Genomic DNA, 230,686 nt, shown 5'->3' with positions numbered 1-230,686 from the left:
CCCCCCTCTACAGTACTCTAGTCTGCCAGTTTCAAATGCTATTCCGAGGTTGAGCCCCGGGCTTTCACATCTGACTTAACAAACCACCTGCATGCGCTTTACGCCCAGTAATTCCGATTAACGCTCGCACCCTCCGTATTACCGCGGCTGCTGGCACGGAGTTAGCCGGTGCTTCTTCTGTCGCTAACGTCAAACAACGCCGCTATTAACGACGCCGCCTTCCTCACGACTGAAAGTGCTTTACAACCCGAAGGCCTTCTTCACACACGCGGCATGGCTGCATCAGGCTTGCGCCCATTGTGCAATATTCCCCACTGCTGCCTCCCGTAGGAGTCTGGACCGTGTCTCAGTTCCAGTGTGGCTGATCATCCTCTCAGACCAGCTAGGGATCGTCGCCTTGGTGAGCCCTTACCTCACCAACTAGCTAATCCCACCTAGGCATATCCTGACGCGAGAGGCCCGAAGGTCCCCCTCTTTGGCCCGTAGGCATCATGCGGTATTAGCCATCGTTTCCAATGGTTATCCCCCACATCAGGGCAATTTCCTAGGCATTACTCACCCGTCCGCCGCTCGACGCCGTTATCGTTCCCCGAAGGTTCAGATAACTCGTTTCCGCTCGACTTGCATGTGTTAGGCCTGCCGCCAGCGTTCAATCTGAGCCATGATCAAACTCTTCAATTTAAGATTTTGTTCGGCTCAATGAATACTGAACATTACATAAAGTAATGTTTGAATTGACTGTGCTGAATCCGAAGATTCAATGGTCACTTCGTTTCATTGAAACCTAATTTGAAGCCGAAGCTTCTAATTGGATTATCATCAACGAGTGCCCACACAGATTGATAGGTCTATATTGTTAAAGAGCAACTCTTCTTTGTGATTGACATCACTTCGGAAGAGGCGGCCATTCTAGCGAGATAATTTATTGTGTCAAACACTTTCTTCAAATTATTTCGTTTTTCTTTTCAGCCTTATCAACTTCGCTTAAACCCTTGTGAGGCCTTGCCCTGTCGACGAGGAGGCATTATAGAGATCGCGCTCACATTGGCAAGTGTTATTTTTCAAAAATTGCAAAAATAATGGTTAAACGATGAGTTTTCGATCAAACCTTTATTTATTCAACTTTACCCCAAACTCTCACACAACTTATCCACAGAGTTGTTCTTTGAGACGTGTTTTTCAAGTACCATAAATAAAGAAAGCTGCTTTATTGCAGCTATCTTTATTAAACTTAACCTAAACTCTATTTAAAGAGCATTATGGCTATATGCCAGACCCATCTTGTTCAGAACCATCATCTTCGTGTAGGCCACATTCTCGCTTTAAGCCAAAGAATCGAGTTTCTTCCTCTGACATTCCCGGCTCCCATTTACGAGTGGTATGTGTATCACCAACTGAAAGGTAACCTTCATCCCACAATGGGTGGTATTTAAGGCCGTGTTGTTCTAAGTAGTAATGAACGTCTTTATTAGTCCAATCAATTACTGGTAGAAATTTAAACACACCGTTCTGAATTGATAGAATCGGTAAACCTGCACGAGATTTACTTTGCTCTCGACGCAGTCCAGAGAACCACGTTCCAACATTAAGCTCTTTTAGCGCTCGACGCATTGGCTCCACTTTATTGAGCTTGTTGTATTTTTCAATTCCCTCTACACCCTGCTCCCATAACTTTCCATATCGAGCCTCTTGCCAATTCGCACTTTCTTTCGCTCGATAAACTTTTAAGTTTAGGTTGAGAGCATCTGTCAGCTCATCAATGAATTGATAGGTTTCAGCAAACAGGTATCCTGTATCGGTTAGAATGACGGGGATATCCGCTTTGACTTGAGTCACTAAATGAAGCATAACCGCGGCTTGAATACCAAAACTAGAAGAAACCGCAAACTCGCCCTCTAGATTTTCTAAAGCCCACTTTACTCTATCTTGTGCCGAAAGCTTTTCGAGCTCGACATTAATTTGAGCAAGACGGAGGATTTGCTCCGTCTTTGTTAATGTCAATAACTCTGTAAGCTCAAGCCTGGATGCTACAGAATCAAGCATGAAAGTCCCTCTTTGATACGAGCACTTCTTGGATAATACCAGCACGAATTGTGAAATCGCCGAAGGCTTCGCCTTCTTCACGCTCTTTCGACCATCGAGCCACCAGCAGATCAATCTCTTCTAAGATTTGCTTATCCGTGATGTTCTCTTTGTACATTTTTGGTACTCGAGTACCAGCACGGTTACCACCTAAATGTAGGTTGTAACGACCTGGCGCTTTACCAACTAAACCAATTTCAGCCAACATGGCGCGACCACAACCGTTTGGACATCCAGTTACACGCAAAATGATGTTGTCATTTTCTGGTAGGTTGTGCTTTTCCAAAATCCCCTCCACATCAGTAACAAACTGAGGAAGAAAACGCTCTGCCTCTGCCATTGCTAACGGACACGTTGGAAAGGCAACACACGCCATTGAATTTTTGCGCTGCTCACTGATATTGTCATCCATCAAGCCATGTTCACGAGCGATCTTTTCGATCTTCGCTTTTTCGCTTTTAGGTACCCCCGCAACAATTAAGTTCTGGTTGGCAGTCATACGGAAATCGCCTTTATGGATTTTGGCAATTTCAGCAACACCCGTCTTAAGTGGTTTACCTGGAAAGTCTAATAAGCGACCGTTTTCGATGAAAAGCGCTAAATGATATTTACCATCAATTCCTTCTACCCAACCAATACGGTCACCACGCTCAGTAAACTCGTACGGGCGGCTTGCTTCAAACTGAATGCCTGCTCGCTTTTCGACTTCGGCTTTAAAGACATCAGTACCTACACGGTCAAGTGTGTATTTGGTTTTGGCATTCTTACGGTTTGAGCGATTACCCCAATCACGCTGAGTGGTAACCACCGCCGCTGCAACATCAAGCGTTTTCTCTAATGGGATGAAACCTAAGTCGTCAGCGCGGCGCGGATAAGTTGACGTATCACCATGTGTCATCGCTAGGCCGCCGCCAACTAAAACGTTAAAGCCTACCAACTTGCCGTTATCCGCAATTGCTACGAAGTTAAGATCATTGGCATGAACGTCTACGTCATTTTGCGGTGGGATCACCACCGTCGTTTTAAACTTACGTGGTAAGTAGTTCTTGCCTAGAATCGGTTCATCTTCTTCAGTGCTTTCTACTTTCTCACCGTCCAGCCAAATCTCTGCATAAGCGCGCGTCTTTGGTAATAGATGCTCACTGATCTTCTTCGCCCATTCGTAAGCTTCTTGGTGTAACTCTGACTCCACTGGGTTAGTGGTACACAACACGTTTCGGTTTACATCACCCGCGGTTGCAATCGAATCAATGCCAATACTGTTGAGCGTTTGATGCATCAACTTAATATTCGGTTTTAATACCCCATGAAACTGGAACGTTTGGCGAGTTGTCAGACGAATACTTCCATATAAAGAGTGCTCCGTTGCGAACTTGTCGATCGCTAACCATTGCGTTGGCGTGATGATGCCTCCAGGCATACGAGCACGAAGCATCACGTTATGCAATGGCTCTAGCTTTTGCTTTGTGCGTTCATTGCGGATATCACGATCGTCTTGCTGATACATACCGTGGAAACGAATTAACTGGAAATTGTCGGCAGTAAAGCCACCAGTAATACGGTCCTGTAAATCTTGCTCAATGGTGCCACGTAATAAGTTACTTTCTCGCTTCAGGCGCTCGTTATCAGATAGCGGCCCTAACTCTTCACCTAATACAACCTGCTTATTATTGTCCGTAGAAAAAGTCATTAGTACACATCCCTCTGATAACGTTTCGCTTTACGTAGGTCATTAATAAATTGTTCCGCATCGTCACGCGGCATCTTGCCTTCTTGTTCAGCAACGATAACCAGTGCGTTGTGCACATCTTTTGCCATACGAGTGGCATCACCGCAGACATAGATATAAGCGCCTTCTTGGATCCACTGCCACACTTGAGCGGCGTTTTCTAAGATGCGATGTTGTACGTAAACTTTTTCTACTTGGTCACGACTAAAAGCAACATCCAATCGGCTTAGTACTCCTGACTTGAGGTACTTTTGCCATTCAACTTGGTATAAGAAGTCTTGAGTGAAAGTACGATCACCAAAGAACAACCAGTTTTTGCCTTCAGCATCGCGGTTTTCACGTTCCTGAATAAAGCTACGGAATGGTGCGATCCCTGTGCCTGGACCAACCATGATAATTGGAGTGCTATCATCTTCCGGCAGTTTAAAGTTGTTGTTATGCTCAACAAATACTTTAACTTCATCTCCCTCTTCGAGACGCTGTGCTAAGAAGCTCGACGCACCACCATATCGTTTTTCGTCGTTTTGTTCGTACTCAACCAAAGCAACCGTTAGGTGTACTTCTTCATCGACCTCTTCTTGGCTTGATGCAATAGAGTAAAGGCGAGGAGTAAGACGACGAAGCAAACTAATCAACTCATCTGCGGTTAACTTGGTTTTCTTCTCTGCCAATACATCAACAATTTGAGTATTTGCAGAGTACTCGCGAAGTTTATCTTTATCGTCAACCAGCTTTTGTAGCTTCTTGCTACCGGATAACTCGGCAAACTTTGTAATGAGCTGAGGGTTAGATGTTGTGATTTCATATTTACTCACGAGAGCACTATGGATTGACAAGCTTTCGCCATCAACATCAACGGTTTCAACCCCAGACAAACCGACCTTACCAAGAATGGCATTAGCAAGTTCTGAACTATTTTCAAACCACACACCTAGCGCATCACCAGGCTGATACGTTAACCCCGAACCTTCCAAGTCAATTTCTATATGACGAACATCCTTTCCAGAATCACGACCCGTGATTTTTTGACTGGTCAGTAATATCGCTGTGTATGGGTTTTGTTTATTGTAAGGAGAGTGCGCAGTCGCCGCCTGACCCACAGGAAGTTGAACCACATCCGCTTCAGTGCCAGAAGAAAGCGTATCTTTTACCTTACCTAACGCATTCTTACGCCATTCAGCTGCTGGTGCTTCATAATCCACATCGCAATCAAGACGATCGATAAATGGGGTCGCGCCTAACTTTGATAGGTAAGCGTCGAAGTCTTTACCGGTTTGGCAGAAGAATTCGTAGCTCGAGTCACCCAGAGCAATAACGCCATATTGAAGGTTTGACAGCTTAGGAGCTTTCTTAGATTGCAAAAACTCGTGTAGCTCTATAGCGTTATCTGGTGCTTCGCCTTCGCCATTCGTCGATGCCACAATAATGACATGTGTTTCTTTGGCTAAGTTTTTACCTTTGTAATCACTTGCATCAAAAAGTTCGACAGCAATTCCTTCTGCTTTTGCTTCCTGTTCTAGAGCTTCAGCAACGCCTTTAGCGTTGCCAGTTTGGGAAGCAAAAATAATACTCAACTTACCTGCAGGCTTCGCTGATACGGCTGCCGTCGCTTGTGCAATTGGCGTTACCGCTGTATTTGGTTGATTTTGAGCTAATCCCCAAAAATACCCACTGACCCAAGCAAGTTGCTGTGAAGACAACTCAGAGACAGTTTGTTGGAGTGAGCTAATTTGTTGGTCATTCAGAGGGCTTGCGATTGGAGGATTTCCTCCTTGCCCATTATTATCTTCAGACACATTCTTGTGAGAATACTCATTCTTTTGAAAAGACATTATCACGACATCCCTATTCATTGCGTGACGATAGAGTACCCACTCTCCTTAATAACAAGAAAGAATAGAAGTGAATGTTTTATAACTTTTTGGAAGTAAGAACGGCTTACTTTTTGCTCATCGATCTTCAATGCGGACTTGTTGAAAGCCTACTGCCATTGCCGATTTTGACGCTGCATCCAAATCTTCATAAAGACATTCTTCACCATGACTGTCCGTCAGAAAAACAAAACCACCGCGCGCATGTCTGAACTCCACAACCCAGCCACCCTCTTGGATTGCAGGTTCAATAATCGCTTCGACAAGCTGGTTTTCACGGAATAGATGTCTTAGTTCGTTTATTGTCATCGCTATCCCTGCTTTAACTTTCACATTGCTCCTAGGTAAGCATGGTCTAAGTCAGCAAAATAGGCAGAAAATTCGATTGGATATAATGAAGTGATATAAAAAAACGCCGCTTATAAAGCGACGTTTTAAAAAATCGAGTATCTAATCTGGCTGCATTTAGAATGCGTATTCTGCACTCACAAAAAAGCCGTTAGCAAAAATAAACTCTTTCCCTAGATCCGACATGAATTTCTCGGACTCCAAATCAATCACGCGGTAACCACCACGAAAAGCCAGTTGAGCTTTTTCGAGCGGTACATGGTATTGAACACCTGCCATGAAATCAGTGCTTTTGATACCTTTGTTGTCACCAAAGTTTATCTCACCAATCACATCAAAATTTGTGTCCGGAACTTGAATCTCTGCGTAACCGTACCAAGCCCAAATCAGCTCATCAAACTCTTCTATACGCTTGTTTGAGCCAGCATCAATGTATTTAATGTCACTTAAATTACTGAATGTAACACCCGCATCAAAATGCAATAAATCATGCTCCAGAACTTGGTAGTACATGGTGAAATCGAGCTTATCGAACCCCATGTAATCAGCATCAATGCTCGAGTAACGAAGACGCGCATTAGGAACGTATTTCACATCATGCTCAATCGCCGCGTAAAATGCGCCTGTTGTGCTGCTATCTCGTCTTACTTCATTTACTTTAGTGTCAGCAGCCCAGATCTCTGCGCCGACTTTCGTCGATACAGAATATTCTGCAAAAGCAGGAAAAGATACTGCCAACGATAATGCTGTTAAAGCGATGGTCGCTTTATTTGTCATGTAGTGTGTACTCCGAGATAGCTGATGTTCACGTTGAAGACGTGAGAGGAAATATACCATACTCTCACGTCTCTCTATCAACTAAATCATGTCACTCGTTATTTATAGCGGGGCTGGGCAACGTAATTCTTGAAGAACCAAACACCCAATGCAATCACGATTAACCATGGCAATAGTTTGAGTACCGCTCCGACCATTCCCAGTAAAAACATCACAACTAACGCGATACCGGTTGCTGCGAATACGGTCATCATTGTGATACCGGTAACCAATAGGGTCGCCGCAAAGACTAAAATAAAGATTAGCTCCAACATAATCACTTCTCCATTTGTTTTTAATAAACAGAGCAGTTTCCATACCAACTTACCAAGATGACGATAACACAATGATTTTTATTCAAAAATAAAGCCAGAGGCATTTCTGCACTCTGGCTTACTTGTTCTTTAGTTGGTAATTTTAGCCAACCACTAGTTAATTTTACACATTCAATTCTTTTGGAATCTTCGCTAACGCGTCTTGCAGCACTTCTAAACCAGAACCCGGCTTGTGCGCATTTTCACTGATATGACGACGCCATTGACGAGCACCGGGCATGCTTTGGAATAAACCTAACATATGACGGGTAATATGACCAAGGTACGCACCTTTCGCTAATTGCGCTTCAATGTATGGGTACATTTCTTCAACAATTTCGCTGCGTTTCTTCACTGGAGCATTAGAGCCAAATAACTCTTGATCTACCGATGCCAGTAGATATGGGCTTTGGTAAGCCTCACGACCAATCATCACACCATCAAGATGCTGAAGATGTGCTTTGGCTTCTTCTAGTGACTTTACACCACCGTTAATAGCAATGGTTAAGTGAGAAAAATCTTGCTTCAATTGGTAAGCTCGTGGGTAATCCAATGGTGGGATCTCACGGTTTTCTTTCGGACTAAGACCACTTAACCAAGCTTTACGCGCGTGGATAGTGAACTGCTCACAGCCCCCCTTTTCTGAGACAATAGAAACAAAATCCGTTAGGAACTCGTAAGAATCTTGATCATCAATACCAATACGAGTCTTGACTGTCACAGGAATATCAACCACACCCTTCATTGCAGCGACACAATCCGCAACCAACTGTGGTTCCGCCATTAGGCAAGCACCAAAGCGACCGTTTTGTACACGGTCAGACGGGCAACCCACATTGAGGTTAACCTCATCGTAGCCACGCTCTTGAGCCAGTTTGGCACACTTTGCCAAGTCTTCTGGGTTTGAACCACCCAACTGAAGGGCCAACGGATGCTCTTCTTCGTTGTAAGCGAGGAAATCTCCTTTTCCATGAATGATCGCACCTGTCGTCACCATTTCAGTGTACAGCAGGGTTTCTTTGGTCATTAAGCGATGGAAGTAGCGACAATGACGATCGGTCCAATCGAGCATTGGTGCTACGGAGAGCCTGCAAGAATGAGTCATGATATAAATACCCGTTTTTATGTTGCCAAGGTCGAGCGCAGCAGTACGCTCAAAAAATAAGTCGGGTATTGTATACCCAAGCACCTCTAGGTGCTAGTTTCAGCGAGAATGATTTGGTTGGCTGGCTAGCCAAATGCTTAGGAATATGCAGCAGTAATACGAATTCGTCACTCGTTGATTCATTCTGTGATGACTATTCCGACTTCACACCACCACCGACTTGCTTTAATTCATGATTTTCGTTCTGATAGTGGGTAAAATGAAGCATTTCTAAACGAACTTCGTATAGAAATGATTTATCATAGAGCACGTCCGATAGTTATGGTGAAAGGTTTGAACCCAACAATCATTGAACAAATTGAAAGTATCTGCGCAGAGCGTGGAGTACGATTGACTCCGCAACGCCGACGCGTATTTGAACTCATTTGTTCTAATCGCCGCGCCTCAAGTGCGTATGAGCTATTGGAGCAACTAAAAGAGAGTGAGCCTCAGGCTAAGCCTCCCACTGTTTATCGAGCATTAGATTTTCTCCTAGAGCAAGGCTTCATCCACCGAGTGGAATCGACAAATAGCTTTATTACTTGTTGTTCTTTCAATACTCAGCAGCACTTTTTCCAATTACTAATTTGCGATAAATGTGGTGATGTCGTTGAACTCGAAGATGAGACGCTGATATCCTTGTTAGCCGAAAACGCCGAGAAGCATGGATTCAAACTGACCAACCAAGTTATTGAAACTCATGGTGAATGCCAGGCCTGTTCCTCCGAGACGAAAGAAAAAGTATAGAAGAACGTTATGCGCGCTGAATTTGTAAACCCGTTTTTAGCTTCTTTAATGAACGTGCTAAAAACCATGGCTTCTCTTGAGCTGAAGCCACAAAAACCGCGAATCAAAAAAGATGAGATCGCACGAGGTGACGTTTCTGGTCTGATTGGCATGGTAGGTCCACAAACTCGTGGTTCAATGTCGATTACCTTTGATGAAGCGCTAGCTCTAGAAATCATGCAGAACATGCTTGGTGAGCGTCCAAATGGACTCAATGAAGAGGTCACCGATATGGTGGGTGAGATCACCAACATGGTTACTGGTGGTGCGAAACGCATTCTGGCGGAAAGTGGTTTTGATTTTGATATGGCAACACCCGTAGTGGTTTCTGGCCGAGGCCATACGATTCGCCACAAGTGTGAGGGCTCAATCATCATCATGCCTTTCTCTTCCCAATGGGGAAATGCCTTTATCGAAATTTGCTTCGAATAAAAGAGAAAAAATAGGTTGGCACTGGCCAACCTATTTTGTTTTTGCCTCAGGCAATAAAAAAGGTCAGCATTTGCTGACCTTTTCTTTATCTATTCAAACCAAACATTAAGCTTTGAACGCTTTAAATGCGTTGATTAGACCATTTGTTGAGCTGTCATGCGAGCTGATTTGAGACTCGTCTGCAAGCTCAGGTAGGATTTGGTTAGCCAGTTGTTTACCTAGCTCCACGCCCCATTGGTCAAAGCTGAAGATATTCCAGATAACACCTTGTACGAAAATTTTGTGTTCGTACATTGCGATCAAGTTACCTAGCGTACGAGGCGTGATTTGCTTCACTAGGATAGAGTTTGTTGGACGGTTACCTTCAAACACTTTGAATGGCGCAATCGCTGCCACTTCTTCAGTGTTCTTACCTGCTTTCACCAACTCTTCTTTCACTGTTTCTTCACTCTTACCAAACGCTAGTGCTTCAGTTTGTGCAAAGAAGTTGGACATCAGTTTTTGGTGATGATCGCTAGCTGGGTTGTGGCTAATTGCAGGTGCAATGAAGTCACATGGGATCAGCTTAGTGCCTTGGTGAATCAGTTGGTAGAACGCGTGCTGACCGTTGGTACCTGGTTCACCCCAAATGATTGGGCCTGTTTGGTAAGTCACAGCATTGCCTTGACGGTCAACGTATTTACCGTTTGACTCCATGTTACCTTGCTGGAAGTATGCCGCGAAACGGTGCATGTACTGATCGTAAGGTAAGATAGCTTCTGATTCCGCACCGTGGAAGTTGTTGTACCAAATACCGATAAGCGCAAGGATCACAGGGATGTTGCTTTCTAGGTCTGTTGATACGAAGTGCTTGTCCATCTCGTGAGCACCTTCAAGCAGCTCAACGAAGTTGTCGTAACCTACCGCTAATGCGATTGATAAACCGATTGCAGACCATAGTGAGTAACGGCCACCAACCCAGTCCCAGAATTCGAACATGTTCGCGGTATCGATACCGAACTCAGACACGGCTGTCGCGTTCGTTGAAAGCGCAGCAAAGTGCTTAGCCACGTGCGCTTGATCGCCAGCTGACTCTAGGAACCAATCACGTGCTGTGTGCGCGTTAGTCATGGTTTCTTGCGTTGTGAACGTCTTAGACGCGATCAAGAATAACGTCGTTTCTGGGTTAACTTTCTTCAACGTTTCAACAATGTGAGTACCATCAACGTTAGATACGAAGTGAAGGTTTAGATGATTTTTGTATGGTGCTAGAGCTTCCGTCACCATGTAAGGACCAAGGTCAGAACCACCGATACCGATGTTCACGATATCTGTAATTGCTTTACCTGTGTAACCTTTCCACTCACCGCCGATAACGCGTTCAGTGAATGATTTCATTTTTTCTAGAACCGCGTTCACTGCTGGCATTACGTCTTCGCCGTCTACCATTACTGGTGTATTCGCGCGGTTACGTAGTGCAGTGTGAAGAACAGCGCGACCTTCTGTTTGGTTGATCGCTTCGCCACTGAACATCGCTTCAATTGCAGATTTCAGCTCAGTCTCGTTCGCAAGAGCGAACAGGTGCTTCAGAGTTTCCTCATTGATGAGGTTCTTTGAGTAATCGACTAGGATGTCTGAGCCGAAACGTGCAGAGTATTTGTCGAAACGCGCTGCGTCTTGAGCAAATAACTCTTTAAGATCCATATCTTGTGCAGATTCGAAATGCGCAGTTAGCGCTTTCCAAGCTTGTGTTTGCGTTGGATTGATATTTTTCAACATGGTCTTTATCCCGATGTTACAGTAGGTTCCATTCCTTACAGTCTAGCGAAAACTGTGGAATCCCCGATTTAGCAAATAGAATATTAATTAGATGTTTGGGCGAATTGCCACAAAACAAGTCTTTGTAATTTTTTTTCAGGTGCCAATTATGACTGAGAGTATTTACACTCACATTGAGTTAGGTCACGTTCCCTGCCCTGAAAATGAACAATTCATTTACGATGACAAGAATCATATCACTTACTAATGACAGGCTCTAATTGGAATAGGATAGACGCCAATTTATAAATTTCCAAAGGAACACGTATGTGGGCACAAAAAACACTGCAATTAAAAGCGAGAAGCCGCGGTTTTCACCTAATAACTGATGAAATTGAACAACAATTACCACAAATAAACGAGCTTTCAGTAGGTTTATTACACCTATTTATTCAACATACCTCCGCCAGTTTGACCTTAAATGAGAATGCTGATCCAACCGTGCGTATGGATATGGAAGCGCACTTCAATAAGTTTGTGCCAGAGCGTGCTCCTTATTATCAGCACACCTATGAAGGTGATGACGACATGCCAGCACACATTAAAGCATCCCTACTTGGTAGTAGTGTGACGATACCAATCCAAAATGGTCGATTAGCTTTAGGAACATGGCAGGGCATTTACTTGGGTGAGCACCGAGACTTTGGCGGCGGCCGCCGCGTTATTGCTACGATTAACGGTGAGTCGATAAAACAAAGGCTAACCTTAGGTTAGCCTTTCGCTGTTTATTTTGAGTACTCCATCTCGACGCGAGGCGTTAGCTTAGTCACGAGTTCATACGCAATGGTACCAATGTGACCCGCCACTTCTTCTACTGGGAGCTCTTTCCCCCAAAGAATCGCTTCGTCGCTGACTTTATCCGTTGCATCTGGTCCCAAATCGACCGTCAGCATATCCATAGAAACTCGACCTGCGATAGGTACTTTACGACCATTTACCCAAACCGGAGTGCCGTTCGGAGCACTTCTTGGGTAACCGTCGCCATACCCTACTGCGATGACACCGACTTTTGTATCTCGCTTACTGGTCCACATACCGCCGTAGCCAACACTTTCGCCCTTCTTAACTTCACGTACCGCAATAAGATGGGATTTAAGTGTCATCACGGGTTGATACCCCAGATCTTGTGCGGTCTTGTCATCAAATGGCGATACACCATACATGATGATGCCCGGACGAACCCAATCCAAATGGCTTTGAGGCCATGCCAACAACCCCGCAGATGCCGCAAGTGAACGCTCCCCCTGACAACCAGAGGTCAACGACTTAAACAACTCAATCTGTTGGGGAGTAATATGGCTATCCAGCTCATCTGCACAACCAAAGTGACTCATGTAACGTAACGGCTTGGCTACGTTTGGACACTCTTTCAACCGCGTGACAAACTCATCATATTGCTCAGGGCGAACGCCAAGACGGTGCATCCCACTGTCAATCTTAAGCCACACGACAACCGGAGTTTCAAGGTCGGCTTGCTCCAAAGCGATAAGCTGCTCTTCACAATGCACCACGGTTTGGATGTTGTTCGTCACAAGAACAGGTAAGTCACCTGGAGAGTAAAAACCTTCTAGCAATAGAATCGGCTTTACCACGCCACAAGCGCGCAGTTGCAACGCTTCTTCAATGCGCGCAACACCAAAGGCATCCGCATGGTTGGCATGTTTTGCAACGTGACGTAATCCGTGACCATAACCATTGGCCTTCACTACAGCCATCACTTTACTTTGGGGCGCTTGCGCTTTCACGCGCTGTAAGTTGTGCTGCAACGCAGACAAATCAATGCACGCCTTGGCCGCTTTCATATAGCTCATGGTGTTACTCATCATCAATATCGAATGCAGGACCCGCGTAGTTGTCAAAGCGCGAGTGTTGACCTTGGAAGGTGAGACGTACAGAGCCGATAGGGCCGTTACGTTGCTTACCAATGATGATTTCTGCCGTACCTTTGTATGGGCTATCTGGGTGATACACCTCGTCACGGTAGATGAACATGATCAAGTCGGCATCCTGCTCGATAGAGCCCGACTCACGCAAGTCCGAGTTTACTGGGCGTTTATCTGAACGTTGCTCTAGGGAACGGTTAAGCTGAGACAGCGCCACGACGGGCACATTCAGCTCTTTTGCCAGCGCTTTCAGAGAGCGCGAAATCTCCGCAATTTCCAGCGTACGGTTATCAGAGAGTGCAGGCACGCGCATAAGCTGAAGGTAGTCGACCATGATCATCGACAGACCGCCATGTTCACGTGCGATACGGCGAGCGCGTGAACGCACTTCGGTCGGAGTTAGACCGGAGCTGTCATCAATGTACATGTTTTTCTTCTGCATCAAGATACCCATAGTAGAAGAAATACGCGCCCAGTCTTCGTCATCCAGCTGACCCGTACGGATCTTGGTTTGGTCAACGCGAGACAAAGAGGCCAACATACGCATCATCAACTGCTCGGCTGGCATCTCTAGCGAGAAAATAAGCACAGGCTTCTCTTGTTGCATGGCCGCATTTTCACACAAGTTCATCGCAAAGGTCGTTTTACCCATCGATGGACGCGCCGCGACAATCACCAAATCAGAACCTTGCAAACCTGCGGTTTTCTTATTGAGGTCAGTGAAACCTGTGTCGACACCCGTCACACCATCTTGCGGCGTTTTATATAACAACTCGATACGTTCTAACGTCTTTTCGAGGATGTTATCAACATTTTGTGGCCCTTCGTTTTCACTGGTTCGTGACTCAGCGATGGCGAAAACTTTACTCTCCGCCATATCAATCAGATCTTCCGAACTTCGACCTTGAGGATCGTAACCCGCATCCGCAATCTCATTCGCGACACCGATCAAACCACGGACAATCGCACGTTCGGCAACAATATCAGCGTACGCATTAATGTTAGCGGCGCTTGGCGTGTTTTTCGCCAAATCTGCAAGGTAAGCAAAACCGCCCACATCTTCTAATTGCTCGTGACGCTCCAGGTATTCCGATAAAGTAATAAGATCGAGAGGCTTGCCCGCTTCAAGAATGGTTTTTACACCTTCAAAAATTAGGCGATGCGGACGACTATAGAAATCACTGCTTACAACACGTTCGGCAACGGTGTCCCAACGTTCATTGTCCAGTAAAAGACCACCAATTACTGATTGCTCGGCTTCTAGTGAGTGAGGTGGCACTTTGATTGCGTCGACCTGACTGTCTGAAGGTTTGCGATTTCTGTTTTCCGCCATGACTTTGCTCGATAACTACTATTGACCCACGATTATAACCTTAACCTAACTGAGATGCTTCCCCGAAGCGACAATTACTTGTTAAGAAATCAACATGCGAACCGCACAAGTAATAGCCTGGTTCTTCCGCCCAGCTCTAATAAAAATTAACCTACCATTGACCCAACAAAATATCTGTATCAGTATCATGCCCCTCCTTTTTAATTACGTTCGAGGTTGATGTGTCCCGATACTGGTTACTTAGCTTTAGCTTACTATGCGCTAGTGCATCGTATGCTGACGAATCAGTACAGCCAGAGCAAAATATTGATGTGCCCGACCCATTAAAAACCGAGGTGGAGTTCGGCTATCAAGCTCACACAGGTAACACGGACTCTCGTTCCCTGAATGCTCGTTTGAGTGCTGAATATACGTCAGGTCGACACCGTTCTAATGGTGAATGGAAGTACTACAACTTGTACAAAGACGGTGAAGAAGACAAACGCTCATCCACCTACGCCCTACAGAGTGACTACAAGTTAGGTCCTAAAACGTATTTGTATGGCAGCTTTAAAGGGGTGGATTCTCGTTACAGTGCCTATTTTAAAGACTACACCTTATCAGGTGGTTTGGGTTACCAGTTTTCCTACACTGAAAACTTCATTTTAGAGGTAGAAGTCGGTCCTGGTTTTCGTTATCAAGAACCAAATTTAGATGAGATAGATGATGACGACATTGTCTTTCCCGATATCGTTCGAGAAGGCATTTTTCGAGGGAATATCAATACGACTTGGCACGCACTAGATAATCTGAGTTTCGCGGCTGATATTACGTTGGTAACAGGTAAAAGTAATACACGAGCCGATAGTGAGCTAAGCGTGACCAATGATATTACTGAAGATATTGCACTGAAACTGGCACACTCTCGTCAGTATCACGATAAAGTGCCTGAAGGCTTAAGCAAAGCGGATAGCGTATTTTCCGTTAATTTACTCTTCGCTTTTTAACCCGTTTTTTCTCCCAGTTTTAGAAATAAAAAAAGCACCTCCGAAGAGGTGCTTTTTAGTATTTCGTCTTGATACTGAATTACTCAGCAGCAACAACTTGTAGGTTCACAGTTGCGAAAACTTCAGAGTGAAGTTGAACGCTGATCTCGAACTCACCAGTTGTACGTAGAGCACCTTCAGGAAGGCGAACTTCGCTCTTAGCAACTTCAACGCCTGCAGCTGTGATAGCGTCAGCGATGTCACGAGTACCGATAGAACCGAATAGTTTGCCTTCGTCACCAGCTTTAGAAGCGATAACTACAGCTTCTAGAGCGTTAACTTTCTCTGCGCGAGCTTCTGCAGCAGCTAGTTGCTCAGCAACTTTAGCTTCTAGTTCAGCACGACGAGCTTCAAACATTTCAACGTTAGCTTTAGTTGCCATAACTGCTTTACCTTGTGGGATAAGGAAGTTACGAGCGTAGCCAGATTTAACGTTTGCAGTATCGCCAAGACCACCTAGGTTACCAATTTTATCAAGTAGAATAACTTGCATTGCTTAATCCTCTTTCTTAATAAAATGAACCGATTACTGATGCTTGTCAGTGTACGGTAGTAGAGCTAGGTAGCGTGAACGCTTGATAGCACGTGCTAGTTGACGCTGGTACTTAGCGCTTGTACCAGTGATACGGCTAGGTACGATTTTACCAGCTTCAGTGATGTAGTTTTTAAGAGTTGCTACGTCTTTGTAATCAATCTCTTGTACGCCTTCTGCAGTGAAACGGCAGAATTTACGACGACGGAAGAAACGAGCCATGGGCTATCTCCTGATCTTAAATTTGAGTAATGTTGTCGGCGTGTAACACTAATTTTCCCACGCCATTTCGGCCGGTTTGATAAGTGACAAAACCACTTACCTTAATGTTACTGCCTTGAACTAAATTCTGAGTTAGTGCTTGTGACCCAAGCCCGCTGACGACTACCGGCATACGACAATAAACTTGTCGAGGTAAGTCAGCTTCGATAATAGTAGAGCGATGCTCCAGCCAAAACCGACAGTGTTCAATGCCACCAGGGCTTTTACTACGAATGGGCGGTTTGGCAATGGTGCCGCTCAGCTCCATTCGATTGGCCATAAGAAAACTTACTCAGCAGCTTCTGACTTAGCTTCAGGCTTAGCTTCAGAACGCTCTTCACGACGTGGAGCACGCTCTTCTTTTTGCTTAAGCATGATAGATTGCTCAGTGATCGCTGCTTTAGTACGCATGATCATGTTACGTAGAACTGCATCGTTGAAACGGAAAGCAGTTTCTAGCTCATCAATTACAGCTTGGTCAGCTTCAACGTTCATAAGAACGTAGTGAGCTTTGTGAAGCTTGTTGATTGGGTAAGCCAGTTGACGACGGCCCCAGTCTTCTAGACGGTGGATTTTACCGCCAGCTTCAGTGATTGAACCAGTGTAACGCTCGATCATGCCAGCAACTTGCTCGCTTTGATCTGGGTGCACCATGAATACGATTTCGTAATGACGCATTGGTTGCTCCTTACGGATTATTCAGCTTCCACAAATGGCTCAGTCGTCCAGAGGAAGCAAGGAACTAAAGATAATTGACTGAGTTTAAGGAGCACGAATAGTACAGAAAGGGCGCAAAATAGGCAAGTGATTATTTGCTCAACGCAGGGGATATTTTATTTCATCCAACACTAGAAATAACAAAGGCTGCCAATAAAGTGACAGCCTTTAAAATCAGGGCATTATCGCGCGTATATAGGGACTTATTTTACTTCAGCCAGTTCCGTGCGCATTTGGTCGATCACTTGTTTGTAATCTGGCTGACCGAAAATCGCCGAGCCTGCAACAAACATATCTGCGCCCGCTTCTGCGATTTCACGAATGTTGTCAACCTTCACACCGCCATCAATTTCTAAACGGATATCGCGACCAGACTCATCGATCATCTTACGAACTGCACGCAGTTTATCTAGTGTGTGAGGAATGAATGATTGACCACCAAAGCCAGGATTAACCGACATCAGTAGAATCATGTCGACTTTGTCCATGATGAACTCAAGGCTCGCAAGTGGCGTTGCTGGGTTTAGTACCACACCAGCCTGACAGCCGTGCTCTTTAATTAACTGCAGTGTACGGTCTACATGATCGGAAGCTTCCACATGGAATGTAATCATCGACGCACCCGCTTTTGCGAAATCAGGAATAATGCGGTCAACCGGTTTCACCATTAGGTGAACATCGATTGGCGCTGTGATGCCGTAATCGCGTAGTGCTTTACACACAGGTGCACCAAAAGTCAGGTTTGGTACATAGTGGTTATCCATAACGTCGAAATGTACCACATCCGCACCCGCTGCGAGTACTTTCTCGACATCTTCACCGAGACGAGCAAAATCTGCCGATAAAATGGATGGAGCAATAAGAAAATCTTTCATACCTGACCTCAGTAGTAATGAGCAAACAATCTGCGCGCAATTCTACCGAAGCCAGTGGGGAGATCCACTATTTAGATTTAATAGTGTGAGAACTAAGAGCTTGGTTGATCCATCTCAGGGGCATGAAAAAGAGCAAGCAGCTCATCGACTTTATTACGACCACTGCCATTGCGGCTAATGGTGCGCTTTACTTTTACTACATTGAGATCTGCACCGTGATACAACCGACGCGTCAACGTAGTGTCGTGGTTAGAAATCAGAACCGGAATACCACGCTCAGTCGCCGTTCTTTCAGCAATGTCGGCTAATGCAGCCTGATCATCCAACGTGAAACCATTACCTGCGTATGAGGTGAAATTTGCCGTGTTTGAAAGCGGTGCATAAGGAGGATCGCAATACACCACACTCCCCTTACGTGCTCGGCGAAAAGTTTCTGGATAACCTTCACAAACGAACGTGGCTTTCTTGGCTTTTTCGGCAAAAAACTCCAATTCCGCCTCTGGGAAGTAAGGCTTTTTATATGAACCGAACGGAACGTTAAAACCGCCTTTTTTGTTGTAACGGCATAGACCATTAAAACCAAAGCGGTTCATGTACAAAAACGCTAAAGAGCGGTACATCACGTCATCGGTTTTATTAAACTCAGCGCGAATGTGTAAGTAAGCTTCTTTACGGTTATTCTCGGCGACAAACCAACGCTTCGCTTCAGAGATATACTCTTCAGGGCGCTCTTTTAGTAGGTTGTACAGATTGATCAGATCTGGATTGATATCTGCCAGTAGGTAATGGTCATAGTCGGTATTCAGAAACACTGAGCCCGCGCCAACAAAAGGTTCAACTAGCTTTCGAGCCGGCGGTAAATGACGTTGGATGTCTTCAACCAGTCCGTATTTTCCTCCTGCCCATTTAAGAAAGGCTCGTTGCTTTTTCATCTACTGCTCTATCTATCGACCAAAAATTAAGGCTGCGGAATGTAACATATTTTTCAGCGAAGCTCAGGTTTATTTCACTCGATCAATTTCGCGATGAACCTGACGGAGTGATTTTGCCCAAGGACTCACCGACTTAACCGAATCAGGCAAGCTTGCAACGGCATCGCGAGCCATTTGAATTGTCGGATAATCTTGGTATGTGATGATATACCACTCAGTGTCATTGCGAACGGTAGGATAAATTCGTACTTGATTATTCAGCTGATGCTCATCGAGGAAGGCTTGTACATCGTCCATTGACGTCATAGCAGCAAGCTGCAGTGTATAGGCTCTTGGTGATAGTGCTTTTAATTCTTCGCGAGCAAATGAAAACTTAACCACAGACTGCTTCGCACCGTCTTCTTCTGGCTGAGCAGAAGTTTGCGTCATACCTTGATTTGGTTTTACGACTTTTATTAAGGGTGAGCTGGTTTCATCAGTGGCGTCTTGCTTCTCAACGCCCACGACATCATCAATCGCTTTTGTGTCTGCTGAATCAGCTTTACCTTCAAGCAATGCATCGACCACATTCGACTCAATCACCACTCTCTGTTGATTGTCATCACTGCCAACGCTCGCCACTTCTTCCGTTACTGCTGGCGGTAATGAATCAGAATCATCAATCGCGCCAGAGCCATCAAGGCCACTGCTAGTGTCATCAGTCACAGATTGTAGTGAAGACTGCGCAGCACTGATTCCTGACTCTTCAAAAGTTGGAATAGCCGTTTGCTCTAAACTACCAGCAATTTGCTGCGCTTTATCATCAGGGCTTGGTTGATTATACATCCACCAATAGCCACCAGCAGCAAGCAACAGTAATGCTAATACCACTAACGCAATATTCAGCGGTGAACCGACAATCGAGCGGATAATGATCCTTTTTTCCACTTTCATCTCTCCTAACGCCATGATGTCACCCGGTACTGGGTCAACTTTTTTAAATGCATCTCGAACCCGCTTCTCCGCCTCATCATCAACATAGCGCGCAACAAGTGATTCAAAGAAACGACGGGCTTCCACTTCGGACAACATATCAATATCAAGCTCAACAGGCTTTATCTCTTGTCCGTAACTGAGACGTGACAGCAATCCTTCTAAGCGCCCAGACTGCGTAAATAATAAGACATTGATGGTCCAATTCGGCTTATGATGCGCCTCTAAAACCAGCATCCAAAGCTCAGAAACGAGCGTCTCACTTAATAAATGCGCATCATCAACCACAATCGCGATATCACAAGGCTCATCACCCAATAGTCTTTCGAGGCTATCAAGTAAAGGCTCTTGCTGATTAAACAATGCGTCCGAAACCAGTTGACTCAAAATAAGGATGCGGCGCTGCACATCATCTTGATTAGAATGACAAAGTAACAAACATTGATTCTTGTTACTGGCACCCACTTCAAGGTATCGCTGCGCTAACCAAGATTTTCCATAACCATCATGACCATTAATCGCAATGAAATTGGAACCAAAATTAGTCAGCAATCCTAACCTATCAAGCAACTCGATTTGAGAATCTAATTCCAGAACGTGAGCAACACTCATCTAATAACCTTAATACACTACAAGAATGACGCCCAAAGGCGCCATTACAAGGTTAAATATCGCGACCGAAGTCTATCGCCTGTTTGAGTACGTCTTGTGTCGTATCAGCAATGACCTCGGCACTACCAATGCCTGTAGGTAGAACTAATCTTAATTGACCAGAGAGGACTTTTTTATCTCGCATCATATGTTTGAGGAAGTCATCGAAGCTCATACTTTCTGGAGTATGAACAGGCAGTTTGGCACGACGCAAAATCGCAACAATACGCTCAAATTGCTCTGCTGAGATAAGACCGCGCAGATGCGAAGTTTTGGCCGCCATAACCGTGCCAGCAGAAACCGCTTCACCATGCAGCCAATTGCCGTAGCCAAGCTCAGCTTCAATCGCATGACCAAAGGTGTGACCTAAGTTGAGCAGAGCGCGGATGCCCGATTCTTTCTCATCCTGAGCCACCACTTCCGCTTTTATTTCACAGCAACGTGCAATGGCATAAGTTAGCGCTTCTTCATCCAACGCGTACAAGCGTTCAAGGTTTTCTTCCAACCATACAAAAAAGTCTACATCGTAAATGATGCCGTACTTAATGACTTCTGCGATACCTGCTGCGAATTCACGCTCAGGCAACGTCGATAAACAGTTGGTATCGATGATCACGGCTTTAGGTTGGTAAAACGCACCTATCATGTTCTTACCCAACGGATGGTTAACCGCGGTTTTTCCACCCACCGAAGAGTCCACTTGAGATAGTAATGTCGTTGGTATTTGAATAAAGTCGACCCCACGCTGGTAACAGGCAGAAGCAAAACCCACAAGGTCGCCAATAACGCCACCACCTAACGCGATGATCACAACATCACGAGCGTAATTCCCCTCGAGGAGGAAGTTCATCACTTGGTTAAACACATCCAAGTTTTTGTACTGTTCGCCGTCAGGCAATTCTAACAAGGATGCACTACAACCGAGCTGCTCGAGTTGCTTTAAAATTTTGTCTGCATACAAAGGCGCCACTGTGACATTACTGATCACAACAACTTTTTGTTTTGCATTTTTGTTTGAGAGAACTTGAGAGAGGTACGCCGGGTCCTCAAATAACCCGGCGCCAATAGAGATTGGGTAGCTACGCTCAGCTAGGTTGACCGTAATCCGTTCCATCGGTTTGCTCCAATTAAAAAAAAGATAAAAACTTATCTCTCTTCTAGCATTTTTACGATCTGGTTGGCTACCACTTTTGCACTCTGATCGTCAGTGCGAACAGTGTAATCCGCTACTTCTTCATACAGAGGATTACGTTCTTCAGCTAATTGCTCCAATACTTCGCGAGGGTTGTCCGTTTGAAGTAGAGGACGCTTCTTGTCACGGTTTGTGCGCGCAAGTTGCTTTTCAATCGTCGTTTCTAAGTAAACAACAACACCACGTGCCGAAAGACGATTACGGTTTTCTTTGCTCTTAACAGAGCCACCGCCAGTCGCAAGCACGATGCCTTGCTCTTGTGTTAGGTCTTCAAGTACCGCTTCTTCACGCTTGCGGAAGCCTTCTTCACCTTCTACATCAAAAACCCAAGAGATGTCTGCACCAGTGCGTTCTTCGATCACTGTATCGGAGTCAACAAACTCCATATGCAGTTGCTGTGCTAGATGTCTACCAATTGTACTTTTGCCGGCGCCCATTGGGCCAACAAGGAAAATATTACGTTTCTCAGCCATGTTTAGCAGTAATTTACAACATTGATTCAATAAGATCGCCACAAGAAAACACAGCTAAATCGCTGTTCTACAAGGCTTGTGGCACCAGTTCCTCACAGATAATTCGTGATAAGACCCGAAATTATCCAAGCATGGTGCCACTATTGCAACTTTATTTTTGATTTAATCAGTTTTTCACGAGGTAGAACTACTGAATCACCACCTTAGGGGTGACGAAAATTAACAGCTCACTTTTGCCAACATTTTCATAACTTCGACGGAAAAGCGCACCTAATAGTGGCAGATCGCCTAACAAAGGCACTTTGTCCACCGAGTTAGTAATGCTGTGCTGGAAAATACCACCAAGAACGACGGTTTCACCGTTATTTACTAACACTTGCGTCCCGATACGTTGAGTATCAATCGCAACGGCTTCACCAGTTCCTGTTTTCACGACTTGTCCAGGTCTATCTTGCGTAACGCTTAAGTCCAACACAAGACGGTTATCCGGTGTAATTTGTGGCGTCACCTTCAAACTCAATACTGCTTTTTTGAACGTTACCGTCGTTGCACCACTTGATGAGGACTCTAGATAAGGTATCTCGGTACCTTGCTCAATATAGGCAGGCTTCTTATTGGTAGTGATCAAACGTGGACTTGAGATAATCTCAGCTTTGGACTCTTGTTGCAGCGCAGAAAGCTCGAGGTCTAACAAGGTGTCTGAGCCTAATTTTGCAACCTGAAAAGCAATGCTGGTCGCGTTTGGACTGGTTGCAGCTAAGTTTACGTTTAGGAAGTCATCGATACCTACTCCATCGCCGTCACCACCGTCTTCTCCTTCACCACCTCCGTTATATAAACCGATCGTGGCAAGGTTGTTTTCGATAGAGCCACCAACCGTGTTATTGCCATTAATAGAGGTAAAGCCCCAGCGAATTCCCAACTCATCCATGTTGCCTTCGTTGATGGTCACAATACGCGCTTCAATTTGAACCTGCTTCACCGGGATATCCAAAGATTCAATAATTTCTCGAATCACTTCAATGTTTTCAGGTAGCTCACGAATCAATAACGAGTTAGTCCGCTCATCAATGGTCATACTGCCTCGCTCAGACAACATACTGATGTTCCCTTCTCCGTTGATCATCTCTGCAATATCTGATGCTTTAGCGAAGTTTACCTTGATGATTTCAGACGAAAGCTCTCCCATCGTTTGTTCTAGCTGCTGCTTTTCGAGTTGCTGTTTTTCGCGCAGATCAAGCTCATCTGTTGGAGCAACCAGAATCACGTTGCCATCAACACGCTTATCTAACCCCTTAACTTGCAAAATAATATCCAGCACTTGCTGCCACGGAACACCATCAAGACGAAGTGTGAGGTTACCTTCTACGGAGTCTGAAACAACCAAGTTGAACTGGTTGTAGTCAGCAATCAGCTGTAACACGTTACGTACAGGAATATCTTGGAAGTTAATTGAAATGAGCTTGCCTTCTTTTTCTAGAATGCTTTTATCCGGGGCTTTCTCATTGGGTTTGATCTTAGCCACTTTGATTTCCAAGAATCGCCCCGTTAAACGATAATCATGCGTATATTCTTCATTAATGTGCGCAACCAAGCGAGTAGTTGAGGTATCGCGAAACACCTCTACGCTTTCAACCACAGTCGAGAAATCTTTTACGTCTAGGAGATACAGTTGCTCGTCTTTTACCGAAGTATTAAGCAAATCGATACTTAACCCTTCCTGTACGCGTTTGACATCGACAATCGCGGCAGGTGACGCCAGTTCAACGACTATAACGGCGTCTTTATCTTTATTAGTGCGAAAGTCGATACTCTTTAAGGCATTAGACGATACTTCTTCTGCTGCCACTAAAGGGGCTAAAAATACAAACAACCATAAGGAGAAGAGCCCTGTTAGTATCCTTGGTGTACGTGTTAATCCTTGTCTCATTTTCATTACTCAATATCAAAAATAAATGGGGCTATCTCAAAGCCAACTTAACTTTACGCTTCTGCCAACACCCTAAGCCGTCGGGCAACGTTTCATTAACTAACAAATAGGAATGGCTGACGTGGGTCACTTTGCCATTGTTGCGTCCGAGGTATTGCCCCGGCTTCACTTTATAAACGGTTCCATTGGGTGCCTGAACGAGACCAGAAACCGTATTACCCATGCCCATAACTCCTTTCAAACGTAATTGGCTTAATGGGAATTTTTCTAATTTGCCAGTGCGCCTTCTTGAAGGCGGTTGCCAGCAATCTTTTCTTGCAACGGGCTGAGTGGCGATGGTGGCTTCTTTTGGCAACTCAAAGGGCGCACGCTGTACTTCAGGTGCGTACGTGACGGCAACATACTTATCTGCAGGCTTAAGTTTCTCGACATCTCGACGCGCCTGACTCTCCACCCCTCGAATAAAATCCGTTAATGACTCATCATTCGCCTGACATCCAAGTAGCAGAGACCCCATCAGTACCAGTAACAAATGCTTACTTGTCATTGTTCGTCTCCTCTGGCTTAAACTGATAGGTATTGGCTCGTACCCTAAAGTGCAGAGTTTCACTTTCTTGGCTGACACGCTGCCAAGTCACATCTTTAAACGTGATGATTCGAGGTAGCGTTGCTATCGCCTGAGAAAAATGGCCGATGTCATGAAAATCTCCCGTTAACTCAATGTTTAAAGGAAGACGATAGAGGAAATGCTCTGATTGCTTTTCACCCCAGTCGATACGGGTAAAGGTCAACTTATTGTCGATACCGAGTTCATTCACCGAAGCGAGCATCGTAGCCAACTCTTTTTGCGCGGGCAGTTGTTGTAGCAATAATTCGTAACGCGTGGTGAGTTCATCCAATTGAGATTGAAGCTGAGGCAATGCTGCTACTTTGTTCGCTTTGATCTTCAATGCCACCTTGAGCGTCTGCTCCTGCTGGACCAAGTTATTCAATTGCTCTTCTTTTGGCTTAAGGTAAAACCAATAGCCAAAACCTTGAATGAGGAAAATCAGCAGCGCGATAACCACAAGCTGAGGCAACAATGGCCACTCTGCCATTTCATCTATTTCGAGATCCTGCCAATCAACCATGCTGGGCCTCCGCTTTCTTCTCCGGCACTTTGAACATGAAAGACACTTTGAACGTTTGGAACTCTTTTCCAAAACGCGCTTTTCCGTGAACGATGGAGTGCATTTCTACATCATTCAACTTGGCCGAACGCTCCATGTTGTCCAGCATCGTGGCAAGTTTTGGAGTGCTATCAGAGATCCCCGAGATCTCAATTTCCAGATCATTCATTTTGATCTTGTCGACATATACACCTTCAGGAATGACGGCTGGCATCAAGTTCATAAACTCGGTCGTTTTGTTTCTACCGTTTTGTAACCCTTCAACCACTTTTAAACGTTCGAGGATTTTGCTGTGCTCTTGCTCGGCGATTTTCATTGCTTCAATACGCTGGTCGAGCTCAGCAATGTAGTGAGTAAGGTAATCAAGCCGCTCCTGCTGCTGATCTTGTTGGTACTCAAAAAACTTTCCAATACCCCATTGAATACCAATGGCGACCAACATGCCTAACGCGACCAAGCTAATGAAACGACGTCGGTGCTCTTCTCTTTGGTTCTCTCGCCAAGGAAGTAAATTAATGCGATAAAGCACGCGCACCTCCTAGCCAATGAATGCCACGAATCGCGAGTCCTGCGGCTGTAGAGAAATGCTGCCAATCCGCGGCACGACGTTTACGTTTGGACACCTTCATCTCAAATAGCCCTAGCGGGTTTAGCAATTCACACTCTAGTGACAGTTGCTGAGATAACTCTTCCGCGAGCATTGGTGTCGAAGCTCCTTCCCCTGATAACCAGATACCTTTGATATTTTGCGAGCCATTAATTGAAGTGTAGAGCTGCATCTGACGTTTCACCCGTTCCACAATTTGGCGATTAAACAGCTCTGTTTTCTCCTGAGCATCATCGGACATCAAATCATCTTGCACAGGGCTGTTTGCTCCTCGAGTGCCGCAAGCAAACTCCTTGTGAAACAGCTCACCTTGTTCGGTAAACATGGTAAAGGAGCTCGATGAGGTGCCAATATCGAGTAAGCAGTACTTATTTTTGTCAGGAAAGCGATCGGCGGTAAGCTTCCAGATATGACCAAGACTTTGTGAATGCACGTCCACTAAAACGGGTTTTAGTCCGGATTTTTGTAATGCATCCACGCGACTATCGACCACATCTTTTCTTGTCGCAAACACTTGATAGTTATCAGTCCCACGCAACCCATCTTCGGCACGAAGACGGACGAAGTCTAAACTCAGCTCTTCGACAGGGAATGGCGATTGATGAGAAAATGCCTGAATCACAGCAAACTCAACTTCGCTATCTTCAAGGTTTTGTTCTATTTGCAATTTTTTACTGATCACCGAATTATCAGGCACTGAAATTGCGACCTTTTTAGCACCAAAAGGCAGTTCTTTTTTAATCAGCTTTAGGGTCTTTACAATTTCTTGATGATTTATAGTGTTATTTTCAGCGACAATACCTTCCTTTAGTAATATTTCTTTGTAACCCAACAGAGCGTAATTGTTGCCTGTGGGTTTAAGTACTACGGCTTTGAGGCTGTTATGGCCTATATCGATGCCGGTAACGATTAGCTTATCCATCTCTTACTCTCGCTCCGAAATTTCTTCGTGCAAAGGTTGTTATTAGCACCCAAATAAGAGTTAATATCTCTATGTGCTAAATTTTTGACCTAAGAGTACAAGGGTTTGCCGTTACACAGCCTCAACCAATCAGGGATTCTCCGGTGAAGTTCATAAAGCGTTTATTATTTTTAACATTGATTTGCATAATTCTTGGAGTCACCACAATATTTGGCTTCTATCAGTACGTGAAGCCTGAATTGCCAGATGTTGCAACTCTAAAAGACGTTGAATTACAAACACCTATGCAGGTGTTTAGTCAAGACGGGAAGCTGATCGCACAGTTCGGTGAAAAGCGTCGTATTCCTGTTACTTATGATGAAATTCCTCAAGACTTAATTCATGCGCTAATCGCCACCGAAGATAGCCGTTTTTACGAACACCCAGGTATCGATCCTATCGGCATCACTCGTGCAGCCGTTGTAGTTGCGATCTCAGGTTCAGCCAAGCAGGGCGCAAGTACCATTACGCAACAGCTAGCGCGTAACTTCTTCTTATCTAATGAGAAGAAGATCATGCGTAAGATTAAAGAGATTTTCATTGCTATCCACATTGAGCAGCTTCTGAGTAAGCAAGAAATCATGGAACTTTATGTCAATAAAATCTTCCTTGGTTACCGCTCATATGGTTTTGGTGCGGCCGCTCAAGTTTACTTTGGTAAGAGCCTTAATGAATTGACGTTAAGCGAACTTGCGACACTCGCAGGGATGCCAAAAGCGCCATCAACGATGAACCCAATTTACTCTCTTGAGCGTGCGACAAAACGCCGTAACGTCGTGTTAATGCGAATGCTTGATGAAAAATACATCACGCAAGAACAGTATGACGAAGCACGCAACGAACCTATCGTGGCGCGTTACCACAGTGCTGAAATTGAACTTTCCGCTCCTTATGTGGCAGAACTAGCTCGTGCATGGGCCGTAAAAGAGTACGGTGAAGAAGAAGCCTACACCTCTGGCTTGAATATCTACATGACAGTGGACTCTAAACTGCAAGATGCCGCGAATACATCCGTGGTAAATAATCTGCTGTCATACGATGAACGTCACGGCTACCGCGGTGCGGAGAAAGTGCTTTGGAAAGAAGGTGAAACCGCTTGGAACAGCGAGCAAATAGAAAAGCACCTTAAGAAGCAACCAACTTATGGTGACCTTTACCCTGCCGTCGTGACAAAAGTCGATGATAAAACTGCGCAAGTTTGGGTTAAAAACCATGAAGAGCAGAGCATTCCTTGGACTGGAATGCATTGGGCACGTAAATACATCACCGAAAACCGCCAAGGCTCAACGCCAAAATCAGCGCATGATGTTCTAGCGACGGGTCAACAAGTTTGGGTTCGCGAAGTGAGCGAACCCAATAAAGATGACAACACGACACAAAGCTGGAAACTGAGCCAAGTGCCAACAGCGAACACCGCGTTTGTCGCGATGAACCCGGAAAATGGTGCGATATTGTCGTTAGTGGGTGGTTTTAACTTTGTTCATAGTAAATTTAACCGTGCCACTATGTCAGTGCGTCAGGTTGGCTCAAGTATCAAACCATTCATCTACTCAGCCGCAATTGACAAGGGACTTACCCTGGCCACTCTGATCAACGATGCGCCAATTAACAAATGGGACGCAGGTTCGGGTTCGGCTTGGCGACCTAAAAACTCACCACCAACCTATGGCGGTCCAACTCGCCTTCGCCTCGGCTTAGCTCAGTCAAAGAACGTGATGGCAGTGCGTACGCTGCGTGAAGTAGGCCTTGATGAAACACGTCAGTACCTTACTCGTTTTGGTTTTGATATTAACCAAGTACCACGTTCAGAGACCATCGCGCTCGGTGCTGGTAGCTTAACACCAATGAAAGTGGCACAAGGCTACTCTGTATTTGCGAACGGAGGTTATTACGTCGAACCGTTCTACGTAGAACGCGTGGAAGATGCATTCGGTGAAGTGCTGTTTAAAGCGAACCCAAAAAGCGTTTGTCATAAGGATTGCCCACAAATGGGCGATGAGCCAGACAATCGCTATGCCGATGAGTTTGGCGAACAAGACGTCGCGATTGATGGTTTGGCAACAGACAACGCACTGGAAAATGATGAACCTCAATATGCTCCACAAGTTATCTCTGAGCAAAACGCATTCTTGATGCGCGAGATGATGTACAGCAACATTTGGGGTGGTGGTAACTGGCGTGAAGGTACGGGGTGGAACGGTACTGGCTGGCGTGCACAAAAACTGGGGCGTCGTGATATCGGTGGTAAAACGGGTACAACGAATGACTCCAAAGATGCTTGGTACAACGGCTATGGTCCTGGTGTTGTTGCCATTGCTTGGGTTGGTTTTGATGATCACTCACGCGCCCTTGGTCGCACAACGGTTAATAGCAACCTAGGCAAAGGCCAAATTTCCGGTGCCGAATCGGGTGCGAAAACCGCAGAACCCGCTTGGATTGACTTTATGCGCGTTGCACTAGAAGAAACACCTGAGCAAGGTAAAAATATTCCAGATAACATCATTCGTGTTCGTATTGATCGCAACACTGGCATGCTAACGCACAAAGTAGACAGCACATCGATGTTCGAATACTTTGAAAAAGGCACTGAGCCTACCGAATACGCAGGAGACCGTTTGGAAGACAGTATTTATTCTTCCGGCTCTGGCGCAGAAGAGCTGTTCTAAATCACTAAAGCAAAAGGGAGAGCATTCGCTCTCCCTTTTTTATGTCGGCTTTTACGCCGCGGCGTTCAATGAAGGATAAGAAGCCAATACTTCTTTAATCTTCGCCGCCAAAGCTTCAAACCTTGCACGCAGTGGTGAGCCCGGGCGATATACAAGGACTATATTGCGCGAAGGCGTAGGGTTAACGGCTGGTACATAGCACACGCCATCTTTTTGCTTCTCATTGGGGATAGAAAGCTGAGGCAATAACGTAATCCCAGCACCAGCAGCGACCATATTCCGCAGTGTCTCCAAACTGGTTGCCTTAAAGCGTTCATCGTCTTTCGCTCCGGCAGCAAAACAGAAACCTAACGCTTGATCACGAAGACAGTGACCGTCTCCTAGCGCTAAAACGGTTTTACCATTCAACTCCAACATATCAACATGGTCGAGAGAGGCCCACTCATGATCACATGGCACCGCAACGCTTAACGGCTCGTTATACACTTCGATTTCTTTAAAAGGTGCCGTTTCATCAACCGAAGCCAAGACCAAGCAGTCCAATTTACCTTCTTCTAATTGACGCACCAACTGATGTGTTTGAGCTTCGTGCAGGAACAGCTCCAGTTCAGGAAATGCTTCTTTTATCTGCGGCAGAATTTTGGGTAGTAGATACGGACCTACCGTCGGGATGAAACCGATATGCATAGGCCCAGTCATTGCTCCGCTCTGACCACTCGCCATATCTTTAAAAGTTTTCACTTCACTTAAGATACGCTTAGCTTGCTCCACCAACTGCAACCCTGAATCGGTAAACAAAACGCGACGGCTGCTTCGCTCTAAAAGCGTGGTACCGAGTTCATCCTCTAGCTTACGAATTTGTCCACTCAATGTTGGTTGGCTAACAAAACATGCTTCTGCCGCTTTGCGAAAGTGCTTATGTTCCGCAAGTGCAACTAAGTACTCAAAATCTCGAATATTCATAACTCACAATTCGCTTCTTTTAACAATAGCTAGTACCTATCAAAACCATAACACCAAACGATTAGAGCTATCAAAGGATTTTTACAATAATGGGCTCAACAGAACGAAACAGAGCAAAGAAAAACGCTAAGCTCTATACGCATAATTTAAAATAGTTAAAGGAAATCATTATGTTTGTATCTAAAGAAGGTCAACAAGTCCCTCAAGTTACTTTTCCAGTTCGTCAAGGTGACTCTTGGATGAATGTAACGACTGATGAGCTATTTAAAGGTAAGACCGTTATCGTATTTAGCTTACCGGGTGCATTTACTCCAACCTGTTCATCAAGCCATCTACCTCGTTACAACGAATTGTTCCCTGTATTTAAAGAGCACGGAGTGGATGAGATTATTTGTGTCTCAGTCAATGATACGTTCGTGATGAATGCATGGAAACAAGACCAAGAAGCAGAAAACATTACCTTCATCCCGGATGGTAATGGTGAATTCACCGATGGCATGGGTATGTTAGTGGATAAAAACGACATCGGCTTTGGCAAACGTTCATGGCGTTACAGCATGCTAGTAAAAGATGGCGTAGTGGAAAAAATGTTCATTGAGCCAAACGAACCAGGCGACCCATTCAAAGTGTCAGACGCAGACACCATGCTGAACTACATTGCGCCAGACTACAAAACGCAAGAGTCCATCACGGTATTCACTAAGCCAGGCTGCCCTTTCTGTATGAAAGCGAAACAAAACCTGATTGACCACGGTCTTCAATATGAAGAAGTGATTCTGGGTAAAGACGCAACGACAGTTAGTCTACGAGCTATATCTGGTCGCACGACTGTTCCACAAGTCTTTATCGGTGGCAAGCACATCGGCGGTAGCGAAGAGCTAGAAGCGTATCTAGGCTAAGCTGTCCATAGCCTACACCCTCGGTCTCCGGTGCCTTTGGCTCGGAGGCCAACCCTAACTCACTTCCTCTACTAGTCTAGATAAGTAGTCGTCTACCGATAAGGTGACTCCTTATACAGATTCAACGACCCAATTCACTCTCCAAGCTCAATGTAGCTAGCTTGGCTTAAAAACAAAAAGCGAGAGTTCACGATGAAACAAGTTAATGTCGACGTAGCGATTATTGGTGGTGGTACTGCTGGTCTTGGCGCTTATCGAGCAGCAAAAGCTCATACTAATAGCGTAGTAATGATTGAAGGCGGCCCTTACGGAACAACCTGTGCTCGCGTCGGTTGCATGCCCTCTAAGCTGTTGATTGCGGCCGCAGAAAGTGCCCACCAAATCGAAAAAGCGCCTGGATTTGGGATCCATCCGCAAGGTGAAATACGCATTAACGGACAAGAAGTCATGGATCGTGTAAAACGCGAACGTGATCGTTTTGTTGGCTTTGTGCTTGAAAGCGTCGATGATATTCCCGCAGAAGACAAACTATCGGGCTACGCGAAGTTTGCCGATGACCATACGCTTATCATAGATGGCCATACTCAGGTCACCGCAAAACGGATTGTGATCGCGACGGGCTCTCGTCCTGCCTATCCAGCAGCTTGGAATGAGTTGGGAAACCGTCTCGTAATTAATGATGATGTCTTTGATTGGGATGATTTGCCTAAGTCCGTTGCGGTATTTGGCCCTGGAGTGATCGGTCTTGAACTCGGTCAAGCATTGCACCGCCTAGGGGTGAAAGTGAAGCTCTTTGGTCTTGGTGGTCAAGTTGGTCCACTGACAGATCCAGAGGTGATGGCTTACGCAGATAAAACTTTTAAAGAAGAGTTCTATCTTGATGCCGATGTAAAAGTAGAAAGCATGAAGCGCATACCATCATCGAATGCAGCAGGCGCAGACAAAGTTGAAATCAAATTCATTAACCACGACGGTGAATTAGAAACCTTTATTGTTGATTACGTTTTAGCAGCCACTGGACGACGTCCAAACGTAGATAAGCTAGCGATCGAGAGCACCAATGTGGCATTAGATGAACGCGGTGTACCAACCGCAGATCACTACACATTGCAAACCTCCGTAGAGAGTATTTTTATTGCGGGTGATGCAAGTAACCAAGTTCCATTGCTGCACGAAGCCGCTGACCAAGGCCGCATTGCTGGTGACAATGCTGGTCGTTTCCCGGATATTCGTGCAGGTCTGCGTCGTTCGCCAATTTCAGCTGTATTCTCCGATCCGCAAATAGCTATGGTCGGTGAAACTTTCAAACAACTGGAAACTCGCTTAGGAAGCTGTGGTTGTTTTGTTACTGGTGAAGTCTCGTTTGAGAATCAAGGACGTTCGCGTGTCATGCTACGAAACAAAGGGATGTTACATGTCTATGGCGAGCAAGGTACTGGACGCTTTTTAGGTGCAGAGATGATGGGGCCGAACGCAGAACACCTCGCGCATCTTTTGTCTTGGGCACACCAAAATAGAATGACGGTTTCTGAGATGCTAGATATGCCCTTCTATCATCCAGTGATCGAAGAGGGTGTCCGCACCGCTCTACGTGATTTGAATGCAAAACTACACTTAGGGCCAGAAATGGTGAAACATTGCCTTGACTGTGGGCCTGGTTGCTAACTCTTTCATGCTCAATCGAGCCAGTCTTTACATACCAAGCAAAACAGAAAGCCTCGTGATTAACGAGGCTTTCTGCTGACTACTTTGAGGCGATTACATAAGTACTACACAGCCATCATTGCGTAACGACTTACCATGATGATCGCGACTACACCGATCGTAAAAAAACCACCAGCGATACTCAGTGCAAATTTCAATTCTGTCGACATGATTATTTTTCCTATTAAAGACTGACAGCGCACCATACATCAATCACGTGCCACATAAGCTCTACAAAGCTAACTTTCCATTTTTGGTTGTGTTCCTGCGCTCTAAGCCGCGACAAAAAACGATTTCTCTCTTTGTGTTGGGTATATAATCTGAAGCAACACTGATGCCTTGGAAAACACTATGACTTGTCGCCGTTGCGAGGAACATTGGTTTTGGAAAAAGCTTGGGCGTTGCCAACGATGCTTGGATCAGTTAACGGTGCTTTCGGTACTGTGCTGGATTGTGTGGTGGTTTGCGTTCAAAGATGATCCACAAAGCATCGAGTCGATCGCTTTGATCTTTGCTGGTTTCGCTTTCAATATTTTATTGTTTTTGCACTTATGGATGCGTTTTGTCATCTTGCCGTGGCAACGTCGGCGAGGACGAAAAGAGACGGATAAAAAAGAGTAAAGTGGCAGATAGAAAAAAGCCCCAAAACCAATATCAGTTCTGGGGCTCTCTTAGATTCTTCTAAGAAAAAGCAGTGGTACTTTAATAGACCGAGCTTCCTCTCAAAGGTTCCAAATTTTTTCGATTTTTTTAGCAAATACTGATGTAAGTAAATCAGAAAATAACTATGTCATTGAATGCTAATAAAATCACTCCGAAATTTCAGCTCATGCCACATGCGATTTTTGGATCACTTGCTCCATTAAATTGATCTCTAGCGCCACTTCATCACACGCGTGCTGACGTGGACACTGATCGCAATCTTTCAAGACTTTTTCTGGCAACAGCGACTTCGATGTTGGTAAGAAGCTCTGCTTCATAAAGAACTCTGGCGTTCGAGTGAGGACAAAGACCTTCTTTATCGCCATTTGACGTGCTTTCTCAACCAAGTGATTTACGATTGCACTACCCTGCCCTTGACCTTGCCAGCCTGCTTCGATACCAAGAGAGCGTATTTCAGCCAACCCTGAGTCATACACATATAGAGAAGCGCAACCTGTCACTTCACCATGATGCTCTGCCACCGCGAAGGAGCCAATATCTCTCACGAGCTCATTACGAGAGCGGGGTAGATTCTCACCGAGGTTCGCCCAATAAGCCACCATGCCCTCTAGTGTTTCAATGTCCGTCAAACGTGCAGGACGCACTTTCACTGCCGAGCTGTCACGCTGGCTCAGACGTTTATCCGCTTGCTCTACCGCATAAGCGACTTGGTGAGGCGAAACGCCACCCAGCGCACAACGTTTTTCCAAACAAGACTCTATTGTCAGAATGTCATACACATCATCTTCAATCACCTCAGAGAAGGTTTTTAGCTCTTGCAGAGACAATTCTTCCAGCGCACAGCCTTTATCAATTGCCCCTACCACCGCTACGCCCACAATATGGTGCGCCTCACGGAATGGGATGCCTTTCGCCACTAAGTAATCAGCTAACTCAGTCGCGTTCGCATACCCTTGCTTCGCAGCTTCAAGCGTACGCTCACCATTTACTTTAATGCCATCAAAACACAGCGCTGCCATTTCCATGCAATCATTCCATGTGTCTAACGCATCAAACAACCCTTCTTTATCTTCTTGCATGTCTTTGTTGTACGCCAATGGTAGGGCTTTCACTGTCATCATCATGCTCGATAATGCGCCATAGACACGCCCTGTCTTACCACGGATCAACTCAAGTGCATCCGGATTTTTCTTCTGTGGCATTAATGACGAACCAGACGTCACCGTATCCGCTAACTCAATAAAGTTAGACTCCCCTGAGTTGTAGAAGATCATATCTTCTGCAAGACGAGAAAGGTGCAACATAGAAATCGAGGCCACCGACATCAGTTCCATCACATGATCACGATCCGAAACCGAATCGAGTGAATTACGCGTAGCGCGGTGGAAACCAAGGTTATGAGCTAACTGTTCACGATCAATCGGATAAGCCGTGCCAGCTAAAGCACCCGAGCCAAGTGGACAAGTGTCGAGACGCTGTAAGGCATCATTCAGACGAGAGTAGTCACGCTCGAACATTTCAACATAAGCCAAACACCAGTGAGCAAAGGTGACAGGTTGAGCGCGCTGAAGATGAGTATAGCCAGGCAATACAGTGCCTTGGTGCTGCTTAGCAACATGAACCATTTGTGCTTGCAGACGATCTAAAGCAATCAACAGTTGCTGGCCTTGCTGACGACACCAAAGTTTTAGGTCTGTCGCTACTTGGTCATTACGAGAACGCCCAGTGTGGAGCTTTTTACCTAAATCTCCCACTTTACTAATCAGCTGCTGTTCAACCCAAGAGTGGATATCTTCTGCATCTGAACGAAGAATTTGATGAGGATCTTCCATCACTTCTAACTTCAGCTCGTTTAAAGCAAGTTCCAGCTTTTGCTGTTCTTCTGCCGATAGAACATCTACAGAAAGCAGAGCTTTAGACCATGCGATTGAACCTACGATGTCTTGCTCAGCCAATCGGTAGTCAAAACGCAACGAATCGTTAAACTCTTTAAATCTAGTGTCTGCCGCTTGGGTAAATCTTCCGCCCCATAATGCCATTGCGTTTCTCCTGATGACTATTGCTTACTCTAACGTTCTCGAATGAGTAGTGACCAATTTGATGGCCATTTGCTCACTTTTTCTTATGGGTCAACGTTACGGCAATTTCGACAAAAAATAAAGTATAAATTCAATATTTTTACATATATATTCAAACAGAATGTATTTGCATCTTTGTGCTCATAGACGTAAGCCAACAAAAAAGACCTGCTATCCAATAGCAGGTCTTTACTCAATCCGAGATGTGGAGAGATTATTTCTTCTGGCTGTTCAACGCACGGATACGGCTTGATAGCGAGTAAAGACGGATGAAACCACCCGCATGGCTTTGGTCGTAAACCTCATCTTCACCAAAAGTCGCGAACTCTTCTGAGTACAAGCTGTTGTCAGAACGTTTTTGCGTTACCGTGGCTTGGCCTTTGTAGAGCTTAACAACCACTTCGCCATTCACGTCTTGCGCTAGCTCTTCTGAAGCGGCAAGGATCGACTTACATAGTGGCGTAAACCAACGGCCATCGTACACAAGGTGAGACGCTTTTAGACCCAGCTCTTCACGGAATTCGAATGATGATTTATCTAGCACGAGCTGTTCAACGGCACGTAGCGCTTCCATCATGATGGTGCCTCCCGGTGTTTCGTAGCAGCCACGAGATTTCATTCCTACTAGACGGTTTTCAACGATATCGATACGACCAACACCGTGCTTCGAACCTTTTTCGTTTAGATAAACCAACGCGTTGTATGGTGTCATCGCTTCACCATCAACTTCGACCACCTCACCTTTTTCTACTTTCAGCGTGACGTATTCCGCTTCGTTTGGTGCTTGCTCTGGGTCTACAGTCCATACCCAGCAATCTTCGTTTGGTGCGTTCCACGTATCTTCTAGGACGCCACCTTCAGTGGAAATGTGCCATGCATTTGCATCACGTGAGTAGATCTTAGTAAGAGACGCTGAACAAGGAATGTTACGCTCAGCTAGGTAATCTAAACATTCTTCACGGCTCACTAGGTCCCATTCACGCCAAGGTGCAATCACTTGTAGATCTGGTGCTAGTGCTGCGAATGCGCCTTCGAAACGAACTTGGTCATTACCTTTACCTGTACAGCCGTGACACAATGCGTCCGCGCCCACTTTACGTGCGACTTCAACCTGTGCTTTAGCAATAATTGGACGCGCCATTGATGTACCCAGCAGGTACTTACCTTCGTAGTACGCGCCGGTTTTTAGCGTTGGGTAAATGTAATCCGCCACCATCTCTTCTTTCAGATCAGCGATGTAACACTCAGAAGCACCTGAAGCTTTTGCTTTCTCTTCAATACCTTCTAGCTCTTCTGCGCCTTGACCAACATCGGCAACGAAAGCAACGACTTCACAATCGTAGTTCTCTTTTAGCCACGGGATAATTACTGAGGTATCTAGACCGCCTGAGTATGCGACTACCACTTTATTTACGTTCACTTTGCTCATCTTTCTTCTCCAAACTTAACTGGCGCTGCGCTCGGCGGTCAGTGCCAACTACTACTTACTAATATTGAATTCTTTTGCTGATGCTTATTGAGGCAAAAATTGCGTTCCAATACTTTCACCAGCGAATAGCTGTACTAATTTTTCTGGATAACGCCAGGTCGCGACTTCGATAGGACGACCAAGATCATTGGCCGCCTCCAAAGCAGCTTTAACTTTGACGATCATGCCGTCTGTGATCACCTGCCCTTTGATCAATGCATCGGCTTCTTGCTCAGATAGCGTTTTGATCAAATGCCCTTTGCCATCGAGTACGCCACTCACATCTGACAACAGGACTAATTCAGCATCGAGAGCACCTGCCACCGCGACTGCGGCTTGGTCAGCATTCACATTCATCATCTGGCCATCTGTGGTTAAGCCAATTGAACTGATGATCGGCAATGCACCTGTGTTTAGTACCTCTTGTAATAGCGTTGAATCACCCGGTGATGCTTTACCTACCGCGCCGAGTTCTGGGTCAAGTTCTTCAACAAGACACAAACCACCATCCGCAAGGCTAAGACCCACAGCGTTAAGACCGTCCGCAATCGCTTGACCTTGAAGCAACTTGTTTGCGGTACCTGCAAGCGCACCTGCAATCACCGGAATTTGATCGTAAGGCGTTACGCGTAAACCGTTTTTCTTTACGGTTTCAAGCTGAAGCTTTGCCATCAACTCATCAACTAGGTAGCCACCGCCATGAACGATAGCGATTTGTCGCTGTGCCGATTTTTGGTAAGCCGCAATGGCACCAAACAGTTGGCTTAAGGTTTGAGTGCAAGATAGAGCAGCACCGCCTAGCTTAATGACTAAAGGAGCTTGATTGGTTTGCGTCATCGCATTTCCCTCTTTCAACGACTACAGCAACGCTGTCAGTTCTGGGTAACCATAATGAATATTGAGACATTGCATCGCTTGACTTGATGCACCTTTGAGTAGGTTGTCGATGGCTGAAATCACAATGATATGTTCGCCTTGTACCTTCCAGCCGATATCGCAGAAAGGGGTATTTTCGACATCCTGAATACGTGGAATACCATCGCCTTTTAAACGCACGGCTGGCTTTCCTAGATAAGCTTGTTCAAATGCTTGAGCGACTTGTTGCTCTGTAACGCCTGATGCTAGCTTCATGGTGATCGTGGCAAGAATGCCGCGTTTAAAGTTGCCTAGGTGCGGAGTAAAAATCACATCGCAACCTAAGTGCTGAGCAATTTCTGGTTGGTGACGATGAGTAAATACACCATAAGGTTGCAAGCTCACTTCACAGAAACTGTTCACCATAGAAGCTTTACGCCCAGCTCCGGACACACCGCTGGTCGCGTTAATGACAGGCCATTGATTGGTATCCACTAATGCATTTTCGAGTAGAGGTTTGATGGCTAACTGCGAAGCAGTCGGGTAGCAACCTGCTACAGCAACTAAGGGAGCAGTTTTAATTGATTCCTGGTTCCACTCTGCTAAGCCGTATGCAGCTTTATCTAGCCAGTTATTATGTTGATGCTCGAAGCCATAAAAGGTGTTGTAAAAACCTTCACTTTGGACGCGGAATGCCCCCGATAAATCGAATACCTGACAGCCTGCCTCCAAGAAAGTTGGGGCTAGATCGTGGCTCACCTCATGAGCCGTTGCTAAAAACACCACATCCGATTCTTGAGCGATTTGCAGTGGATCCGTTAGTGGCGAGACCGGCATATCAATGATGCCTGCTAACTTACCGTGCAGCTGCGCAATATTCTTTCCTGCATCAACACTGTTGGCGGAAACGTATAAACCTGATAGCGTGAGTTGTGGGTGTTTATTAACCATTAACGCTAACTCTGCGCCGGTGTAACCGCTGGCTCCAATAATCGTGGTTTTTAGCATTGTGTGACATCCATATACTTAAAGGCTCAAATGACTATTCATATTTAATTTTTGCTTTATTTTGATTTTTTATTCATTAAATATGATTTAATATGTGTTTTACATTTTTGTGGTCTGTCTGTCAACAGGAGATTTGAAGAATCCATGCAATTACCAACTTTTCTAGAGGTCTATGAAGGACTCATCAGCACCTCTTCTATCAGCTCCACGGATCCGAGCTGGGATCAGGGCAATGCAAAAGTCATCGAAAAACTCGCATCTTGGTTTAAAGATCTGGGTTTTAGCGTTGAAGTGATCGAAGTCGAGCCAGGCAAGCACAATATGATCGCACGTATGGGAGAGGGTGAAGGCGGCCTTTTACTTGCTGGCCATAGTGATACCGTGCCATTCGATCAAGGGCGCTGGAATTTTGATCCACATAAGCTGACTGAAAAAGACAACCGCTTTTACGGTTTAGGCACGGCAGACATGAAGGGCTTTTTTGCCTTTATTTACGAAGCCGTCAAAAAAGTCGACTGGAGTAAGCAAACCAAGCCGCTATACGTATTAGCCACTTGTGACGAAGAAACCACCATGTTGGGTGCACGACATTTCACCGTAAACGCCCCTTTTAAGCCGGATTACTGCATTATTGGTGAGCCCACCAGCCTCGTTCCTATTCGCGGCCACAAAGGTCATGTGGCGAATGCAATTCGGGTCACGGGTAAGTCAGGCCATTCATCCGATCCTGCCTTAGGCGTTAACGCGATTGAGATCATGCATGAAGTGATGTTTGCCATGATGCAACTGCGCGATAAATTGGTGAAAGAATACCACCATCCGGGTTTTGCCATTCCAAGCCCTACCCTAAACCTTGGACACATTCACGGTGGTGACAGCGCTAACCGTATTTGTGGTTGCTGTGAGCTGCACTATGATGTTCGCCCACTACCAGGGATCAGCCTGGATGGCCTAGAAAATATGCTGCGCGGAGCATTAAAAGAAGTCGAAGCAAAGTGGCCTGGACGCTTGGAGATAATTCCCTTACATGAACCAATTCCGGGTTACGAATGCCAACATGACCACCCATTTATCGGTGGTGTTGAAGAGATCTGCCAAACCAGTTCAGAAACCGTGAACTACTGTACTGAGGCGCCCTTCTTACAACAGCTCTGTCCAACCTTAGTTCTTGGCCCGGGTTCAATTGACCAAGCGCACCAACCGGATGAGTTTCTCTCATTTGATTTTATCGATCCCACAATTGATGTGCTTTCAAAGGCAATGGTCAAGTATTGCTGTTAATACACGAATAAACTCAAAAGTCAGTGCAGCTCGATTGAGCTGCATCTTTTTATCTTCACAATTTAGCGCTAGCCTTAACACTTCTTTAACTTGTTATTTTGTAATTAATTTTCACTTCTTATTCTACAGCTGCCGTAAATTTGCTCTAAATCAGGAGACAGCGGAATAATTGCAAACTTAGTCTGCTTTATTTGACTATAACTGGTGCTTTTCGCTAGATTGGAGTCTTAACAAGGACAATGGATGTAGTTTTTTTACGAGGCAGGACGACAATGAACGAGAAATACGCCGCACTCAAAAGTAATGTGCGCATGTTAGGCCACTTATTGGGTAACACCATTCGCGATGCCCATGGCGAAGAAATCTTCGAGAAAGTGGAAACCATTCGTAAATTATCCAAATCAGCTCAAGCAGGAAATCAAGCAGACAGGGACAGCTTGATCGAAGAAATCAAACATTTACCTGATGAGCAACTAACGCCCGTTACCCGTGCGTTTAACCAATTTCTAAATCTCACCAATATTGCTGAGCAATACCACACGATTTCACGCCACTGTGAAGAACACATCTGTGAACCAGACGCGATTAACTCGCTGTTTTCTAAACTGGTACAAAACGATGTGAGCAAACTGGACACTGCGCAAGCGGTTCGTGATCTGAATATTGAATTGGTATTGACGGCTCACCCAACGGAAATCACGCGTCGCACCATGATCAACAAATTGGTCAAGATCAATGAGTGCTTATCAAAGTTGGAACTGAGTGATCTTTCTTCTAAAGAGCGCAAGAAAACCGAGCGTCGCTTAGAGCAACTTATCGCACAAAGCTGGCATTCTGACGTGATTCGTCAACAACGCCCTACTCCATTGGATGAAGCGAAATGGGGTTTTGCCGTAGTAGAAAACTCACTGTGGGAAGCAGTGCCAGACTTCTTACGTGAAATGCACGATCGCTTGAAATCTTACTTGGGTGAAGGTTTACCAATTGATGCTCGCCCTGTGCACTTCTCTTCTTGGATGGGGGGTGACCGCGACGGTAACCCGTTCGTCACTCATAGCGTGACGCGTGAAGTATTGCTTCTGTCTCGTTGGAAAGCTGCAGATCTTTATCTCAATGACATCAACGAGTTGATCAGTGAACTGTCTATGACGGTTTCAAACGACCAAGTTCGTGAGCTTGCTGGCGAAGATCAGCACGAACCATATCGTGCGATCCTGAAACAACTTCGCACCCTATTGAACGAAACCAAAGATATTCTCGATGCTAAAATCCATGGTCAAAAACTGGCCGTTAAAGCTCCGTTGCAAAAAGTCGAGCAACTTTGGGAACCTCTGTATGCCTGTTACCAGTCGCTAAATGAATGTGGCATGGGTGTGATCGCAAATGGCTCTCTACTGGATACATTGCGCCGCGTAAAAGCATTTGGTATTCATCTTGTTCGCCTTGATATCCGCCAAGAGAGCACGCGTCATTCAGACGTATTGTCTGAATTAACCCGCTACTTAGGCATTGGTGATTACGAACAATGGAGCGAGCAAGATAAGATTGCTTTCCTAACCAACGAACTCGCATCTAAACGTCCTCTTCTGCCTCGTGATTGGGAACCATCAGAACCTGTCAAAGAGGTTTTGGACACCTGTAAGATTATTGCAGCACAACCGCGTGAAGCATTCGGTGCCTACGTTATTTCTATGGCACGCACTGCATCAGATGTGTTAGCAGTCCACCTACTTCTGCAAGAAGCAGGCTGCCCATATCGTATGGATGTTTGCCCGTTATTCGAGACGCTAGACGACTTGAACAATGCAGAATCGGTCATCAAACAGCTGATGGGTATCGACCTATACCGTGGCTTTATCCAAAACCACCAAATGGTCATGATTGGTTACTCTGACTCAGCGAAAGATGCGGGTGTCATGTCTGCAGGCTGGGCTCAGTACCATGCGATGGAATCGTTAGTAAAAGTGGCGGAAGAAGAAGGTGTTGAACTGACTCTATTCCACGGTCGTGGCGGTACAGTAGGCCGCGGTGGCGCGCCAGCACACGCTGCACTTCTGTCTCAACCACCAAAAAGCTTGAAAGGTGGTTTGCGCGTAACAGAACAGGGCGAGATGATCCGCTTTAAACTGGGCCTTCCAGATGTCGCCGTAAACAGTTTTAACCTTTACGCGAGCGCGATTCTAGAAGCCAACCTATTGCCACCACCAGAGCCAAAACAAGAATGGCGCGACTTAATGGAAGTGCTATCAGAAGTTAGCTGCGAGTCTTATCGCAACGTAGTTCGCGGTGAGCCTGACTTTGTGCCTTACTTCCGTCAAGCGACACCAGAGCTCGAGCTCGGTAAGTTGCCACTTGGCTCTCGTCCTGCAAAACGTAATCCGAAGGGCGGAGTGGAAAGCTTACGTGCAATCCCGTGGATCTTCTCGTGGAGCCAAAATCGTTTGGTACTTCCAGCATGGTTAGGTGCGGGTGAAGCGATTCAATACTCGATCGATAAAGGTCACCAAGCGCTGCTCGAAGAGATGTGTCGTGAATGGCCGTTCTTCTCGACTCGCCTTGGCATGTTAGAAATGGTGTACTCGAAGTGTAATATCGATATTTCTCGCTATTACGATGAGCGATTGGTGGATGAATCACTCCGTCCACTCGGTGAAAAGCTTCGCGCTCAGCTTCAAGAAGATATCAAAGCAGTACTGAATGTAGAGAACAACGAAAACTTGATGCAGCATGACCCTTGGGGACTCGAATCGATTCGCTTGCGCAACATCTACGTTGAGCCATTGAACATGCTACAAGCCGAGTTGCTATACCGTACACGCCAAACCGAAGAAGCATCTGCAAACCTAGAAGAAGCGCTAATGGTGACAATTGCTGGTATTGCAGCTGGCATGCGCAACACAGGCTAATCGCTTCATTTGTAATAAAAAAGCTGAGCAAGTGCTCAGCTTTTTTTTGGCGCTGGATAATTGCACAACCAAAAGGCAGTTTAATAAACTATAAAAAACCCAAAAATTACCACACAAAAAGAATAAAAAACCACAAGTTAACACTATTGATTATTATGTTAGTTTTTTAGGGTAATTTTGTCCTACTATTCCACTTCATGCTTATTATTTATATACTACTTGCCTGCTGAGAGCTCATAAATCCAATCATACCTGCTCCAGCCATGATGGGACTCCCCATCTCTCTAGGTGATAAACGGCTTTAAGGTGACAGGACCAACATTGTTGGTGCTACTTATACATTAAAAAACTCAAGTGCCAGAAAGAGCACAGCTGAAAGTATAAGTAGCTTGTTTACAAGTTTATTGACCATTTGGATTGAAGACATGTCATTACCACACGTAATCTTAACTGTTCTTAGCACTCGCGACGCAACCGGTTACGATATCACTAAAGAATTCTCTGCTAGCATCGGTTACTTCTGGAAAGCAAGCCACCAACAAGTGTACCGTGAACTCAATAAAATGGCCGAGAAAGAGCTGGTTACTTGCGTATTAGAACCCCAAGAAGGCAAACCAGACCGTAAGGTTTACTCCATCACAGATGCTGGTCGCAGCGCTTTAGGAGAATGGTTTGATCAACCAACTGCACACCCGACTGTTCGTGATGAATTTTCAGCGAAATTGATGGCATGTGCCGTTCAACCATCAACACCTTTCCGTGATCAACTCGCCGAACTGGTTGAAGAGTCTCGCAAACTGGTTTCTCACTACAAAGAAATTGAAGCGGCTTACTACGCAACGCCGTCAACTTTAGACAAACAAGCTCGCCTAGAGCGTTTAACGCTTCGTCGTAACCTACTGTTACGTGAAACGTGGATCACTTGGGCTGAAGAAGTCCTAACAGAACTTGAAGTGATTGGTTAATTTCCTTTTACTTTGATACAACGAAAAAGGCTTGCCACTCGGCAAGCCTTTTGTCTTTTTGAAACCCGGTCGATTTATGCACCTACTGCAACGCGAGGACGAACGCCTAGCGTATGACATAAAGCGTAAGTCATCTCTGCACGGTTTAGGGTGTAGAAGTGGAAATCCTTAACGCCTTCACGACTAAGTACGCGCACCATATCAATAGCTTGGCTAGCTCCTACAAGCTGACGAGTCACCGGATCATCATCCAAGCCTTCGAACTGTTTACTCATCCAGCCTGGTACTTTCACATTGTTCTGCGCAGCAAAGCGAGAGGCTTGCTTAAAGTTCGACACTGGCAAAATACCAGGAACAATTTCCACATCAATTCCTGCCGCCACACAGCGATCGCGGAAACGAAGGTAAGACTCAACATCAAAAAAGAACTGAGTAATTGCACGGTTTGCACCTGCATCTACCTTACGTTTTAGGTTCAATAAGTCAGACTGCGCACTTTTAGCTTCAGGGTGAACCTCAGGAAATGCGGCTACTGAGATATCAAAATCGTGACGTGATTTCAGCAGCTCAACCAGATCCGAGGCATACATGTCAGGCGCACCGCCACCAGGAGGAATATCACCACGCAGAGCAACGATATTTTCAATACCATTATTCCAGTAATCATCGGCAATATTAATCAACTCTTCGCGAGTCGCATCAATACAAGTGAGGTGAGGAGCAGCAACCAATCCTGTTGTTGCTTTGATTTCTTTAATGATGGAGTGCGTTCTGTCACGCTCGCCAGAGTTCGCGCCGTAAGTCACAGAAACAAATTTAGGTTGGAGCGTTTTAAGACGGTGCACTGAATTCCAGAGTGTCTCTTCCATCTTAGCGCTGCTTGGTGGAAAAAACTCAAATGATACATTGATGTTGTCTGACAACTCAGCAATATTCTGGTTCAAGGCGTCAATATGGCCTGCGTGCGTGTATCCCATCTTACTCTCCCTGTGGCACTCCGCCACGAAAACAAATTCCTTAAATCGACGTTTAGACGTCTATATGTCTACAGAATGTATTGAATACGATTTAATGTCAACCTTGTAATTATGAATTTTTCTCAAGTTAATAATGAGGATAGTTCAAGTTATTACTTGAACGTTATTTAACCACTTATCACAAGCCGATACTTCAGTATGGCACTGAAGGCAAAATAAAAAACCCTGGTCGGGTTCCAGGGTTTTAGGTATCTCGCAACTTTAGAATAAACCGGCTAATCGGTTGAGGTCGGATTGAATCGCGCCGGCTGTCACTTCTCTTCCTGCGCCAGGCCCTCGAATAACGAGTGGGTTATCTTTGTACCACTTACTTTCAATGGCAAAAATGTTGTCGCACGGCAGTAGGTTGGCGAGCGCATGTTCACGAGATAACGCTTCTACTCCCACCGTCGCTTTACCATTTTTTTCTAAACGAGCAACGTAGCGAAGCACTTGGTCGTTTCTCTGTGCTTTTGTCAGGCGCTCTTGCAGTATTTCACTCAACAGCCCTCCGTTATCGAAGAAGTCATCGATGCTAAGTTCTCTTAATTCTTCTGGTACCAGAGATTCAACCTTAACGCTGCCCGGCTCAATATCGAGACCAGACTCTCGAGCTAAGATAACCAGCTTACGCATCACATCTGAACCATCTAAATCAGAACGAGGATCAGGCTCTGTTAAACCTTGCTGCCAAGCGAGGTCGACTAAATCATTAAATGGTACTGAGCCGTCAAATTGTTGGAATAACCATGATAACGTCCCTGAGAAAATACCCGATAGAGCAACGATCTCATCACCACTTTCACGTAGATCTCGCACGGTATGGTTTATCGGTAACCCCGCACCAACCGTCGCATTGTACAGCCAATAACGACCAATTTTAGCGAATGCATCTTGAACCTGATGGTAATACTGGCTATCAGCCGAACCCGCCACTTTGTTAGCGGAAATCAAATGAATGCCCTGCTGCGCAATTTCTACATAGCGCTGAGCTAAGTCTTTGCTCGCTGTCACATCAAGCACTACGGCTTCATCGTAATTTTTTAGCGCTCCTAAGTGAGTCAACCAAGACCCATCGTTTGCTAGGCTTTCATCATCAAATCGTTCAGCAACACTTGCTGCATCAATACCTTGCTCATCGAACCAGTAGGTTTGACTATCCACGACCGCTACAAGGTCAAAGCTCATTCCATGACGTTTTTCGAGTTCACCTTTTTGAGTTGCAAATAAATTTAACCAGCTAGAACCAATGTTGCCCTTGCCACATAAAGCCACCGCCACGCGCTTTTGCGCTTGGAACAACTGGCTATGAATCGTTTGAACCAACACTTCGGTATCAGTACGACGCAAAACGGCGACTAAACTCAGCCCCGACTCAGTTTCAGAAATAAATTCAACCGGAGAGTGTTTTAACTTCTGATAAAAACCAAAACAATGGTTGGCGTTTTTCGTAACGCCAGCGCCTACCGCCGCCAAGAGAGAGTAGCCTTCTTTGAGCTTAATCTCCGCTTCAACCGCAAGCTCTTGTAAGTGTTTCAGTGCGCCACCGGCAATTTCTGCGGTATACGCCAAGCGCAACGTGTGTTGATCGGGCTGTGCCTCAAATGCCAATGGCTCCAATTGCGCTCGCTGCAACGCTTGTAATACATCATTCTGTGTTTTTTCGAAGTCGTGCCCATGCATGAAAGACAGCTGCACCAATAAAACATCATCCAGCGAGGTAATAATTTTAGCGCCACGGCCAGACGCTAAGACACGCTCAATACGAGTAGAGCCCGATTCCGGCAGATAGCTACACTTGAGGTTGAGATCCATAGTACTTTGCGCCACAGGCTGAAGTGTACGACTGTGTAGGACTGGGGCGGCTAAACGGGCGAGTTCGCTGGCTTCATCCAATCGAAGTAACGGTAACAGACACGCGTCTGCCACCAACCGCGGATCGGCACTATAGACACCGGCAACGTCACTCCAAATGGTGACCGTGCTCACTTCAGCCAGAGCACCAATGACAGTTGCAGAATAGTCAGAGCCATTGCGACCAAGTAAAATGGTTTCGCCCGTCTCGTTCTGAGCCATAAAGCCAGTAATTACCACACGTTTATGATTGTGTTGCGCGAGAACTTCTTTTATCAAAGGATATGAACGAGCGCGATCAACTTCAGGTTGAGTCCCGGCTTCCGCACGTAAAAACGCTCGTGCATCTTGTGCGACAGCGGGGATAGAACGTTGAGATAATAACGCGGCCAATAGGCGAGCAGACCAAACTTCTCCATGTCCTAGTACCGCGGCTTTTTGCGCGCCAGTGAGTGGTGCTGTCAGCTCAGATAAGGTACTGAACTCATCATGCAGTAACGCTAATAGCTCTTCTTGTACTTCATTTTCCAACAAATTTTCTATTAGCTCCGTTTGGAACTGCCTTAGGCTTTGAAGTGCTTCATGTGCGATTCGGCCATCTTTCTCTAACCCTTCCAGGAACTCAATCAAGCGGTTAGTAGTTTTTCCTGCCGCCGAAACGACCACGAGATCATTTTCCGTCGAATACTCCTTAAGAATATCCACAACGCGTAAATAGCATTCTGGGTTTGCTAAGCTACTGCCACCAAACTTATGCAGCTGACGTTGTAAAGTCATTATTCTCGTCTCCTATTGTTGGGCAGCTTTAGCGAATGCTTGCTCTAAATCCGTGATGAGATCTTGTGCATCTTCCAAGCCGACAGACAAACGCAATAGTTGATGTGACACCCCCGCTTCTGCCAGTGCTTCCTCTCCCATAGCGCGATGCGTCATGGATGCCGGATGACAAATCAAGCTTTCTACTCCACCTAATGACTCAGCCAATGAAAACAGTTGGAGCTCTTTAACGAACACTTTTAACTGCTCAAACGAACCGGCAAACTCAAAGCTCAGCATAGAGCCAAAACCAGTTTGCTGCTTTTTAGCGATGTCATGACCTGGGTGCTCCGGCAGGCTTGGATGATAAATGGTTTTAACTAACGCTTGCTTCTGGAGATAAGCCAGTACCTGCTGTGAACTCTCTTCATGCACTCGCATGCGAGCACCAAGTGTACGAATACCTCGCAGTGTCATGTAACTATCGAAAGGTGTGCCCGTTGCGCCAATACAATTGCCCCACCATGCAAGCTCTTCTGCATGCGCTTCTGTTTTGGTGATGATCACGCCACCAATCACGTCTGAATGACCGTTGATATACTTCGTTGTGGAGTGAATGACGAAATCTGCGCCCAAGTCTAAAGGCTTTTGGTACACGGGTGTCAAAAAGGTATTGTCCACCGCGACCAATGCCCCAACTCGCTTCGCTTTTTCACAAGTCTCAGAAATATCCACCACGCGAACCAGAGGGTTTGATGGGGTTTCTAACAAGATGAGTTTTGGTTTTTGTGCTAATGCTGCATCCAAAGCTTGCTCGTCTGATTGATCGACAAACTGAACATTAAAATCACCTTTGTTGGCTCGGGTATTAAAAAGACGATAGGTGCCGCCATAACAATCGTGAGGAGCAATAATAAGATCATCAGGGCCAAGAAAAGCGGACACCCATAAATTTAATGCAGACGTACCGCAGTTCGTGACAACCGCTCCTTTTCCAGACTCGAGTTCAGATAACGCACTTTCCAACAGTCCGCGGTTTGGATTTCCAGATCGCGTGTAATCATACTTAGGTACTTCACCAAAAGCAGGAAAACCATAGTTAGTGGAAAGATAAATAGGTGGAACGACAGCGTGATATTGGCTGTCTGATTCAATACCAGTGCGTACTGCAATGGTCGCAGGTTTGCGAGAGCTCATGGGTGTATCCTTTCACGGGTAATGACTTCTAAATAGGAATGCGCTATATCTAATGAGTAAAATAAAGTGATCAACACGCTTCCTTTGCTGTTCTGTTCACTTTACTCGTCAAAAAATGAGACGTCAACACTTCTAGACGTCTATATGTCTTTGCTTATGGCGGTAAATGCAGCTAAAATCAGCACCTAAATTATTTTTAACCGATTACATAAATGAAGGTGTGCAATGGCTGACTGGAATGGCGAATACATTAGCCCATATGCAGAGCACGGCAAAAAAAGCGAACAAGTAAAAAAAATTACCGTCTCTATCCCGCTAAAAGTTTTAAAAGTGCTAACTGATGAGCGTACTCGCCGTCAGATCAATAACTTACGCCATGCAACCAATAGTGAATTACTATGCGAAGCATTTTTGCACGCGTACACAGGTCAGCCACTTCCAACAGATGAAGACCTTCGTAAAGACCGTCCAGATGATATTCCAACAGAAGTAAAAGCACTGATGACGGAAATGGGCATCGAATTTGAGTCGTTTGACGAAGAGTAAAAAAGCGAGGCTTGAGGCTTCAGATAGCAATTCTTATCTCGAGACAAAAGAATGACATAAAAAATGGGACGCGATTGCGTCCCATTTTTTGTACATCACATCTAATAGATATATTACTCTGCCATGTAGTTTTCAGGCATCTCGATACGAGCAACACCTGAATCAACTGCCGCCTGAGCCACAGCTTTTGCAACACGTGGTAGTAAACGTGAGTCCATTGGTTTTGGAATGATGTAGTCTGCACCAAACTCAAGCTTATCGACGCCTGCGGCCTTCAATACAGTTTCAGGTACAGGCTCTTTTGCTAGCTCACGAATCGCCTCAACGGCTGCAAGTTTCATTTCATCATTGATTTCACTTGCGCGCACATCAAGAGCACCACGGAAGATGAATGGGAAACATAATACGTTGTTTACTTGGTTCGGGTAATCACTACGGCCAGTACCCATGATCAAATCATCACGAACAGCGTGGGCAAGTTCAGGCTTAATTTCAGGATCTGGATTCGAACATGCAAATACGATTGGCTTATCTGCCATCAGCTTCAACGCTTCCGCTGGCAATAGGTTTGGACCAGATACACCTAGGAACAGATCCGCGCCTTCAATCACATCTTCTAATGTGCGTTTGTCCGTGTTGTTTGCGAATAGCTGCTTGTATTCATTAAGATCATCACGACGAGTGTGGATCACACCTTTACGATCCAGCATGTAAATTTTTTCGCGCATTGCACCACATTTAATCAGCAGCTCCATACACGCAACAGCTGCAGCGCCAGCGCCAAGACAAACGATCGTTGAGTCTTCAAGCTTCTTACCTTGAAGTTCGATCGCGTTCAGCATGCCTGCCGCCGTTACAATCGCAGTACCGTGCTGATCATCGTGGAATACTGGTACATCACAACGCTCAATTAAACGCTTTTCAATCTCAAAGCAATCTGGTGCTTTAATATCTTCAAGGTTGATACCACCAAAGGTGTCTGCAATGCTTGCGACAGTATCAACAAATTCATCGATCGTGCGGTGCTTAACTTCAATATCAATCGAGTCAAGGCCAGCAAAACGCTTAAACAGTAACGCTTTACCTTCCATTACTGGCTTAGATGCAAGTGGACCTAGGTTACCTAGACCTAAAATAGCGGTACCGTTAGAAATAACAGCAACCATGTTGCCTTTCGCTGTGTACTTGTACACGTTATCAGGGTTTTGTGCGATCTCACGCACTGGTTCTGCAACACCAGGGCTGTAAGCAAGGGCAAGATCACCCGCCGTTTCCGCAGGCTTTGTCAATTCGACAGCAATCTTCCCTGGGGTTGGATAAGCATGGTAATCCAATGCTTTTTGGCGATGTTCTTCTTCTGGAGTGGCTGCTTGGCGATTGTCTTCAGACATGGACGTTTCTCTTTTTTATTTTTAGGTAAGGGGGCATAAATTCTATCGGATAGAAATCAAACTTCATAGGCAAGATTGCGAGCAATATCCTTAAAAAGCCGATAATAAAAGAGATTAGACCAGATAGCGGGGATAAGCACCTGATTTTCGAGTCAGGTGCTCTTTTCTTCTTACAATTGAAGTACGCAAAATCCTGAACGTTATTACTCTTCGTCTACGTATTGCGCTTGGAGGTAGTTCTCAACGCCAGACATTTCAATCAAGCCAAGTTGCGTCTCTAGCCAATCAACATGCTCTTCTTCATCTTCAAGAATATCTTGAAAGAGATCGCGAGACACATAGTCTCGAATGTCTTCAGCATAGGCAATCGCATCTTTTAAATCTGGAATGGCGGCCATTTCAAGCTTTAAGTCACACTCGAGCATTTCTTTGGTGTCTTCACCTATCATCAACTTGCCTAAATCTTGTAGATTCGGTATGCCCTCAAGAAACAAAATACGCTCAATCAGATGATCGGCATGTTTCATCTCATCGATAGATTCGTGATATTCCTTATCTGCTAGGTGCTTTAACCCCCAGTCCTTATACATTCGAGCATGAAGAAAATACTGATTAATAGCGATGAGCTCATTTCCGAGCACTTTATTGAGATGTTGGATGATGATTGGATCGCCTTTCATGACAAAAACCTCCTCTTTGGCTTCATTTAAATGTAGAAGCAAATGAGAAGGTGTCAAAACGCTAGACAAATAATTACTTGATTACTGCATGCTCACAGTAATTAGCTAGCTTGTTTGAATACCGTGTAACTGGTTTCCGCTAAAATATCCTTGGCCTGTCTGATGCACTTACCACATTGGCTACCCAATGCTGTGCATTTTTTGATTCCTTTAATATCCGTTACGCCTTCATCTATCGCCAACTTCCTAATTTTCTTGTCGGAGACCCCATGGCAAAGACAAACGTACATACTCAAAAACCTATTAAATTAACCTGTGGAGACCAATATAAACAAGAATAGTTCTTGTTACCAGTCGCATTGATAAGCCTGTTCAGAATATTTTGTTATATAGATTTGGTGACAGTAGGCCAAGATCAGAGAGTTAGGTGTTACGACCAAAGGTGTTGAAAAATATAGCCGGTAATATTCTGTTTTTAAATTAAAAAATTAACGAATTTCCTACGAACACTTATAACCAAATATAATTTAGATATAAAAAAGGGAAGCCTAAGCTTCCCTTTCTCGATGCGCTTTCTTCATAAAGAAGAAGAGTGCAAGATTTCGTTTAATCCGTTATGAATTAGTCGAAGATCTTAGCAACAACACCAGCACCTACTGTACGGCCACCTTCACGGATCGCGAAACGTAGACCTTCGTCCATTGCGATTGGTGCGATTAGCTCAACAGTCATCTGTACGTTGTCACCTGGCATTACCATTTCTACGCCTTCTGGTAGCTGGATGTCACCAGTTACGTCAGTTGTACGGAAGTAGAACTGTGGACGGTAGCCTTTGAAGAATGGAGTGTGACGACCACCTTCATCTTTAGACAGTACGTATACTTCTGATTCGAACTTAGTGTGTGGAGTGATTGAACCAGGCTTCGCTAGTACTTGACCACGTTCAACTTCGTCACGCTTAGTACCACGTAGAAGTGCACCAACGTTCTCACCAGCACGGCCTTCGTCTAGAAGCTTACGGAACATCTCAACACCAGTACATGTAGTAGTAGTAGTGTCTTTGATACCTACGATAGCAACTTCGTCACCTACAGTTAGGATACCACGCTCGATACGGCCAGTTACTACTGTACCACGACCTTGGATTGAGAATACGTCTTCGATAGGCATTAGGAATGGCTGATCTACCGCACGCTCTGGCTCAGGGATGTAAGTATCTAGAGCTTCAGCTAGTTCAACGATTTTCGCTTCCCACTGCTCTTCGCCGTTTAGTGCGCCTAGTGCAGAACCTTGGATAACTGGTAGGTCATCACCTGGGAAATCGTATTCAGATAGAAGTTCACGAACTTCCATTTCTACTAGTTCTAGTAGCTCTTCATCGTCAACCATGTCACATTTGTTCATGAATACGATGATGTATGGGATACCAACCTGACGGCCTAGTAGGATGTGCTCACGAGTTTGTGGCATTGGGCCATCTGTCGCAGCAACAACTAGGATACCACCGTCCATCTGTGCAGCACCAGTGATCATGTTTTTAACGTAGTCCGCGTGTCCTGGACAGTCAACGTGTGCGTAGTGACGAGTTGGAGTGTCGTACTCAACGTGAGAAGTTGCGATTGTGATACCGCGCTCACGCTCTTCTGGAGCGTTATCGATAGATGCGAAGTCTTTAGCTACACCGCCGTAAACTTTAGCAAGAGTAGTACAGATAGCTGCAGTTAGAGTTGTTTTACCGTGGTCAACGTGGCCGATAGTACCAACGTTAACGTGCGGTTTCGTACGTTCAAATTTTTCTTTAGACACGATCGTGTTCCTTCCTAGTTATGATTCGTCGTGATCATTATTGATCGACGACGCGCCAGAAATTGTTATTTTATGCGCCAACGCCCGTTAGCGCAATATTTGGACGCCCTGATCTCGCAAAAAGTCGTAAACTTTTTGTAGTTCAATCGTCAATTAGTAACCACGCTCTGCAATAATTTTATCTGCGAAGTTTTTCGGCACTTCAGCGTACTCGTGAAACTCCATAGAGTAAGACGCACGGCCTTGAGTTGCAGAACGTAGATCAGTTGCGTAACCGAACATTTCAGATAGTGGTACTTGAGCACGGATGATCTTAAGACCAGCCACACCTTCGTCCATGCCTTCAATGATACCGCGACGACGGTTTAGGTCACCAACAACGTCACCCATCCAGTCTTCCGGAGTGGTTACTTCGACATTCATCATTGGTTCTAGAATCACAGGTTGTGCTTCTAGTGCACCTTTCTTGAATGCCATCGAGCCAGCGATCTTAAACGCCATCTCGCTTGAGTCTACATCGTGGTAAGAACCATCAAATAGTGTAGCTTTAATATCTAGTACAGGGTAACCCGCTAGAACACCACTATTCATTTGTTCCTCGATACCTTTCGATACCGAACTGATGTATTCCTTAGGAATCACACCACCCACGATTTCGTCTACGAATACGAAACCTTCGCCAGGTTCAGAAGGCTCAAGTTTGACCCACACATGACCGTATTGACCACGACCACCTGATTGACGAACAAACTTACCTTCAACTTCCGCTTTACCACGAATGGTTTCACGGTAAGCAACCTGAGGTTTACCAACGTTACAATCAACGCTGAATTCACGCTTCATACGATCAACGATAATGTCTAGGTGAAGTTCACCCATACCTGAGATCAGAGTCTGACCTGATTCGTCGTCCGTTTCCACGCGGAATGATGGATCTTCCGCAGCCAGTTTACCTAGCGCGATAGCCATTTTCTCTTGGTCTGCCTTAGAACGAGGTTCTACAGCAATCTGAATAACTGGTTCAGGGAACTCCATGCGCTCTAGAATCACTTTGTGGTTCTGATCACACAGTGTGTCACCTGTTGTTACGTCTTTCAGACCGATAGCAGCAGCGATATCACCAGCGCGAACTTCTTTCACTTCTTCACGCTTATTCGCATGCATCTGAACGATACGACCGAAACGCTCTTTCTTCTCTTTTACAGAGTTGTAAACAGCGTCGCCGGAGTTTACAACACCAGAGTAAACACGCATGAACGTTAGCGTACCCACGAATGGGTCTGTCGCGATCTTAAATGCTAGCGCAGAGAATGGTTCGTTGTCGTCAGCGTGACGCTCAACTTCATTTTCTCTTTCGTCAACACCTTTAATTGCAGGTACGTCAACTGGCGATGGCAAGAACTCGATCACTGCATCTAGTACCGCTTGAACACCTTTGTTCTTAAACGCACTACCACAAGTGGCCAATACGATTTCGTTGTTTAGTGTACGAGTACGTAGAGCTTGTTTGAGCTCAGCTTCAGTCAATTCACCTTCTTCAAGGTACTTGTCCATCAGCTCTTCGCTAGCTTCAGCAGCGGATTCAACCATGTGGTTGCGCCACTCTTCAGCAAGTTCGATCATGTCAGCTGGGATGTCTTCGTAAGTAAACGAAGTGCCTTGATCGGCTTCATTCCAGTTGATCATCTTCATCTTGATAAGGTCGATGACACCTCTGAACTCATCTTCTGCACCAACGTTCAGTTGGATTGGAACAGGGTTCGCACCAAGACGATTTTTAATTTGGTCCACAACGCGTAGGAAGTCTGCGCCCGCACGGTCCATCTTGTTTACAAATACCAAACGTGGAACGTGGTATTTGTCTGCTTGACGCCATACAGTTTCAGACTGAGGTTCAACACCAGATGAGCCACAGAACACAACCACAGCACCATCAAGTACACGAAGAGAACGCTCTACTTCGATAGTAAAGTCAACGTGTCCAGGGGTATCAATGATGTTTACGCGATGCTCAGGGAACTGTGCTTCCATACCACGCCAGAATGTAGTAGTCGCAGCGGATGTGATAGTGATACCACGTTCCTGCTCCTGCTCCATCCAGTCCATGGTTGCTGCACCATCGTGAACTTCGCCGATTTTGTGAGAAAGGCCAGTGTAGAACAGAATACGCTCAGTTGTGGTTGTTTTTCCTGCATCTACGTGAGCACAGATACCGATATTACGGTAGCGCTCAATAGGAGTTTTACGAGCCACGATTGTATCCTCTTACTAAGGTGTACCTTAGAGTATAGAAAAGTGCTGCGAGAGAACCTCGCAGCACAGAAGGTATTACCAGCGGTAATGAGCGAACGCTTTGTTTGCGTCAGCCATGCGGTGAACGTCTTCACGTTTCTTAACCGCAGTACCTTTGTTCTCAGACGCGTCTAGCATTTCAGCTGCTAGGCGTTGAGCCATAGATTTTTCACCACGCTTGCGCGCAGCTTCAACCAACCAACGCATAGCAAGTGCGTTACGGCGAACCGGACGTACTTCTACAGGTACTTGGTAAGTTGAACCACCAACACGGCGAGATTTAACCTCTACCGCAGGGCGTACGTTTTCAAGAGCTTCTTCAAAAATAGCTAAGTGGTCTTTACCAGACTTTTCAGCCATAGCATCTAGTGCAGTGTAAACGATTTTCTCTGCAGTAGATTTTTTACCGTCAACCATTAGGATGTTAACGAATTTTGCCAGCAATTCAGATTTGAATTTTGGATCTGGAAGGATCTTACGCTGACCAATGACGCGACGACGTGGCATGGATTTATCTCCGTTGTCTTCTTCAGGTTTTATCCAAAACTTTTCAGTTTTTTCAAAAAATTAAAAATAATTTAGTGTTTGGCCTTACTTAACGGAATCCATTAAGACTTAGGACGCTTCACACCGTACTTAGAACGACCTTGTTTACGGTCGTTAACGCCAGCACAGTCAAGTGCACCGCGAACAGTGTGGTAACGTACACCCGGAAGGTCTTTTACACGACCGCCACGGATTAGTACAACACTGTGCTCTTGAAGGTTGTGACCTTCACCGCCGATGTACGATGTAACTTCGAAGCCGTTTGTCAGACGTACACGACAAACTTTACGAAGTGCTGAGTTAGGTTTTTTAGGTGTAGTAGTGTAAACACGAGTACATACACCACGTTTTTGTGGGCACGCTTCTAGTGCAGGCACGTTGCTTTTAACAACTTGCTTTGCACGAGGCTTACGTACCAACTGGTTAATAGTTGCCATTAACTAGCTCCTGATTTACTTGAAAGTAAGCTTTGTGAAAAATCTATCCCCAACTACCATTGCAGTTAGGGACGCAAAATTCTATGCAGCAGTGAGAGGTGTGTCAAGAAATATACGGATCTTTTTTGTTCAATTAGGACAATTCATCCGTAAAGCTTTAGCGACAGTAAATCACGTTCAATCCCAAGTAAGCGATTTATCCTGTTTAACTGTGAGCTCAACGAAGCCTGAGTAATTCACGATCGTCAGTGATGGACTGATACGATTCGCAATACCGCGAGCGTGAATATCGCTCTCTAGCACAAATACACTGCGGTTTTTTAGGTGGGAGAACGCTTTATGCTGCGAGTTAGCAGCGTACACGGCATCTTCTATAAGTAAGATGTCATCCTGTGCACTGCATAAGGGCATGGCGTCTTCTAGAGCGGAGACCGTTTTTATAATATGTAGCATAACTTCCTCAGAACGACAGTAGCTTGCCAGCGTGTTGCAACTTATCTTTGAGCTGCTCTGAGCTTAACGCTTGAGCTTCAATGACTAAGTCCGCTTGAGCCAAACCTCGCTGAGCTAATGACTCTGAGCACACAAAGACTTGTTCAATATCGTATAAATCGAAGAGCTTCAGCATCGGCGCATAATCTTTGCTCAAGATCTTACTCGGTTCTTGTCCTAGTAGAAGCTGGTAAACCCCATCTCCCATGAAAATGACGCTGATATCTTCACAGTAAGCCGACGCGGCTAATAGTGCATCCACACCTTCACGACCAGCCGCACTGCCATGCGGCGCACTACGAAATAGATAAGTTAGCTGACTCAAAACTGTACCACTCTGTCTTGGGTTAACATCGCTTCGGCTAAGCTACCTAAGCCGGCTTGCTCAAAACTTTCCGCTAGATTGCTCTGGACCAAACCATGTTGATTCGCTTCTTCTTCACTTACGATCCCGCGACGCAAAGCCGCAGCAACACAAGTTTCTAGACGAACACCATGCTCTTTTGCCAAAGATTGCCATGCCTTATTGAGATCAAATTCGTCGTTGGCAGGCACACTCAAAGCAGTACCATTGGTCACGCCCTCTTGATAAAAGAAAACGCTCACTAACTGATGGCCTTGCTCAATCACCGCCTTGGCGAACTGATAAGCACTGCGTGCTGACTGGCTACCGTAAACAGGACCGTTCACCACCAACGTGTAAGTCAGCTTACTCACTTTTCATCGTCCTCGGTTTTACGTTGACGAATGTATAAGTAGACGGTGTGTTTTGAAATGTTAAGACGATCTGCAACGCGGTTGATGGCATCTTTAATATCGAAGATGCCTTTGTCGTACAATTCCATCACGATTTGGCGATTCTTGGTGTTGTTCGATACGGATTTATCCGCATTGATCTCTTCGATGGTGCGTTCAACAGTTTGGTCCACCAGCTCTTCTACGTCACTAGCAAAGTTAACCGAGGAAGCCGCTTCTTTTGCTTCTTGCGTTGGCATGAAAGATTGAAGGACTTGCGAGAAAGGCGCATCCAAGTTGACGTTGATACACAACAAACCAATCACGCGATTTTCACCATTACGAATGGCAACAGTGATCGACTTCATCAACACGCCACCTTTTGCACGGGTAAAGTACGAACGTGAGAAGTTGCGCTCCGAGCCTTCGATGTCTTTTAGCATTTTAAGCGCTAAATCAGTGATCGGTGAGCCGACTTGGCGACCCGTGTTTTCACCGTTAGCGATTTTAATTGCAGAGGTATTTAAGTCTTCTAGCGAGTGAAGAACGATTTCACAAAAGGGACCTATCAGGCTGGCAATACCATCAACGACCGCCTCATAAGATCTTAAAATGATTTTGTCGTGCTCGGTAAACGGCATCACGTTAACGGATTCCATTTCGAGCAACATCTCCGCGTTTATTGTTTCTGTAGTTGTCATAAGCCTTCGAGCGAAAAATCAACAAATTGGTGTAAGTTTATCAGAAAATTTGAAAATCAACCTAGCAAACTCACCAACTAGTGACCTAGAACAAAAAAGGCCCGTTAAACGGACCTTTTTCAATAACTTATCGCTGCTTATTGTTATTGCTCTGCGTTGTCGTTCTCGACTTTTAGCAGCTCAACTTCAAATACTAGCGTTGAGTTAGCAGGAATGCTTGGTGTGTCTTGATCACCGTATGCTAGCTCTGGCGGGATAACGAATTTGAATTTAGAACCCACAGGCATTAGCTGAACACCTTCTGTCCAACCTGGGATTACACGGTTAAGTGGGAAGGTTGCAGGTTCACCACGATCGTAAGAGCTATCAAATTGCGTACCATCGATTAGCGTACCTTTGTAGTGTACTTGAACCGTATCAGTGTCTTTTGGCTTCTCGCCTTCAGCTGGAGTAATAACTTGGTATAGAAGACCTGTATCTGTCTTCACTACGCCTTCTTGCTTCTCGAACTCAGCACGGAAATCATCGCCAGCTTTTTTTGCTTCAGCTGCTTTCTCAGCTGCTTGTGCTTGCATCTTTTCAGCAACACGCTTGTCTAGAGATTCTAGTGCTGCACGTGTTTCTTCTTCATTCAATTCAGCATTGCCTTTGAAGACGTCTTCGATACCTTTTAGTACCAAGTCTTTGTTAAGATTAATGCCGATTTCGCTTGGCTTGTCGATGCTTGTGCTTAGGTAGTTAGCAAATGAAACACCGATTGCGTATGCCGCTTTATCGTCGTCGGTTTTAAAGTGAACCGCTTTACCGGTTTCTGCTTGAACTTGTTCTGCTTGAGGTGCGGCTTCTGTTTTAGTTTCTTCTTTCTGACAACCTACCGCTAGCATAACTGTTGCAGCAAGTAGCGACACTTTTAAAACTGATTTCATTAAATTCTCCCAATAATGGCTTTGCCATTGGTTGTTGTGCACAAATCTTCTATGAGACTAGTGAAGACAATCGTTATACCAATATACTAGCTATATGTCTTAAGACACAAACCGGATTATTAGATGTGATGCAAAGAATTTCTCATTTATTCCTATATTTAATTGTCATCACCACGTTAAATGGTTGCTTTTTCGCCGAGCGTGAAGTGCAGCGTTGGCCGATAGAGCCTCAGGGTGCGACGAGCTTCGCACTTAGCAGAGATGGACGATTTGCTCTGCTCTATTCTCAGCAACACCATTTGATGTTGTGGGACCTAGAGCAAAATGAACAACTAGCCAACCTGGGTGAGCTCGATGCCGATGCCAACGTGGTATCCCATATTCGTATCTCAGACAATGGTCGCTATGCAGTCACAGCGAGCCAAATGAACTTCGCAGTTTGGGACTTAGGCTGGACGCAATCCAAAGGCCTTTGGTCTATTTCTGATGCGCTCATTCGCGACGTTGATATCACCAGTAACGGTGAACAAGTTCTGCTCGGGTTATCCAACGGTAAAGCAATTTACGTCAACTTAGTCACCGGACGTCGCTTGGAGTTCCTTGCGCATCGTGAAAAAGTCAATTCCGTCGCCATTTCTCCTAATGGCCGCTTCGCACTGACTGGTGGTAATGACTACAAAGCGTATTTGTGGGACACCGAAACCGGACAAGTGCTGCGGACCTTCGAACATGAACAACGGGTTGTTCGTGTTGCCCTGCAACGAGATGGCAAGTTAGCAATGACATCCGATGGCGGAAACCAAGCGGTAATTTGGGATTTAAAAACTGGACAAGAAGTCACACAGTTGAGCAGTTGGTCGCGCCAATTGATCTTCTCCACTGCGCGATTTTCTGATGACGGAACTCAGTTAGTGACAGGAACGCCTTCTGGCCGCGTTTCAATATGGGATACTCAAACCGGAAAACGGATTGGCGGATTTGAAGTTGAGCCAAAAAAAGACACTCGCCCTCCCCGTGCGGTCGTGTATGATGCAGCCTTTGATTCAAAACAACGCGTAATTACTGCTACTTCAGCAGGTATTGCCCAAGCTTGGCAGTTAGAGAACGGATCATGACAGAAAAAATCATTCAGCAATTGGAAGCTCGCATTAATGACTTAGAATGTCAGCTTGCGTTCCAAGAACAGACTATTGAAGATCTGAACGGCGCCTTATCGCAGCAGCAACTGCAAATTACCAAGATGCTCGATCAGATGAAATATGTGGTAGGTAAAGTAAAAAATATGGACTCGTCGAATTTAGCCGATCCGTCAGAAGAAACCCCACCACCGCATTATTAAAATGCAGGCTCAAATAGCACAAAGCCCAGAACGTGTTCTGGGCTTTGTTGTATTGATTACTTAAGAAGGTTGCTCAAGAGGAGGCTATTCGTCAGCGTAGATTTTGACGCTCAACTCGCCTTGAGTGTTGATGCCAGCTCGGTACATACCAGAGCTGTTCATCGCAAAGTGCAGCTCACCTTGCGCGTCAATTGCGATTAAGCCGCCTTCGCCGCCCATCTCTTTCAGTTCCCCCTGAATAATATGCTCACAAGCAGTATGAACATCTTCTTGTAAATAACGCATCCGCGCGGCGACGTCTTCTGCGACACGTTTACGGATAAAAAACTCACCGACACCCGTAGTCGAAACCGCGACGACGCCATTTTCGGCCACCGTGCCGCAACCTATCAAAGCCGAATCCCCAACTCGATTGTATTGCTTATTCGTTACGCCACCCGTGCTGGTTGCAGCGGCTAAGTTGCCTTGTTGGTCCAACGCTACGGCTCCGACGGTGCCATGTTTACGATCATCTGGGTAGCGAGATTCCGACAAAGCAAACAGCCCTTTCTCACGCATAGACAGCAACTGCTCATAACGGCGATCAGTAAAGAAGTAATCCTGTTCGGTATACTCATGGCCTTGTTCAAAAGCAAACTTCTCTGCGCCCTCACCCACCAACAACACGTGATTGCTGTTTCGCATTACGTCACGAGCGAGCTCAATTGGATTCTTGATATGACGAACACCAGCGACCGCGCCTGCGGCTTGGTTTCGACCATCCATGACAGAGGCATCCATTTCTACCATTTCGTTGTTGGTCAGCACCGAGCCTTTACCCGCATTAAAGTTAGGCGAGTCTTCCAATACTTTTACTGCAGCAACAACCGCATCCAAAGCGTCGCCGCCTTTCTCTAGAATTTGATAGCCAGCTTTTACCGACGCTTCCAAATCAGCCAAGATGGATTGCTGAAGTTCATTGCTCATCTGTTCACGTAAAATGGTGCCTGCGCCACCATGAATCGCAATCGAGAAAGGTTTTGTCATCGCTTTTTCCATGAGTTGTTCTTTTCTTCTATGCACTACACCTTAGATAAACAAAAAGCGCAAGTTGAAACCTCAACTTGCGCTTTTCAAAGCTTTACTAGATAAGATTATCTAGTGAAGGAGCTTGTGATTAGTGAGAACCACAGCTGCCGCCGCCACAGCAGCCTTCATCATCGTGATCATGGTCATGACCACAACCACCAGCTTGATGGATATGACCGTGTTCGATCTCTTCTGCTGTTGCTTCACGTGTAGACATAACTTCTACTTCGAAAGTTAGTGTTTGACCAGCTAGCATATGGTTACCGTCAACAACCACTTCGTTGCCATCAACTTCTGTTACTTCTACAGGGATTGGACCTTGGTCAGTGTCAGCCAGGAAGCGCATGCCCACTTCGATTTGGTCAACGCCTTGGAATACGTCCGCAGGAACGCGTTGTACTAGCGCATCGTTGTGCTCGCCGTAAGCTTCTTCAGGAGCTACCGTTACTGAGAACTTGTCGCCAGCCACTTTACCTTCAAGCTCTTTTTCAAGACCAGTGATTAGGTTGTTGTGACCGTGAAGGTAATCTAGAGGCGCTTCTGCTGTTGATTGATCAACAACGACACCGTCTTCCATCATTACTTTGTATGCAAGGCTTGCAACAACGTTCTTTTCAATTTTCATACTAACTCCAGGGAGATTAATTGACTTAACCTGAATGGGGTTAAGTACTGAGATATCTGGGTGTATTATGGGGATCAATTATCGAAGTTCAATTATTCAGGCTTAAAAATTCCGATCATTTCCTGATCTGAGTGTTTATTTTTCTCTACAGATTGCGGTTTGCGCTGCTCAGTAAACTCACACTCGACACACTCAACTAACTCGATATTATTTTCAATCCACCAGCGCAGGGTATCTTGCTGGCTGCAATTTGGGCAGCTAGCGCCTGCAATAAAACGTTTCTTGATTTTCACGCTATTTCCTTAGCTTGAGTCTTGGCTCAAGTACTACTTCCAATGATTAGGTGACTGATGGTCGCTCTCCATCTCACGACCAAAAATTTCTTCTAGCTCTTTGCGTGCCTCTTTCGCTCTCTGAGCCAATTTCTTATCTTCATTGTGCTGAGGCAATAAGTCCTTAAGCATAGCATTATCTAACTTACGAAAATGTGCTTCTGCCCGCTTTGCTTGATAAGGGTGCATACCAAGTTCTACGAGCGCTTGACGACCGAGATCCAATGCCCCTAAAAATGTTTCACGAGAGTAATTCTCAACACCGTGGCTCATTAACTGATACGCCTCGACACGGCTTCTTGCTCGGGCTAGCAACTTAAGTTTCGGGAAGTGCACGCGGCAGATATCAACGATGGCCATCACCTCATCAGGTGAATCGGTACAAATGACCAATGCTTCTGCTTTATCTGCGCCAGCAGCCCGCAAAAGATCAATTTGGGTAGCATCGCCATAAAACACTTTGTAACCATACTTGCGCAGTAGGTGAATTTGGCTGGCATCACTTTCTAATACCGTCACTTTGATTTTATTGGCATACATTAAACGTCCGACGATCTGACCGAAACGTCCAAAGCCTGCAATGATCACACGTGGCCGACGATCCACTACTTTCGTGGTCATGCCCTCTTCTTCTTGATTCAGGGTATGAGCAAACCATTTTTTTTGTCCCATCAGCAAAAGTGGTGTCGTCACCATGGATAGACTGACCACCACCAACAGAAAAGCCACTTGCTCTTTGGATAAAATGCCCTCTTGGCTCGCTGCGGTAAATATGACAAAGGCAAACTCACCACCTTGGCTTAAAATCGCGGCCATACGGCTTCTCGCTTTGGCTCCGACACGGGCAGCTCTCGCCAATGCATACAAAACCAAGCCCTTAACCACGACCAAAGCCACCACCGCGCCCAGAATCTCTGAAGGGTGTAATGCCAATAACCCCAAATTTACCGCCATGCCAACCGCGATGAAGAACAAACCCAACAACAAACCTTTAAACGGCTCGATAGCGATTTCCAATTCATGTCGATACTCACTCTCAGCCAGCAGAACGCCGGCTAAGAAAGTCCCTAGGGCCATAGAAAGCCCGAGCTTTTGCATCACGACAGAAATCCCAAGCACGACCAATAGTGCGGCGACGGTAAAGAGCTCACGAACGCCGCTCATCACAACAAAACGAAATAGTGGACGCAATAAGAAATGACCACCAATCAACAGGGCCACCACACTGCCTAATACCGTGAAGACATCTAACCAACTACCGCCACTCTGCCCGCCAGCAAGCAAGGGCAACATTGCCAACATTGGGATCACGGCAATATCTTGAAAGAGCAATACCGCAAAACCAGACTGACCCGTTTCGGTGCCATTGAGCCCTTGCTCTTCAATCACTTTAAGAGCAATTGCCGTCGAGGACAGCGCCAACCCCATCCCAATAACCAAACTCACTTGCATGCTTACGCCGAACATACTGACGACACTGCCGAGCACGGCGGTCGTAACCACCACCTGCGCGCCGCCTAAACCTAGAATCGGTCCTCGCATTTGCCACAGTTTTTTAGGATTTAGTTCAAGGCCGATCAAGAACAGTAACAACACGACCCCAAGTTCAGCAAAGTGCAAAATAGCATCAACATCACTGATTAAGCCAAGACCCCAAGGGCCAATCAACACACCGGCAAGTAAATAACCTAAAACCGAGCCAAGTCCGAGACGCTGAGCAATCGGCACCGCGATAACCGCAGCCGAGAGAAAGACCACGCTACTTTGAAGAAACTCACTGGTTATCGCCATACTGACCTCCTTGGTCTGTTGCTTCCCAGTTTTCAAGTGGGTTGTTCAACCACCGACGATACAATTCGGCGTGCTCATACCGCTCAATATCCGAGACATTACGCGACCAATACAACACCAAAGGTTCAATCCAGTGCATTTGACACAAGGCGGCCGTCAGTTCAAACGGTTGTAAGATTTGCTCTAATGGATATTTGTTGTACCCCTTCGCGCTAAAGGCCTCTTCTTTCCCCCCCGTTGTAATCACACTGCGCCAGTATTTTCCCTCCAGCGCCGAACCTCCGCCAAAAGCAAAACCTTTGCCCAGCACTCGGTCCAACCACTCTTTTAACAGGGCTGGGCATGAATACATATAAAGCGGGTGATGAAACACGATCACATCATGCGTGAGCAACAACTCATGTTCATAATTCACATCAATAAAGAAGTCAGGGTAAACACCGTAAAGATCGTGCACAGTGACGTGCTCAAGCGACTGAGCTTTTTTAATCATCACTTGATTAGCAATCGAGTTATGTGGCTCTGGATGAGCATAAATGACCAGAACTCTTGGGAGAATAGACGGTGCAACAGCCAAATGGTCGTCCTTGTGGTTATTTTTATCCGTTATCAAATTGTTATACTTTTTTGTACAGCATAATGCAATTAAAGCGAATCAATCGACTTTTCCGGCCAATACCCCTACTATTCACCGCTAGATATATACCCAAGTGGCTTTAAAAACGATTGAAACCACTTCGCGATGTAACCAAGCAACGCGCACTGCGCAAAGTGAATGAAAACTTTATGATTACCTTCTCTGATATTCAGTTACTGCGTGGCGGTAAACCTCTTTTAGACCAAGCTTCAGCGACTATCCATCCTGGCGATAAAGTCGGTCTTGTGGGCAAAAACGGCTGCGGTAAATCAACGCTATTTGCATTGCTGAAAGATGAACTGTCGATTGATGCAGGCTCATTTAGCCAACCTCAACATTGGGAGTTGGCCTGGGTCGCACAGGAAACGCCTGCGCTAGAGCGCACTGCACTGGAATACGTCATTGATGGTGATCGCGAGTACCGAGCGCTCGAAAAGCAGTTGGCTGAAGCGGAAGCACAAGACAACGGCACCTTGGTTGCCGAGATCCACGGTAAAATTGAAACCATCGGCGGTTATAGCATTCGCGCTCGCGCGGCAGAATTGCTCGACGGTTTAGGTTTCAGCCAAGAGCAAATGAGTTGGAGTTTGACTCAATTCTCAGGTGGTTGGCGTATGCGCCTTAACTTAGCCCAGGCGCTATTGTGCCGTTCTGACTTATTGCTACTCGATGAGCCAACCAACCACTTGGACTTAGACGCAGTGATGTGGCTTGAACGTTGGCTACAAAACTACCCAGGCACACTGATCCTGATCTCGCACGACCGTGACTTCCTTGACCCCATTGTTGGCCGTATTATTCACATCGAAAACCAACAATTGAACGAATACACGGGTAACTATTCGTCGTTCGAAAACCAACGAGCGCAAAAAATGGTGCTGCAGCAAGCGATGTTCGAGAAGCAACAGAAACAGATGTCGCACATGCAAAGCTACATCGACCGCTTCCGTTATAAAGCCTCTAAAGCACGCCAGGCTCAAAGCCGTATTAAAGCTTTGGAGCGCATGGAGAAAGTGTTACCCGCTCAATTCGATAACCCATTTAGCTTCCAATTCCGTGAGCCCGCGGCGCTGCCAAACCCAATCATGATGATGGATGAAGTATCGGCAGGCTACGGTGACAACCTGATCTTAGAGAAGATCAGGTTGAACTTGGTTCCTGGCAGTCGCATTGGTCTGCTCGGCCGTAATGGCGCGGGTAAATCGACCTTGATCAAATTGCTCTCTGGTGAGCTTAACGCGCAAGGTGGCGATCTGACTTACTCACAAGGCGTAAAAATAGGTTACTTTGCTCAGCATCAATTAGAAACGCTGCACCCAGAGGAAACGCCGCTGCAACACATGATGCAGATCGCGCCGGATCAAACCGAACAACAGCTACGTGATTACCTGGGCAGCTTTGGCTTCCAAGGCGACAAAGCACTGGAGAAAGTCGCGCCGTTTTCGGGTGGTGAAAAAGCCCGTTTAGTGCTGGCCTTAATTGTGTGGCAAAAGCCAAACCTGTTGCTACTTGATGAACCAACCAACCACTTGGATTTGGACATGCGTCAGGCATTGACGATGGCACTGCAAACGTTCGAAGGTGCAATGGTGATTGTTTCGCACGATCGCTACTTACTGCGTGCTACAACCGATGACTTGTACTTGGTGCATGATCGTCAAGTTGCGCCGTTCGATGGTGACTTAAACGACTACTACAAATGGTTAACTGAGCAACAAAGAGCGGAACGCAAAGAAGCACAAGCTGCACAGCCAGCCAAAGATAGCGCCAACAGCGCGGCAGCGAAAAAAGAGCAGAAACGTCGCGATGCAGAATTTCGTAAGCAGACGGCGCCAATTCGCAAAACGCTGACACAATTAGAAAATAAAATGGATAAGTTAGGTGCTGCACTGGCCGAAGCTGAAGAACAATTGGCAGATAACTCACTGTATGAAGCCGAAAATAAAGCTAAACTTAACCAAGTGCTGGCTCTTCAAGCTTCTAGTAAGGCAGAGCTCGAAGAAATTGAAATGGAATGGATGTCTGCTCAGGAAGAACTGGAGCAGATGGAGCTAGAGTTTAATCAATGAGTAATCAACACGCTGAATACACACTCACCCTAGAACACCTTTGGCAGTTCAGTCTGCAATTTTATGGTGTGCGAGAAGTGAAAGAAGCGTGTTTATCATTACAGAACAATTATCACGGCAACGTGAACCTACTCCTGCTGCTCAGATGGCTCGATGAGCAGCAACTCATTTTCCAAGAAAAAGACTGGCCTCTGGTACAAAGCTGTCTGGGCCGAAGCGAAACCTTACTGCACTCTTTTCGCGACTTACGTCGCCATCTTAAGTCTCAAGTCAATGACGCTTTATATCGTGAAACCTTGCAGTTTGAGCTGCAACTAGAAAAGCAGCAACAAGCGGATTTGGTGAACTGCATTAACTCGCTCACGCTGGTCAAAAATGATGGCGCCCCACTCACGCTGAGATACTGTCGTCAACTTGGTGGTGAGCATTTGCAACAGGCCTTTGCTATTCCGGTGCCAAACATTCACCCACCAAAACGCCCATAAATCTGTAGAATACCTATAATCTTTATAAAGGATTATATTAATAAGTTCTTCAACTGACACCGAAGAACCGCATAAGAGCAGTTAGGTATGACACAATTTTTCGCAGCCGCCGGGATCAAAAACCCGCATCTTCAAACGCTTTTACCGCGTTTTATTCGCAAAAAAGCGTTGTTTACGCCGATTTGGCAAACCCTCGATACATCCGATGGAGACTTTCTCGATCTCGCATGGAGCGAGGACCCAACCCAAGAACCTGCGCAAAAAAAGCCGATTTTTGTTTTATTTCATGGACTAGAAGGCTGCTTCTATAGCCCTTACGCCAATGGCCTAATGAATGCATTTGCTCAATCCGGATGGCTGTCGGTGATGATGCATTTCCGCGGTTGTAGCGGTAAGCCAAACAAGAAAGCTCGCGCCTATCATTCTGGTGAAGTGACTGACGCCCGCCACTTCTTAGAGCACCTTGAGCAACGCTTTCCTGATAACCCCAAAGTTGCGGTTGGCATTTCTCTTGGCGGTAACATGTTGGCGAATTATTTAGCCCAATACAAAGACCACCCCATTTTGAATGCGGCGACCATTATCTCAGCACCTTTAGACTTAGCATCGTGTGCGAACCGTATTGAACAAGGCTTTTCGAAAGTATATCGCCGTTACCTGCTCTCTTCGCTCAAACGCAACGCATTGCAAAAACATCACTTGTTGCATGGCGAGCTCGCTTTGTCCTACAACTCAATAAAACGTGTCACACGATTGTATGAATTCGATGATTTGATCACGGCACCACTGCACGGTTTTAAAGACGCACAAGATTATTACGATCAATGTTCTGGCTTAAGTAAATTACAACAGATCACGCTACCGACACTGATCATTCACGCCAAAGATGATCCATTCATGACCGACGATGTGATCCCGAAATTTGTTCTGCCAGATAATATTGATTACCGTCTCTTTGAGCACGGTGGGCATGTTGGTTTCCTTACCGGTTCAGCGCTCAAGCCGAAATTTTGGTTGGAAGAAGCGCTGCCAGCGTATTACGAAAGTATTGCCGCAGATTACCTTTCTGCTGTATCCAAGCAGCGAAAGCAGTAAACTAGCCGCTCATCATAAAAGTTCGAGGTATTTATGATCATTCCATGGCAAGACATTGCGCCAGAAACATTGGAAAACTTAATTCGTGAATTCGTCTTACGTGAAGGCACGGATTACGGAACCGTCGAGGTTTCTTTGCAAGACAAAGTGGATCAAGTAAAAACTCAATTAGAAAAAGGCGAAGCGGTTATCGTGTTCTCTGAACTGCACGAAACCGTCGATATTCAGGTAAAAACAAAATTTTAGACCCTTCACATTTTACCGTACCCCACTCAATGACAAGGCATTGTTACGTGCTATAGTGGGTTATCGACCGTGCAGTAGCAGCCTACTGCACATTACAGGTAAGTAATTTTCGACAAGGTTTGTCATGTCAGCTAAACACCCAATTATTGCGGTTACTGGTTCATCCGGTGCCGGCACGACCACTACATCTGAAGCCTTCCGTAAGATGTTCAATATGATGAACGTTAAACCCGCATGGGTTGAAGGCGACAGCTTCCATCGCTTTACTCGCCCTGAAATGGATATAGAAATCCGTAAAGCGCGCGAGCAAGGTCGACACATTAGCTACTTTGGCCCTCAAGCTAATGACTTTCCAGGATTGGAAGAGTTTTTCCGTAAATATGGTCACGATGGCGCAGGCAGCGTACGTCGCTACCTACACACCTTTGACGAGGCCGTACCTTATAATCAAATGCCTGGAACCTTCACACCGTGGCAGGACTTACCGGAGAACAGTGACGTTCTCTTCTATGAAGGCTTGCACGGCGGTGTTGTGGATGGCGATGTTAATGTTGCGCAGCATGTGGATTTCTTGATTGGTATGGTACCAATCGTAAACTTAGAGTGGATCCAAAAGTTTGTGCGTGATACTCGTGACCGCGGTCATTCACGAGAAGCAGTAATGGATTCTATCGTGCGCTCGATGGACGATTATCTTAACTACATCACTCCGCAATTTTCTCGCACTCATATTAACTTTCAGCGCGTCCCAACGGTCGATACCTCCAACCCCCTTAATGCGAAGGGTATCCCAAGCCTGGATGAGAGCTTTGTCGTAATTCGCTTGCGTGGGATAAAGAAAGTCGACTTCCCATATCTCCTGGCTATGATTGATGGCTCATTCATGTCACGCCACAACACGATTGTCGTGCCAGGCGGTAAGATGAGCTTTGCAATGGAGCTCATAGTTCGGCCTATCCTACAACAGCTCATCGAAACAGGGAAAATTGGCTAAAAACCTGCCTGCGAAGATGTTTACTTTTCATACCGTGATCATGTGCACAGTTTTGCTTACAAAATCTCAATCATGGCACGATTAAAATCAAGAAATCGTTTTCGAAAAAGGATACTATTTCTTACCGAAACACAAGAGAGCTTGCAGCATATAAAAAGTGCTCTTATTCTAGTAGGCCTAATTCAGGCTTAGCTAAAATATGGATAGCGCAAGCGTACCCTGCAGAGGAAGTGAGATATTATGGTTCTAGGTAAACCTCAAACCGACCCAACATTAGAGTGGTTTCTTTCACACTGTCATATTCATAAGTACCCTTCAAAGAGCACGCTAATTCACGCGGGCGAAAAGGCAGAAACTTTGTACTACATCGTTAAAGGTTCTGTTGCGGTTCTTATCAAAGACGAAGAAGGTAAGGAGATGATCCTTTCTTACCTAAACCAAGGAGACTTTATTGGTGAACTTGGTCTATTCGAGGAAGACCAAGAGCGCACAGCTTGGGTTCGTGCTAAATCTCCTTGTGAAGTTGCTGAAATTTCTTTCAAGAAATTCCGTCAGCTTATCCAAGTAAACCCAGACATCCTAATGCGCCTTTCTGCGCAGATGGCTCGTCGTCTTCAAGTAACTAGCCAAAAAGTGGGTGACCTGGCGTTCCTAGACGTAACTGGTCGTATCGCTCAGACGCTTCTGAACCTTGCAAAACAACCAGACGCAATGACTCACCCAGACGGCATGCAAATCAAGATCACTCGTCAAGAAATCGGTCAAATCGTTGGCTGTTCTCGTGAGACAGTAGGTCGTATCTTGAAAATGCTAGAAGAGCAGAACCTAATCTCTGCGCACGGTAAAACTATCGTGGTTTACGGTACTCGTTAATCTCAAACTAGAGTGACGCGAACAAAATTATAAAAGCCACCAATGGCGACATTGGTGGCTTTTTATTTGTCTTGTAACCACATTAAGCTCAGAGCAACAAAAGACTAATGAGCAAGTTGGTTAGCCGAAAGGTTAACCCTAAAAGTTAGCCATTCGTACTTTCAAAGATTTTGTCCGCTGAAGCCGCCACAAAACCTGGGTACAGCTCACCGTTTTCCATCGGGTAGCGCTTAGCAAACTCGTAAAAGCCACCAGGGATAATTTCAGTGCCTTCGCTAAAGCGAACCGCCACTTTATCCGCCATGGTCGATGATTGTTCTAGCAGCACCTCAGGAGTGCCCTTCACTTCCCCGCCGTTTTCATTAATGGTAAATCCGGCCGTACGTAAGTGATCGTTTACTTGCTTCACTTCTTCGTATTCATTGAGCTGGTTAACGCTCACCGTGAAGTGGTTTGCGCCGTAACCATGCGCAGCCAACCAAGATGCATACTCACTTTCTTTAGCCAACGTTTGGTAGTCAGCAAAGCTTAAATCCCACAAGCGTCCACCATGTAAGAATGCGCTATCGTTCAGCTTGCCTGCATCGACTTGTGCCACCAGCTTTTTCACAATCTCTTGCAGCTCAGGTGAACACTCCTCAACTTTTAGCTCACTAATAAAGACTTTCGGTTGCTTCGGATCAGGGTGCTCATAGTGCTTAGCAACCAGCTTTTTACTTTCGAAAACGTAGTCACCACATGCCTGGTAGCCAATGGCTACAAATGGTTTAGCTAAGGTTTCGATACCAAGAGGCGCAATATTGAAGGTACGTAAAGCTATATGATCATTAATCAGAGGCTCATCTTCTTGAAGCAGCTGATGTACTTTCGCAGCAGAAGGGCAAAGACGTTGAATGTAATCTTGCCATAGCGATTCAAATAACACATCGGGCGTCATAACGACTCCTTGTTACGAGATGTAGAGTTAAAAGGTAAGCGGAAGTTGACTGCTCGTTCACAACGAAAAGTTGTCCAGAATAATGAACGAGCAGCCATCAACCTGTGACGGTAAATGCCAGTCAGTCAACACGCTTTTCCGAGTCTTTGCTCACTTTCCGTGTTCTGCCAACGATCACTACAACCCATACCTAAATGATTCGCCGGCAAGGTGAGCCGCAATACATGGTTGCGACTCTGTTATTAAAACTTATAGCGCCACACCTGGGCTTAATGTTGCAGGCAAGATAGTCTCTTGACCTTCCATTGATGCCATCGGGTACGCACAGTAGTCTGCTGCGTAATAAGCGCTTGGACGTAGGTTACCTGACGCACCAGGACCACCAAATGGCGCATCACCACTTGCACCTGTGAGCTGGCGGTTACGGTTCACGATCCCTGCACGAATATGGTCAACGAAGTATTCCCATTCTTGGTCGTCAGTTGAAACTAAACCAGCAGAGAGACCAAAGCGCGTGTCGTTCGCCAGTTCTACGGCTTTTTCTAGCCCTTCGTAACGCACCACTTGCAGAAGTGGACCGAAGTACTCTTCATCTGGTAGCTCAGCAATGTTCGTTACATCAATAATGCCCGGAGAAACAAACGCCGCCTCTCCTGCTTTAGCTTCAATCAAGCTTTCACCACCAAGTGATTGAAGGTTCGCTTGTGCATCGAGAATGAACTTGGCTGCGGCAACGGAGATTTGCGGCCCCATAAATGGCGCAGGCTCTGCAAATGGTTGGTCTACGCGAATATTCTTCGTCGCTTCAACCAGTTTCGTGATGAGCGCATCACCTTTCTCACCCAATGGCACGTACAAACGACGAGCACACGTACAACGTTGACCAGCACTGATAAACGCTGACTGGATGATGGTGTACACCGTGGCATCCAAATCACCGTATTTATCAGAGATCACCATCGGGTTATTACCACCCATTTCTAGTGCTAACATCTTGCCTGGTTGACCCGCAAATTGACGGTGCAATACATGCCCTGTGTTCGCGCTGCCCGTGAACAGTACGCCATCAATGCCTTTCGCATCAGCAAGCGCAATACCGGTTTCTTTCGCACCTTGGACAAGGTTGATCACGCCTTTCGGCAGACCTGCTTCTTCCCAAAGTTTCATAGCTAGCTCGCCAGTCCAAGGAGTTTGCTCGGATGGCTTGAACACAACGGTGTTACCCGCTAGTAACGCAGGCACAATGTGACCATTTGGTAAGTGACCAGGGAAGTTATATGGCCCAAATACCGCCATCACGCCGAGTGGGCGATGACGTAACACAATTTGGTTGCCCGCCGCTTCACGGCTCGCCTCACCGGTGCGGTCATGGTAAGCACGAATAGAGATTGCAATTTTACCTGCCATTGCCGCTGCTTCAGTGCGCGTTTCCCAAATTGGCTTACCAGTTTCTTTGGCAATGACTTCGGCGATTTTTTCGCTATTCTCTTTTACTTTCTCAGCAAAAGCCAACACGATCGCCTCACGCTCTGCAAATGGGCGTTTTTTCCAGTCAATAAACGCTTCACGCGCTGCAGATACCGCTTGATTCACCTGCTCTGCCGTTGCACCGTTGCCTTGCCAGATCACTTCTTGGTTGTAAGGTGACAGAGACGTAAATGCTTCACCCTGACCTTGTACCCATTCACCTGCAATCCAATGTGTCATTGTTTCTATCCTTAAATTCTGTCGTCTGTTACTGCGGAAGAAGGCGAACAAAATCCCCTTCCTCAACCAAAAGTGCATCCGCAACGTCTGGTGCGATCATGACGCTTTGTGTTTCAGCGTCATACGCCGCTTTGGTGACTGCTGCGCGGAAGTTTTCGAACGATGAGTTGCACATCAAGAAGTCTTGCGTACTGCTATGTTGTGCAATTTTCACTTGCGCACGGAACGAGTGACGTACCGATTCAATATTGCGTAAGTCACATTCAACGGTTGGACCCGCATCGAAAATATCCACGTAGCCACGGTTAGTGAAGCCTTCACGCTCAAGCAGCTTTAATGCTGGGCGAGTATTGTCATGCACTTGACCAATGACCGCTTGCGCTTCTGGACTCAACAGGTTGATGTAGATAGGCAGCTTCGGCATTAAGTCAGCAATAAAGCCTTTCTTGCCGATACCAGTGAGGTAATCCGCAAGTGTGAAATCGATGGAGAAGAAATGCTCTTGTAACCATTGCCAGAACGGCGAGTTGCCTTCGTCGTCTGAAACGCCACGCATCTCCGCAAAGATCGTTTCAGAGAAACGCTCTGGGTGCTCAGCCATCATGAGGAAACGACACTTCGACATTAGACGACCATTCAGACCTTGGCGGAATTTCTCACGCAAGAACAAGGTACAAATTTCGCTGTTACCCGTGTAGTTATTACCAAAAGTAAGCAGTTTGACGACATTATTGACGCCAAGCTTTGGTGACGAGTGCACCACTTTACTAATGTGATACGAGTAAAATGGGACATCCCAGCCGATAGATGCTTCGATTCCGGTGGTACCCGCAACCTCACCCGTTTCAGAGTCAAAGCCGACCATCAAATAGCCTTCATCACCTGGTTCTGCCACATCTGGCTTACCAAAGCTGTACTCTGAGTGTTTGATTCGATTGGTTAACAGTTCTTCGTTAACCGGTAGAGATGTAAATCCGTGACCAGACTCCACCGCACAAGTGTGCAGCGCGTCATAATCCGACATCGCGATAGGGCGAACTACTAGCATCAATACTCCCTCCAGATGCAAGAAGATCCTAACTATATTGTAGGAACAATTCCCCCATCAGAGATCCTTGACGGGGGTGTCTGCGTTGGCGTTGAAACTGATATCGCGCTTAAACTAAAGTCGCGATCGCTTTATCCAGTTTCGCCAAGCCTTCTTCAATTTCTTGTTGTGTGATAACGAGTGATGGTGTGAAACGTACGACATTGGCACCCGCAACCAATACCATGAGACCTTGTTTACCTGCAGCGACAAGAACATCACGTGCGCGGCCTTGCCATTCTTCATTCAGTGCAGCGCCAAGCAATAGGCCTTGACCGCGCACTTCTGAGAAGATGTTGTACTTAGCATTGATCTTCTCTAGACCTTCGCGGAACATCGCTTCGCGTTCTAGCACACCAGCCAACACTTCAGGCTTAGTAACTTCGTTCACAACTGCTTCTGCTACAGCACACGCGAGTGGGTTACCGCCGTATGTTGAACCGTGCGTACCGACTTTCATGTGCTCTGCTAATTTTGCAGTAGTCAGCATTGCACCGATTGGGAAACCGCCACCGAGTGATTTCGCGGTGCTTAGAATATCAGGTGTAATACCTAAACCTTGGTAAGCGTAGAAGTTACCTGTACGACCATTACCGGTTTGCACTTCATCGAAGATCAGTAGCGCGTTGTGTTTGTCACACAGCTCACGTACTGCTTGAGCAAACTCAGGCGTTGGTGGCACGATACCGCCTTCACCTTGTAGCGGCTCCATCATCACCGCACATGTGCGATCAGACATGTGTGCCTGTAGTGCTTCGATATCATTGTAAGGTAAGTGGGTAACGTCACCAGGCTTAGGACCAAAACCGTCAGAGTAAGCCGCTTGACCACCAACCGTTACGGTGAAGAACGTACGACCGTGGAAACCTTGTTTGAATGCAATGATTTCTGATTTCTCAGCGCCATGTACGTCAGCAGCGTAACGACGTGCCAGCTTAAGTGCCGCTTCGTTCGCTTCTGCGCCAGAGTTAGCAAAGAATACGCGCTCAGCAAAGCTCACTTCTGTTAGCTTTTTCGCCAGACGAAGTGCTGGTTCGTTCGTCATCACGTTACTTAAGTGCCAAAGCTTATTAGCTTGCTCTGTTAATGCATTTACCATTACTGGATGACAATGGCCAAGACAGCTCACTGCAATACCACCAGCAAAGTCGATATATTCATTACCTTCCTGATCCCAAACACGTGAACCTTCACCTTTAACAGGGATCATTTCCATCGGGTTATAGCAAGGTACCATTACCTCATCGAATAAACCGCGCTCTACTTTAATTTCCGTTGTCATTGCACATTCCTTCTTGATACCGCATGCGTAGCAGATAAGCGAATTTAACCGGCGCTCTTTGCCAGCAAATAATGTTTTGCATTTAAGCTATTGCGGCATTGTATTTACATTTAATTAACCATTTCAATAGTGATTTATTCTTTTCGTTCTCGAAAGCAACTTCCATTAATCACTGCTTATGACTATTTATGCATCAAGAAAGTAAAATAGAGAAGCGATTTTTTATAAATGTTATGTAATACAGGGGATAGAAGGTTTAAAAAGACATGAATAGACAAAGAGGCCAGAATGAACCGCATAGTTTTGCAATCCACTCACCTCGGCAAAAAGATGAATAATTTGTTAAGAAAAGTGATCGCGATCAGATCGCTTTACGTGCTAAAAAGTTCGCGAGCAACTCGTGACCTTGCTCTGTTTTGATCGATTCTGGGTGAAACTGCACTGCGTCAATTGGCAGAGTTTTATGTTGGTAACCCATGATTTCGTCCATACTTCCATCCGGCAGCTCAGTCCATGCGGTCAGTTCAAACACATCGGGTAACGTACCGTTTTTCACCACGAGAGAGTGATAACGGGTTACGGTGAGTGGGTTATTCAGGTTTTTAAACACACTGCGACCATTGTGACGAATAGGTGACGTTTTCCCATGCATTACTTGTCGAGCGCGCACAACTTCCCCACCAAACACTTGCGCTATCGCTTGATGACCAAGGCAAACACCCAATATTGGAAGCTTACCAGCGAAGTATTCTATAGCTTGTAGAGAGATACCTGCCTCGTTTGGCGTACACGGTCCAGGTGAGATCACCAAGTGAGTTGGGTTCAACGCTTCAATCCCTTGAATGTCGATTTCATCGTTACGCACGACTTTTACACTAGCGCCAAGCTCGCAAAAGTATTGGTAGAGGTTGTAAGTGAAAGAATCGTAGTTATCGATGATCAACAACATAGAGTGTCAGCTGCTCCAATCCGTTTAGGCAAGACTTAAGAGATGATTGTCTGGTTTGCGACAATTAAGGGCGGTATTTTGCAACACCAAACTAGAAAGGCAAGTCTTTGTGCAATAAAAAGGCCAGCATCGGCTGGCCTTTGGTCTTTACAGCTGTATTTTAGGAGATAAAGGCTTAGTTGCGGCGACGTACTAAGCCAAGTCCAAGCATCGCGAGTAGCGCGCCAAAACCAAACGAACCACCATCTGAGTCCTTCGAACCTTCTGCACCCGTTTCAGTTTGCGTCATTGAGACATCACGAACAGAGCTAAACTTAACGACGTTGCCTGTCGAGTCTGTCACTTTCTCTTCTAACTGGTAATTACCTTGTTCTGGCGCTTGTTCAAACTCAATATTCACGCTGCGTGCGTCAATGTCAGTTTGAGTCAAGGTTTGGCTAGCCGAGTAAACTTTTGCATCACTGCTTGTCGCGGCCGCTTGCGTAGATGCTGTTAAGTTCACTGTCACAATATCGCCCGCAACCGCAGTTGGTGGTAGACGTACATCAATAGCTAAGTTTTCACCCGCTTTCGGTAAATCGATATCATCATCTGGCAAATCAATAGCAATAATCACTGGATCATGATCAGACGCTGAGAACGCATCTTTGTACTTCGGCATGTCACCCGTGTATTTGCTGCTGTATTCAAACAAGTTACTTTCTAGTGAGTTGATGTGCCAATCTTCAATCGCCACCACTTTTTGCGCTAAACTGCTGCTTGCCAATGCATGGTCCAAGTTCCCCAACTCACCTGAATAGGTGTACGAGAACGTATCAGCGCCATGCAGCAAGGTGTTTAAATTGTGCAGACCGTAGCCTTTTTCAATCTTGGTTTTCTCTACTTGAAGCTCACCGCCACCAATGGTTGTGTAAGCGGCAGTGTAGATATCACGGCCGTATTTCTCTTGTGAGTAATCAGTGAGGGTCAGTAACGGATCTTCTTTGCCGTAAGCGTTCAAATCGCCCATAACGAGCACATCGCCATCAATATCTTTCAGCGCTTCACCAACGACTTTCGCAGCAGAAACACGGAAGTTGTTGCAGTTACCTTGCAGATCCGCGGGTTCTGAGTCTTCTACACCAGCAATCCACTCTTCAATACATTCAGAACCTTTCGATTTAAAGTGGTTCACGACCACTGAAAGATCTTCGCCAGTCTCTTTCACTGTAAAGGTCTGTAATAAGCTATGGCGTTGATATTTGTCGTATGCAGGGTTACTTTCAGTGCCCTCTTTACGAGTAATGGTGTTCTCTGCAATATGTTGCTCTGGCGTCACAATGACTTTTGCTGCTTCTTTTGGTGTTACTGCGTTAGCACGATATAAGATCGCCACCATGATCGCATCACTGCCAAAGTATTCCTCTTGGTATTTATCTTGCTCTTCGATTTCGACATACGTGTAATGATCTTCCACGTCATCAATCTCAGCGTTTAAAGCATCAACCAAGTTTTGGATAGCACTACCATCACCAAAGCCGTTGTTTTCCACTTCCATCAAGCCAATGATGTCCGCGTCCATCTTATTCATCGCTGAAACGATTTTCGCTTGCTGGATCAAGAACTCATCAAGGTTTGTTGCGCCACGATTTTGCCCGGTTGGGTTGTCGTGCCCGCTGTCAGCAACCGAAGTGAAGTAGTTAAGAACGTTGAAGCTCGCTACTCGTAAATCAGAATCGGCTATGGCTGGCGCCGCTTTACGCGCAACGTCAAAGTCATCACCTGACGTGACAAAGTTGCTGCTATCGACTTCATTGGTCGCAATTAGGCGGTACTCGTTGTAGCTGTAATTCACCACACCTTGCAGGCCTTCGACACGAGAGCCTAGGCGAATGTGCTGCTCTGAAGAGCCATTTTGGTCAAGGTCTTGTGCAAACGTTGGGAAATATGGGATTTGACCATTTGGCGCTTTGCTATCCGATTCCAAGTAAATACGGTTGGCCGCATTCTCTTTGGCAAGGGCAACCGCAGCGTCACTCTCTGCTGCATGCAATTGAGTCGGCTTAAACAACGGTGCTTCATGAGACAACATCATGTTGTTGCGTCGAGAGTCATAATCGTAAGAAAAGTTACGAGTAACGAAAAGTTCGCTAGCCGAGCTGAGCTCAACTTGCATACCTTCATGACGCTCTAGTGCATCACGTAGTGTTTCCCCTTCCTTAATCGTTAACGGAGTAACCAAAGAGGCGTTTGATGTGCCTGTTTTTACATAACTGTTTGCATCAGAAGAAAGCTGAGTGTTGCTGTAGTACTCTTGTACTTTCCCTTTCACACAAACAACATCACCAGCTTTCAGCTCTGTATCTGCAACATCGGTGTGAATAAACAAACCTTCAGATGTCTTGTCGTTGCCATCATTCTCAAGTGCTTGCAGGTAGAAGCCTTTAGTTAAGCCTGTTGTTACCGCACTGACCACACCAGTTACGAAGTGATCTTCGGTCGTGATGTAAGGGTAACCATCAATAAATGGAGAAGAAGCACCTTCACCTTGAATCTCTTGGATGGTGGTAAAGGCTGGTTCTTGTCCATCTACTTCACAAGCAAATGGCGCAGGTGGCTCAGTTGTATTTAATTCCCCTAAACCATCAATATTATCTTTAGGTAAGGCTGTCCACTGAGTGGATTGGTAGGTAGTTGAAGGTGTAAGCGCATCACTGTTACGAACTAACGTGGTGTCTTTAGCGAAATCCACGTCCCCCATCACACCTAATATATCGTGCACTTCCCCATCTTTAAGAAGTGCCAACGGATCGTCGCCGTTAAAGTTCGCTACATTTTTATCAGTGTAATCCGCAACCGCCTTTATTGCTTCGCTCGCATCGCCATGAGCAAGCACATACACTTGCTTCGCTTGTAACGTTACGTCACTAAGATCAAGAGTGCTGCCCCACGAGCCGCCACCATTCGAAGATTTTGCTAATTCATAGCCTGTGAGTGTCACCGCAGTATCACCTGTATTGGCGATCTCGACCGCTTTATTATAAGCGCCGCCTTCCACATACTGGGAAATAATAATCTCTGCGTTCGCGTTTGCGCTAAGTGCACTGGCGATGGTTAGTGCGAGTATTGAGGGTTTGATTAACGTGTCCATTGTCATACCTGATATTTATGTAAATGCAAACTTAGCTCTGATCAGAGCCTACCATTTGCGTCTACTATCAGGTTTATTTATGAAATAAATAAGAATGAGCAATTAAAGCCGTGAAATGAATCACATGTGAATGTAAGAAAATATGCCAGAACATCCCATTCAAACATTTTTTGTAATAAATACAGAACACTATTGATAAACAAATCAAAATTTAGATTAATTACTCAGTTTATTTTTTCACTTCATGTTAAGGAGTAGAAAATACATCTCTCGTGAAGTGGCTTATTAACCAAGCTCACTTTGTTATAAATGAAAATATAATTAATCACTAATTTAGAAAGCTTTGATTTTCATTTTTATAGCCATGTCTAAACTTAAGTCACCTATTATTCGCTCGACTTTTTCTTACGCATGACCCTCATACTTCAAAATTTTCATCATTTGCTCAATAACTTCTCCTTATTCACTAGCCAAATTCATACACAAAATATATAACACCTGCGCGAGACATTAAGATCTCATTAGCTGTAAACCCAGGAACGATAAATGAAAAAAATTCAACGCAGTGCGCTAGCTCTCTTCTTACTTGGCTTGATAACGGGATGTCAATTGACCGCCAGTGAGCCACTTCAACCTACCGCGAATCAAAACATCATCGAATCAGCCAAAAATGAGCTGGATGGAATTGAAGAGTTAGAAGTCAGTGACGAGGGTGTTATTACTTTTACCCAGCGTCTAAGAACACCAGGAACCTACTGGATCCCAGCAAGAATTAAAGAACTTAGCTACGATATATCATGCGTGCAGCTCAGTTACTTCATTGATAGAGGCATGGTGGTGAAGTCCGCCTTTTTAGGTGCTCGAGGACGTGTTGAATATTACGATATGGAACGTTGCATGAAAGACACGCCATTCCAGTAAAAAGCATAAAAAAAGCTCCACTAACGTGGAGCTTTTTGTAATCTATTCTTAGCAACTATGGGCGAGCGACAAAGCCTACCGCTTTGTATGCTTTCATCAGCGTTTCAGCGGCGCGAGCCGATGCTTTTTCTGCACCTTGCTGCATTACCTCATCCATGTAAGCACGATCAGCGCGAATACGATGGTATTCTGCTTGAATTGGCTCAAGCATTGCTACAACCGCCTCACCAACATCTTTCTTAAATGGACCATACATTTCTACGCCTTTGTACTTGGCTTCGATATCTTCAAAGCTCATTCCTGTCGCCGCAGAGTAAAGTCCCATTAGGTTCGCGATACCCGCTTTGTTCTCGATATCATGGCGAATGCTTGGTGGGGTTTCGGTGTCTGTTTGCGCCTTGTTGATCTTCTTGATGATCGACTTTGGCTCTTCAAGCAGAGTAATCACGTTCTTACGGTTATCATCTGACTTCGACATTTTCTTCGTCGCGTCTTGAAGACTCATCACACGTGCATTGACTGTTGGAATGTACGGCTCAGGAACGGTAAAAATCGGACTCTCTGGTGAGTAGATGTTGTTAAAACGCGTTGCGATATCACGTGCTAACTCAAGATGCTGTTTCTGGTCGCTACCAACTGGCACTTGGTGTGCGCCGTAAAGCAAAATATCTGCTGCCATCAACACAGGGTAATCAAACAGCCCCACGTTTACGTCATTCGCGTAACGTGCCGATTTGTCTTTAAACTGAGTCATACGGCTCAGCTCACCCATTTGCGTGTAACAGTTAAGAAGCCAACCAAGTTGAGCATGCTCTGGTACGTGTGACTGAACAAATAGCGTGCTCTTCTTCGGATCAACACCAACTGCCAGACAAATTGCCAGTGCATCTAATGTCGCTTCATGCAGTGCTTTAGGATCCTGACGAACCGTAATCGCATGAAGGTCTACTACACAGTATTGGCAATCATAATCGTCTTGCATCTGCTGCCATTGACGTAGAGCACCCAAGTAGTTACCGATACTTAGTTCACCTGACGGTTGAACACCACTCAATACAATGGGTTTGCTCATTAGAATGATTCCTTTGACTTCTTAATCTAATTAAAATGAAAAACCGTGCGGCTTTTAGCGCACGGTTTACTCAGTGTACTCATTAACAAGTATTTTGGAAGATCTTTTGTTGCCGTTATGCAGAAACAGCGACGACTTCCAGTAATTCCGCGAGGCGGTTCGCCACTACGTCAGGGTTCGAAGCTGAAATGGGCTCGCCGTGGTTATAACCGTAAGTTAAACCAAATGAAGCACAACCCGCATTTTTCGCCGCCAAGATATCGTTTTTCGAATCCCCAACCATCAGCATCTCTGCTGGTTTTACCTGGTGCTTTTCCATTAGCCAGTTCAGCGCCACCGGGTTTGGTTTTTTATCTGGAAACGCGTCACCACCTAATACGTCTACGAAGTACTTGGCGATGTCATGCTGCTCTAGAATTTCTGGTACGAATTTCGAGGGCTTGTTCGTCACAATCGCCATCGTAAAACCAGCTTGGTGTAGCTCTTCAAGCGTCTCTTTTACTGTTGGGTAAAGGTGACTTAGCTTATGGCCGCTTTGCTTGTAGTATTCATCAAACAGCTCACGCGCTTTAGCACGCAGCTCATCACTCAAATCACTGCTGATGGTCATGCTTTGGCTTAATGCACGTCCAATCAATATATCTGCACCATTACCAACGTAATCACGCACCTGCTCTTCTGATACAGAAGGATAGCCTAACGCCTGAACTGCTTGATCGGCCGCTACGGCAAGATCTGGCACGCTATCAAGCAGTGTTCCATCCAGATCAAAAGCAATCAATTTAATATCTTGTTGGGTCATAAATTCCCTAGCTAAAATAACACAGGATGGTTCCCCATCCTGTGTGCTTAATCTTGATGTCACTCAGTGTCACACTCAGCGACGCTTAGTGTGCTCGCCTTATTTTTGGGCAGCCAAACGCTGACGAACCGCTTCAAACAAACAGATACCAGAAGCCACTGATACGTTCAAGCTTGATACACTGCCCGCCATAGGGATCTTAATTAAATCATCGCAGGTTTCGCGAGTAAGACGACGCATACCATCACCTTCAGCACCCATCACGATAGCAAGAGGACCAGTGAGCTTAGCTTGATAAATGTCGTGCGTAGCTTCACCAGCCGTACCCACAAACCAAATCCCTTTTTCCTGTAGCGTACGCATTGTACGTGCAAGGTTGGTTACACGAATCAAAGGCACAACCTCTGCAGCGCCACATGCTACTTTACTTACCGTTGCATTCATTGGTGCAGAACGATCTTTCGGTACGATGATCGCCGCAGCGCCTGCCGCATCTGCGTTACGCAAACACGCACCAAGGTTGTGCGGGTCCGTCACACCATCCAGCACTAACAGTAGCGGTGATTCATGCTGAGCTAAGATGTCATCAATGTCGTTCTCGTTCAGCTGTTTTGCTGGTTTTACGCGAGCAATGATGCCTTGGTGATTTGCACCACGCGCTTTATCATCCAGAGTTTTACGCGTCATTTGTTGAATAGAGACACCACAAACCTGAAGATCATTTAGGATTGGCATTAGGCGATCATCTTGACGACCTTTTAAAACGTATGCCTCGATAAAACGCTCTGGTTCGCGCTCCAATACCGCTTTCACTGCGTGAATGCCGTAGATAAATTCGTTACTCATTGTTTAACCTGTTGTTCGGGTCGTATTGCCTGCGCCAGCCGAGTTTGAACTGAGCTGGCGCTTCAGCCTACTACGCCTCTTTTTTAGTGCGCTTGGTTTTCTTCGGCTTACTGTGTGGCTTTTTTTTACGTGCTTTTTTCACTTTAGGCTTCTTTTTGCCTTCGGCGTCATCACGTTTGGGGCCATTGCGCTTACTCACTGCGCCCGTTTCTTCTGGACGCTTAGTTGGCTCTATCGCAGGAACTGCGCGAGGCGCGCCACCTTCTTTCGATGAAGAGCGAGTCGCAGCACGTTTTTTATCTTTCGCTTTGCGTTTTGCTTCCGCTGCGCGTTTCTTCGCAGTCTTACCTTCACCGCGTAGCTTACGACTTGTTTCGACCAATTCAAAGTCAATTTGCTTATCATCGAGGTTAACAGCCAGTACTTTTACTTTTACTGCATCACCTAAGCGATAGATGTTACCGAAACTTTCACCAATAAGTCGTTGACCAATCGGGTCAAATTGATAGTAGTCGTTCGCAAGGGTAGAAATATGCACCAAACCATCGATGTGCAAATCCGTTAAACGTACAAAGAAGCCAAAGCTAGTGACATTAGCAATCACGCCGTCTAGCTCATCACCGACGTGGTCCTGCATGTATTCACACTTCAGCCAATCCGCAACATCACGTGTTGCATCGTCCGCACGGCGCTCTGTCATCGAACATTGTTCACCGTAAAAGTCCATATCATCGAACGAGTAATGGTAGCCACCCGTTGGTGTCCAGCGATCTTGATTACGACCTTCTTCTTTAGCAATCAGATACTTGATTGCACGGTGAAGTAACAGGTCAGGGTAACGACGAATTGGCGACGTAAAGTGCGCATAGCGTTTCAGTGCCAATCCAAAGTGCCCCGCGTTATCTGCGTTGTATACCGCTTGCTTCATTGAGCGTAGCAGCATGGTCTGAATCAACTCTTGATCTTGACGCCCAGAGATTTGACGTGCGAGATCAGCATAGTCCGTTGGTGAAGGCTCTAAACCACCTTTTAGCTCAAGACCAAGTTCACTTAAGAAGTCTCGGAAACCTTGCAGGCGTAATTCACCTGGAGATTCGTGGATACGATAGAGCGCAGGCTCTTTCGCTTTTTCTACCAGCGATGCCGAAGCAATGTTGGCTAGAATCATACATTCTTCGATGATCTTGTGCGCGTCATTACGAATCACTGGTTCAATGCTTTCGATTTTACGTTCCGCATTGAAGATAAACTTGGTTTCAACGGTTTCAAATTCGATTGCACCGCGTTGATCTCGTGCTTCTTTCAGCACTTTGTACATCTTGTGCAGCTCTTCTAGATGAGAAACAAGCGGCTGGTAGCGCTCACGTAGTTCTTCATCCCCTTCTAGAATCGCGCTCACTTTGCTATATGTGAGACGAGCGTGCGAGTTCATCACGGCTTCGTAGTGCTTGTAGCCCGATAGTTTACCCGTCTCTGAGATAGTCATTTCGCACACCATACACAAGCGATCAACTTGTGGGTTAAGTGAACACAAACCATTTGATAGCACTTCCGGTAGCATTGGCACTACTTGCGATGGGAAGTACACCGAGTTACCACGGTTGATGGCTTCTTTATCCAGCGCAGAGTCAGGGCGAACGTAGTAACTGACGTCAGCAATCGCTACCCATAAACGCCAACCACCTTCTTTGTTCTTCTCACAGTAAACAGCATCATCAAAGTCTCGCGCGTCTTCGCCGTCAATGGTCACAAGTGGTAACTCACGTAGATCCACACGACCAACTTTGGCTTCTTCTGGTACTTCTTCGCCTAAGTTTTCGATTTGTTTATCGACGGCCTCTGGCCACTCGTGAGGAATTTGGTGTGTACGAATCGCAATTTGCGTTTCCATACCTGGTGCCATATTTTCACCAAGTACTTCAACCACTTTACCCATCATGCCACGTGAGCGTGAGCCACGATCAGTAATTTCAATCACGACCACGTTACCCATGCGTGCACCCGCTTTGTGCTCATTTGGGATCAAAATATCTTGGCTGATACGCGAGTCATCAGGGACAACATAGGAATAACCATATTCGAGGAAGAAACGACCGACGATTTGATCATTACGCTCCTCTAACACTCGAACCAAGCGCCCTTCACGACGACCGCGCTTGCTGTTGTCTGTAGGTTGCACTAAAACAAAGTCACCGTGGATGATGTTCTTCATTTGATGGTGCGGTAACAGAATATCATCATCCTTGCCGACGCTGCCTTCTGGACGCACCCAACCGTGGCCATCACGATGACCAATCACGTAACCTTTCACCATTTCAAGTTTTTCAGGCAATGCGTAGCACTGACGGCGGGTAAACACCAGTTGACCATCTCGCTCCATCGCACGTAGCCGACGACGCAACCCTTCGTATTGCTCTTCGCCCTCAAGCTTTAGTGCCTCATACAAGTCGTTGCGATTCATTGGAACGCCCGCTTGCTCTAGAAACTCGATGATAAACTCTCGGCTTGGAATTGGATTTTCGTAATTTTTGGACTCACGATCTGCAAAAGGATCGTTTGGAATATTGTCTGACATAGGCACGCCTATCTAGCAAGGAAGGTATATGGCTAGTATATCTGAGTCTCTCGATAAGCTACAGAATTGCTTTGAAAAAAGAATGATCGAGATCGACTCTAGACGTGCAAATGAGTTAAGGACGAGCCAGTAAGATCAACAACTCAGAATTGTCGCTCAGCAAGGATTCGATCGTGCAATCATCCAGCTCCGCCAAAAAGGCACTTTTTGCTTTTGCCAATTTATCTTTGAGGCGACAGGCAGGGGTAATATGGCAAAAATCTACGCCGCAATTGACCAAATCTAACGGCTCTAAATCTCGCACGACACCACCTACTGTGATTTCAGAAGCAGGTTTCATCAGCCGAATACCACCGTTTTTTCCACGCACGGTGTGGACATAGCCTAGTTGCCCTAAACGGTTGATAACTTTGACCATATGGTTACGTGACACACCAAATAAATCCGTCACTTCAGTGATATTAGTTAACTCATCTTCCGGCAACGAAGCCAAGAAAATTAAGGTTCTCAACGCATAATCAGTAAAGCTCGTTAACTGCATATTCTCTCCCAAAGTGCGATTCAATAACTCGCTGGTGACACTAAAACGCCAAACTTGAGCTATCGATAAAAGTGTAAATCTTTTCTTGATCGAAAGATACATTTGAGATACAACTTTAAACATGCATTATAAATACAACTTAAAGTAGGAAGCCCATATGCTCAGCAATCAAACCATCGAGATCGTCAAAGCGACCGCACCACTTATCGCCGAAACGGGACCAAAACTGACCGCGCACTTTTACGAACGTATGTTTACTCATAACCCAGAGTTGAAAGATATTTTTAATATGAGTAACCAGCGTAACGGCGATCAGCGTGAAGCGCTATTCAACGCCATCTGCGCCTATGCTGCCAATATTGAAAATTTGCCAGCTCTACTTGGCGCAGTAGAAAAAATTGCGCATAAACACACGAGCTTTTTGATCACAGAAGATCAGTACCAAATCGTTGGTAAACATCTACTTGCGACGATTGATGAGTTATTTAATCCAGGTCAAGAAGTGTTGGATGCTTGGGCTGAGGCTTACGGCGTACTTGCGAATGTATTTATTCAGCGCGAAGAACAAATTTACCAACAAAATGAAGCTTTGGAAGGCGGCTGGCGCGGTCTACGCGAATTTGAATTAGTCGATAAACAAATCGAGAGCGAACACATTTGCAGCTTTGTGTTTAAACCAACCGATGGCCAAAAAGTGGCACCGTATAAACCGGGACAATATCTTGGCATCTATATCAACAGTGACCAGTTAGAAAACCAAGAAATTCGCCAATATAGCCTATCTTCTGCGGTCCAAGAGAACACTTACCGTATCTCGGTAAAACGTGAAGAAGGCGGAAAAGTATCGAACTTCCTGCACGATAGCCTGAACATTGGCGAAAAAGTGCAGCTTGCCGCCCCTGCCGGTGATTTCTTTATGGATGCCGAACCACAAACACCCGTTGTTCTAATTTCTGCAGGTGTAGGACTTACGCCAACGCTGTCCATGCTAGAAAGTCTCTCAGCACATCAAGCACCTGTAACTTGGGTTCATGCAACAGAAAATGGTCAACAGCATGCTTTCAAGCAACACGTGAACCAACTAGTCGCGGCGAAAGAAAACATGAACGCGCTCGTTTGGTATAACCACCCAACGGCAGAAGACAAGCTAGGTGAAGACTTCCACTTCAAGGGTTTTGTCAATCTGTATGAAATTGAAGCCGCATTAAAGCAAGATAACGTGCAGGTGTACTTCTGTGGTCCTGTAGGATTTATGCAGCACGTAGCGAAACAGCTATTAGAACTTGGCGTACCAGAAGAGCAATTCCATTACGAATGCTTCGGTCCACACAAAGTGGTTTAAGCGCTATCAGCTATCGGGAAAACAACAAAGCCCACGTGACGTGGGCTTTGTTGTATGAAGTTGTTTGCAATATTGAAGCGCTACCAAAAGGTGTCTCGCCTTTTAGCTCGAGCAATAACGTTTTGTGGCATGCGCTGCTCGAGGCCATTTCTCAATACAGTGATGCGCTTATGCTGCCGCTTATCTGCTGTGACAGAGTTATATAGCCAACGATACGCATCTTCGTAATCAAGTGGGCTGCCGTAATCACGCAGGAGTAATTCGGCTAAATGAATACGCGCATTTAGGTTTCCCATTGAGGCGGCTTCTCGCAAGTAAGGAATCGCTCGCTCTTTATCTTGCTGCACTAAAGTGCCACGCGAATAGTATCGACCAATCTGCTCTAGCGCGGCAGGTAATCCTTGATGTGCTGCATTTTCGATGTAGTAAAGACCCAGTTCGACATCTTGCTCAACACACACCCCCCAAGCCAACATATCTCCGTATAGAAATTCATAAGCGGGTAAGTTAATTCGAGTCGCACGAGCAACGATATCCTCCACCAGCTGGCAGTTATCAGCGCGCACACGTTGTAAGTGCTTATTTTGCTCAATAAGCTTTATCAGCTCTGCTTCGGTGTAGATAGGAACTGGCGCCCCCACATCAGCAACATTGGCTTTCGCTGTGGTAGCTACCAAGGTCAATAACAGTGAAGCAGCCACTGTTCGTAACTTCATAAACGTACTCTTTAAGGTATCTAAGAAACCAAAGATCGATGAAGGATCTCCTCTGCTTGATAACCTTATCGGCAAAAACCAGCTAAGCTTTAGACAATTTTTGCCTCTGACTTAGACTCAGCGGCAAAAATTTGCCATATGAGAATCACTGCCGTTTTTTGTTCAGATACAAAAAAGCCGACCAGAAGGTCGGCTTTTGCAATCTTTAACGACTATCAATTAAGCTTCGAATGGATGAACCTTGATGATAGTTTCGTTGCGGTCAGGACCTGTTGAAATGATATCTACAGGCACACCTGTTAGCTCTTCAATACGCTTGATGTAGTTAAGAGCCGCTTGTGGTAGATCTTCTAGCGCTTTAGCACCGAATGTGTTCTCAGACCAACCAGGCATTGTTTCGTAGATTGGCGTTGCTTTTTCGAATGCTTCAGCAGCCATCGGAGAAACTTCTAGCACAGAGCCATCTTCCATCTTGTAACCAGTACAGATTTTTAGCTCTTCTAGACCATCTAGTACGTCTAGTTTAGTTAGACAGAAACCAGATACAGAGTTGATTTGGATCGCACGACGCATAGCAACAGCATCGAACCAACCTGTACGACGTAGACGACCAGTTGTCGCACCGAACTCGTGGCCAACTTCACCTAAGTGCTTACCAATTGGATCTTGCTTATCTAGACCATCGTATAGTTCTGTCGGGAATGGACCTGCACCAACGCGAGTACAGTACGCTTTCGCGATACCCAAGATGTAACCGATGTGACGAGGACCAAAACCTGAACCTGCAGCAACACCACCAGCAGTCGTGTTAGAAGACGTTACGTATGGGTAAGTACCGTGGTCGATATCAAGTAGCGTACCTTGTGCACCTTCGAACATGATCTTATCGCCGCGCTTACGTGCTGCGTCTAGTTCATCAGTTACGTCGATAACCATTGAAGTAAGTAGCTCTGCGTAGCCTTTTGCTTCTTCAAGCACAGCTTCATAGCTTACTGGTTCAGCTTTGTAGAAGTTAACTAGTTGGAAGTTATGGAACTCCATGACTTCTTTTAGCTTCTCAGCGAACGATTCCATATCGAATAGGTCGCCAACGCGTAGACCGCGACGAGCAACTTTATCTTCGTATGCTGGACCGATACCACGACCTGTTGTACCGATAGCTTTTTTACCGCGAGCGATTTCGCGAGCTTGGTCCATTGCAACGTGGTAAGGAAGAATTAGCGGACATGCTTCAGAAATGAAAAGACGCTCGCGTACTGGAATACCGCGCTCTTCAAGAGGTTTCATTTCTTTAAGTAGAGCTTCAGGTGATAGTACAACACCGTTACCGATAACACATTTTACGTTATCGCGAAGGATACCTGATGGAATTAAGTGAAGAACGGTTTTTTCACCGTCAATTACGAGAGTATGACCTGCGTTGTGACCGCCTTGGTAGCGTACCACGTATTTTGCATCTTCAGTTAAAAGGTCTACGATTTTACCTTTACCTTCGTCACCCCATTGGGTGCCTAGAACGACTACGTTATTTCCCATCTTTCCAAGTCTGATTGCTAGTTAAAAATGGATTCTAGCACCGAATCACGCTTCTTGCAGTCATTTTTTGTTCACAGAGTTGCTACCAGAATGTCATCTTGCTGCTTTGCTCATTTTGAAATCAGCATATCACTGATAGTATTTAGTTTTCTTTATTCGACTGGAAAGCGGTATGTCTGAATCCATATGGTTGGCGATTGGGCTCGTCTTGATCGTTGAAGGCATTGGACCACTCATTGCTCCAAACGGTTGGCGGAATATGGTGGCTCAATTAAGTGAACAGCCCAACAATCAGCTACGACGCATCGGTGGCTGCCTAGTAGTTGCTGGAGCCGTAATCGCCATAATGATGAGCTAGCACTTAGCATCAGATACAAAAAGGCTCCCTAAGGAGCCTTTTGTTTCATTTGACGCTGAGATTATTTCTCCATGCCGCCCTTCGACTGGTTCATGTATTGGAAGAACTCACTCTTCGGATCAAGTACCAGGATATCGCTCTTAGAGCTGAAGGACTTCTCATACGCACGTAGCGAACGTAGGAAGCTAAAGAATTCAGGGTCTTTGTTGTATGCTTCAGCATAAATCTTCGCTGCTTCTGCATCCGCTTCACCTCGTGTTACACGAGCAGTCTTATCAGCTTCAGCTAGAATGGTTGCCACTTCTAGCTCAGCTTGAGCACGAATAACTTCCGCTTTCTCACGACCTTGAGAACGGTGCTTACGAGCTACAGACTCACGCTCTGCACGCATACGACGGTAGATAGACTCACTGATTTCATCAGGCAGGTTGATTTTCTTCATGCGGAAATCAACAACACGAACACCCAAGTCTTTCATCGCGCTTTCACGCGTGTCTTTCAACACTTCAGACATAATTAGGTCACGTTCACCATCAATCTCAAGCGCTTCACGTGCCGCTTCAGTTGCGACAACATCTGCACTTGCATCTTCTGGTAGTACATCATCGTTACGTGGACCAGATACAATCTGTTTGATTTCACGAGCACCGATTTCAGAACGAAGCACATCCGTTACTTTACGCTCAAGTAGTGCCTCCGCCGTTAGCGAATTACCACCGCCTGTCGCTAGGTAGTAACGACCAAAGTCTTCAATACGCCACTTCACGTAGGTATCAATAATAACGTCTTTTTTCTCAGACGTTACGAAACGGTCTGCACGGCCATCCATCGTTTGGATACGTGCATCAAGTTGTTTCACACGGTCAAACAGAGGCATCTTGAAATGCAAACCAGGCTCGTAAATTCGAGTGATGTCGTTGTTGTCTTTAAGAACACGACCAAATCGAACCACGATACCGCGCTCACCTTCAGGAATCACAAACAGAGACATCAACATTAATGCCAGTGCGATTACCAATACAGGGATCATTAACTTACGCATTCTTAGTATCTCCCTTGACGTGAACCTGTTGAACGAGACTGCGTGTTCGAAGTGTCTTCTTGTGTACGCTCAGACTCCAGTTGAATTTGATCGTAGGTTGAAGATGACTTCGATTTACGTTTTGTGTCTGCCTGACCTTCTTGGCCCGCCAACTTATCGATTGGAAGGTACAGAAGATTGCCGCTTGATTCAGAGTCAATCAACACTTTCGAAGTGCTTGAGTACACTTCTTCCATTGCGTCAATGTACAGACGGTCACGCGTTACACCTGGTGCCGCTTGGTATTCTGGTAGTAGTTTTTCGAACTGTGCTACCTGACCAAGAGCCTCGTTAGTGACACGCTCATTGTAACCTTGTGCTTCTTTCTTCAAACGTTCAGCACGACCCGTTGCCTTCGGCAAAATTTCGTTCTTGTATGCTTCAGCTTCACGGATGAAACGCTCTTCATCCTCACGAGCTGCGATTGCATCATCAAACGCATCTTTCACTTGCTCTGGTGGACGCGCAGACTGGAAGTTTACGTCAACAAGTACCAGACCCATATCATAGCTATCAATGATTTGGTTCAGTGTTTCTTGCGTAGTTTGACGAATTTGCTGACGACCACTGGTTAGAATGCTATCCATCAATGAATCACCAATTACTGCACGTAGTGCAGAATCCGTTGCTTGACGCAAGCTATCGTCCGCATTGGTTACACGGTACAAGTATTTGTACGGGTCAGTCACTCGGTACTGAACATCCATCGCGACTGTTACGACGTTTTCATCTTTAGTCAGCATTAGACCAGATGCACGTAGTGAACGAATCGCTTGTACGTTTACCGCTTCGTATTCATCAATAAAACGAGGGCGCCAGTTAAGGCCTGGGTCTACGATACGATCGTATTTACCTAAACGCAGCACAACACCACGCTCTGCTTCACCGATGGTGTAAAAACCAGCGAAGAACCAAACTGCAACAGCAATAAGAGCAATCACGCCAAAGCCAATTGCACTACCACCACCACCGCCGATTGGAGAACCACCGCCGCCTTTTTTACCAAACTTGCCACCCAGTTTTTGACTCAGTTTATTGAACACTTCATCTAAATCTGGCGGACCTTGATCTCGGCCACCAGGACGCTGGCCACCACGATTATTATTACCCCAAGGGTCATTATCGCGGCCATTGTTGCCGTTGTTATTTCCAGGCTCATTCCACGCCATTAGAAAGCTCCATCATTTGATATGACGTTATACTGTAGCAGTCCTTTAAGTGACTATAAAGCCAGTCAAAACTGCCCCTTCTCTTTTTTCAAGTCTAGACCAATCTACTTGCTGCATTCGAATATCGATCAACAAGTTACCATCCTGGTCATATTCCTCACGTTGAATACACTTCATTTGGAAGAAGGTACTACGGAATCGTCCTTGATACTGTGGAGGAATTCGCAACTGATGCTCGACCATTTGTGACGCCAGACGTTCCGTCAGTGCCTCAAACAGGACATCAATGCCCAACCCATCCATTGCTGAAACCCAAACTGCGCGAGGTACGCCTTCCTCGTCTCGTTCTATACGTGGTTTCTGCGAATCTAGATTGTCGATTTTGTTCATGACAACCAGAGTCGGCACTTCATGTGCGTCGATCTCTTCTAGTACTTCATGAACAGCTTGAATATTCTCACGAAAACGCTCATCACTGGCATCAACAACATGTAACAAAATGTCAGCTTCTTGCGTTTCCTGCAAGGTTGCCTTGAAGGCCGCAACCAAGTCGTGAGGCAAATGTCGAATAAAACCAACCGTGTCAGCCAAAATGGCAGGCCCAACATCTGCTAACTCTATCTTACGTAAAGTCGGGTCCAAAGTAGCAAATAGTTGATCAGCGGCATACACGCCAGCTTCTGTAATACGGTTGAAGAGTGTCGACTTACCCGCGTTGGTGTAACCCACGAGTGAAACCGTTGGGATTTCAGCTCGATTTCGGGCGCGGCGCCCTTGTTCACGCTGCTTCGCTACTTTGTCTAAGCGTCGCAGGATGGCTTTGATTCTGTCACGCAATAAGCGACGGTCGGTTTCCAGCTGGGTTTCACCCGGGCCACGTAAACCGATACCCCCTTTCTGCCTTTCAAGGTGCGTCCAACCACGAATCAAACGAGTAGAGATATGACGAAGTTGAGCCAGCTCTACCTGTAGCTTACCTTCGTGTGTTCGAGCTCGTTGAGCAAAGATATCGAGAATAAGACCAGTGCGGTCGAGAACTCGACATTGGCACAGTGCTTCGAGGTTACGTTCTTGGGCAGGAGAGAGGGCGTGATTAAAAATCACAATTTCGGCACCTGTCGACTGTACCGCAGTAGCAATCTCTTGGGCCTTACCCTCTCCGACATAGTATTTCGGGTGTGGGGATTGACGACTACCAGTTACCACTTGTAGCGCCTCTACCCCAGCAGAAGAAACCAGCATTTCGAACTCAGCCAGATCTTCCCATTCACCTTCTTGCGTGAAGTTGATATGAACAAGTACGGCTCGCTCACCGGATTCATAACGGTCAAACAAGCAATCAACTCCTTATTTTAAAAATACTCGATGAAGAATTAATCTTCTGATTTCTCTTGTGGACGCTCACCTTGTGGACGTTCACCGCTGTGATGGCTCACTGGACGAGCCGGCACAACTGTTGAGATCGCGTGCTTGTACACCATTTGGTTAACAGTATTCTTCAGCAGGATCACAAATTGATCGAACGATTCGATCTGACCTTGTAGTTTAATACCATTCACAAGGTAGATAGATACCGGGATACGCTCACGACGTAGCGCGTTTAGAAATGGGTCTTGTAGAGATTGCCCCTTAGCCATTTTATTTTCCTTATTTAATTTGTAGTTGTAATTATTTAGCTAGTGGTGCAATGCAAAAGATACTGCTTTTGCATCTGAGCTAAACGAATCAAAAATGCACTCTAAGTAATTAGCAGCATAGTATAAAAACCGCCAACAACAGATCCTTTGAGAGTGCGTTCACGCAAAAACGATCACATTATACACAGCTATGTCAATCAGATGCTATTGCTTCCGACATCGTTTCTAATGCCTGTTCAATGTTCTCGCTATCCAACCAAGTTAAGTCATCCCAGCTGCGTAACCAGGTGATTTGACGCTTGGCCAATTGACGAGTCGCGCATACGCCACGAAATACTGCTTCGTCACGTGTACACTCCCCATCTAAATACTCCCACATCTGTCGGTAACCGACGCATCGTATGGAAGGAAGATCGGGGTGAAGATCTTTTCGCGAATGTAGCGCTTTCATTTCTTCTTCAAAGCCCGCTTCCATCATCTTTTCGAAACGAAGTTCAATTCGACGGTGAAGTTCTGCCCTATCCTTGGGAGCTATTGCAAACTGCTTGACTCGGTATGGCAGGCTTTCACCTTTCGTTTGAGTCAATTCAGTCAAAGTTTTACCTGAAATACGAAAAACTTCCAATGCCCGAGATAAACGTTGGGGATCATTGGGATGGATTCTCGCTGCTGACACAGGATCAACCTCTTTGAGTTCATCGTGCAACACTGACCAACCTTTAGTCAATGCTTCTTGTTCAATTTGCTGACGAATTTCAGGATTTGCAGCAGGAAGTGGAGATAAACCTTCAAGTAGCGCCTTATAATACAGCATTGTCCCACCCACTAAGAGTGGAATTTTTCCTTCTGCAACAATATCATCCATCGCTTTCAATGCATCACGACGAAAGTCGGCTACAGAGTAAGATTCGCTCGGATCCAAAATATCAATCAAGCGATGAGGCGCTAAACTTAACTCTTTTTCATCCGGTTTCGCCGTACCGATATCCATCCCTTTATAGATCAAAGCAGAATCAACACTGATGATCTCAACCGGGAACTTTTGACGAAGACGAATCGCCAACTCAGTTTTGCCTGATGCAGTTGGCCCCATTAAAAATAGCGCCAAAGGTAGTTTATCTGTCATGGTTTTAATTTGGCTATCGTGGCAGAGAAATCAACAGCGGATACAAATTTTGTATCTTCTAATGGCAATTGACCATCTCTTAGCTGTTCAAGTTCCGCAATAATTTGAATTGCTTCAGAAAAAGTATAATGACTCTTCACTGTCGTGACCTGCAGTGCGAGCCAATCTATCAACTCAGACAGCATCTGAGCCTTTGCTATACCTTCCTTCACACAAGATTGCGCGTAAGATAACAGATCTGGTACTAGATTTTGTAAGTTTTGTTGACGTAGCGGCGCGGGAACGCCCATCACCATTAAGGCTTGCTCATTTCTCGCTTTCAATTGAATGCCAAGTAACGCCAAATCTTGTTGATAATCTTGAGCCAGCTTCACTAACTCGGCCTCTAACTTAATAGATAGAGGAACGAGTAGAGGCTGTGCTTTAAGCGCGCCATCGCTTGGAGTGAGCTGCCCTTTTACACGATAAAATTCCGCTCTAGGTAACGAGACTAACGCCGCCCCACTGTCACTGCTCATCAGAACAAATTGCTCATCGACCATCACTAGCGCTTTGCCTAGTGCATTAATCGATGGAAGTGATGCATGCGCAGTTGCCTTTTGGGGCTCTATCGGCGTTACGGGTTGAGACTCAAACTCTGGCGTTTTCAACAACTCGTGATAAGCGCGCACTTCTTGCTTGCTTGGTGCTGGCTCAACATGGCGCTCTTTACTGTGATTCGGCTTTGGTGCGGATTTGGATTCCACCCAATCATTACGTTTGAATGACTCCACTACGCGAGCTTCTCGCACGGAAGTATCCCTAGGACTGCGATCGCGAGGTTTGACTTCATAATCACTGCGTCCAGGATAAGCCGGTGTACTCTCTATCGCTTGATAAACCCGTTCTGGTACTGGTGAAGATGCTGGCTCTTGTACTTTTTCAGGCTCTGGCGAATGCTCAACCTCTTCGGACTCAGTCGGTTCGACACGATGAAATGCGGATTCATTAACCTGTGGTTTATCAATCACGGCGCTTTGCGCAAGTGCATCCGCCAAAGCTTGATAGATGAAATCATGCACTAAGCGAGCTTGGTGAAAGCGCACTTCATGCTTAGCAGGGTGGACATTCACATCCACTTGGTGCGGGTCTAACTCAATAAAGAGCACATAGGCAGCGAACTGATCTGGCTTTAAGCTCATTTCATAGCTTTGACGAATCGCGTGATTGATTAATTTGTCACGCATCATTCGGCCATTCACATAGCAATATTGTAAATCGCTTTGCTGCCTTGCTCCCTCTGGTGTGGTAATCCACCCATGTAGCTTTAACCCTTGATGCTCAAGCTCGATTCTGAGCATATGCCGCACAAACGCATTACCGCAGACAGCTGCAATACGTTTTTCGGTTTGAAGCTGATTTTTCGCCGCACGATATTGACGAATGATCTTGCCGTTATGGCGCACATTGATGGTGACATCAAAGCGGCTTAACGCAATGCGTTTCAATAACTCATCAATATGAGCAAATTCAGTTTTCTCGGTACGCAGAAATTTGCGACGCGCTGGAGTATTAAAAAATAAGTCCAACACCTCAACAGTTGTGCCAATCGGGTGCGCTGCTGGCTTAAGCTTCACCTGCATATCACGCCCTTCGGAGTAGGCACTCCAGGCTTCTTCTTGTACCGCAGGACGCGATGTGAGCGTCAAACGCGAGACTGAGCTAATACTGGCTAACGCTTCACCGCGAAAACCTAGACTCATGATGGCTTCAAGATCATCCAAAGTATGTATCTTAGATGTAGCATGACGACTGAGCGCTAAGCCGAGTTCATCTTTCGCGATACCTTTGCCGTTATCACGAACACGAATCAGCTTTGCGCCTCCTTTCTCGATATCGATATCGATTCGAGTTGCGCCAGAATCAAGACTATTTTCAACCAGTTCTTTAATTACAGAGGCGGGTCTTTCGACCACTTCCCCTGCTGCAATTTGGTTTGCAAGTCTAGCTGGCAAAATTTTAATCGTCATAATGAGTTAAAAGCTCACCTATTTGTTTGGAATGATAAGGACTTGCCCAACCGCCAGCTGATCGGAGCGTAAGTTGTTCGCTTTACGAATGCTCGAAACGCTGACTCCGTATTTGGACGCTATTTTACCAAGGTATTCACCTCGAGAAACTTTGTGCTTACGGATCGGCTTGTCTTTGACAGCAACGGTTATCTTCAACTTTTGTCCTACCCACAAGGTATCTGACTTCAAGTTGTTCTCACGGCGGATATCTGAAACCTTCACTTTATAGTGACTCGCAATCTTACCTAAGAACTCACCTGACTTAACCTTATGAATGATGGTTTCTGTCTCAACAGTAATCGGTTTACTTGGTACTTTAATCGTGCCAGCAGAAGGGATTTTGAGCTTCTGACCAATTGCTAATCCAGTCGACTTCAAGTTGTTTGCCGACATCAGCGCTTTAGAGCTAAGCCCATATTTATTCGCAATCACCGATAACGACTCGCCACGTTTTACGGTATGCACTATTGGCTTCGCTGAAGGCGAGAATACCGTACCCTCTGGTGGATTATCTTTTAAGTACTTAACGACCGCCTTGGTAATCGCCTGAGCTAACTTATCTTGGTGCGCTCGTTGAAACAGCAACCGCTCTTCTGTTGGGTTAGAAATAAAGCCCGTTTCCACTAATACAGACGGAATCTGAGGAGAGCGTAAAACAGCAAGGCTAGTATTAATCGGTTTGGTGTTATGCAGGTGCGCAACACGCCCCATCTCACCAAGGATTTCTGTTGCCAGTTTATACCCTTCTTTTTGTGAATGACTAAACTGCAAGTCCAACAAAGTTTGGTTCACGTTACGATCTTTGGTCTTAGTGAAGAACGCATTACCCGAACCACCTAATATTTCAGATTGTTTCTCATGGTTCTCAACCCAGCGAGCAATTTCAGTATTTGCACGACGAGTATTCAGTACGAAAACCGAACCTCCGCGAGGCTTCGGTGAGGTAAACGCATCAGCGTGAATGGAAATCAGTAAGTGCGCATCATTTTCACGGGCAATGGCTACACGACGGTTTAGATTCACAAAGTAATCTCCGGTACGTGTCATACGCGTTTTAATCCCAGGCGTAGCATCGAGCTGAGCAGCAATTTTTCTTGAGATACTCAATACCGCGTCTTTCTCGTACTTACGGCGTGAAGGGCCAATAGAGCCAGGATCTTCACCACCGTGACCAGGGTCGATAACGATCAAGACTTCTTGAGCTCTTTGTACTGAACTCATGTCTTTACTGGTCGCCGCTGGCTTGCTCGGTTTAGAAGCTGAAGTCGATGCTTTCTTACCGTGCGGCAGGTCAATCACCAAACGGTGACCATATTGCCCGCCAGGTGTTGGGCTTAATTTAAACAATTCTGCTTGAACGCTCTTTTTCAGTTCAAACACCAAACGATAGGTGCCCTTCTCTGGCGGAGAGCTTTTTCGAACTAGCTTTAAAACCGGGCTGTCCGTAACAGTAACAGGCAGTTTGGCCTGCATGGTCGTGCTTTTTAAATCCACGACAAGACGATCCGGTCCGGATAAAGAGAAATAGGAATAGTCAGCTTCCGAGCCTAAATCGATGACAACACGCGTTTCATCAGGAGAAGGCCAAACTCGAAAACTCTTAACGACGTTAGCAAATGCTAAATTGGGGATGAGAAGGAGAAAAGTGGCGACAAACGTCGCCACTACTCTAAAATTTGAAAAACTCAACATAGCTCCAATCGACTGAGTAACTGCACACCATAATCATTATTAGCTGTTAGTTCGGCTACACGCTGCTCACCTTGGTAGCGAATGTTCACATCAAGATCCGGTTGTGGCAACAAACCATGCCCTTTTTCAGGCCATTCAACCAAGCAAATTGCATCATCTGTGAAGTAATCTCGAATCCCCATGAACTCAAGCTCTTCAGGATCAGCAAGACGATAAAGATCGAAGTGGTACACTTGCCACTGATCCAACTGATACGGTTCGACTAGAGTATAAGTTGGGCTTTTCACGTTACCTTGATGGCCAAGAGCACGGACAAAACCACGACTAAAGGTTGTTTTACCTGCACCCAAATCACCATGCAGATAAATTGTGGTTTGTTGCGAACAAAGGTGAGCCAGAGCGGTACCTAGTGCAACCGTTTCGTGCTCATCTTTTAAATTGAATTGTTTCGTGCTCATTGATGCTTCTCTAACTAATGATCGTTGACTATATAAAAATCAAAAGAACAGGAATAGTAAACCGTGTTGGTTTTGAGAGACAAGCTTTCAAATGTCATATGTGCGAAAAAAGTATCCAAGGAACGTTATCTTAATCACCTTAGTATCGACCTAGATTTAGAATATATGCAAATGACTTCAATAAGCAGTATTCACAGCATCAAAAACGTCCATAACTGGGTAGCACCAAAGCCAGAGATCCGTTAAGATCCGCCCCCCTTTTATTCCGGTGGTTAGCATGAACTACGAACAACTCGCACAACAAATCAAAATTTGGGGAAAAGAGCTCGGCTTCCAAAAAGTTGGGATCTGCGACGTTGATCTGAGTGAGCATGAAGCCGCACTGCAAAAATGGCTCGATGCAGGCTATCACGGCTCAATGGACTGGATGGCTCGTCACGGTATGATGCGAGCTAGACCCAATGAGCTACTCCCGGGAACCGTTCGTGTGATCAGCGTTCGGATGGACTACCTACCACCAGAAGCACAATTCGCTTCGAACCTAGCGAATAAAAATCATGCCTATATTAGTCGCTATGCATTAGGGCGTGATTATCACAAGCTCGTCAGAAAACAACTGAATAAACTTGGCAAACTTATTGAACAAGAAGTTGGTCAGTATGGTTACCGACCTTTCGTCGACTCCGCACCAATATTGGAGCGACCACTCGCCCAAAAAGCAGGCTTAGGCTGGACAGGGAAACATTCCCTGATTTTAGATCAAGACTGTGGCTCGTGGTTCTTTTTAGGCGAGTTACTTATCGACTTGCCACTTCCCGTTGACGAGCCAAGCGTTGATCAGTGCGGTAAATGCAAAGCATGCATTACCTCATGCCCAACACAAGCCATCGTTGAAGACAAAGTTGTTGATGCTAGACGCTGCATCTCTTACCTCACCATAGAGTTCGATGGCGTGATCCCTGAAGAGTTTCGCAAGCCAATGGGTAACCGCATTTATGGCTGTGATGACTGCCAATTGGTTTGCCCATGGAATCGCTACGCCGACATAACGGAGCAGAGTGATTTCCATCGTCGCGATAGTTTCAAAAACCCGGATCTCGTAGACATGTTTAACTGGGATGAAGCGACTTTTCTAAAAAATATGGAAGGCTCCGCTATTCGTCGCATTGGTCATATACAGTGGCTGCGTAATATTGCTGTCGCACTTGGTAATGCAGAATACAGTCAACGAGTCATTGATGCGTTAGAAAGTCGACAAGGTGAAAATAAATTACTTGATGAACACATCAAATGGGCTTTGGCCGAGCAACTTAATCAACTCCCCATTGAGAATAAAGCATCTACAGAGACGAAAAAGCAGCGCTTAATAAGAATAGTCGAGAAGGGGCTACCAAGAGACGCATAGTGCGTAGTCTATATGCAAGAGATTGAAAGCACTTTTACATGTTCAATTCATGACCTTGTTCTCAATTTTGTAATGTGGAAAAAAATTTGAGATTCAAGAAAAACAAGCTAGCAGAAAAAAGTTAAACACAGCTTGGAGAAATGACTAGGATCAAAAAAATACCAGTTAATGATCGTATTTTAACGTATCCAATCCGAAAAAAAACTTATTTTTCTCTTGTTTAACAAAGACTTAATCAATATTTCGTTATTATTTCGACTTTCCTTCAGCGAAAAGATCTTTCTTCTCCATCGCAAAAAGTCAAGCTAAAAACACTTTATCAACTAACTTATCCACAGAACGACGTATGTGGATAACTCTGTTAATTAAAGTAGATAAAACATGCAGAACCTCATCATGCTTGTACGCCAGCCGATTCATATCGTGTTTTAAACACAAACGAAATCGTCCGACATCATATGATGCGGATAAAATTTAGTTTTTGGGGATTCATGCTTCGCAGCATTATGAAAAGAGCGATGTGATTGGTTGCGAGAAGCAGGAATTGAATCAAGCGGCGCATCCGTCGACGACTTAGGATTGTGCTAATAAATAAGTATTCAATCTATCGTCTTGTATTTGGTTGCGGGGGCCGGATTTGAACCGACGACCTTCGGGTTATGAGCCCGACGAGCTACCAAGCTGCTCCACCCCGCGTCCGAGTGCTTCATCTTTGTTGATGATGAAGGCTTTGCTTTCATTTATAAAAAAGAAACTGGAGCGACACACGAGGTTCGAACTCGTGACCTCAACCTTGGCAAGGTTGCGCTCTACCAACTGAGCTAGTGTCGCTTTTGTCACCGTTAAGCACGATGAAGGCTATATATTGGAGCGACACACGAGGTTCGAACTCGTGACCTCAACCTTGGCAAGGTTGCGCTCTACCAACTGAGCTAGTGTCGCATTTCGTCACCGTTAAGCACGATGAGGGCTATATATTGGAGCGACACACGAGGTTCGAACTCGTGACCTCAACCTTGGCAAGGTTGCGCTCTACCAACTGAGCTAGTGTCGCATATTAACAGCAGTCGCTATTAATGGAATTTGGTTGCGGGGGCCGGATTTGAACCGACGACCTTCGGGTTATGAGCCCGACGAGCTACCAAGCTGCTCCACCCCGCGTCCGTATTGTGTCACCGTTAAGTACCGTGAGAACTATGAAACTGGAGCGACACACGAGGTTCGAACTCGTGACCTCAACCTTGGCAAGGTTGCGCTCTACCAACTGAGCTAGTGTCGCATATTAACAGCAGTCGCTATTAATGGAATTTGGTTGCGGGGGCCGGATTTGAACCGACGACCTTCGGGTTATGAGCCCGACGAGCTACCAAGCTGCTCCACCCCGCGTCCGTATTGTGTCACCGTTAAGTACCGTGAGAACTATGAAACTGGAGCGACACACGAGGTTCGAACTCGTGACCTCAACCTTGGCAAGGTTGCGCTCTACCAACTGAGCTAGTGTCGCATATTAACAGCAGTCGCTATTAATGGAATTTGGTTGCGGGGGCCGGATTTGAACCGACGACCTTCGGGTTATGAGCCCGACGAGCTACCAAGCTGCTCCACCCCGCGTCCGTATTGTGTCACCGTTAAGTACCGTGAGAACTATGAAACTGGAGCGACACACGAGGTTCGAACTCGTGACCTCAACCTTGGCAAGGTTGCGCTCTACCAACTGAGCTAGTGTCGCATATCAACAGCAGTCGCTATTGATAGAATTTGGTTGCGGGGGCCGGATTTGAACCGACGACCTTCGGGTTATGAGCCCGACGAGCTACCAAGCTGCTCCACCCCGCGTCCGTATTGTGTCACCGTTAAGTACCGTGAGAACTATAAAACTGGAGCGACACACGAGGTTCGAACTCGTGACCTCAACCTTGGCAAGGTTGCGCTCTACCAACTGAGCTAGTGTCGCATCAACAACGTTTCCGCTGTTTAGGGCTGCGAATTATAAGAGCATTTTTTTGTGATGCAAGTCCTTCCTTCAAAAAAACTTTATTTTTTTACTGAACGATGAAAAAGCAATCAAAAGCGATATAAATTACAACAATTTGGATCGCAACCTTAACAGTTAAATCTTGAAAATAGTACCACGATAGTACTTAAGTTCTGCAATCGACTCGCGAATGTCGTCCAAGGCCAAATGTGTTCCCTGTTTTGTGAACCCATTTAATACTTCAGGTTGCCAACGACGCGCCAATTCTTTAAGAGTGCTGACGTCAACATATCGGTAATGAAAGAACTCTTCTAATTCCGGCATGTGTTTGTACAAGAAGCGACGATCCTGCCCAATGCTGTTACCACATATTGGCGACGCCCCTTTCGGCACCCATTTTTCTAAGAATTCAATGGTTTGTGCGACCGCATCTTGTTCTGAGATTTTACTGTTGCGAACGCGTTCCACCAAGCCGCTTGCCGTATGCGTATTGGTGCACCAATCGTCCATTTTCGCTAGCTCTTCTTCCGGCTGATGAATCGCTAATACTGGACCTTCAGCCAAAATATTTAGCTCGCTATCCGTGACAATAGAAGCAATTTCAATGATTTTGTGCGTTTCAGGATCAAGCCCTGTCATCTCTAAATCAACCCAAATTAGGTTTTGATCGCTAAAGGACATGGTTACGCCGCCTATTTGTTTATCGATAAAAGAGGTACTATACCTCAAAATACGGGAAACACGATACTCACTCAGAGCCAAGATCACGGCTCAACCATTTGAGTAAATTCACATAAAGTACAGAATTGTGGCAAAGAAGAAAAAGTTAACCAAAGGTCAAGTGCGACGCGTACGCAGCAACCAACAAAAGCGTTTAAAAAAGCAAGAAGAGTCCATCCAGTGGGATGAAAACATGCTAGGCGCAAGCAAACAAGGTCTCGTGATCACTCGTTTTGGCCAGCACGCGGATATTGAAGACCTTGAAACAGGCGAGATTCAACGATGTAACCTTCGCCGTGGTATCGAATCTTTAGTATCTGGCGATCGAGTTTTATGGCGCGAAGGCTTGGAGTCTATGGCTGGCATTTCTGGCGTTGTTGAAGCGGTAGAACCTCGTTCTTCAGTGCTCACTCGTCCAGATTACTACGATGGCCTAAAGCCCGTAGCTGCCAATATTGATCAAATGGTCATTGTCTCCTCGGTACTGCCCGAGCTATCACTGAATATTATTGACCGTTACCTCGTAGCATCAGAAACACTGAATATCGCACCATTGCTGGTCTTAAACAAAGTCGATCTTCTAGAAGCCGATGATCGTGCAATGTATGAAGAATGGCTCAAAGAATATGAACGCATTGGCTATAAAGTGCTTCTGGTCAGCAAGAAGTCGGGAGAAGGCATTGCTGAACTAGAAACTCTGCTGCGTGACCGAATTAATATCTTTGTTGGTCAATCAGGCGTAGGGAAATCCAGCTTAGTCAACGCGTTAATGCCGGAACTAGAGAGCGAAGTGGAAGAAGGCGAAGTTTCCGAGAACTCTGGCTTAGGCCAACACACCACGACAGCAGCGCGCTTGTATCATATTCCGACGGGTGGCGACTTGATCGACTCGCCTGGAGTGCGTGAATTTGGGCTTTGGCATTTGGAAGCAGAAGAAGTAACGAAAGCATTCGTTGAATTCCGACCATACTTAGGCGGTTGTAAGTTCCGAGATTGTAAGCACAATGACGACCCTGGCTGCCTTCTACGTGAAGCTGTTGAGAAAGGGGAAATCAACGAAACTCGCTTTGAAAACTACCATCGCATTTTGGAAAGCATGGTTGAAAACAAAGCAAACCGTCAGTATTCACGCAATAAGAAAGCCGATCTGTAATTAAGTTAAGACTGTAACTGTGTAAAAAGTCTTCACCTAATACTGACAAGCAAATTAAATTTCAGTAACATCACGCGCCCTAAAGCGCGAATCTAACAGAAGTATCGGAATTAAAGATGGACAAGTTTAAAGTTGGACTGCAGTACTGGATCCCACAACACGGCCTCACTCGCCTAATGGGTAAACTGGCTTCAGCAAAAGCTGGCGGTCTAACAACAGCAGTTATTCGTTGGTTTATCAAACAATACAATGTGAACATGGATGAGGCGAAGCACTCAGATCCTAAGCATTTTAAAACGTTCAACGAGTTTTTCGTTCGTGAGCTAAAAGAGGGCGCACGCCCAATTTCTGAAGGCGAAAACGTCATCACTCACCCAGCCGACGCTTGTGTTAGCCAATTTGGCCCTATTGAAGATGGTCAACTTATCCAAGCAAAAGGTCATCACTTCTCAGCGCAAGAACTGCTGGGCGGTGACGCGAATTTAGCAAACGAATTTAAAGATGGATCTTTTGCCACGCTGTACCTGTCTCCGCGCGATTACCATCGTGTACACATGCCTTGTGACGGCACACTGCGCCAAATGATTTACGTGCCTGGTGACCTGTTCTCGGTAAACCCACTTACGGCAGAAAACGTTCCAAATCTATTCGCACGTAACGAGCGTGTGGTGTGTATCTTTGACACTGAGTTTGGTCCAATGGCACAAGTGCTTGTTGGTGCAACCATCGTAGGTAGCATTGAGCAAGTATGGGCTGGCACGATCACTCCGCCTCGTGGCAATACTGTCTACAAATGGGATTACCCAGCTGAGGGTGACAAGGCCGTGATCTTGAAAAAAGGCGAAGAGATGGGCCGCTTCAAACTGGGTTCTACTGTTATTAACCTGTTTGCCAAAGACGCGATTGAGTTTGACGCAAGTATGGAAAACGGTAAGCCAACCGTAATGGGCACACCTTACGCCTTGAAAAAATAAGCAAAACCCCGTTAAAAGAGCCCTTTCTCAAGGGCTCTTTTTATTGATAAAAAGCAAAATTCCGTTCAAAATTTAGCCTCTATTTCTCAAACTCATACCTGCCTCTAAGACCTTCATTCCACAATCAATTATCCTGCGCTTAGGATGAATATTTAGAGGGGCAGCCAATGCCAAAGATGAGTGTAAACACGCTGGCGAAATTGCTGGTGTGCTTTTTAATTCCGCTCGGTGTTTTGATGATGCCGATTGATGCTATTCCTATTGATGATCTTACTTTAATTCAGCATCGCCTGTTGGCTATTTTTCTTCTTGCTGCCCTACTTTGGGTTCTTGAGCCGGTCCCCGTTTTTGCTACGTCCATTCTTATTATCGCTCTTGAACTGATCATGATATCGGATAAAGGTTTGCATCTATTTCGCAATCCACCAGCGGGGCATGATTTGGGAGAGTTAATTGCTTACACAGATATTTTCTCTGCCTTCTCTTCACCGATCATTATTCTTTTTATGGGTGGGTTTGCTCTCGCCATCGCGGCTTCCAAATACGAACTCGACAACAATCTCGCCCGAGTGCTACTAAAACCATTCGGCACACAACCTAAGTTCATCATGCTGGGTTTGATGCTCATTACCGCCGTTTTTTCAATGTTCATGTCCAACACTGCCACGACGGTCATGATGTTGGCGCTGCTCGGTCCAATCGTCGCTTCTGCACCTAAAGGGGATCTAGGGATTAAAGCGCTGGTGCTGTGCATTCCAATTGCCGCGAATACTGGCGGCATTGCAACTCCGATAGGTACGCCACCTAACGCAATAGCGCTCCAATACCTCACCGGAGAAAACGCCATAGACTTCCTATCCTGGATGACAATGGGCCTACCATTTGTGCTGATACAACTCACTGTTGCTTGGTTTTTGTTGCAGAAGCTGTTTCCGTCCAGCGAACCAGAAATGAAACTAAAGCTGGATGGTACGTTCAAAAAGAGCTGGCGCGCGATCGTCGTCTACATCACTTTTGCACTAACCATTGTGCTTTGGATGACGACAAAAGTGCACGGCATGAACACGTATGTTGTTGCGATTATCCCGCTTGCGGTGTTCACCTTAACGGGCATTATGGGAAAAGAAGAACTCAAGCTGATTAACTGGGACGTGCTATGGCTGGTTGCCGGTGGTATCGCAATTGGTATTGCCTTAGACAAAACGGGTTTAGCCGAAGCATTGGCACACGCCATTGATTACAGCTTACTATCACCATTTGCCGTTGTCTTTGCCCTATCGGTCGTATGTTGGTTAATGGCGAACTTTATGTCTAATACCGCAACGGCAAACTTATTAATGCCTATTGCTGCCGCTATTGGTACATCCATGCCAAGCCTTATTGCGGTTGGTGGCCTACAAGGTTTACTGGTTGTCGTCGCATTCTCCGCATCACTTGGCATGATCTTACCGGTTTCCACGCCACCAAACTCTTTGGCTTATTCAACAGGCCTAATCGAGAGCAAAGACATGGCGAAAGTGGGGCTGATTCTTGGTTTGATTGGTCTATTTATCGTGTATGGCGCAGTTCTGGTGCTGTTTTAATCGAAAAGCTCCGTGACAGAGCTTGTTGTCATGGAGCTGTTCGCCAACTATTGCCCTCGCAGAGCAGCTTTTACATCCATTAAATTTCGTGCATATTAAGACTCCTCAAATCTACAAGGACGTCGACACATCATGGGTTACGAATGGCTTGCTTTATGCGCCGCTTTTCTGTGGGCAGTTTCTAGCCTTATTTCTGTCATTCCTGCACAACACCTAGGCGCTTTTTCTTACAGCCGCTGGCGCATGGGCTGTACGGCCGTAATCTTATCAACAATGGCCTGGATAACTGGCGGCTGGTTAACGGTTTCTTGGGAGCATGTAACGCCAATGATGTCGTCGGGTCTGATTGGTATTTTTATTGGCGATACCGCTCTGTTCGCGTGCTTGAATCGTATGGGACCAAGACAAGCCGGACTACTGTTTTCCTGCCATGCGGTATTCTCGGCCATTTTGGGCTACTTCTTATTTAGCGAAGTCATGACCACAATAGAACTACTGGGCGCATCATTGGTATTTAGCGGCGTGGTGATGGCGATATTCTTTGGTCGAAGAGGCCAAGTGAACAACGTCTTGGAAGACATTAAAGGTAACATCTGGGTGGGTATTGGACTTGGCTTAACCGCTGCAATGTGCCAAGCATTGGGTGGTATCATCGCCAAGCCAGTAATGCAAACCAGCATTGACCCTGTTGCGGCTTCTGCTATTCGAATGATCAGTGCATTTTTCGCCCACAGCATGTTGTTAGTTCTAGGGGTCAAAGTCGCTCGCTCGACACAACACATTACTTGGAGAGTATTTGGTATTACTGCGCTTAACGGTTTCTTGGCGATGGCCGTCGGCATGACGCTGATCTTATACGCACTGCAAGAAGGAAATGTAGGTATGGTTGCACTGCTATCTTCAACCACGCCAATTATGTTGCTACCGCTGCTCTGGATTTACACTAAACGCCGACCAAACCGATTTGCATGGTTGGGCGCAGCCCTAGCTGTGATTGGTGCTGGCATTTTGGTTCAATAACCTTACAGACCAGCCCTTGTTGCCAGATACAAAAAAGCCCGAGTTTAAACTCGGGCTTTTGTCATTATGAGTTGTCAGTTAATTACTTAACTAGCACTTCACCCGTCATTTCTGCTGGGATTTCTAGACCTGCTAGAGAAAGCATGGTTGGTGCAAGGTCAGACAGTTTGCCGCCTTCTTTGAACTCAACCGCTTTATCACCTACGTAAATAAGAGGAACCGGTAGGTTAGTGTGCGCTGTGTGAGTACCACCCGTTTCTGGGTCAACCATCATTTCTGCGTTACCGTGGTCCGCAGTGATAAGTAGCTGACCGCCAACTTCTTTGATTGCTTCAACTACTTTGCCAACACTTTCATCTAGCGCTTCGATTGCTTTCTCAGCTGCTTCGTAAACGCCAGTGTGACCAACCATATCTGCGTTCGGGTAGTTACAGATGATAGTGTCGAACTTACCAGACTTGATCGCCGCAACCAGTTTCTCTGTAAGCTCAGGGGAGCTCATTTCTGGCTGAAGGTCGTAAGTGGCTACTTTTGGAGAAGCAACAAGCTGGCGCTCTTCGCCTTCAAATTCGTTTTCAACACCGCCGTTGAAGAAGAAAGTCACGTGTGCGTATTTCTCTGTTTCAGAGATACGTAGCTGAGTTTGACCTTGCTTAGACAGCCACTCACCGTACGTGTTTTCTAGAGACGCTGGTGGGAATGCGATTGCTAGAGGGATATCTGCCGCGTATTGAGTCAACATAACGAAGTTAACTGCCGGGAATACCGCACGCTCAAAACCATCAAAGTCAGGCACGAATGCGCGAGTGATTTGACGAGCACGGTCAGCACGGTAGTTCATGAAGATAACCGCATCACCGTCTTGCATGATTGCGTCTTCTTCGCCTTCCGCTTTAATTGCTGTCGCTTTCACGAACTCATCGTTCTCTTCACGAGCGTAAGCGGCTTCTAGACCAGCAACGGCGGTTTCTGCTGTAAACTCAGCTTTCGCTTGAGTCAGAAGATCGTAAGCCACTTGAACGCGATCCCAGTTGTTGTCACGGTCCATAGCGTAGTAGCGACCTACTAGAGAAGCAACACGACCTTTACCTAGTTTCGCGAATAGATCTTGGAAACGTTGTAGCGAGTTTTCAGCACTACGTGGTGGCGTGTCACGACCGTCTAGGAAACAGTGTAGGTAGATTTTCTCAGCGCCACGAGCCGCTGCCATTTCAACCGCTGCGTAGATATGGTCTTCATGAGAGTGTACGCCACCTGGAGACATCAGACCCATGATGTGTACCGCTTTCTCTGCTTTAACAGCAGCATCAACTGCTTCAACAAGCGCTGGTGTTTCAGCGAACTCACCGTCAGCGATCGATTTAGTGATACGAGTTAGATCTTGGTATACAACGCGACCTGCGCCAATGTTAGTGTGACCAACTTCTGAGTTACCCATTTGACCATCAGGAAGGCCAACATCCATGCCTGAAGCAGAGATTAAAGTGTGTGGGTTATTCGCAATCAGAGCATCCATTACTGGTGTTTTCGCATTCGCAATTGCGTTACTTGCTGTGTCTTCACGGTAACCGTAACCGTCAAGGATAACTAGAGCCAGTGGCTTCTTAGCTGACATAGTGATGACCTCATCAAATTTAAGTAACTTTTGGCGTAGGGCCTCGCTGCCCTATCTAACCTTGAAACAAAACTAGCGTAATTTTACTACACTTTTTAACCAAAACTGTAGGTTAAGATCAAATAATGTTTGCGATTTATTGTTGCTATCTTACAAGTTAAGCGAACAACGAGTCAGTGCCGACAAACGTGTTCCACAAGCATAGTCATTCCTAATACGCTTTGTACACCCCAGTCTAGGTTCGGTTTTCTTACGCTTCTGATTCTTGTTTTTGCACCTGAAACAGCGCTTATTTAAAGCATTATCGAACAAGATTGGTTAGTACCTATTGTTCGCTTTTTTCGGTAAAACAAAAATCACTTAAGTCGATAAATCCAATAGGCAAAAACAATCAAACTACCATAGTCCAATGCACGGACGGCAATAACATAAAGGGTTTATAGAGATCTCAATTATTCGTTAGAAAATTTTAACCCTCTCGCCTAAGAGGCTTAACCCCGCTATACTCCTGCTTTATTTTTCCGCCAACAGCGTAAGAGCTCAAGACATGCAAGAGTACATTGAATTTTTCCAACAGAACATGATTCTATCTTTGGTTTGGGTAGGTCTTCTTGTCGCCTTTATCATGAACATCGTGAAGTCAGCGACGGCCGCATACAAAGAAATCAACGTAAACCAACTGACTCATCTTATGAACCGTGAAAACGGCGTTGTAGTGGATATCCGCACAAAGGACGAGTTCAAAAAAGGTCATATCACCGACTCACTTCACATTTTACCGTCAGATATCAAAGCAGGTAACTTTGGTAGCCTTGAAAACCACAAATCAGACCCAATCATTGTGGTATGCAAGACAGGGCAAAACGCTCAAGAAAGCGCGAACCTATTAGTAAAAGCAGGCTTTGAAAAAGTAAGCCTACTGAAGAACGGCTTGATTGCATGGAACGAAGCGAACCTGCCTTTAGTACGTGGTAAAAAGTAATACCCGGCAGCTTCGATAACGTGGCAGAGGCAAAAGACAAGGTACGCATTCAAGCGTGTTTTTGCCAAGCTTCGTGGATAATAAACTGAGCAAATTGAAAGCAGTTGAAGCATTAAGTTGTGACGCTTTGCACGTAATACACGCTTCATCTAGTCAAGGTAGATTGGCTCGGTTAGTCTCGGGACATACCAGTTTTCTGAGTTTAGACGTTTCTAGGCTCTACAAATATTTATTTAAGGATTAAAAAATGGCTGAAGCAGCACCTCAAGAAGCACAACAAAACTTCGCAATTCAACGCATCTTCCTAAAAGACGTTTCTTTCGAAGCGCCAAACTCTCCAGTAATCTTCCAAAAAGAATGGAACCCAGACGTTAAACTAGACCTAGACACTCAAAGCCGTGAGCTTGGTGAAGGCGTTTACGAAGTGGTTCTACGTCTAACTGTAACTGTGAAGAACGAAGAAGAAACAGCGTTCCTATGTGAAGTTCAACAAGGTGGTATCTTCACTGCTGAGCAAATGGAAGCAGGCCAACTTGCACATTGCCTAGGCGCATTCTGCCCGAACATCCTATTCCCATACGCTCGTGAAACTATCTCAAGCCTAGTAGTTAAAGGTACGTTCCCTCAACTGAACCTAGCGCCAGTTAACTTCGACGCGCTATTCATGAACTACCTACAACAGCAAGCTCAACAAGGCGAAGCTGAAGCGTAATTCACGTTTTGTAAGTGACGAATAGCCTGAGTGCTGACGTCACCGACTCTAATAAAATGCACAGAGCGTCTACCATCCGATGCAATGTGCATTTTTTATTTCTGACAAAAGTTCCTAGTTCCTAATCGCCAGAAGGCGTAAAATTTGACGATTAGGAACTAGATTCTACTAGTAGAAAGACAATTAGGCGGTAGCATGACACAAGCAAATACAAACAATGCTTACGGTAAAGACATCGCAATGACGGTGATTGGCGCAGGTTCATACGGTACCTCTCTGGCGATCTCACTCGCTCGTAACGGCGCGAACGTAGTCCTTTGGGGACACGAGCCTGAGCACATGGCACGTTTAGAAGCGGATCGCGCGAACCACGCTTTCTTACCTGGTGTTGATTTCCCTGAAAGCTTGATCATTGAATCGGATTTAGAAAAAGCCGTACAAGCAAGCCGAGATTTATTGGTTGTGGTTCCAAGCCATGTTTTTGGCATCGTACTGAACAGCTGTAAGCCTTTCTTACGTGAAGACTCTCGTATCTGCTGGGCAACCAAAGGTCTTGAGCCAGAAACGGGTCGTCTGCTGAAAGACGTCGCTTATGACATTATCGGTGAAAACTACTCACTGGCTGTATTGTCTGGCCCAACGTTCGCCAAAGAGCTCGCGATGGGCATGCCTACTGCAATTTCAGTTGCTTCTCCAGATGCTGAATTTGTCGCTGACCTACAAGAAAAAATCCACTGCAGCAAAACCTTCCGCGTGTACGCCAATAGTGACTTTATCGGCATGCAATTGGGCGGTGCGGTGAAAAACGTTATCGCAATTGGTGCGGGTATGTCTGACGGCATCGGTTTTGGAGCCAATGCGCGTACTGCATTGATTACTCGTGGTTTGGCCGAAATGAGTCGTCTTGGTGCTGCGCTTGGTGCAAAACCAGAAACCTTCATGGGTATGGCTGGTTTGGGCGACCTTGTCCTAACGTGTACCGACAATCAATCACGCAACCGCCGCTTTGGTTTAGCGCTAGGTCAAGGTAAAGACGTCGACACGGCACAAGAAGAAATTGGCCAAGTCGTAGAAGGCTACCGCAACACGAAAGAAGTATGGATGCTCTCTCAACGCATGGGTGTTGAGATGCCAATTGTTGATCAAATTTATCAAGTATTGTATCAAGGGAAGGATGCACGCCTGGCAGCGCAAGATTTACTTGCTCGTGACAAAAAAGCCGAAGGAAAGTAGCACTCTACGCCCCTTCGCACCTCATCTGAGAAGAATAGAAGTTGTCGGGTCACGGAAGAACCACTCAGGATATTGAGAATGAAACACTGCGAAAAACAAAAAGTCTGGAACAGAATTGTCTCAGAAGCCCGCGAAATGTCAGAGCAAGAGCCAATGCTGGCCAGCTTTTACCATGCCACCATCATCAAGCATGAAAGTTTCTGTGCCGCGCTCAGCTACATTTTGGCAAACAAGTTAAACACGGCATCGATGCCAGCAATGGCAGTACGTGAAGTGGTAGAAGAAGCGTTCTCTGCCGACCCAACCATTACCGATTGTGCCGCTTGTGACATTTGTGCCACGGTTAATCGCGACCCAGCAGTTTCGATGTACTCTATGCCGCTGCTGTACTTAAAGGGCTACCACGCTCTGCAAGGCTACCGCGTGGCAAACTGGCTATGGAAACAAGGGCGCCATGCACTGGCAACCTACCTACAAAACCAAATTTCGGTTGCGTGTCAGGTAGACATTCACCCGGCAGCACGCATTGGTAGCGGCATCATGCTCGACCACGCAACGGGGATCGTCATCGGTGAAACTGCGGTTATCGATAATGACGTCTCAATTCTACAAGACGTTACCTTAGGCGGTACGGGTAAAGAGTGCGGCGATCGTCACCCGAAAATCCGTGAAGGTGTGATGATTGGTGCAGGTGCAAAAATTCTTGGCAATATCGAAGTGGGCGAAGGCGCGAAAATCGGCTCTTGCTCTGTGGTATTGCAAGCAGTGCCACCACACACAACCGTGGCGGGGGTTCCTGCGAAAATCGTCGGTCGTCCAAAAACGGACAAACCTTCTCTCGATATGGATCAAGGCTTTAATGGTAAATCACAAAGCTTTATCCATGGAGATGGTATTTAATCGTCAACAAACCTTTTGACAACAACGTGGTAGGTAACTCTCAAGTGCGAAAACAAAATCACCCTGTTCTACGCTCGGCTATTTTATTAACTTGTGCTTTATCTGCCACATATCCCCTCACCTCTTCTGCCGCTAGTCAACAAGAGCTCAAAGGCGTATCAAGTGAGATAAGCCGTCAACGCAAATCTCTCTCGTCCCAAGAAAAGCAACTCAATGAGCTACAAAAATCGCTCAAGGAGCAAGAACTTGGCATTTCTAAACTTGAGCGCGAAATAAGACAAACCAAATCTGAGCTGGCACAAGCAGACAAAAACATAGACAAGCTAGAAGAGAAAATTGCCTTGCAAGAAGCGCAGCGCCAAGAGCAAGAGGAAGAGCTCAAACAGTTGCTGCAAACGTATTACGTGACCGAACGAGCGAAAGCCAATGGTCACTTGTTGAATCAAGGTGTGGAAGAAGACCGCATGAGTCAATACTTCCAGCACTTAGCCAAAGCGCGTGCTGAAGTGATTGATGCAATCACCAAAACCACTCAAGAATTGGCACACAACAAAAACCAGCTTGAGCTAGAAAAAGAGCAAATCGAGACGTTACTCAAACAGCAATCTGAGAAACGTACGGCGCTGGCAAGTACACAATCCAAACGTAAGCAAACCTTGAATAAAATTCAGAGCAGTATCAAGAACAATAAACGCTACCTTGCTGAACTGCAGCGCAACGAAACACGCCTAAAAGCCGAGATCGCCAAAGCGGCTAAGCGTAATGCCGTGCCAATGGACGGACTGGGCAAACAGCGCGGTAAACTGCCATGGCCACTCAAAGGTCGTGTATTACACAACTTCGGTACTCGCCAAACCGGGCAAGTAAACTGGAAGGGCATGGTGCTTGCGGCCAATTATGGTCAACAAGTGAAAGCCGTTTATCCTGGTACTGTCGTATTTGCGGAGTATTTACGCGGTTATGGCTTAGTGGTATTGCTTGACCACGGCAAAGGTGACATGACGCTCTACGGCTACAACCAAGCGTTGACGAAAAAAGAAGGCGATCGCGTGACCGCTGGCGAAGTGATCGCTCTTGCGGGTGATACTGGCGGGCAAGATCGCGCATCACTCTACTTCGAAATTCGCCGCAACAGTGAAGCGCAAAACCCGAAATCTTGGTTGAAGCGCTGATTATCTGACTCATCGACTTATAATAAAAAAGGAGCCACTCGGCTCCTTTTTTGTATTCATATTTTGGCAAATGCTATGCGTAGTACGTTTCTACCGCATCAATAAAAGCACTTACATCATCTTTGCTTAATGTGTTGATGCCTGCCGCCGCTTCTCGGCCGCCACCAGTTGGAAACTGTCCACACACGGCAACGGCGCCTTGTTTGTTGTTCAACGGGGCACGTAGAGAGACCGTGTAAGTGCCATCTGCATTTTCGGTGAGTACTGCATGAGCAGAATCTGGGTTTTGATTTGCCAGCCAGTTGCCATACACACCGCTGATTCGACGTGATGCGGCCGTGTTTGGTAGCTCGAACAGCTTTAGCTTACCGCTCTCATGCGTGGCAGGCACTGCCAGAGCGGCATCCATATCTTGTTGGTAAGCAGACTGCAGTTGGTAGTAAGGCGAAGTTTTATCTTCAATAGCGTCAAATGGCGACGCGTACTTCAGCAAAGCTTGGTATAAATCCGCTGGATGGAAATGTAAGTCATCCACTTTCGAACCGTAACCGTTGTAATTAATCAAAGTGCCAAGCTCTTTAAGCTGCGCTTTCTGATCGTGTGACAAGCCGACCTTGTCAGCCAATTCATCTGCTTTCGCGATCATGTTATCGCCATAAGCCGCCGTAATCGCCCATGTGTGAAAACGTCCATTTAGCAATTGATCGACAATTAAAGCCGTACACGTGTTGGCATCGAGATCGATGTGCGCATCCAAGTTGCCATGCTGAGGAATATCACCCGCCTTATGGTGATCGGCGTAAAACACGTGCGCGCCTTGAGCCAATGCTTGCTCTAGGCCTACCATGTTCTTTTCCATCGAAATGTCTAACACCGTTAGCTCATCACCCGCTTGCACGTCTACTTTTTCCACCAGCTTGATGTCGCGCTTTACACCAGTAATTAACTGAGCCTCGATAGGATCAGCCAAGCGTAATTGTAGAAGCGCAATGATGCCATCAGCATCGCCATTAAAAATGTCGTAATTCATGGAGCGATAGTTCCTTTATCGAGAGTCATATCCCAGAGAGGGCTGAACGGTATGAGGACTATTGTGCGTGGCATATTTGACAAGTCAACTCGAGCCACGACTCGAAAATGAGAGTGACTCTCGAAATATTAAGCAGTTTGACGTTTAACTGTGTAGATTGCTGACCGCATCTTCCAATAACAGTAGCTGCTCTAACCCCTGCTCAGTTGCTAATGGCTTAACGACATTAAGCATCTGCAACATCCCTTGCTTCACCATTTGCTCAGTGATGCTGGTTTTCGAAGCCATTGCAGATTGATACGCCAACCAGCTACACGCAATCAAATGCAACGTACACACCAGTGACTTCAACTGCTGTTGATCAACATTAAGCAGCTTCAGCGATACAAACTCTTGCATGATCGCAATGAGGTTCGCTTGCAGCTTTTCTTGCACATCGATGTACTGCTCATGTAACTGCTCATCTCGTGACAAGATCTCAGGTAGATTCGCGTAGAAAAAGCGGTATTTCCACATTAGCGTAAAGATGGAATCTAGATAGCTCTTCAGCATAGTCAGGCTTTCTTGTGAGCCTTGAATAGGGGTAAATCTTTCTAAAAGTTCTGCTGAATAAAGCGCAAAGATCTCACGAACGATTTCTTGCTTATTACGGAAGTGGTAATACAGATTACCTGGGCTAATTTCGATGTGATCGGCAATGTGATTGGTGGTGATGTTGCGTTCACCATGTTGGTTGAACAACTCCAGTGCCGCGTAGACGATTTTGTCGCGCGTTTTCATTGTTATCGTGTTCCCTCTTCATTAACGAATCGAGTATAGCGACTTCACCAACCTAGGTCGATAGAGGCTCCAAATACGGTAACATAACAGACCAGTTAGAATACCCGTTGAGTTGGCGACAAGGTCTAACCAAGAGGTTTGTCTTCCGACATACCCTTGTAGCCATTCGATGACAGCACTAAATAATAAGATACTAATCGCCACCGCCCAACGCTGACGCCAACGCCACACGCAAAAGCAACCTAAAAACGCAAATCCGCTGTACGCCATGGCGTGCTGCATTTTATCAAGATACGCAATGTTGCCCCAGTCTTGCAACTCGCCCGAGCTCAACGATAAGTAAGCGATCAGTATTGCGTAGCTGAGAATGACCAAACGTGCAGCAGCCAAGTTCATTGAATATCCTTATGCGATTGGGAATGGAAAAGCCGTCACTTGATCAATGTGGTCACAGCCGAGCGCTAGCATGATCAAACGATCGATGCCTAACGCAACACCCGCACAATCTGGCAACCCTGCCTCCAATGCGGAGATCAAATGATAGTCGATTGGCTGCGGTTTTAAACCCATGTCGAGACGCTTCGCGTTATCTTGCTCAAAACGCGCCAGTTGCTCTTTCGGGTTATCGAGCTCATGGAACCCATTTGCCAGCTCAACTCCCTTAAAATACACCTCAAAGCGATCCGCAACACGATGGTCTTGAGGATTGATTTTCGCAAGCGCCGCCTGTGATGCCGGGAAGTCGTACACAAAAGCAGGCACATCCTGACCAATTTTGTGTTCGACTCCCACGCTAAATAGCAATTGCAGTAACGTATCGCGATCTTCTTCAGGCTCTGCAATGTCACTCAAACCCAGCTTGCTTGCCGCCGCTTTCAGCTCCGTCATCGAGCCTTCTAGTGGGCACACACCCAACACATCAATGAAGGCTTGTTGATACGTCATGCGCTGCGCTGCGCCACACTTCAATACCAGTTGCAACAGATCATCCATTTCATCCATCAATTTATGATGGTCAAAGCCAACGCGATACCACTCCAACATCGTGAATTCTGGATTGTGGTAACGACCATTTTCTTCGTTACGAAATGCTTTGTTGATTTGATAAATACAACCGCTGCCAGCCGCCAGCAGGCGCTTCATGTGGAATTCAGGGCTGGTCATAAAGAACAGCTTGCTACCATCGGCGTAACCCGGGCCAACAAACTCGGTTTGGAAAGTATGCAAATGAATGTCGGTCACGGTTGCGTGACTCATGGCTGGCGTGTCGACTTCCATCACCTGTCGATCAGCGAAGAATTGGCGAATCGACGCGATTAACGTCGCACGTTGACGAAGTTGGTCAATGGAAGCAGTAGGTTGCCAGTTGGTTTGCATAACAAGTCTCTCAAACTTTAATTCAGCGAGGAAAGTCTCATTCTACATGCTTTTTACTCTTCAAGAAGAGAGGAATATCCCTTCTTCTTTTTACTAACGTGCTCGCCTATTTGAGGCAAGTATTACTCGTGCCGCAGCACAAAAAACACTCAGTTAAAATCCTATTATCCATGCGGTTAATGTCACGCAACACAGGTTTAACATCCCTAATGTTAATGCTTGAGGGCCAAAACCTCGATGCCGTGATAGCAGTCACATAACCTATAAATTCTATGCCCTTAAGTGCATTACCGAAGCAAAAACCCAATTACATCAATTTTTCTGCCATGTGGCTCATCTACACTAACCCTACTACTTTTGGGGAGTTCTTTTTAAAGAGCGCCTCGTAATGACAATAACAAGCGGATTTCCGCAATCACACACTGGAGGATAACTGTGCAAATTATCACCACAGATATCGCAGTCATCGGCGCAGGCGGCGCTGGTCTTCGTACTGCTATTGCAGCGGCTGAAGCAAACCCAGACTTAGAAGTCGCTCTGATTTCTAAAGTTTATCCAATGCGCTCCCACACGGTCGCTGCAGAGGGTGGCTCAGCAGCAGTTATCAAGGATGAAGATAGCTTAGACAACCACTTCAACGACACTGTTGGCGGTGGTGACTGGCTATGTGAACAGGACGTTGTTGAATACTTTGTAGAGAACGCGACTCGCGAAATGATCCAAATGGAGCAATGGGGTTGCCCATGGAGTCGTAAAGAGAACGGTGAAGTCAACGTACGCCGCTTTGGTGGTATGAAGGTTGAACGTACTTGGTTCGCTGCAGACAAAACTGGCTTCCACATGCTTCATACGCTATTCCAGACATCAATGAAGTACAGCAACATCAAACGTTTTGATGAGTACTTTGTGGTGGATCTGCTTGTTGATGAAGGCGAAGTTCAAGGTCTGATTGCTATTCACATGTCTGAAGGCGAGCTTGTCACTATCAAAGCAAAATCTGTTGTTCTAGCAACAGGTGGCGCGGGCCGCGTTTACCACTGTAACACCAATGGCGGTATCGTAACGGGCGATGGTATGGCAATGGCTTACCGTCACGGCGTTCCTCTACGTGATATGGAATTCGTTCAATACCACCCAACCGGTCTTCCAGGCACAGGTATCCTGATGACGGAAGGTTGTCGTGGTGAAGGCGGTATCATCATTAACAAGAACGGCTACCGTTACCTACAAGATTACGGCATGGGCCCTGAAACTCCAGTTGGCCAACCGAAGAACAAATACATGGAACTGGGTCCTCGTGACAAAGTTTCTCAAGCTTTCTGGCACGAACAACAGAAAGGCAACACCATCAAGCACCCTCTTGGTGATGTGGTACACCTTGATCTTCGCCACCTTGGTGAGGAGTACCTACAAGAGCGTCTACCATTCATCTGTGAGCTAGCAAAAGCTTACGTGAACGTAGACCCTGCAAAAGAGCCAATTCCAATTCGTCCAACGGTTCACTACACCATGGGTGGTATCGAGACAAACGGCGGCTGTGAAACTCGCATTAAAGGTCTATTCGCGGTTGGTGAATGTGCGTCTGTTGGTCTTCACGGTGCAAACCGTCTAGGTTCTAACTCATTGGCTGAGTTTGTGGTATTTGGTCGCGTAGCGGGTGAAAACGCAGTGAAACGCGCTGAAGAATTCAAAGGTTGGAACGAGTCTGCAATCGATGCTCAAGTGAAAGCAGTTGAAGAGCGCATCGCCAAACTGATGAACCAAGAAGGTGATGAGAACTGGGCAAACATCCGCACGGAAATGGGTCATACCATGGAAGCGGGTTGTGGTATCTACCGTCAAGAAGATTTGATGCAAGAAACCATTAACAAGATCACCGAACTAAAAGAACGCTACAAACGCATCAGCATTAAAGACAAAGGCAAAGTGTTTAACACTGATCTTCTGTACGCAATTGAAGTAGGTTACGGCCTAGAAGTCGCAGAAGCGATGGTTCACTCTGCGATTCTACGTAAAGAGTCTCGCGGCGCGCACCAACGTCTGGACGACGGTTGTACAGAACGTGATGACGTGAACTTCCTAAAACACTCACTTGCTTTCTACAAACCAGATTCAGCGCCAAGTATCGATTACAGCAATGTGACTATCACTAAGTCACAACCAAAAGCTCGTCTATACGGTGAAGCAGCAGAAAAAGCCGCAGCTGAAGAGAAGAACGCAGAGGAGCAAGCATAATGTCAGCAAATCGCATTCAAAAAGTAGACATTCTGCGTTATGACCCAGAAAAAGATGCAGAACCATACAAGCAAACATTCGAAGTGCCATTCGATGAAACCATGTCTGTGCTTGACGCACTGGGCTACATTAAAGATCACCTAGACAAAGATCTATCTTACCGTTGGTCTTGCCGTATGGCGATCTGTGGTTCTTGCGGCATCATGGTGAACAACGTACCGAAGCTTGCTTGTAAGAGCTTCCTACGTGATTACCCAGACGGTGTGACTATCGAGCCTCTAGCGAACTTCCCAATCGAGAAAGACTTGATTGTTGATATGACACCGTTCATCGAACGTCTTGAAGCAATCAAACCGTACATCATTGGTAACGACCGTAAACCAGAGGACGGTACGAACTTGCAAACGCCAGAGCAAATGGCGAAATACAAGCAGTTCGCTGGTTGTATCAACTGCGGTCTGTGCTACGCGGCGTGTCCTCAGTTTGGTCTAAACCCTGAGTTCATCGGTCCTGCGGCACTAACGCTAGCGCACCGCTACAACCTAGACAGCCGTGACAACGGTAAAGATGAGCGCATGAAGCTTATCAACGGTGAAAACGGTGCTTGGGGTTGTACGTTTGTTGGTTACTGTTCTGAAGTTTGTCCGAAGAACGTTGACCCTGCAGCGGCAGTAAACCAAGGCAAAGTGGAGTCTTCTATGGACTTCGTGATTGCTATGTTGAAACCTGATGGTTCACCAAAGAAAGTGGAGGCATAAGGATGAGCAATCGTAAACCTTACGTTCGTGAAGTAAAACGCACTTGGTGGAAGAACCATCCTTTCTACCGCTTCTACATGCTACGTGAAGCGACTGTGCTGCCTTTGGTCCTATTCACTCTGTTCCTAACTTTCGGTTTAGGTTGCTTGGTGAAAGGCCCTGAAGCATGGCAAGGTTGGTTGGATTTTATGGCAAACCCAATCGTAGTCGCAATCAACATCGTTGCACTACTAGGTAGCCTATTCCACGCTCAAACTTTCTTCAGCATGATGCCGCAAGTAATGCCAATTCGTTTGAAAGGCAAACTGGTGGACAAGAAAATCATCGTATTGACTCAGTGGGCCGCGGTTGCGTTCATCTCACTGATCGTTCTCATCGTGGTGTAAGGAGCTGAGCATGAAACCGAATTATAGTGTAAACACATCACCAAAACGTTCTGATGAGCCAATCTGGTGGGGTCTATTTGGTGCTGGCGGTACTTGGTTCGCGATGATCACGCCAATCACGGTATTGGTGCTGGGCATCTTGGTCCCACTAGGCGTGATTGATGCAGAAGCGATGAGCTACGAGCGTGTCTCCGAATTCGCAACCAGTATCATCGGTGCGCTATTCATCATTGGCACCCTAGCTCTACCAATGTGGCATGCGATGCACCGTGTACACCACGGCATGCACGACCTTAAATTCCACACTGGTGTGATAGGTAAAATTGCATGCTATGCATTTGCAGGCCTCATTACTGCACTAGCCGTTATCTTTATCTTCATGATTTAAGATACTGACTAAAAAGAAAAAGCTGGCTCTATGCCAGCTTTTTTATTGCTTTGGGTTACCCATGATCTTATTGCTGTATGACCTTCTTCGTTTGGTCCATAAGACCCAGGGCACCAAAGCCAGTAATCACATCTAGGTTTGTTTTCAAGCCCGTTTCTTCGCTACCACCAATGTAGTTTTGTGGCATCTGAACTTGGAAGTTTTGCAAGTTGTTGTACAACGAGTTCGCTACGTCTCGATTCAACTCTGCCAAATAAACTTCACGGTTTGCCCCTAACGCCGAGTACTTCGCTTTTAGGACCTCAGATTCTGCACGACCTTTCGCTAATATCGCTTTCGCTTCAAACTCAGCAGAAAGTGCGTTCGCCTTTTGAATCGCTAAGTTAGCCTCTGCGATAGCTAACTCTTTCTCCTTCTCGACTTCAGCAAGTCGTTTGGTTTTTTCCACTTCAACGATTTCACGCTCTGCAATCTGACGTGCAACTTCCACTTCTTTTTGCTGAGCAATAATTGCGAGTTCTTTACCACGCTGAGCGTCTTGCACTTCACGTGTTCGTTGAATCTCTTTGCGTAACTGCTCGGTCTCTGCTTGTGCTTTCGACGTTTCTTGCTCCTGAATCGCGCGAATACGATCCGCCACTAAACGCTTTTTATCCGCCAATAGCTGATCCAATTGCTTTTCTGGCTGTGGATCACCAATGGTCACCTGCGTCACTTGAATGCCGTATTGTTGTAACGGGTTGTCTTGACGAATTGGTTGCCCGGTTTTATCTACAACTGGCACCGTTTTCCAAACCAGTTGATTGGTGCGCTGTAGTTGGTTCGCATTGGCCTGATTCGCCCCAACAGGCGCAAGATCCAACTCTTCCACTTCAACCTGACGTCGCTCTGTTAGATAAATCCCCTCTCGCAACTGATCGCCAAGTTTCGATTTGAACTGGTTCAAACCACCTTGGAAAAACTCTTCACCCGTGTATTGGGTAGCAGTAATCACCGTCACGTTACGTGCGTTCTTTACAAGCAGCGCATCAATCAAGTTACTGTTGTTACGGAACTCTTTGTGCATCTTCTTAACCGCTTCAGGGTCATTACTGAGCTTAAAGCGGAATGTTACGGGGATCTGACCAATGTAGGTGTCGGCAAACCGAACCTGAATCGCATCAAGACGTTGATAAAAATCTTCGCCCTTGCTGTTACCGAATGACACAGTGATCACTTGGTCATACTTGGTGATTTTGGACAGAAATGGCATGCGAAAATGAATGCCAGGTTCAGTAAACACATCCAACTCACCAGTGATATTGTTCTGATGCACGTAGCTGTAACCTGCATCGGTCATCAGCACAGAGCTATTAATCGTTAAGCCTATTGCCAACAGCGGTACGCCAAACACCGCAGCTTTCAATCCTTTGTGTAGTAACTGACGTCTTTCTTCCACCTTTAAACCCCTTCCTAAGCCTCTGCTTTCCATTTTGTTCTCCTTTTTGGATTGTTACTGAGTTTAATCGATAAAAATCAGATTGCTATGCAACTCAACAACAAGAACTAATGTATCAAAATGTTACATTAAGGAATAATCGACAGATTCATGAAATAAATAAGATTTTTACGAATAATACAAAATCATCGAAAATTTGCGGAGGATATCGATTTTCTATGCAGGGACATTCAAGAGAGAATTACAGGCAATAAAAAAGGCCACCGAAGCGACCTTTCAAACAATCAATCTAAAGTGCTTACTTGACACGGCCTACGTATTCAGCCGTACGAGTATCAACGCGAATCACTTCACCAATTGAGATGAACAGAGGAACACGAACAACAGCGCCAGTTGATAGCGTAGCTGGTTTACCGCCAGTACCTTGAGTATCACCTTTCAGGCCTGGATCTGTGTCTACCACTTCTAGCTCAACGAAGTTTGGTGGAGTAACAGTAATTGGGTTACCGTTCCAAAGTGTGATCATACAAGTGTTGTTTTCTACCAACCACTTAGCGTTGTCACCTACCGCTTTTGCGTCTGCTGCGATCTGTTCAAACGTTTCACTGTTCATAAAGTGGTAGAATTCGCCGTCTGAATATAGATAATCTAGGTCGATATCCATTACGTCTGCCACTTCACAAGTGTCACCAGACTTGAATGTTTTCTCTAGCACTTTACCAGAAAGAAGTTTACGAATTTTAACGCGGTTGAACGCTTGGCCTTTACCTGGTTTAACGTATTCGTTTTCCAGAATTACACAAGGCTCGTTATCAAGCATTAACTTAAGACCGCCTTTAAATTCATTGGTGCTAACTGTAGCCATTTTTTCCTCTTACATTCTTAGAGCTAAATTCAATGCCGCACATAATAACCCGAAAAGTCGAATCTGTTGAGCAAAACTGGCTCAAACAGTTGGCGAATGGGATCTCTGATCCTGCAAAATTGCTCGAAATACTGGAAATAGATCCTTCACCGTGGCAAGACGGGTTTGCCGCGCGCAAGCTGTTTGCACAGCGTGTACCGCAAAGTTTTGTCGATAGGATGGAGAAAGGCAACCCTAAAGACCCTCTTTTACGTCAGGTTTTACCATTAAGTGACGAATTTGAAGTACATCCGGGCTATTCCAACGATCCGTTAGAAGAGCAGGATAATGAAGTCCCTGGTCTGCTACACAAGTATCGCAACCGCGCCTTAATGATCGTCAAAGGTGGCTGCGCGGTAAATTGCCGTTACTGTTTTCGTCGTCACTTCCCTTATCAAGAAAATAAAAGCGGCAAGCAGGCATGGACAAAGTGCTTAGAGTACATGGCGCAGCAACCAGAGTTGAACGAAGTCATCTTCTCAGGTGGTGATCCATTAATGGCAAAAGACGATGAAATTCATTGGCTTTTAGAGCATATTGCTCACATACCTCACATCAAACGTCTGCGTATTCATAGCCGTTTACCTGTGGTGATTCCCGCTCGCGTCACTGATGAACTATGCCAACTGCTGCAAGCATCAAGGTTACAAATCATCCTCGTGACTCACATCAACCATGCCAACGAAATCAATGACGAATTTGCTGAACAGATGTTCAAGCTCAAAAGAGCAGGCGTTACGCTTCTAAACCAAGGCGTTCTGCTGAAAGGCGTGAATGATTCGGTAGAAGCTCAAGTGGCGTTAAGTGAAGCCTTATTTGACGCGGGTATCTTGCCTTATTACCTCCACGTTCTTGATAAGGTGCAAGGCGCGGCGCACTACTTTATTTCGGACGAAGAAGCAAAAGCCATTATGCGCGGACTCATCACGCGTGTATCGGGTTACCTGGTACCAAAACTGACACGAGAAATTGGTGGCAGGCCAAGTAAAACGCCATTGGATTTGCATTTAGAATAGGTCCTGACGCTCAATTAAATTTGTCGTCACGACCGTTCCTTTTTGTTCGCTTTGCACGGTAAGTCTATGCATACTCCGCTCTTTTGGAGGTCAAGATGCATACAGCACTCGAACAAATTTTCGATCTTGGCCCATTCAGCTGGCCTGCCCTACTATGCTGTGCCATTAATGGGCTAATGATCGGTATCGAACGCCAAACTCGTGGTAAACCTGTTGGCATTCGCACGGCAATTCTTATTATTTCAGGCACTTACCTGTTTATGTCGATGGCAGTATCGTTATCGCCAAATACACTCGATCAAGCACGCGTGCTTGGTCAGATTATTACTGGCGTCGGCTTCTTGGGTGCAGGGGTGATGATGACACTCGATGGAAAAATCCACGGCGTAACATCCGCAGCGGTTATTTGGGTACTGGCAGGATTAGGGTTGATGATCGGTTTGGGTTATTTAACGCAGTCGGTGGTCATTACCCTACTGGCTTTAACGGTGTTGCTGGGCGTGGATAAAGCAGAAAACCACATCAAAGCATTGCGCCGAGGGGTTCACCAAAGAATTCAACAACGCAAAACCTCATCCCGCTTAATTAAATAGTTAACGCGCCGATAACTCGCTTCACCCCATCAGTAATTAAAAAGCCCTCGACGAATATCGAGGGCTTTCGGTATCTAAAGATTCTGACTTGCTCAGGGATTATTTAGCGAAGTTGATGAGTGGGAAACACTTGAAGAAACCGTTATCCGCACAGTTCAAAAGACCAATTTGTACGCCATCAATTTGATCGGTCATGTTGAAGAAGCCAAACTGGAAGTTAGACTTTTTAGAGATACTCGCTAAGCCCACATCCGCCATGGTGTAGCCTTCAGAATAGTTTACCGCGCTCCAGTTCAAGCCTTTTACATTGTTCGTAATGTTGACAGCACCCAAGTTAACACCCGTCGTCTGACCTTGGTTCCAGTTAACTAAGCCTAAAGACGCACCTTTCATTTCTTGGTTTACCTTTGCTGCACCAAAAAACAAACCGAAGTTCACACCTGTCGTACGATCCGTTTCTGACATACCAAGCAGTGAAAAGTCGACACCTTTAACCTCATTCACCTGTCCATGCAACACAGCTAAACGAACACCACCAACTGACGAGTTAGAAGGTGCGTTTGTGTTGTCGATAGTAGAGAACATCACAGGTGTACTGTCAGCAAGAGCAACTGGTGATGCGATAGCGGCTGCAACCGCCAATGACGTCATAAGCTTTTTCATTTTCATCTCCATGATGGGAAGCAACAATTTACAACATAGTGTAATGTTCAGATTTTGCGCTATCCACGTTCAAAAAGTGTTAGCGGTAGGTCAGATTTAACCATCTGACTCAAAAGAAAAAATTTTATCGCTTCTATTTTCATGTTTTTCCACTGACATTTCTTGAACTCGCCTCTCACAATCGAAGCCACATCAGAATGCTATATTTCTCGGATAACGCGCATAAAAAAGTCGAGGCAAATGCCTCGACTTTTAAAGGTTTGGTCGGTTATCTTTCCGCTATAAGGATTCCCTTAGAGCAAAGAGATAAGCTGGCTTACATCATGCCGCGCCATTTAATCGACGAGAGCTTAAAGTACCTATAAACAATGACTTGTGGTAACATTTGTCTCTACATTAGTCTCCTCTTTGGAGTATACAATGGCGCAAGATAATAAGTATTTAAAGAAACGTAATAACCGTGATGTATGGCTTTTCTCTAAGCGTATCCCTAAACAGCTACAGCACCTTTATGAAGGCAAAGAAGTCTTAACCAAATCTTTGAAGACCTCCTGCATTAAGACAGCACGATTGCGCAGAAATGCTCTTCTTGCAGAAATGAGCTTACTGGAAGAACAAGCCATTGACGGTGGACGAGCTAATTTCATCAGCTTTTATCGAACCCTCAAAACAGCTAAAGAAGTACACGGCTATGAGCCTTACGGACAGCACTATAATATTGATTTAGAAGACGTAACAAACACTGACCTTTATCCAGAAATACAACGTGACGCCTTGAAGGCTGTTTATTCTGGTGAAACTCCCCTCAGATATACCTGTACACTAAGGGAGTCTATGACAGAGTGGTTAGAGCTAAATAGAAACCGAAATAAAGACACCATATCCAAAGTTAAATCTACAACTGAACGCTTTCTCAAGCACTGCGGCGTATTTGACTTACCACTACTCAGTATTGAAAGGGCTGCCGTTGTTAACTTCATTCACGACCTAGCAGACGAGTGCTCTGTATCTACAATAAGAGCTCACTTAAGTCGACTAAAGACCGTCTATAAACATGCTTGGGATATGGGCCGCATCAAAAACAAAGACAACCCCTTTGCAGAGCATTCACTAGCTCATCTTGATAAACGAAAAGAAAAAAAACCTAAGCAATTATTTAGCAGAGAACAACTCCAAATATTAGCTAAATGGGCTGACGAGCAAACATCTAAAGGTTCAAACATGGGGCTACTCTTCCGTCTCGGACTCTTCACTGGAAGCAGGATTGGAGAGCTATGTAACGTTAAGGTTAAAGATGTCTACACTGACTCAGGGATTACAGCTATAAAAATTAGAGTTGGTAAAACCTCAGCAGCACAACGGACAGTGCCGTTAACAGATTCAATAGCATCAGAAGTATTACAGCTGATAAAAGGGAAAACACCTGAAACTAAGTTACTTGGATTAAACGGAGATAAGGCTAGTCGTGACTTCTCTCGTTTTAAGGTAGCTAATGTAAGCAAAGACCCATCCCAATGCTTTCATAGCCTTCGTGTTCACGTATCAACAGCAATGCTTAGGGCTGGAATACAGGAGCACCATTCCGCTTTCATTGTGGGTCATGAGGGCGGTAAGACCATGACTTATGGCTACTACGCTAAAGGAGATGAGTTAAAAACGCTCAAAGAATACATAGATAAAGCAGAGGAAGTAATTAAGAGAGACTGGCTAAATTAGCTAGCTTTATCAGCGTCTAAATGTACCCATTAGGTATACCCATATGACTATGGTCAAACACTGATCTAACAGTACCCGTTAGGGTTGATTTGTATTTATAGGTACTATAGTCTTAAGTACTTCTAAGAACCAAACGGGTACACTCAGTGGCACACATAGCTTATCTAAGGGTCTCTTCTGTAGACCAAAACACAGACCGTCAACTTAATGATACTGGTATCTCATTTGATAAGTCTTTTACTGACAAGTGCAGTGGTGGCTCAACTAAACGACCAGCCTTAACGGAACTAAAGGAATACGTAAGGGATGGAGACACCATTCATGTGCACAGCATTGACCGTCTAGCCCGTAACTTGGTTGATTTAAAGCAGTTAGTAAATGGTTGGAATGAACGAGGTGTGAGCGTTAAGTTCCACAAAGAGAACCTTAGCTTTAACGCTGGTGGCAGTGACCACATGTCTGAGTTAATGCTGAATATGCTAGGAGCTGTTGCTCAGTTTGAGTTAGCTATGATTCAAGAGAGGCGTCAGGAAGGCATTGAGAAGGCTAAAGCGGCTGGTAAGTACAAAGGTAGACCTAGCAACGAAACGAACCACCAGCGGATCATAGAGCTACGTTCTGAAGGGGTCTCACTACGTAAGATTGCTTCTGAGGTTGGTGTGTCTTTGTCTACTGTTCAGAGAGCATTAGCAGCTAGTGATAAAAACTAAGGTTTTCTAAGACACGTTTTGTGTGAACATAGTGAGACGATGCAATAGTAAAGTTTACCTAAAAGCTTGTTGCTCCCCCCACCTATATCTGGAGGAATAAACACAACAAGTAAGACCCTTTACTACAAATAACATAAGAGATGTTCATTCTAAGTGATTAGTAGTTAGTGGTTAACTCACTAAGGGAACCTTAAGGTTATCTTAACGTTACTACCTCAATGTTATCTTTAAGATATCTTTAGGAATCATCCATGTTTCTTTCCCTCTCCTCCTATACGGAGGGAGTTCACTTTCTATACAAATTTAGGGAAAAATATCATGTATGTAAAAATTCCCTAAAGGGAGACCATAGTGATAATTAGCGTATGAAGCACAAGCTACTAATCAAGACCTCAAGTGGTTGATGGCATTAGCAAACACTAAACCTCAACACATCTCTCAAACGCTCTGTATGCGCCTCTGAAGCGGTTAGTACCGATTGTCACCCAACCCACAGCAATACTACTTAAAGTCCGTCTAGTTTACGCCTAAGCGCGTACACAACAGCTTATTACGTGTATTAGCATGAAGCGCCTGTATAGAATTGACATACTATTAAAACGCTCTTAAGCAGTTGTGCTAGCTTTATTGATAAGTGAAAGGCTTGGCTTTTAAATTCCATGAATGAATATCAGGTTCACATTTAAAGAGTTTGAGGTCTTTACGTCCCCACGATAGAAGTATGTTTTTAAGCTCAGCACCAGTAAGGTCTTCCTTTTTGGAGACATTTTTATAAATATGACGACCCAAGTAGATTTCCTTTATGGCATTTTCAGGTATATCAAAACAATATAATGGACGCCCTGCTACTGATATTTTATTCCAAGCATTACTTCTTCCCCCACCTGTATGATAACCAAATGGTAGAGTGGATATACCTTTAACTACACGAACTTCTTCTTCGTAGCTCCACTCAATTGATTTATATAAAAATGCCCTTTTAACCAGATTGAAAGTATCTGAGTTAAATTTAATACCATTTCCAATACTCATTAACTCTTCAGTACCAATGGTTGGCAAACTGTTATGAGGTTTAGTTGCTGAATAAACTATTTCTCCATACTGATAGGGAATAATGCAAGCATCCTCGTCTGATAGACCAGCTAGCTCTACATCAATACCAATTACCACACCTTGGTGTTCATCCCCGTAATGAGACCACATTAGTGAATTCAATGGTTGCCTCGTTAATGACAGAACTCCATAATTTCTTGAAAACCTATTCTTACAGGCATTTGTAGCAGTATTTGCGGTTATGACAGAGTCGCTGCAATCCTCAAAGCCAAATGATGTACATTCAAATGGGTCATTGAGGTCTTCTAAACACGAGAAACCTAGTGAAGAATTTTCAATAATTGAACGTGCCGCTTTAAACGACATATATTTATATAAAATCAACTTATACCCTCAAAGCTAGTGCTATTTAGACGACACTCAGCCTCTTCTCTGCCACTACGCAAAAAGGCTACCAAGCGGTTAAGCCAGATAGCCTTTCTATGTACGCACCCTTAGTTCATCAACGTGATACTTTTGAGATATTTTCCGTGATACACTCTGTTCTACAAAACGTATCACAAATCATCGTAACACCTTGATATATAAGGGATGATGTTATGGGGTGATTCTTACATCATGCCGCCCATACCGCCCATGCCACCCATGCCGCCCATGTCAGGCATCGCTGGTGCGTCTTTTTGCGGTAGGTCAGTAACCATTGCTTCAGTCGTGATCATCAGACCCGCAACCGATGCTGCGAACTGTAGCGCAGAACGAGTTACTTTCGTTGGGTCTAGAATACCCATCTCTAGCATGTCGCCGTATTCGCCTGTTGCCGCGTTGTAACCGTAAGAGCCTTCACCCGCTTTCACGTTGTTCGCAACCACTGAGTCTTCCTCACCTGCGTTCTTCGTGATTTGACGGATTGGCGCTTCCATTGCACGTAGTGCAACGCGGATACCAACGTTTTGCTCTTCGTTGTCACCCGTTAGGTGAGCAATCTTAGATGCCGCGCGGATAAGTGCAACACCACCACCAGCAACAACACCTTCTTCAACCGCTGCACGAGTTGCGGCTAGCGCATCTTCTACACGGTCTTTCTTCTCTTTCATTTCAACTTCAGTTGCTGCACCAACTTTGATTACTGCAACACCGCCAGCCAGTTTCGCTACGCGCTCTTGTAGTTTCTCTTTGTCGTAGTCTGAAGTTGCGTCTTCGATTTGTTGACGAATTTGAGCTACGCGGCCAGAGATCATCTCTTCTTCACCGATACCATCGATGATAGTCGTGTTTTCTTTCGTGATAGAAACACGCTTCGCTTGACCTAGATCTTCTAGTGCTACTTTTTCAAGCTCTAGACCGATTTCTTCAGAAATCACAGTACCGCCAGTTAGGATCGCGATGTCTTGTAGCATTGCTTTACGACGGTCACCGAAGCCAGGTGCTTTCACTGCTGCAACTTTCACGATGCCACGCATGTTGTTGACAACCAATGTTGCTAGCGCTTCGCCTTCTACATCTTCTGCGATGATAAGCAGTGGACGAGACGCTTTCGCTACAGCTTCTAGCGTTGGAAGAAGTTCACGAATGTTTGAGATCTTCTTATCAACTAGCAGGATGAATGGGTTTTCTAGATCAACACTGCCTGACTCTTGGTTGTTGATGAAGTAAGGAGATAGGTAACCGCGGTCGAACTGCATACCTTCTACTACGTCTAGCTCATCTTGTAGCGCCTGACCTTCTTCAACAGTGATAACGCCATCACGGCCCACACGCTCCATTGCTTCAGCAATGATGTTACCTACGCTTGCGTCTGAGTTTGCAGAGATAGTACCAACCTGTGCGATCGCTTTCGTGTCGTTACATTCAACAGAAAGCTCTTTTAGTTGCTCTACTGCTGCTGCTACTGCTTTGTCGATACCGCGCTTAAGGTCCATTGGGTTCATACCCGCTGCGACTGCTTTTAGACCTTCGTTTACGATAGATTGTGCTAGTACTGTTGCTGTTGTTGTACCGTCACCTGCCGCGTCGTTTGCTTTAGACGCAACTTCTTTAACCATTTGTGCGCCCATGTTCTGGAATTTATCTTCCAGTTCAATTTCACGCGCGACTGATACACCATCTTTCGTGATAGTCGGTGCACCAAAAGATTTGTCTAGAACGACATTACGTCCTTTTGGACCCAGTGTTACTTTTACTGCGTCAGCCAGAACGTTTACACCCTCTAGCATTTTAACTCGTGCGTCATTACCAAATTTAACGTCTTTAGCAGCCATCTTTGATTTCCTTTCTAAAATTCTTTGTGTGTAATTTCGTAATTGAATCTGAGCAAAAAATTACTCAATGATTGCTATTATTCAACGATCGCCATGATGTCGTTTTCAGACATGACAAGCACTTCTTTACCGTCGATTTTTTCAGTTTTTGTACCGTAACCTTCAGCGAAGATAACAGTATCACCAACTTTAACGTCCAGCGGCAGTACTGTGCCGTTTTCTAGGATGCGGCCTTTACCCACAGCTAGAACAACACCGCGAGTTGATTTTTCTGCAGCAGAACCAGTGAGAACGATGCCACCAGCAGACTTAGATTCAACTTCTTTACGTTCAACGATAACTCGGTCATGTAATGGACGAATGTTCATCGGTCGTCTCTCCTGAAAATTTCCATGTTTATTTGATAATTGTCCTTAGGGACTTTAGCCCCAGACACGTGATCCCTATATAAGGGGTCGAAGCAGCGATCCCAAGGGGGGGGCACAAAATTTTTGTGACTTAGTTAAAATAACGAACAACTAAGCAACGGTTTGCGTTCGAAATGCTCACTCGCCCGGCATCTCGCTTTCTTGTATCCTTGCAGTTTGCTCACCACATAGTTGTCATACATGCAGGAAAATAACAAGCTGGAACCCCAAGCGACCGATAAGCATGGTTTGTTGACCGCACCTATTCCTGAAACGCTGCGGAAAATGACCGTCCCCATGACCATGGGCATGATCGCGATTTTGATGTTTAACTTGGTGGACACGTTTTTTATCTCGTTGCTTGGTACTCAAGCGCTAGCGGCGATCAGCTACACCTTCCCTGTAACCTTTGCGGTTAACTGCATCACGATGGGGATAGGGATGGGTCTTTCGACCAACATTGGTCGCTTACTTGGACAAGGTCACGCCCCACAAGCCGCTCGGTTTACCACTCACGGTTTGTTGTTAGCGGTGTTACTCGTGGCTATCGCCTCTTCGATTGGCTTTGCCACTATTGCACCTCTGTTCCGCTTTCTTGGCGCAGCCGACGACCTAATTCCACTTATCGAAGAGTACATGCAGGTGTGGTATCTCACCATTCCATTGTTGGTGATCCCGATGGCAGGCAACAGTGCGATACGAGCATCTGGGGATACAAAAACACCCGCCAAAATCATGATGTTGGCAGGCTTGATTAACGGCATACTCGATCCACTACTGATCTTCGGACTTGGCCCATTCCCCGAGCTTGGTATCCAAGGTGCGGCAATAGCCAGTGCTTTTAGCTGGTTAGGTGCACTATGTGGCTCATTCTATGTGCTAGTTAAACGCGAAAAGTTGCTCGCTCAACCCCAATGGTCCTTACTGAAACAAGATTGGCAGCAAACGTTAAAAATCGGCACTCCTGCCGCACTGTCGAACGCGATGAATCCATTGTCGGGCGCAATTTTGATGATGCTTTTATCCAACCACGGTACGGCAGCAGTTGCGGCTTACGGTGCGGCGCAGCGTATTGAGTCTATTTTGATCCTAGTCTTGATGTCTCTGACCTCAGCACTCACGCCATTCATGGCACAAAACTTAGGGGCGAAAAACCCTCAACGCGCCTTTTCCGGCTTATTTATCAGCATGCGTTTTGCGGTGGTGTTCCAAGGGTTTATCTTCTTGATGATGGTGCCATTGAGTATTCCTCTAGCGGCATTGTTCTCGCAGGAAGAAGCGGTTAAAAATCTGCTGTGGCATTACCTGCTTGTGGTGCCGTTCAGTTATGGTTTTCAAGGCATTGTGATGATGTTAATCAGTGGTTTGAATGCGATGCACAAACCATTACGAGCATTTCAATGGAGCTTTATGCGTTTGTTTGTGTTTACCCTGCCATCGGCATGGATCGGAAGCCAAATTTACAGTATTGAAGGCTTGTTTATAGGTATCGCAGTGGGGAATACGTTAGGTGGCCTACTTGGCTATATGTTTGCACTGCGCGAACGTAAATTGACGCTCATTGAACAGAGCAGCGCTTCGTAAGATTTTGTCCGATGCGTCAGCTTCCTTTTGCTGATACTCAAATACAAAAAAACCGCGGAAAGCCGCGGTTTTTCTTTATCTATTTCAAACTTGCTTAGAACAGTTCTTCAGCAACTTTGTATAGATCGTTGCGTACTGGACGCTTCATGTTTTCGATCGCGTCGATGATGTCGTGGTGAACAAGTTGCTCTTTCACGATACCGACACAACGACCACCATGACCTTCGATCAATAGGTGAACAGCGTAGTTACCCATACGAGATGCTAGAACGCGGTCAAATGCCGTTGGACGACCACCACGTTGGATGTGACCAAGTACTGTTGCACGAGTTTCACGACCTGTCGCCGCTTCGATGTCACGAGCCAGTTCATTGGCATCCATCATTAGCTCAGTCAACGCGATGATTGCGTGTTTCTTACCTTTTGCAATGCCGTCTTGGATGTTGCTGATCAGCTTGTCTTTGTCTAGGCCAGTTTCTGGAGTGATGATGTACTCACAACCACCCGCGATTGCAGACATCAGAGTTAGGTCACCACAGTGACGACCCATGATTTCTACAATTGAAATACGTTGGTGAGATGAAGAAGTATCACGTAGACGGTCGATCGCATCGATAACTGTGTTTAGTGCACTTAGGTAGCCCACTGTGTAGTCAGTACCAGCGATATCGTTGTCGATTGTGCCTGGTAGACCGATACATGGGTAACCCATTTCAGTCAGTTTCTTCGCACCCATGTACGAACCGTCACCACCGATCACGACTAGCGCATCGATACCATGTTTTTTCAGGTTCTCAATCGCTTTTTCACGCACTTCCACTTCTTTAAATTCAGGGAAACGTGCAGAACCTAGGAACGTACCACCTTTGTTGATCACATCTGAAACGCTAGAACGATCTAGCTTCTCGATGCGGCCTTCGTATAGGCCTAGGTAGCCGTCGTACACACCGAATACTTCCAATCCCTCGGATAGTGCTGTACGTACTACGCCGCGTATCGCCGCGTTCATACCAGGTGCGTCACCGCCACTTGTTAAAACACCGATCTTCTTAATCATGCTCACCCTCGATCTTTGGCAATCAATTATTTAATTTTCTTTTAGGCCCCTTGTTACCAAGCAACCTGCATAATCCAGAACTGTGCGTTATGTTACATTTCCTCTACAGGATTACCAATGAAAACGCACTTTTTTATGTAACTTTTCTACTTATGTAAGAGTATTACAGTTTCTCTATGAAACTTTGTTGATTCACATCAGGATCACGAATCTTAATAAGTATTGATGGAAAGATAGTCAATAAGTGCCTGTTTGTCGTCAGGCACTTATTGATTTTTCGAGCCCTACCAATCTTGCGCTTTTTGCTCTTTCTCTGGCCCAAAAACGACAGACAATGGATCTTGATGGATCAAAACATCCGCATCAGGAAACAAAGCTAAAAGGTTTTCCTCAACTTTATCGGCAATATAGTGCGCTTCGATTAAACGTAAGTTATCGTCTAGCTCCAAGTGCAACTGAATAAAGCGTGTCGGCCCTGACATACGGGTACGCAGTTGATGAACCCCAAGAACCCCTTTCACATTCAAACATTCATTGCGGATTTGCTCCAATTCGGAATCCGGCAGCTTTCGGTCTAATAACGTCTGAATCGCTTCGCTGACCATTTTGAAGGCGCTGTAAAGAATGAAGACACCAATGCCAATCGCAAACACCGCATCCGCTTGCGTCACGCCAAAGTAGCTGAGTCCCAGAGCCACCATGATCGCAGCGTTCATATACAAATCAGTCTGATAATGCAGAGAATCCGCCGCGATTGCTTGGCTCCCTGTCACGCGTACCACATGTTTTTGGAACATCACCAAGCCAAGTGTGACCACAATCGCAAACAGCGATACATAAACACCGAGCTCCGGCGCATGTAGTGCGTGCGGACGGAAAAATCGGTCAATCCCGTTCAGGATCAAAAATACCGCCGACCCCGAAATAAACATAGCCTGAGCCAAGGCCGCTAAAGACTCAGCTTTACCATGCCCAAACGTATGTTCGCGGTCTGCTGGTTGTAAGGCATAACGGACAACAACGAGATTTACCACCGACGCGGCGATATCCAACATTGAGTCGATAAGTGATGCCAATAGGCTAACTGAGCCGGTTACCCACCACGTGATGACTTTTACAATCAAGAGAAGAGTCGCCACAATAGTTGCAGTCCAAGCTGCGGTCGTCACTAAACGTGCATATTGCTGTTTCATAATCAAAGAGTTAACTCAAACCATACGTTGAGTATATTGAATGCCCATGAAATAACCAGATCAAAAAAGAGGCAACCAATGGCTGCCTCTTTATATAACATCAACTCATGACTTAATTATTGCGGTATTTTTCCATGCGCTTATGCATTCTGTCGCCACACTCTTGCATGCGTTCATTTTGCAACTTCACAAACTCTGCTTTTTGTTCTGGCGTTAATACGCTCAGCATTTGGTGCTTTCTTTCTAGCATTTGCACACGGTGCTCAGTTTGGCGTTCAACCATTTCTTTTGCTAATGCGGTCGCTTGCGCTTCATCAAAACTATCCGCTAGTAAGAGTGACTGCATTTTTGCGTGGTGTGCTTGTCGCTCAGCCATACGGGCTTCGCGATTTTCAGAATATTTGCCTTTCATCTGTGCGCGGTTTGCTTCACGGAAAGACTTAAGCTGATCTTTTTGAGCATCCGTCAAATTCAAATCACGCATAATGCCACGGTCCATTCCCATGCCACATTCATCACGCGGGCCTTGATGATGGTTTTTACCACCGTAAGCGAATGCGCTTGCTGCGCCGAGAGTAAGAGGTAGAACAACAGCAGCTAACACAAGTTTTTTTGCAGATTTCATAATTTGATTCCTTACACAGGTGAGTGATTCTTCTGAGCTGTTCTCACAGCGCTTGAGTATAGAATACGACCCACTAGGTAAAGCGACGTATAGGGAGCGTAAAGAATCGTAAAGAGTGATTTTTACCCTCTTCGCAGCACATCATTCCAATGTAATATTAATCTATCGGTAACTTACTATAGGTGCCCCCATGGCAAACATTCTTTTAATTGATGACGATATCGAGCTAACCAGCTTATTAAAAGAAGTACTCAGTTTCGAAGGATTTGACGTCAGCGAAGCAAATGATGGCGAAGCAGGCTTAGCTGCGGTAAATGATAAGATTGATTTGATTTTGTTGGATGTCATGATGCCGAAGCTAAATGGCATGGAAACCCTTAAACGCTTGCGTGAAAACTGGGAAACCCCTGTCTTGATGCTGACCGCTAAAGGGGAAGAAATTGACCGCGTGATCGGTTTAGAGCTAGGCGCGGATGATTATTTACCGAAACCTTTTAGTGACCGTGAACTGTTAGCTCGTATCCGTGCGATCTTACGCCGTACCAGCAGCACACAGAAAAACACCAAAAACAGCGATTGCATTGAGTATCAAGAGCTCCGTCTTTACCCAGGTAAACAAGAAGCATACTGCGATCAACAGTTGCTCGATCTCACAGCAACCGAGTTTGCTCTGTTGACCCACTTTGTGCAAAACCCAGGACAAGTGCTAACTAAAGAAACATTGAGCCTAGATGTGCTTGGTAAACGACTCGCTGCTTTTGATCGCGCGATCGATATGCATGTTTCGAACTTACGTAAAAAATTACCAGATCAGAGCAATGGCAAGCCGCGAATCAAAACCCTGCGTGGTCGTGGCTATATGCTGCTTGAGGAGGATTAATGCGCCTATCACGCATCAAACTGCCAAACATCAATAGCTTGTATGGACGCATCTTTGCCATTTTTTGGTTCACTATGTTATTGGTGTTGATAGCCGTGCTATCACTGCCACATTTGGACCCTCGCAAAGCTCGCGACATTCCAGAAGAGCACTATAAACGTATGGTAGAAACGCGTGACGCAATCCAACAAAAATACAGCCAGCAAACTGATTTAGGACGAATACTATTTCGTATCGAGGGCAACCGTCACGGTAAGCATGACCCTCGTCCGAGGGTGTTTTTTTCTGACTACAGCGGCAATGTCCTCACGACAGAAAAACGCAGTAACTTCCAATTGCGTGCCATGCAAAACTTTGTCACCAGTATCGAAGATTACAACCAGCCAAAGCAGAAACTGTATGGTCGATACATGATTGCAGGTCCAACCCCAATTACTTTGGCTGGCTCCGATATCTTGATGTATGTGGGCTTCAAGTGGAATGAGCCACCACCACTACTCTTGCGTCTGTTTGATCACCCATTCCAGCTGTTGCTCGCGGTCATGCTGGTTAGTACACCCTTGCTGTTATGGCTTGCTTGGGCATTGAGTCAGCCAGCGCGTCGTCTTGAAGCCGCCGCTCAACGTGTCGCGAAAGGCGAATTTGTCACAGACCCAAATTTAGAAAAAGGCACGGCAGAGTTTCGTCAAGCTGGCAGCAGCTTCAACCAGATGGTCGAGGCGGTCAATCAGATGATTTCAGGACAGCAACGCCTGCTATCCGACATCTCTCACGAGTTACGCTCACCTTTAACTCGCCTACGCATGGCGAGCGCATTAGCGACGCGTAAGCAGGGTGAAAGCCCAGAACTGACTCGTATCGATACCGAAGCGCAGCGCTTGGAACAGATGATCAGCGAATTGCTTGAACTGTCTCGCATGCAGGCGAACAGCCATATGACTCGCGAAACGCAGCCACTGGAAAGTCTGTGGGAAGAGATCATTAAAGATGCGCAGTTTGAAGCTGAGCAAATGGGCAAGCACCTACACTATTCTGAACTGCCAAAACGAAGTATCTCCGGCAATCCTAAACTGCTGATGAGTGCGGTGGAAAACATCGTTCGTAACGCCATCTATTACGGGAAAGATGAGGTGCAAATCGACATCAAGGCCGATGAGGATACGCTGCATATCACGGTTGATGACAATGGCGAGGGCGTTCCAGAAGAAGAATTAGCCGCGATTTTTCGCCCGTTTTATCGCGTTTCGACTGCCCGCGATCGCCACTCCGGCGGCACGGGTCTCGGCCTAACCATTACCGAAAGTGCCATCCGCCAGCACAGTGGAACGATCGTCGCCAGTCGAAGTCCGTTAGGCGGATTGCGCATGAGTATCACCTTACCTATCAATCGTTAACTTCAAGCCACACCCTATTTCTAGAGTGAGAGATTCACGGCTTCATCTTCACTTTAGAAATTGGGTGGGAACGCCTTCGAATACCCTTACAAAGATCAAAGTTGATAATAATTATCGTTAGCATTAAAGTGAATTTTCCAATTAAGGAGGATTTACTATGTCACATACATTTCCCGCTCTGCCTTACCCGTACGATTCACTAGAGCCTTACATCGACGCGAAAACGATGGAAGTGCATTACAGCAAACATCACAAGACTTATTTCGATAAGTTCGTAAGTGCCGTTGAAGGGAGCGAGCTCGAAACTCAGTCGCTAGACGAGATCTTTGACAATATCTCTAAGCTCAGCCCTGCAGTGCGTAATAATGGCGGCGGCTACTACAACCACATCATTTATTGGAATTGCATGTCTCCAAACGGTGGCGGTGAGCCTCAAGGCGCACTTGCTCAGGCAATTAACGACAAATTTGGTAGCTTTGCGCAATTTAAAGAAGCGTTTGCCCAAGCCGCGATTAATACTTTTGGGTCTGGCTTTGCATGGCTGATCGTAAAAGATGGTGAGATTCACATTACGTCCACCAGCAATCAAGATAACCCTCTGATGGACGTAGTAGATGTACGCGGTGAACCAATCCTCGCATTAGACGTGTGGGAGCATGCGTATTACATCAGCTACCAAAACCGTCGCCCAGAATACATTGATGCATGGTGGAACGTCGTTAATTGGCGAGCGGTTGAAGAAAATTACGCTCACGCTCTATTATAAAGAGCATCGATAGTTACGGTATTAGCGTCCGCGCTAATGCCTGCTTTCATACCCAGGTCAATCTTGCTGAATCTCGCATATCTTGCTGACTTGGGTATATACTGCCCCTCTATTTGACTAACTCTATTTCAATACCATGTTTGATATCGCTTTATACGAACCAGAAATCGCGCCGAACACCGGCAACATCATTCGACTTTGTGCCAACTGCGGTGCAAACCTTCACTTAATTGAACCTCTGGGTTTCGATCTTGAAGAGAAGAAAGTCCGCCGCGCTGGTTTGGATTACCATGATTTAGCTCGCGTAACGCGTCATAAGAACTATCAAGCATTCTTAGAATATTTAGAGAAAGAGAAACAAGGTAACTACCGATTGTTTGCCTGCACCACCAAAACCACCGGTCACCACGTTGATGCACAATACCAAGCAGGTGACGTATTGATGTTTGGTCCAGAAACTCGTGGCTTGCCTGCTGAAATCATCGATAGCTTGCCAATGGAGCAGCGTATCCGCATTCCAATGATGCCAGATGCGCGCAGCCTAAACCTTTCGAACGCCGTTGCGATCATTGCTTTTGAAGCATGGCGTCAAATGGGGTTTGAAGGCGCGTTGTAAGCACCACGATTTTCAGACACAAAAAAGGGCGCTCGTACGCCCTTTTGTTTTCTTTACTCTCTGACTCAATCAGTTGAGCTTGTTGCGATCATCATCATCTTTACGCTCGTATTCCCCTTCAAAGGTATTGCCATCGTCTGACTGGGAATCAAATGGGTCACGGCGGAACGGGTCTTGCTCAAATGGCCCTTGGTTAGAGAAACCACCTTGGAAGCCACCACCATGCATGGTTTTCACCACCATTTTACTCATCAAGTATTTGGCAATCGCGGCGCGTGGCGCAGGAAGCAACACCAGCATACCAAGAGCATCGGTCATAAAGCCCGGTGTTAACAGCAGCACGCCAGCCACCGCTAGCATTACTCCTTCAAAAATTTGCTGGGCTGGAATTTCACCTTGTTCCAGACGCCCCTGCACAGACATCAGAGTTTGGATGCCTTGGCTGCGCACCAACGATGCACCGACAAATGCCGTGATTAATACTAATGCGATAGTCGGCCACAAACCTAAAAAGCCGCCCACCTGAATAAATAAGCCGATTTCAATGATCGGGACAAAAATAAACGCCAATAATAAGATAGGAAACACACGCCCTCCTTTGTTTAATTCAGTGTAATGGTAAAAGCGGACTAAGCTCAAACGAATCGTTGTAAAAAAGCGTGTTCATACTGGTCTCTTCCTACTCAGAAAAAGTGGTAGTGGAGTGTTTCATTCAATTGCATACCGATTTTTTCGTGCTTTTAAAGTGCTAATTTCGAACTCTAAAAACCCATGTTTGTCGAGGAAAATCGAGTACCCATAAAGGGTTATTAATAACCCGTTCATACTTTGCAAATTATTGACTCATGAAAAACGAAAAAGGTGATCTAGTTACTATTTTTATGCGCTAGGTGCAGTATCATGTGCCACATAAGTCAGGACGGATTTTCCAGCCAAAAATTCTGATGAATGGATTCTAGATTGCAGAAATGGCTAATAAATAACTTTATTATCAGAATTATCATCTAAGGATCCTGCTATGGCTACCCTATCTGATGCTCCAAAAACAGCAAACCCAGCCACTCGTATTGAAGAAGATCTATTAGGTCAACGTCATGTCCCTGCAGATGCGTACTACGGTATTCATACGCTACGTGCGATCGAGAACTTCAACATCTCTAATATGACCATCTCTGACGTACCAGAATTTGTACGCGGTATGGTAATGACCAAAAAAGCAGCGGCGTTGGCAAACAAAGAACTTGGTGCGATTCCAAAAGACGTTGCAAACTACATCATCGAAGCGTGTGATTTGATCCTAGAAACTGGCAAGTGCATGGATCAGTTCCCATCAGACGTATTCCAAGGTGGTGCGGGCACTTCCGTGAACATGAACACAAACGAAGTGATCGCAAACGTTGCGCTTGAGCTAATGGGTAAAGAGAAAGGTCAATACGAATTTGTCAACCCAAATGACCACGTAAACAAGAGCCAATCAACCAACTGTGCGTATCCAACGGGTTTCCGTATCGCGGTTTACAACAGCGTACACAAACTAATGGAAGCAATTGAGTACCTAAAAGGCGCATTCGAACTTAAAGCAATTGAGTTTAAAGATGTACTGAAAATGGGTCGTACTCAGCTACAAGACGCGGTACCGATGACTGTAGGTCAAGAGTTCCACGCTTGGGCAGTAACACTAAACGAAGAGATTCGTGCTCTAGATTACACCTCTAAACTACTCCTAGAAATCAACCTAGGCGCAACCGCAATCGGTACAGGTCTAAATACACCGACTGGCTACCAAGCGCTTGCAGTAAAACACCTAGCGGAAGTAACAGGTCTTGACGTTGTTGCGGCAGAAGACCTTATCGAAGCGACTTCTGACTGTGGCGCATACGTAATGACGCACAGTGCACTAAAACGTCTAGCGGTAAAACTATCGAAGATCTGCAACGACCTTCGTCTACTTTCTTCTGGCCCTCGCGCAGGTCTAAATGAATTGAACCTACCTGAAATGCAAGCAGGTTCTTCAATCATGCCAGCAAAAGTAAACCCAGTTATCCCAGAAGTAGTAAACCAAGTTTGCTTTAAAGTTCTAGGTAACGACAACACGGTTTCTTTCGCAGCAGAAGGCGGTCAGCTACAGCTAAACGTAATGGAACCAGTTATCGCACAAAGCATGTTTGAGTCTATCTCTCTACTACACAATGCGTGTGTGAACCTACGTGATAAATGTATCGACGGCATCACAGTCAATAAAGAGACTTGTGAAAACTACGTTTACAACTCAATCGGTATCGTCACTTACCTAAACCCATACATCGGCCACCACGAAGGTGACATCGTAGGTAAGATTTGTGCGGAAACCGGTAAGAGTGTTCGCGAAGTTGTGCTAGAGCGCGGTCTGCTAACCGCAGAAGAGCTTGATGAAATCTTGTCAGTAGAAAACTTCATGCATCCAACTTACAAAGCGAAACGCTACGAGTAATAACTAATTCGAAGGGGGCCACTCAGGCCCCTTTTTTAGGCTCTCATACGGTTAACCACATTTTTTATATGCTTTTATTGCCATTAGGCCACTGGGTTCTAATTCTCTGAGCATTTACTCCTGTTCCTGAGTGTTCAAAAAATCAGAATCAAATAAAAACTAAAGAGGTATCAATATGGTCATGGTCGAACTCTTCGTGGTTCTGCTCTTCATCTATTTGGGGGCTAGAATCGGCGGTATCGGCATTGGTTTTGCCGGTGGTGCTGGGGTCATTGCGTTGTCTTTGATCTTGGGCGTACCAACAAGCCAAGCTTACATTCCCGTTGACGTAATTTTAATCATCATGTCGGTCATCACGGCCATCGCAGCAATGCAAGTGGCTGGTGGTTTAGACTGGATGGTGCAAGTTGCTGAAAACTTTTTGCGCAAGCATCCTGAGCGCATCACCTTTTATGCGCCTATCGTAACTTACCTAATGACATTAATGGCGGGTACTGGCCACACGGCATTCTCTACTTTGCCAGTAATTGCAGAAGTCGCGAAAGGTCAAGGTGTGCGCCCTTCTCGTCCTCTGTCTATTGCGGTTGTCGCATCGCAAATCGCTATCACCGCATCACCAATCTCAGCGGCTGTTGTAGCGTTTGCGGCAATGCTGCACCCATTTGGCGTTGACTACCTAACACTACTAGCAATCTGTATCCCAACGACGTTCATCGCGTGCATGATCGGTGCGTTCGTGGCGAACTTCATGGGCTGTGAGCTAAAAGACGATGCTGAATACCAAGAGCGTCTAGAAAAAGGCTTAATCAAGCTAAATACAGAAGCAAAACGCGAAATCCTACCAACAGCGAAGAAAGCGACGTTCATCTTCCTAGGCGCAATCGCATTCGTAGTGTGTTACGCAGCAGCAATTTCTGGCTCTGTTGGCCTTATCGAGAACCCTGCTCTAGGTCGTAACGAAGCTATCATGACGGTAATGCTAGCAGCCGCAGCGGCTATCGTAATGAGCTGTAAAATCGACGCTGGCAAAATCCCAGCAGCAGCAACATTCCGCTCTGGTATGACAGCATGTGTGTGTGTTCTTGGTGTGGCATGGCTAGGTTCTACCTTCGTTAACGCGCACGTTGACGGCATCAAAGAAGTGGCTGGTGCGCTACTAGCAGACTACCCATGGATGCTAGCACTTGTTCTATTCTTCGCTTCAATGCTGCTTTACTCGCAAGGTGCAACCACGGTTGCGCTGATGCCAGCAGCACTAGCAATCGGTGTGGCACCACTTACCGCAGTTGCATCTTTCGCAGCAGTAAGTGCGCTATTCGTACTGCCAACTTACCCAACGCTTCTAGCAGCGGTTGAGATGGACGACACGGGTTCAACTCGTATCGGTAAGTACGTATTCAACCACCCATTCTTTGTACCTGGTGTGGTAACCATCGCTTCTGCAGTAGCACTTGGCTTCGCATTCGGTGGTCTACTGATCTAGTAGAAACAGAGTCTTACTCGGGGAGCTTCGGCTCCCTTTTTTATTGCCTGTTGTCTTGATCTATGCTCAATAAATCTTCATTTTCATGAAACTTATTGACTCGCCTCCGGGTCTGATTGAGTTACACTAACGGCAATTATCTAAGATGAATTGACTCTTTTATGCGCGCATTACTTTCCGTTTTACTCTTAGGGCTCATTACCTTTTCCACTCCGTCTTTAGCTTTATTTGGCAAAGACCAGTTTACCAATAGCCAGAACAACAGTTTTGGTAGCAGCAGCGACAGCTTTGTTCCGGTCGATCAGGCATTTCCGTTTAATTTCTACCAGCAAGACGACAAATTGATGCTCGATTGGCAGGTACGCGATGGTTATTACCTGTATCAAGAGCGTTTATCTGTGTCTGGTGAGAACATCTCACTGGGCGAACTGCAAATGGAAAACGGCACGCCACATAAAGATGAATTCTTTGGTGATGTGCATATCTATACCACACCACTATTTGTCAATATCCCACTGAGTAATTGGCAAGAGGGCGCGCGCGTCCTTGTGCAATATCAAGGCTGTGCGAAAGCGGGCTTCTGTTACCCACCAGAAACACGTGAGATTCCAATCAGCGCGTTTTCTTCATCCAATTCCGACACCGTAGCACCGACTGCCAAGGCACCAGCGACAGAACAAGCACAGCCAACAACAAAATCAACCACCACTTCAGTACCAGTCAGTGAGCAAGATAGCTTAGCCGCGAGTCTAGCCGACAAGTGGTGGACGCCGTTGTTGTTTTTGGCACTTGGTGTGGGTCTAGCATTTACCCCTTGTGTGCTGCCGATGTACCCAATTTTGACCAGCATCGTGCTTGGCAGTGGCAAGCTGAGCCAACGTCGTGCGCTTGGTTTGTCCTTTGTTTACGTACAAGGCATGGCACTGACTTACACGCTGCTCGGCCTTGTAGTGGCGTCTGCGGGTATGCAGTTCCAAGCGGCAATGCAACATCCGTATGTGCTGATTGGTTTGAGTGTACTGTTCATCGCATTAGCTATGTCGATGTTTGGTCTGTACTCATTGCAGTTACCAAGCAGCGTGCAAACGTGGCTGAATAACTTAAGTAACAAGCAGCAAAGTGGTAGCAGTGCTGGCGTGTTTGCTATGGGGGCAATATCTGGCTTGGTTTGCTCTCCGTGTACTACCGCCCCACTCTCTGGTGCGCTGCTTTACGTCGCACAAAGTGGCGACTTACTCACTGGTGGGGTCGCCCTTTACGCGCTGGCGATGGGCATGGGGATTCCGTTGATCCTTGTGGCGGTATTTGGCAACAAGTTGCTACCAAAAGCCGGCGGTTGGATGGACCGCGTGAAAACGCTGTTCGGCTTTATTCTGCTTGCTGCGCCTATCTTCTTATTGGAACGCATCATGCCAGAAATGTGGTCAACAATTCTGTGGTCAACACTGGGCATCGCTGCCTTTGGTTGGCTGTATCATGTGAAAAACAGCTTGGAGTTTGGTGGCTGGAAACAAAGCGCCGTTGGCATCATCGCCGTATTGGGTTTGCTCGCGTCAGCACAGCCAGTATTAAATTACTGGTTTAGTAATAACGCAACGCAAGCTCAACAAACTTCCGTAAGCTTTACACGCATTGCCAATGTTGCAGAGTTGGAAGAACAACTAGCGCTAGCCAAAGCAGCTGGCAAACCTGTGATGCTCGACTTCTACGCTGACTGGTGTGTGGCGTGTAAAGAGTTTGAGAAGTACACCTTCCATGATCCAAGCGTCGAAGCCAAGCTAAAAGACTTTGTTCTTCTGCAAGCTGATGTAACCAAGAACCAAGTGCAAGATATTGAATTACTCAAACACATGAACGTGCTTGGCTTGCCAACCATCGAGTTCTGGGATGCGAATGGCAAACACGTTTCAAACGCGCGTTTAACCGGTTTTATGCAAGCCGAGCCTTTCTTAGAGCACATCCAACAATTCTGATCATCAGATATTCAAACGCCAGTGATGACCACTGGCGTTTTTTATTACCCAGATTTGAATGAGAAAATTGCGCTTATATGCAATTTTCCTAATAAAAGTCGATTTGGTTCAGACTTTTAGCGAATAAATATTGTCCACTCTCTCAAAGCTGGACAATAATAAATTTAACGAAATAGTCAAAAGTGTTTAACGTCATGGATTCGACCTACACCATCATCATTGCAGATGATCACCCACTCTTCCGTAATGCCTTGTTTCAATCTATCCACATGGCAATCAGTGGGGCAAATTTGCTGGAAGCGGACTCACTCGACGCACTACTGGCTTTGTTAGAGCGAGAAGAAGAGCCAGATTTGGTGCTATTGGATCTCAAAATGCCAGGAGCAAATGGTATGTCTGGCTTGATTCACTTGCGAGCAGAACACCCAGACTTACCAATCGTCGTCGTCTCGGCTAGTGAAGAGCCAGCGATCGTGACACAAGTGAAAAGCCATGGTGCGTTTGGTTTTATTCCTAAATCGAGCGACATGCGCGAACTGGTGAATGCGCTCAATCAAGTGCTCAATGGCGACCCGTATTTTCCTGAAGGGCTGATCACCAATAACGCGGCATGTAATGACTTAGCGGAGAAGATTGCCGCGCTAACGCCACAGCAATATAAGGTGTTGGGGATGTTGTCTGATGGCTTACTGAACAAACAAATCGCCTACGAATTGAATGTTTCAGAAGCCACCATCAAAGCGCATATGACGGCGATTTTCCGCAAGCTCGGCGTAAAAAACCGCACACAAGCCGTCATCATGCTAACGGAGATGAACGACTAGGTTCACTCCTCGTCAGCGAGCAGGCTTTGCTCGCTTGGCAAACGGATACCTACTTTGGTGACTTGTTGGTCAACGACATCGGCAATGATCCATTGCAAGCCTTGCCACTCGAATTGGTCCCCTAACACTGGTGTAGTCCCCAGTTGTTCTTCTACAAGGTGTCTTAAGCTTTTATCGAGTGACTCATCGCCCAAGTTCAAGCCATACATCATCGCGATATCGGCAAGGTTCACTTCAATATCTAGGAAGAAATCACCAAAGAATCGTGCCAATGACGCTTTCTCAGGCGCTTCACTAAATAGCAAGCTCAGGGCATCCAAATCCTTTTCTTGTGCCAACACACACAAGGTATCGTCTTCTTCGAGGCGCGTGCTGCCTGACGGATGCAATAACGCCTTATTGCGAAATACTGCGGCGATGCGCGTTCCATCCGGCATCGAAAGACTACGCAATGGTTCACCAATACACCATTTATCCGCTTTAAGCTTATAGATAAACAGCTCCCACTCACTGGTCGGGTAAATCTCCACACCAGTGCGTGAAATTGGCTCAGGTTTAGAAGGCAGCTCTACCTTCGCCAGAGACATCGCTTTAGTCAATGTGCCACCTTGCACAATCAAAGAGACCATTACCACGAAAAACGCCAAATTGAAGTACAACTGCGCATCTGGCAATCCTGCCATCATTGGAAATACCGCCAGAATGATTGGGACAGCACCGCGCAAGCCCACCCAAGAAACAAACCACTTTTCACGTGGTGTGAAACTCTTGAATGGCAGTAAACCGATCCAAACCGAGATTGGACGGGCAAATAAAATCATCCCAAAGGCCAGCGCTAAACCAGGCAAAGCAATAGAGAGCAAGTTGGAAGGCGTAACCAATAAACCAAGCACGAGGAACATACCGATTTGAGCTAGCCACGTCATGCCATCTAGAACATGAAGAATGGAATGGCGGCTGCGTGTTGGACGATTACCTAGCAGTAAACCAACCAGATAAATTGACAGAATACCACTGCCACCTAATGCATTAGATAAAGCGAAAATCAGCAAGCCACCACTGACGGTTAAAATCGAATATAAGCCATCCGGCAGTTGATTACGATTGATGACCTTCCACAAAATCCAGCCACCAGCAAAACCGAGTAAAGCGCCAATACCAAACTGCTTAAGAAAACTGAGCGCCAAAAAGCCCACACTCAAATCTGCATCTGGGTTCGCTAAAATAGCAATCAGAGTAACAGTCAGAAACACCGCCATAGGATCATTGGTGCCGGATTCAATTTCCAGCGTTGAGCCAACACGTTCGTTAAGACTACGACCTTTGAGTAGAGAAAAAACCGCGGCAGCATCTGTAGAACCGACAATCGCACCAACTAATATACCTTGCAGCAAGTCTAAGTCGAATAACCACGTTGCCATCAGCCCGGTCAAAATAGTGGTGATCGCAACGCCAAATGTTGCTAAAGACACCGAAGGCCATAACGCCACCCTAAAGCTGGCAACCCGTGTTCTCATACCACCATCGAGCAAAATGATGGCTAATGCGAGGTTACTGACCAAGTAAGCGATCGAAAAATTATCAAATAAAATACCGCCTAAACCGTCTTCCCCCGCCAGCATTCCAACGGCTAAAAATACCAAAAGAATTGGGATTCCCAACTTAGAGGAAACTGGGCTTAAAAGAACGCTAAGTGCGATTAACAATGCACCTATAAGAAAAAAACTGTTAATGGTGTCTGCGTCCATTCTCACCCTCCCTTAATGAAAAACGATATGCTTGTGATGAGCTAAGGCGACTTCGTTAATAAGTTAATGCCTTAATCTGCCTCCTCCTTAAACCGTCCCAAAGCGCGAGGTTGTACGAGAATGACTCAGTTATATTACTTTATTGTGCGCTAAAACGGTGATTTGGTACGAAAACTTTATGTAAATAAATTACTTGTGAATTTTTCACGCCAATTTTTTCGCTGATTGATAAAAAGAAGAACGCAGAATGTTTCTGTTGAGGATCGCTAAAATCAATGAAGAAAAAATTAATCACGTCTCTTATTCGTGCTTTTTATCATTTCTCTCCTTAGACCTTTGGCTAATTTAACAGCTTTTTAACATTAATAAATAACCCTAACTTCTCTCTAAGCGACCATATCACGTGAGTTTTTTATTTTTTATACCCCGACTAAAGTTGAAAAGAGTTCTTGCCAACACCTTGCTAATGTACATGTTGAAACATTTTTTTAACAACAATACCAATCGTAAGGAGACGGCAATGGCATTTGAAAGCGAAGAAAGAGCCAAAGCCTATTGGGACAAAAACGTGAAGCTCATGATTGGCCTTATGGTCATCTGGTTCGTAGTGTCTTTCGGCTGCGGCATTTTATTTGTCGACGTACTTAATCAATTTCAATTAGGTGGATACAAACTTGGTTTCTGGTTTGCTCAGCAAGGCTCCATCTACACCTTCCTAGGTATTATTTTCTATTACGCATGGAAGATGCGCCAAATCGACCGTGAATTCGGCGTAGATGAGTAAGGAGTAACTCAGATGGATTTGAAAACTATTACCTACCTGGTTGTTGGTGCAACCTTCGTCCTCTACATCGGTATTGCGATCTGGGCGCGTGCGGGGTCAACCAAAGAGTTCTATGTCGCAGGTGGCGGGGTAAACCCAATCGCTAACGGTATGGCAACCGCTGCTGACTGGATGTCGGCGGCATCGTTCATCTCAATGGCGGGCCTAATTGCCTTTATGGGTTACGGCGGCTCCGTATTCCTAATGGGTTGGACGGGCGGTTACGTACTGCTTGCGCTACTACTCGCCCCTTATCTACGTAAGTTTGGTAAGTTTACGGTGCCAGAGTTTGTTGGTGAACGCTTCTACTCGAACACAGCACGTATCGTGGCGGTTATCTGTCTTATCATCGCATCGGTCACTTATGTTATCGGCCAGATGAAAGGCGTTGGCGTTGCCTTCGGTCGCTTCCTAGAAGTTGATTACTCAACAGGCCTACTGATTGGTATGTGTATCGTATTCATGTACGCAGTACTTGGCGGCATGAAAGGCATCACATACACGCAGATTGCTCAATATTGCGTACTCATTCTTGCTTACACTATCCCTGCAATCTTTATCTCTCTGCAACTTACAGGTAACCCGCTACCTCAGATTGGCCTCGGGAGTACCATTCAAGGCACCGATGTTTATCTGCTCGATAGGCTCGACCAAGTGGTGACCGAACTCGGCTTTAGTGAGTACACTACGCAAGTTCGCGGTAGCACACTAAACATGTTCGTTTACACCATGTCATTGATGATCGGTACTGCGGGTCTACCACACGTTATCATCCGTTTCTTTACGGTACCTAAGGTACGTGATGCGCGTACTTCTGCAGGCTGGGCACTTGTGTTCATCGCTATTCTATACACAACGGCGCCAGCAGTATCAGCAATGGCTCGTCTAAACCTAATGGATACCGTCAACCCTGCGCCTGGTCAGCACCTTGCGTATGATGAGCGCCCTGATTGGTTCAAAAACTGGGAAACAACAGGTCTATTAGGCTTTGATGATAAGAATGGCGATGGCCTGATCGAGTACACCTCAAATCCTGATACCAATGAATTGCGAGTTGACCGTGACATCATGGTACTAGCAAACCCAGAAATCGCTAAGCTACCAAACTGGGTCATTGCACTCGTTGCCGCTGGTGGTCTCGCTGCAGCACTATCCACAGCAGCGGGTCTGTTGCTTGCTATTTCGTCGGCGATTTCCCATGACTTAATTAAAGGGGTTATAAATCCGAACATATCCGAGAAGAAGGAGCTGCTTGCCAGCCGAATCTCGATGGCGGTGGCAATCGCAGCCGCAGGCTATCTCGGATTGAATCCTCCTGGCTTTGCCGCTGGTACGGTGGCGCTCGCCTTTGGTCTTGCTGCGTCATCCATCTTCCCTGCGTTGATGATGGGTATCTTCAGCAAAGGTATCAATAAAGAAGGCGCAATCGCCGGTATGATTGCCGGTATCAGTATCACACTGTTCTACGTATTCCAGCACAAAGGCATCCTATTCGTTGCTGACTGGAAATATCTAGAAAGCTGGGGAACCAACTGGTTCCTAGGTATTGAGCCAAACGCGTTTGGTGCTATCGGCGCCCTATTTAACTTCATCGTGGCATTCGCGGTATCGAAAGTTACAGCGGAAACACCTCAAGAAGTTAAAGATCTTGTTGAACACGTTCGTGTCCCTGTTGGTGCAGGCGATGCCGTGGATCACTAAAATATAACGCAAGCCACAAAAGCCCCACTTGGGGCTTTTTTATTCATCTAACTTATTCTAATAATTAGATTCCCTGAGCCGTAGCAAGGAAGCACACGAATGGCATTGGTTATACGTTCGGGGAACGCAGAAACAATCGTTTAGAACAGGGCAAAGATTGCAGCAAGCTAGTTGCTCTACCTTCAAAATCATTAACGAAGTTATTAGTGATTTTAGCCAGTTAAAATGAACAGATAATTGATGGAATTAGTATTTTATGTTCAAAAACAAGCACTTTATTCTCGCTCTGCTGATTGCGCCGATTCTTTCTTTGATTGCCTACTTCGGCACCGATATGGCACTCAGCGAGAAACCCCACGCGGCACAAGAAGGGGAAACTTACAAACTCGCGAGTAAGTCTAACTGTCGTTACACCAGTGGACTGTGTGACATGGAAAATGGCGACTTTAAAGTGAAGTTTCGCTCAGAACAGCTCACGAAAAATGGCTTAGAATTGTCACTCAACGCCGCCTATCCACTCGAAGGGGTCAAAGTTTCCATCGTTAATGACGAAGAGAAAAATGCTCAGCCGATTGATATGAAGCCCGCCGATCAGGCTGGAAAAAGTTGGTACATTACCTTACCAAGACCAGCATCCGCAGAAAGTTGGTTAAGAGTCGTCATTCAATCTGGAGGCACACTTTATTACGGCGAAACACAAACCGCGTTTGTGAAGTACGAAACCTTATTTACAGAGTAATGGCCACAGATAAAGACACCGATATCCAAAACGTCGATACCTCATTGTCACCTCAGGACTAAATAATTCCCTCTCTGCCGACGCTTTTACGTCGGCTTTTGTTTCCGTAAGTCTTTCTTCAACAACCTCTTACTCTAAAAAGGGTTGCCAACCCACCACTTAATTGATAATAATTATCATTACATTAAACGAGAGGTGGTTATGGACAACAAACGGGACATCTTTAACGCATTTTTTAAAGCACAAGATAGATTCCTTCTCGCCGCACCACACGGCTTTGAGCCAGACGTAATTCATGACTATATTCATTGGGGAATGGTGTTGTCTTCCTGCTATGAACACGGTGCCGATGAAGAAAATCTATTGTTGTGTGAGCTGTTTTTGCGTCAGGTTTATTTCCATCTACTAGACGCAATTCAAGACTCCACTCGCAGTCGCATCTTCCGTCGTGTCTGTCTCGATTCTATCCATACGCCATTATTCTGTCTCAAACGCTATTACTATCAGTTTGAACAAGGCGACGTGAAATTTCTCGCATTACAACAACAATTACGCCTGATTCAAATCTCACTCGATTAACCAAAAGGAGCCCTACCATGAGCACCGAATTCCACATAGAAACTGACAGTATGGGCGAAGTGAAAGTCCCAGCAGATGCACTCTACCAAGCCCAAACTCAGCGCGCCGTCGATAACTTCTCATTCAGTCAACATAAGATGCCATCTGGCTTCATCCAAGCGTTGGCACACATCAAGCAGACTGCGGCACTCACCAACGCACAATTGGGGCTGCTTGAAGGTGATATCGCTAATGCGATTGCTGACGCAGCTCAGGCGATTATCGAGGGCAATCATATTGAGCAATTTCCAATTGACGTATTTCAAACCGGATCAGGCACCAGCTCAAATATGAATGCGAATGAAGTGATTGCAACACTGGCCTCCCAGCATCTAGGCGGTACCGTCAGTCCTAATGATCACGTCAACATGGGACAAAGCAGTAACGATGTGGTGCCAACGGCCATTCAAGTTAGCGCAGCATTAGCCATTGAAACACAGCTCTTCCCGGCCCTGTCACACCTCATCCAAACACTAGAGTCTAAGCAACAAGCACTGAAAGATGTTGTAAAAACCGGTCGCACCCACTTAATGGACGCGATGCCTATTACCTTTGCTCAAGAGCTTGGCGGTTGGCAGTTCCAAATCGAGCACGCAAAACAAGCGATTGAACAAGCACTTCCTGCGGTAAAAGCCTTAGCTCAAGGTGGTACCGCGGTTGGCACGGGGATCAATGCCGATCCACGCTTTGCAGACTTATTCGCTAGCAACCTAACCCAGTCAACTCGTATTCAGTTCACGGCCAGTGATAACTTCTTTTTCAATTTAAGCAGTCAAGATGCGATCGTCGCTCTGTCGGGACAGCTCAAAACAGCAGCAGTTGCGATCATGAAGATCGCAAACGATCTTCGTTGGATGAATTCAGGCCCATTGGCTGGTTTAGGTGAGATTGAATTACAAGGCTTGCAACCGGGTTCTTCCATCATGCCTGGCAAAGTAAATCCTGTGATCCCAGAAGCCGCAGCTATGGCCTCAGCGCAAGTCATTGGTAATGACACCACGATTACCGTCGCGGGCCAAGCAGGCAACTTCCAACTAAACGTCATGCTACCTGTCATTGCTCATAACGTATTGGAGAGCATCGAGTTGCTCGCTAACAGCGCAACCGCTTTAGCCGATAAGGCCATTGCAACATTTGAAGTTCGTCAAGATAACTTGGATGTAGCGCTCGCCAAAAACCCAATTTTGGTCACGGCCCTCAACCCGGTCATTGGCTACCTGAAAGCGGCAGAAGTCGCGAAAAAAGCCTATAAGCAGGGGCGTGCGATTATTGATGTCGCAGAAGAAGAAACCGATTTAGATAGAGCCACGTTAGAACGATTGCTTAATCCCGCAAAACTCACCCAAGGCGGCGTCGCGGAATAAGCGGCAAACTCAGCCTACAAACCAAAATAAGATTACAAACACAGAGACCTCCATTCGGAGGTCTCTTTTATAGCAGCGCTAAAACACTCTAAATCTATGCGACGCGGTTGAGCACCGAACGCAATTTAAGCGGCTTAACTGGCTTCGCAATAAAGCTGAACCCATTTGCCTTGATGCCATCAAGCATATCATCGGTGCGATCCGCGCTGATGATGACACCTTCAAAGCAGCTGCCTAGCCTCAAGCGACATTGCTGTAGCACTTCCAAGCCAGTACGACCATCATCAAGTCGGTAATCGGAAAAAATCACGTCCGGAATCCAACCATCCTCGAGAGCTTGTAGACTTTCGACCAAATCGGTCGCCACTCGCGTATCGCAGCCCCATCGAGACAGTAAGTTTTCCATACCGACTAAAATATCGGGCTCATTATCCACACATAGAATTCTTAGATGACCAAGTTCAGACTGGTTACTTGTCGTGACTTGAACTGGGTGCGGCTGCACATGATCGGCTTTATCAAGCGTGATAGAAAAGACACTGCCTTTCCCAACCCAAGAACGCATCGAAATTTCATGCCCGAGCACTTGAGCAATTCCCTTGGAAATCGCCAAACCAAGCCCGAGACCTTGGTCGGAACGAACTTGAGTTCCGCGATTAAACTCTTCAAAGATCTCTTGCTGCTTCTCTTCTTCAATACCTACACCGTTGTCCCACACATCAATACGCACTCGCCCTTTTACCCGGCGAACACCGAGCGCCACTTTGCCATTCGGGTTATAACGAAACGCATTAGTCAGGAAGTTTTGCACCACACGGCGCAGCAGTTTGGGATCCGATTTCACCATGAGTGAGGATGGAATCATGGTGAATGCTATACCTTGTTGCTTGGCTAATGCGCTGAACTCCGCATTCAAATTCGACAACACATCGTTTAACGCAAAACCGTGCACATTGACTTCCAGCTTGCCCGACTCCAAGCGCGAAATATCCAGCAAATCTCCTATCAGGTCTTCGGCCGCCTCTAAAGCACTCTCAATGTGTGCCGACAGCTTTTTGGCTTCGCTGTCTTTGGCTACTTCCGACAATGAAGAAGCGAACAGGCGAGCCGCGTTGAGTGGCTGCATCAAATCATGGCTTACTGCCGCCAAGAACCGTGATTTGGACTTCGATTCCAAATCGGAGCGCTGCGTCGCTGCCACTAGCTGCTTGTTAAGTTGTTCTAATTCCCGAGTCCGCAGACGTACCCTTTCTTCCAATGTCTCATTGGCGTCTTTCAGCGCTTGCTCTGCATCTCGGAATACGGTGATGTCGGTAAAGCTCATCACAAAGCCACCACCTGGCATTGGGTTACCTTGCACCTCTATCACGCGACCATCGGGACGGACCCGAGAAGAAGTGTGCCGAGTCCCTTGCTCAAGGTGATACACACGGCGACGGACGTGGTCATCAGGATCGCCTGGGCCACATAAACCTTGCTCTGCATTGTGCCGAATCACATCCGCAATCGGTCGCCCAACTTGGATCAAGCCTGGCGGAAATTCAAATAACTCTAAGTAGCGTTGGTTCCAAGCCACCAAGCGTAATTGCTTATCGACCACCGCAATACCTTGGCCGATATGTTCAATCGCCCCCTGAAGTAGGCCTCGGCTAAAATCGTACAGTTCAGAGGCTTCATCGACGATAGTCGCCACCTCTTCAAGCTGCATGTTTCTTCCTTGCAGGGCAGAAGTAAGTACTAACTTAGCAGAAGAAGCACCGAATACCCCGGCTAATACACGTTCGGTATGTCGAATCAGAGAAGATGGCGCCTGCTGATTCGGCATTAGCTCTTCTCGTTGCTGGCTCCAATACGCTTGAAAAGCCGCTTTTACTCGCGTTCGCCCAACAAACCTAGACGCTAGCATTTCTAGTTCAGCAACCGTAACACGACTCTGGTACAGGCTCATGTTTTCGCTTTCAGGCAGTGGCGTACCAACGAATGACGCCGATTGTAAGCGCTCACTTAGGCTTGGTCGTGTGGTCATAGAAACCACAACAAAACATACTGCATTGGCGACCACGCTGAGGATCATCCCCCAATCTGAAATCGCAATGTCAAAGCCAGCCAATACCTCTGGTGGGGTGATCAACCAAATCAAAAAGTTGTTACTGGCATTCCCGGCAAGCATGTCCGTTTGGCTCATTAACGTAATCAGCCAAATGGTAAAGCCTACCGCCAAGCCAACATACACACCTTTCTTATTCCCTTGACGCCAGTACATACCGCCCACCAGCGCAGGCGCGAATTGCGTGATCGCCGCAAATGAGAGAAAGCCGATCGCTGAAAGTGAGTGAATGGTATCTAACGCTTGATAAAAACCCCAAGCGCCAATTAGTAGGACTAAAATCAGACCACGGCGGATCCGCAGTAATAATTCAGAGAAGTGATGATGGTTACGCTGCGTCAATCGCATGCGACGCAATAGTAGTGGCATAACCAAGTCGTTCGATACCATGATCGCTAAGGCAATCGTCGACACGATAACCATGCCACTGGCCGCCGAAGTGCCGCCTAAAAATGCAAGCAAAGCGATTTCACTCGCCCCTACCGACATCGGAACACTGATCACATAAGTATCAGGCGAAGCACCACTCAACAACCCTTGCCCTACCCACGCAATAGGTAAAACAAAAATCCCCATCAAGATCAGATAAATGGGAAACAACCAACGAGCAACATGCAAATCTTGCGCGCGTTCATTTTCCACTACCATCGTATGGAATTGTCGTGGAAGACAAACAATCGCCAGCATCGTGAGTACGGTATGAATCAATATGGTAGGGATGTTTGGTGACTGATACGTCTGTGTGGCAACGTCAACTAAGCTCAAACTCTCGGTGTTCATCGCCAACCAAACAATGAATACACCGACTACTAAAAACGCCAACAGTTTGATAATCGATTCGAAGGCAATCGCCATCATCATCCCACGATGGTGTTCCGTGTTATCAATGTGCCGGGTACCAAATAGCATGGTAAAAATTGCCAGTGCGACCACGACAAACCACGACACGCTATCGTTTTGATAACCAAAATCGGTAGCCAGTTCTGGGGCAATGATTTCTAGCCCCATGGTGATACCACGCAACTGCAAAGCGATGTACGGCAAAATTCCCGCAACCGCAATGAGTGTAACGACTACGGCCAAACCTTGAGATTTGCCGTAACGAGCTCCGATAAAATCAGCAATCGACGTGATGTGTTCCCGTTTAGCAATCAAAATAAGCCGAGCTAAAACGCGCCATCCGATGGTAAACACTAAAATGGGGGCAATATAGATGGGCAAGAAAGACCAAGGGTTAGTGCTGGCCTGCCCGACCGTGCCGTAGAAGGTCCACGATGTACAGTACACCGCAATGGAAAGGCTATAAATCCACGGCCGCCAGCGTGCTAACCACCTTTTCTGAATGTCGCCGTACCACGCGATGATAAATAAGGCTCCCAAATACGCCAAAGAAACGGGAACCACCAGCCATCCTTGCATCCGATATCCTTTCTTGCCTTTCTTGCCGTTTTAAAGCAAGAGAATAAAAAAACCTCTCCATTAGGGAGAGGTTTCATTTAACACTGCTTTCACAACGGAGACAAAGCTTAGTTTTTAACCTTTGTCACAGAAGTCTAATTCTGTGTTTCCAGTGACTTGTCTGATACATCGACCACATGATGTGGCTCTTGTGGTTCGAGCTTGATGAACAATGCCAATAAACCCATCGCGGCCATGCCCCAGAACACAAGTGGTCCCCAGTGCTCATAACCCCAACCGCTCAACACGGTCATCAGTGCGATGAATGCGCCTAGCGGAATCGCGTTATACAATGCTTGCAGCGCCACTATCTTATTCTCTTCCGAGTTTTGGATATATTGAATCGCAGCAATGTGTGCCGTTGCGAAGGTCACGCCATGCAATAATTGAACAATCACCAAAGCAACAATCGACGTTGTCGATGCCGTAATGCCCCAACGCATCATCACACCAACGGCAGCAACAACAAATAACGCGCGCATTGACCAACCGACAAATAAACGCTTGCTCAGCGCAAACACTGCCACTTCGGCTGCAACACCCAAGCTCCACAGATAGCCAATCACATCTTCCGAATGACCTGCGGCTTTCCAGTGAATAGCGCTAAAACCGTAGTAAGCCGCATGACTGCCCTGAATTAATGACACCAACACTAAGAATTTAAGTATCGGCTTGTCAGTCAAAAGAGCACTCAGTTTTGGACGCTCCGCGCTTTGCCCATCAAGCGTAACGGGCATCGGGTTAGTCATACGCATTGAAAATAGCAACGAAACTAATACCCCGGCCATCGCCGTGTACAAGATCATATCAGAGCCCAATTCAGCCACCAGATAACCCACGGCCGTCGAACCCGCGATAAAGGCGATCGAGCCCCATAAGCGCGTACGGCCATAATCGAGCATTTTCAGACGAGCGTAGTAGTTTGCCATCGCATCCGATAATGGAACAATCGGTCCACAACAGAGGTTAAATAGCACCGTCGCTAACGCCATTAACCAAAAACTGCCACCTGTAAAAAAGTGAAATCCAACAAAAAGGAGGGCAGCGAAACTCAACCAACGTAAAGCAGGCATAAGGTGTTCAACTTTGTGCACTCGTGGGGTGATCACGATATTGGCGACACAACGTGTCGCAAGACCTAACCCAACTAGCAAACCGATGTCGGTCGAAGAGACACCTTGCTCCTTAAACCAGAGTGACCAAAATGGCAGATATACGCCATACGCAAAGAAGAATCCGAGAAAGTACTGGGAAATCCAGCCATACGGAGAAGGTTTCAACATTACTAATATCCTAAAACGGGAACATCAACGTTCGAACCGAGAATTATGGATCGCTATGCGTATTATAAAAAGGGAAGAATAGGCAACTTATCGTTTCCTCGATGGAATACTAACTTTGCGACATTGGCCATCTTAAAGCGAAATCATCGTGATTTAGACCAAAGTCGTCTGGCTTCCGGTAGGAAATTTGTCAGACTTAGAGAGTGTTCCTTCCATCATTGGGTGTTCTCATGCCTGACAAATTTAACATGCAATCTCCACCGTTCGACCGCTTAACCGAAGCACAACAGACACGACTGCGCTCGTCTCTGGACGTTGCCTACTATCGAGCTCGAGATGTAATTTTATCTTGCGGACAGAAGAACCCTCACTTGCATATTCTGATCAAAGGCGCGGTAGAAGAGCGCTCCCAAGATCAGCAGGAAGTGTTCGCGCATTATGCCAACGACGATATGTTTGATGTGCGCTCGTTACTTGAAGACAACGTACGTCATCAATACATCGCACTTGAAGACACGCTCTCCTATCTGCTACCGAAAGACGTCTTTCTGGCGCTTTACAACGAGAATGGTCAGTTTGCGGCCTATTTCGATAACAATTTATCAAAGCGACAAGAACTCATCGAAGCCGCTCACCAACAACAAAACTTGGCAGAGTTTATCCTCACCAAAGTTGACCGCAGCATTTATCACCCACCGATGATCCTTGAGCCAAATACGCCGATTAACGAGGTGACGCACACCCTAAAAGCAAATGGGATTGATGCAGCACTTGTCAAACTCAATGATGACGATCCGCGATTAGAAAAATGGCCTTCGACTCATCCATACGCCATCGTGACGCGCACCAACATGCTGCACTCCGTGATGTTAGATGGCTGCGCACTCAATACCCCTGTCGGTGATATCGCCACCTTTCCTGTCTATCACGTTGATGATGGTGACTTTTTGTTCAATGCCATGATCACCATGACCCGAAATCGAATGAAGCGTCTCATGGTATGTGATGGCAACCAAGCCGTCGGCATGCTGGATATGACCCAAATTCTCAGCGCGTTCTCCACCCACTCTCACGTGTTAACGCTCAGTATTGCCAGAGCAAGCAGTGTGGAAGAGCTCGCATTGGCCTCAAACCGCCAGCGTCAATTGGTCGAGAGTTTATTGAGAAACGGCATCCGCACTCGCTTTATCATGGAGCTGATTTCCGCCGTGAACGAGCAAATTATCGAAAAAGCGTTCGAGTTAGTGGTTCCACCAGCCTTGCACGATCATTGCTGCTTAATCGTACTCGGCTCAGAAGGTCGAGGAGAACAAATTCTCAAGACAGACCAAGACAATGCTCTAATTATTCAAGATGGTTTGGAATGGCCTCATTGCGAACAAGTGATGCAATCCTTCACGCACACTCTACAACAGCTCGGTTATCCACTTTGCCCGGGTAAAGTCATGGTCAACAACCCGAAATGGGTCAAAACGCAGCAAGAGTGGATAAACACCTTAGACCGCTGGATAGCCAAAGCCGAACCACAACAAATCATGGACTTAGCCATTTTCAGTGACGCCCATGCTGTTGCGGGAAATCGCGAACTGCTGGCTCCAATCGCGACCCACCTTCGCGACACAATGAAAGATCGCATGTTGATACTGTCTGATTTTACTCGCCCTGCCTTGCAGTTTTCTGTGCCCCTAACTCTGTTTGGCAACGTAAAAAGTGCTAAGGACGGGTTAGATATTAAACGCGGCGGCATTTTCCCAATTGTGCACGGCATTCGCACCTTGTCTTTGGAATATGCCATTGAGGAGAAGAACACGTTTGAGCGCATTGAAGCACTTCGGAAAAAACGCATCTTAGAGCCTGAAACGGCAGATAACCTCAACGAAGCACTGAAATTGTTCTTTAAGGTTCGCCTTAATCAACAACTCAAAAAGCAAGAAGCATTGAATAACATTGATATTAAACAACTGGATAGAACCGAGCGTGATTTACTTCGCCACAGCTTACATGTAGTGAAAAAATTTAAGCAATTTTTAGGCTTCCACTATCAAATTCGTGATTAACCATGATTTTCATAAATCATACAGAGGCGTAGGCAATGAACTGGTTACAACGCAAATACTGGCACTACAAACTGAAAGGCTCTTCTTATCAGTCGCTTTTTTGCACGCCCGATAAAACGGAATACGTTTCTCTCGACTGCGAAACCACCAGCCTTGATCCAAATCGCGCCGAGTTGGTGACCATTGCGGCCACGAAGATCATCGACAACCGCATCATCACTAGCCAGCCATTTGAAGTCCGCTTACGCGCGCCGCAATCGCTCGATTCTGGCTCAGTCAAAATTCATCGAATTCGCCACCAAGACTTAGTCGACGGGATTAGCGAAAAAGAGGCGCTGCTCGAGCTGCTCGACTTTATCGGCAACCGACCACTTGTCGGTTATCACATTCGTTACGATAAAAAGATCTTAGATCTTGCTTGTCTGAGGCAACTTGGCTTTCCACTTCCTAACCCGCTCATCGAGGTCAGTCAGATTTATCACGACAAGCTGGAAAGACATTTGCCGAATGCCTATTTCGACTTAAGTCTGGATGCGATTTGTAAACACCTCGAACTTCCTATCCAAGATAAACACGACGCTTTACAAGATGCGATTTCTGCCGCTTTGGTCTTTGTTCGCTTAACGAAAGGCGATTTGCCCAACCTAACCGCGCCGTATACATAAAAATCAGTTGACCTAGCTCCCAGAAACACTTTTGTTTCAGCGATTTCACGGCGCTTCCTTCACTCTCATCCTAAAGTCTAATTGTGGAAATACGCGCAGTGACTGACAGTTATAAGCACAACGTCGTCATTACCACGACCAAGTTATTTAGAACCAAAAAACAGCCCTACAAAAACATATTCAAAATCTTATCTAGATTGGTGTAAGGCCGAGAAATAAGGCACAAGGAGAGAAGCCATGAGCGAAGCCCACGTTTATCCGGTAAAAGAAAATATTAAAACTCATACACACGCGGATAATGATACTTACTTAGCCATGTATCAGCAGTCGGTAACCGATCCAGAGGGCTTCTGGAACGAGCACGGCAAAATCGTTGATTGGATCAAACCTTTCACCAAAGTAAAAAGCACTTCTTTCGACACTGGCCATGTTGATATTCGCTGGTTTGAAGATGGCACACTGAACGTCTCGGCTAACTGTATTGACCGTCATCTCGCAGAACACGGGGACGACGTCGCCATCATTTGGGAAGGCGATGATCCAGCCGACGACAAAACACTCACTTTCAACGAACTACACAAAGAAGTGTGTAAGTTCTCCAACGCATTGAAAGAGCAAGGCGTACGCAAGGGCGACGTGGTGTGTCTATACATGCCAATGGTGCCAGAAGCCGCAGTGGCTATGCTCGCTTGTACCCGTATTGGTGCGGTTCACACCGTAGTATTTGGCGGTTTCTCACCAGAAGCACTCTCTGGCCGTATCATCGACTCTGACGCGAAAGTCGTGATCACCGCTGATGAAGGCGTACGCGGCGGGCGTGCCGTTCCTCTGAAAAAGAACGTGGACGAAGCACTAACTAACCCAGACGTAAAAACCATCAATAAAGTGTTGGTGCTTAAACGCACAGGTGGTGATGTCGAATGGCATGAACACCGTGATGTTTGGTGGCACGAAGCAACAGCTAACGTTTCTGACGTTTGCCCACCAGAAGAGATGAAAGCCGAAGATCCGCTCTTCATCCTTTACACTTCAGGTTCAACAGGCAAACCTAAAGGTGTACTACACACGACCGGTGGTTACCTCGTCTACGCGGCGATGACCTTTAAATATGTCTTCGATTATCAACCAGGTGAAACCTTCTGGTGTACCGCGGATGTGGGTTGGATTACCGGTCACACTTACCTAATCTACGGTCCACTTGCAAATGGGGCGAAGACCATCTTATTCGAAGGTGTACCAAACTACCCAAGCACAAGCCGAATGAGTGAAGTGGTTGATAAACACCAAGTCAACATTCTATACACCGCCCCAACCGCGATTCGTGCGCTAATGGCAAAAGGTGATGAAGCGGTTGCAGGCACATCTCGTTCAAGCCTGCGCATCATGGGCTCAGTGGGCGAACCAATCAACCCAGAGGCGTGGGAGTGGTACTACAAAACGATTGGTAACGAGAACTCACCTATCGTCGATACTTGGTGGCAAACGGAAACTGGCGGCATCTTGATTGCGCCACTACCAGGGGCAACCGATCTAAAACCAGGCTCTGCGACTCGCCCATTCTTCGGCGTCCAGCCTGCTCTTGTCGATAATATGGGCAACATTCTTGAAGATACCGTTGCTGAAGGTAACTTGGTTATCCTTGATTCTTGGCCAGGCCAGATGCGCACGGTTTACGGCGACCATGAGCGCTTTGAACAGACCTACTTCTCAACCTTTAAGGGGATGTACTTCACCAGTGATGGTGCGCGTCGTGACGAAGACGGCTACTACTGGATCACAGGCCGTGTTGATGACGTACTAAACGTGTCGGGTCACCGTATGGGTACCGCTGAAATTGAATCAGCGCTAGTGGCGCACCACAAGATTGCAGAAGCGGCGATTGTTGGTATTCCACATGACATCAAAGGCCAAGCTATCTACGCTTACATTACATTGAACGATGGTGAATTCCCGTCAGCTGAGCTGCACAAAGAAGTTAAAGATTGGGTGCGTAAAGAGATTGGTCCAATCGCGACACCAGATGTACTGCACTGGACGGATTCCTTACCGAAGACTCGCTCTGGTAAGATAATGCGTCGAATCCTGCGTAAGATTGCAACGGGCGATACAAGCAACCTCGGAGACACGTCAACGCTTGCCGATCCGAGCGTGGTAGACAAACTCATCGCAGAGAAAGCAGAATTGGCATAAATTCAACCAACTGTTTTAAAAGCACTTTAAAAACCGCCATCACTCATGGCGGTTTTTTGCTTTTGCGCACAAATTAACCACACAAAGAACATGGCAATTATGTTGTTTTTGTTAACTTGGTTACAGAAACGAAGGTGGCTATTAGGAGATTAGACCAGTAAATTGCTGCTAATTGCTATGAATTAGCTATAATCTTGGTCGATTTTTTAAAATTTGCTCGGTTTTAACAAAAAAATCGTGCTGAACTATCGTATATTTGGGAATATAAACGTTCCACTCACGATAAGGGAAGATAGCAACATAATGTCTGCAAAGTCACGGATTCTTGTTCTAAACGGACCAAATCTTAACCTATTAGGTCTGCGCGAACCGACACACTATGGTCACAGCACCTTAGCACAAGTTGTGGATGCTCTTACGAAGCAAGCTCATAACGCTGGGGTAGAACTGGAACACCTACAATCAAATCGTGAGTACGAACTGATTGAAGCCATTCATGCTGCTTATGGCAAGATTGACTTCATCATCATCAATCCAGCGGCTTTCACTCATACCAGTGTGGCACTGCGAGATGCATTACTTGGCGTCGCCATCCCATTTATTGAGGTGCACTTATCAAATGTGCACGCACGTGAACCATTTCGTCATCACTCTTATCTGTCAGATAAAGCAGAAGGCGTGATTTGCGGTTTAGGCGCACAAGGTTATGAATTCGCTCTGTCTGCCGCGATTAATAAGCTACAGGCAAAGTAACCCTAACACTCTGCAACCCCACGAGGGTTGTCTTAATCACAAGATAAAAGAGAAAGAAAAGATGGATATTCGTAAAATCAAGAAGCTAATTGAGTTAGTTGAAGAGTCTGGCATTGCTGAGCTAGAGATTTCTGAAGGTGAAGAGTCAGTACGCATCAGTCGTCACGGCACTGCAGCCCCTCAAGCACCAGTTCACTACGCAGCAGCTCCAGTAGCGGCACCTGCTCCAGCAGCAGCGGCACCAGTAGCAGAAGCGCCAGCAGCAGAAGCTCCAGCGGCTGCAACGCCTGCAGGTCACCAAGTTCTTTCTCCAATGGTTGGTACTTTCTACCGTTCTCCAAGCCCAGACTCTAAAGCATTCGTAGAAGTGGGTCAGAAAGTAAATGCTGGCGATACGCTATGTATTGTTGAAGCAATGAAAATGATGAACCAAATCGAAGCGGACAAATCTGGCGTTGTTACAGCGATCCTAGCTGAAGACGGCCAACCAGTTGAATTCGACCAACCTCTTGTTGTAATCGAATAAGCGGGGCTTGCCTTATGCTAGACAAAGTAGTCATCGCGAACCGAGGTGAAATTGCACTTCGTATTCTTCGCGCTTGTAAAGAGTTAGGTATTAAGACCGTCGCTGTTCACTCGACAGCTGACCGCGATCTTAAGCACGTACTACTCGCAGACGAAACCGTATGTATCGGCCCTGCTCGTGGTATCGACAGCTACCTAAATATCCCACGAATTATTTCTGCAGCAGAAGTAACAGGGGCCGTTGCCATTCACCCTGGTTACGGCTTCTTGTCAGAAAACGCAGACTTCGCTGAGCAAGTTGAGCGCAGTGGTTTCATCTTCGTTGGTCCAAAAGCAGACACTATCCGCCTGATGGGTGACAAAGTGTCGGCTATCAACGCAATGAAGAAAGCTGGTGTTCCTTGTGTACCTGGTTCTGACGGTCCTCTGGACAACGACGAAGAGAAAAACAAGGCGTTTGCTAAACGCATCGGTTATCCAGTCATCATCAAAGCGTCTGGTGGCGGCGGTGGCCGTGGTATGCGTGTCGTTCGCGCAGAAAAAGACCTAATCCAAGCGATTGCAATGACGCGTGCTGAAGCAAAAGCAGCGTTCAACAACGATATGGTTTACATGGAGAAATTCCTAGAAAACCCTCGTCACGTTGAAGTGCAAGTTATCGCTGACGGTCAAGGCGGCGCAATCCACCTTGGTGAGCGTGACTGTTCAATGCAACGTCGTCACCAAAAAGTAGTGGAAGAAGCGCCAGCACCAGGTATCACTGAAGAGATGCGTAAGTACATCGGTGAACGTTGTACTCGTGCATGTATCGAAATTGGTTACCGCGGCGCAGGTACGTTCGAATTCCTGTACGAGAACGGTGAATTCTACTTCATCGAAATGAACACTCGTATTCAGGTAGAACACCCAGTAACAGAAATGGTTACCGGCATCGACCTAATCAAAGAACAGCTTCGCGTTGCTGCGGGTCAACCTCTGTCATTCACTCAAGATGACATTAAGATCCGTGGCCATGCGATTGAGTGCCGTATCAACGCAGAAGACCCAGAACGCTTCCTACCATCTCCAGGTAAGATCGAGCGTTTCCACGCGCCTGGCGGTATGGGTGTGCGTTGGGAATCACACATCTATTCTGGTTACACAGTACCACCTCATTACGATTCAATGATTGGTAAACTGATTACTTACGGTGAGAACCGTGATGTAGCGATTGCACGTATGAAAAACGCACTGGGTGAGATGATCATCGAAGGCATCAAAACTAACGTGCCACTGCAATTCTCTATTATGAATGACGAAAACTTCCAACACGGTGGTGCAAACATCCACTACCTAGAGAAGAAGCTTGGCTTACAATAAGCCTAAGCAAACGTCTTAAAAAATGCCCACTCCCGTGGGCATTTTTGTTTTATATGTAAGCGAACGGCTCAACATATAAATCGGCTTATTTGGGTATATACTCAAACAAATCGTAGAGTTCTGGTAAACTCTGCGCCACTTCATTCACTTTAAGAGCAAAAACCAATGCCTTGGATTCAAATCAAACTCAACGCGACCAATGAAAACGCTGAGCAAATCGGCGATATGCTAATGGAAGAGACTGGCGCGCTGTCTGTTACATTCTTAGACGCGCAGGATACACCTGTATTCGAACCTCTACCTGGCGAAACTCGCTTATGGGGCGATACTGACATTCTGGCACTGTATGATGCAGAAGCAGACACTAACTTCATCATCGACCAAATTAAAGCGAGCAATATGCTGGCTGACAATTTTGCTTACAAAGTAGAACAGCTTGAAGATAAAGACTGGGAACGCGAATGGATGGAAAACTTCCACCCAATGAAATTTGGTGAACGCCTATGGATTTGTCCAAGCTGGCGCGACATTCCAGATCCTGACGCTGTTAATGTTATGTTGGATCCTGGCCTTGCATTCGGTACGGGTACTCACCCTACAACAGCACTTTGTCTTGAGTGGCTAGAAAGCATGGATCTTAGCGGTAAGACCGTTATCGACTTCGGTTGTGGCTCTGGCATTCTGGCGATCGCTGCGATCAAACTGGGCGCTGAAAAAGTGATAGGGATCGACATTGATCCTCAAGCACTGCTTGCTTCAAAAGACAATGCTGAGCGTAATGGCGTTGCAGACAAACTAGAAGTTTACTTACCGCAAAATCAACCAGAAGGTCTGATTGCAGACGTGGTTGTTGCTAACATTCTTGCTGGCCCATTGCGTGAACTTGCACCAATCATTAAAGGCCTAGTTAAGCCACATGGCGACCTCGCTATGTCTGGCGTATTAGACACTCAAGCCGAAGATGTTGCGAACTATTACCGTGACGAGCTTCACATTGACCCGATTGTTGAGCAAAGTGAATGGTGTCGCATCTCTGGTCGTAAGCAAGGCTAGACAAGGTTTTCAGAGCTAATTGTTTGAAATTCATACAATTTACAAAAACAATTTGTAAATGCTCAAATATTAGTCTTTTCACGCAGTGAAAAAATGCGTAAAATGCGCGCCCTTGCTGGTACAGAACTGTGATGACGTTTTGAAAATCGGAAACTATCAACTTAAGAACAATCTAATCGTAGCCCCTATGGCTGGTGTGACGGATAGACCGTTTCGCGAGTTGTGTCTTCGCTATGGTGCGGGAATGGCCGTCAGTGAAATGATGTCTGCTAACCCAAAACTATGGGGAACGTCAAAGTCGAAACAGCGCATGGTACACGAGGGCGAATCGGGCATTCGCTCTGTACAGATTGCGGGTTCCGATCCACAGCTTATGGCGGACGCAGCTCAATTCAGTGTTGAGAACGGTGCACAAATCATCGACATCAACATGGGCTGCCCGGCAAAAAAAGTGAATAAGAAGCTAGCGGGCTCTGCTCTGCTTCAATACCCAAACATTATCGAAGAGATTTTGAAAGCGGTCGTGAATGCAGTGGACGTTCCTGTAACGTTAAAGACTCGAACTGGCTGGGATACAGACAACAAGAACTGTGTCCAGATCGCTAAATTAGCCGAAAACTGCGGCATACAAGCTCTTGCTCTGCATGGCAGAACGAAAGCATGTATGTACAAAGGTGAGGCCGAATATGACAGCATTAAAGCGGTAAAAGAGGCGATTTCAATTCCGGTTATCGCGAACGGTGATATCGATAGCCCGGAGAAAGCCAAATTTGTACTGGAGTACACCGGTGCGGACGCTTTAATGATTGGACGCCCTGCCCAGGGTCGTCCGTGGATTTTCCAGGAAATCCATCACTATTTGGAAAACGGCACCACAATGGAGGAGCTTCCAACTGAGGAAGTGAAAACCATTATGCTTGGTCATGTAAATGCTCTGCATGAATTTTATGGGGAGTACTTAGGCCCACGTATCGCGCGCAAGCACGTTGGGTGGTACCTAAAAGAGCATGAACAGGCAAGTGAGTTTCGCCGTACCTTCAACGCTATCGACGCAGCTCCGCTGCAAATTGAGGCGTTAGAAGGTTATTTTGATAACGTTGCATCATAATTAAGAGAAGAGCTAGACCGAATATGTTCGAACAAAATCTGACTTCAGAAGCATTAACAGTAACTACAGTAACGTCACAAGACCAGATTACTCAGAAGCCTTTACGTGACTCTGTTAAAGCGTCTCTTAAAAACTACCTTGCTCAACTAAACGGCCAGGAAGTAACAGAACTATACGAATTAGTTCTAGCTGAAGTTGAACAGCCACTATTAGATACTATCATGCAGTACACTCGCGGTAACCAAACTCGCGCGGCAACTATGATGGGTATCAACCGCGGTACTCTTCGCAAAAAACTTAAGAAATACGGCATGAACTAAGACCGGCTTTCAAAAAGTATTTGGAACAAGCCGTTACCTTTTTAGGTAACGGCTTTTCTTTATCTACTAAAACACTACGAATAACGCTCACTTTGTTCAGCATTACCAACTGGCTTTAAGATAACCACTGCTGAGCCAAACAATAACAAAGCCACGACAGCGACCCATTCATGACCTACAGAATAAGCAAAGCCCGCCAAGGCAGACCAAATCGCGACACCAAAGTGCATCATACTCATTCCAGAAGACATCAGCACACCTCGATGTTCATCAGATAAGCTTGCTATATGTGCTTGTAACGCCGGAGAGCCTACCCCTCCAGCAAGAGACCAGAGCACTAGAGCTGGAAGATAAGCGGTCACCGTACTCATCTCATTTGAGAACACCCATGCACTGCAAGGTATGCACACCATTAAAGCCACTCGCATAACGGCTCGAGAGCTACCAAGCCAACGGCAAGCTCTCCCCACGCACATATTTCCAACCACACTCACGATCCCTAGAGCAGCATAAATAGCGCCCACCCAACCGAGCGCCAACTCGCTGGTATCTCGAATATGAAGGCCTATCAGGTTAAATACACCAATACCTCCCCCTAGGCCTAAACACATCGCTAGAATCGCCCTCAACGCGCCTGGAAGATGAATGACGTCTGTGATAGGCGGCAGAGTATCTAATGCCTTTGACTCATCATGCTTGTTGTTCATGAACACTACGCTCATGGCACCGACAAGAAGAGCCGCAACGCCCAAAATAATAAAAGCGGCACGCCATGATAAAAGCTGGGTCAACAATGCTCCGAGCGCCGGGCTGGTTATCATACCCAGCGTTAATCCCGCCTGAACCATCACAATTTGACGCATCGCTCTATTACCCTTCGCGTCTCCCGCCAACGCGAATGCAATTGGCAACATGCCTGCACTTGCAATACCTGTGATCACTCGACTTGCAATCGCAAGTTCAAAATCATGAACTATGCCCGTCGTAATAGACGCAACCCCAAATACGAAGCAAGCAGGCAACATGATACGAATACGCCCAACCCGGTCTGATAAACGTCCCAGGTAAGGAGCGCAAATTGCTATAGCTAAACTATATGCCGTAATAAATAACGTAACCTGACTCGGTTGAACACTTAAATCATTTCCGATAGGTTCAAGAATAGATCCAAGCATCAACTCATCAGCACCAACAAGAAAAGCAACAAGAAATAGGATCATGGACTGCATCATAGCTCCACCTCCTGTTCTGTTTCCGATTCAGCACAAGTGAGCAACGAAATGTCTAAAACTCTGTCGGGCCAAGATTGTAAAAACGCCTTCTCATGAGATACCACAATCACACTACCAGAAAAGCGCTGGAGAGCCTCTTTAAGCGCATTTTTACTGCTGCTATCCAAATGTGTCGTTGGCTCGTCCAACAGCAAAACATTGCATTTCTGGACTGATAAACAACAAAGTTTCACGCGAGTTTGCTCACCTCCACTTAATGTATCTAGGTGGCGCTGCGTCTTATCTCCGGTGACTCCAAAGCGAGCTAATAGCTTGCGTGATTCTTTGCTTGATATCGTTGGATCACAAGAGCATAGCTCCTGCTCAGGCGTGTGCTGAGGGTGACGCCAAAACAAATCTTGAGAAAAATACCCAATCATTGCACCTTTTGCCAATACCACCTCACCAGAGAGCGGCTCGATCTCCCCCATAAGGGTTTTAATTAAAGTCGACTTACCTACGCCGTTAAAACCAGAAACGACCAACTTCTCCCCGCGCGCTAACGTGATATCAAGCGCAGGAAGCAGAGGCTGCTGATAACCTATCATCAACGCTTTTGCGTCAATCACATACTGTTGCCCAATAGGCTGGTGAGCAAAGTCAAACATCGATACTTTCTCTATATGATTCAGTTGAATACGTTCGATTTTATCCAGTTTTTTCTTGCATCCCTTAGCAAGACTAGCGTTAACTCCAGCGCCATTTTTGGCAATAAATTGCTCTAACTTTCGAATTTCATTTTGCTGAGCCTTATATTGCTTTTCTAACAAAGCACCGTCGTGATTCTTTTGCTGCATTGCTTTGACATAAGTGCCGCTGTATTTTCGGACCGTTTGATAATCAATATCACAAATACTGGTCGCTACTTGATTAAGGAAGTCAATATCATGAGAAACCAGTAAAACAGTGCCAGTGTACTCGTTGAGAAACGTGACCAACCATTCAATGTGCAGAGCATCAAGATAGTTTGTCGGCTCATCGAGAATTAACACATCGGGGTTGCGGAGTAACAACCTCCCTAAAAGGACCTTGTGTCTTTGACCACCACTTAGCGAGACAAGCGGTGTATCTAAGCCAAATTGATAAATGCCAAGACCTACAGCAACTTGTTCAATTTTGGTATCAATTACATAGAAGTCTTCATCTTCTAAATATGCCTGTAGTCGGGCGACTTGGCTTAAAAGAGATGTAGAGTGAGACTCGGTCATCGCCTGATACAAAGTCCAAAGCTTCTGCTCGGCAACGTATAAGTTCTCAAAAGCACTCTTTAAGCATTCATAAACCGTCAACGTATTATCCATCTTAAAATGTTGCTCTAAATACCCCACCTCAAGGTTTGGTAACCAGTCAATGCTGCCCTTATCTGCAGATAATTCACCGATAAGCAGTTTTAATAAGGTGCTTTTTCCAACGCCATTCGCTCCAGTGATACCTATTTTCTCTCCCACGTTAATTCGAAATGTCACGTTGTTATATAAACTCTTATCAGCGGTCTGATAAGACAAATTTTTAACTTGTAAAATACTCATGTTTTTAACCAAAAAAAAAGGGCCGGTGATCAATACCGGCCCTTATTTCAATACTGGATAATGCTTTGTAGCTGCTTAACAGATACAAAAAGGCCGATGATGAAATATCACCGGCCATCTCTTCTCTTTTATCAGGTGTACAGACGCCTGCGTATAACTTCAGCGAAGTTATACGCATAAAACACCTGATGAAGATTAATTTAAGACTCCGAGCAACACTTCATCGCGTTTTTTGCACGGAGTTCAGCCTTCTTACAAAGCTTTTAAACAAGAGATATAACATGGTTTACTGTCGAAAAAACATTCGATTTGAAGCCTACACCTTTAGAATAAAAAGTACCAGATAATTATTAGAACTATCGTGACTTACACGAAGGTCCACTGAAAGAAGACCTTTCCTCAGTCAATGTGCCAGGTGAACGACTTACTCAGCAAACACAGCTATGAGAGCACCTATACCGCTCACGTTATACGTACGTAGTGGTGGCTTTATCGGTTGGAGGGGAAGAAGTAGCAAATATCCTTTAAGGCAGACACTGGCTTAAATAGATCTACAAACAAAATCCATGTTCGGAAAGTTTTAAATACGCTGAGCTTATTTTAATGAGCGCCGGTGGCTAAATCACAACATCTAAAGCAAAGAAATCATCCCTGAAAATAACATAACCTAGTGAATAAACTTTCCAGGTAATAATAAAGGAAGCTTTGGTAAATAAGCACAGGGGCTCAAAACTAGCGCTCGAGACTGGGACCCGGTTCAGCAGAAACCGCACAGAATTGCGCAACACCTCGTCATGACAGGGCTTAGAAAGCATAGCGAAGAGGGAAGCCTGCCTCTCGATGCAAGGTTTCAATATGGAAATGAGGTTAAGGTAAGTCGGGTAACCAAAACGAAAAAAGCCCCAGTCTTTCGACTGGGGCTTAATATAAGTGGCGGAGTGGACGGGACTCGAACCCGCGACCCCCGGCGTGACAGGCCGGTATTCTAACCAACTGAACTACCACTCCGCAGTGGTATCACTCGCTTGTAATCAGCAAGTGTCCAAAATTTAAAGCCTGGCGATGTCCTACTCTCACATGGGGAAGCCCCACACTACCATCGGCGCTATTTCGTTTCACTTCTGAGTTCGGCATGGAAATCAGGTGGGTCCAAAACGCTATGGTCGCCAAGCAAATTCTTTAATTCGGAAAGCTGTTTCTTAATTCTCGTTCTTACACATTCAACGTTCTTTCATTGAGTCCATCAAAACCCCTTGGGTGTTGTATGGTTAAGCCTCACGGGCAATTAGTACAGGTTAGCTCAACGCCTCACAACGCTTACACACCCTGCCTATCAACGTCGTAGTCTACGACAACCCTTTAGGATACTTAAAGTATCAGGGAGAACTCATCTCAAGGCTCGCTTCCCGCTTAGATGCTTTCAGCGGTTATCGATCCCGAACTTAGCTACCGGGCAATGCGTCTGGCGACACAACCCGAACACCAGAGGTTCGTCCACTCCGGTCCTCTCGTACTAGGAGCAGCCCCTTTCAATTCTCCAACGCCCACGGCAGATAGGGACCGAACTGTCTCACGACGTTCTAAACCCAGCTCGCGTACCACTTTAAATGGCGAACAGCCATACCCTTGGGACCGACTTCAGCCCCAGGATGTGATGAGCCGACATCGAGGTGCCAAACACCGCCGTCGATATGAACTCTTGGGCGGTATCAGCCTGTTATCCCCGGAGTACCTTTTATCCGTTGAGCGATGGCCCTTCCATTCAGAACCACCGGATCACTATGACCTGCTTTCGCACCTGCTCGAATTGTCATTCTCGCAGTCAAGCGGGCTTATGCCATTGCACTAACCTCACGATGTCCAACCGTGATTAGCCCACCTTCGTGCTCCTCCGTTACGCTTTGGGAGGAGACCGCCCCAGTCAAACTACCCACCAGGCACTGTCCGCAACCCCGATAAGGGGTCGACGTTAGAACATCAACACTACAAGGGTGGTATTTCAAGGACGGCTCCACGCAATCTAGCGACTGCGCTTCAAAGCCTCCCACCTATCCTACACATGTAGGGTCAATGTTCAGTGCCAAGCTGTAGTAAAGGTTCACGGGGTCTTTCCGTCTAGCCGCGGGTACACTGCATCTTCACAGCGATTTCAATTTCACTGAGTCTCGGGTGGAGACAGCGTGGCCATCATTACGCCATTCGTGCAGGTCGGAACTTACCCGACAAGGAATTTCGCTACCTTAGGACCGTTATAGTTACGGCCGCCGTTTACCGGGGCTTCGATCAAGAGCTTCGACCGAAGTCTAACCCCATCAATTAACCTTCCGGCACCGGGCAGGCGTCACACCGTATACGTCATCTTGCGATTTTGCACAGTGCTGTGTTTTTAATAAACAGTTGCAGCCACCTGGTATCTGCGACTCTCAATAGCTCCATCCGCGAGGGACTTCACCGTCGAGAGCGTACCTTCTCCCGAAGTTACGGTACCATTTTGCCTAGTTCCTTCACCCGAGTTCTCTCAAGCGCCTTGGTATTCTCTACCCGACCACCTGTGTCGGTTTGGGGTACGATTCCTTACAATCTGAAGCTTAGAGGCTTTTCCTGGAAGCATGGCATCAATGACTTCACATCCGTAGATGCTCGACGTCGTGTCTCAGCCTTAAGAAGAGCCGGATTTACCTAACTCTTCAGCCTACGCACTTGAACCTGGACAACCGTCGCCAGGCCCACCTAGCCTTCTCCGTCCCCCCATCGCAATTGTAAGAAGTACGGGAATATTAACCCGTTTCCCATCGACTACGCCTTTCGGCCTCGCCTTAGGGGTCGACTTACCCTGCCCCGATTAACGTTGGACAGGAACCCTTGGTCTTCCGGCGAGGAGGTTTTTCACCCCCTTTATCGTTACTCATGTCAGCATTCGCACTTCTGATACGTCCAGCATGCGTTACCACACACCTTCAACCGCTTACAGAACGCTCCCCTACCCAATACTCAAAGAGTATTGCCGCAGCTTCGGTTTACTACTTAGCCCCGTTACATCTTCCGCGCAGGCCGACTCGACCAGTGAGCTATTACGCTTTCTTTAAATGATGGCTGCTTCTAAGCCAACATCCTGGCTGTCTGAGCCTTCCCACATCGTTTCCCACTTAGTAGTAATTTGGGACCTTAGCTGGCGGTCTGGGTTGTTTCCCTCTCCACGACGGACGTTAGCACCCGCCGTGTGTCTCCCGGATAGTACTTACTGGTATTCGGAGTTTGCAAAGGGTTGGTAAGTCGGGATGACCCCCTAGCCTTAACAGTGCTCTACCCCCAGTAGTATTCGTCCGAGGCGCTACCTAAATAGCTTTCGGGGAGAACCAGCTATCTCCAGGTTTGATTGGCCTTTCACCCCTAGCCACAAGTCATCCGCTAATTTTTCAACATTAGTCGGTTCGGTCCTCCAGTTGATGTTACTCAACCTTCAACCTGCCCATGGCTAGATCACCTGGTTTCGGGTCTATATCCAGAGACTGAACGCCCAGTTAAGACTCGGTTTCCCTACGGCTCCCCTAGATGGTTAACCTTGCCACTGAATATAAGTCGCTGACCCATTATACAAAAGGTACGCAGTCACAGGACAAGCCTGCTCCTACTGCTTGTACGTACACGGTTTCAGGTTCTATTTCACTCCCCTCACAGGGGTTCTTTTCGCCTTTCCCTCACGGTACTGGTTCACTATCGGTCAGTCAGTAGTATTTAGCCTTGGAGGATGGTCCCCCCATATTCAGACAGGATATCACGTGTCCCGCCCTACTCGATTTCACTGAATATGCGTCGTCAGTTACGGGGCTATCACCCTGTATCGCCAAGCTTTCCAGCTTGTTCACCTAACGCGTATAAAGCTTAAGGGCTAGTCCAATTTCGCTCGCCGCTACTTTCGGAATCTCGGTTGATTTCTTTTCCTCGGGGTACTTAGATGTTTCAGTTCCCCCGGTTCGCCTCGTTATGCTATGTATTCACATAACGATACTTACTTATGTAAGTGGGTTTCCCCATTCGGAAATCCCAGACTCAAGTGGTTTTTACTACCTAATCTGGGCTTATCGCAAGTTAATACGTCCTTCATCGCCTCTGACTGCCAAGGCATCCACCGTGTACGCTTAGTCACTTAACCATACAACCCGAAGGAGTTTCGAGTTGATAATCAAATCACCAAAGTTGTCTCTCATTATTTGAATGAGCGAGAGACATTCGATTTTGCCGGACTCAAATTCCAAGAACACTTGAATGTGTTTTTAGTTGTATTCATAAATGAATACTTTGAGAACTTTACAAACAACAATAAATTGTTGTTTTGTCAGCTTTCCAAATTGTTAAAGAGCTATGTTTCTTCACGAGGAAGTACATTTTCTAAAGACTTTCGGCTGCGCCGCGCAGACGTCAAAAATGCCAACCAGTATCAATTGCTTGCTCTGGTTTGGACATTCTATTCCAAAAATACTTAGAGAATGGTGGGCGATACCGGGCTCGAACCAGTGACCCCCTGCTTGTAAGGCAGGTGCTCTCCCAACTGAGCTAATCGCCCACATAAGTTTTCTCTTGTTTTCACTTTTGGTAAAAGTGAAACAAAATCCATCCTTCGTGGAAAGAATGGTGGGTCGTGCAGGATTCGAACCTGCGACCAATTGATTAAAAGTCAACTGCTCTACCAACTGAGCTAACGACCCATGGTATCCCGTAGGGGAGTCGAACCCCTGTTACCGCCGTGAAAGGGCGGTGTCCTAGGCCTCTAGACGAACGGGACACTAAGTGTAAGTGTTGGGCACTTACTTTCTCTTAAACTTCATAAACCATATCAATCTGTGTGGACACTCATCACGATAATCATCGTATAAGGAGGTGATCCAGCGCCAGGTTCCCCTAGCGCTACCTTGTTACGACTTCACCCCAGTCATGAACCACAAAGTGGTAAGCGTCCCCCCGAAGGTTAAACTACCTACTTCTTTTGCAGCCCACTCCCATGGTGTGACGGGCGGTGTGTACAAGGCCCGGGAACGTATTCACCGTGGCATTCTGATCCACGATTACTAGCGATTCCGACTTCATGGAGTCGAGTTGCAGACTCCAATCCGGACTACGACGCACTTTTTGGGATTCGCTCACTTTCGCAAGTTGGCTGCCCTCTGTATGCGCCATTGTAGCACGTGTGTAGCCCTACTCGTAAGGGCCATGATGACTTGACGTCGTCCCCACCTTCCTCCGGTTTATCACCGGCAGTCTCCCTGGAGTTCCCGACATTACTCGCTGGCAAACAAGGATAAGGGTTGCGCTCGTTGCGGGACTTAACCCAACATTTCACAACACGAGCTGACGACAGCCATGCAGCACCTGTCTCAGAGTTCCCGAAGGCACCAATCCATCTCTGGAAAGTTCTCTGGATGTCAAGAGTAGGTAAGGTTCTTCGCGTTGCATCGAATTAAACCACATGCTCCACCGCTTGTGCGGGCCCCCGTCAATTCATTTGAGTTTTAATCTTGCGACCGTACTCCCCAGGCGGTCTACTTAACGCGTTAGCTCCGAAAGCCACGGCTCAAGGCCACAACCTCCAAGTAGACATCGTTTACGGCGTGGACTACCAGGGTATCTAATCCTGTTTGCTCCCCACGCTTTCGCATCTGAGTGTCAGTATCTGTCCAGGGGGCCGCCTTCGCCACCGGTATTCCTTCAGATCTCTACGCATTTCACCGCTACACCTGAAATTCTACCCCCCTCTACAGTACTCTAGTCTGCCAGTTTCAAATGCTATTCCGAGGTTGAGCCCCGGGCTTTCACATCTGACTTAACAAACCACCTGCATGCGCTTTACGCCCAGTAATTCCGATTAACGCTCGCACCCTCCGTATTACCGCGGCTGCTGGCACGGAGTTAGCCGGTGCTTCTTCTGTCGCTAACGTCAAATAATGCATCTATTAAACACACTACCTTCCTCACGACTGAAAGTGCTTTACAACCCGAAGGCCTTCTTCACACACGCGGCATGGCTGCATCAGGCTTGCGCCCATTGTGCAATATTCCCCACTGCTGCCTCCCGTAGGAGTCTGGACCGTGTCTCAGTTCCAGTGTGGCTGATCATCCTCTCAGACCAGCTAGGGATCGTCGCCTTGGTGAGCCCTTACCTCACCAACTAGCTAATCCCACCTAGGCATATCCTGACGCGAGAGGCCCGAAGGTCCCCCTCTTTGGCCCGTAGGCATCATGCGGTATTAGCCATCGTTTCCAATGGTTATCCCCCACATCAGGGCAATTTCCTAGGCATTACTCACCCGTCCGCCGCTCGACGCCGTTATCGTTCCCCGAAGGTTCAGATAACTCGTTTCCGCTCGACTTGCATGTGTTAGGCCTGCCGCCAGCGTTCAATCTGAGCCATGATCAAACTCTTCAATTTAAGATTTTGTTCGGCTCAATGAATACTGAACATTACATAAAGTAATGTTTGAATTGACTGTGCTGAATCCGAAGATTCAATGGTCACTTCGTTTCATTGAAACCTAATTTGAAACCGCTCTTTATTAAGAGAAATTTCTAATTGGATTATCATCAACGAGTGCCCACACAGATTGATAGGTCTATATTGTTAAAGAGCTTGGCTTTCAGTGCCTTAGCACTTAAGCGAGGTGCGTATAATACGCTTTCCACTTTGAAAGTCAACATAAAACTCTAAAAAGATTAGAACTTTATGGTGACTTGCTTAAATCTTAAGCAAGTGCAAAATAAAGCCTGGCGATGTCCTACTCTCACATGGGGAAGCCCCACACTACCATCGGCGCTATTTCGTTTCACTTCTGAGTTCGGCATGGAAGTCAGGTGGGTCCAAAACGCTATGGTCGCCAAGCAAATTCTTTAATTCGGAAAGCTGTTTCTTAATTCTCGTTCTTACACATTCAACGTTCTTTCATTGAGTCCATCAAAACCCCTTGGGTGTTGTATGGTTAAGCCTCACGGGCAATTAGTACAGGTTAGCTCAACGCCTCACAACGCTTACACACCCTGCCTATCAACGTCGTAGTCTACGACAACCCTTTAGGATACTTAAAGTATCAGGGAGAACTCATCTCAAGGCTCGCTTCCCGCTTAGATGCTTTCAGCGGTTATCGATCCCGAACTTAGCTACCGGGCAATGCGTCTGGCGACACAACCCGAACACCAGAGGTTCGTCCACTCCGGTCCTCTCGTACTAGGAGCAGCCCCTTTCAATTCTCCAACGCCCACGGCAGATAGGGACCGAACTGTCTCACGACGTTCTAAACCCAGCTCGCGTACCACTTTAAATGGCGAACAGCCATACCCTTGGGACCGACTTCAGCCCCAGGATGTGATGAGCCGACATCGAGGTGCCAAACACCGCCGTCGATATGAACTCTTGGGCGGTATCAGCCTGTTATCCCCGGAGTACCTTTTATCCGTTGAGCGATGGCCCTTCCATTCAGAACCACCGGATCACTATGACCTGCTTTCGCACCTGCTCGAATTGTCATTCTCGCAGTCAAGCGGGCTTATGCCATTGCACTAACCTCACGATGTCCAACCGTGATTAGCCCACCTTCGTGCTCCTCCGTTACGCTTTGGGAGGAGACCGCCCCAGTCAAACTACCCACCAGGCACTGTCCGCAACCCCGATAAGGGGTCGACGTTAGAACATCAACACTACAAGGGTGGTATTTCAAGGACGGCTCCACGCAATCTAGCGACTGCGCTTCAAAGCCTCCCACCTATCCTACACATGTAGGGTCAATGTTCAGTGCCAAGCTGTAGTAAAGGTTCACGGGGTCTTTCCGTCTAGCCGCGGGTACACTGCATCTTCACAGCGATTTCAATTTCACTGAGTCTCGGGTGGAGACAGCGTGGCCATCATTACGCCATTCGTGCAGGTCGGAACTTACCCGACAAGGAATTTCGCTACCTTAGGACCGTTATAGTTACGGCCGCCGTTTACCGGGGCTTCGATCAAGAGCTTCGACCGAAGTCTAACCCCATCAATTAACCTTCCGGCACCGGGCAGGCGTCACACCGTATACGTCATCTTGCGATTTTGCACAGTGCTGTGTTTTTAATAAACAGTTGCAGCCACCTGGTATCTGCGACTCTCAATAGCTCCATCCGCGAGGGACTTCACCGTCGAGAGCGTACCTTCTCCCGAAGTTACGGTACCATTTTGCCTAGTTCCTTCACCCGAGTTCTCTCAAGCGCCTTGGTATTCTCTACCCGACCACCTGTGTCGGTTTGGGGTACGATTCCTTACAATCTGAAGCTTAGAGGCTTTTCCTGGAAGCATGGCATCAATGACTTCACATCCGTAGATGCTCGACGTCGTGTCTCAGCCTTAAGAAGAGCCGGATTTACCTAACTCTTCAGCCTACGCACTTGAACCTGGACAACCGTCGCCAGGCCCACCTAGCCTTCTCCGTCCCCCCATCGCAATTGTAAGAAGTACGGGAATATTAACCCGTTTCCCATCGACTACGCCTTTCGGCCTCGCCTTAGGGGTCGACTTACCCTGCCCCGATTAACGTTGGACAGGAACCCTTGGTCTTCCGGCGAGGAGGTTTTTCACCCCCTTTATCGTTACTCATGTCAGCATTCGCACTTCTGATACGTCCAGCATGCGTTACCACACACCTTCAACCGCTTACAGAACGCTCCCCTACCCAATACTCAAAGAGTATTGCCGCAGCTTCGGTTTACTACTTAGCCCCGTTACATCTTCCGCGCAGGCCGACTCGACCAGTGAGCTATTACGCTTTCTTTAAATGATGGCTGCTTCTAAGCCAACATCCTGGCTGTCTGAGCCTTCCCACATCGTTTCCCACTTAGTAGTAATTTGGGACCTTAGCTGGCGGTCTGGGTTGTTTCCCTCTCCACGACGGACGTTAGCACCCGCCGTGTGTCTCCCGGATAGTACTTACTGGTATTCGGAGTTTGCAAAGGGTTGGTAAGTCGGGATGACCCCCTAGCCTTAACAGTGCTCTACCCCCAGTAGTATTCGTCCGAGGCGCTACCTAAATAGCTTTCGGGGAGAACCAGCTATCTCCAGGTTTGATTGGCCTTTCACCCCTAGCCACAAGTCATCCGCTAATTTTTCAACATTAGTCGGTTCGGTCCTCCAGTTGATGTTACTCAACCTTCAACCTGCCCATGGCTAGATCACCTGGTTTCGGGTCTATATCCAGAGACTGAACGCCCAGTTAAGACTCGGTTTCCCTACGGCTCCCCTAGATGGTTAACCTTGCCACTGAATATAAGTCGCTGACCCATTATACAAAAGGTACGCAGTCACAGGACAAGCCTGCTCCTACTGCTTGTACGTACACGGTTTCAGGTTCTATTTCACTCCCCTCACAGGGGTTCTTTTCGCCTTTCCCTCACGGTACTGGTTCACTATCGGTCAGTCAGTAGTATTTAGCCTTGGAGGATGGTCCCCCCATATTCAGACAGGATATCACGTGTCCCGCCCTACTCGATTTCACTGAATATGCGTCGTCAGTTACGGGGCTATCACCCTGTATCGCCAAGCTTTCCAGCTTGTTCACCTAACGCCTATAAAGCTTAAGGGCTAGTCCAATTTCGCTCGCCGCTACTTTCGGAATCTCGGTTGATTTCTTTTCCTCGGGGTACTTAGATGTTTCAGTTCCCCCGGTTCGCCTCGTTATGCTATGTATTCACATAACGATACTTACTTATGTAAGTGGGTTTCCCCATTCGGAAATCCCAGACTCAAATGGCTTTTACTGCCTAATCTGGGCTTATCGCAAGTTAATACGTCCTTCATCGCCTCTGACTGCCAAGGCATCCACCGTGTACGCTTAGTCACTTAACCATACAACCCGAAGGAGTTTCGAATTGATGTTAAACAACCAAAGTTGCTGTCTCATTATTTGAATGAGCGAGACAGCTTTCGATTTTGCCGGACTCAAATTCCAAGAACACTTGAATGTGTTATTAGTTGTATTCATAAATGAATACTTTGAGAACTTTACAAACAACAATAAATTGTTGTTTTGTCAGCTTTCCAAATTGTTAAAGAGCAATAATAGCTCGAAGCTTTCGCTTCAAAACCATCAATCTGTGTGAACACTCATCGCAATAATCATCGTATAAGGAGGTGATCCAGCGCCAGGTTCCCCTAGCGCTACCTTGTTACGACTTCACCCCAGTCATGAACCACAAAGTGGTAAGCGTCCCCCCGAAGGTTAAACTACCTACTTCTTTTGCAGCCCACTCCCATGGTGTGACGGGCGGTGTGTACAAGGCCCGGGAACGTATTCACCGTGGCATTCTGATCCACGATTACTAGCGATTCCGACTTCATGGAGTCGAGTTGCAGACTCCAATCCGGACTACGACGCACTTTTTGGGATTCGCTCACTTTCGCAAGTTGGCTACCCTCTGTATGCGCCATTGTAGCACGTGTGTAGCCCTACTCGTAAGGGCCATGATGACTTGACGTCGTCCCCACCTTCCTCCGGTTTATCACCGGCAGTCTCCCTGGAGTTCCCGACATTACTCGCTGGCAAACAAGGATAAGGGTTGCGCTCGTTGCGGGACTTAACCCAACATTTCACAACACGAGCTGACGACAGCCATGCAGCACCTGTCTCAGAGTTCCCGAAGGCACCAATCCATCTCTGGAAAGTTCTCTGGATGTCAAGAGTAGGTAAGGTTCTTCGCGTTGCATCGAATTAAACCACATGCTCCACCGCTTGTGCGGGCCCCCGTCAATTCATTTGAGTTTTAATCTTGCGACCGTACTCCCCAGGCGGTCTACTTAACGCGTTAGCTCCGAAAGCCACGGCTCAAGGCCACAACCTCCAAGTAGACATCGTTTACGGCGTGGACTACCAGGGTATCTAATCCTGTTTGCTCCCCACGCTTTCGCATCTGAGTGTCAGTATCTGTCCAGGGGGCCGCCTTCGCCACCGGTATTCCTTCAGATCTCTACGCATTTCACCGCTACACCTGAAATTCTACCCCCCTCTACAGTACTCTAGTCTGCCAGTTTCAAATGCTATTCCGAGGTTGAGCCCCGGGCTTTCACATCTGACTTAACAAACCACCTGCATGCGCTTTACGCCCAGTAATTCCGATTAACGCTCGCACCCTCCGTATTACCGCGGCTGCTGGCACGGAGTTAGCCGGTGCTTCTTCTGTCGCTAACGTCAAATAATGCAGCTATTAACTACACTACCTTCCTCACGACTGAAAGTGCTTTACAACCCGAAGGCCTTCTTCACACACGCGGCATGGCTGCATCAGGCTTGCGCCCATTGTGCAATATTCCCCACTGCTGCCTCCCGTAGGAGTCTGGACCGTGTCTCAGTTCCAGTGTGGCTGATCATCCTCTCAGACCAGCTAGGGATCGTCGCCTTGGTGAGCCCTTACCTCACCAACTAGCTAATCCCACCTAGGCATATCCTGACGCGAGAGGCCCGAAGGTCCCCCTCTTTGGCCCGTAGGCATCATGCGGTATTAGCCATCGTTTCCAATGGTTATCCCCCACATCAGGGCAATTTCCTAGGCATTACTCACCCGTCCGCCGCTCGACGCCGTTATCGTTCCCCGAAGGTTCAGATAACTCGTTTCCGCTCGACTTGCATGTGTTAGGCCTGCCGCCAGCGTTCAATCTGAGCCATGATCAAACTCTTCAATTTAAGATTTTGTTCGGCTCAATGAATACTGAACATTACATAAAGTAATGTTTGAATTGACTGTGCTGAATCCGAAGATTCAATGGTCACTTCGTTTCATTGAAACCTAATTTGAAACCGAAGTTTCTAATTGGATTATCATCAACGAGTGCCCACACAGATTGATAGGTTTATATTTTTAAAGAGCTTTTCTAACTTACCCAGCAACTTAGTTGCTCGTTGTTAGGGGTGCGCATTTTACTCCGCACCGTGAGAGAGTCAAGCATTTTTTTCAAATTCTTTTTCTCTCACTTCCGATTCGCTGTGTGACTTTCGTCTCACTCCGTGTCGGTGGATGCGCAGTATAGGGAGTTGAGAAATTAGTACAAGCGTTTTTTGCAAAAAAACTCTCAACCGAACAAATAGCAATCACTTTGTGTGTATACCAAGCGATCTTGGCTATTTTTTCTCATTTAAAAGGATCTTTCCTCAAAAAAAAGGGCGTTTCTACCTGAATTACGATCTTCAAATTTGATGTAATTGAAGCAAATGATATTCGCTCAACGCGCTTTTTCTTTTCTGCCTGCTGTATAAAAGATAAAAAAGAGCAGAACGATAACGAACTGCTCTTTGGTCTTTGCTTTTTACTTGGGGTACTTCAGGTGAAGTCTTGGAAAAATGTTTCTTCTATATATAGAAGAAAAGATCAGAGCATCCTTGCCCTTCTCTTTTACGACAGATTAGCTAGGGGTATATCTAAATGTCGTGGTTGTTCGATGACACATTGAGCTCGTAAGAGTGGAGCATGCTTGCATTCTCAATGGCGTCATCTTAGAGAGGAACTTAGTTCTTCAATACTTTTACAGTGTAGCTACCATCTTTTTGTTGGTACAGACCGTGGATGTCGGTTTCGAAACCTGGGTAATGCGCACCGATCTCACAAAGCATCTCTAGGAAGTCCAGCACAGGGCGAGACTCTTGAGTCACCATTTCACCAGGAAGTACTAGTGGCACGCCTGGAGGGTAAGGAAGGATCATGTTCGCACTTACGCGACCAACCATTTCTTCCAGTTTGATTTCTTCTACGTTACCGCGAAGCTCTTCTTGCCATGCTGCGTGTGGTGTTACTTTCATTTCAGGAAGAACATCGAACGCTTTGTACATTAGCTCTGGTAGATTGTATTTCTTAGTTAGGTTGTGAATCGCTTGTGCTAATTCTTGAACGCGCATGCCTTCATAGAAGCTTGGGTCTTCATTATATAGCGAAGGTAGGAAGCTCTTGATGGTTAGGTTCAAGTCGTACCCACGTTTAAATTCAGTCAGACCGCGTAGCAATTGCATTGCTTTTGATTTGTCGATACCGATTGAGAATAGGAACAACAAGTTGTATGGACCTGTTTTCTCTACCACGATGCCGCGCTCGTCTAGGAATTTAGCCACCAGCGAAGCAGGAATACCTGATTCTTCTAGTTCGCCTTCTTTATTCATCCCCGGAGTTAGTAGCGTTACTTTGATTGGATCAAGATACATGTGGTTGTCATCCATGTTCTTGAAGCCGTGCCATGTGTCGCTAGGGTCTAGTTTCCAACATTCCGTGGTATCGATGTTTTCTGGTTGCCATACATCGAAGAACCAGCTGTCACTTTCTGCTTCTAGGCGTTTGATCTCTTTACGGAAGCGGATTGCGCGATCGATAGAGTCTTGCATCAACTTCTTACCAGTGTTGCCGCGCATCATTGCCGCTGCAGTTTCAGTAGAAGCCACAATGCCGTACTGAGGTGAAGTTGAAGTGTGCATCATGAATGCTTCGTTGAAAGACTCTTTATCAAAGTCACCTTTCACGTGAATCATTGAAGCTTGTGAGAACGCTGCCAACAGTTTGTGTGTTGATTGTGTTTCGTAGAACACTTTGCCTGGCATCGCTTCACCACTCATACCACATTTACCTTCGTAAATTGGGTTGAAGTTAGTGTAAGGCACCCAAGCACTGTCGAAGTGGATGTGTTTACAGTCTAGCGACTCTTTGATGAATTGTGTGTTGTACAACAAGCCATCGTAAGTTGAGTTAGTCACTACTGCGTAACTTGGCGCTGTTGCACCTGGTGTTTTCGCCACTTTCTCTGCAATGACATCTCGGCTGAATTCGCTTTGTGGAATACCACCAAGGATGCCGTATGCGTTACGAGTTGGGCGGAAGTAGATTGGTGTCACGTCGCTCATCATCATTAGGTGAGTCAGAGATTTGTGACAGTTACGGTCAATCAGTACTGTGCTGCCCGCAGGTGCTGAGTACATGCCAACAATTTTGTTCGATGTAGACGTACCGTTCGTTACGATGTACGAGCTGTCTGCATTGAATGTGCGTGCGATGTATTCTTCTGCATCTTTATGTGGACCTGAGTGGTCTAGTAGAGAACCTAGCTCAGGCATTGAGATTGATACGTCCGCTTTAAATGTGTTTGGACCGTAAAAATCGTAGAAGATGCTACCAGCAGGGCTTTTCTGGAATGCAGTACCGCCCATGTGACCTGGAGTACAGAAGGTGTATTTACCTTCTTCTACGTATTTGAATAACGCTTTAGTGAATGGAGGCATGATGGCATCTTTGTATGCCTCAGTCGCTTGGTTGATTTTGATAGCGATGTCGTCAGCCATACCTAAAGCGTACTCGAAGAAGCTCACGTTTAGACGTAGGTCTGTTAGTGAAATGTCTAGAGTAGACTGTTCGTTAGCAAATGCGTGAACAGGCAGTTTTTCGTTGATTTGGCTAATACGTTCACATAGCTCTAGTGAGTATTTATCCCAGTCGAACAGCACACCGCAAATGCGTGGGTTCATCTCAATCATTTTGATCAAGTCTTTATCATCTACTGGGTAAACCACTTCGTAGCCCGCTTTCTCAAGAGCAGCGTGAAGTTGACGAACTGGCTCTTCTTTAAAGAACACACCCATGTGGTTCAAGATAGCGAAAATATTCATTTGGACATCTCCAAGGCGAATGAAGGCGCTCTCTGCCATTTACAGGCAGTGAGTAAGGTGAGCGCCGAGTGAATTTGTTTTTTATTGGCTGGCACCGAAGTGCCAGCGTTTGGGGATTAGTTGCTTGCTTGAGCAGGCATGTCGTCAGCGTGTAGCTTCATGTACTGAGCTAAGCCGGCTTTTTTGCTGTAGAACATCAAGATAACGAGAGACACGATGAAGGTTGCTGTTAGCGTACCGCCTTCTGCACCAGCAAGGGCAATGAAGCAGAACAGACAAGCTACACCAGAGAACAGCATTACGAAGCCGTTGCGTGTTGTCATACCTTCGAAGCGAATCAAGTTAATGCTTGAGTAGAAGTAAGGCAGCATAGTTAGTAGAACTGCATCAGTCGTTAGCTGGTTGAACAGGTCTGATGCGTGTGCTGTTTTAGAGCTGAAGAACATCAGTACAACCATTAATGCTGTCATCTTGATTGACGCAAGGATTAAACCTTTCTTAGGCACACCGTTTTTGTCAGTTTCGCCGTAGATTTTAGGGAAGTTGCCATCGCTTGCTGCACGTTTACCAGCTTCGCCCACCAGCATCATCCAAGAACCTAGCGAAGTAAAACATGCTAGTGCTGTGAATGCTGATACGAATGGTGCTGTCCAGCTACCGAATAGCTCAGTGGTAGCCAATGCAAATGGCGCACCTGATGCCGCGACTTCAGAAGCAGGGAACATGCCGCTGATCATTTGAGTTGATAGGATGTAAATCACACCTGCGATACCAGTACCCAGCATGGTTGCTAGCGGTACAGTACGTTTAGGGTTTTCTACCATACCTGTCGATACTGCTGCTGATTCCACACCAACGAATGACCATAGACAGATAAGAACCGCAGTCACAATCGCATGGCTATCAGTACCCGCAGATACGTTCCAGTTTTGGCTGTATAGCGCAGTGTCGAAGTGCGTCCAACCAAATAGAGCGGTACCAACAACTGGAATTAGGATTAGAACAAGACCAAGCGTACATAGACGGCTTACCCAGCTACCACCAAGTAGGTTGACGAAAGTGAAGATCCATACCGATGCAATCGTCGCAATACCTGCTGGGATTGGGTCATTAAGCACAGGGAAGAATACTGAAAGGTAAGAAACACCTGTAATAGCAATAGCTAGGTTACCAATCCAGTTCGCGTGGTAATAAAGCACGCCCGTTTGGAAACCAAAGACTGGGGAAACTTCGCCCGCATAAGCGATAGGACCACCTTCTTGAGGGTTTTTGGTTGCCAGACGAGCGTAAACAAACGCAAGGCTCAGTGCACCGATCAAACAGATCAGCCAGCTGAAAATTGAAACAGAGCCTACTGAAGCTAGGCTAGAAGGTAACAGTGCAATACCACTGCCCATCATGTTACCGGCGACTACACCCGTACAGGCAATTAGGCCGATTTTTTTCGTATTCGATGACATAACATCTCCAAATCTATTCTACTCAAGTCAACGTGACTCAAACTGAACGGTTATTAGCGAGATGCTATGAAGTAGATACCTGCTCGACCTCGCTAAATTTCGAAGTGAAGACTACGCCCAAAAATCGGGAAAAAAATAAACTTGGCGTTATCAATAAAATGATTAGTTAATCAACATCAAGTTGAGATAAACATGATAAACACAAAAATATAAAACCAAATTATTCATGCAGTTATAAGAAAAACATCAAACCTTCTACCGATAGATAAACTCTCATCAACTCGTCGGTAATCGCGATAAAAGTTATCAACCTCTATCAACTTCCCCATCCCGAAGGGTTAATTCCCTGAACTGTTGATTCCATAAATCTCTCCCTGATCGCGCTTTTTGACCCACATCAATATTCATCTCGCCTGCAAGAAAGCATCAGAATCATTCTCGCCACATAACTCAGCCAGACACTCCATACAATCAATAGAGATAGAGATAGAGATAGAGATAGAGATAGAGATAGAGATAGAGATAGAGATAGAGATAGAGATAGAGATAGAGATAGAGAAGCAAACCGGATATGTTTTCCCGTTGCAAGCTTGCGTTGTTAGCTCCTTCGTACGTCATTGCCCCACCCTTTTCACTTTTCGACAGCGACAAAAAAGCCCCTCACCGAAATGAGGGGCTAGTATTTGAGTCCGAGAGAATTAAAGCATTCGAACGACAGAAGGGTGAACAGCGCGATACATGGCGTAATCAATCGCCTTCATGTTACTTGGGAAGACCAAGTTTTCGCACAGCAGATACGTCTCAACCGACGTATCAATATAGAAAGCTTCGCTGTAAGACTCACTGGCCAAATCCAGATCACCATCCAATTCAGCATGCTTACCACGAATCACATAAGAAAGCACCGAATCACGTAACCTCAAAGCCTGCCCAAGATGCTGCTTGGCTGAAGCCATGTCACCAATAATGGTTTCGTGCAGGGCTAAAGCTTCATAAATTCGCGGTTGAATTGGCCCAACCATCATTTTTACGTTAGTTTCTAGTGCGTCACTCAACTGCTGCACTCGCCCTTTCTTCAACTCCTGTGAAAAATCGAGCACCTTCTGCACGTGGTAAGCAATTAATAACTCTGCCTGAACGTAAGCATTATCTGGCTCAATTTCTAAAATGTTTTCCATCAAGTTGACGCCTTGGCGAAACTGCTTGGCATCCGAGACATTGAGATAATGGTTAGCTTGAACAAACAGCTCCAAAGCATCTGGGTTAATTGGCATTCCCGCCACCAGCATCGTGGATTTCAGCTTGGCATCCGGCACTTTCAGCACTTGCATCAAGTCTAACGACGCTTGTTGAAGCACTGTCTTTAAATGGCTGCTGGTTAACGCGTATTGACGACTAAACAACACCTTTTCAGATGAGTTATTCCGATATTCCACCTCTAAAAAGCTGCTACCCTCATTTTCACGAACCCGCACCACAACCGATTTGCCCGGCACAATACCCGAGGTAAACGACGCCTTCTTTAGCATGACTCGGTAATCGCTCACTTGAGCAATGTCGGACATCAACTTTTGGGCAAACCCGTCTGCCAAGTCGTAGCTTAACCCTTCGCTCGTGAAGTTATCTTGAAACTTGAATTCGATAAGGTGAGTATCGATGGCTTGAGTAATACGCACTTCCGATTGCTTGTAGGTAAACACGCCCATCACCACAACCAAGACACTGATCCAGATGAAGTTCATGATCCCCAGGCGCCACGGACTGATTTTATTTTTTTTCTGAGGGGCCTTTTTCTCTTTAGACATCTCACAGACCGCGCGAGTCAGAGGGCCAGCAGGAAAGGTGACGGCAGGTGCGATAGGTAGAGTCTCTTCTTCTGGCTCTTCAACAATAGGAGGAAGAGTTTCTGAATCACAATGACGACTTGCGAGGAATTCCTCGAGTGTCATTGGGGTCACATTCGCCACCAGCTTGTAACCACGTTTCGGCACTGTAATGACGTAGCTGGTATTTTCTTCCCGACCGTCACGCAGTAATTTACGTAACTCAAAAATGGACTGAGTCACCACTTGATCGGTCACAATCGCCCCTGCCCAAACGTATTGGATCAATTCCTCACGATTGAACACCTCATTCGCATGCTCCGCTAGGAAATGCAGAAGATTAATTAAGCGTGGCTCAACAGTAACTTCCCTATCTTGTCGATACAGCTTATTTTCATCAACGCTCAAAACCCAGTCATTGATTTGAAAATAGACTCCAACCATGTATGAAAACTCTCGTATCTACAGACAGCGCTACAGTAGGAATCAAACAATGGTCAATTCCTACTGGTAACTAAAGGCGAGATTATAGGTGGGAAAACGGCGTGCACCTAGAAAAGCAAGCCGCCAAAAATGCAAACTTAAGTTAAGTGATGCAGAAATGAGACTACTCAAGTGCTGCAAGGATAGAACAATGAGTAGCATCATCGTCCGTATGACCGCAGCAAGCATCATTGATCTTCTTCAAAGCTCGACGAATTTTCGTTAGCTCGTTAATTTTTCCATCAATCAGCTCTAACTTAGCAGAAGTAATAGCTTTAACCTCTGCACAGCTGTGTTCTGTTGCTTCTAGTTTGATTTCTAGTAGCTCTTTAATCTCATCCAAGCTCAGGCCCAGCTCTTTACCTTTAAGGATGAAGTGTACCTGCTTTTGATTCTCTTCATTGTAGAGACGATAACCTGATTCACTTCGACCTGCGGGCTTTATCAGCGCGTTTTTCTCATAAAAACGCAGCGTATCTGCCGTCACACCACAACGTTTTGCCAGTTCACCTATCTGAAACATAACTTTCCCTATTAACTATCTCGTTACTTTTAAAGCTAAAGAACCTCTTTTTCACAATTATTTTTGAGATGCCAAACGATTGCGCGAGCTTTTTTGTAATAAATTGGTTAGAATACGCGCCATCAAATGTGGAGACTGTTTTCTAACCAGAAAACATCCGGCAAAGGTCTTTACCAAAACTGGCCAATATTTTACCCCAAGAGGTAAAAACAAGTTCATTTTTGGCAAACATCTTTAACTCCGTGAATTTGAGGAAAATGGAAGCATGAATAACGCTCGTCCTATTCGCCGTGCGCTTATCAGCGTATCAGACAAAACAGGTATTGTTGAGTTTGCACAAGCTCTTGCTGAGCGCGGTGTCGATATCCTATCTACTGGTGGTACAGCACGCCTACTTGCCGAACAAGGCATCGCAGTAACAGAAGTCTCTGACTACACAGGTTTCCCAGAAATGATGGACGGCCGCGTTAAAACGCTTCACCCGAAAGTTCACGGTGGTGTGCTTGGTCGTCGTGGTCAAGATGACGACGTGATGGCAAAACATGGCATCAATCCAATCGACATGGTCGTTGTTAACCTATACCCATTCGCAGAAACCGTTGCAAAAGAAGGCTGTACACTAGCTGACGCGGTTGAAAACATCGATATCGGCGGCCCAACGATGGTTCGCTCTGCAGCGAAAAACCACAAAGACGTGACTATCATTGTGAACGCTCATGATTACGACCGCGTTATCGCTGAAATGGACGAGAACGAGAAATCTCTAACACTAGAGACTCGTTTCGACCTTGCTATCGCAGCATTTGAACACACTGCGGCTTACGATGGCATGATCGCAAACTACTTCGGCACCATGGTTCCATCTTACGGTGAGAACAAAGAAGGTGATGAAGAGTCTAAATTCCCACGTACTTTCAATCAGCAATTCGAGAAGAAGCAAGACATGCGCTACGGTGAGAACAGCCACCAAGCCGCAGCTTTCTACGTGGAAGCCAATCCACAAGAAGCGTCTGTTTCTACTGCTCGCCAAATCCAAGGTAAAGCTCTTTCTTACAACAACATCGCAGACACGGATGCCGCACTTGAATGCGTGAAAGAGTTCAACGAGCCAGCATGTGTAATCGTAAAACACGCCAACCCATGTGGCGTTGCGCTAGGTAAAGACATCCTCGAAGCGTACAACCGCGCTTACCAAACTGACCCAACGTCAGCGTTCGGCGGCATCATTGCATTCAACCAAGAGCTAGATGCAGAAACGGCTAGCGCTATCGTTGAACGTCAATTCGTTGAAGTGATCATTGCTCCTGCTGTTTCTGCTGAAGCGATTGAAGTCGTTGCAGCGAAGAAGAATGTTCGCCTACTTGAGTGTGGTGAGTGGACAACTAAAACAACAGGCTTTGACGTTAAACGCGTTAACGGCGGCCTACTAGTTCAAGACCGTGACCAAGGTATGGTTAGTCTGGATGACCTTAAAGTGGTCTCTAAGCGTCAACCTACAGAAGAAGAGCTAAAAGACGCGCTATTCTGCTGGAAAGTTGCGAAATACGTGAAATCCAATGCAATCGTTTACGCAAAAGGTGACATGACTATCGGTGTAGGCGCAGGCCAAATGAGCCGCGTTTACTCAGCGAAGATTGCCGGCATCAAAGCCGCAGATGAAGGCTTAGAAGTTGCCGGTAGCGTAATGGCATCTGACGCTTTCTTCCCATTCCGCGACGGTATCGATGCCGCAGCAGAAGCCGGCATTAAGTGCGTAATTCAGCCAGGTGGCTCAATGCGTGACGACGAAGTTATCGCAGCAGCAGATGAGCACGGCATGGCGATGATCTTCACGGGTATGCGTCACTTCCGCCACTAATTTCCTCATCGTATTTGGCACTGTGGCGTTGTTAACTGCTTTCGCCCACCCCAGTTACGTAGCTGGCTATGTTTCCGGGATGGGCTCAATTGTAGCCTAGCCACATCATCAAATACTTTGAGTAAACAGTATTTATAAGATTAAGGATTTTCATATGCGAGTTTTAATCATTGGTTCAGGCGGTCGTGAACATGCGCTAGGCTGGAAAGCAGCGCAAAACCCAAATGTTGAGACTATTTTCATTGCTCCAGGCAACGCAGGTACGGCACTAGAGCCAAAACTAGAGAACGTAAACATCGATGTAGAAGACATCGCTGGCCTTGTTGCTTTCGCCAAAGAAAAGGCGATTGAACTGACTATCGTTGGCCCAGAAGCACCATTGGTTATTGGTGTGGTTGATGCGTTCCGCGAAGCGGGCTTACCAATCTTTGGCCCTACCCAAGCCGCAGCGCAGCTTGAAGGCTCCAAAGCGTTTACTAAAGACTTCCTTGCTCGTCACCAAATCCCAACCGGTGCATACGCAAACTTCACAGAAATTGAACCAGCGCTTGCTTACGTGCGTGAGCAAGGTGCGCCGATTGTGGTGAAAGCCGACGGCCTTGCGGCTGGTAAAGGCGTGATTGTGGCAATGACGCTAGAAGAAGCCGAAGACGCAATCAAAGACATGCTAGCAGGCAACGCATTTGGTGACGCAGGCAGCCGCGTGGTTATCGAAGAGTTCCTAGATGGCGAAGAAGCAAGCTTCATCGTGATGGTGGATGGTGAGAACGTTCTGCCAATGGCCACCAGCCAAGATCACAAACGTGTCGGTGACAAAGATACAGGCCCTAACACTGGTGGCATGGGCGCGTACTCGCCAGCTCCTGTGGTAACACCAGAAATTCACAACCGCATCATGGAAGAAGTCATTTACCCAACGGTACGTGGCATGGCGTCTGAAGGTAACCCATACACAGGTTTCCTATACGCGGGTCTGATGATCGACAAAGATGGTACGCCTAAAGTGATCGAGTACAACTGCCGCTTCGGTGATCCAGAGACACAACCAATCATGATGCGTATGGAATCGGATCTGGTTGATCTTTGCTTGGCTGCGATTGACCAAAAACTGGATCAAGTGGAATCAAAATGGGATCCACGTGCGTCGATTGGTATCGTACTCGCAGCCGGTGGTTACCCAGCAGCGTACAACAAAGGCGATGTGATCTCTGGTCTGCCTCAAGTTGAAATTGAAGGCGAGAAAGTCTTCCACGCGGGTACAGAAAATAAAGATGGCAACATCGTAACAAACGGCGGTCGTGTTCTTTGTGCAACCGCACTTGGCAATAGCGTATCAGAAGCGCAGCAACGCGCTTACGAGCTTGCAAAACAGATCAGTTGGGACGGCATGTTCCATCGCAGTGACATCGGCTACCGTGCGATTGCACGTGAGCAAGAAAAATAAAAACAACTTAAGTTGGCTAAAAAACAAAAGGCGCATTCAGCGCCTTTTTTATTACTCTGTCAGTTAGTAAGTCTCACCAAGCTTACTCAGCGAGTAATGCTGGTCGTGGTACACAATCAAAGTCATCATCATTGAGCATCAACAGTTCATCAACCGTTGCTTTAGTTCGTGACTGCTTGCCGACAAAAGCCACGTAACTGTCTACAGATGAGAGACGCTCGATAATAAATTTTGGCAACGTCTGATTAAACTCGAGTGTCGAGAACGCTCTACCTTTGCAGGTTTCAAACGATTGGCCATTCCAATAACCTTGAATGAGGCTCTGACTGTTACGAGACTGCGCCTTAACCGACGCCACTACATCATTCGCTTCTGTCTTGTAACGTTCTAATTGTTCATGCTGAAGTGGTAAAACTTTACGATTAACGCGATATTGTTGGTAAACCGCTTCGCCATCTTTATTAAAACGGATGTGGATTTGAAAAGGCACCAACTCTTGCTTGGTATCAACTTGCTCACCTTTTCGAATCAACTCTCGAAGCTCACCTTCATCCCAACGGTAGTCACTTTGAAACCAGCCATTATCCCCCATCGTCACGTAATCAGCCGCCGTACTCACGCGAGTGAGTTTCTCGGTCATCCAGTACAAGCTACTTGCGTCTCCATCAACTTTGCCGCCAGAGAAGTGAGTGAATTGTTCTAAATTAGGAGTTTCAACCGACGAACAGCCAAAAAGGGTAAAGCTAGATAAGAGAAGTGAAGCGATTAGATGTTTTTTCATGAAGTTGCACCGAGGCAGGATACCTCGGTGCATTCTAACTTAGTTTACTGATTCTTTCAGCGCTTTACCTGCTACGAATGCAGGTACGTTAGCTGCTGCGATTTGAATCTCGTCACCAGTCTTAGGGTTACGACCAGTACGTGCAGCGCGGTGGTTTACTTTGAATGTACCAAAACCAATTAGTTGAACTTGGTCACCCTCTTTAAGTGCACCAGTTACACCATCAAGAGTCGCTTCAAGAGCAGCTTTTGCTTGTGCTTTTGATAGGTCTGCTTTCTCTGCGATAAAGTCGATTAATTGGGTCTTGTTCATTAGGTTTCCCTTCTCATAGGTTATCGAATTCGTCTCACTCTAAAACATAAATGCCCCATCTGGCAAAGGTTTGTAAGCGATCTTTCGATTTTCTGACGTACTTTTAGCCATAATATGAGTAATAACTCACAATTTGTTACCACATACCCCCTGAAAACCCTTGCTTTCCAAGGTTTTTGGACCAATTTATAAGGCACTTTTGCGGTTATAATAGCTGCAAATAACCACTATCAAACTACATTCAAGGGCAACTATGCTGCTGTTATCCATTTATATCTCTATTGCAATCGGCATTTCGTTTATCTGTTCGGTGCTGGAGGCGGTACTGCTGAGTATCAGTCCGAGCTACATTGCGCAGCTCAATCAACAGGGGCATCCCGCAGCTGGGCAACTGGCTAAGCTAAAATCAGATATCGACCGGCCATTGGCATCCATTCTAACTCTAAATACCATCGCTCATACCATCGGCGCGGCCACTGCTGGTGCACAAGCTGCGGTGGTATTTGGTAGCGAAGCGTTAGGTATCTTTTCGGCAGTGCTCACACTGGCGATCTTGGTGCTTTCAGAGATCGTACCGAAAACAATTGGCGCAACTTACTGGCGTCAATTGGCGCCAACCGCGGCAGTCGCATTACGCTGGATGGTATGGGCGCTAACACCATTCGTATGGTTTTCAGAGCAAATCACCAAGCGTCTTGCTCGTAACCACGAAGCACCCAAGATGCGCGATGAACTGTCGGCAATGGCGATTCTGGCACGTGAAAGCGGTGAATTTGCCGAGGGTGAATCAAAAATATTAAGCAACTTGCTTGGCATCCAAGATGTACCTGTAACTCAGGTTATGACCCCACGTCCTGTGGTATTCCGTATTGATGCCACGATGACCATCAATGAGTTCCTAGAAAAACACAAGGATACACCTTTCTCCCGCCCATTGGTTTATAGCGAGCAGAAAGACAATATCATTGGTTTTGTGCACCGCCTTGAGTTGTTCAAACTCCAACAATCAGGTTGTGGACAGAAACAACTGGGAGCAATCATGCGCCCGATTCAAGTGGTGCTAAACAACACGACTTTACCGAAAGTGTTTGACCAGATGATGACTCATCGCCTACAGCTGGCACTTGTCGTTGACGAATACGGTACTGTGCAAGGCTTGGTGACGTTGGAAGATATCTTTGAACACCTCGTGGGTGAAGAAATCATCGATGAAGCGGATAAAAGTACCGACATGCAAGAGCTGGCTTACCAACGCTGGGAAAGTTGGAAAGAGATGCACGGCGTAATCGAAAGCCGCGATGACGATGAAGAAGAGGAAGAACTGGAGAAGCATCACAAGGAGCCAGAAACTCAAGAAGCGACAAAACCAGGCTCTAAAGAATCGTAATCAGCATTGGGCATAACCGCTCAAACGCCGCAAACAAAAAGGCATCCATTTAGGATGCCTTTTTCTATCTATTCAACGACTAAAGTGCGATACCAATATTGCTCACACCTTCTTCACGTAACTCTTCACGTAAATCTTTAATCAAGCTGATGTCACGCTCTACCGCTTCACGCAGTGGACGGAAAATAGCCCACTGCACGTCCCATTCTTCACATACGGCTTCATTTTCTTTCTGATTGTCGTTGGTGATTGGCTCTGCACCTTGCGCTTGCTCTAGATCAGCAACGGTTTGTACCGACTGTTGGCTCACTTTAAGCATTGAATCGAAAAGGTAGTCGCGGTCCAATAGGCCATGCAGTAACGTAGACAAACCCTGACACGCGTCCATCGCTGGATAAACCCCGTAAAAATCGAACTCATCCGCACTTGGGAACAACTCTTCTAACTTCTCTAATTGACGTTCGAAGTTAATTTTCGCGTTCTTAACTGTCAAAATTTCCCATACACTATCAAGAATCGCTCGGTACGCACGCGGGTCAGCAAATTCTGTATTCTCACAAAACATCGCATAGTTTGGATACATGCGTTCACACAGACACGCCATAAAGGTAATTTGTTGCCAAGGTTCTAGTTTTTCTAAACGAACCTGAAGAGGATTCTTAAGCATAGTCACTCAATCATTGAAGAAAAAAACAGCGAAAGTGTACTTGATTCATCACAGGGAAAAAAGTTAATGCCGCATTCAAATAAGATTTTCCTGCTCTCAGAGCATCGCGACACCTACAAAACGTTACTGGCAGAGAAAAATCTGCCCGACCTTTGCCTCACCGACCAACCTGAAGAAGCTCAGATCGTACTGGCGGATCCACCATTACTATCACAAAGGTTAGACGAGTTTTCACAGCTTGAGTGGGTGCAATCCACATTTGCGGGGGTGAACGCTTTAATGTCACCGGCTCTGCGCCAAGATTACACACTGACCAACGTACGCGGTATTTTCGGCCCATTAATTGCCGAATATGTGCTGGGTTACAGTATTGCCCATTACCGCCACTTCAACCGATACCACCAGCAACAACAAAACAAACGATGGCAGCCTCATCTCTATACATCATTACAAAGTAAAACCATGGTGATTCTCGGTACTGGTAGCATTGGGTGTTATTTGGGCAACGCAGCTAAAGCAATGGGAATAAAAACCATCGGTATGAACCGCACAGGTATTCCGACCTCAGGTGGTGAATTTCATCAGACCTTTCATATCAGTGAACTAAGTAAGGCATTTGAACAAGCCGACATTGTTGTGAATACCCTACCAAGTACACCGGAGACGCAACAGTTACTTAATCGTCAAACACTCAGCCATCTAAACAAGGCGTTATTATTCAACGTGGGTCGCGGCGACGTACTGGATGAGGCAGGGTTGCTCTTCGCTCTGAAAAACCGTTGGGTAGAACACGCCTTCTTAGATGTGTTTGAGCAAGAACCGCTATCGGTAGAACATCCGTTTTGGAAACTTCCGCAAGTAACCATCACCCCTCACATCGCGGCGTTAAGTTTCCCCGAGCAAGTGATCGACATTTTTGCAGACAACTACTTGAGTTGGAGGGACGGTTTCTCTCTAAATAATCAGGTTGATTTCGACAAAGGGTATTAGCCGTTTTATGTCTCTAGAAACATTGCTTCAACAAGTGCGCGCCTGTCAGATTTGCGCGGATAATTTACCTTTGGGCGCAAACCCTGTCGTACAAGCAGCAAAAGGGGCACGCATCCTAATCATCGGTCAGGCCCCAGGCACACGTGTACACAAAACTTCGATACCTTGGAATGACCCAAGTGGTGATCGATTACGCCAATGGCTCGATATCGACAAAGACGTTTTCTACGACCCAAATAAAATTGCCATTGTCCCAATGGGATTCTGTTATCCAGGCAAAGGGAACTCTGGTGATTTACCGCCTCGTAAAGAATGTGCGCCCACTTGGCATAGAAAGATTCTTGAGCAGCTGCCCAATATAGAGCTCACTCTACTAATTGGTCAGTACTCGCAGCAGTACTATCTCACCAACAAACCAAAGACGCTCACGCAAACCGTTCAGCAATGGCAAGATTGGGAACCGGACTTTATCCCGCTCCCTCACCCATCTCCACGCAATACATTGTGGTTAAAGAAGAATCCTTGGTTTGAATCTGACGTCGTACCATACCTTAAAAAACGCGTTCACTCGATGCTTTAGGTTACCCATGATCTAATTGCTTGTTTATCTGTACAAGAAAATTAGAACATAAAACCTGTAAACATAAGTATTTGTTTATATTAAATTTTAATGTCTAATGTACAGCTAGAGTAGTAGTTAGATCATAGTAGGCCAAATACTACTAGAGCTGTACAGCCTTGAGTCTCAGATAGAAAAAATGAATTTTAGGTAAAAAAATACCGGCACTGAATGCCGGCATTTGATTTCAAAAAGTCGAAGTTACTTGTGGTACGGCTTAGATAACTCGTGTACCGCTTCCACAAATACGCCCGCGTTTTCTGGCGGTACATCCAAGTGGATACCGTGACCTAGGTTGAACACATGACCAGTCCCCGTATCACCAAATCCTTCTAGGATATCCGCTACTTCTTCACGGATGCGCTCTGGCGAAGCGTAAAGCATTGATGGGTCCATGTTACCTTGCAGCGCCACCTTATCACCGATACGTGCTTTCGCGTCTGCAATGTTGATTGTCCAGTCTAGACCAACCGCATCACAGCCCGTTGCTGCGATTTGCTCAAGCCACATACCGCCATTCTTAGTAAACAGTGTGACTGGCACGCGACGACCATCGTTTTCACGAATCAGACCATCTACAATCTTGTGCATGTATTGCAGTGAGAACAGGTTGTAGTCACGAGGCGTCAGTACGCCACCCCATGTGTCAAATACCATTACCGACTGCGCGCCTGCTTTAATTTGCGCGTTTAGGTACTCGATAACGCTGTCTGCCAGCTTATCTAGAAGTAAGTGCAGAGTTTGTGGTTCCGCGTACATCATTTTCTTGATCTTGGTGAAGGCTTTAGAACTGCCACCTTCGATCATGTACGTAGCAAGAGTCCACGGGCTACCAGAGAAGCCAATTAACGGCACTTCACCCTTAAGGTCTTTACGGATCTGACGTACTGCGTTCATTACATATTGCAGTTCACCTTCTGGATCTGGCAAACCAATTTTTTCCACGTCAGCTTTGCATGTAATTGGGTTATCAAAAACAGGTCCTTCGCCCGCAGCAAAACGTAAACCAAGCCCCATTGCATCTGGAATCGTTAAGATGTCCGAGAATAAGATCGCGGCATCAAGAGGAAAACGGCGTAATGGTTGAAGTGTCACTTCGGATGCTAATTCTGCATTTCGACACAAAGACATGAAATCACCCGCTTCTGCACGAGTCGCTTTGTATTCTGGTAGGTAACGACCTGCCTGGCGCATCATCCATACTGGCGTGTAATCTACCGGCTCTTTTAAAAGCGCACGCAGATAACGATCATTTTTTAATTCAGTCATTCCGTAATTCCAACTGTTAGGCTTTCTGTGAAAGGGGGTATTCTATCACTGATTTAAGTCCAATAGCTGTGTGCTTTGCAACCTGGATCAAGTTATTAACTTTTAAATCAATGCTTAATTTGCCCCCAATCGGTATCAGTGTTAAAAATTTGTTCGCTAGCGAAAACTACAATTATAAACTGAGTACCCGTACTCAGCATCTCATAACGACATCTTACTTACCCCCTCCCTCTCGGAGGGTTTTTTTTTATCTATTTATCAGATAATTAGAATCAATATCTTGTAGCGTTTGTTCGATAAGCGCTCTTGCAATCGTTCCTTTAGGCGCAACAGGCGGCATCTCGTCAATACCAAACCATTGTGCATCAGACAGCTCAGTGTAGTCTGGACTTAACTCTCCCGATTCATAGTCAGCTAAAAACCCCATCATCATACTCGATGGGAAAGCCCAAGGCTGGCTGCCAAAGTAACGAATATTTTTAACGAGAATTCCTGTTTCTTCATGAATTTCTCGAGCCACACACTCTTCTAATGTCTCACCAACTTCTAGAAAACCGGCAATGACGGTATACATACCATTTCGATGCCTTGGATGTTGAGCCAATAAGATCTGATTCTCTTTACGCACAGCAACGATAATACATGGAAATATTCGAGGATAATGGAGAGTACGGCATTCGCCACACTGCATAGCTAACTGGTTATTATTAAGAAAGTTTCTTCCACCGCACTGTGGGCAAAAACGCAGACTTTGCGTCATGTGCCCATACTGGACCGCTTTACTTAACAACATAAATAATGGCTCAGGAAAATGCAGGCAGTCGCGTAGTGAGACTAATGGTAGATCATGCTCCAGATCAGACAAATTAAGCCACATGACGGGCGAACCTGAATACTCACCAATGGGTCTTGCACTCACTTCAGGCAGTGATAACTGCTCTGCAGACCCGAAAGGCACAGCACCATCCACCAGCCAAATTTCACTTCCTGCAACAACACACCAGTATGCATTTATCGCGCGGTTAACATCACCTTTTCTTAACATTACACCATCCCTTTGCTTGAAGTTCGTTCATTTTACTGGCAATCTAATTTCATACTAGAGTTTGTCGTTAAGTAAATTCGCACTCTAAATTCTAGTAAGGACAAGAGTTTGTAATAACTTTACTAACTTTGCTTTGCAAAGGATACGTTCGCCAACAGGCGATCAGATCATGAGGGCATGGTCATGCTAAAAAAATTCAAACAAACACAAGACCAGTGGGGTGGCTCAAGTGATGTCATTGATCACTGGTTAGAGACACGACAATCCCTGATTGTTGAATATTGTAAGCTTGCAGCACTGCAACCTTGTTCGAAAACCAATGTTATTGAACTCCCATCTCCTTCCGAATTGCAGGATTTCTGTCAGCATCTCGTTGATTACATCTCCGAGGGCCATTTTAAAATCTATGACATGGTTATGGATCGCTGGAAAGCGACTGGCTTTGTCGTGACCAATGAGATCAATCAAACTTATGGCCAAATAGTCCTGACAACTGAACCACTATTGAACTTTAACGATAAGTACTCAGAAGTTACTGAAGATGATGAATTAGATGATTTCGATTCTGATATGTGTCTCATTGGCGAAATTCTTGAGACTCGATTTGAAGTCGAGGACTATCTGATACAGCAGATCGCAGAAAGTCTGTCTATGCCCCCAGGGGCTTAGTGTTTGCGAATATTCAGAGACTGAAGGATAGAAAAGACTGACGATCATCGTCGGTCTTTTTTGTTTCTAGCCTTATCACTATTACCTTCTCTAAGAACCCTCTCGAAGAAAAAGGCAGGATAAAAACTAAAAAGGCACCCGAAGGTGCCTTTTTTCTTAAGCTTCTAACGATTACTCGTTAAATGGCTTACTCTTCAGAAGAGAAACCAGCGTTTAGAAGTGCCGCTAGGTTATCCGTTGCTTGCTCAGCAGAAGGACCATCTTGCGCTTCAGAACGTTTAGCTTGACGCTCTTGGTGGTATGCGAAACCAGTACCAGCTGGGATCAGACGACCAACAATTACGTTCTCTTTCAGACCACGTAGGTCATCACGCTTACCAGAAACCGCTGCTTCTGTTAGTACGCGAGTTGTCTCCTGGAACGATGCCGCAGAGATGAACGACTCAGTCGCTAGAGATGCTTTAGTGATACCTAGTAGTTCACGTTCGAAACGTGCAGGCTCTTTGCCTTCAGCTTCTAGGTTACGGTTAGCAATCTTAACTTGTGAGTACTCAATCTGCTCACCAGGTAGGAACTCAGAGTCACCAGAGTGAGTAATAGTACACTTACGTAGCATCTGACGAACGATAGTTTCAATGTGCTTATCGTTAATCTTAACGCCTTGTAGACGGTAAACTTCCTGTACTTCGTTAGCAATGTACTGCGTTACCGCGTGTACGCCACGTAGACGTAGGATGTCGTGTGGAGACTCTGGACCATCTGCGATCACGTCACCACGTTCAACTTTTTCACCTTCGAATACGTTCAACTGACGATGCTTAGGAATCATCTCTTCGTAAGCTTCACCGCTTTCACGTGTGATCACTAAGCGACGTTTACCTTTGGTCTCTTTACCGAAGCTCACAGTACCTGTGTGCTCAGCAAGGATTGCAGGCTCTTTCGGCTTACGTGCTTCAAATAGGTCAGCAACTCGTGGAAGACCACCGGTGATATCTTTGTTACCGCCAGACTTCTGAGGAATACGTGCTAGTGTCGCACCAACACCTACTGCTGCGCCATCTTCGATGTTCACAATCGCTTTACCAGGTAGGAAGTAGTGAGCTGGCATATCAGTACCAGGGATCATTACATCGTTACCTTGCTCATCAACAAGTTTGATAGCTGGACGCATATCTTTACCTGCTGAAGGACGAGCTGCTGGGTCAGTTACTTCGCTTGAAGATAGACCTGTTAGGTCATCGGTTTGACGAGATACTGTTACGCCGTCGATCATGTCTACGAACTGGATGCGACCTGCTACCTCAGTAATGATAGGTAGTGTGTGTGCTTCCCAGTTTGCAACTGTTTCGCCAGCTTGAACTGTATCGCCATCTCCTTTGCTTAGTAGCGTACCGTAAGGCAGTTTGTGTTTCTCTTTCGTACGACCAAACTCATCAATGATAGTTAATTCTGTCGCACGAGAAGTGATAACGATCTTACCGTCATCAGCCAATACAGATTTAGCGTTGTGTAGCTTGATAGAACCGTTGTTCTTAACTTGAACACTGTTCTCTGCCGCTGCTGTCGATGCTGCACCACCGATGTGGAACGTACGCATGGTAAGCTGTGTACCTGGTTCACCGATAGACTGAGCAGCGATAACACCTACTGCTTCACCTTGGTTCACTAGGTGACCACGTGCTAGGTCACGACCGTAACACTGTGCACAACAACCGAAGTCAGAATCACACGTTACTACAGAGCGCACTTTCATGCTGTCTACTGAGTTCTCTTCCATGATTTGACACCACTTCTCATCGATCAGGGTGTTACGTGGAATAAGAACGTCTTCAGTGCCAGGTTTTAGTACGTCTTCAGCAACAACACGACCAAGAGCAAGCTCAGAAAGTGCAACTTTAACATCACCACCCTCGATGTGAGGCATCATGTCAACACCCTCGTGAGTGCCACAGTCATGTTCAGTTACAACAACGTCTTGAGCAACGTCTACTAGACGACGAGTTAGGTAACCCGAGTTCGCTGTTTTCAGTGCCGTATCCGCAAGACCCTTACGAGCACCGTGCGTTGAGATAAAGTACTGAAGTACGTTTAGACCTTCTTTAAAGTTCGCCGTGATCGGCGTTTCGATGATTGAACCATCTGGACGCGCCATCAGACCACGCATACCCGCAAGCTGACGAATCTGTGCTGCAGAACCACGAGCGCCCGAGTCCGCCATCATGTAGATGCTGTTGAATGACTCTTGCTGTTCCTCTTCACCGTCACGGTTAACTACCGTTTCAGATGAAAGGTTTTCCATCATTGCTTTCGCAACACGGTCGTTGGTCGATGCCCAGATATCGATAACTTTGTTGTAGCGTTCGCCCGCAGTAACAAGACCTGATTGGTACTGTTCCTGGATTTCACGTACTTCTTCTTCCGCTTCTGCGATTTCAGTGTACTTAGCTGCTGGTACAACCATATCGTCGATACCAACAGATACACCAGAAAGTGCCGCGTATGCGAAACCGGTGTACATGATTTGGTCAGCGAAGATTACAGTGTCTTTCAGACCTAGTTTACGGTACGCCTCGTTAAGTAGGTTAGAGATTTGCTTCTTACCTAGCTTTTGGTTAACGATGCTGTACGGTAGACCAGCTGGCACGATTTGCCATAGCATTGCACGACCAACAGTGGTGTCTACCATCTTGGTTTCTGTAGTGCTGTTGCCGTCTTCGTCTACAACGGTTTCTGTAATACGTACTTTAACGCGTGCGTGAAGCTCAGCTTGTTTAGTGCGGTATGCTTTCTCAGCCTCTTCTGGGCCCGAAAGGTACATGCCTTCACCTTTCACGTTGATCTTTTCACGAGTCATGTAGTACAGACCCAATACAACGTCCTGAGAAGGTACGATGATCGGATCACCTGACGCTGGCGACAGAATGTTGTTTGTCGACATCATCAGAGTACGAGCTTCAAGCTGTGCCTCTAGAGTTAGAGGTACGTGAACCGCCATTTGGTCACCATCGAAGTCCGCGTTGTACGCCGCACATACAAGTGGGTGTAGCTGAATCGCTTTACCTTCGATTAGTACTGGTTCGAACGCCTGGATACCGAGACGGTGAAGTGTCGGTGCACGGTTCAATAGTACTGGGTGTTCACGGATTACTTCGTCTAGGATATCCCAAACGACCGCTTCTTCACGCTCTACCATTTTCTTAGCAGCTTTGATTGTAGTCGCAAGACCACGAGTCTCTAGCTTGCTGTAGATGAATGGTTTGAATAGCTCAAGTGCCATCTTCTTAGGAAGACCACACTGGTGTAGACGAAGGTATGGACCTACTGTGATTACAGAACGGCCAGAGTAGTCTACACGTTTACCTAGAAGGTTCTGACGGAAACGACCTTGTTTACCCTTGATCATATCAGCAAGAGATTTCAGAGGACGCTTGTTAGAACCTGTGATCGCACGACCACGACGACCGTTATCTAGTAGCGCATCAACAGACTCTTGCAGCATACGTTTTTCGTTACGTACGATGATATCCGGAGCAGCTAGCTCTAGAAGACGCTTCAAACGGTTGTTACGGTTGATCACACGACGGTATAGATCGTTAAGATCAGAAGTCGCAAAGCGACCGCCATCTAGAGGTACTAGAGGACGTAGATCTGGCGGAAGTACTGGAAGTACTGTTAGGATCATCCACTCTGGGTTGTTACCCGATGCGATGAACGCTTCTACCAGCTTAAGACGCTTAGTTACTTTCTTACGCTTAGTTTCAGAGTTTGTTGTCTCTAACTCTTCACGCATTTGTTCTGCTTCAGCGTGCATATCCATAGAACCTAGTAGGTCCTTGATAGCTTCCGCACCCATCTTAGCAGTGAACTCGTCGCCCCACTCTTCTAGACGATCTAGATACTCTTCTTCCGTAAGCATCTGACCTTTTTCTAGATCAGTCATACCTGGTTCTGTTACTACGTACATTTCGAAGTAAAGAACACGTTCGATATCACGTAGAGGGATATCCATCAGTAGACCGATACGAGACGGTAGCGATTTTAGGAACCAGATGTGAGCTACTGGTGAAGCCAGTTCAATGTGGCCCATACGGTCACGACGAACTTTAGTTTGTGTAACTTCTACACCACACTTCTCACAGATAACACCACGGTGCTTCAGGCGCTTGTACTTACCACAAAGACATTCGTAGTCTTTAACTGGACCAAAGATACGCGCACAGAACAGACCATCGCGTTCAGGTTTGAACGTACGATAGTTGATCGTTTCAGGTTTTTTAACTTCACCAAAAGACCATGAACGGATCATGTCTGGTGAAGATAGACCGATTTTGATTGCATCAAATTCTTCGGTCTTATGCTGTGCTTTTAGAAAGTTTAATAAGTCTTTCACAATCAGCTCCTGTAAGGAGTTAAAAGGAGCTCACTCGCTAAAGTGAGCACCTTCTTCCAAATAATCGCTTTGATTCTCTCGACTTTCATCAAGAGAGAAAGGATTACTCTTCGTCTTCTAGCTCGATGTTGATACCTAGCGAGCGGATCTCTTTCAACAGTACGTTGAACGATTCTGGCATGCCAGGTTCCATGCTGTGGTTACCGTCTACGATGTTTTTGTACATCTTAGTACGGCCGTTAACGTCATCCGACTTAACCGTTAGCATTTCTTGTAGCGTGTAAGCAGCACCGTATGCTTCTAGTGCCCATACTTCCATCTCACCGAAACGCTGACCACCGAACTGAGCTTTACCACCTAGTGGCTGCTGAGTTACTAGGCTGTACGAACCAGTTGAACGAGCGTGCATCTTGTCATCAACAAGGTGGTTCAGTTTCAGCATGTACATGTAACCAACAGTTACAGGACGCTCAAACGCATCACCTGTGCGACCATCAAACAGTGTTAACTGACCTGATGTTGGTAGATCTGCTAGCTCAAGAAGTGCTTTGATTGACTCTTCTGGAGCGCCATCAAATACAGGAGTCGCGATTGGTAGACCGCCACGCAAGTTCTTGATCAGAGTACGTACTTCATCATCAGATAGAGAAGCAATGTCTACTTTCTGGCGAGTATCGCCTAGGTCGTAAACTTTTTGTAGGAACTCGCGGAATTTCGCTAGTTCTTGCTGCTCTTTAACCATCTGGTTGATCTTGTCACCGATACCTTTCGCTGCCAGACCTAAGTGTACTTCTAGGATCTGACCGATGTTCATACGCGAAGGTACACCCAGTGGGTTAAGTACGATGTCTACAGGCTGACCTTTTTCATCGTATGGCATGTCTTCAACAGGGTTGATCTTAGAGATTACACCCTTGTTACCGTGACGACCCGCCATCTTATCACCAGGCTGAATGCGACGTTTAACCGCTAGGTAAACCTTAACGATCTTCAGTACGCCAGGTGCTAAATCATCACCTTGAGTGATCTTACGACGCTTAGTTTCGAACTTCTTATCGAAGTCAGCTTTTAGCTCGTCCCACTGCTCAGCAAGTTGCTCAAGTTGAGTTTGTAGTGCGTCATCTTCTAGCGTTAGTTCTAGCCACTTCTTACGATCAGTAGTGTCTAGTTTCGCTTCAGAGTAACCGCCTTCAATCAATACAGCTTTAACACGGTTTAGAAGGCCACCCTCAAGAATCTGGAATTCTTCAGTTAGGTCTTTCTTCGCTTCTTTAAGCTGCATCTGTTCGATTTCAAGCGCACGCTTGTCTTTCTCTACGCCGTCGCGAGTGAAGACTTGAACGTCGATGATCGTACCTGATACAGAGTTAGGTACACGTAGTGAAGTATCTTTAACATCAGATGCTTTTTCACCGAAGATAGCACGTAGTAGCTTCTCTTCAGGCGTTAGCTGAGTTTCACCTTTAGGTGTTACTTTACCAACTAGGATGTCGCCACCCTTAACTTCAGCACCGATGTAAACGATACCTGACTCGTCTAGTTTAGACAGAGCAGATTCACCTACGTTTGGAATATCAGCTGTGATCTCTTCAGAGCCCAGCTTAGTATCACGCGCCACACAAGTAAGTTCTTGAATGTGGATTGTCGTGAAGCGGTCTTCTTGAACTACGCGCTCAGATACTAAGATCGAGTCTTCGAAGTTGTAACCGTTCCAAGGCATGAACGCGATACGCATGTTTTGACCAAGCGCTAGCTCACCTAGGTCTGTCGAAGGACCATCTGCAAGCACGTCACCGCGTGATACAGGTTCACCTGGCATCACACATGGGCGTTGGTTAATACATGTGTTCTGGTTAGAACGTGTGTATTTAGTTAGGTTGTAGATATCGATACCAGCTTCACCTGGTACTAGCTCGTCTTCGTTTACTTTAACAACGATACGAGAAGCATCTACTGACTGGATTACACCACCACGTTTCGCAACTGCAGTTACACCTGAGTCAACTGCTACGTTACGTTCAATACCAGTACCAACAAGCGGTTTGTCAGCTTTCAGTGTCGGAACTGCCTGACGTTGCATGTTCGCACCCATCAATGCACGGTTCGCATCATCGTGTTCTAGGAACGGGATAAGCGATGCAGCGATAGATACAACCTGGTTTGTCGCAACGTCCATGTACTGAGCGTGCTCACGAGGGTGTAGACCAGATTCACCTTTCTGACGAGCTGTGATCAGCTCATCTGCAAAAGTACCATCTTCGTTTAGCTTAGCGTTCGCCTGAGCGATAACAAATTGGCCTTCTTCGATTGCAGACAGGTAATCTACTTCGTCTGTTACTACGCCATCTACAACGCGACGGTATGGTGTCTCTAGGAAACCGTACTCGTTACAACGCGCAAACGCAGATAGAGAGTTGATCAGACCGATGTTTGGACCTTCAGGCGTTTCGATAGGACATAGACGACCGTAGTGCGTTACGTGTACGTCACGTACTTCGAAGCCAGCACGTTCACGAGTTAGACCGCCAGGACCCAATGCAGAAATACGACGCTTGTGCGTTACTTCTGATAGCGGGTTGTTTTGGTCCATGAACTGTGAAAGCTGTGAAGAGCCAAAGAATTCTTTAACTGCCGCAGAAATTGGCTTCGCGTTGATCAAGTCTTGAGGCATGATTGCGTCAAGATCGCCTAGGCTTAGACGCTCTTTAACTGCACGCTCAACACGTACTAGACCTACACGGAACTGGTTCTCAGCCATTTCGCCTACAGAACGGATACGACGGTTGCCTAGGTGGTCGATATCGTCCACTTCGCCCTTACCGTTACGGATCGCGATCAGCTTCTTCATCACTTCGATGATATCAGTTTCATCAAGTGTGCCTTGCTCTTGAGCATCTTCACGGCCGATAGAGCTGTTGAACTTCATACGACCAACAGTCGATAGATCGTAACGCTCTTCAGAGAAGAATAGGCTTTCGAATAGAGCTTCTGCAGCTTCTTTTGTTGGCGGCTCACCAGGGCGCATCATGCGGTAGATTTCTACCAATGCAGAAATACGATCAACCGTGCTGTCGATACGTAGTGTTTCTGACATGAATGGACCGTGGTCTAGATCGTTCGTAAATAGAACTTCTAGCGCTTTGTGGCCAGCCTGAGATAGGTTCGCTAGTGCTTCCAGGCTGATTTCCTGGTTAGCGTTAACAATGATCTCGCCAGTTGCTTCATTGATGTAATCTTTTGATGCAACTTTACCTACGATGTACTCAACTGGTACTTCGATGTGATCAACACCATCTTTTTCTAGTTGGCGGATATGACGAGCTGTTACGCGACGACCTTGCTCAACGTAAACTTTACCATTCGCTTCGATGTCGAATGACGCAGTTTCACCACGTAGACGATCTGGAACCAACTCCATCAATAGAGTTTGGTCTTTCACTTCGAAGTTCACTTTCTCGAAGAAGAGATCTAGGATTTCTTCTGTCGACTTACCTAGTGCACGAAGAATGATCGATGCTGGTAGCTTACGACGGCGGTCGATACGAACGTACAAGTTATCCTTAGGATCAAACTCGAAATCAAGCCATGAACCACGGTAAGGAATAACACGTGCGTTGTATAAAACTTTACCTGAAGAGTGGGTCTTACCCTTATCGCTGTCGAAGAACACGCCTGGGCTTCGGTGCAGCTGGGATACGATAACCCTCTCGGTACCGTTAATTACGAAGGTACCATTGTCTGTCATGAGTGGAATTTCACCCATGTAGACTTCTTGTTCTTTAATGTCTTTTACAGTACCTGCTGGCGCGTCTTTATCAAAGATAACTAGGCGTAGTTTTACACGTAGTGGCTTTGAGTAAGTTACACCGCGGATTTGACATTCTTTAACGTCAAAAACTGGCTCACCAAGACGGTAGCTAACGTATTGCAGCTCAGAATTGCCGTTGTAGCTCTGAATCGGGAATACAGAACGGAAAGCGGCTTCAAGACCGTATTGACCTTCAGGATCCTGTTCGATGAATTTGTCGAACGAATCGAGCTGGATCGATAGCAGGTATGGAATGTCCAAAACTTGTGGACGAGTACCAAAGTCCTTACGGATGCGCTTTTTCTCGGTATAAGAGTAAACCATGGGGTTCCTCAGCTCGCTGATAAGTGACCCAAACTGTCCGCCCGCTCCTAGTTACTTAAGGGGGGTAAGGGACAGTGACTAATATAGCTGTTTACTGTAGTGACATTTCATTTCGTAAGAATGAAATGTTTTTTGCATGGATATCAGGCGCTTAAACAGCGGGAAAATTCGCCTATACCCTACAGCGCAAAAAGGCCGGTGGTTAAAAAACCACCAGCCAATTAGCCGTTAGGCTAAGAAACTATGCAATAATTACTTAACAGCAACAGTTGCACCAGCTTCTTCTAGCTGAGCTTTAAGAGCTTCAGCTTCTGCTTTCTCAACACCTTCTTTAAGAGGTGCTGGAGCGCCGTCTACAAGAGCTTTAGCTTCTTTAAGACCTAGGCCAGTTGCGCCACGTACTGCTTTGATTACAGCAACTTTGTTACCGCCAGCAGCTTCTAGGATTACGTCGAATTCAGTTTGCTCAGCAGCAGCTTCGCCGCCAGCAGCGCCGCCAGCTACAACAGCAGCAGCAGCAGAAACACCGAATTTCTCTTCCATTGCTTCGATTAGTTCAACAACTTGCATTACAGACATTTCTGCAACTGCGTCTAGGATTTGCTCGTTAGTAATAGACATAACAATTCTCTTTTAAGTCAACAATAAGTTTATTAAGCAACCAGTAAAAAGCAAGGCTTATGCCGCTGCTTCTTGTTTTTGATCGCGGATAGCTGCGATAGTACGCGCCAGCTTGCCAGCCGAAGCTTCTTTCATGCACATCATTAGGCGTGCAATTGCTTCGTCGTAAGTTGGTAGTGTTGCTAGTACTTCAGCGTCAGTTAAAGCGCCTTCATAAGCAGCAGCTTTGATCTCGAAATCTTTGTTCTCTTTAGCGAAGTCTTTGAAAAGACGCGCTGCAGCACCTGGGTGCTCATTAGAGAATGCGATTAGTGTAGGACCAGTGAAAGTGTCAGTTAGACACTCGTACTCAGTACCTTCAACCGCACGACGAGCAAGAGTGTTACGAACAACTCTCATGTAAACGCCAGCTTCACGAGCTTGTTTACGTAGAGAAGTCATCGCGCCAACTTGAACGCCACGAGAATCAGCTACAACTGCAGAAAGTGCACCACTGGCAGCTTCGTTGACTTCAGCAACAATTGCTTTTTTGTCTTGAAGGTTTAAAGCCATCTTGGATTTACTCCTGGTTGTCGTTACACCACTCACTATCATCACGACAGTGAGAGCTATTGAGGTGCTTCCCCAGAAGAAAGTTAACTATATTACATAGAGCTTTCTGTCAGTTCGGGCACCATCTACGTAGGATAATTAAGTTTGCTTTTACACAAACACCTACGGTCTTGGACGGAGACTGGGTCTTAATTCATTTCGAACTAGGAGACAGTTCAAAGAACCAAAGTTCAGCCCCAACCACAAATATTAGGCGCAAAATTATACACTAATTTTGCGCCTAAGCAAATAAATTATGCTTGAGTGTTCAGGCTAGCCTGATCAACAGCAACACCAGCACCCATAGTAGTAGAGATGCTTACTTTCTTCAGGAAAGTACCTTTCGCTGAAGATGGCTTAGCTTTCTTCAGAGCAACTAGAAGTGCTTCTAGGTTCTCTTTGATCTGCTCAGCAGAGAAGTTTGCTTTACCGATAGTAGTGTGGATGATGCCGTTTTTGTCGTTACGGTAACGAACCTGACCAGCTTTAGCGTTTTTAACCGCTTCAGCAACGTTAGGAGTTACAGTACCAACTTTAGGGTTTGGCATAAGACCGCGAGGACCTAGGATAGTACCTAGTTGACCTACAACGCGCATTGCATCTGGAGAAGCAACAACTACGTCAAAGTTCATTTCGCCTTTCTTAACTTGCTCAGCAAGATCTTCCATACCTACGATGTCTGCGCCAGCTTCTTTAGCTGCTTCAGCGTTAGCACCTTGAGTGAACACTGCAACGCGGATTTCGCGGCCAGTACCGTGAGGTAGTACAGTTGCACCACGTACGTTCTGGTCAGATTTACGAGCATCAATGCCTAGGTTAACAGCAACGTCTACAGACTCAACGAATTTCGCAGTCGCTAGTTCTTGAAGAAGAGCTACAGCTTCGTTGATTTCGTATTCTTTAGTTACGTCAACTTTTTCGCGGATTACGCGCATGCGCTTAGTTAGTTTTGCCATCTTATTAACCCTCTACCACTAGGCCCATTGAACGAGCAGTACCAGCGATAGAACGCTTCATCGCTTCGATGTCAGCACCAGTCATATCAGCAGCTTTAGTTTCTGCGATTTCTTGGATTTGAGCGTCAGTTACAGTACCAACTTTTTCAGTGTTTGGACGACCTGAACCAGACTTAACGCCAGCAGCTTTCTTAAGAAGAACAGCAGCAGGTGGAGTCTTAGTTACGAACGTGAAAGAACGGTCGCTGTATACTGTGATAACTACTGGAGTTGGTAGACCTTTCTCAATAGATTCTGTTTTTGCGTTGAACGCTTTACAGAATTCCATGATGTTCACACCGTGTTGACCTAGTGCAGGACCTACTGGTGGACTAGGGTTAGCCATACCAGCAGCAACTTGTAGCTTGATGTAAGCTTCAACTTTCTTAGCCATGATAATTCCTAAGTTTGGGTACAAACGCTAATCGCGGATCAGCTCCCCGTTTGTGTAAGAAACTTTTTACTTCACTTGAAGTAAAAAGGCGCGAAATTATAGTCATAATCCGCGCCTTATACAACCCTAAAAAGGTGATTTTTTATACTCTTTAACGAAGAGTCTTAGTCCAGCTTTTCAACCTGACCAAATTCAAGCTCAACTGGTGTCGCACGACCAAAGATCGAGACAGACACTTTCAGGCGGCTCTTCTCGTAATCCACTTCTTCAACAGTACCGTTGAAGTCAGCAAATGGACCTTCGTTAACACGTACCACTTCACCCGCTTCGTACATTGTACGCGGACGAGGCGCTTCACTCGCTTTCTCAAGACGATTAAGAATCGCGTCAGCCTCTTTATCCGTGATAGGTGCCGGACGGTCTGAGGTACCACCAATGAAGCCCATGACACGCGGCACACTGCGTACTAGGTGCCATGATTCATCGTTCATAATCATCTGAACAAGGACGTAACCTGGGAAGAACTTACGCTCAGATTTGCGACGCTGACCCGCGCGCATTTCTACTACTTCTTCAGTAGGAACAAGTACTTCACCGAATAGCTCTTCCATGCCGTGCATTTTGATATGCTCGCGCAGAGATTGAGCTACACGACCTTCAAATCCAGAGAAGGCTTGAACCACATACCAGCGTTTTTTTGGAGCTTCACTCATGAATAAAAACCCTCTATACCCCAGTTGCTAGAGCTACTAGACGAACCATAATTCCGTCAATACCCCATAGCACTAGAGCCATTACAATACTTACAGCTAAAACGATCAGTGTTGTTTGCATGGTTTCTTGGCGAGTAGGCCAAACAACTTTACGTACTTCCATACGCGATTCTTTTGCAAAACTGATCGCTGCTTTACCTTTAGTCGTTGTTGCTGCAACGCCTAAGGCAGCTGCAATAAGAACAACAACGCCTGCAGCACGAACCACTACAGACATTTCACCATACAGGTAATTACCCACAACAGCGGCAGCTGCCAATACGAAAGCGGCTAACCACTTAAACGTATCTGCTGCGTTTGAGCTATCAGGAGTTTCAGCATTATTTGCTTTCATAAAACCAACCTGTTACAAGTCTTAATATAGACGACAACAACCCCGCTGTTGCAGGGCAAACTCCATATCGCTGAAAAAATCAGCGTACTCTTCTTAAGATTAAGCATCTTTGCTTAATCTTGCTCTGCGCCCAACCCACTTCTGAACAAGAAAACAGCAAAAATAATGTTGAGTGCAGAAAAAGGGCATCAAATGATGCCCTTTTTGCTACTGGTTCGTCAAATCTAATTCAAGATTTTCCGAAAGCATCGCTAATTCGCTATGAATTAGTCGAAGATCTTAGCAACAACACCAGCACCTACTGTACGGCCGCCTTCACGGATCGCGAAGCGTAGACCTTCGTCCATTGCGATAGGTGCGATTAGCTCAACAGTCATCTGTACGTTGTCACCTGGCATTACCATTTCTACGCCTTCTGGTAGCTGGATGTCACCAGTTACGTCAGTTGTACGGAAGTAGAACTGTGGACGGTAGCCTTTGAAGAATGGAGTGTGACGACCACCTTCATCTTTAGACAGTACGTATACTTCTGATTCGAACTTAGTGTGTGGAGTGATTGAACCAGGCTTAGCTAGTACTTGACCACGTTCAACTTCGTCACGCTTAGTACCACGTAGAAGTGCACCAACGTTCTCACCTGCACGGCCTTCGTCTAGAAGCTTACGGAACATCTCTACACCAGTACATGTTGTAGTAGTTGTTTCCTTGATACCTACGATAGCAACTTCGTCACCTACAGTTAGAATACCACGCTCGATACGACCAGTTACTACTGTACCACGACCTTGGATTGAGAATACGTCTTCGATAGGCATTAGGAATGGCTGATCTACCGCACGCTCTGGCTCAGGGATGTAAGTATCTAGAGCTTCAGCTAGTTCAACGATTTTCGCTTCCCACTGCTCTTCGCCGTTTAGTGCGCCTAGTGCAGAACCTTGGATAACTGGTAGGTCATCACCTGGGAAATCGTATTCAGATAGAAGTTCACGAACTTCCATTTCTACTAGTTCTAGTAGCTCTTCATCGTCAACCATGTCACATTTGTTCATGAATACGATGATGTATGGGATACCAACCTGACGGCCTAGTAGGATGTGCTCACGAGTTTGTGGCATTGGGCCATCTGTCGCAGCAACAACTAGGATACCACCGTCCATCTGTGCAGCACCAGTGATCATGTTTTTAACGTAGTCCGCGTGTCCTGGACAGTCAACGTGTGCGTAGTGACGAGTTGGAGTGTCGTACTCAACGTGAGAAGTTGCGATTGTGATACCGCGCTCACGCTCTTCTGGAGCGTTATCGATAGATGCGAAGTCTTTAGCTACACCGCCGTAAACTTTAGCAAGAGTAGTACAGATAGCTGCAGTTAGAGTTGTTTTACCGTGGTCAACGTGGCCGATAGTACCAACGTTAACGTGCGGTTTCGTACGTTCAAATTTTTCTTTAGACATGAGTGGTCCCTCTAGGTACGGATTTAGGTGGCCCAAATTGACCACGCAACCAAAAAAAGATAATTGGTAAATCTAATATCAAAAGGAAATAAACTTGAGAGCTGGTGCTGATAGGCAGACTCGAACTGCCGACCTCATCCTTACCAAGGATGCGCTCTACCACCTGAGCTATATCAGCACTCAAATTAGAGTGGAGCGGGCAGCGGGAATCGAACCCGCATCATCAGCTTGGAAGGCTGAGGTAATAGCCATTATACGATGCCCGCAACACGTAACTCTGAGAGCTATTTCCTAAAGAATATGGTGGAGGGGGACGGATTCGAACCATCGAAGGCAGTGCCGGCAGATTTACAGTCTGCTCCCTTTGGCCACTCGGGAACCCCTCCAAATTTTCAAGCCATTCAGACTACTAAAGGAAAGAATGGTGCCGACTACCGGAATCGAACTGGTGACCTACTGATTACAAGTCAGTTGCTCTACCTACTGAGCTAAGTCGGCATAAGTGGTGCGCATTCTATTGAATGATTTTCGAGGTTGCAATAGTAATTTTAAAAAAAATCATAAAATTCGATTTTTTAGATTCGTTTGCTGCAAATTCGTACAAACTTGGCTTTTTTAAAGTAAACTTCGACCTTTGTCGTTTGCTTTGAAGTTCGCTTGATGTATGTTCTTGCTTCTACTAAACCAAGGATAAAAGAGACCCATGAGTCCATTTTTGTCATTTGACCGTGCAAATTGGGCCGAGTTAAGAAACTCTGTACCGATGACACTTTCTGAAGACGACTTGACTGCGCTTCAGGGCATTAATGAAAACCTAACCATGGAGGAAGCGGTAGAAATCTACCTTCCTTTGTCTCGTCTTTTGAATCTTTACGTCCAAGCGCGTCAAAGCCGCAACTCTGTATTACAACAATTCTTGAATACGGAAGAACATGCCCCTCCTTTTGTGATTGGTATCGCCGGCAGTGTCGCTGTAGGCAAAAGTACGACAGCTCGTATTCTGACCGCATTGCTTTCTCGTTGGGAGAATCATCCCAAAGTGTCCTTGGTCACTACAGATGGCTTTCTATATCCGAAAAAGGTACTAGAAGAACGCGGTATCATGCATCGTAAAGGGTTTCCTGAGTCCTATGATATCAAGCGTTTAGTCGAGTTCATGTCTGACGTAAAGGCGGGAAAACCCGATCTTGAAGTACCCATCTATTCTCACATCACGTATGACATTACTGATGAACTAAGAAAAGTGGATAGACCCGATGTTCTTATCATTGAAGGTTTAAACGTTCTACAAAGTGGAATGGATTATCCGCATGATCCACATCGCGTCTTTGTCTCTGATTTTTTGGATTTTTCGATCTATGTCGATGCTGAAACAGAGACAATTGAACAGTGGTATGTGGAACGATTTTTAAAGTTTCGCCAAGGGGCTTTTACTAAACCCGGTTCTTATTTTAGTCACTACACGCAACTGTCAGTCGATGAAGCAAAGCAAAAAGCGAAACAAATTTGGCATGATATTAATGGGCTCAACTTGGAGCTGAATATTCTTCCAACCCGAGAAAGAGCCCATTTGATTCTACACAAAGGCGTCAACCACTTGGTTGATAAGGTATCTTTGCGAAAGTAATTGAACGTCAATCGCTTTTACGCAACGAGATTTCACCACCAATGTAAGTCTCTAGCCCTTGGGAGGTTTCGAGTAATATCCCGCCTTGATGATCAATGCCGCGTATGACGCCGTGCACCTCTCTAGGTCCGATGAGCAGCTTGACTTGACGATTGAGAAAGTTATCTAATCGATTCCAACGTTCGACAAAGCTGGTAAGTCCTTTCAGTTCATACTCGATAAGTGCGGAATTCCAATGCTGGATAAGCGTCGTCGCTAGGACATTTCTATCGATCACGAGACTCTCGTTTACCTGATTCAATGTTGTCCATGGTTGATCAATCTCAGGTTGCTCATCAGGCATTCCAATATTGAGCCCCATCCCAATCACAAGATGAGCAGCACCACCGGCCTGCCCTGACATCTCCACTAAGATTCCTGCCAGTTTTTTATCTTGATAATACAGGTCATTTGGCCACTTGAGTTTAACGCCTTGTATGCCCATTTCTTCTAGTGCTTCCACTGCGGCAATACCAATAACAAGGCTTAAGCCCATTGCCGCGGCCATTCCCGCATCTAATCGCCAGTACATGGATAGGTATAAGTTAGAGCCAAATGGAGAGATCCATTGTCTACCGCGGCGACCACGTCCTTGTGCTTGATACTCAGCTATACAAACACGGCCCTTTTCTGACTCTGCAACTCTATCAAGCAAATACTGGTTGGTTGAGTTAATCACAGGAACAAGCTCAACAAGTGACTCCGCACTAGCAGTAAGGAGAGCTTCATCTAGCAACTGCAATGGTGATGCCAACTGGTAACCGCGCCCTTGCACTCGATAAATATCAATGCCCCACTCACTAAGACCTTTAATATGCTTAGCTATTGCCGCTCTGGATACATTCAGGGCTTCGCCCAGCGCCTCTCCAGAATGAAACTCGCCGTTACTTAATGACTTTAAGATATGAAGTTTCGTAGAGTGATCTTTTCTCATCTTAACGCCTCGATCTGAGCCAGGTTGGTTTCCCCGGTGCGGTTCAGAAATCGCACTTCATGCTCAAGTTCTATTTGGTATTTATCCCACACAGCCTGCTTCACTAGGGAAGCAAGTGCTACAACATCATCGGCACTGCAGTTGTCCATGTTGGTCAAAACCAAGGCTTGCATAGGGTTGACCTGTGCACCATGCACAGACTTCCCCTTTAATCCGCACTGATCAATCAGCCAACCAGCCGCGACTTTCATTCCGCCAGGAGTTGGATAGGCCACGATATTAGTATGTTGCTTCATGAGCCGATCATAATGATCTTGAGTGATCACTGGGTTTTTAAAGAAACTTCCTGCGTTACCTACCTTGACTGGATCCGGCAGTTTCTCCGTTCGCACTTGGCAAACTCGCTCGAAGATTGTTGCTGGGCTAAGTTGTTCTTCCGGAATATCTTTTAAAGGACCATATTGATTAATCGGTTGCCATTGCTTAGCCAACTTAAGCCCTAGTGCAGTAATAAAGCACTTTTCATGCAAAGCGTGTTTAAAAATGGAGTCTCGGTAGCCAAAGTTACAGTCTCTGGCGCTCATTCTTCTATTTTCAAATGTAGTTAGATCAAGAACATCCACGTAGTCACAAATGTCTTTTAGCTCTAGTCCATAGGCTCCAATGTTTTGAATAGGAGCCGAGCCTGCACAGCCAGGGATCAGGGCTAGGTTTTCTAACCCACCAATTCCCTGACTCACACACCAGGAAACCAAATCAGGCCAGTCTTCACCACCTGCAATATGCAATAGGTATTGGTCATCCGTTTCCGTCACATTTTTACCCATGAGTCGATTAACGATCACTAACCCGTCAAAATGCTCAGTGAAAAGAACATTACTTCCTTTACCTAAAAAAAGTTTCGGTAAATGGGTGAATCTCGGGTCTTGAAATAGTTGGATAACCTCCTCGAGCGACTCGATGGTCGCTAAATAGGAACACGACTGTTCAATCCCAAAAGTATGGTAAGCCTTAAGGCTTGCATTTGTTTTAATTTGCATAGTAGGTTTGCAACGTCAGATAAGATTCTCTTAAACTGTCGACATTCTACATTAGTTATCTTTTAACCGCAGTGACAATACCTGACTCATTAATCATAGAAGTGTTAAATCCTATCAAGCTCCCTCTCATCAAGAGGTTGTACAAAGCGCATTACCCTTCGGGTCGAGCCAAAAAGGATGAACTGATCATTACAGCGAGCCATAAAGGTGAAATCGTTGCGTTACTACGCTTAAAAACTGTGGATAGATCTCGGTTGCTGACGGGAATGCTGGTCATTCCGACACTTAGGGGAACAGGCATTGGAGAAGAACTACTAAGATATTGTAAAAACAATGTTTTCATTGATGGCGATTATTGCTTCGCGTTTACACATCTCGAATCCTATTATTCTAAGCATGGATTCAAAACCATTGATTGCTCTGAGCTACCACACCCGTTAAAAATGGCATTTCAACGCTATGTAGATAGCGGTAAAGATCTCATTCCAATGCAATTCATCTCTTCAACGACATCAAAACGCGCGCTTTTGTAGCCAGGTAAATCATATCTTTGATAAAATGGCAGGTTCGCAATATTGCACTAAACTAAGGTACTCATACCGATATGATAGTAAGTAGGAATCCATTCGAACAGTTGCCAAGTCTCGCTGTCAATCCGGAAGACTTTGATGTTCTGTATTCAGCAGAATCATTCAGGACTCGTCTTTTGGATGCAATCAGCAAAGCAACGTCGCGAATTTACCTAGTCGCTCTATATCTGGAAGATGATGAAGCTGGACGTGAAATTCTCACTGCGCTTTATGAAGCGAAACAGCGCAATCCTGGGTTGGACATCAATATCTGTGTCGACTGGCATCGAGCGCAGCGTGGCCTGATTGGTGCGGAAACATCTGAGGGTAATTCTGCGCTTTACAAAGCGTATGCCAATAAGTACCAACACCCGATCCCTGTCTATGGCATACCTGTGCGTGGCAGAGAGGTTTTTGGGGTACTGCATTTAAAAGGCTTCATTGTCGATGATACTGTCATCTACAGTGGAGCAAGCTTAAATAATGTTTATCTGCACTATCACGAACGCTATCGCTTTGATCGTTACCATGTGATTCGACATGAGTCTCTAGCTAATTCAATGGTGCAATTCATTCAGGAAGAGATGATTGCTCACCCTGCTGTCAATGATCTTGCTGGAAAAGATAAGCCAGAAACCAAAGAAATTAAGTCGGCGATTCGTCAACTGAGAGCTTCACTTGCTCAAGCTAATTATAAGTTTGAAGACCAACCACCAACAGAGGAAAGTGTAAAAATCACCCCACTAGTTGGTCTAGGCAAACGCCGCAATCTGCTCAATCAACAGATTGTAAAGTTACTAGCGGCCGCCCAAAACGAAATCTTTATCTGTACGCCTTACTTTAACTTCCCTAAAGCGCTGCATCGTGAAGTGAAGCGAGCCATGAAACGCGGTGTGAAAGTAACTATTGTTGTGGGCGACAAGACAGCAAACGACTTTTATATTGCCCCTGAGGAAGACTTTAAAACCATTGGTGGACTTCCATATCTGTATGAAGTAAACCTACGCCGCTTTGCGAAAGCAAATGAAGCGAATATCGCTGCGCGTAAACTGTCAATTCACCTCTGGAAGCATGACAATAATAGCTTCCATCTCAAAGGCATTTGGGTTGATAAACGCTATATGCTACTGACGGGGAATAACTTAAATCCTCGGGCTTGGTCACTTGATCTAGAAAATGGACTTCTCATCCAAGACAATTATGCGAAACTCACTGATAAGTTCGAAGATGAGGTTTCGCGTATCCTTGAGCATACCCACCTTATCTGTACTTATAAACAGTTAGAAAAAGTGGAAGATTATCCGATAGGGGTGCAACGGTTAGTAAGAAAAATAACCCGCCTAAAAGCAGATGGGGTTTTAAAACGCATCCTGTAAGCATAATTAACTTCAAAGCTCAGCATTTTCCTGCTGGGCTTTTTTATTATTCCTAGATCCAACAGCTTAATACTCTATTAGACCTCTATATTAGTAGACTTCAGTAAATAAGCTTGCGAGACGCAACTTAACCCCAAACGCAACAACCTAGAATCTAGAAAGGCAATACATGCGTTAGTGGCTAGGTGCTTAATAACTCAGTCTTCCGATCTTACTCTTTCTTACACTACGCTAGTGAATAAGCTTTCTAACACGTAATAAAGGGGAGCTTTAATGAGTCAGCATAGGGGATAAAAACTAGCGCTCGAGACTGGGATCCTGTTCAGCAGGAACTGCGCAACACCTCACTCATGACAGGGCTTAGAAAGCATAGCGAGAGAGGAGCCTGCCTCTCGATGCAAGGTTTCAATATGGAAATGGGGTTAAGGGAAGTCGGGTAACCAAAACGAAAAAAGCCCCAGTCTTTCGACTGAGGCTTAATATAAGTGGCGGAGTGGACGGGACTCGAACCCGCGACCCCCGGCGTGACAGGCCGGTATTCTAACCAACTGAACTACCACTCCGCAGTGGTATCACTCGCTTGTAATCAGCAAGTGTCCATAATTTAAAGCCTGGCGATGTCCTACTCTCACATGGGGAAGCCCCACACTACCATCGGCGCTATTTCGTTTCACTTCTGAGTTCGGCATGGAAATCAGGTGGGTCCAAAACGCTATGGTCGCCAAGCAAATTCTTTAATTCGGAAAGCTGTTTCTTAATTCTCGTTCTTACACATTCAACGTTCTTTCATTGAGTCCATCAAAACCCCTTGGGTGTTGTATGGTTAAGCCTCACGGGCAATTAGTACAGGTTAGCTCAACGCCTCACAACGCTTACACACCCTGCCTATCAACGTCGTAGTCTACGACAACCCTTTAGGATACTTAAAGTATCAGGGAGAACTCATCTCAAGGCTCGCTTCCCGCTTAGATGCTTTCAGCGGTTATCGATCCCGAACTTAGCTACCGGGCAATGCGTCTGGCGACACAACCCGAACACCAGAGGTTCGTCCACTCCGGTCCTCTCGTACTAGGAGCAGCCCCTTTCAATTCTCCAACGCCCACGGCAGATAGGGACCGAACTGTCTCACGACGTTCTAAACCCAGCTCGCGTACCACTTTAAATGGCGAACAGCCATACCCTTGGGACCGACTTCAGCCCCAGGATGTGATGAGCCGACATCGAGGTGCCAAACACCGCCGTCGATATGAACTCTTGGGCGGTATCAGCCTGTTATCCCCGGAGTACCTTTTATCCGTTGAGCGATGGCCCTTCCATTCAGAACCACCGGATCACTATGACCTGCTTTCGCACCTGCTCGAATTGTCATTCTCGCAGTCAAGCGGGCTTATGCCATTGCACTAACCTCACGATGTCCAACCGTGATTAGCCCACCTTCGTGCTCCTCCGTTACGCTTTGGGAGGAGACCGCCCCAGTCAAACTACCCACCAGGCACTGTCCGCAACCCCGATAAGGGGTCGACGTTAGAACATCAACACTACAAGGGTGGTATTTCAAGGACGGCTCCACGCAATCTAGCGACTGCGCTTCAAAGCCTCCCACCTATCCTACACATGTAGGGTCAATGTTCAGTGCCAAGCTGTAGTAAAGGTTCACGGGGTCTTTCCGTCTAGCCGCGGGTACACTGCATCTTCACAGCGATTTCAATTTCACTGAGTCTCGGGTGGAGACAGCGTGGCCATCATTACGCCATTCGTGCAGGTCGGAACTTACCCGACAAGGAATTTCGCTACCTTAGGACCGTTATAGTTACGGCCGCCGTTTACCGGGGCTTCGATCAAGAGCTTCGACCGAAGTCTAACCCCATCAATTAACCTTCCGGCACCGGGCAGGCGTCACACCGTATACGTCATCTTGCGATTTTGCACAGTGCTGTGTTTTTAATAAACAGTTGCAGCCACCTGGTATCTGCGACTCTCAATAGCTCCATCCGCGAGGGACTTCACCGTCGAGAGCGTACCTTCTCCCGAAGTTACGGTACCATTTTGCCTAGTTCCTTCACCCGAGTTCTCTCAAGCGCCTTGGTATTCTCTACCCGACCACCTGTGTCGGTTTGGGGTACGATTCCTTACAATCTGAAGCTTAGAGGCTTTTCCTGGAAGCATGGCATCAATGACTTCACATCCGTAGATGCTCGACGTCGTGTCTCAGCCTTAAGAAGAGCCGGATTTACCTAACTCTTCAGCCTACGCACTTGAACCTGGACAACCGTCGCCAGGCCCACCTAGCCTTCTCCGTCCCCCCATCGCAATTGTAAGAAGTACGGGAATATTAACCCGTTTCCCATCGACTACGCCTTTCGGCCTCGCCTTAGGGGTCGACTTACCCTGCCCCGATTAACGTTGGACAGGAACCCTTGGTCTTCCGGCGAGGAGGTTTTTCACCCCCTTTATCGTTACTCATGTCAGCATTCGCACTTCTGATACGTCCAGCATGCGTTACCACACACCTTCAACCGCTTACAGAACGCTCCCCTACCCAATACTCAAAGAGTATTGCCGCAGCTTCGGTTTACTACTTAGCCCCGTTACATCTTCCGCGCAGGCCGACTCGACCAGTGAGCTATTACGCTTTCTTTAAATGATGGCTGCTTCTAAGCCAACATCCTGGCTGTCTGAGCCTTCCCACATCGTTTCCCACTTAGTAGTAATTTGGGACCTTAGCTGGCGGTCTGGGTTGTTTCCCTCTCCACGACGGACGTTAGCACCCGCCGTGTGTCTCCCGGATAGTACTTACTGGTATTCGGAGTTTGCAAAGGGTTGGTAAGTCGGGATGACCCCCTAGCCTTAACAGTGCTCTACCCCCAGTAGTATTCGTCCGAGGCGCTACCTAAATAGCTTTCGGGGAGAACCAGCTATCTCCAGGTTTGATTGGCCTTTCACCCCTAGCCACAAGTCATCCGCTAATTTTTCAACATTAGTCGGTTCGGTCCTCCAGTTGATGTTACTCAACCTTCAACCTGCCCATGGCTAGATCACCTGGTTTCGGGTCTATATCCAGAGACTGAACGCCCAGTTAAGACTCGGTTTCCCTACGGCTCCCCTAGATGGTTAACCTTGCCACTGAATATAAGTCGCTGACCCATTATACAAAAGGTACGCAGTCACAGGACAAGCCTGCTCCTACTGCTTGTACGTACACGGTTTCAGGTTCTATTTCACTCCCCTCACAGGGGTTCTTTTCGCCTTTCCCTCACGGTACTGGTTCACTATCGGTCAGTCAGTAGTATTTAGCCTTGGAGGATGGTCCCCCCATATTCAGACAGGATATCACGTGTCCCGCCCTACTCGATTTCACTGAATATGCGTCGTCAGTTACGGGGCTATCACCCTGTATCGCCAAGCTTTCCAGCTTGTTCACCTAACGCCTATAAAGCTTAAGGGCTAGTCCAATTTCGCTCGCCGCTACTTTCGGAATCTCGGTTGATTTCTTTTCCTCGGGGTACTTAGATGTTTCAGTTCCCCCGGTTCGCCTCGTTATGCTATGTATTCACATAACGATACTTACTTATGTAAGTGGGTTTCCCCATTCGGAAATCCCAGACTCAAATGGCTTTTACTGCCTAATCTGGGCTTATCGCAAGTTAATACGTCCTTCATCGCCTCTGACTGCCAAGGCATCCACCGTGTACGCTTAGTCACTTAACCATACAACCCGAAGGAGTTTCGAATTGATGTTAAACAACCAAAGTTGCTGTCTCATTATTTGAATGAGCGAGACAGCTTTCGATTTTGCCGGACTCAAATTCCAAGAACACTTGAATGTGTTATTAGTTGTATTCATAAATGAATACTTTGAGAACTTTACAAACAACAATAAATTGTTGTTTTGTCAGCTTTCCAAATTGTTAAAGAGCAATAATAGCTCGAAGCTTTCGCTTCAAAACCATCAATCTGTGTGAACACTCATCGCAATAATCATCGTATAAGGAGGTGATCCAGCGCCAGGTTCCCCTAGCGCTACCTTGTTACGACTTCACCCCAGTCATGAACCACAAAGTGGTAAGCGTCCCCCCGAAGGTTAAACTACCTACTTCTTTTGCAGCCCACTCCCATGGTGTGACGGGCGGTGTGTACAAGGCCCGGGAACGTATTCACCGTGGCATTCTGATCCACGATTACTAGCGATTCCGACTTCATGGAGTCGAGTTGCAGACTCCAATCCGGACTACGACGCACTTTTTGGGATTCGCTCACTTTCGCAAGTTGGCTACCCTCTGTATGCGCCATTGTAGCACGTGTGTAGCCCTACTCGTAAGGGCCATGATGACTTGACGTCGTCCCCACCTTCCTCCGGTTTATCACCGGCAGTCTCCCTGGAGTTCCCGACATTACTCGCTGGCAAACAAGGATAAGGGTTGCGCTCGTTGCGGGACTTAACCCAACATTTCACAACACGAGCTGACGACAGCCATGCAGCACCTGTCTCAGAGTTCCCGAAGGCACCAATCCATCTCTGGAAAGTTCTCTGGATGTCAAGAGTAGGTAAGGTTCTTCGCGTTGCATCGAATTAAACCACATGCTCCACCGCTTGTGCGGGCCCCCGTCAATTCATTTGAGTTTTAATCTTGCGACCGTACTCCCCAGGCGGTCTACTTAACGCGTTAGCTCCGAAAGCCACGGCTCAAGGCCACAACCTCCAAGTAGACATCGTTTACGGCGTGGACTACCAGGGTATCTAATCCTGTTTGCTCCCCACGCTTTCGCATCTGAGTGTCAGTATCTGTCCAGGGGGCCGCCTTCGCCACCGGTATTCCTTCAGATCTCTACGCATTTCACCGCTACACCTGAAATTCTACCCCCCTCTACAGTACTCTAGTCTGCCAGTTTCAAATGCTATTCCGAGGTTGAGCCCCGGGCTTTCACATCTGACTTAACAAACCACCTGCATGCGCTTTACGCCCAGTAATTCCGATTAACGCTCGCACCCTCCGTATTACCGCGGCTGCTGGCACGGAGTTAGCCGGTGCTTCTTCTGTCGCTAACGTCAAATAATGCAGCTATTAACTACACTACCTTCCTCACGACTGAAAGTGCTTTACAACCCGAAGGCCTTCTTCACACACGCGGCATGGCTGCATCAGGCTTGCGCCCATTGTGCAATATTCCCCACTGCTGCCTCCCGTAGGAGTCTGGACCGTGTCTCAGTTCCAGTGTGGCTGATCATCCTCTCAGACCAGCTAGGGATCGTCGCCTTGGTGAGCCCTTACCTCACCAACTAGCTAATCCCACCTAGGCATATCCTGACGCGAGAGGCCCGAAGGTCCCCCTCTTTGGCCCGTAGGCATCATGCGGTATTAGCCATCGTTTCCAATGGTTATCCCCCACATCAGGGCAATTTCCTAGGCATTACTCACCCGTCCGCCGCTCGACGCCGTTATCGTTCCCCGAAGGTTCAGATAACTCGTTTCCGCTCGACTTGCATGTGTTAGGCCTGCCGCCAGCGTTCAATCTGAGCCATGATCAAACTCTTCAATTTAAGATTTTGTTCGGCTCAATGAATACTGAACATTACATAAAGTAATGTTTGAATTGACTGTGCTGAATCCGAAGATTCAATGGTCACTTCGTTTCATTGAAACCTAATTTGAAACCGAAGTTTCTAATTGGATTATCATCAACGAGTGCCCACACAGATTGATAGGTTTATATTTTTAAAGAGCTTTTCTAACTTATCCAGCAACTTAGTTGCTCGTCGTTAGGGGTGCGTATCTTACTCCGCACCGTGAGAGAGTCAAGCATTTTTTCAAATTTCTTTTTCTCTCACTTCCGACTCGCTGTGTGACTTTCGTCTCACTCCGTGTCGGTGGATGCGCAGTATAGGGAGTTGAGAAATTAGTACAAGCGTTTTTTGCAAAAAAACTTTCAACAGGTCATTAGTTAGCCAAAAGCGTGATATTTGCATATTTCTTCGTCACATTTGAGACATATCACAGCAATTGGTTGGAAAAACACCAACCATATACGTAAGATTCATGTGTCTATTCTGTTAATGGACAATCGATCTCTTTATCACTATGTGTAGTAATTAAAATGACGTCTAAAAAAAATCTGATTTTATGTGCTGGGCTGGCCGTCGTTGGGGGAATCGTCTTCTCTCAAGTCACCATCCCACCAGCCTTGAGTTTTCTCATTGGTGTTATCGCTACTGCTTTTTTATTTTCATTTTCTAGCCAGACACCTTCTATTCAATCAACGGACTCGGATCCATCGACTAAAACTCTGTATGTCGGCAACCTTCCTTATAAGGCCAATGAGAGTCACGTTCGCGATTTGTTTGCTGAATATGGACAGGTCTATGCAGTACGCTTAATGAAAGATAAGCGCACTGGAAAAAGAAGAGGGTTTGGTTTTGTCGTGATGGCTGCGGCAGATGCCAAGCCAGCTATCGCTAAACTTAATGAAAAGGAATATATGGAGAGAACGCTAAAAGTGAGAATTGCGAACGATCCTAAACACCCGGATGGTGGTAAACCAGAACAGGATTAAAACCTAGCTCCTTTAAACAAATGTTCAGTGCATCTTCCTGCCAAGGAGTTGCACTGGCATAAATCGACTTACTTCCCTCTTCCGTATCCTCAATTTCATCACTTAATAGTAATGCTTTTACTCGACGTGCAATGGCTGCACCCGAATCAATTAAAGTAACGTCCTCACCCAAAGCTTGATGAATTTCCTCTTTGATTAAAGGGAAGTGAGTACAACCGAGCACCGCAACGTCTACTTTATCGCGAAGCGGAAGCAGGATTTTTGTCAGTTCGTCTAGAGAAACGCTGTTGCCTCGCAACTTCTCTTCGGCCATATCCACCAAGCGAGTGGATCCCAACAGCTCAACTGGTTTGCCTTGCGCAAAGTCTCGTATTAACTCATGAGTATATTGGCGTGTTACTGTCGCCGGCGTGGCGATCAGCCCCACCCCTTTTGATGCTAAAAGCGATGCGGGTTTAATCGCAGGGACAACACCAACAACGGGAATAGATAAATTTTCGCGTAGGGAAGGAAGCACTATGGTGCTTGCCGTATTACAAGCAATGACAACAATGTCGACTTGGTGTTCTTCGACTAATGAAGAGACCAGTTGGTTAACTCGTGAAATGAGTACCGCCTGATCGAGTTCACCATAAGGGTAAGCCTGATTATCGAATAAGTATAAGTAGTCAAGCTGCGGCAATAGGCGATGTATCTCTTGGAATACAGAAAGACCACCAACACCGGAGTCAAAAACTAGGACTTTTTTCTTACTTGCTACTCGCACGAGCCTTACCTAAAGAACAGAAACGTTGCGATCATACTGCTTAGATTTGTTTTGGCAATGCTTTAGCATGGTATCTTTGATGGCTGAATCTATCTCCAGATTCTACATCTCGCTTCGTTAGCTCGATATGCCCTTGAAAAGACGGCGAAGACGTGACCAGTGTGTGAAATTCACCATTTTCCCCACAGGGATCAATTTGACTTGGTAATGACTCTATTAGGACTTTGTCATACCAGCGACCACACCACTCTGGAGGGAGAACACTTCCGTCGATGGTGATCAACATCGTTTGAATACCACGCTCTATGATTTCCATCGCTAGTTTGTCGCTGCTCTCCCCTAATAGCGGAAAGACGCACTCCCAGCCAGCAGGTTCAATATAGCTGCGTCGGTACTCGGCAATGCCATTGCAAAACATATCGCCAAATGCGACAGCTTCTATGTTCAGACCACTACTTTGTAATGCATTAACGATGGTCGATTGATAAATGTCGTTACTTGGAAAGACTTCAGGTAGCTCGATAGTAATGAGCGGAAGCGCAAGTAAGTCTGCTTGCATTTGTACGACTTCAAGCGGAGTTGCTTGGAAAGGGACTTCTTTTCCTACGTAAGTCGTGTACAAACCGATAACTTGATAATTTGGATTCTCGTTAAGGCGCTCAAGCGTTAATGTCGAATCTTTACCACTGGACCAACTGATCACCACTCGCTTGGGTTTCTTCATTCGATTTTCCACCACAAAATATTAAAAACCGCCCGAAGGCGGTTTGTGCTCATTCACGATTAGAATTCGTAGCCAACGTTGAGATAGTACGCTCGCTCTGCAGCAGGGTAACCTTTTGCCATCTCATACTCTTCATCAAATAGATTATCGATACGAGCGCTAATAGAGGTCGACTCATTCGGATAGTAAGTCACCGCCGTATCAACCAACGAGTAAGAAGAAAGCGTAATATCTTGTGAAGGCCAAGTGCTGTAATCCACATCTGGACGCTTACCGACGTACTGATAGCTAACCGACCAGTCCACTTTATCGAAGCTCACTAAAGCGTTCCACTTATACATTTCTTTAGCGCGGCGCTGCAACTGATGCCCTTTATCGTCTTCAGCATCTTTGTAATCCGCACTCAACTGGTGCTGCACAATCCCTGTATCAAACTCAGCAACAAGCTCCACACCTTGGATATGTGTTTCACCATCGACATTCAAATA

At 46.1% G+C, this 230,686-nt stretch carries 188 protein-coding genes, 21 tRNA genes and 10 rRNA genes (2 of these 219 cut by a window edge); 74 read left to right on the top strand and 145 right to left on the bottom strand.

From position 1 onward, the window contains the following. From VEA_RS03865 to dusA, 8 genes are all read right to left on the bottom strand, one after another. Positions 1–681: ribosomal RNA gene (locus VEA_RS03865) — 16S ribosomal RNA — on the bottom strand; it reaches 872 nt to the left of the window's first position. Between the two features lie 582 nt (positions 682–1,263). Next, a complete protein-coding gene (locus VEA_RS03860; RefSeq protein WP_006743230.1) occupies positions 1,264–2,043 on the bottom strand; it encodes a phosphoadenylyl-sulfate reductase in 780 nt (259 codons plus the stop codon). Continuing rightward, complete coding sequence (gene cysI, locus VEA_RS03855; RefSeq protein ID WP_006743229.1) at positions 2,036–3,772, bottom strand: assimilatory sulfite reductase (NADPH) hemoprotein subunit; 1,737 nt, start codon at positions 3,770–3,772, stop codon at positions 2,036–2,038. The genes VEA_RS03860 and cysI overlap by 8 nt, the downstream gene beginning before the upstream one ends. Continuing rightward, entirely contained in the window at positions 3,772–5,643 is a 1,872-nt protein-coding gene (locus VEA_RS03850) for an assimilatory sulfite reductase (NADPH) flavoprotein subunit (RefSeq protein WP_012841361.1), read from the bottom strand. The genes cysI and VEA_RS03850 overlap by 1 nt, the downstream gene beginning before the upstream one ends. 117 nt (positions 5,644–5,760) lie before the next feature. Next, entirely contained in the window at positions 5,761–5,991 is a 231-nt protein-coding gene (locus VEA_RS03845; protein WP_005455817.1) for a hypothetical protein, read from the bottom strand. 156 nt (positions 5,992–6,147) lie between these two features. Next, a complete protein-coding gene (locus tag VEA_RS03840) occupies positions 6,148–6,807 on the bottom strand; it encodes a TIGR04219 family outer membrane beta-barrel protein (protein ID WP_012841360.1) in 660 nt (219 codons plus the stop codon). A gap of 98 nt (positions 6,808–6,905) precedes the next feature. Next, the gene (gene pspG, locus VEA_RS03835) at positions 6,906–7,121 is read right to left on the bottom strand and encodes an envelope stress response protein PspG (RefSeq protein ID WP_005398086.1); all 216 of its coding nucleotides are present in this window, start codon (positions 7,119–7,121) and stop codon (positions 6,906–6,908) included. 163 nt (positions 7,122–7,284) lie between these two features. Further along, the gene (gene dusA, locus VEA_RS03830; RefSeq protein ID WP_041852884.1) at positions 7,285–8,265 is read right to left on the bottom strand and encodes a tRNA dihydrouridine(20/20a) synthase DusA; all 981 of its coding nucleotides are present in this window, start codon (positions 8,263–8,265) and stop codon (positions 7,285–7,287) included. A 321-nt stretch (positions 8,266–8,586) separates the two neighbouring features. Here dusA and zur point away from each other — a divergent pair, with 321 nt between their 5' ends. Together zur and VEA_RS03820 are read left to right on the top strand one after the other, a co-directional pair. Next, the gene (gene zur / locus VEA_RS03825; RefSeq protein WP_005381268.1) at positions 8,587–9,051 is read left to right on the top strand and encodes a zinc uptake transcriptional repressor Zur; all 465 of its coding nucleotides are present in this window, start codon (positions 8,587–8,589) and stop codon (positions 9,049–9,051) included. A gap of 9 nt (positions 9,052–9,060) precedes the next feature. Continuing rightward, positions 9,061–9,522, top strand: a complete 462-nt coding sequence (locus VEA_RS03820; RefSeq protein WP_005381269.1) for a chemotaxis protein CheX — start codon at positions 9,061–9,063, stop codon at positions 9,520–9,522. Positions 9,523–9,627: 105 nt separating this feature from the next. Here the strand turns inward: VEA_RS03820 and pgi are convergent, their stop codons facing one another. Further along, complete coding sequence (gene pgi / locus VEA_RS03815; protein ID WP_006743225.1) at positions 9,628–11,280, bottom strand: glucose-6-phosphate isomerase; 1,653 nt, start codon at positions 11,278–11,280, stop codon at positions 9,628–9,630. A gap of 306 nt (positions 11,281–11,586) precedes the next feature. Between pgi and VEA_RS03810 the strand changes: the two genes are divergently transcribed. After that, a complete protein-coding gene (locus VEA_RS03810) occupies positions 11,587–12,033 on the top strand; it encodes a secondary thiamine-phosphate synthase enzyme YjbQ (RefSeq protein WP_012841356.1) in 447 nt (148 codons plus the stop codon). An 11-nt stretch (positions 12,034–12,044) separates the two neighbouring features. Here the strand turns inward: VEA_RS03810 and alr are convergent, their stop codons facing one another. Continuing rightward, a complete protein-coding gene (gene alr, locus VEA_RS03805) occupies positions 12,045–13,121 on the bottom strand; it encodes an alanine racemase (RefSeq protein ID WP_041853013.1) in 1,077 nt (358 codons plus the stop codon). 13 nt (positions 13,122–13,134) lie between these two features. Beyond that, a complete protein-coding gene (locus VEA_RS03800) occupies positions 13,135–14,535 on the bottom strand; it encodes a replicative DNA helicase (RefSeq protein WP_005395704.1) in 1,401 nt (466 codons plus the stop codon). A 221-nt stretch (positions 14,536–14,756) separates the two neighbouring features. Here VEA_RS03800 and VEA_RS03795 point away from each other — a divergent pair, with 221 nt between their 5' ends. Continuing rightward, the gene (locus VEA_RS03795) at positions 14,757–15,521 is read left to right on the top strand and encodes a DUF481 domain-containing protein (RefSeq protein WP_006743223.1); all 765 of its coding nucleotides are present in this window, start codon (positions 14,757–14,759) and stop codon (positions 15,519–15,521) included. 79 nt (positions 15,522–15,600) lie between these two features. On the opposite strand, the gene rplI is transcribed toward VEA_RS03795, so the two are convergent. From rplI to pilM, 14 genes are all read right to left on the bottom strand, one after another. Next, on the bottom strand, positions 15,601–16,053 hold the full coding sequence (gene rplI, locus VEA_RS03790) for a 50S ribosomal protein L9 (protein ID WP_005381278.1): 453 nt from the start codon (positions 16,051–16,053) through the stop codon (positions 15,601–15,603). A gap of 33 nt (positions 16,054–16,086) precedes the next feature. Further along, positions 16,087–16,314: a 30S ribosomal protein S18 gene (gene rpsR / locus VEA_RS03785; RefSeq protein ID WP_000090472.1), complete on the bottom strand. Its 228-nt coding sequence runs from the start codon at positions 16,312–16,314 to the stop codon at positions 16,087–16,089. 16 nt (positions 16,315–16,330) lie between these two features. After that, complete coding sequence (gene priB / locus VEA_RS03780; RefSeq protein WP_005381298.1) at positions 16,331–16,633, bottom strand: primosomal replication protein N; 303 nt, start codon at positions 16,631–16,633, stop codon at positions 16,331–16,333. A gap of 8 nt (positions 16,634–16,641) precedes the next feature. Then, a complete protein-coding gene (gene rpsF, locus VEA_RS03775; RefSeq protein WP_005381299.1) occupies positions 16,642–17,031 on the bottom strand; it encodes a 30S ribosomal protein S6 in 390 nt (129 codons plus the stop codon). Positions 17,032–17,273: 242 nt separating this feature from the next. Continuing rightward, on the bottom strand, positions 17,274–17,945 hold the full coding sequence (rpe, locus tag VEA_RS03770; protein ID WP_005395709.1) for a ribulose-phosphate 3-epimerase: 672 nt from the start codon (positions 17,943–17,945) through the stop codon (positions 17,274–17,276). A 92-nt stretch (positions 17,946–18,037) separates the two neighbouring features. Continuing rightward, a complete protein-coding gene (locus VEA_RS03765) occupies positions 18,038–18,877 on the bottom strand; it encodes a Dam family site-specific DNA-(adenine-N6)-methyltransferase (RefSeq protein ID WP_005395710.1) in 840 nt (279 codons plus the stop codon). 69 nt (positions 18,878–18,946) lie between these two features. After that, positions 18,947–20,461 (bottom strand): SPOR domain-containing protein, encoded by a 1,515-nt coding sequence (locus VEA_RS03760; RefSeq protein WP_006743221.1) that lies wholly within the window; start codon positions 20,459–20,461, stop codon positions 18,947–18,949. A gap of 52 nt (positions 20,462–20,513) precedes the next feature. Next, positions 20,514–21,614, bottom strand: a complete 1,101-nt coding sequence (aroB, locus tag VEA_RS03755; RefSeq protein WP_012841354.1) for a 3-dehydroquinate synthase — start codon at positions 21,612–21,614, stop codon at positions 20,514–20,516. A 32-nt stretch (positions 21,615–21,646) separates the two neighbouring features. Further along, entirely contained in the window at positions 21,647–22,165 is a 519-nt protein-coding gene (gene aroK, locus VEA_RS03750; RefSeq protein WP_005381319.1) for a shikimate kinase AroK, read from the bottom strand. 187 nt (positions 22,166–22,352) lie between these two features. Further along, entirely contained in the window at positions 22,353–24,101 is a 1,749-nt protein-coding gene (locus tag VEA_RS03745) for a type IV pilus secretin PilQ (RefSeq protein ID WP_006742777.1), read from the bottom strand. Between the two features lie 25 nt (positions 24,102–24,126). Continuing rightward, on the bottom strand, positions 24,127–24,642 hold the full coding sequence (locus VEA_RS03740) for a pilus assembly protein PilP (protein ID WP_012841352.1): 516 nt from the start codon (positions 24,640–24,642) through the stop codon (positions 24,127–24,129). Continuing rightward, entirely contained in the window at positions 24,632–25,225 is a 594-nt protein-coding gene (locus VEA_RS03735) for a type IV pilus inner membrane component PilO (RefSeq protein ID WP_012841351.1), read from the bottom strand. Before VEA_RS03735 ends, VEA_RS03740 begins: the two co-directional genes overlap by 11 nt. Then, complete coding sequence (locus VEA_RS03730; RefSeq protein ID WP_005395717.1) at positions 25,218–25,793, bottom strand: PilN domain-containing protein; 576 nt, start codon at positions 25,791–25,793, stop codon at positions 25,218–25,220. Before VEA_RS03730 ends, VEA_RS03735 begins: the two co-directional genes overlap by 8 nt. After that, on the bottom strand, positions 25,777–26,793 hold the full coding sequence (gene pilM, locus VEA_RS03725) for a type IV pilus biogenesis protein PilM (protein WP_005395718.1): 1,017 nt from the start codon (positions 26,791–26,793) through the stop codon (positions 25,777–25,779). The genes VEA_RS03730 and pilM overlap by 17 nt, the downstream gene beginning before the upstream one ends. 143 nt (positions 26,794–26,936) lie before the next feature. On the opposite strand from pilM, the gene VEA_RS03720 reads away from it, so the two are divergent. After that, a complete protein-coding gene (locus tag VEA_RS03720; protein WP_006742776.1) occupies positions 26,937–29,498 on the top strand; it encodes a penicillin-binding protein 1A in 2,562 nt (853 codons plus the stop codon). Between the two features lie 51 nt (positions 29,499–29,549). On the opposite strand, the gene oxyR is transcribed toward VEA_RS03720, so the two are convergent. Then, positions 29,550–30,461, bottom strand: coding sequence for a DNA-binding transcriptional regulator OxyR (gene oxyR / locus VEA_RS03715; protein WP_005395720.1), 912 nt, complete (start codon positions 30,459–30,461; stop codon positions 29,550–29,552). A 170-nt stretch (positions 30,462–30,631) separates the two neighbouring features. Between oxyR and VEA_RS03710 the strand changes: the two genes are divergently transcribed. The 3 genes from VEA_RS03710 to VEA_RS03700 all read left to right on the top strand — a co-directional run bounded on the left by VEA_RS03710 (position 30,632) and on the right by VEA_RS03700 (position 33,685). Continuing rightward, the gene (locus tag VEA_RS03710; RefSeq protein WP_005395721.1) at positions 30,632–31,360 is read left to right on the top strand and encodes a redoxin family protein; all 729 of its coding nucleotides are present in this window, start codon (positions 30,632–30,634) and stop codon (positions 31,358–31,360) included. A 192-nt stretch (positions 31,361–31,552) separates the two neighbouring features. Next, a complete protein-coding gene (locus tag VEA_RS03705) occupies positions 31,553–33,025 on the top strand; it encodes a dihydrolipoyl dehydrogenase (protein WP_006742775.1) in 1,473 nt (490 codons plus the stop codon). A 390-nt stretch (positions 33,026–33,415) separates the two neighbouring features. Beyond that, positions 33,416–33,685: a DUF3624 domain-containing protein gene (locus VEA_RS03700; RefSeq protein WP_012841349.1), complete on the top strand. Its 270-nt coding sequence runs from the start codon at positions 33,416–33,418 to the stop codon at positions 33,683–33,685. A 206-nt stretch (positions 33,686–33,891) separates the two neighbouring features. Here VEA_RS03700 and argH read toward each other — a convergent pair whose 3' ends face one another. The 4 genes from argH to argC all read right to left on the bottom strand — a co-directional run bounded on the left by argH (position 33,892) and on the right by argC (position 39,136). Continuing rightward, positions 33,892–35,766, bottom strand: coding sequence for an argininosuccinate lyase (argH, locus tag VEA_RS03695; protein WP_006742774.1), 1,875 nt, complete (start codon positions 35,764–35,766; stop codon positions 33,892–33,894). Between the two features lie 253 nt (positions 35,767–36,019). Then, positions 36,020–37,234: an argininosuccinate synthase gene (locus tag VEA_RS03690; protein ID WP_006742773.1), complete on the bottom strand. Its 1,215-nt coding sequence runs from the start codon at positions 37,232–37,234 to the stop codon at positions 36,020–36,022. A gap of 84 nt (positions 37,235–37,318) precedes the next feature. After that, positions 37,319–38,110, bottom strand: coding sequence for an acetylglutamate kinase (gene argB, locus VEA_RS03685; RefSeq protein WP_012841348.1), 792 nt, complete (start codon positions 38,108–38,110; stop codon positions 37,319–37,321). A 21-nt stretch (positions 38,111–38,131) separates the two neighbouring features. Continuing rightward, entirely contained in the window at positions 38,132–39,136 is a 1,005-nt protein-coding gene (argC, locus tag VEA_RS03680) for an N-acetyl-gamma-glutamyl-phosphate reductase (RefSeq protein ID WP_006742772.1), read from the bottom strand. A gap of 144 nt (positions 39,137–39,280) precedes the next feature. On the opposite strand from argC, the gene argE reads away from it, so the two are divergent. The 3 genes from argE to VEA_RS03665 all read left to right on the top strand — a co-directional run bounded on the left by argE (position 39,281) and on the right by VEA_RS03665 (position 44,288). Next, positions 39,281–40,417 (top strand): acetylornithine deacetylase, encoded by a 1,137-nt coding sequence (argE, locus tag VEA_RS03675; RefSeq protein ID WP_012841347.1) that lies wholly within the window; start codon positions 39,281–39,283, stop codon positions 40,415–40,417. 272 nt (positions 40,418–40,689) lie between these two features. Further along, entirely contained in the window at positions 40,690–43,323 is a 2,634-nt protein-coding gene (gene ppc / locus VEA_RS03670; RefSeq protein ID WP_012841346.1) for a phosphoenolpyruvate carboxylase, read from the top strand. A gap of 425 nt (positions 43,324–43,748) precedes the next feature. Further along, complete coding sequence (locus VEA_RS03665) at positions 43,749–44,288, top strand: PadR family transcriptional regulator (RefSeq protein WP_005395734.1); 540 nt, start codon at positions 43,749–43,751, stop codon at positions 44,286–44,288. 74 nt (positions 44,289–44,362) lie between these two features. On the opposite strand, the gene metF is transcribed toward VEA_RS03665, so the two are convergent. The 3 genes from metF to VEA_RS03650 form a co-directional block, all read right to left on the bottom strand. Further along, positions 44,363–45,265, bottom strand: coding sequence for a methylenetetrahydrofolate reductase (gene metF, locus VEA_RS03660; protein WP_012841345.1), 903 nt, complete (start codon positions 45,263–45,265; stop codon positions 44,363–44,365). Between the two features lie 261 nt (positions 45,266–45,526). Beyond that, the gene (locus VEA_RS03655) at positions 45,527–47,935 is read right to left on the bottom strand and encodes a bifunctional aspartate kinase/homoserine dehydrogenase II (protein ID WP_006742768.1); all 2,409 of its coding nucleotides are present in this window, start codon (positions 47,933–47,935) and stop codon (positions 45,527–45,529) included. Positions 47,936–47,947: 12 nt separating this feature from the next. Next, complete coding sequence (locus tag VEA_RS03650) at positions 47,948–49,111, bottom strand: O-succinylhomoserine (thiol)-lyase (RefSeq protein ID WP_006742767.1); 1,164 nt, start codon at positions 49,109–49,111, stop codon at positions 47,948–47,950. A 225-nt stretch (positions 49,112–49,336) separates the two neighbouring features. Here VEA_RS03650 and metJ point away from each other — a divergent pair, with 225 nt between their 5' ends. Then, positions 49,337–49,657 carry a met regulon transcriptional regulator MetJ gene (gene metJ, locus VEA_RS03645; RefSeq protein WP_005381353.1) on the top strand — a complete coding sequence of 107 codons (321 nt, stop codon included), beginning with the start codon at positions 49,337–49,339 and terminating at the stop codon, positions 49,655–49,657. 113 nt (positions 49,658–49,770) lie between these two features. Here the strand turns inward: metJ and VEA_RS03640 are convergent, their stop codons facing one another. The 12 genes from VEA_RS03640 to fkpA form a co-directional block, all read right to left on the bottom strand. Further along, a complete protein-coding gene (locus VEA_RS03640; protein ID WP_006742766.1) occupies positions 49,771–51,048 on the bottom strand; it encodes a malic enzyme-like NAD(P)-binding protein in 1,278 nt (425 codons plus the stop codon). Positions 51,049–51,251: 203 nt separating this feature from the next. Beyond that, positions 51,252–51,728 carry a bacterioferritin gene (gene bfr / locus VEA_RS03635; protein ID WP_012841344.1) on the bottom strand — a complete coding sequence of 159 codons (477 nt, stop codon included), beginning with the start codon at positions 51,726–51,728 and terminating at the stop codon, positions 51,252–51,254. Positions 51,729–51,829: 101 nt separating this feature from the next. Continuing rightward, the gene (locus tag VEA_RS03630; protein WP_031780493.1) at positions 51,830–52,018 is read right to left on the bottom strand and encodes a (2Fe-2S)-binding protein; all 189 of its coding nucleotides are present in this window, start codon (positions 52,016–52,018) and stop codon (positions 51,830–51,832) included. Between the two features lie 331 nt (positions 52,019–52,349). After that, positions 52,350–53,534, bottom strand: coding sequence for an elongation factor Tu (tuf, locus tag VEA_RS03625; RefSeq protein WP_012841343.1), 1,185 nt, complete (start codon positions 53,532–53,534; stop codon positions 52,350–52,352). Positions 53,535–53,687: 153 nt separating this feature from the next. After that, positions 53,688–55,787: an elongation factor G gene (gene fusA, locus VEA_RS03620; protein ID WP_005397643.1), complete on the bottom strand. Its 2,100-nt coding sequence runs from the start codon at positions 55,785–55,787 to the stop codon at positions 53,688–53,690. A 75-nt stretch (positions 55,788–55,862) separates the two neighbouring features. After that, positions 55,863–56,333 (bottom strand): 30S ribosomal protein S7, encoded by a 471-nt coding sequence (gene rpsG, locus VEA_RS03615; protein WP_005382796.1) that lies wholly within the window; start codon positions 56,331–56,333, stop codon positions 55,863–55,865. Between the two features lie 101 nt (positions 56,334–56,434). After that, complete coding sequence (gene rpsL / locus VEA_RS03610) at positions 56,435–56,809, bottom strand: 30S ribosomal protein S12 (RefSeq protein WP_004399892.1); 375 nt, start codon at positions 56,807–56,809, stop codon at positions 56,435–56,437. Between the two features lie 177 nt (positions 56,810–56,986). Next, positions 56,987–57,262, bottom strand: coding sequence for a sulfurtransferase complex subunit TusB (gene tusB / locus VEA_RS03605; protein WP_041852883.1), 276 nt, complete (start codon positions 57,260–57,262; stop codon positions 56,987–56,989). Positions 57,263–57,269: 7 nt separating this feature from the next. Further along, positions 57,270–57,626: a sulfurtransferase complex subunit TusC gene (gene tusC, locus VEA_RS03600; protein ID WP_005397648.1), complete on the bottom strand. Its 357-nt coding sequence runs from the start codon at positions 57,624–57,626 to the stop codon at positions 57,270–57,272. Continuing rightward, a complete protein-coding gene (tusD, locus tag VEA_RS03595) occupies positions 57,623–58,018 on the bottom strand; it encodes a sulfurtransferase complex subunit TusD (protein ID WP_012841341.1) in 396 nt (131 codons plus the stop codon). Before tusD ends, tusC begins: the two co-directional genes overlap by 4 nt. Then, positions 58,015–58,737: a helix-turn-helix transcriptional regulator gene (locus VEA_RS03590; protein WP_031780643.1), complete on the bottom strand. Its 723-nt coding sequence runs from the start codon at positions 58,735–58,737 to the stop codon at positions 58,015–58,017. The genes tusD and VEA_RS03590 overlap by 4 nt, the downstream gene beginning before the upstream one ends. Positions 58,738–58,880: 143 nt before the next feature. Next, positions 58,881–59,663: an FKBP-type peptidyl-prolyl cis-trans isomerase gene (gene fkpA / locus VEA_RS03585; protein ID WP_005397659.1), complete on the bottom strand. Its 783-nt coding sequence runs from the start codon at positions 59,661–59,663 to the stop codon at positions 58,881–58,883. A gap of 128 nt (positions 59,664–59,791) precedes the next feature. Here fkpA and VEA_RS03580 point away from each other — a divergent pair, with 128 nt between their 5' ends. Next, a complete protein-coding gene (locus tag VEA_RS03580; protein ID WP_012841340.1) occupies positions 59,792–60,778 on the top strand; it encodes a WD40 repeat domain-containing protein in 987 nt (328 codons plus the stop codon). Continuing rightward, the gene (locus VEA_RS03575; RefSeq protein ID WP_005381455.1) at positions 60,775–61,002 is read left to right on the top strand and encodes a SlyX family protein; all 228 of its coding nucleotides are present in this window, start codon (positions 60,775–60,777) and stop codon (positions 61,000–61,002) included. Before VEA_RS03580 ends, VEA_RS03575 begins: the two co-directional genes overlap by 4 nt. Before the next feature lie 84 nt (positions 61,003–61,086). On the opposite strand, the gene VEA_RS03570 is transcribed toward VEA_RS03575, so the two are convergent. From VEA_RS03570 to kefG, 5 genes are all read right to left on the bottom strand, one after another. Next, complete coding sequence (locus tag VEA_RS03570) at positions 61,087–62,028, bottom strand: isoaspartyl peptidase/L-asparaginase family protein (protein ID WP_041853012.1); 942 nt, start codon at positions 62,026–62,028, stop codon at positions 61,087–61,089. 130 nt (positions 62,029–62,158) lie between these two features. After that, entirely contained in the window at positions 62,159–62,695 is a 537-nt protein-coding gene (gene slyD, locus VEA_RS03565; RefSeq protein ID WP_005397664.1) for a peptidylprolyl isomerase, read from the bottom strand. A 92-nt stretch (positions 62,696–62,787) separates the two neighbouring features. Then, positions 62,788–62,988 carry a YheV family putative zinc ribbon protein gene (locus VEA_RS03560; protein ID WP_005381449.1) on the bottom strand — a complete coding sequence of 67 codons (201 nt, stop codon included), beginning with the start codon at positions 62,986–62,988 and terminating at the stop codon, positions 62,788–62,790. Between the two features lie 33 nt (positions 62,989–63,021). Then, a complete protein-coding gene (gene kefB, locus VEA_RS03555) occupies positions 63,022–64,818 on the bottom strand; it encodes a glutathione-regulated potassium-efflux system protein KefB (RefSeq protein ID WP_012841338.1) in 1,797 nt (598 codons plus the stop codon). Next, on the bottom strand, positions 64,802–65,395 hold the full coding sequence (gene kefG, locus VEA_RS03550; RefSeq protein WP_005397668.1) for a glutathione-regulated potassium-efflux system ancillary protein KefG: 594 nt from the start codon (positions 65,393–65,395) through the stop codon (positions 64,802–64,804). The genes kefB and kefG overlap by 17 nt, the downstream gene beginning before the upstream one ends. Positions 65,396–65,604: 209 nt before the next feature. Here kefG and VEA_RS03545 point away from each other — a divergent pair, with 209 nt between their 5' ends. From VEA_RS03545 to crp, 6 genes are all read left to right on the top strand, one after another. After that, positions 65,605–67,524, top strand: coding sequence for an ABC transporter ATP-binding protein (locus tag VEA_RS03545; RefSeq protein ID WP_031780646.1), 1,920 nt, complete (start codon positions 65,605–65,607; stop codon positions 67,522–67,524). After that, the gene (locus tag VEA_RS03540; protein WP_005397673.1) at positions 67,521–68,009 is read left to right on the top strand and encodes a TIGR02444 family protein; all 489 of its coding nucleotides are present in this window, start codon (positions 67,521–67,523) and stop codon (positions 68,007–68,009) included. Before VEA_RS03545 ends, VEA_RS03540 begins: the two co-directional genes overlap by 4 nt. An 87-nt stretch (positions 68,010–68,096) precedes the next feature. Further along, complete coding sequence (locus VEA_RS03535) at positions 68,097–69,104, top strand: hydrolase (RefSeq protein WP_006742981.1); 1,008 nt, start codon at positions 68,097–68,099, stop codon at positions 69,102–69,104. A gap of 33 nt (positions 69,105–69,137) precedes the next feature. Further along, complete coding sequence (locus VEA_RS03530) at positions 69,138–69,350, top strand: YheU family protein (protein WP_005397677.1); 213 nt, start codon at positions 69,138–69,140, stop codon at positions 69,348–69,350. A gap of 124 nt (positions 69,351–69,474) precedes the next feature. Then, a complete protein-coding gene (locus VEA_RS03525; RefSeq protein ID WP_005397679.1) occupies positions 69,475–70,344 on the top strand; it encodes a phosphoribulokinase in 870 nt (289 codons plus the stop codon). A 240-nt stretch (positions 70,345–70,584) separates the two neighbouring features. Further along, positions 70,585–71,217 (top strand): cAMP-activated global transcriptional regulator CRP, encoded by a 633-nt coding sequence (gene crp, locus VEA_RS03520; protein ID WP_005381432.1) that lies wholly within the window; start codon positions 70,585–70,587, stop codon positions 71,215–71,217. 145 nt (positions 71,218–71,362) lie between these two features. On the opposite strand, the gene VEA_RS03515 is transcribed toward crp, so the two are convergent. From VEA_RS03515 to VEA_RS03490, 6 genes are all read right to left on the bottom strand, one after another. Next, positions 71,363–72,154, bottom strand: coding sequence for a DUF1338 domain-containing protein (locus tag VEA_RS03515; protein WP_005397681.1), 792 nt, complete (start codon positions 72,152–72,154; stop codon positions 71,363–71,365). A gap of 249 nt (positions 72,155–72,403) precedes the next feature. Beyond that, entirely contained in the window at positions 72,404–73,861 is a 1,458-nt protein-coding gene (gene astD, locus VEA_RS03510; protein WP_005397684.1) for a succinylglutamate-semialdehyde dehydrogenase, read from the bottom strand. A 28-nt stretch (positions 73,862–73,889) separates the two neighbouring features. Next, complete coding sequence (gene astA / locus VEA_RS03505; protein WP_006742982.1) at positions 73,890–74,909, bottom strand: arginine N-succinyltransferase; 1,020 nt, start codon at positions 74,907–74,909, stop codon at positions 73,890–73,892. A 109-nt stretch (positions 74,910–75,018) separates the two neighbouring features. Continuing rightward, the gene (locus VEA_RS03500) at positions 75,019–76,230 is read right to left on the bottom strand and encodes an aspartate aminotransferase family protein (protein WP_005397689.1); all 1,212 of its coding nucleotides are present in this window, start codon (positions 76,228–76,230) and stop codon (positions 75,019–75,021) included. A 361-nt stretch (positions 76,231–76,591) separates the two neighbouring features. Beyond that, complete coding sequence (locus VEA_RS03495; protein ID WP_005397690.1) at positions 76,592–77,179, bottom strand: aminodeoxychorismate/anthranilate synthase component II; 588 nt, start codon at positions 77,177–77,179, stop codon at positions 76,592–76,594. Positions 77,180–77,354: 175 nt separating this feature from the next. Beyond that, complete coding sequence (locus VEA_RS03490; RefSeq protein WP_012841337.1) at positions 77,355–80,309, bottom strand: ExeM/NucH family extracellular endonuclease; 2,955 nt, start codon at positions 80,307–80,309, stop codon at positions 77,355–77,357. 546 nt (positions 80,310–80,855) lie between these two features. On the opposite strand from VEA_RS03490, the gene VEA_RS03485 reads away from it, so the two are divergent. Next, on the top strand, positions 80,856–81,230 hold the full coding sequence (locus tag VEA_RS03485; RefSeq protein ID WP_012841336.1) for a hypothetical protein: 375 nt from the start codon (positions 80,856–80,858) through the stop codon (positions 81,228–81,230). Positions 81,231–81,285: 55 nt separating this feature from the next. Here VEA_RS03485 and trpS read toward each other — a convergent pair whose 3' ends face one another. From trpS to nsrR, 5 genes are all read right to left on the bottom strand, one after another. Continuing rightward, complete coding sequence (gene trpS / locus VEA_RS03480) at positions 81,286–82,302, bottom strand: tryptophan--tRNA ligase (protein ID WP_006742985.1); 1,017 nt, start codon at positions 82,300–82,302, stop codon at positions 81,286–81,288. A 115-nt stretch (positions 82,303–82,417) separates the two neighbouring features. Next, positions 82,418–83,104, bottom strand: a complete 687-nt coding sequence (locus VEA_RS03475; RefSeq protein ID WP_012841335.1) for a phosphoglycolate phosphatase — start codon at positions 83,102–83,104, stop codon at positions 82,418–82,420. A gap of 99 nt (positions 83,105–83,203) precedes the next feature. Beyond that, complete coding sequence (gene rlmB, locus VEA_RS03470; RefSeq protein ID WP_005395369.1) at positions 83,204–83,950, bottom strand: 23S rRNA (guanosine(2251)-2'-O)-methyltransferase RlmB; 747 nt, start codon at positions 83,948–83,950, stop codon at positions 83,204–83,206. A gap of 70 nt (positions 83,951–84,020) precedes the next feature. Beyond that, entirely contained in the window at positions 84,021–86,525 is a 2,505-nt protein-coding gene (gene rnr / locus VEA_RS03465) for a ribonuclease R (RefSeq protein ID WP_006742987.1), read from the bottom strand. A gap of 115 nt (positions 86,526–86,640) precedes the next feature. Beyond that, complete coding sequence (gene nsrR, locus VEA_RS03460) at positions 86,641–87,066, bottom strand: nitric oxide-sensing transcriptional repressor NsrR (protein ID WP_005387939.1); 426 nt, start codon at positions 87,064–87,066, stop codon at positions 86,641–86,643. 157 nt (positions 87,067–87,223) lie between these two features. Here nsrR and hmpA point away from each other — a divergent pair, with 157 nt between their 5' ends. Further along, positions 87,224–88,408, top strand: coding sequence for an NO-inducible flavohemoprotein (gene hmpA / locus VEA_RS03455; RefSeq protein WP_006742988.1), 1,185 nt, complete (start codon positions 87,224–87,226; stop codon positions 88,406–88,408). Between the two features lie 80 nt (positions 88,409–88,488). Here the strand turns inward: hmpA and motX are convergent, their stop codons facing one another. Beyond that, on the bottom strand, positions 88,489–89,124 hold the full coding sequence (motX, locus tag VEA_RS03450; protein ID WP_005387944.1) for a flagellar protein MotX: 636 nt from the start codon (positions 89,122–89,124) through the stop codon (positions 88,489–88,491). 219 nt (positions 89,125–89,343) lie between these two features. Then, on the bottom strand, positions 89,344–90,660 hold the full coding sequence (locus VEA_RS03445; RefSeq protein ID WP_005395372.1) for an adenylosuccinate synthase: 1,317 nt from the start codon (positions 90,658–90,660) through the stop codon (positions 89,344–89,346). A gap of 172 nt (positions 90,661–90,832) precedes the next feature. Between VEA_RS03445 and VEA_RS03440 the strand changes: the two genes are divergently transcribed. Continuing rightward, positions 90,833–91,018, top strand: a complete 186-nt coding sequence (locus tag VEA_RS03440) for a DUF2065 domain-containing protein (RefSeq protein WP_005381383.1) — start codon at positions 90,833–90,835, stop codon at positions 91,016–91,018. A gap of 61 nt (positions 91,019–91,079) precedes the next feature. On the opposite strand, the gene hflC is transcribed toward VEA_RS03440, so the two are convergent. The 8 genes from hflC to tsaE all read right to left on the bottom strand — a co-directional run bounded on the left by hflC (position 91,080) and on the right by tsaE (position 100,232). Then, positions 91,080–92,060, bottom strand: coding sequence for a protease modulator HflC (gene hflC, locus VEA_RS03435; RefSeq protein ID WP_005395373.1), 981 nt, complete (start codon positions 92,058–92,060; stop codon positions 91,080–91,082). A gap of 2 nt (positions 92,061–92,062) precedes the next feature. Beyond that, the gene (hflK, locus tag VEA_RS03430) at positions 92,063–93,268 is read right to left on the bottom strand and encodes an FtsH protease activity modulator HflK (RefSeq protein ID WP_005395374.1); all 1,206 of its coding nucleotides are present in this window, start codon (positions 93,266–93,268) and stop codon (positions 92,063–92,065) included. A 45-nt stretch (positions 93,269–93,313) separates the two neighbouring features. After that, the gene (gene hflX / locus VEA_RS03425) at positions 93,314–94,603 is read right to left on the bottom strand and encodes a ribosome rescue GTPase HflX (RefSeq protein WP_005381380.1); all 1,290 of its coding nucleotides are present in this window, start codon (positions 94,601–94,603) and stop codon (positions 93,314–93,316) included. 38 nt (positions 94,604–94,641) lie between these two features. Then, positions 94,642–94,905: an RNA chaperone Hfq gene (gene hfq, locus VEA_RS03420; RefSeq protein WP_005381379.1), complete on the bottom strand. Its 264-nt coding sequence runs from the start codon at positions 94,903–94,905 to the stop codon at positions 94,642–94,644. Positions 94,906–95,098: 193 nt separating this feature from the next. Continuing rightward, positions 95,099–96,031 (bottom strand): tRNA (adenosine(37)-N6)-dimethylallyltransferase MiaA, encoded by a 933-nt coding sequence (miaA, locus tag VEA_RS03415; RefSeq protein WP_005395375.1) that lies wholly within the window; start codon positions 96,029–96,031, stop codon positions 95,099–95,101. Further along, positions 96,028–98,040: a DNA mismatch repair endonuclease MutL gene (gene mutL, locus VEA_RS03410; protein WP_012841334.1), complete on the bottom strand. Its 2,013-nt coding sequence runs from the start codon at positions 98,038–98,040 to the stop codon at positions 96,028–96,030. Before mutL ends, miaA begins: the two co-directional genes overlap by 4 nt. Positions 98,041–98,058: 18 nt before the next feature. After that, positions 98,059–99,774: a LysM peptidoglycan-binding domain-containing protein gene (locus tag VEA_RS03405; protein WP_005395379.1), complete on the bottom strand. Its 1,716-nt coding sequence runs from the start codon at positions 99,772–99,774 to the stop codon at positions 98,059–98,061. Then, positions 99,768–100,232: a tRNA (adenosine(37)-N6)-threonylcarbamoyltransferase complex ATPase subunit type 1 TsaE gene (tsaE, locus tag VEA_RS03400; RefSeq protein WP_005395381.1), complete on the bottom strand. Its 465-nt coding sequence runs from the start codon at positions 100,230–100,232 to the stop codon at positions 99,768–99,770. The genes VEA_RS03405 and tsaE overlap by 7 nt, the downstream gene beginning before the upstream one ends. A 277-nt stretch (positions 100,233–100,509) precedes the next feature. Here tsaE and queG point away from each other — a divergent pair, with 277 nt between their 5' ends. Beyond that, positions 100,510–101,637 carry a tRNA epoxyqueuosine(34) reductase QueG gene (gene queG, locus VEA_RS03395; protein ID WP_005395385.1) on the top strand — a complete coding sequence of 376 codons (1,128 nt, stop codon included), beginning with the start codon at positions 100,510–100,512 and terminating at the stop codon, positions 101,635–101,637. 619 nt (positions 101,638–102,256) lie between these two features. On the opposite strand, the gene VEA_RS03390 is transcribed toward queG, so the two are convergent. The 13 genes from VEA_RS03390 to orn form a co-directional block, all read right to left on the bottom strand. Then, positions 102,257–102,333: transfer RNA gene (locus VEA_RS03390), tRNA-Met, on the bottom strand. A gap of 59 nt (positions 102,334–102,392) precedes the next feature. Beyond that, positions 102,393–102,468, bottom strand: a tRNA-Gly gene (locus tag VEA_RS03385). Between the two features lie 35 nt (positions 102,469–102,503). Beyond that, a tRNA-Gly gene (locus tag VEA_RS03380) sits at positions 102,504–102,579 on the bottom strand. A gap of 36 nt (positions 102,580–102,615) precedes the next feature. After that, positions 102,616–102,691, bottom strand: a tRNA-Gly gene (locus VEA_RS03375). 30 nt (positions 102,692–102,721) lie between these two features. Further along, a tRNA-Met gene (locus tag VEA_RS03370) sits at positions 102,722–102,798 on the bottom strand. A 42-nt stretch (positions 102,799–102,840) separates the two neighbouring features. After that, positions 102,841–102,916 (bottom strand) — tRNA-Gly (locus tag VEA_RS03365). A gap of 30 nt (positions 102,917–102,946) precedes the next feature. Further along, positions 102,947–103,023, bottom strand: a tRNA-Met gene (locus VEA_RS03360). Positions 103,024–103,065: 42 nt separating this feature from the next. Further along, positions 103,066–103,141 (bottom strand) — tRNA-Gly (locus VEA_RS03355). Positions 103,142–103,171: 30 nt separating this feature from the next. Beyond that, positions 103,172–103,248, bottom strand: a tRNA-Met gene (locus VEA_RS03350). A gap of 42 nt (positions 103,249–103,290) precedes the next feature. Next, positions 103,291–103,366: transfer RNA gene (locus tag VEA_RS03345), tRNA-Gly, on the bottom strand. Between the two features lie 30 nt (positions 103,367–103,396). Continuing rightward, a tRNA-Met gene (locus VEA_RS03340) sits at positions 103,397–103,473 on the bottom strand. Positions 103,474–103,515: 42 nt separating this feature from the next. Further along, positions 103,516–103,591, bottom strand: a tRNA-Gly gene (locus VEA_RS03335). Between the two features lie 156 nt (positions 103,592–103,747). Continuing rightward, the gene (gene orn, locus VEA_RS03330) at positions 103,748–104,293 is read right to left on the bottom strand and encodes an oligoribonuclease (protein WP_005395387.1); all 546 of its coding nucleotides are present in this window, start codon (positions 104,291–104,293) and stop codon (positions 103,748–103,750) included. Positions 104,294–104,420: 127 nt separating this feature from the next. Here orn and rsgA point away from each other — a divergent pair, with 127 nt between their 5' ends. From rsgA to VEA_RS03310, 4 genes are all read left to right on the top strand, one after another. Continuing rightward, positions 104,421–105,485, top strand: coding sequence for a small ribosomal subunit biogenesis GTPase RsgA (rsgA, locus tag VEA_RS03325; RefSeq protein WP_005395388.1), 1,065 nt, complete (start codon positions 104,421–104,423; stop codon positions 105,483–105,485). Positions 105,486–105,601: 116 nt separating this feature from the next. Further along, positions 105,602–106,459, top strand: a complete 858-nt coding sequence (gene asd / locus VEA_RS03320) for an archaetidylserine decarboxylase (protein ID WP_005395389.1) — start codon at positions 105,602–105,604, stop codon at positions 106,457–106,459. A gap of 167 nt (positions 106,460–106,626) precedes the next feature. Next, a complete protein-coding gene (locus VEA_RS03315) occupies positions 106,627–108,042 on the top strand; it encodes an SLC13 family permease (protein WP_012841332.1) in 1,416 nt (471 codons plus the stop codon). A gap of 132 nt (positions 108,043–108,174) precedes the next feature. Then, positions 108,175–109,062 carry a DMT family transporter gene (locus tag VEA_RS03310; RefSeq protein ID WP_012841331.1) on the top strand — a complete coding sequence of 296 codons (888 nt, stop codon included), beginning with the start codon at positions 108,175–108,177 and terminating at the stop codon, positions 109,060–109,062. 82 nt (positions 109,063–109,144) lie between these two features. Here VEA_RS03310 and gpmM read toward each other — a convergent pair whose 3' ends face one another. Next, positions 109,145–110,677 (bottom strand): 2,3-bisphosphoglycerate-independent phosphoglycerate mutase, encoded by a 1,533-nt coding sequence (gene gpmM, locus VEA_RS03305; RefSeq protein ID WP_005395398.1) that lies wholly within the window; start codon positions 110,675–110,677, stop codon positions 109,145–109,147. Between the two features lie 547 nt (positions 110,678–111,224). Here gpmM and VEA_RS03300 point away from each other — a divergent pair. From VEA_RS03300 to VEA_RS03280, 5 genes are all read left to right on the top strand, one after another. Continuing rightward, complete coding sequence (locus VEA_RS03300; RefSeq protein WP_005395399.1) at positions 111,225–111,659, top strand: rhodanese-like domain-containing protein; 435 nt, start codon at positions 111,225–111,227, stop codon at positions 111,657–111,659. Between the two features lie 247 nt (positions 111,660–111,906). Further along, positions 111,907–112,371 carry a protein-export chaperone SecB gene (gene secB / locus VEA_RS03295; RefSeq protein ID WP_005395400.1) on the top strand — a complete coding sequence of 155 codons (465 nt, stop codon included), beginning with the start codon at positions 111,907–111,909 and terminating at the stop codon, positions 112,369–112,371. Between the two features lie 195 nt (positions 112,372–112,566). Continuing rightward, positions 112,567–113,604 carry an NAD(P)H-dependent glycerol-3-phosphate dehydrogenase gene (gpsA, locus tag VEA_RS03290; protein ID WP_006743122.1) on the top strand — a complete coding sequence of 346 codons (1,038 nt, stop codon included), beginning with the start codon at positions 112,567–112,569 and terminating at the stop codon, positions 113,602–113,604. A 78-nt stretch (positions 113,605–113,682) separates the two neighbouring features. After that, positions 113,683–114,504, top strand: coding sequence for a serine O-acetyltransferase (cysE, locus tag VEA_RS03285; protein ID WP_005395410.1), 822 nt, complete (start codon positions 113,683–113,685; stop codon positions 114,502–114,504). A gap of 26 nt (positions 114,505–114,530) precedes the next feature. Further along, entirely contained in the window at positions 114,531–115,676 is a 1,146-nt protein-coding gene (locus tag VEA_RS03280; RefSeq protein ID WP_006743123.1) for a murein hydrolase activator EnvC family protein, read from the top strand. 73 nt (positions 115,677–115,749) lie between these two features. Here VEA_RS03280 and VEA_RS03275 read toward each other — a convergent pair whose 3' ends face one another. The 4 genes from VEA_RS03275 to epmA form a co-directional block, all read right to left on the bottom strand. Next, a complete protein-coding gene (locus tag VEA_RS03275) occupies positions 115,750–116,706 on the bottom strand; it encodes an acetyltransferase (RefSeq protein ID WP_006743124.1) in 957 nt (318 codons plus the stop codon). Positions 116,707–116,850: 144 nt separating this feature from the next. Then, a complete protein-coding gene (locus VEA_RS03270) occupies positions 116,851–117,486 on the bottom strand; it encodes a TetR/AcrR family transcriptional regulator (RefSeq protein ID WP_005395413.1) in 636 nt (211 codons plus the stop codon). A gap of 21 nt (positions 117,487–117,507) precedes the next feature. Next, entirely contained in the window at positions 117,508–117,882 is a 375-nt protein-coding gene (locus VEA_RS03265; protein WP_012841329.1) for a VanZ family protein, read from the bottom strand. A gap of 9 nt (positions 117,883–117,891) precedes the next feature. Beyond that, complete coding sequence (gene epmA, locus VEA_RS03260; protein WP_006743125.1) at positions 117,892–118,863, bottom strand: elongation factor P--(R)-beta-lysine ligase; 972 nt, start codon at positions 118,861–118,863, stop codon at positions 117,892–117,894. Positions 118,864–119,298: 435 nt separating this feature from the next. On the opposite strand from epmA, the gene frdA reads away from it, so the two are divergent. From frdA to frdD, 4 genes are read left to right on the top strand one after another with little or no spacing between them, the layout of a single operon-like run. Then, positions 119,299–121,098, top strand: coding sequence for a fumarate reductase (quinol) flavoprotein subunit (frdA, locus tag VEA_RS03255; RefSeq protein ID WP_006743126.1), 1,800 nt, complete (start codon positions 119,299–119,301; stop codon positions 121,096–121,098). Next, complete coding sequence (locus VEA_RS03250; RefSeq protein ID WP_005381489.1) at positions 121,098–121,856, top strand: succinate dehydrogenase/fumarate reductase iron-sulfur subunit; 759 nt, start codon at positions 121,098–121,100, stop codon at positions 121,854–121,856. The genes frdA and VEA_RS03250 overlap by 1 nt, the downstream gene beginning before the upstream one ends. Positions 121,857–121,858: 2 nt before the next feature. Next, positions 121,859–122,242, top strand: coding sequence for a fumarate reductase subunit FrdC (gene frdC, locus VEA_RS03245; protein WP_012841328.1), 384 nt, complete (start codon positions 121,859–121,861; stop codon positions 122,240–122,242). A gap of 10 nt (positions 122,243–122,252) precedes the next feature. Beyond that, positions 122,253–122,630, top strand: a complete 378-nt coding sequence (gene frdD, locus VEA_RS03240) for a fumarate reductase subunit FrdD (protein WP_005395421.1) — start codon at positions 122,253–122,255, stop codon at positions 122,628–122,630. 67 nt (positions 122,631–122,697) lie between these two features. Here the strand turns inward: frdD and VEA_RS03235 are convergent, their stop codons facing one another. After that, positions 122,698–124,101 (bottom strand): SPFH domain-containing protein, encoded by a 1,404-nt coding sequence (locus VEA_RS03235; RefSeq protein ID WP_005395423.1) that lies wholly within the window; start codon positions 124,099–124,101, stop codon positions 122,698–122,700. Between the two features lie 265 nt (positions 124,102–124,366). Further along, complete coding sequence (gene efp, locus VEA_RS03230; RefSeq protein ID WP_005395425.1) at positions 124,367–124,933, bottom strand: elongation factor P; 567 nt, start codon at positions 124,931–124,933, stop codon at positions 124,367–124,369. A gap of 32 nt (positions 124,934–124,965) precedes the next feature. Here efp and epmB point away from each other — a divergent pair, with 32 nt between their 5' ends. Then, positions 124,966–125,988, top strand: coding sequence for an EF-P beta-lysylation protein EpmB (gene epmB / locus VEA_RS03225; RefSeq protein WP_005381502.1), 1,023 nt, complete (start codon positions 124,966–124,968; stop codon positions 125,986–125,988). 95 nt (positions 125,989–126,083) lie between these two features. Further along, a complete protein-coding gene (locus tag VEA_RS03220) occupies positions 126,084–126,581 on the top strand; it encodes an MgtC/SapB family protein (protein WP_005395427.1) in 498 nt (165 codons plus the stop codon). A gap of 99 nt (positions 126,582–126,680) precedes the next feature. Here VEA_RS03220 and VEA_RS03215 read toward each other — a convergent pair whose 3' ends face one another. Then, the gene (locus tag VEA_RS03215) at positions 126,681–127,244 is read right to left on the bottom strand and encodes a VC2662 family protein (protein ID WP_005395435.1); all 564 of its coding nucleotides are present in this window, start codon (positions 127,242–127,244) and stop codon (positions 126,681–126,683) included. 420 nt (positions 127,245–127,664) lie between these two features. Between VEA_RS03215 and VEA_RS03210 the strand changes: the two genes are divergently transcribed. Both VEA_RS03210 and VEA_RS03205 read left to right on the top strand, forming a co-directional pair. Beyond that, a complete protein-coding gene (locus VEA_RS03210) occupies positions 127,665–128,960 on the top strand; it encodes a tyrosine-type recombinase/integrase (protein WP_012841326.1) in 1,296 nt (431 codons plus the stop codon). Between the two features lie 146 nt (positions 128,961–129,106). Beyond that, on the top strand, positions 129,107–129,670 hold the full coding sequence (locus tag VEA_RS03205) for a recombinase family protein (protein WP_041852882.1): 564 nt from the start codon (positions 129,107–129,109) through the stop codon (positions 129,668–129,670). 624 nt (positions 129,671–130,294) lie between these two features. Here VEA_RS03205 and VEA_RS03200 read toward each other — a convergent pair. The 3 genes from VEA_RS03200 to VEA_RS03190 all read right to left on the bottom strand — a co-directional run bounded on the left by VEA_RS03200 (position 130,295) and on the right by VEA_RS03190 (position 133,349). Then, positions 130,295–131,107, bottom strand: a complete 813-nt coding sequence (locus VEA_RS03200; protein WP_012841324.1) for a DUF2971 domain-containing protein — start codon at positions 131,105–131,107, stop codon at positions 130,295–130,297. Between the two features lie 227 nt (positions 131,108–131,334). Further along, complete coding sequence (gene groL, locus VEA_RS03195) at positions 131,335–132,981, bottom strand: chaperonin GroEL (protein ID WP_005381509.1); 1,647 nt, start codon at positions 132,979–132,981, stop codon at positions 131,335–131,337. A 77-nt stretch (positions 132,982–133,058) separates the two neighbouring features. Then, positions 133,059–133,349 carry a co-chaperone GroES gene (locus tag VEA_RS03190; RefSeq protein ID WP_005381516.1) on the bottom strand — a complete coding sequence of 97 codons (291 nt, stop codon included), beginning with the start codon at positions 133,347–133,349 and terminating at the stop codon, positions 133,059–133,061. 240 nt (positions 133,350–133,589) lie between these two features. On the opposite strand from VEA_RS03190, the gene VEA_RS03185 reads away from it, so the two are divergent. Further along, positions 133,590–134,972, top strand: a complete 1,383-nt coding sequence (locus tag VEA_RS03185) for an MATE family efflux transporter (RefSeq protein WP_006743131.1) — start codon at positions 133,590–133,592, stop codon at positions 134,970–134,972. Between the two features lie 94 nt (positions 134,973–135,066). Here the strand turns inward: VEA_RS03185 and pfkA are convergent, their stop codons facing one another. The 3 genes from pfkA to VEA_RS03170 form a co-directional block, all read right to left on the bottom strand. Beyond that, positions 135,067–136,029, bottom strand: coding sequence for a 6-phosphofructokinase (gene pfkA / locus VEA_RS03180; protein WP_005397529.1), 963 nt, complete (start codon positions 136,027–136,029; stop codon positions 135,067–135,069). A gap of 284 nt (positions 136,030–136,313) precedes the next feature. Further along, entirely contained in the window at positions 136,314–137,222 is a 909-nt protein-coding gene (gene fieF / locus VEA_RS03175; RefSeq protein WP_005397530.1) for a CDF family cation-efflux transporter FieF, read from the bottom strand. A 112-nt stretch (positions 137,223–137,334) separates the two neighbouring features. Then, the gene (locus VEA_RS03170; protein WP_005397532.1) at positions 137,335–137,847 is read right to left on the bottom strand and encodes a CpxP family protein; all 513 of its coding nucleotides are present in this window, start codon (positions 137,845–137,847) and stop codon (positions 137,335–137,337) included. Between the two features lie 190 nt (positions 137,848–138,037). Between VEA_RS03170 and VEA_RS03165 the strand changes: the two genes are divergently transcribed. The 4 genes from VEA_RS03165 to trmL all read left to right on the top strand — a co-directional run bounded on the left by VEA_RS03165 (position 138,038) and on the right by trmL (position 141,503). After that, positions 138,038–138,727 (top strand): response regulator, encoded by a 690-nt coding sequence (locus tag VEA_RS03165; RefSeq protein WP_005397534.1) that lies wholly within the window; start codon positions 138,038–138,040, stop codon positions 138,725–138,727. Next, a complete protein-coding gene (gene cpxA, locus VEA_RS03160; RefSeq protein ID WP_006742990.1) occupies positions 138,727–140,121 on the top strand; it encodes an envelope stress sensor histidine kinase CpxA in 1,395 nt (464 codons plus the stop codon). The genes VEA_RS03165 and cpxA overlap by 1 nt, the downstream gene beginning before the upstream one ends. A gap of 157 nt (positions 140,122–140,278) precedes the next feature. Then, positions 140,279–140,887, top strand: coding sequence for a superoxide dismutase (locus tag VEA_RS03155; RefSeq protein ID WP_005397537.1), 609 nt, complete (start codon positions 140,279–140,281; stop codon positions 140,885–140,887). Between the two features lie 136 nt (positions 140,888–141,023). Then, a complete protein-coding gene (trmL, locus tag VEA_RS03150; protein WP_005382381.1) occupies positions 141,024–141,503 on the top strand; it encodes a tRNA (uridine(34)/cytosine(34)/5-carboxymethylaminomethyluridine(34)-2'-O)-methyltransferase TrmL in 480 nt (159 codons plus the stop codon). A 69-nt stretch (positions 141,504–141,572) separates the two neighbouring features. Here the strand turns inward: trmL and VEA_RS03145 are convergent, their stop codons facing one another. Then, positions 141,573–142,091, bottom strand: coding sequence for an FxsA family protein (locus tag VEA_RS03145; protein ID WP_005397539.1), 519 nt, complete (start codon positions 142,089–142,091; stop codon positions 141,573–141,575). A gap of 430 nt (positions 142,092–142,521) precedes the next feature. On the opposite strand from VEA_RS03145, the gene aspA reads away from it, so the two are divergent. The 4 genes from aspA to VEA_RS03125 all read left to right on the top strand — a co-directional run bounded on the left by aspA (position 142,522) and on the right by VEA_RS03125 (position 148,253). Beyond that, complete coding sequence (gene aspA / locus VEA_RS03140) at positions 142,522–143,973, top strand: aspartate ammonia-lyase (RefSeq protein ID WP_005397540.1); 1,452 nt, start codon at positions 142,522–142,524, stop codon at positions 143,971–143,973. Positions 143,974–144,148: 175 nt separating this feature from the next. Beyond that, positions 144,149–145,456, top strand: coding sequence for an anaerobic C4-dicarboxylate transporter (locus VEA_RS03135; RefSeq protein ID WP_005382378.1), 1,308 nt, complete (start codon positions 144,149–144,151; stop codon positions 145,454–145,456). 161 nt (positions 145,457–145,617) lie between these two features. Then, on the top strand, positions 145,618–147,429 hold the full coding sequence (locus tag VEA_RS03130; protein WP_006742991.1) for a protein-disulfide reductase DsbD: 1,812 nt from the start codon (positions 145,618–145,620) through the stop codon (positions 147,427–147,429). A gap of 194 nt (positions 147,430–147,623) precedes the next feature. Beyond that, positions 147,624–148,253, top strand: coding sequence for a response regulator (locus tag VEA_RS03125; protein ID WP_005397542.1), 630 nt, complete (start codon positions 147,624–147,626; stop codon positions 148,251–148,253). A 2-nt stretch (positions 148,254–148,255) separates the two neighbouring features. On the opposite strand, the gene VEA_RS03120 is transcribed toward VEA_RS03125, so the two are convergent. Beyond that, complete coding sequence (locus VEA_RS03120; protein ID WP_006742992.1) at positions 148,256–150,001, bottom strand: potassium/proton antiporter; 1,746 nt, start codon at positions 149,999–150,001, stop codon at positions 148,256–148,258. Positions 150,002–150,521: 520 nt separating this feature from the next. Here VEA_RS03120 and VEA_RS03115 point away from each other — a divergent pair. From VEA_RS03115 to VEA_RS03095, 5 genes are all read left to right on the top strand, one after another. Further along, the gene (locus VEA_RS03115) at positions 150,522–150,785 is read left to right on the top strand and encodes a DUF4212 domain-containing protein (RefSeq protein ID WP_005397548.1); all 264 of its coding nucleotides are present in this window, start codon (positions 150,522–150,524) and stop codon (positions 150,783–150,785) included. A gap of 12 nt (positions 150,786–150,797) precedes the next feature. Further along, complete coding sequence (locus VEA_RS03110; RefSeq protein WP_005397550.1) at positions 150,798–152,525, top strand: sodium:solute symporter family protein; 1,728 nt, start codon at positions 150,798–150,800, stop codon at positions 152,523–152,525. Between the two features lie 256 nt (positions 152,526–152,781). Then, complete coding sequence (locus tag VEA_RS03105) at positions 152,782–153,264, top strand: hypothetical protein (protein WP_012841321.1); 483 nt, start codon at positions 152,782–152,784, stop codon at positions 153,262–153,264. Between the two features lie 201 nt (positions 153,265–153,465). After that, positions 153,466–153,843: a hypothetical protein gene (locus VEA_RS03100; protein ID WP_012841320.1), complete on the top strand. Its 378-nt coding sequence runs from the start codon at positions 153,466–153,468 to the stop codon at positions 153,841–153,843. A gap of 17 nt (positions 153,844–153,860) precedes the next feature. Beyond that, positions 153,861–155,246, top strand: a complete 1,386-nt coding sequence (locus VEA_RS03095; protein ID WP_006742993.1) for a class II fumarate hydratase — start codon at positions 153,861–153,863, stop codon at positions 155,244–155,246. Positions 155,247–155,340: 94 nt separating this feature from the next. On the opposite strand, the gene VEA_RS03090 is transcribed toward VEA_RS03095, so the two are convergent. Both VEA_RS03090 and VEA_RS03085 read right to left on the bottom strand, forming a co-directional pair. After that, positions 155,341–158,772 carry a hybrid sensor histidine kinase/response regulator gene (locus VEA_RS03090; protein ID WP_041852881.1) on the bottom strand — a complete coding sequence of 1,144 codons (3,432 nt, stop codon included), beginning with the start codon at positions 158,770–158,772 and terminating at the stop codon, positions 155,341–155,343. Positions 158,773–158,906: 134 nt separating this feature from the next. Further along, positions 158,907–160,094, bottom strand: coding sequence for a 3-phenylpropionate MFS transporter (locus VEA_RS03085; RefSeq protein WP_006742996.1), 1,188 nt, complete (start codon positions 160,092–160,094; stop codon positions 158,907–158,909). Between the two features lie 230 nt (positions 160,095–160,324). Between VEA_RS03085 and VEA_RS03080 the strand changes: the two genes are divergently transcribed. The 9 genes from VEA_RS03080 (at position 160,325) to fis (ending at position 170,124) form a co-directional block, all read left to right on the top strand. Beyond that, positions 160,325–162,151, top strand: coding sequence for a DUF294 nucleotidyltransferase-like domain-containing protein (locus tag VEA_RS03080; RefSeq protein ID WP_041852880.1), 1,827 nt, complete (start codon positions 160,325–160,327; stop codon positions 162,149–162,151). 35 nt (positions 162,152–162,186) lie between these two features. Further along, positions 162,187–162,816, top strand: a complete 630-nt coding sequence (locus tag VEA_RS03075) for a 3'-5' exonuclease (RefSeq protein WP_012841317.1) — start codon at positions 162,187–162,189, stop codon at positions 162,814–162,816. A gap of 237 nt (positions 162,817–163,053) precedes the next feature. After that, on the top strand, positions 163,054–165,006 hold the full coding sequence (gene acs / locus VEA_RS03070; RefSeq protein ID WP_006742998.1) for an acetate--CoA ligase: 1,953 nt from the start codon (positions 163,054–163,056) through the stop codon (positions 165,004–165,006). Positions 165,007–165,309: 303 nt separating this feature from the next. Continuing rightward, positions 165,310–165,759, top strand: a complete 450-nt coding sequence (gene aroQ / locus VEA_RS03065) for a type II 3-dehydroquinate dehydratase (protein ID WP_005397842.1) — start codon at positions 165,310–165,312, stop codon at positions 165,757–165,759. Positions 165,760–165,820: 61 nt separating this feature from the next. Next, on the top strand, positions 165,821–166,285 hold the full coding sequence (gene accB, locus VEA_RS03060; protein ID WP_005397840.1) for an acetyl-CoA carboxylase biotin carboxyl carrier protein: 465 nt from the start codon (positions 165,821–165,823) through the stop codon (positions 166,283–166,285). 14 nt (positions 166,286–166,299) lie between these two features. After that, a complete protein-coding gene (accC, locus tag VEA_RS03055; protein WP_005397839.1) occupies positions 166,300–167,643 on the top strand; it encodes an acetyl-CoA carboxylase biotin carboxylase subunit in 1,344 nt (447 codons plus the stop codon). A 165-nt stretch (positions 167,644–167,808) separates the two neighbouring features. Continuing rightward, positions 167,809–168,696: a 50S ribosomal protein L11 methyltransferase gene (gene prmA, locus VEA_RS03050; protein WP_012841316.1), complete on the top strand. Its 888-nt coding sequence runs from the start codon at positions 167,809–167,811 to the stop codon at positions 168,694–168,696. A 139-nt stretch (positions 168,697–168,835) separates the two neighbouring features. Then, positions 168,836–169,804 (top strand): tRNA dihydrouridine synthase DusB, encoded by a 969-nt coding sequence (gene dusB / locus VEA_RS03045; protein WP_041853011.1) that lies wholly within the window; start codon positions 168,836–168,838, stop codon positions 169,802–169,804. A gap of 23 nt (positions 169,805–169,827) precedes the next feature. Further along, positions 169,828–170,124 (top strand): DNA-binding transcriptional regulator Fis, encoded by a 297-nt coding sequence (gene fis, locus VEA_RS03040; protein WP_000462885.1) that lies wholly within the window; start codon positions 169,828–169,830, stop codon positions 170,122–170,124. Between the two features lie 74 nt (positions 170,125–170,198). Here fis and VEA_RS03035 read toward each other — a convergent pair whose 3' ends face one another. The 16 genes from VEA_RS03035 to zntR all read right to left on the bottom strand — a co-directional run bounded on the left by VEA_RS03035 (position 170,199) and on the right by zntR (position 191,852). Further along, complete coding sequence (locus VEA_RS03035; protein ID WP_006743001.1) at positions 170,199–171,356, bottom strand: MFS transporter; 1,158 nt, start codon at positions 171,354–171,356, stop codon at positions 170,199–170,201. After that, the gene (locus tag VEA_RS03030) at positions 171,353–172,924 is read right to left on the bottom strand and encodes an ABC-F family ATP-binding cassette domain-containing protein (protein ID WP_006743002.1); all 1,572 of its coding nucleotides are present in this window, start codon (positions 172,922–172,924) and stop codon (positions 171,353–171,355) included. The genes VEA_RS03035 and VEA_RS03030 overlap by 4 nt, the downstream gene beginning before the upstream one ends. Before the next feature lie 931 nt (positions 172,925–173,855). Next, positions 173,856–173,932, bottom strand: a tRNA-Asp gene (locus VEA_RS03025). A gap of 46 nt (positions 173,933–173,978) precedes the next feature. Beyond that, positions 173,979–174,095, bottom strand: a 5S ribosomal RNA gene (rrf, locus tag VEA_RS03020). A gap of 93 nt (positions 174,096–174,188) precedes the next feature. Continuing rightward, positions 174,189–177,077: ribosomal RNA gene (locus VEA_RS03015) — 23S ribosomal RNA — on the bottom strand. 335 nt (positions 177,078–177,412) lie between these two features. Then, a tRNA-Val gene (locus VEA_RS03005) sits at positions 177,413–177,488 on the bottom strand. A gap of 66 nt (positions 177,489–177,554) precedes the next feature. After that, positions 177,555–177,630, bottom strand: a tRNA-Lys gene (locus tag VEA_RS03000). Position 177,631: 1 nt separating this feature from the next. Beyond that, positions 177,632–177,707 (bottom strand) — tRNA-Glu (locus VEA_RS02995). 88 nt (positions 177,708–177,795) lie between these two features. Beyond that, positions 177,796–179,348, bottom strand: a 16S ribosomal RNA gene (locus VEA_RS02990). 330 nt (positions 179,349–179,678) lie between these two features. Continuing rightward, positions 179,679–179,795 (bottom strand): 5S ribosomal RNA (gene rrf / locus VEA_RS02985). Positions 179,796–179,888: 93 nt separating this feature from the next. Further along, positions 179,889–182,777, bottom strand: a 23S ribosomal RNA gene (locus tag VEA_RS02980). 278 nt (positions 182,778–183,055) lie between these two features. After that, a 16S ribosomal RNA gene (locus VEA_RS02975) occupies positions 183,056–184,608 on the bottom strand. Together the 16S, 23S and 5S rRNA genes with 4 tRNA genes alongside form the textbook arrangement of a ribosomal RNA operon. Positions 184,609–185,427: 819 nt before the next feature. Continuing rightward, the gene (locus VEA_RS02970) at positions 185,428–187,563 is read right to left on the bottom strand and encodes a lysine decarboxylase CadA (RefSeq protein ID WP_012841314.1); all 2,136 of its coding nucleotides are present in this window, start codon (positions 187,561–187,563) and stop codon (positions 185,428–185,430) included. Positions 187,564–187,679: 116 nt separating this feature from the next. Beyond that, on the bottom strand, positions 187,680–189,023 hold the full coding sequence (gene cadB / locus VEA_RS02965) for a cadaverine/lysine antiporter (RefSeq protein WP_005383654.1): 1,344 nt from the start codon (positions 189,021–189,023) through the stop codon (positions 187,680–187,682). A gap of 698 nt (positions 189,024–189,721) precedes the next feature. After that, positions 189,722–191,290: a lysine decarboxylation/transport transcriptional activator CadC gene (gene cadC, locus VEA_RS02960; RefSeq protein ID WP_006743193.1), complete on the bottom strand. Its 1,569-nt coding sequence runs from the start codon at positions 191,288–191,290 to the stop codon at positions 189,722–189,724. Between the two features lie 163 nt (positions 191,291–191,453). Beyond that, entirely contained in the window at positions 191,454–191,852 is a 399-nt protein-coding gene (gene zntR, locus VEA_RS02955; RefSeq protein ID WP_005397290.1) for a Zn(2+)-responsive transcriptional regulator, read from the bottom strand. Between the two features lie 265 nt (positions 191,853–192,117). Here zntR and purH point away from each other — a divergent pair, with 265 nt between their 5' ends. Together purH and purD are read left to right on the top strand one after the other, a co-directional pair. Next, positions 192,118–193,710: a bifunctional phosphoribosylaminoimidazolecarboxamide formyltransferase/IMP cyclohydrolase gene (gene purH, locus VEA_RS02950; RefSeq protein WP_006743192.1), complete on the top strand. Its 1,593-nt coding sequence runs from the start codon at positions 192,118–192,120 to the stop codon at positions 193,708–193,710. Between the two features lie 154 nt (positions 193,711–193,864). Continuing rightward, positions 193,865–195,154: a phosphoribosylamine--glycine ligase gene (purD, locus tag VEA_RS02945; RefSeq protein ID WP_012841313.1), complete on the top strand. Its 1,290-nt coding sequence runs from the start codon at positions 193,865–193,867 to the stop codon at positions 195,152–195,154. An 82-nt stretch (positions 195,155–195,236) separates the two neighbouring features. Here purD and VEA_RS02940 read toward each other — a convergent pair whose 3' ends face one another. Together VEA_RS02940 and hupA are read right to left on the bottom strand one after the other, a co-directional pair. Continuing rightward, positions 195,237–195,935 carry a DUF1481 domain-containing protein gene (locus VEA_RS02940; RefSeq protein WP_012841312.1) on the bottom strand — a complete coding sequence of 233 codons (699 nt, stop codon included), beginning with the start codon at positions 195,933–195,935 and terminating at the stop codon, positions 195,237–195,239. Positions 195,936–195,974: 39 nt separating this feature from the next. Next, positions 195,975–196,247: a nucleoid-associated protein HU-alpha gene (gene hupA / locus VEA_RS02935; RefSeq protein WP_005382524.1), complete on the bottom strand. Its 273-nt coding sequence runs from the start codon at positions 196,245–196,247 to the stop codon at positions 195,975–195,977. A gap of 253 nt (positions 196,248–196,500) precedes the next feature. Between hupA and VEA_RS02930 the strand changes: the two genes are divergently transcribed. Then, on the top strand, positions 196,501–197,634 hold the full coding sequence (locus tag VEA_RS02930) for a hemolysin family protein (protein WP_005397285.1): 1,134 nt from the start codon (positions 196,501–196,503) through the stop codon (positions 197,632–197,634). A gap of 79 nt (positions 197,635–197,713) precedes the next feature. Here VEA_RS02930 and VEA_RS02925 read toward each other — a convergent pair whose 3' ends face one another. Next, positions 197,714–198,301, bottom strand: a complete 588-nt coding sequence (locus VEA_RS02925) for a YjaG family protein (RefSeq protein WP_005382520.1) — start codon at positions 198,299–198,301, stop codon at positions 197,714–197,716. A gap of 66 nt (positions 198,302–198,367) precedes the next feature. Here VEA_RS02925 and VEA_RS02920 point away from each other — a divergent pair, with 66 nt between their 5' ends. Beyond that, a complete protein-coding gene (locus VEA_RS02920; protein WP_006743189.1) occupies positions 198,368–199,291 on the top strand; it encodes a D-2-hydroxyacid dehydrogenase in 924 nt (307 codons plus the stop codon). 7 nt (positions 199,292–199,298) lie between these two features. After that, positions 199,299–199,871: a uracil-DNA glycosylase family protein gene (locus tag VEA_RS02915; protein ID WP_012841311.1), complete on the top strand. Its 573-nt coding sequence runs from the start codon at positions 199,299–199,301 to the stop codon at positions 199,869–199,871. Positions 199,872–200,111: 240 nt separating this feature from the next. On the opposite strand, the gene hemE is transcribed toward VEA_RS02915, so the two are convergent. Next, positions 200,112–201,179 (bottom strand): uroporphyrinogen decarboxylase, encoded by a 1,068-nt coding sequence (gene hemE / locus VEA_RS02910; RefSeq protein WP_006743188.1) that lies wholly within the window; start codon positions 201,177–201,179, stop codon positions 200,112–200,114. Between the two features lie 247 nt (positions 201,180–201,426). Next, positions 201,427–202,224 (bottom strand): NAD(+) diphosphatase, encoded by a 798-nt coding sequence (nudC, locus tag VEA_RS02905; RefSeq protein ID WP_006743187.1) that lies wholly within the window; start codon positions 202,222–202,224, stop codon positions 201,427–201,429. 177 nt (positions 202,225–202,401) lie between these two features. Between nudC and VEA_RS02900 the strand changes: the two genes are divergently transcribed. Then, the gene (locus VEA_RS02900; protein WP_031780615.1) at positions 202,402–202,893 is read left to right on the top strand and encodes an Rsd/AlgQ family anti-sigma factor; all 492 of its coding nucleotides are present in this window, start codon (positions 202,402–202,404) and stop codon (positions 202,891–202,893) included. 187 nt (positions 202,894–203,080) lie between these two features. Here VEA_RS02900 and rpoC read toward each other — a convergent pair whose 3' ends face one another. The 13 genes from rpoC to VEA_RS02835 form a co-directional block, all read right to left on the bottom strand. Continuing rightward, a complete protein-coding gene (gene rpoC, locus VEA_RS02895) occupies positions 203,081–207,283 on the bottom strand; it encodes a DNA-directed RNA polymerase subunit beta' (protein WP_005397277.1) in 4,203 nt (1,400 codons plus the stop codon). Positions 207,284–207,386: 103 nt separating this feature from the next. Further along, on the bottom strand, positions 207,387–211,415 hold the full coding sequence (gene rpoB, locus VEA_RS02890; protein WP_012841310.1) for a DNA-directed RNA polymerase subunit beta: 4,029 nt from the start codon (positions 211,413–211,415) through the stop codon (positions 207,387–207,389). A gap of 252 nt (positions 211,416–211,667) precedes the next feature. Then, a complete protein-coding gene (gene rplL, locus VEA_RS02885) occupies positions 211,668–212,036 on the bottom strand; it encodes a 50S ribosomal protein L7/L12 (RefSeq protein ID WP_005397273.1) in 369 nt (122 codons plus the stop codon). A gap of 57 nt (positions 212,037–212,093) precedes the next feature. Then, complete coding sequence (rplJ, locus tag VEA_RS02880; protein WP_005397270.1) at positions 212,094–212,588, bottom strand: 50S ribosomal protein L10; 495 nt, start codon at positions 212,586–212,588, stop codon at positions 212,094–212,096. A gap of 293 nt (positions 212,589–212,881) precedes the next feature. Further along, positions 212,882–213,583, bottom strand: coding sequence for a 50S ribosomal protein L1 (gene rplA / locus VEA_RS02875; RefSeq protein ID WP_005384683.1), 702 nt, complete (start codon positions 213,581–213,583; stop codon positions 212,882–212,884). Between the two features lie 4 nt (positions 213,584–213,587). Next, positions 213,588–214,016: a 50S ribosomal protein L11 gene (gene rplK / locus VEA_RS02870; protein WP_005384682.1), complete on the bottom strand. Its 429-nt coding sequence runs from the start codon at positions 214,014–214,016 to the stop codon at positions 213,588–213,590. Between the two features lie 164 nt (positions 214,017–214,180). Beyond that, positions 214,181–214,729 carry a transcription termination/antitermination protein NusG gene (gene nusG, locus VEA_RS02865; protein WP_005384681.1) on the bottom strand — a complete coding sequence of 183 codons (549 nt, stop codon included), beginning with the start codon at positions 214,727–214,729 and terminating at the stop codon, positions 214,181–214,183. Positions 214,730–214,742: 13 nt separating this feature from the next. Further along, positions 214,743–215,123 (bottom strand): preprotein translocase subunit SecE, encoded by a 381-nt coding sequence (gene secE, locus VEA_RS02860; protein ID WP_005397258.1) that lies wholly within the window; start codon positions 215,121–215,123, stop codon positions 214,743–214,745. 266 nt (positions 215,124–215,389) lie between these two features. Then, positions 215,390–216,574 (bottom strand): elongation factor Tu, encoded by a 1,185-nt coding sequence (tuf, locus tag VEA_RS02855; protein ID WP_012841309.1) that lies wholly within the window; start codon positions 216,572–216,574, stop codon positions 215,390–215,392. 102 nt (positions 216,575–216,676) lie between these two features. Further along, positions 216,677–216,752: transfer RNA gene (locus VEA_RS02850), tRNA-Thr, on the bottom strand. A gap of 13 nt (positions 216,753–216,765) precedes the next feature. After that, positions 216,766–216,840 (bottom strand) — tRNA-Gly (locus VEA_RS02845). Positions 216,841–216,875: 35 nt separating this feature from the next. Then, positions 216,876–216,960 (bottom strand) — tRNA-Tyr (locus VEA_RS02840). A gap of 36 nt (positions 216,961–216,996) precedes the next feature. After that, a tRNA-Thr gene (locus VEA_RS02835) sits at positions 216,997–217,072 on the bottom strand. A gap of 205 nt (positions 217,073–217,277) precedes the next feature. On the opposite strand from VEA_RS02835, the gene coaA reads away from it, so the two are divergent. Next, positions 217,278–218,201 (top strand): type I pantothenate kinase, encoded by a 924-nt coding sequence (gene coaA, locus VEA_RS02830; RefSeq protein WP_005398335.1) that lies wholly within the window; start codon positions 217,278–217,280, stop codon positions 218,199–218,201. A gap of 7 nt (positions 218,202–218,208) precedes the next feature. Here the strand turns inward: coaA and birA are convergent, their stop codons facing one another. Together birA and murB are read right to left on the bottom strand one after the other, a co-directional pair. Further along, positions 218,209–219,174: a bifunctional biotin--[acetyl-CoA-carboxylase] ligase/biotin operon repressor BirA gene (gene birA, locus VEA_RS02825; RefSeq protein WP_006742764.1), complete on the bottom strand. Its 966-nt coding sequence runs from the start codon at positions 219,172–219,174 to the stop codon at positions 218,209–218,211. Beyond that, positions 219,171–220,214: a UDP-N-acetylmuramate dehydrogenase gene (murB, locus tag VEA_RS02820; protein WP_006742763.1), complete on the bottom strand. Its 1,044-nt coding sequence runs from the start codon at positions 220,212–220,214 to the stop codon at positions 219,171–219,173. The genes birA and murB overlap by 4 nt, the downstream gene beginning before the upstream one ends. A gap of 101 nt (positions 220,215–220,315) precedes the next feature. Between murB and VEA_RS02815 the strand changes: the two genes are divergently transcribed. Together VEA_RS02815 and pssA are read left to right on the top strand one after the other, a co-directional pair. Continuing rightward, a complete protein-coding gene (locus tag VEA_RS02815) occupies positions 220,316–220,747 on the top strand; it encodes a GNAT family N-acetyltransferase (RefSeq protein WP_041852878.1) in 432 nt (143 codons plus the stop codon). Between the two features lie 71 nt (positions 220,748–220,818). Then, positions 220,819–222,159: a CDP-diacylglycerol--serine O-phosphatidyltransferase gene (pssA, locus tag VEA_RS02810; protein WP_006742762.1), complete on the top strand. Its 1,341-nt coding sequence runs from the start codon at positions 220,819–220,821 to the stop codon at positions 222,157–222,159. A 486-nt stretch (positions 222,160–222,645) separates the two neighbouring features. On the opposite strand, the gene VEA_RS02805 is transcribed toward pssA, so the two are convergent. From VEA_RS02805 to VEA_RS02790, 4 genes are all read right to left on the bottom strand, one after another. Next, a tRNA-Asp gene (locus VEA_RS02805) sits at positions 222,646–222,722 on the bottom strand. Between the two features lie 46 nt (positions 222,723–222,768). Then, positions 222,769–222,885, bottom strand: a 5S ribosomal RNA gene (rrf, locus tag VEA_RS02800). Positions 222,886–222,978: 93 nt separating this feature from the next. After that, positions 222,979–225,867, bottom strand: a 23S ribosomal RNA gene (locus tag VEA_RS02795). 278 nt (positions 225,868–226,145) lie between these two features. Next, a 16S ribosomal RNA gene (locus VEA_RS02790) occupies positions 226,146–227,698 on the bottom strand. Positions 227,699–228,252: 554 nt separating this feature from the next. Here VEA_RS02790 and VEA_RS02785 point away from each other — a divergent pair. Then, a complete protein-coding gene (locus tag VEA_RS02785; RefSeq protein ID WP_031780357.1) occupies positions 228,253–228,708 on the top strand; it encodes an RNA-binding protein in 456 nt (151 codons plus the stop codon). On the opposite strand, the gene murI is transcribed toward VEA_RS02785, so the two are convergent. The 3 genes in view from murI to btuB are tightly spaced (at most 59 nt apart) and all read right to left on the bottom strand, a layout consistent with a single transcriptional unit that may run on beyond the window. Next, on the bottom strand, positions 228,671–229,474 hold the full coding sequence (murI, locus tag VEA_RS02780) for a glutamate racemase (protein ID WP_012841305.1): 804 nt from the start codon (positions 229,472–229,474) through the stop codon (positions 228,671–228,673). The two genes, VEA_RS02785 and murI, sit on opposite strands and share 38 nt — an antisense overlap. 40 nt (positions 229,475–229,514) lie before the next feature. Continuing rightward, positions 229,515–230,198, bottom strand: a complete 684-nt coding sequence (locus VEA_RS02775) for a Dph6-related ATP pyrophosphatase (RefSeq protein ID WP_012841304.1) — start codon at positions 230,196–230,198, stop codon at positions 229,515–229,517. Between the two features lie 59 nt (positions 230,199–230,257). Next, positions 230,258–230,686, bottom strand: partial view of a TonB-dependent vitamin B12 receptor gene (gene btuB, locus VEA_RS02770; RefSeq protein WP_012841303.1) — the final stretch only. Its footprint extends 1,407 nt past the window's final position; only the last 429 of its 1,836 coding nucleotides appear in the window; the start codon falls outside the window, past its right edge — the gene reads right to left on this strand; it ends in the stop codon at positions 230,258–230,260.

The organism is Vibrio antiquarius, assembly GCF_000024825.1.
Classification (GTDB): Bacteria; Pseudomonadota; Gammaproteobacteria; order Enterobacterales; family Vibrionaceae; genus Vibrio; species Vibrio diabolicus.
This window is presented reverse-complemented; position numbering and strand designations above follow the sequence as displayed.

Bases quoted from the DNA above. Each gene is read 5' to 3' on its own strand.
- VEA_RS03860 (WP_006743230.1), bottom strand. From the start codon at position 2,043: ATGCTTGATTCTGTAGCATCCAGGCTTGAGCTTACAGAGTTATTGACA.
- cysI (WP_006743229.1), bottom strand. From the start codon at position 3,772: ATGACTTTTTCTACGGACAATAATAAGCAGGTTGTATTAGGTGAAGAG.
- VEA_RS03850 (WP_012841361.1), bottom strand. From the start codon at position 5,643: ATGTCTTTTCAAAAGAATGAGTATTCTCACAAGAATGTGTCTGAAGAT.
- VEA_RS03845 (WP_005455817.1), bottom strand. From the start codon at position 5,991: ATGACAATAAACGAACTAAGACATCTATTCCGTGAAAACCAGCTTGTC.
- VEA_RS03840 (WP_012841360.1), bottom strand. From the start codon at position 6,807: ATGACAAATAAAGCGACCATCGCTTTAACAGCATTATCGTTGGCAGTA.
- pspG (WP_005398086.1), bottom strand. From the start codon at position 7,121: ATGTTGGAGCTAATCTTTATTTTAGTCTTTGCGGCGACCCTATTGGTT.
- dusA (WP_041852884.1), bottom strand. From the start codon at position 8,265: ATGACTCATTCTTGCAGGCTCTCCGTAGCACCAATGCTCGATTGGACC.
- zur (WP_005381268.1), top strand. From the start codon at position 8,587: ATGGTGAAAGGTTTGAACCCAACAATCATTGAACAAATTGAAAGTATC.
- VEA_RS03820 (WP_005381269.1), top strand. From the start codon at position 9,061: ATGCGCGCTGAATTTGTAAACCCGTTTTTAGCTTCTTTAATGAACGTG.
- pgi (WP_006743225.1), bottom strand. From the start codon at position 11,280: ATGTTGAAAAATATCAATCCAACGCAAACACAAGCTTGGAAAGCGCTA.
- VEA_RS03810 (WP_012841356.1), top strand. From the start codon at position 11,587: ATGTGGGCACAAAAAACACTGCAATTAAAAGCGAGAAGCCGCGGTTTT.
- alr (WP_041853013.1), bottom strand. From the start codon at position 13,121: ATGAAAGCGGCCAAGGCGTGCATTGATTTGTCTGCGTTGCAGCACAAC.
- VEA_RS03800 (WP_005395704.1), bottom strand. From the start codon at position 14,535: ATGGCGGAAAACAGAAATCGCAAACCTTCAGACAGTCAGGTCGACGCA.
- rplI (WP_005381278.1), bottom strand. From the start codon at position 16,053: ATGCAAGTTATTCTACTTGATAAAATTGGTAACCTAGGTGGTCTTGGC.
- rpsR (WP_000090472.1), bottom strand. From the start codon at position 16,314: ATGGCTCGTTTCTTCCGTCGTCGTAAATTCTGCCGTTTCACTGCAGAA.
- priB (WP_005381298.1), bottom strand. From the start codon at position 16,633: ATGGCCAATCGAATGGAGCTGAGCGGCACCATTGCCAAACCGCCCATT.
- rpsF (WP_005381299.1), bottom strand. From the start codon at position 17,031: ATGCGTCATTACGAAATCGTATTCATGGTGCACCCAGATCAAAGCGAG.
- rpe (WP_005395709.1), bottom strand. From the start codon at position 17,945: ATGAAAGATTTTCTTATTGCTCCATCCATTTTATCGGCAGATTTTGCT.
- VEA_RS03765 (WP_005395710.1), bottom strand. From the start codon at position 18,877: ATGAAAAAGCAACGAGCCTTTCTTAAATGGGCAGGAGGAAAATACGGA.
- VEA_RS03760 (WP_006743221.1), bottom strand. From the start codon at position 20,461: ATGAGTGTTGCTCACGTTCTGGAATTAGATTCTCAAATCGAGTTGCTT.
- aroB (WP_012841354.1), bottom strand. From the start codon at position 21,614: ATGGAACGGATTACGGTCAACCTAGCTGAGCGTAGCTACCCAATCTCT.
- aroK (WP_005381319.1), bottom strand. From the start codon at position 22,165: ATGGCTGAGAAACGTAATATTTTCCTTGTTGGCCCAATGGGCGCCGGC.
- VEA_RS03745 (WP_006742777.1), bottom strand. From the start codon at position 24,101: ATGAAAATGAGACAAGGATTAACACGTACACCAAGGATACTAACAGGG.
- VEA_RS03740 (WP_012841352.1), bottom strand. From the start codon at position 24,642: ATGACAAGTAAGCATTTGTTACTGGTACTGATGGGGTCTCTGCTACTT.
- VEA_RS03735 (WP_012841351.1), bottom strand. From the start codon at position 25,225: ATGGTTGATTGGCAGGATCTCGAAATAGATGAAATGGCAGAGTGGCCA.
- pilM (WP_005395718.1), bottom strand. From the start codon at position 26,793: ATGGATAAGCTAATCGTTACCGGCATCGATATAGGCCATAACAGCCTC.
- oxyR (WP_005395720.1), bottom strand. From the start codon at position 30,461: ATGAATATTCGAGATTTTGAGTACTTAGTTGCACTTGCGGAACATAAG.
- VEA_RS03710 (WP_005395721.1), top strand. From the start codon at position 30,632: ATGTTTGTATCTAAAGAAGGTCAACAAGTCCCTCAAGTTACTTTTCCA.
- VEA_RS03705 (WP_006742775.1), top strand. From the start codon at position 31,553: ATGAAACAAGTTAATGTCGACGTAGCGATTATTGGTGGTGGTACTGCT.
- VEA_RS03700 (WP_012841349.1), top strand. From the start codon at position 33,416: ATGACTTGTCGCCGTTGCGAGGAACATTGGTTTTGGAAAAAGCTTGGG.
- argH (WP_006742774.1), bottom strand. From the start codon at position 35,766: ATGGCATTATGGGGCGGAAGATTTACCCAAGCGGCAGACACTAGATTT.
- VEA_RS03690 (WP_006742773.1), bottom strand. From the start codon at position 37,234: ATGAGCAAAGTGAACGTAAATAAAGTGGTAGTCGCATACTCAGGCGGT.
- argB (WP_012841348.1), bottom strand. From the start codon at position 38,110: ATGACGCAAACCAATCAAGCTCCTTTAGTCATTAAGCTAGGCGGTGCT.
- argC (WP_006742772.1), bottom strand. From the start codon at position 39,136: ATGCTAAAAACCACGATTATTGGAGCCAGCGGTTACACCGGCGCAGAG.
- argE (WP_012841347.1), top strand. From the start codon at position 39,281: ATGCAATTACCAACTTTTCTAGAGGTCTATGAAGGACTCATCAGCACC.
- ppc (WP_012841346.1), top strand. From the start codon at position 40,690: ATGAACGAGAAATACGCCGCACTCAAAAGTAATGTGCGCATGTTAGGC.
- VEA_RS03665 (WP_005395734.1), top strand. From the start codon at position 43,749: ATGTCATTACCACACGTAATCTTAACTGTTCTTAGCACTCGCGACGCA.
- metF (WP_012841345.1), bottom strand. From the start codon at position 45,265: ATGGGATACACGCACGCAGGCCATATTGACGCCTTGAACCAGAATATT.
- VEA_RS03655 (WP_006742768.1), bottom strand. From the start codon at position 47,935: ATGACTTTACAACGTCAGCTGCATAAGTTTGGTGGCAGTAGCTTAGCA.
- VEA_RS03650 (WP_006742767.1), bottom strand. From the start codon at position 49,111: ATGAGCTCTCGCAAACCTGCGACCATTGCAGTACGCACTGGTATTGAA.
- metJ (WP_005381353.1), top strand. From the start codon at position 49,337: ATGGCTGACTGGAATGGCGAATACATTAGCCCATATGCAGAGCACGGC.
- VEA_RS03640 (WP_006742766.1), bottom strand. From the start codon at position 51,048: ATGTCTGAAGACAATCGCCAAGCAGCCACTCCAGAAGAAGAACATCGC.
- bfr (WP_012841344.1), bottom strand. From the start codon at position 51,728: ATGAAAGGCGATCCAATCATCATCCAACATCTCAATAAAGTGCTCGGA.
- VEA_RS03630 (WP_031780493.1), bottom strand. From the start codon at position 52,018: ATGTACGTTTGTCTTTGCCATGGGGTCTCCGACAAGAAAATTAGGAAG.
- rpsG (WP_005382796.1), bottom strand. From the start codon at position 56,333: ATGCCACGTCGTCGCGTCATTGGTCAGCGTAAGATCCTTCCAGATCCA.
- rpsL (WP_004399892.1), bottom strand. From the start codon at position 56,809: ATGGCAACTATTAACCAGTTGGTACGTAAGCCTCGTGCAAAGCAAGTT.
- tusB (WP_041852883.1), bottom strand. From the start codon at position 57,262: ATGCTACATATTATAAAAACGGTCTCCGCTCTAGAAGACGCCATGCCC.
- VEA_RS03590 (WP_031780643.1), bottom strand. From the start codon at position 58,737: ATGACAACTACAGAAACAATAAACGCGGAGATGTTGCTCGAAATGGAA.
- fkpA (WP_005397659.1), bottom strand. From the start codon at position 59,663: ATGAAATCAGTTTTAAAAGTGTCGCTACTTGCTGCAACAGTTATGCTA.
- VEA_RS03580 (WP_012841340.1), top strand. From the start codon at position 59,792: ATGCAAAGAATTTCTCATTTATTCCTATATTTAATTGTCATCACCACG.
- VEA_RS03575 (WP_005381455.1), top strand. From the start codon at position 60,775: ATGACAGAAAAAATCATTCAGCAATTGGAAGCTCGCATTAATGACTTA.
- VEA_RS03570 (WP_041853012.1), bottom strand. From the start codon at position 62,028: ATGACAAAACCTTTCTCGATTGCGATTCATGGTGGCGCAGGCACCATT.
- slyD (WP_005397664.1), bottom strand. From the start codon at position 62,695: ATGAAAATTGAAAAGAACGTTGTTGCAAGCCTTGCATACAAAGTAATG.
- kefB (WP_012841338.1), bottom strand. From the start codon at position 64,818: ATGGCGATAACCAGTGAGTTTCTTCAAAGTAGCGTGGTCTTTCTCTCG.
- VEA_RS03545 (WP_031780646.1), top strand. From the start codon at position 65,605: ATGATTACCTTCTCTGATATTCAGTTACTGCGTGGCGGTAAACCTCTT.
- VEA_RS03540 (WP_005397673.1), top strand. From the start codon at position 67,521: ATGAGTAATCAACACGCTGAATACACACTCACCCTAGAACACCTTTGG.
- VEA_RS03535 (WP_006742981.1), top strand. From the start codon at position 68,097: ATGACACAATTTTTCGCAGCCGCCGGGATCAAAAACCCGCATCTTCAA.
- VEA_RS03530 (WP_005397677.1), top strand. From the start codon at position 69,138: ATGATCATTCCATGGCAAGACATTGCGCCAGAAACATTGGAAAACTTA.
- VEA_RS03525 (WP_005397679.1), top strand. From the start codon at position 69,475: ATGTCAGCTAAACACCCAATTATTGCGGTTACTGGTTCATCCGGTGCC.
- crp (WP_005381432.1), top strand. From the start codon at position 70,585: ATGGTTCTAGGTAAACCTCAAACCGACCCAACATTAGAGTGGTTTCTT.
- VEA_RS03515 (WP_005397681.1), bottom strand. From the start codon at position 72,154: ATGACGCCCGATGTGTTATTTGAATCGCTATGGCAAGATTACATTCAA.
- astD (WP_005397684.1), bottom strand. From the start codon at position 73,861: ATGACACATTGGATTGCAGGTGAATGGGTACAAGGTCAGGGTGAAGCA.
- astA (WP_006742982.1), bottom strand. From the start codon at position 74,909: ATGCTAGTAGTTCGCCCTATCGCGATGTCGGATTATGACGCGCTGCAC.
- VEA_RS03500 (WP_005397689.1), bottom strand. From the start codon at position 76,230: ATGACAACGGAAATTAAAGTAGAGCGCGGTTTATTCGATGAGGTAATG.
- VEA_RS03495 (WP_005397690.1), bottom strand. From the start codon at position 77,179: ATGTTGTTGATCATCGATAACTACGATTCTTTCACTTACAACCTCTAC.
- VEA_RS03490 (WP_012841337.1), bottom strand. From the start codon at position 80,309: ATGGACACGTTAATCAAACCCTCAATACTCGCACTAACCATCGCCAGT.
- VEA_RS03485 (WP_012841336.1), top strand. From the start codon at position 80,856: ATGAAAAAAATTCAACGCAGTGCGCTAGCTCTCTTCTTACTTGGCTTG.
- trpS (WP_006742985.1), bottom strand. From the start codon at position 82,302: ATGAGCAAACCCATTGTATTGAGTGGTGTTCAACCGTCAGGTGAACTA.
- VEA_RS03475 (WP_012841335.1), bottom strand. From the start codon at position 83,104: ATGACCCAACAAGATATTAAATTGATTGCTTTTGATCTGGATGGAACA.
- rlmB (WP_005395369.1), bottom strand. From the start codon at position 83,950: ATGAGTAACGAATTTATCTACGGCATTCACGCAGTGAAAGCGGTATTG.
- rnr (WP_006742987.1), bottom strand. From the start codon at position 86,525: ATGTCAGACAATATTCCAAACGATCCTTTTGCAGATCGTGAGTCCAAA.
- nsrR (WP_005387939.1), bottom strand. From the start codon at position 87,066: ATGCAGTTAACGAGCTTTACTGATTATGCGTTGAGAACCTTAATTTTC.
- hmpA (WP_006742988.1), top strand. From the start codon at position 87,224: ATGCTCAGCAATCAAACCATCGAGATCGTCAAAGCGACCGCACCACTT.
- motX (WP_005387944.1), bottom strand. From the start codon at position 89,124: ATGAAGTTACGAACAGTGGCTGCTTCACTGTTATTGACCTTGGTAGCT.
- VEA_RS03445 (WP_005395372.1), bottom strand. From the start codon at position 90,660: ATGGGAAATAACGTAGTCGTTCTAGGCACCCAATGGGGTGACGAAGGT.
- VEA_RS03440 (WP_005381383.1), top strand. From the start codon at position 90,833: ATGTCTGAATCCATATGGTTGGCGATTGGGCTCGTCTTGATCGTTGAA.
- hflC (WP_005395373.1), bottom strand. From the start codon at position 92,060: ATGCGTAAGTTAATGATCCCTGTATTGGTAATCGCACTGGCATTAATG.
- hflK (WP_005395374.1), bottom strand. From the start codon at position 93,268: ATGGCGTGGAATGAGCCTGGAAATAACAACGGCAACAATGGCCGCGAT.
- hfq (WP_005381379.1), bottom strand. From the start codon at position 94,905: ATGGCTAAGGGGCAATCTCTACAAGACCCATTTCTAAACGCGCTACGT.
- miaA (WP_005395375.1), bottom strand. From the start codon at position 96,031: ATGACAGATAAACTACCTTTGGCGCTATTTTTAATGGGGCCAACTGCA.
- mutL (WP_012841334.1), bottom strand. From the start codon at position 98,040: ATGACGATTAAAATTTTGCCAGCTAGACTTGCAAACCAAATTGCAGCA.
- VEA_RS03405 (WP_005395379.1), bottom strand. From the start codon at position 99,774: ATGTTGAGTTTTTCAAATTTTAGAGTAGTGGCGACGTTTGTCGCCACT.
- tsaE (WP_005395381.1), bottom strand. From the start codon at position 100,232: ATGAGCACGAAACAATTCAATTTAAAAGATGAGCACGAAACGGTTGCA.
- queG (WP_005395385.1), top strand. From the start codon at position 100,510: ATGAACTACGAACAACTCGCACAACAAATCAAAATTTGGGGAAAAGAG.
- orn (WP_005395387.1), bottom strand. From the start codon at position 104,293: ATGTCCTTTAGCGATCAAAACCTAATTTGGGTTGATTTAGAGATGACA.
- asd (WP_005395389.1), top strand. From the start codon at position 105,602: ATGGACAAGTTTAAAGTTGGACTGCAGTACTGGATCCCACAACACGGC.
- VEA_RS03315 (WP_012841332.1), top strand. From the start codon at position 106,627: ATGCCAAAGATGAGTGTAAACACGCTGGCGAAATTGCTGGTGTGCTTT.
- VEA_RS03310 (WP_012841331.1), top strand. From the start codon at position 108,175: ATGGGTTACGAATGGCTTGCTTTATGCGCCGCTTTTCTGTGGGCAGTT.
- gpmM (WP_005395398.1), bottom strand. From the start codon at position 110,677: ATGTCAGCTAAGAAGCCACTGGCTCTAGTTATCCTTGACGGTTACGGT.
- VEA_RS03300 (WP_005395399.1), top strand. From the start codon at position 111,225: ATGCAAGAGTACATTGAATTTTTCCAACAGAACATGATTCTATCTTTG.
- secB (WP_005395400.1), top strand. From the start codon at position 111,907: ATGGCTGAAGCAGCACCTCAAGAAGCACAACAAAACTTCGCAATTCAA.
- gpsA (WP_006743122.1), top strand. From the start codon at position 112,567: ATGACACAAGCAAATACAAACAATGCTTACGGTAAAGACATCGCAATG.
- cysE (WP_005395410.1), top strand. From the start codon at position 113,683: ATGAAACACTGCGAAAAACAAAAAGTCTGGAACAGAATTGTCTCAGAA.
- VEA_RS03275 (WP_006743124.1), bottom strand. From the start codon at position 116,706: ATGAATTACGACATTTTTAATGGCGATGCTGATGGCATCATTGCGCTT.
- VEA_RS03270 (WP_005395413.1), bottom strand. From the start codon at position 117,486: ATGAAAACGCGCGACAAAATCGTCTACGCGGCACTGGAGTTGTTCAAC.
- VEA_RS03265 (WP_012841329.1), bottom strand. From the start codon at position 117,882: ATGAACTTGGCTGCTGCACGTTTGGTCATTCTCAGCTACGCAATACTG.
- epmA (WP_006743125.1), bottom strand. From the start codon at position 118,863: ATGCAAACCAACTGGCAACCTACTGCTTCCATTGACCAACTTCGTCAA.
- VEA_RS03250 (WP_005381489.1), top strand. From the start codon at position 121,098: ATGTCAGCAAATCGCATTCAAAAAGTAGACATTCTGCGTTATGACCCA.
- frdC (WP_012841328.1), top strand. From the start codon at position 121,859: ATGAGCAATCGTAAACCTTACGTTCGTGAAGTAAAACGCACTTGGTGG.
- frdD (WP_005395421.1), top strand. From the start codon at position 122,253: ATGAAACCGAATTATAGTGTAAACACATCACCAAAACGTTCTGATGAG.
- VEA_RS03235 (WP_005395423.1), bottom strand. From the start codon at position 124,101: ATGGAAAGCAGAGGCTTAGGAAGGGGTTTAAAGGTGGAAGAAAGACGT.
- efp (WP_005395425.1), bottom strand. From the start codon at position 124,933: ATGGCTACAGTTAGCACCAATGAATTTAAAGGCGGTCTTAAGTTAATG.
- epmB (WP_005381502.1), top strand. From the start codon at position 124,966: ATGCCGCACATAATAACCCGAAAAGTCGAATCTGTTGAGCAAAACTGG.
- VEA_RS03220 (WP_005395427.1), top strand. From the start codon at position 126,084: ATGCATACAGCACTCGAACAAATTTTCGATCTTGGCCCATTCAGCTGG.
- VEA_RS03215 (WP_005395435.1), bottom strand. From the start codon at position 127,244: ATGAAAAAGCTTATGACGTCATTGGCGGTTGCAGCCGCTATCGCATCA.
- VEA_RS03210 (WP_012841326.1), top strand. From the start codon at position 127,665: ATGGCGCAAGATAATAAGTATTTAAAGAAACGTAATAACCGTGATGTA.
- groL (WP_005381509.1), bottom strand. From the start codon at position 132,981: ATGGCTGCTAAAGACGTTAAATTTGGTAATGACGCACGAGTTAAAATG.
- VEA_RS03190 (WP_005381516.1), bottom strand. From the start codon at position 133,349: ATGAACATTCGTCCATTACATGACCGAGTTATCGTTGAACGTAAAGAA.
- VEA_RS03185 (WP_006743131.1), top strand. From the start codon at position 133,590: ATGCAGGAAAATAACAAGCTGGAACCCCAAGCGACCGATAAGCATGGT.
- pfkA (WP_005397529.1), bottom strand. From the start codon at position 136,029: ATGATTAAGAAGATCGGTGTTTTAACAAGTGGCGGTGACGCACCTGGT.
- fieF (WP_005397530.1), bottom strand. From the start codon at position 137,222: ATGAAACAGCAATATGCACGTTTAGTGACGACCGCAGCTTGGACTGCA.
- VEA_RS03170 (WP_005397532.1), bottom strand. From the start codon at position 137,847: ATGAAATCTGCAAAAAAACTTGTGTTAGCTGCTGTTGTTCTACCTCTT.
- VEA_RS03165 (WP_005397534.1), top strand. From the start codon at position 138,038: ATGGCAAACATTCTTTTAATTGATGACGATATCGAGCTAACCAGCTTA.
- cpxA (WP_006742990.1), top strand. From the start codon at position 138,727: ATGCGCCTATCACGCATCAAACTGCCAAACATCAATAGCTTGTATGGA.
- VEA_RS03155 (WP_005397537.1), top strand. From the start codon at position 140,279: ATGTCACATACATTTCCCGCTCTGCCTTACCCGTACGATTCACTAGAG.
- trmL (WP_005382381.1), top strand. From the start codon at position 141,024: ATGTTTGATATCGCTTTATACGAACCAGAAATCGCGCCGAACACCGGC.
- aspA (WP_005397540.1), top strand. From the start codon at position 142,522: ATGGCTACCCTATCTGATGCTCCAAAAACAGCAAACCCAGCCACTCGT.
- VEA_RS03135 (WP_005382378.1), top strand. From the start codon at position 144,149: ATGGTCATGGTCGAACTCTTCGTGGTTCTGCTCTTCATCTATTTGGGG.
- VEA_RS03130 (WP_006742991.1), top strand. From the start codon at position 145,618: ATGCGCGCATTACTTTCCGTTTTACTCTTAGGGCTCATTACCTTTTCC.
- VEA_RS03125 (WP_005397542.1), top strand. From the start codon at position 147,624: ATGGATTCGACCTACACCATCATCATTGCAGATGATCACCCACTCTTC.
- VEA_RS03120 (WP_006742992.1), bottom strand. From the start codon at position 150,001: ATGGACGCAGACACCATTAACAGTTTTTTTCTTATAGGTGCATTGTTA.
- VEA_RS03115 (WP_005397548.1), top strand. From the start codon at position 150,522: ATGGCATTTGAAAGCGAAGAAAGAGCCAAAGCCTATTGGGACAAAAAC.
- VEA_RS03110 (WP_005397550.1), top strand. From the start codon at position 150,798: ATGGATTTGAAAACTATTACCTACCTGGTTGTTGGTGCAACCTTCGTC.
- VEA_RS03105 (WP_012841321.1), top strand. From the start codon at position 152,782: ATGTTCAAAAACAAGCACTTTATTCTCGCTCTGCTGATTGCGCCGATT.
- VEA_RS03100 (WP_012841320.1), top strand. From the start codon at position 153,466: ATGGACAACAAACGGGACATCTTTAACGCATTTTTTAAAGCACAAGAT.
- VEA_RS03095 (WP_006742993.1), top strand. From the start codon at position 153,861: ATGAGCACCGAATTCCACATAGAAACTGACAGTATGGGCGAAGTGAAA.
- VEA_RS03090 (WP_041852881.1), bottom strand. From the start codon at position 158,772: ATGCAAGGATGGCTGGTGGTTCCCGTTTCTTTGGCGTATTTGGGAGCC.
- VEA_RS03085 (WP_006742996.1), bottom strand. From the start codon at position 160,094: ATGTTGAAACCTTCTCCGTATGGCTGGATTTCCCAGTACTTTCTCGGA.
- VEA_RS03080 (WP_041852880.1), top strand. From the start codon at position 160,325: ATGCCTGACAAATTTAACATGCAATCTCCACCGTTCGACCGCTTAACC.
- VEA_RS03075 (WP_012841317.1), top strand. From the start codon at position 162,187: ATGAACTGGTTACAACGCAAATACTGGCACTACAAACTGAAAGGCTCT.
- acs (WP_006742998.1), top strand. From the start codon at position 163,054: ATGAGCGAAGCCCACGTTTATCCGGTAAAAGAAAATATTAAAACTCAT.
- aroQ (WP_005397842.1), top strand. From the start codon at position 165,310: ATGTCTGCAAAGTCACGGATTCTTGTTCTAAACGGACCAAATCTTAAC.
- accB (WP_005397840.1), top strand. From the start codon at position 165,821: ATGGATATTCGTAAAATCAAGAAGCTAATTGAGTTAGTTGAAGAGTCT.
- accC (WP_005397839.1), top strand. From the start codon at position 166,300: ATGCTAGACAAAGTAGTCATCGCGAACCGAGGTGAAATTGCACTTCGT.
- prmA (WP_012841316.1), top strand. From the start codon at position 167,809: ATGCCTTGGATTCAAATCAAACTCAACGCGACCAATGAAAACGCTGAG.
- fis (WP_000462885.1), top strand. From the start codon at position 169,828: ATGTTCGAACAAAATCTGACTTCAGAAGCATTAACAGTAACTACAGTA.
- VEA_RS03035 (WP_006743001.1), bottom strand. From the start codon at position 171,356: ATGATGCAGTCCATGATCCTATTTCTTGTTGCTTTTCTTGTTGGTGCT.
- VEA_RS03030 (WP_006743002.1), bottom strand. From the start codon at position 172,924: ATGAGTATTTTACAAGTTAAAAATTTGTCTTATCAGACCGCTGATAAG.
- VEA_RS02970 (WP_012841314.1), bottom strand. From the start codon at position 187,563: ATGAATATTTTCGCTATCTTGAACCACATGGGTGTGTTCTTTAAAGAA.
- cadB (WP_005383654.1), bottom strand. From the start codon at position 189,023: ATGTCATCGAATACGAAAAAAATCGGCCTAATTGCCTGTACGGGTGTA.
- cadC (WP_006743193.1), bottom strand. From the start codon at position 191,290: ATGGTTGGAGTCTATTTTCAAATCAATGACTGGGTTTTGAGCGTTGAT.
- zntR (WP_005397290.1), bottom strand. From the start codon at position 191,852: ATGTTTCAGATAGGTGAACTGGCAAAACGTTGTGGTGTGACGGCAGAT.
- purH (WP_006743192.1), top strand. From the start codon at position 192,118: ATGAATAACGCTCGTCCTATTCGCCGTGCGCTTATCAGCGTATCAGAC.
- purD (WP_012841313.1), top strand. From the start codon at position 193,865: ATGCGAGTTTTAATCATTGGTTCAGGCGGTCGTGAACATGCGCTAGGC.
- VEA_RS02940 (WP_012841312.1), bottom strand. From the start codon at position 195,935: ATGAAAAAACATCTAATCGCTTCACTTCTCTTATCTAGCTTTACCCTT.
- hupA (WP_005382524.1), bottom strand. From the start codon at position 196,247: ATGAACAAGACCCAATTAATCGACTTTATCGCAGAGAAAGCAGACCTA.
- VEA_RS02930 (WP_005397285.1), top strand. From the start codon at position 196,501: ATGCTGCTGTTATCCATTTATATCTCTATTGCAATCGGCATTTCGTTT.
- VEA_RS02925 (WP_005382520.1), bottom strand. From the start codon at position 198,301: ATGCTTAAGAATCCTCTTCAGGTTCGTTTAGAAAAACTAGAACCTTGG.
- VEA_RS02920 (WP_006743189.1), top strand. From the start codon at position 198,368: ATGCCGCATTCAAATAAGATTTTCCTGCTCTCAGAGCATCGCGACACC.
- VEA_RS02915 (WP_012841311.1), top strand. From the start codon at position 199,299: ATGTCTCTAGAAACATTGCTTCAACAAGTGCGCGCCTGTCAGATTTGC.
- hemE (WP_006743188.1), bottom strand. From the start codon at position 201,179: ATGACTGAATTAAAAAATGATCGTTATCTGCGTGCGCTTTTAAAAGAG.
- nudC (WP_006743187.1), bottom strand. From the start codon at position 202,224: ATGTTAAGAAAAGGTGATGTTAACCGCGCGATAAATGCATACTGGTGT.
- VEA_RS02900 (WP_031780615.1), top strand. From the start codon at position 202,402: ATGGTCATGCTAAAAAAATTCAAACAAACACAAGACCAGTGGGGTGGC.
- rpoB (WP_012841310.1), bottom strand. From the start codon at position 211,415: ATGGTTTACTCTTATACCGAGAAAAAGCGCATCCGTAAGGACTTTGGT.
- rplL (WP_005397273.1), bottom strand. From the start codon at position 212,036: ATGTCTATTACTAACGAGCAAATCCTAGACGCAGTTGCAGAAATGTCT.
- rplJ (WP_005397270.1), bottom strand. From the start codon at position 212,588: ATGGCTTTAAACCTTCAAGACAAAAAAGCAATTGTTGCTGAAGTCAAC.
- rplA (WP_005384683.1), bottom strand. From the start codon at position 213,583: ATGGCAAAACTAACTAAGCGCATGCGCGTAATCCGCGAAAAAGTTGAC.
- rplK (WP_005384682.1), bottom strand. From the start codon at position 214,016: ATGGCTAAGAAAGTTGAAGCTTACATCAAGCTACAAGTTGCTGCTGGT.
- nusG (WP_005384681.1), bottom strand. From the start codon at position 214,729: ATGAGTGAAGCTCCAAAAAAACGCTGGTATGTGGTTCAAGCCTTCTCT.
- secE (WP_005397258.1), bottom strand. From the start codon at position 215,123: ATGAAAGCAAATAATGCTGAAACTCCTGATAGCTCAAACGCAGCAGAT.
- tuf (WP_012841309.1), bottom strand. From the start codon at position 216,574: ATGTCTAAAGAAAAATTTGAACGTACGAAACCGCACGTTAACGTTGGT.
- coaA (WP_005398335.1), top strand. From the start codon at position 217,278: ATGAGTCCATTTTTGTCATTTGACCGTGCAAATTGGGCCGAGTTAAGA.
- birA (WP_006742764.1), bottom strand. From the start codon at position 219,174: ATGAGAAAAGATCACTCTACGAAACTTCATATCTTAAAGTCATTAAGT.
- murB (WP_006742763.1), bottom strand. From the start codon at position 220,214: ATGCAAATTAAAACAAATGCAAGCCTTAAGGCTTACCATACTTTTGGG.
- pssA (WP_006742762.1), top strand. From the start codon at position 220,819: ATGATAGTAAGTAGGAATCCATTCGAACAGTTGCCAAGTCTCGCTGTC.
- VEA_RS02785 (WP_031780357.1), top strand. From the start codon at position 228,253: ATGACGTCTAAAAAAAATCTGATTTTATGTGCTGGGCTGGCCGTCGTT.
- VEA_RS02775 (WP_012841304.1), bottom strand. From the start codon at position 230,198: ATGAAGAAACCCAAGCGAGTGGTGATCAGTTGGTCCAGTGGTAAAGAT.